Raw genomic sequence first — 230,686 nt, forward strand, 5'->3', positions numbered from 1 at the left:
CCGTTTTGGCTTAAAACCCATTATTTTTGTCCTAAATAATGACGGCTATTTAATTGAGCGGCTTTTGTGTAAAAACCCTGAAGCCTATTACAACGACTTACCCCAATGGAATTATGCACAGCTTCCTGCCGCATTAGGCTGTACAGATTGGTATTGTCAGCGTGTTACCAACTGTATTGAATTAGACAATGCGATTAAACAAGCCGAGCTATCGAACCATGCGGCCTATATCGAAGTGATCATGGATAGATATGCGGCATCTGAGCTTGCTGAAAAGCTTGGTAAATCAGTAGCATCTTTATATTCATTTTAAATTGACAAATTATGGCAGCCATAGCGCTGCCAATGTCTTTATGATTCAAATACCAGCCCTACATCGTCCCGTGATTGATGCAATATTTTTGAAACAATTAATGCTAATTCAAGCAATTCATTACATTTAGCATGGCTTTTAGTGCCAATTTGCTCACGAAAGAATGCAAACTCATAGACCATATGATTGATTGTTGTATCCCGAGATACGCTGGATATTTCCCCGTCAATGCAAACCTCGACTGACTGGCAAAGACTTGGAGCCCCCTTGATACAAATATACCCTTTGGTACCTTGAATAATAAAGTAACCAGGGCTCGCCGAATCTTTCGCTCCCACGCACGATGCAACTGAACGCCCAAAATGGGCGGTTAATATCCCTGATGTATCAATTCCATTAAACCCTTTATTACAAATATAATGGCTACTATCGGGTGCTCCCATCAAGGCCGATAACAAATAAATGTTATATAGATTAATATCATAGAGTGCACCGCCTGCTTGCTGTGGGTCAAAAGCGGCATGAATACGGCCTTGTAAATAGTCATTGTATCGACTTGAATATTGGGAGTAATTACCGTGAATTACTTTAATTTCACCAATTTTATCAATATGTTGTTTGATAAAATGAAATTCAGGAGTATGAATAGACGTAATGGCTTCAAACAAAAAAAGCCCTCTAGTCTGTGAAATGGAAATTAACACCTGCAATTGTTGCCAATTTGGTGTAAACGGTTTTTCGCATACCACATGTTTGTCGGCCATCAATGCATCAAAGGTATACTGAAAGTGCAAATGATTTGGCAAACCTATGTATATCACCTCAACATCAGGGTCTTGCAGGAGTTCTTGATAATCAGTATACAACTTTGCTATACCAAATTGTTGGCAAATAACCTGCCCCTTTTCAATACTTTCCGCCCGAATACACAGTGCAACTAGCTCTATCCCCTGCACCTGTATTAAGGCATCAAGAGCCGACATGATTATTTTTCCAGAACCAACTAGCGCGAGTTTCATCTCTGTTATCCATTAAAGAAAGTGAATTTCATTCTGCCATAAGGCTCATTATTTAAGAAATGCCTTCGATGCTTTTTTGATAACCTCTGCCATTTCCGAATTTTTCCCTTAAAAATTCAATAAAAATGACGCATTTTTCCGCTGAAGGTTCTTTTATTTATTGCTGGTGTACGAATCAATTTCACTAGGTGAACCAAATAACCGCCATAAATGACGATTAGCTTCCCATTTACAATCATTTCTATTCGCGTTGTCATCAAAATTTTCTTATTTTAGATTTCCTATAACCAATTGTTTTATATTAAAAATACTTCACTTTCATTTTTATCACTGAAAAATACCTTTTTAAAACCCTAACTCACCTCACAATTTATTAACAACTCTCTTGAATCATTTTTTATTATTCTCCATGCTAATTTTATTAAATAAACCAATGGTTTACTGTATAAACCAATCGAGGTTAAGATGAAAGAGAATATTGTCACTGCCGTTGATGATGCTTTATTGTTATTGATGCTATTAGGTGAAAAAAACAATCTTGGGTTAAGTGAACTTGCACGCTTATCTGGCATGAATAAATCCAAGGTATACCGCTTATTATGCACACTGGAAAATCGCCATTTCGTACAAAAAAACGAAAATCCGGTTACTTATCATTTAGGCCATCAATTATTAAGCTTGGGGAATTGCGCTCGCCAACAAATTAACTATATCCAAGTCGCAGAAGTTGAAGCAGAGCAACTACGTCAACGTTTTGATGAAAATATTCAAATGCGTATACGTGACAACGATGAAATTTTACAAGTTCTTCATAAGCCATCAGGACAATCACTTCAAGTGCGCAGTGAAGCTGGTAATCGCCGACCGTTAGGATCTGGGGCTTCAGGCAGAGTGCTATTGGCTTACTCACCTAAAGATGTTCAAGCACATTTTATTGAAAAGAACCCCTCTATTGAAAAATCTATTGTAACCATACGCTCACAAGGTTTTGCAATTACCCGGGGTGAATTAACCGCAGGTATTGGTGCGATCGCCGCACCTATCTTTTCACAACATGGGGAATGCATTGCTTCGCTGAGTATTAGCTTACCTCTAAGCCGTTTTTCTGATGAAAAAGAACAAGATATGACTGAGCAACTGCTTCTGTCTGCTTTACGTATATCGAGGCAGCTCGGTTACGACTCATAATTAATACAATAAAAGAGACAACACCATGCAACCAACAAACAGCACAATACAAAGCCCATCTTCACCACCAGACTGGCAAATGAACCCGGTTTTAGTAATGTTAACTATAGTTATCATTGCCTTTTTAATGACTTATTTTGTTAATTCAGGCCAATATGAGCGTGATGGCAAAAAAGTCATTCCTGACTCTTACCAAACTATCACTAAAGACATTACGTTAGAGCAATTATTAGGCACTGAGAAATCGGAGGAAGGTACTGCCGCTCCTGTCAGTTTGCCTCAACTATTTAAAGCGATCCCCGAAGGAATTGTTAAGCAATCGCCACTTATATATATGGTGCTATTCATCGGAGGAATGTTTGGTATTCTCAATAAAACAGGGGCAATAGAATCAGGACTAGAGCGATTGCTCCATGTTACCCGAGGCAATATCTACTTGTTAATCCCTTTCTTAATGATTGTATTTTCCATGGGAAGTACCTTTATGGGGTTGGCCAAAGAGTATCTTTTGGTTATTCCCATGGTTATAGCCTTAGTGAAACGCGTTGGGTTGAATGAACTTATTGGGCTTGCCATTGTAGCTATTGCGGTTAAGGTAGGATACCTCGCCTCCATCACCAACCCATATGCACTTTCTATCGCACAACCGCTTGTTGGTTTACCCGTGTTTAGTGGTTTAAGTATGCGAATTGCGGCGTACTTTATTTTTATTACACTCGGTATTTTATTCGTTTTCTATAGCATTCGTAAAACGACACTCACAAACTATGTGGTTGAAGAACATAATCAAACCACACAATTAACCCATCGCCATAAACTTATGTTAATTGTCTTAGCTATCGGTGTTGCATTTTTAGTCTATGCCTCTAATCGCTGGCATTGGAAAAATAATGATTTATCTGCTTACTATTTATTCTTAAGTGTCATTTTAACTTGTTGTAGTGGTTTGACCGCAAGTGCCGCCGCTAATGCATTTGTCAGTGGAATGAAAAAAGTCCTCATCGCAGGGGTGTTAATTGGGTTAGCGACTGCTGTCGAAATTATTCTTTCTCAAGGTAAAATTCTTGATACCATTATTCATCAATTAGTTGGGCTTGTCGGTAATCACGGTCCTTATGTTTCATCATATAGCATGTTTATTTCCCAACTATTATTAGACATTGCTATTCCATCTACTTCTGGGCAAGCCGCTGTCACAATGCCAATTTTAGGCCCCGTTGGTGAGATTTCTGGTGTTTCCCCTCAAACAACGGTTTTTGCATTTTTAATGGGTAATGGGCTAACCAATATGATCACACCAACATCTAGTGGGTTATTGATCTTTTTAGCTACAGCCGGTGTCAGTTGGACCACCTGGGCAAAATACATTTTACCGCTTTTTATCATTTTTATGGCAATCAGCATTGGTTTACTGAGCATCGCCGTTACCATAGGGTATTAGTAAGATGGATATGAAGAATTACCGAATAGAAATGCGTGATGGAATAATGCTATCAACCGATATTTACTTTCCACAAACTCAATCAACTGCATCTTTTCCCGTTATTATAGAGCGAACCCCCTATGATAAAACCGCACCTTCTCGTTCGGAAAAAACGGTATCAGGCCAGCAAATAACACGCCAAGAAATGGCGAAATACTTCAATAAACATGGTTTTATTGTCGTGTATCAGGATTGCCGTGGACGTTATGAGTCCGAAGGAAAGTTCACAAAATATATTAATGAAGCTGAAGATGGTTTTGATACATTACAATGGATTATGGAACAACCCTGGTGTAATGGCAAAATAGGCTCAATGGGTCTCTCTTATGCCGCTCATACACAATTAGCAATGGCGTGTTTAAATCCACCAGGTTTACAGACGATGGTGCTGGATTCTGGCGGTTTTGCCAACGCCTACCAATGCGGGATCCGTCAAGGGGGGGCTTTTGAACTCAAACAAGCCACTTGGGCGTTTAAGCAAGCTAAACTAAGCCCACTCGCCCAGCAATCTCCCGAAATTTTAGCCGCACTCGAACAAGAAAATATCCATGAGTGGTTTACGACAATGCCATGGCATCAAGGACAAACATTACTTAAACATGTTCCTGAATATGAATCGTATTTATTTGAACAATGGGAAGAAGAGTGTTTTTCCGATTATTGGCAGAAAATAGGCATTTATGCCGAAGGCTATTATGACCAAATACCGGATATCCCAGTGTTATTTATGTCTAGTTGGTACGATGCCTATGTCAGTTCAACATTAGATAACTACTATGCATTTGTTACCAAAAAACAATCACCGCAAAAATTAATCATGGGGCCTTGGCTACATGGTGACCGTAATATCACGCATAGTGGTGATGCAGAGTTTGGTGATATCGCAGCATTTGACCACAATGTTAGTGAAAGTTGGTTATCTTGCCGTTTAAATTGGTTTGAAACTCACTTAAAGGATAAGAGCGCCAAAAACCATCGTGACGAAGTAACAATATTCATGATGGGTGGTGGAAGTGGTAAACGCAACCAACAAGGACGTATAGAGCATGGGGGAAAATGGCTTAGCCACCATCAGTGGCCTTTGCCAAATACTGAGAAAACTGCGTATTATCTGTGGCCAGATAACAAATTACATCATCAGCCCTACACTAAAACAACCACAATATCCTATTGTTATGACCCTAAGAATCCAGTGCCTACCATTGGCGGTGCCTTAACCTCAGGTCAGCCTATATTTTGGGGTGGGGCTTTCAATCAATGTGAATTACCCCAGTTTTTTGGTAGTAAACAAAATAACTTACCCCTTTCTGCCCGTTGTGATGTATTAGTTTTCGAAACCGAGGAATTACAAGCAGATGTCTGTTTAGCAGGTGAAATTGAAGTGTCGCTTTGGATAAGCAGTGATGCATTAGATACAGATTTCACCGCAAAACTTATTGATGTTTACCCTCCCAGTGCCGATTACCCTCAAGGCTATGCCATGAATATTACTGATGGCATCATACGTTGCCGTTTTCGGCATGGTTATGAACGGAAGGAATTATTAACCCCAAATGAAATTGTCGAAGTAAAAATTAAGCCGTTTGCCTGTGCAAACCGTTTCGCAAAAGGACATCGTATACGATTAGATATTTCTAGTAGCAATTTCCCTAAATATGACTTCAATACAAATACAGGTAAAACTATCGCGGGTGATAGAACCTGGAAAATAGCTTGTAATAGCCTACATATTTCTAGCGAATACCCGTCAAAAATCATTTTGCCCGTGCTCAACGAAACTTAAAAATAATATAATTAACCAATAAATTTGCCCGCTTTAACTGCCAACACCACTAAAGCGGGCTATATGAGAAGATAATTATTCCGCTTGAACCCAAAACACACCATCCCCCTCTAGGGCAGTGAAAGTTTTGTGTAAGTAATCGCTATCTGCTTGCGGATCAAGGTCTGCAAACAACTCTGGGTGGATAAATTTTGCAATCGCTTCCACCGCAATAATGTTAAATGGCGTATCGTAGTATTGCTGGTATAACGCTAATACTTGCTTGTTTTTGTAAGCAGATAATGAACGAAACTTAGGGCGATCCATTAGCTTACTCAAGCGGGCTAAAGACTTTTGTTTATCCCCCGTATAACCTAACGGCACAGAAGCACTACCTTTACGGGTACTATCCCAATCAGCTGCGGTCATTAAATAATAATCAGGGTTGCTGTGAATCAATTGTTCTTCACTGATTTCCCCACCCATTCCAATACTAAACCATTGTGAACCAAGGTTATTCCCGCCTGCCGTTTCAACAAATTCGCCAAAATTACCATTACCGAACGTTTTACAGCAATAATCTTCCCCTTGGATACCAGCTGCTCGTTCAATGAATACGCTTGGACGCTGCTCTTTGCTAAGTTTAGCCACTCTTGAACGGATTAAGTCTAACTTTTGTTGATAAAACTGATTAAATGCTTGCGCTTGTTGTTCTTCACCGAATACTTGGCCAAGTAATGCCATACTCGGCATGGTATTTTTTAATGGATATTGCCTAAAGTCGATAAAAATAACGGGTAAACCACTTTTTTCCAATAACGATAAGGTGCCACTTTCAGCAAGCTTACTTTTTAAGCCAATATCAAAAATTAACAAATCAGGTTGAGCTACTAAAGCCTTTTCAACACTAAAATCTGTCGTATAAGGGTTGGGAAAAACAGGTATTTGACTGAGTTGTGGAAATTTTTTGCTGTACGCAATACTCAAATCAGGCGCTTTTTTAATTAACGCATCATCCCAAGCAATAATCCCTTTTAATGGGTCTTGCGGATGTAATATATTTAACGCAACTAAAACACGGCTGTCCGCCAGCATCACTCGAGATACAGGGGCATTAACCGTCACATCCCTACCCGCAATATCCGTCACAGTGATAGGTGCCGCCAAACTATTAGTTGGAAATAGTAGGCTAACAGCACTAAGAATCAGCACGAATGCATTGATAAGTTTTCTCATCATCATTGTTCTGCCTTATTTTTATTAAAATTTTACGGATGCTTGAACATAGTAAGTTCTTGGCTGCCCCACATAGATACCATAATTGTTATCCGTAGAACGTGTAAAATAAGTTTGATCAAAAAGATTTTTAATACCAGCAGATAGCGTTAAATCAGACAAACTTTTTCCAAAATGGTACTCGCCTCGTGCGTCCCACACCATATAACCGGGGATTGTTCCGTATCGGCCATCAGCACTTGGTTTTGTTACATAATGGCTTGATGTTCCTGGCGATTCTTGGGTAGATTGTGCATAAGTATTTAAGTTCCATACCCAATTACCAGTTTCATAACGGCTACCTGCGGTAAAGACTTGCCGTGAATAAAACGGTAAATCCTTATGAGCGAAATCCCCTTTTTTACTTACCGCTTTAGTGTAGGTATAAGTACTATACACACTTATACCATCCAATTTATCACTCAGCTCAGACAGGTTATATCTTGCTGCCAATTCCACACCTTGATGAGTTGTGGCTCCCAAATTTGTCCAACCCGTTGTATTTTCAACGTAAAGTAATTGGTCATCGAAATCGATATAAAATAATGTCGCTTCAAGAGATAGCGCAGTATTATCGTATTTAGTCCCCACTTCATAGTTATGTGCTTTTTCTGCACTTAACCCATTTGCGGGTGAATTCCCTACCCCTTTCGTATTCAACTGAAAATACTGCAAACTGCCAAATGACGTACTGGCATTGGCAAATAGTTTCCATTCATCATCAATGTGATAGATCACCGCCAGCGCAGGAAGCGGTTCGCTATATCGCTTACTTCTGTTTTGGTTTTTAAAACTGTCATTTAAATGAATATTAATGTTCTCATAGCGGATCCCTGGGATCACCGTCCAATTACCAACATCAATGGTGTCATCAAGGTAAATAGCATGGGCTTCTGTTCCACCCGATGTGTGTTGGTAATAATCATTAGTACTCGGCCGCGAACTTTGAGTGCCGGCTTGGTACCAATTTGAACGGTAAGCTTTTTCGTCTGCGGTTTCATTTAAATAACGGTATCCCACCGTCACTTCATGTGAAATATCATTAAAACGGAATAATTGTGAATAACTCGGTTCAATTGCATACGCGGTATAGTGACGAGGGTAAGAAACTAACCGTCTTTCATTCGCTTTATCTTTATGGTCACTTTCTATATAACTCCCCCGATAACTTTTACTAAACCATGTCATTAACTCAAATTGTTTATCATCTTCTTCATGTTTATATTTCAATGACATGTCTTGTCGATTTCCTTCAAAACGGTCATAAGGCCGTGTTGATTGGAATGGGTCAGCGTTATATTGCGCTTGAGTTAGCCCACCTGGCATACCTGACATTGCATGATAATAATGAAAATTAGCCAGTAACTCGTCGTTATCGGTTATGGCATAACGTGTTTTTAAAATCAGGTCATCAATATCTGTATTATCATTGCTTTTACGGTAGCCCTGCCCATGTAACCCTGAATACAGCAGTATCGCTCCTGCTGAGTCATCGGCTTTTGAGCCCCCCACGGACGCATCGACTAGGGTTTTGAGCCCTCCTGTTTTAGCCCCTTGGGTTTGTAACGAAACACCACCAGAAAAGTCTTTCGGGATAGGTTTTGTCACAAAGTTAATGACGCCACCCACATTTTGTGGCCCATAACGTACGGAAGCTCCTCCGCGGATCACATCAATAAATTCAATACTCCCTAGTGATAATGGCGACATCGACAGCTGAGGTTGGCCATAAGGCGCTGCCGCTAGTGGCATACCATCGAGTAAAATCGTTGAGCGAGGTGAAAGGCGTGAGGTTAACCCACGAACCCCAACATTCAAGGAAACATCGCTCCCACCTGTCCCGTTACTTTCTCGTACCTGCACACCGGGTATCCCTTTCAATGCATCAGCAATCGTTTCACTGCCTGATTCTTTGATTTGTTGTTGGTTTTTTACTGTTCGCGCACCTGGGTGATTAAATACCACCTCACCATCTTCAGTATTTTCAAGCCAATTGCCTGTAACTGTAATCTGATCATTTTTTGGATTATCAACAGCAAATACATGATAAGGCGCTAATGCCGCTGAAATAGCTAATGATATGAGTAGCTTGCTAGTTTTTAAATTCATAAGGAATAAGCAATAAAGGAGATTAAGAGAGATAATGATAATTATAATCATTACAAACAATCAACTTAATTTACTATTTATTTTGAAATTATTCTGTTTTAATTCCTTATTATATAAAGGGTTATTGAGAGTGAATAAAGCTAAAAAACCGAGGGAGCTTCCCCTCGGTTAACATTATTGGTAAACATGATATAATTAGAGGTAAATATCATTTTGCCTCTAAAGGCATTAACCACCCAGTGAGAAAAATACCACTCGGCCAACCCCTTCTCCGACAAAAATACAGAGTGTTGCCAGTGACATAACGAATGTTGCATTCACATTGCGCCCATTTTTTTGGCACAGTAAACGGCCAACAAACAAGACTCCTAATGCAATAAGTATGACTCTAACAATGCTTAAGTTCACTAAACCCTCAGGTAGTTCACGCGGCGTCATTCCCATATAAATAGGCTCCCCGATATTTCCGAGTAGAGATAATGCGCCCAGCAGCATAAGTAAGATCCCAATAACACCAATACCAAGTGTAATTTTAACCACTCGCTTTAATTGCTCTTCTTTATCATTGCGACGTAAAGAACCTACCAGTAATAATGCCGCTATCACGCCACCAACCAGTAATACCGCCCCAAAGAAACTGGCGTAGGTAAATAAGCCATTCCAGAGATTAAACAAGGTGTTAGCATACAATGCTGACATTGCGTACATATAGATAATACCTGCTAACGCACTAAGCAACAGTAGCAGCGCGTTCGCTTTTTGTTTCAGCAATAGCAGCGCGACACTGAAAAATAATAGCGCCATATAAATTGCAGTCGCCCACACTTCGCGACTCATCCATGAGGTCGATACATGCAACATGGTATAAAACATGTGTAGCGGGTTACCCATATGAAATAATGAACCCAATAACCCAACACAGCCCAGAACAAAACTAGCTAGAACAGGCAGTTTAATAAACTGGACGCTTTGTAGGTTATTTCCGCCTTCAAGCACACGAAAATAGCATACTAATGAAACTAACAAGCACCCCACAGAAGCTTGCATAAATAAGGTGAAAATCACCAACGGAAATTCATGCATGATAATTCTCCTTATCCTTTTGTACCGACAACTAGGTTCGGTTTGGTAATACTTGAGCTAGGTAGCCCGGCAATATCTGCATTCGAGCCATATTTTTTACGTAATTCGCTAATTAGACCGAACTCAATCGCACGCATAGGGCAAGAATCAACACACATTGGATTTCCTCCTTTTTCACGGAGATCAAGACAAGTGTCGCACTTAGTCATCATTCCAATACTGGCATCAAACTGAGGTGCTTCATATGGACAAGCCCACGTACAATAGCGGCAACCCACACATTTATCATGGTCGACTAAGACAACGCCATCTTCCTCTCGTTTGTGCATTGCGGTGGTAGGACAATGACTTACACATTGCGGATCATCACAATGGTTACAGGCAATAGACAAGTGCCAAGTCCGAGGACGTGGATACTCCCCCACTTCAATATCATACACACGGCGAAAGTTGCGCCCGACTTCAAGGTCATTTTTGTCTTTACATGCAACAACACAGGTCTTACAACCAATGCAAGTGGCAACATTAATATAAAATCCGACTTGTTTATCCATTTCTTATTGCCCCCTAAAATATAATACGCTGTGGAATTGCTGCATCTGGAACTAACTGGTCACCATGCCATTTTTCGATATTACATAGCATCGTGTTCCACCCTGATGTACCAAGCCCTGTAGGGACTTGAATGGTTAGCGTATTGTCGGCCCCCGCCATATCTATCCCTGTTTTTTCGTCAACATTGGTCCAACTGCCATGGGGTAATGCGACCACGCCCGGCTTCATCGTTTGTGTCACCAATGCAGGACGAACAATCTTCCCTTGTGGGCTCGTGACCAACACAGTTTCACCGTGTTTAATACCTAAACGTTTCGCATCAGACGCATTGATATAAATTGGGCTTGGCCACTGCTCACGTAACCAAGGCACATTATCAAGCGTGCTGTGAGAGCGGCGTAAATAGTGTGGATTATAGATTTGGAATGGGTAATCCCCTTTCTCCTTCTTCGAGAAATCGCTAAAGCTAGCCTCGTAACCACTTGCAGACGGAATATACTCAGGAATTGGTGGTAATTTAGTCCAGCCACACTCATCGGCTTTTTCGACTAATGTTTGGCAGTAAATTTCAAATTTGCCACTTGGTGTTGGTCGTGGATTAGCCTGTGGGTCGCGAATGAAATCTTCATAGGCAATATAGCCATAGTTATCACCAGCAGTCCGTTTTACTTGGTATTTCCCAACAGTAAGAAATTCATTGAGGGTAATTCGCCCCTGTTGTGGCTTGCCTGTTACTTGCCATTCATCAATGTCCGCTTGAGTGATTGTGATTAATGGTTCTGTTGTCTTACCATCTTCACCAATGATTGTTGCGCCATTGAGTTTATTGAAAAATTGTTGTTTTTCCGAAACAGGAAAAACTTCATCGACATTAATACCTAGACGCTTACCTATTTCTTTGGCGATCCATTGGTCACTTCTCGCTTCATAAAGTGGTGGCGTTACATTCACTGCAGATATCATAACTTCACGGTTACTTGGATTTAATATGGTTCCTTCACGCTCCCACTCAGTCGTCACCGGTAAGACAATATCCGAATATTTGGCGCAAGTATGCGGAACATACGCTGCGGTCACAACCAATTCCACATCTTTACGGTAGGCCTCAACGCTTTGCGAAATATTGGCTCGTGTTTGTAACGTGGCATTGAATGGATGAATGATCATTTGGATATTTGCATCGACATCTCCCACACCACGTTGGCGGAATTTTTTCTCTAATAATGCACGGTTAAGCTCATTGTGATTGATTTTTAAACTGACTGGATTTGGTACTGAAGGTAGCCCACTTGCTCCCGCCATAACGAGCCGCGTGCCATTATTTCCAGCAGCGAAATGGCAACTAACCCCTGTCATCCGGCCAGGCCTTCCCATATGGCCAGTCATAAAGCCTAAGGTTGAGAATGCTTGCACCCACCCTTCACCATTATGAATTCGAGCAGGTGCCCAACCTGTAAGCAATGCGACTCGGTTAGTGCCACCGATTTCACGTGCCAAAGTGCGAATATCACTCACTGACAGCCCACAAATATTAGAGGCCCACTCAGGTGTTTTTGGCTCTCCCGTATAGGTGCCTAATAGATAATCTTTGAAGTTCCCTTTCGGGTCTGCACCTGCGGGCATATTACTTTCATCAAAACCAACTGTGCAACGGCGTAAAAAATCCCAGTCAATCAACGGACTGTCAGGGCTATCCATTTCTAATAGTGCGTACATAATACCCAGTGCTAATGCATGGTCAGTACCCGGATTGATGGGGTACCAATCTGCATCCATTAACTCTGCCGTCGTCGTATAACTTGGGTCAATGCTAATGAAGCGAGCCCCAGCTTTTTTTGCCTGATAATAATTATAGGTTGGGCTACCCGGGCTACTCCACGCTGGGTTTGCCCCCCACATCACGATCAACTGGGAGTTACGCATATCAAAACGGTCATTGGTACCAAAGGTATAAAATCCTTCAAGTAATCCTAAATGGGCTGGTGTTTCAAACCATGCTCCCCACGAGGTTGTTCCCCAATCCCCAACAAAACCCCCCGCTTTGGCGTAAACGTTTTGGATATCAACACCGTTACCACCCGTGATCCAAATAGACTCGTTACCATATTTTTCTTTAATACGTTTCGACTCTGATGCCACAATATCTAATGCTTCATCCCAACTGATGCGCACCCATTGGTCCCGTCCTCGTAAGCTTTTGTCCCCACCACCCGGGGCCCAGCCTTTACGCTTCATGGGGTATTTCAGACGATCCGCCCCAAAAACTTGTTTACGTTGTGAACGACCACGTAAACAACCTCGCTGTTGTGGGAAATCAGGAGAATCTGCAACCACATCATCTGTTTTTTGTCTAACAACGACACCATCGACCACCAATGCTTTATTAACACAGCGGCCACCACAGTTATGCCAACAGGCTACGGGTTTCCATTTCCCTTGAGTCACTGCATCAGTAGCTTGTGCAACCGCTTTTTCTTCCTCTGGTGTTGCCGCATATAATTGCTTACTCAGCGGTAACGTAGCCATTACTGATGCCGCTGATGTCCAAGCTATAAATGAACGGCGACTTAAGGCTATTTTCTGTCTTTCTGACATTGCTCTTACCTCTTCATTTTGTTTTATTATTATAAATTGACTAATTCATTGATTTTTTTAATATCATTGCGTAAAAAAAGTTCAAGTAATGAACTTAATTGACGATAAAATACGGTTTCTGCATGGTTATGCATTGAGTGGCAAAATGGCGTAATAAAAGCCAATAAATGGGTATTCAGGAATGTCACAGACCCGAGCAATAATGCGTTTACTTTAGTCCAATCAACATTTTCAGTTTCGCTATCAATAACTTCAGTAATACGCAGACTTAAATGCCACATAAAATCTAACTCATAACCAATATGGTCAGCGGCTTCCATATCACCTTCTGGCAAGTGAACGCCATACTGTTCATAAAAAGACTTCACTGCTAAGGTACTTTCTTGAAATAACAATTTGTCACGAGAAACATACGTTGATTCCCATGGCGCTGCCGGCGGGGCTTCTGGGCCAATAAATAAGCGAGTAAAATCCCAATGCAAATTTTCGAAATCTTCGTTATTGGCTTGTATCCGCCTATTGTTTAAGTCTTTATGCATCTCATTTATCGCATTTTTCATTGCAGGTAATGCTTCATCACAGGGGAATAACAACAACCCTGAATCACTTAAATAACTTAATAATTCTGGCGTCGGTTCTTCCATAAACAAGCGCCGTAATACGTCATAAGCAAATTGACGCGCATAAAGAAAATCTAAAATTTGGTCATCATTGGTCATAAATGTTTCCCTACAGGTCAGTCAATAAAAATTCAGTGGGTGTGGTGAGTTCAACTCGCACTTCTTTAATTAAAGGATTGCCCTGTTCATCGGGCTCAATAATGTGGGAAGTCAATGCAATAGGTAGTTTGGCTAGCGGGGTTAATAAGCAAATTGCTTCAGGATTAAACTGCAAAAATCCATGCAACAATTCTTGATGATAAGAAACGCCTGCGTTTTTCAATAAAACCGCCACTTTTTCACAATCGTCACCAAAAACTTTGGCGCTTTTAAAAAAATAATCCCGAGAGGAAAAAATATAATGCTTTCCTATTATTTGTTCGTTGTGTTCAAAAAAAGCATTGCTTTGGTACACTTGCCCAGTATGCTTATTTTCTAAAGAGCAGTAGTGCACTCCAATAGATAACTGATTTTCTAGTGCAAATTTAAGAACACGGAGGCAGGCTAGTTCACTCTGTGCGACAGCTAATCCACCTGCATACCAATAGTTGTAATACACCTCATAAGGTGGGTTTTTAAGCATGAACCCGCGAGTTTGATAAGCCTCGCTATTTGTTAGTGGAAAGCAAAACTCTAATAAATTGATACCATCAATACCAATATCATCAAGCTGAGTAAGTAATTGATACATCTGCGGTTCTGTACCGGGGATCACGGGCATTTCCACCATTACAGTTGGAAAAATTTCGCGAGCTAAAGTAATGCGATGTAAAACTTTAGTAATTCGTTCTTTAGGATCATCAATTTTGATACTAAAGCGGATTTCTTGTAGACCAGCTTTAGCTAGAGCTAATGCCGTATTACGGTCTAATGGATCACCTGCTGTATATAAACGGCTATGAGCTAAAGGTAATTTCTGTTGGACTGCTTGGAAAAACGCAATGCTTTCTTGGCGAAAAAGTAAAGGTTCCCCTCCTGTTAATGCGATATGGGTAAGTGGATAGCCTTGTTCTGCTATCGCATCAACTTCACCAATAGCATCACGCATTTCCTCTTGAAATTCCTGATAATTTTCTTGATTTGGGTTAAAGCAAAAGTAACAATCGCGGTGGCATTTTAAGGACAAAAATGTCGTGTGGCTCCCTTCCCCTGTACGGCATTGTACACAAGCACTTGATAACCAATTACAATGTATACTCTTTCCATTATTCGCAAAAATTGCGCCTTTACTTTTTATATCTAGTTTGAGTTGTTCAATCTCATGTTGCTGTGCAAAAGGGTCTTCAAAATTAAGTCCATATTCGATAATTGCCTGCTGTGTTTGCTGTTCAATATCCAAATAGCGAATAGCATAACGCTTAAACTTTTGGTTATTTACTGTAGAGATTGTTCTATCTGTAATAGGATAGATCATAAATTTACCTTCAATTTATGAGCAAATAGTTCCTATTATTCGTTGAATTTTCAATTGGACTCAGATCGCAAATAATCAATTAATAGACGGGTATGACAATACCTGTGACAATTAGAAAAATGCTTATAAAGACTCACATCATTACCGATTAAATTGAAAATATTTTTTAAATAAGAAATATTCGCATTATTTTATTTTGATTTAGTATTAATGGCAGTATAAGTTAGCGGTATTATATGATGTTGCGCAAGATCAAAAAAACTTTCCTTTCATTATTTATATATCAACCAATTAGCTGATACTGCCAGCATAGCCAAATTATTACTCAGCAACGTTCTCATTATATGAGAATAATCTCATCAAATAAGTCGCTATATAAAAACTAAATAGCCAATTAGACAACACTTAAAAATAAAATAAAACTAACCTGTTAACATTAAAATAATCATAATAATATTTCAATTTGTAAAATTAAAATTCAAAAAATGTTCATCTATTCATTTTTGTATTATTATTTATTTTTATCTTATAAAAATAAATCTCCCCAACAAATAAAGCATAGTGACTATTTATCCTTTTTATCATATTTAATTTATATAATTAAAATTAATCGTTAAGCATTTTCAATTTGTCACTATCGTTCTATTAGCTATTATCATCAAAGTGGTAAAGCATAAGTAACTTTAACCGTTTCCATTGGTACCTCCGTCTTAATACTTTGAATACTACTAATTTGTGTTAAATGATCCGCATGGAAACGACGATATGAAGCTAAGTCTTCCGTCACAATACGGATCAGTGCATCACATTCCCCAGCCATTAGATGGCATTCGACGACTTCAGGCATCTGTTTAATGTCTTCAACGAATTGGTTGATGGTTTTAGCATCCTGTGTTTTAAACCAAATACGAGCAAATAAAGAAAGGCCCGCTCCAATTTTACTGCCATCCAACACCGCTACATAACGTTTGATAACCCCAGCCTCTTCAAGTAATTTCACGCGACGTAGGCAAGGTGACGGGGAAAGCCCCACTTCTTTAGCTAATTCAATATTCTGAATTTTTCCATCTCTTTGTAATACTTGTAAGATATGCCTATCAATGGCATCCAGTTTTAGTCTACTTTCCTTCATTGGCATTCCACCTCAATTTTATATTAATTAATGATATTAAATACCAATTTTTGTTTGTTTTAAAGCAATAAAAAAATCCAATATCATTGGATTATCGCTATAATTTTATCGCTACTGGCCAGTTGCGTGAAAATAACAATGAACAATAATGAGGAATTGAAATGGAGTTACAGAACTTACTCTTATTTAGCGCAACCGTGATCCCTTTAGTCTGCACACCAGGCCCAGACATTCTATTTATTTCCGCACAAGGATTATCAGGAGGAACCTCAGCGGCCTTGAAAGCGAATTTGGGTATTATATTGGGTTATGTGGCACATGCGATTCTGGCTGCACTTGGTTTAGCGGCGATTGTTGCAGCTTCACCCATGATTTTCCACACCATTAAATGGGTTGGGGTCGCTTATGTCACTTACCTTGCTATTCGCATGGTGTTATCTGCAATGAAAGCCGGAGACTTAAGAATTCAAACTGTGTCAACAAAGGCGGTCGTGGGTAAAGCATTTTTAACTAGCTTTCTTAACCCCAAAGGGTTACTGGTGTATTTTGCTATTTTACCGAATTTCATTAAGCTAACAGAAAGTGTCGCTGTCCAATCCTTGATACTTTCAGCCACTTTTATACTTTCGTGTGTCTTGATCTACGGCGTAATAGGTGCATTATTTGCATCCATGCATAATAAACAAGCTTATAATGATAAAAAACGTCGTATAACCGAAGGTGTTGCAGGTGGAATGCTAACGCTAGCCGCTATCGGTTTAGCAACCAGTTAGCGGGGTAATAACTCAATCCAGATTAACTTGCTATCGGTGCTAAGTGGTTTTATATCTCCTTCACCGATATCAGGTAACCACCACGCTCCTTGTCCTTGCGCCATATGATGGCAATTTGCCCCTGAAATTTCCCATTCGCCATTGAGCACGTAGACTAACCCCGCTTGGTTGGCGGGTAATCTACAATCTTCAGTGATGAAATAGTTTATAGCCACCCACCTATCATCTCGAAAAATAAAATTCATTAACTTAACTGATGGCTCTGAGACTTTTACCGCGCAAAATTGCTGAGCTGAAAATTGGGCGTGATCACCTGCGCGCTCTAGGCGATGCTCAAACGCTTTGGTATCGGTTAAAAGAAGCGGCTGGTCATTCAACAATACCACCAGCCTTTCCCCTTCTGCATAGCGCTTTAAATAGCTATCTTGGTTAATGGTTGCAATGCTTGCGCGTAATGAATAGTCCGATGCAACCGGCCAGCAAAACACTTCTTGGCTGGCCCCCGCACCATCATTCCAATCAAGGATAGGTAATTCCATTATGTCAAAACATTTTATTTTCACATTACCTCCCGTCTGTTGCTGCTAACACATTTAGATTTATACCTAGATTGGCAAAGTTAATCTTTCAGGGCAATGAATTAACGACGATAATGTGACTAATCACGCCTCTCATTGATTAAAAAGTGACATAAACGACCTAAAGTTTTCATTGCTTCCTCCACCCTCTCATTCCATGTAAACGATGCATTAAGACGAAATGCATGGTTAAACTGGTCACTTGTGGAAAACATGCTCCCCGGCGCGATACTGATCCCTTCTTTTAGTGCGAGTTGATACAACCGAATTGCATTAAACGGCGGTTCAAACTCTAGCCATAAAAAATACCCACCTTTTGGTGTATTAACTTTTACTGACTGAGGCATGTATTTTGCTATTGCACTCAACATTTGGTGCTGACGCTGTTCCATCGTTAAACGCAGTTTACGAAGGTGGCTGTCATATCCCCCTAATGATAAGTACTCCGCAATAGCTAATTGCGTGGGAACGCTGGCAGAAACGGTACTCATCATTTGTAAATGTTGAATTTTTGTCGCGTGTTGGCCTGCAGCCACCCAACCCACACGATACCCCGGTGCTAAACATTTCGAAAATGAAGAACAATGAAAGAAATTACCTTTAGTATCAAGTGCCTTTGCGGGTATTGGCTGTTTGCTACCAAAATAAAGTTCCCCATAAACATCGTCCTCAATTAAAGTAATTTGATGCTTATTAAGGATATCGACCAGACGTCTTTTGTTTGTTTGCGGCATCGTTCCGCCTAATGGATTTTGATAATGCGTCATTAGCCAACAGGCTTTAATTGGATATTTGCTCGCAATATCCTCTAATGCGTCAAGATCAATACCAAATAACGGGTCTGTTTTAATGGCAATGGCCTTAAGTTTTAACCGCTCAATTGCCTGAAGTGAACCATAGAATGCAGGAGATTCGATAACGACCCAATCCCCGGGCTGAGTCACCGATTGTAAACTCAAGACTAAAGATTCCATTGCCCCTGCTGTAATCACGATTTCATCCGGAGCGACATGGATCCCTTGGGTTGCATAACGCTGAGCAATGTTACGACGCAGTTGTTCATTACCAGGAGGCAAATTAGCCGGGGTATTAAATTTCGATAAGCGCCTAGCAACAGACGCAAGAGACTTCGCGAGTTTTGGATCATCCAATAAGGCGGGTTCTGGAAATGCAGAGCCAAATGGGATAATATTCGGGTCCTTACAAGCTTGTAGGACACCAAAAATAGAGGCATTAATCTCTACATTTTCATTCAAATGTAGCCCTTTTCCTCCTTTTGCGGCAGCAAATGCGTTATTGCGGTTTGCCACGTAATACCCTGATTGCGGCCGAGCAACGACCCATCCTTGGCTTTCAAGTAACTGATATGCTTGCACAACAGTCATTAAACTTAAACCAGACTGTTTAACACTTTCCCTCAATGAAGGTAATCTGTCGCCCACTTGCCAGATATTGTCTTCAATTTGCTGACGAATTTGCGCTGCTAATTGTTCGTATCTCGTCATAGCCGCCTCAACTGTTATAGTTAATATCCAAATAATTGTTACTATTATAGTTTATCGTCTCATGTTCTACTTATCCACACATTCACCTGACTTTTTTTTAACTATAAGCACAAAAAATTTTTCGTTGAATTACGGTTATTTTGCATTCAGGTGTGAGCAATTCCTTTTGCTAGGGATTAGCGCCTCAATTGCTCTCATCAAAACGTTAAATATTGCGTGCCATTAACATATCCACTCAGGGGTCAATATGTTTGGACTAACTGCGCTGGAACTTGCCCGTATACAATTTGCTTTTACGGTCTCGTTTCATATTATTTTTCCAGCCATTACTATTGGGCTAGCAAGTTACCTTGCGGTGCTACAAGGCCTATGGCTTAAAACTCGTGACGAGGACTATATAAAACTGTTCCACTTTTGGTCGAAAGTTTTTGCGGTTAATTTCGGAATGGGCGTTGTTTCTGGATTGGTGATGGCATACCAATTTGGTACCAACTGGAGTTTCTTTTCAGATTTTGCGGGTGGAATTACCGGCCCATTGCTCACGTATGAGGTATTAACCGCGTTCTTTCTTGAAGCCGGTTTCCTTGGTGTCATGCTGTTTGGCATGAACCGAGTGGGTGAAAAACTGCACTTTTTTGCCACCTGCATGGTTGCATTAGGTACCATCATTTCCACTTTCTGGATTTTGGCATCTAACAGTTTTATGCAAACACCGCAAGGTTTCGAAATCATCGATGGGCGTATTGTTCCTGTTGATTGGCTTGCGGTTATTTTCAACCCATCGTTTCCATACCGTTTATTGCACATGACCACGGCTGCTTTCCTTGCTGCGGCATTCTTTATTGGTGCTTCTGCGGCATGGCATTTACTCAAAGGCAATAAATCCAGTGCCATGAAAAAAATGTTTTCCATGTCCCTGTGGTTGATTTTAGTGTTAGCCCCTGTTCAAGCTTTAATCGGTGATGCTCACGGCCTAAACACACTTAAACATCAACCGGTTAAAGTGGCCGCAATGGAAGGTCACTGGGAAAACAAACCCGGTGAAGCCACCCCTCTAATTTTATTTGGTATTCCAAACCAAGAGAAGGAAAAAACCGAATATGCCATTGAGATCCCTTATCTGGCGAGTCTGATTTTAACGCACAGCATTGATAAACAAGTGCCTGCATTAAAAGAATACGCGCCAGAAGACAGGCCGAACGTGTTTATGGTGTTCTGGTCGTTCCGTTTAATGGTCGGGTTGGGCTTATTAATGATAGCGGCTGGAGTCTGGGGTTTATGGCTGCGTTATCGTAAAAATCTGTATGAATCCAAAACCTTCCTGCGCTTTATGTTCGTCATGGCACCCTCTGGTTTGATTGCCATTTTAGCAGGTTGGTTTACAACAGAAATAGGCCGCCAGCCATGGGTTGTTTATGGGCTACAACGAACCTCTGATGCGGTCAGTGCACATGGTGAAATACACATGAGCATCAGTTTAGTCGCCTTCTTTGTGGTTTACGGTGGGGTTTTCGGTATCGGCTACATGTACATGATGAAATTAATTCGTAAAGGTATCGCGGAGGACGCAGCTCATGGGCATTGATTTACCTCTCATTTGGTTTGTCATCATCGTATTTAGTATGTTGATGTACATTGTCATGGATGGGTTCGACCTTGGGATCGGCATTCTCTATCCTGCACTAAAAGATAGCCAAGACCGTGACCTCATGATGAACAGTGTCGCCCCAGTCTGGGACGGTAATGAAACTTGGCTCGTTTTAGGTGGAGCCGCCTTGTTTGGCGCATTCCCTCTTGCCTATGCGATTGTTCTCGACGCCTTGTCAATTCCATTAACCTTCATGTTACTGGCCTTGATTTTCCGCGGTGTCGCTTTTGAATTCCGCTTTAGAGCAGATGAATCGCACCGCCGCCATTGGGATCATGCCTTTATTTGGGGTTCAATTTTTGCCACCTTTGTTCAAGGTGTGGTAGTTGGTGCCTTTATCCAAGGCTTCCATGTGGAAAACCGTGTTTACATGGGGGGTTACTTCGATTGGTTCGCGCCTTTCCCACTATTTTGCGGATTTGGCCTCGTGGTCGCTTATGCACTACTAGCTTGTGGCTGGTTAATCATGAAAACTGAAGGCCACTTACGTAGCACAATGTATCGCGTTCTAAAACCATTAACATTACTGATGTTAGCGGTCATTGCAGTAATCAGCTTCTGGACCCCAATGTTAAATGAGGCAATCTTTGAGCGTTGGTTCTCACTGCCGAACCTGTTCTTCTTTTTACCTGTTCCGTTACTGGTATTAGCCTGTACTTGGTTGATCCTAAAAAACGCTAAGCGCCAACAACATGACAGCGTGCCATTCTTAGCGGCTTTAATGTTAATTTTCCTTGGGTTTACTGGTCTAGGTATCAGCATTTGGCCAACGCTCATTCCACCTGCAATAAGTTTCCGTGATGCCGCAGGCCCATCCGAAAGTTTAGGCTTTATGTTAGTGGGTGCGTTATTCATTATTCCTGTTATTTTGGTTTATACCTATTGGAGTTACTATGTCTTCAGAGGAAAAATTACCCCAGAGCAAGGCTACCACTGATAGCGTGAGTGCCTCTCCTTGGTGGAAAAAACTCGGTTGGATGGCCATTATCTGGTTCGGAAGTGTACTTGCTTTATTTGCATTTTCGTCAGTGTTTAAATTGATGATGACCGCCGCTGGAATGAAAGTGAAGTAATTTACCGTTCGATATGCCGTATGCTAAAAATCATACGGCATTTTTATTAAAATTAACGATTCATCACCGTGAATTGCCCTCTCTACTGCTGAAAATCTCTCTATATAAATATCCGCCCCCAATCATCCGCTAGCGGTTGCAACTTGCAAGTTTATTCATGATAATGATAATAATTACCATATAATAAAATTATCATTAATAAAGGAGATCGTCCGTGGCCACTGAACAACCTGTTGAAAAAAACATTTACCGCCCGGCTCCACCACAGCTCATTCAAGTCAAATCCATAACCGATATCAGCCCATCTATTCGTAGTATTACTTTCACCGGTGAAAGACTCAATACATACCCAACAGATTGTGAAGGTGGGCACCTGAAAATATTTTTAGCCCCTGATTTAATCAGCCAGCCCGCACTCCCTATCCTAAGTAAAGAAGGCCGTAGCTGGCCAGAAGACAAACCTCGCCCATTTGTTCGTACCTATACCGTCAGAGCCATCCGTCCAGAAGTTAGCGAGATAGATATTGAATTTGCTATGCATGATGGCGCAACTGGCCCTGCATATCTATTTGCTCGGGATGCAAAACCAGGAAATTGGATGGGAATTACCAACCCAGGTGGCCCAGACCCATTATTACCTGCCAGACAACATTACTTCATGGCTGGTGATTCAAGTTCCCTACCCGCTATCGCCGCATTATTAGAAAAAATGCCAGCGAATGCCCAAGGCAAAGTTGTACTACGGTTAGATAACCCAAAAGACGTAAGAGAACTAAAAAAGCCTGAACAAGTTGAGGTGATTTGGGTTTGTGGTGATATCACCAAAACCGCTGAATTAATTAGCACATTTAAGTCTTGGGACATCCCAAGCAGCGACTGCGCTTTCTGGATTGCAGGTGAAGACCAAATTATTCGTGATTTGCGTCGTTATATTCGTCGTGAAAAAGGTTTTGGTCGTGATGATATCTATGCGATCCCTTACTGGCGATATGGCTATGATGAGGAAGGTTACCATCATGAGCGCCATGCTGTAATGGATAATCCTGACGATTAACTTCACTTCAAATATTTAGTTCGCTTATTGGTTTATAAATTCTAATAAGTGAACTTATTTCCTGATCTTGCCTGTCTTCACCAAGTTGTTAGCCATTATATTCCTCAACAATAAACTCCCTAAAATACTTTTCATACCCATTAATGTTATGTTATAACATAATTGTTTTTATGGTCGTTATATTCACTACAAAAATAGGAAAACCACTGTGTACAAAATGGCAATTTTAAAAACTAGTCTTTATATTGCATTAGCTCTCACTAGCTATACTGCTGTTGCTCATGGCTCACATAGTCACTCCCATCCACAATCAGAGAAAGCGCTACAAGCTTCAAAAGGGATTTTTGAAGATACTGACGTCAAAGATAGATCTCTTAGTGACTGGCAAGGCATCTGGGAATCTGTTAATCCATTACTATTAAATGGAAAACTTGATGAGGTTCTAGAAAGTAAAGCGAAGAAAAATAAAGACAAAACTGTTGAAGAGTATCGTGAATATTATAAAAAAGGTTATGCCACTGATGTTGACAGTATTGGTATTGAAAACGATGTTATTGAGTTTACTCAAAATGGTACTGTAAGTAGCTGTAAATATGACTACGCCGGTTACAAAATTCTTCATTATACTTCAGGAAAAAAAGGCGTTCGTTACTTATTTGAATGCAAAGATGCAAACTCAAAAGCGCCTAAATTTATCCAGTTTAGTGACCATATTATTGAACCACAAGCCTCGGGGCATTTCCACCTATACATGGGAAATGAATCTCAGGAAAAATTATTAAGTCAGCTAGAAAATTGGCCAACTTATTACCCATATACCCTCACAGATGAGCAAATCGTACATGAGATGCTCTATCACTAATCGGCTTCCTATATAGGAGTCTAACCTATGCCCCGTGGGTAAATCGCGGGGCATATAGTTAATAGCAATGCTAATTAGTGGTTATAAGCCAATAATGCCTTATGGCATAATTGTGATCTCACACAATCCTCTATAGTAAAATTCACCATTGAAACCATTTCATCACTACTAAAACGTTGTAATGCATCAGCTAACCCTGAAGACACACCTTCTGGTAAATCACACTGGGTCACATCACCATTGACTATCACCGTCACATTTTCACCAAGCCGAGTTAAAAACATTTTCATTTGAGTGACTGTGACATTCTGAGCCTCATCTAATATAACGACGGCATTTTCAAATGTTCGGCCTCGCATATAAGCAAATGGGGCTATTTCCACTTTAGCAATTTCGGGACGCAAACAATATTGCAAAAAAGATGCGCCGAGCCTTTTCACCAAGACGTCATAGACTGGGCGAAAGTAAGGCGCAAACTTTTCTGACATATCCCCCGGTAAAAAACCGAGATCTTCCTCCGCTTGAAGAACGGGCCTTGTCACAATGATCTTATTGATATCTTTATGAATTAACGCATCAGCCGCAAGTGCAGTACTGATGTAAGTTTTACCACATCCCGCTTCACCATTCGCAAAAATTAATTGCTTATGTTTAATGGAATTAATATAGAGTTTTTGAGCTTCATTTCTGGGCAATATAGGGGATTCATCACGCCGTTCTTTTGCCATACCGATAGCTTCAATGCCAGTAAATTCAGCAAATGATGCGACGTTATTGATATCAAAACGACCTGAGCGATCTTTGCGTGATGAACGTTTCATTTCACGGCGTGCCTTTGTTGCAGCTTTCTGTCTACTCATAGTATTAACCCTTCCAGGTATCAGTGATGTCAATTCAAATGACGGACTATTCAAAACAGAGGCGAGCTCCCTTCAAGCTCAAAGTTAATATCAAATATCTATTATGTGGCTGTAACTCCATGCCATAACTCGGCTAATAAAAAAACCGGTTACCAATCTCACCATGGAAATCTCATGATGGAGTGGTAACCGGCTTTGTATTCTCGTGTACAAACACTTATTTCCCATTAGTTTCTCCTGTAACAGCGATACTCTTAAACTAATGAATCTATGTGACAGTAATATGACGAACTGCAATATTTTTTGTGTCCCAATGAGTCCATGTTTTTATTGCAGTTTTCACTGCTTTAAATATAGCGTCATTTTTTTTGATAAAGCAACATTTTTCTAACAAAATTTTGGGCGTTTATTAAAATTTTTCGTTATCACACATAAAAACAAAAAAAGTAAAACCACAATAATCAGTTAGTTAACTATTGTGGTTTGAAAGGATAATTAGCGTATTTTACAATTTCCCGCTAACTCAAAACCTGCGGCTTTAGCCGATTGTTCGTCAGTGAAGATGACGGCATTTTTATCAGCGATGGTATTGAAGCTAGCGCAATGTGAAAAATGATATTTTTTAGAATTACGATTACCTTTAATTTCAACCGCATCTGATACAATAGATTTATCTTCTATTACTTGAGGCTGATTTAAGGGTGAGACTGGTGAAATATTAACTCCCTCTGCGCTATTTTTATGATTTAAATTCCATTTTTTCTCCCCTGTCACAAATGGGTTATGATGCCCCATTACCTTAGCGATTCGATTATCTCGCTTGATTTCCCAAGAGGTTGGAGGATATTTATTATCCCAAGCCATCAATAACTGTTGTTGTTGACGTGACATAGACAAGTTATAGCGGTCATGCATATAAAAATATACTCGGGCTACCTGCCCTTTGGCTTCATCTCTTGGCTCAAAGACTTTTTGTTCAAAATCAACTCGGCTACGGCACATTCCGTATGGATACGGTGTATTAGTGGATAATTGCCCAAAACTAAAATTGCTTCTATCACCATTCACTTCACCAATAGAAGGCGCTAAATTATGCATATCTGCTTCCATTCGGCCAAAAATAGGGTCACTAGACACACAGTTTTTCCGCCCCCCTTTTTGCCAGCATTGCCTTTGATGACCAAACACCCATGCTGGAACAATATGCTCCCATTCAATACGCTCAGCTCGGTTCTGTTGTTTACGCACTTGGTAGCCACAAGAGGCTAAGTCAACCTTTCCCCCGCTTTTTCCTACCCATTCCCACTGGCAACCACAATATATTGTTCCCTCTCCTTGATGATTTTGATCTGCATAAACCTGCGTTTTACTTAGCACTTTAGCTTCTGTAAACGAATTTGGTGCGGAAAATGAAAAAGCAGAGAAAAGAAATAATAGAATCGAAAAAATGAATTGATAATATTTGGACAAGCTAAATTGTTTCAAAATAACACCACTAATAAGAATATATGCGAAGAATTAATATAAATGCATTAGTTTTTCCTCTAACACATTAATGCATAAGAAGAAATATCACATATTCTAATCAAATAGTAGCATAAATGATATCAGAGATGACCCAATTTTATGGCTCACCATCCATATCGGAATTTATGCAGCTTTAATAGGATATCTAAATCTTATTAGTAAAAAGTAAAGTATGACTTACTCACATAACGAGAATGCCAGTAAGCCACACCATTAAAAATTACACGCTTGGTCTTTTGCGATATAACCATAAACCAGGTAAAGAAATACCAATAGACAAGGCTCCAACAATGAAAGAGGCTTTTAAAAAATTAGTCACTAAAACCTCAACTAATTCAGGGTTATAGCCAAATTGAGATATTTTCACGACTGAAATCATTGCAATATAGGCACTAATACCTGGGAACATCGGGATCACGGCAGCAACAGTAAACACTTTAGGATGAGCTAACCACCAACGCGACCACTGAATACCGATAATACCGATTAAAATTGCAGCAAGAAAACTTGCCCACTCAATTTGCAATCCTAATGTCATCAGTATCATTCTAAAGCCATAGCCAATAGCACCCAATAAGGCACAATATTTCAATGCCCTTACAGGCACATTAAATACCATAGCAAACCCTGCTGCCGGTATAGCGGCTAATAGCATTTTCTCACATAAAGAGAATAGAAATTCTATGCCCATTCTTTTAAACCCCAGATTGTCATTGCTAACACAACCCCAATACAGGTAGCCAAAGTGAGAAGGCTCGCCATTGTCCAACGCGCTAATCCTGTATTAACATGCCCTTTAAACATATCAGCGACTGCATTAATTAATGGAAAGCCGGGAACTAAAAGCAATACACTGGCAGCCATCGAAATTGTTTCAGTCACAGCCAAATACGGTATTTTCAATAATAAACCTGAGACCGTGGTAGCAACAAAGGCAGTAATACAAAAATTAATTAACGGATTCATTTGATGGGAAGTTAACACTTGCCGCACATACATTGCACAACCGCTGGCTAAAAATGTAATTAACGCACTCTCCCATCCACCGCCATTCAACCTACTAAAACAAGCACAAGATAGTGCCACCATCAGCACCATTAACCATCGAGGATAACGCAACGGTTTAATTGATAATAATTTCTTTTTTAATTGTTTTCGGTCTAACAAATGATGTTCGACTAGGATGACTGCATGCTGAACTTCAGTAACAACATGCATATTTATACCGCGGTCAATAATGCGTCGTGTTGACGTTAAGCAGCGACCATCAATTATAGTGGTTAAAACTAATGAATTAGATGAAATAGCACTATCGACTTGGCTTGCTCCAAGTGCAATACCCAAACGGGTCGTCAATTGTTCAACGAGCATACTTTCAGCGCCATGTTGCAATAACAATAAACCACACTCAATACATAGCCGAGTTACCTCACGTTGCTGATTAACAGGATCATCTTGGTCTGTTTTTTGCTCATTTAATACATGCTCTGTCATCTTGCCCCCAACATTGTGACAACCATTCAGATATCTACCTAAACATGTTAATCTTTATAAATATCATAAAGACAAATATCAGCTTAAATGATGATCTCTTTCAGGTAAATCTGTGATTGAGGTAACGTGATTTAAACTATTTCGTAAAATTTGTTATGTTATTTTCTTATTGAAGACAAATTGTAGGATTAACCATTCATGAATAGCCCTCTAACAGCTAAAACCCCAAAAGGCCAACGTCGGCATCAGGCGTTGATCACTGCAGCAACTGAAATTTTTCTGCAATATGGGTTTGAAGGCGCAACTCTGGATATGATTATTGAACGTGCTGGGGGCTCTCGCTCAACCTTATATAAAAATTTTGGTGATAAAGAAGGGTTATTTGCTGCGGTTATTGCATCAATGATTGATGATATTTTTCAAGAGCCCGACGAAAAAACACCACCACTGGATACGATTGAGTCCATACTTTCTTTTTATGGTTCTCGATTTTTATTGAATGTGCTTAAGCCTGAATCCATTGGGTTATACCGGTTAATTTTAGGTGAATACAACCGTTTCCCAGAAATAACTCACGCATTTTTTGAGCAAGGTCCAGTAAAAAGCTATCGTCTGTTGACACAAAAATTGGCTTTGCTTCCTGACGTTAAAGTGGATGAAAAAACATTGTTAAGCATTTCTTCACGCTACCTAGAAATGCTAAAAGCGGATGTGTTTATCACCACTTTCTGTATTGCTGATTTCAAGCCCAGCGATGAATTTATTCAACAGCAAATTGCTATGTCTGTCGATATCATCGCCAGTTATATCCGTAAAATCAGTAAAACCACAGCCGACTAAGCTAGAACTGATTGGGCTTGTTCTTTGGCTGCCATGGAATTATTTGCGATTAAAACTTGAGGGCCGTACAACGCAGACAACATGGGTGCCATTCGTTCCATTTCTTCTTGATCTCGCCCGTCAGGTTGTAGGGTAACAATCAGAGCACGACAATGTTGCTCCATCGCTTCTTTTGCATCTTTCAACCAACGACGTATATATTTCATGCTTTCCATATCTTCTAAGGATGGTTTTTCTTTTTTAACCACCGGAGGATATATCAATACAAACTCATTTCTTCTTGCCAATAGCATATCCATTTCCTCTAACCATAAACGGGTTTCATCCATCGTTGAAGGAAATACATTCATCTCACAGATTGGCCAGCTTTCTGTTTCTATCATCTTTTTGTTCATCATAATCATCTCTTTTGTCATCATTATTCAAAGTGTACTCAAATGTACACTTTTACATTACACTCAGTCAAGAATGATTATCATTTGTGTTTTGCAAATTATGCTATTACCGCGAGTTACTAACAGGAATACTCTCAATATGCAGTAAAAATTTATCAATTAAAAACATTCACGTGTTCGAGTGATGCGTTTTTGAATATGGGATGTTATTCTGACGATATTATGAATTTTAAAAGCGAAAATATGATGAAAAAAACTCTTCCAATTGCATTTAGCCTTTTAATGGCTTTCACTGCATTTAATGCAAATGCAGGTGCTACCTGTGATACTTATTTCAAAGAAATGAACGACCTGGTTAAGCAAGCTGAAGAACAATATAAAGATGAAGCCAATGCAGGTGAACAAATTGCATTAATGAAGTCACAATTAGAGGAAGCGAAAAAAGCCCTTGCTAGCTACCCTGATGATGCACAAGAGCAAGCTTGTAGCCAAGCACTTAAAGCAATTGAGCAAGCCAAAGAAGCAGTTAAAACCCCCTAGATTTGTTCGCTTTTAATAGACAAAAAATAGCCTGCTGAGCAGGCTATTTTATTTTATCTAACCACAAGAACCGAAATCTTAGCATAGGAAACAATCCCAGAAGCATTTGAACCTAATAAATGCGTTGAAATACTTGGATTGCGTGAGCCGATAACAATAAGATCAGCATCAATAGCTTCAGCTTCTGATAAAACTTTGTCTCTTGGTGAACCAAACTCAACCTTATAAGAGATTTTGTCTGATGGATAATCAATTTTTTCAATGATTTCTTTTAACTGTTCTTCTGAACGTTCAAGTGCTTTTTTAGCAAATGAGGACAATAAATCATAATGATAACTGTAGCTCATTGAAAATCTTGAAACATCCGGAACTGAGTGAAATAAGTGAATTTTCGCATCTGAAATTTTTGCTAAATAAATAGCATGTTTTAATGCATTATCTGTTAGTACATCTTCAGATATATCCACAGGAACCAAAATTGTTTTATACATATGATGCCCCTTATTAGTTATGTTTACATTTTTATTCAAGCTGTATTGTTGTGTATTTTTACAACTTGGTTATTAGGCGTAGCGGGTGAATATTGTCCTTTTAGTCTTCTAAGTATAGTCTTACTACACTAAAAAAAGCTGTGAAGCCCCTTACTATTACAACAAAAATTATTCTTCTAAATGCCATTTATGCAAAACGCGATGAATAAAAGGAGTTACGATTAATCCAATACTGATAATAAAAACGCTTTGTAAAAATAGACCATAAATAGCAATAAAGAAACGACCTCCTCGTGTAATAGGAGCCGGCTCAATAGCTTGTCCACTCAACATAGACAACGCATTAAGCATTGACTCAACAACTGAGTGACCTTCAATAAAATAAAAACCAACTATACCGGGTAATAAGCCAAGAAAAAAAATCAAAAGTGCGAGTAAATAAAAACGCAAAACTCTCAGAACAAAGTGTTCAACACGCAGTAATTCTTGCGAAAACTTTTCCATATTGACTCAAACTCACCTTGTTATAAGTAAGATCAATTAACTTGAGTACTAAAATTAATTAAATTGGCAATATAAATAATCAAATAACAAAGAACCCACCCGATGAGCAGGTTCTTCTCTAATTATTAACGTACAACCAGTACTGATGTTTCCGCGTAGCGCACTATTCCCGCGGCTGTTGACCCTAAAAGATGAGTTGTAATATTTGGACGACGAGAACCAATAACAATAATATCTGCATTAATGTCTTTTGCTGTATTAATCACTTCATCTCGCGGGGAACCAAACGTTATAGTATAACTAACATCATCATGAGGTAAATCAATTGAATCCATTAACATTTTCATGTCTTCTTCCGCTTTCACCGTCGCACGGTCTTTGATTTCCATGTAACCTAAGGCGTACGCATTAATAATTGCTGAAGAAATGGGTAAAACATGAATAAGATGAATTTTAGCACCGGATTGCTTTGCAAGATTAACCGCGTGACGGACTGCTTTACTGGTTAATTCATCTTCTGTTAAGTCGATAGGGACCAGAATCGTTTTATACATAACCCCTCCTAAAATAGTTAAAATGAAGTTCTACAACAAAATTATAAACAATTACTAATAAATGTCTCTTATCCACAAAGATAAATGAGATCTCTAACTACAAATAAAAACAAGCTATTCCCTTAGCCATGGCGTTACAGTTAAACCAACTAACATACCTTCAGGACTTAATAACCTTGTGACTGTTTGCCCCCAAGGTTCCATTCGGTTATTAACTAATAAGACATAACCTTCTTTAAGGCAAATTTTTGTAATTTTTTCAATGTCTGAAACCTCAAACTCCATCCAGCTTTGCGGGGTAGGTATGTTTTTAGGCCATTCACCTTGACCAAAACACGATTGAGCGGCTTGCTCTATAGGCCAAAGTGCAAAATGTTTGACACCTTCTAGCCCTTCTTGCTCACAAGTTAAATATTGGCTCCCTTCTTCAATTGGTTTTAAAGGTAGCTTTAACAACTCAAGATAAAAAGAGTGACTTTTTTTATAATCTGTAACTATTGGTCCAAATCCTGCAACAAACAATACATCAGAGCTATCTTGTAAATGTATCATCTCGCGTTCCTATAAAGTAATGAGATACTAAAATTTACTGCTTAATAAAATAGATAATGACTTTTAACATAGAAGATAATTAATCACTGATTGTATTCGCTGTAGATATCATCTTTTCAACCATTCTTTGAGCCTTCAAGCCCTCTTCGCCACTGACCAACGGTTGAGTTTGATTTGAAACAGAATCAATAAAATGGCGAATTGCACCATCAAAGCCGCGTTGAACTAAAATCGAATCCCAATTAGCCGGTTTTCTCTCGCTAATCCCAATGGCATTTTCGTTCCACCAATGGTTCATATTGGTTATTTGGTGAATACTGTCTTCAGCCACCACAATAAGTTGCTCTTGTTGGCTTCCTGCTTTGCGATGCATCGATGTTGTTAGGCAACTTTGGCCAGCTTGCATATGGTGCTCTGCATAAAATAGCTCACCAGCATTTGTGTTATGAATACTACCACTGATTAATTCTACATTTTTTTGCGCTATCCACATTACAGTATCAACAACATGCAAATAATCATCTAATAACGTAAATCTAGCGTCATTCGGCCCTACGCTGTTCATACGGTGCTTATCCATACGAATAGACGTGATATTTTTAATATCCTGTTTAACTGCCAAATAAAATGGCGAGAAGCGGCGGTTAAACCCAACCATTAACATTTTCTGGCGTCGCGCTGCAAACTCAATTAATTGCTCCGATGGTTCAATTAATTCAGTCAATGGCTTATCAACATAGATATGGACGTTTGCCTCTAATAGCCGCTTGATTACTTCAAAATGGCTTTTCGTCGCACTATGAACAAAAATAGCATCACATTGCTGTGCTAGTGCGTCAATATTGCTAAACAGGGGGATTCGATAACTATCACAAACTAATTTTGCCTTTGATTGATTAGGAGAAAAAGCGCCAACTAACTCCCAATTTTCTTCTTTCGTTAAAACCGGTAAATACGCTTTTTGTGCAATAGAACCTAAGCCAACTACACCTAACTTTAATTTTCGCATCGTAAACACGCCTATTAATGATTAATCTGAGCAAGAATAATCTCATTAATATCAATTAAAAAATTTTTTTTGGGGTAATAACGTAATTTTAATTAGAAATAAATATACAACATTTTGTTTTTTATAAATAAAAAACAAAATCAAGTGAAGAATGAGAATGAGTAACTACATAAAAAAAAGGGTTGATTTCTTAAATGAGAATGGTTATCTTTTACCACGTGAATACTTGAGTAAATCACTCAGGTTTATCACAAACGACATTGCTCACATTGCTTCCAGTTTAGCAGGCCAACTTTATATGTTGGCCTTTTTTTTGTTTAAAATTACACACTATTTTCTGCGTATTGCACTACTAAAGCTCCATGATTTCAAATGCCCAACATACGCTAGACGCTGGGTTGGCATGAAAGTTGGCACATCACCTGTACGCATATGTAATATATCCGCAGGTGTTATCCACGATGAGTTACCTTCAAATAAGGGAATACCTGCATATTTATAAGCATCGAGGACAAACTGTGAACAAAAGAAACCATTAGCTTGGTCTATATCATCGCCTAATTGAACTTTAGCTAAAGTTTTTAAGCAAAAATTACGTATCGTTTCACCAATTAATGGAAGCTCACATACCCTTTTTGTGATCATCCAAGGCGCTATCATCACAATACCTTTATAATTATATTTATTTCCATTATTTTGAACTGAAAACTCGCGTAATTTTTCTGCATGCAATGATGTTAAGCCTGTTTGCCTCAGCACTACCATGTTGTTAGAGTCTCTCACTGCTTGGTCTAATGTAATGATCCTAACGCCACTTCCAACAGACTCAGCTACTTCCCCCAAACCCAAGTAAATAGATGCGTGGCTTACCCCACTAATACTAAATAACCGAATTCCCCATGAATTTAACCCTGTAGCAGAAGATAAAAGAATATCGCCTGGCAACATGTCAGAAACCGCCAACGGCTCAACAGAATCCTTGATAGGAATCGTGTTTGCGTGTTGAATATTAAAATTTAAGCGATTAGTTTCTTCATCTGATTTGAATTGAGTTGAACACCCTGAAAGAGAAAAACAAAATAAAAATAGCAGGAAACAATAAAATTTCATTCAATAACACCCGATAGTCATCTTTCTTTTTAGTTTTTAATTAATGAGATAATATCGCTTAATCTATTTTATGACTACTGTTTATTTCTATAATAGAAGAGTTAGAATATTACTCATATGAGTGGTGCATATTGAAATGAGCTAACGTAATCTAATGAAAATTAGTTTTAACAACTTAAATTTAACCCTCTAGTAAACACTAGAGGGTTACATACATTCAATTAACTAATAACATATTCTGGGTAAAAAACGGTTACTGAATGATATGTCTTCTTTTCTGTCGCTTTATTCTTTTGTACTGCAACTGTAGTATTATCTTTAGAACCAAGCGAAACACGTATGTTTTTTTTAGAGCGACTTAATTTATAAGGCATACCTAATAAACGACGTGCATTATTATTACTAACCATTATCGACTCCTTAAACTACTAAATTAAAATTCATTAAAAAATGAACATCAAAAAATATAGTCATCGTTGACCACAAAGGCTTTTTGTTTCATAAAATGACAAAACAAAATGTAACTCTTTTAGTATAGCACTAAATCACCAATATATAATCCAGTTTTATTTATTAATTTCCATCAGTTATCATTTTGCTGGTTACAGCTCTTCATAAAATAATCAAATCATAGTGCGTTAAAAATATTAGCATACGTCGTTCCCTACTCTAGTGGTGAAGCAGGACTCGAGCATTTATCTTTCCAAATTTGGTTAACCTGTTCAGGCAATAATATTTCATGTCCTCCATCAATAAATGGAATTGAAATATCCATGCGACCTTCATCATTAGTATAAGCTTTAACAATAAAACGCTTAAATCCGTCAGGCTTATCATTTTTATATCGATAAACCTCCCCACAAACATAACCTACCTTACCATTATCTGCAGTGTAACGAGAAAAATGATATTCAATATTTCTAAACTTTGCTGCTTGTGGGTACGCTAGAACGTCATAAACATTCTTTTTCACTTGCTCAACTAAACTTAATTGAGTTGGTTTCATATATAGTGCTCCTAACAAAAATGCAGCACCAAAAATGAGTATCGCAATGATTACTTTGAAAAAATTCATTTTTATTCTCGCCATATATGACCAACTTTATAGAAATAATATTTTTTACGATGATAACCAGATATCAATTAAAATCCATCTTTAAAACGTAAATGTTCTTATATTTATCCTTTTTTAATTTAAAATATGTTAAATATAAAAACCCTTCAAAAAGTAATGTTAAGTTGTGTTTAATATTACAACTGTTTTTTACTTTTAATCATCTAGAAAATTTTTCTCATACTATTGTGTTCTTTTAGAAACTATCAGTATAGTAAGGAAAACATTACAATAATAGGAACTAAAAAATGAAAACAATAGGCCTTATTGGCGGCATGAGTTGGGAATCAACGTTACTTTACTATCAACAGCTTAACGAAGGTATCAAACAACAACTAGGTGGCCTGCATTCGGCTAAAATTGTTTTATATAGCGTTGATTTTTCTGAAATAGAACAATATCAATCTAGCGGGCGATGGGATTTAGCCGGCCAGTGTTTAGCTGATGCAGGAGAGAGTTTAAAGCTTGCAGGTGCTGATTTCCTTGTTCTTTGCACAAATACCATGCATAAAGTTGCACCACAAATTGAATCTCAAACAGGTCTTCCTTTATTACATATTGCTGATGCGACGGGTGAACGCATTATACAATCAGGTATAAAAAAAATTGGACTCCTAGGTACCGCTTTTACTATGGAGCAACCCTTCTATAAGCAAAGATTAATTGAAAAATTTAACGTGGATGTACTAATACCTAACCAGCAAGATAGGAAAATAGTTCATGATATTATCTATAATGAACTATGTTTAGGGATAATAAATGACAAATCTAAAAAAGAATATCAGCGTATAATGGCATCCCTTGTGGAAAACGGGGCTGAAGGTATTATTTTAGGCTGTACCGAGATAACATTACTAGTTAATCAGAATGATACGACCGTAGGAATATTTGATACTACTGCCATTCATACTCAAAAAACAGTAGAAGTCGCACTATCTGTTTAACCAACATTAAATCCTTTCTTTAGTAACTATTGTTAAATATAGCCATTGTTAAAGAATAGTATCAAAATTAACATATTATCTAGTGCAAAATTTCATTTAATACTATTAAAAAGAATTTTGCACCCATTAAACTTCATATTTAGATCATAATGTATAATAATATCTTTCCCTGTTGTTAATTATACTTGAGCTAATCTTATAAATATCATTTATACTTATTCACCTTACTTCATCCATCTTAAATTTACAGATTATTACCCATTGAATATTAATTTTCATCTAAGATAATAAAAAAATTTATTATCGAATTGACAATGGATCACTATGAATAAAAATAATGTTGGTAATGCCGTGTTGGGCAAATTTATTAAACAAAAACGTATAGAGCATCAAATTACGACAAAAAAAATGGCAGAATTAATATCTATCTCTGAAAAGTCATACATAAAATATGAAGATGGGAGTCTTTCCATATTCATTGAACATCTTATGGTAATATCTAACACATTGAATGTAGATGTTAAAACATTATTTGATACCTACGTCAACGCACAACCATGTACATAAGTATATTTCACTATCGTGCAAATTATGTTTTACATTGAAAGAGTAAGGTATAGGCCTCGACAAGCAAAAATAAGCTAGATAACATACAAACATAACTTCAACACGAGATAAGAAATCACTATGAGCCAATCAAAAGCGGAGAAACCTCCCTTCTAATAACAGTAACATTAACTTATTAGAAGGGAAAATTATGAATTATACTAAATTTAATATAGAGACATGGTTACGTAGAGAACATTACAATATTTACGAAAAAACCATAAATTGTGGGTTTAGTTTAACAACTAAGATAGATATCACAAACCTAAAAAAATATATAGATTCAAATGGTTATGAATTTCATCCATCAGTGATTTATTTATTATCACGGGTAGTTAATACCTATAAAGAATTTAGGTTTGCAAAAAAAAATGATGAACTAATTTTATGGGATGAAGTGCACCCTAGTTTTACTATCTTCCACAAAGATACCGAAACTTTTTCTTCATTATGGTGCAAGTATTCTTCAGAAATAACAACATTTATGGAGAACTACCACCAGCAATTAACGTTGCATAAAGATAATCTCGATTTGCACCCTCAGCCACAGCAAGTTGAAAATGTCTTCTATGTGTCATCTTTGCCTTGGGTTTCATTCGACAGTTTTAATCTAAATATTGCAGATATTACTAATGTTTTTACCCCGATTTTCACTATGGGAAAATACTATAGTGAGAATAATAAAATGTGGCTTCCTCTAGCTGTACAAGTGCATCATGCAGTTTGTGATGGCTTCCATGTAGGTCAGTTTTTAACTACTTTACAAAAGCTATGTGACGAATTAACCCATTAGCCTAAATTACTCTCAGTCATGAAGGAAGCTAGCCTTCCTTCATTTATAGGAAATTAACCTCGTTAAATGGATACTTTCATCATCTTTAATTCAAAAATAATAAGCTTATGTAAATGGCATCCCCAATAGCGTCACTTTGAATAAGATATTCCGTTGGAGTAATCACCATTTTAATGGTGTTGGCGAGTAAAGAAAAAATCAATTCAATAGGATCAGTTGCAGGCATGTTTCCTCCATATTTTTCTATACATTAAGTTCTCATTGGCGCTTATACAATAAGATAAAGGCTATAGCGAAGACACTATCCCCTAACAGATTTTCATCTTTTGATAAATCTCACTGATTAAAATTTAAGCATAGAATAATCATAACTTAAAAAACTGGGCCATTACCTATGGTAAGCTCCATTATATTAAATAATTATCAACCGAGGCTCTAGTTGGTACTCTTTACCTCAAAGATTTATAATACGTTCTGTAATTAAAGATATTAATTTCGATGTATCAACGTCAGTAATAATTTTGCATTTAGCTTCATTATACTTAGCTTTTGGGTCATGATTAATGGAGGTAGATGTGTAAGCAAAACTATGACCGAATAATTTATTAGACTCATATTCGATAGTAATTGAACCGTCAATACCTGAAAAAATTTCAGGTTTAATGAGGTATGCAATAACGCAGGGATCATGGAGAAATGGGTCAAACTCTGCATATCTTCGACACATTTCTGCAACAGTCTGAGCGATAAGGCCACCTTTTTCCAAAGGATTGCACAAACCAGCCCTTATATCAGCCTTACTTGTTACATCCAAACCAAGCATAGTAATATGGCGTGCACTATCAAAAACAATATGAGCAGCATGAGGATCCACATAAAAATTAAACTCAGCAGCTGGCGTTATATTCCCCTGTGTAAATGCAGCTCCGCCCATGACTACAATGTCTTTTACATTATCAACTAATTTTGGTTCTTTGATGATAGCGACTGCTATATTAGTAAGAGATGCTATTGTGCATAATGTTATTTCACCTGGATTTGACATTACCGTATCAATAATAAAATCTACGGCGTGACCAGAATAATTTGGATAATCTGATGCGGGAAGCAATACTCCAGCTAGACCATCAGTACCATGAACATGAGTTTTACTCCCACTTTTGGACATTAGTGGACGCTCACAACCTTTCACTAGAGGAATATCCTGCCTATTTGCTAACGCAAGTAATTGTCGTGCATTATTATGAACCTTTTCTAATTCTACATTACCTGCAACTGTGGTTATGCCTATTAATTCTATTTCTGGAGAAGCTAAAGCTAAAAAAATAGCCACAGCATCATCTACACCAGGATCACAATCAATTATTATTTTGTTCATTCTATTACTCCTTGATTTATATGTTATACAAAAATACCAACAATAGTCGCTGATAAACAACTGACTAAAGTTGAGCCAACAATCAATCTAAAACTATTTGATGCAATCATTTTTCCATGTTCTCGGCTTATACTTGTAACGCAACCGATAATCATTCCGATAGAGCCAAAATTTGCAAATGATATTAAAAATACGGACATAATTGCATCCGTTCGTGGTGTAATGCTTGTTAATTTCATATAGTCAATCATAGCAACAAACTCATTCGATAAAATTTTAGTCGCAATAATTGTTCCAAAAGTAACACTTTCATCCCATGAACTACCCAAAATGAAAGCTAAAGGTGAAAAAATATAACCAAGAATTCCTTGAAAACTAATTCCTAAAATATTTAAAAAAACATCATTCAGCATACTAATTAAGGCGACAAAACCGATAATTATGGGAACAATTGCAAGAATAAGCTTAAAGGCATCCTGCATGTGATCTGTCAACACCTCAAAAAATGAGCCCCTTTCACCTTTATTTGCCCCCAAAGGACAAGTTGTGATATTTGTGGGTTCACTTGGATTAATAATAGAAACAATAATAAAAGTACTAAAAAAATTGAGACTAACACCAATAAAAACATAGCGTGGCTCAACCATTTGTGTATATGCGCCTAGCAATGCAATATCTACTGTTGAGACAGTACATGCAGCAATAGTATACATCTGTGCTTTAGATAACCTTGGAATGTAATCTTTAATTGATACATAAGCAGGCATCATTCCGACTATCACAGCGCTAATAGCGGCAAAAGACTCTAATTTTCCAACTTTAGATATTTTGTTAATTAGAAAGCCTATAGTATTAATAATTAAATCTAGCGCACCGATATATTTAAACATTCCAATTATAGAGCAAATAAAAATCAAAGGTAAAAGAGCTACAACAACAAAAACCATAGAAGTTTTACTGCTTATATCTCCAAAAACAAAATCAATCCCCTTATTAGCATAATTAATTATATAATGAATACCTGATGCTATACCGTCAAGAGTAGCAAGCCCAATGGTAGTATTTAGCATGGTAGACGCGACAATAATCTCCAATGTTAACAATGTTAGTATCGATGGAAGTTTATGTTTTATGTTTTTTTTACTAAAACTAAGCAAATATGCTATAAGAAAAACAAAAATTAGACTAAAAAAGAATATAAGGTATTTCATAAATATCACCATGTTAATAGATTTTAATTATGATTAGTTGATTTAATGTCTCCTTAACCCACTAATTAAAAGCAAAAAAATAATTTTTAATTTCAATATATATGACCTTGCTTAAAAGGTACGATTTTAAGCATTTACATTCAATTTATAATTATATTTATAGTTCAAGCGCCAAACACCCAGGAACATAATAATTCAAATAAACTCTCATAGTTTGTATTTTTAAACATATAATTCTTAAAATGTGAATCATGTCGCACTTGCAAGCCATACTTAAAATAAAGCTTTTTCTTTTCACAAATAACTCAGAGCGTTAGTTATCTTATAATTTTTTCAATATCTTATTGTTATTAAGCGTTAATTTCTAATGGTCCTACAATTATACATTCACTCTATCTCGCTCTCTTTACCACTGCACTGGAAAACTTGCTAAGTTTAAATAGAAGAATATGTTCTATCTAAATATTATAAACATAGGCTTTATAATGCCCATATAATTCTTACCGTGATTAACAATTTATTAAGTTACTAAAATTTCTAGTGACTACTAAAAATATAAAATAGCCAGTGGGATAAATATTTATTACTTATCTACCCTGCTTATACTAAATAAGAATAAGAAAGACTCAATACAGCTATATTATTTTAGCTCAAAAATATATACTTTAGCCCCTAAAAAATGGAAAGTAATAATTGAAAAATTTATTGGTTCTGTATCTAGGCATAAAAACAATAGTATTGTTAACTCACATCTGAATAAGGCAGCTATAATTAGATTTTCTGACCTAAAACTTGCAGATGTCATGATGAAAAAGCTCAAATACTCAAGGGACATTGGGTTTCATGCACGAAAATTTATATTGCAGTAAATACGTTAAAACACTCAATATTATTAATGAAGAAACACACGAATGCTTAGTGATTTTGGTTGATACATCATTGCAGGCTAAAATATCATCAGAGCACTTGAAAGTTTAAATCAGCTTCCACCGGAGGCATATCGTCAACAGTTAGAAAACTCTATGTTTGTGTGTCTCTATTAAAGTGGGGTGGACACCAATTTTCACCTATTTTACCGAACTGGTATCACTCTTCCCTCATGTTCTGCTATCATGAGCCTCTTTTTATAACTCTCGCTGATTAGGCTTTAAGCATAAAACAATAATAATTTAAAAACCAAATGTACAATTATCCATCAGCAACATAAACCCCAGTAGCAGAACCTATAGAATGACGACCAATAAAGAACAGTACAACTTAAATAAGTTGCAAAAAAGAATTCGCCGCGATGTTGGCCAAGCAATCGCTGACTTTAATATGATAGAAGACGGTGACCGGATAATGGTTTGCTTATCTGGAGGTAAAGATAGTTACACACTACTTTCCATCCTGCAAAGCTTACAAAAAAGTGCCCCAATCCAGTTCTCATTAATTGCGGTTAATTTAGATCAAAAGCAACCCGGGTTCCCTGAGCATATTTTACCTGCATACCTTAATAAACTTGGTGTAGAGTACAAAATTGTTGAAGAAAACACCTATGGGATCGTAAAAGAAAAAATTCCTGAAGGGAAAACAACCTGCTCACTGTGCTCGCGTTTACGTCGTGGGATTTTATATCGTACAGCTACTGAACTAGGTGCAACTAAAATTGCTCTTGGTCACCACCGTGATGATATTTTACAGACTATGTTCTTGAATATGTTTTACGGTGGTAAGTTAAAAGGTATGCCTCCTAAATTGATGAGTGATGACGGAAAACACATTGTCATTCGCCCGCTCGCTTACTGTCGAGAAAAAGATATAGAGCGCTTTGCGCAGGCTAAAGAGTTTCCAATTATTCCATGTAACCTATGTGGTTCTCAGCCAAACCTGCAACGTCAAGTTATTAAAGAGATGCTACGTGATTGGGATAAGCGCTATCCCGGCCGTATCGAAACAATGTTCCGTGCTACTCAAAATATTGTACCGTCTCATTTATGTGATACCGAATTATTTGACTTCAAAAATATTTCTCATGGAGATGAAGTTATCAATGGCGGAGATCTTGCGTTTGACAAAGAGGAGCTACCGCTTCAAACTTTTATAGATGAAGATGATAAGCCCGACTTTACAGCAGAACGCCTTGATATTATTGAAGTTAAATAAACATTTATTGATAACCTCCTCGTATGGAGGTTATTTTTGCTCGGATTAGATGCAAAAAAAAAGCCGATGTAAAATACATCGGCATTACAGTGGTCAATTATTCTGTATAAGAACTCAATATGAGAAAAACTACAATTATGGAGCACAACGTTCATCGCTCAACGTTGCATTCACCTGCAGGACTAATACTGCACTAAAACCTCAGTAGTTTTATTGATTTATCTCAAACTAGGTCCGGTTATCGCAAATAAGTCATCAATATTAGAGCCATCGGCTTTTTCTTAACCACCACAAAACGGTTCCAATTAAAACGGCTAATAAAACACAAAATACACTAAAGGCAAAACGGAACTCATTACCAGGGATCCCGCCTAAATTCACACCAAACAGCCCCGTTAAAAAAGTTGTTGGTAGGAATATCATGGCCATTAATGACATTGTATAAATGCGCCGATTCATCATCTCAGTCATCATATTCGTTATCTCGTCAGAAATAATCGCTGTACGTGCAATAAAACCATCGAGATCTTCAATACAACGTCCTAATCGGTCAGAAATCTCTTGAATTCGACGACGATTGGTTTCATCTAACCAAAGCAATTTTTCTGTTGTTAAACGGGAAAACATATCTCGCTGTGGAGCCATATAACGGCGTATCACAATAATTTGTTTACGAAGTAATGCTAATTCCCCTCTCTCAGGAATTTGGCTATTTAATATGAAATCTTCCATATCAATTAAACGCTCATGCAAAGAATCCGTAAAATCACTTATTTCATCTGTAATAGAATCAGCAACCTCAACTAACCAGTCACCTGTACTTTGGGCCCCGACTCCCTGCTTTAAATCATCAATAATAGAATCTAAGGAATTTACTTTTCGATGACGACTAGAAATAATTATCCGATTATTAATAAATACCCTAAACGCAACTAATTGCTCAGGCCGCTGGCCAGCATTGGTATTTAATGTTTGCAATGTTAATAAAATACCATCGCCAACACGAATCAATCGCCAACGTCCTGAATGCCCAGATAAAGCAGACTTAACTTGGTCATTAAAGAGATCTGATTGCTGAATCCAATTAAAACTTTGTGGGTCCTTATAATCATAATGAAGCCAAAACGGTGATTGCTGGTTTGCGCTAGCATTCACGTCAATAGGAAGTAACCCACCGTCTCCATTTAACTGAAATGCATGTACAGGATTTGAATTTTGGAATAAAGAACCATAAATCAGTCCCATGCAATATCTCCCTTTTATAATCAATACGGTATTTTTAGTCGAATAGTGACATATTTGTCATTATTTCAAGAATCGTTCTCACGATACATAAAATAACAAAAAAAAGATTGAGATTAATATCTCATAAAAACAGACAATTTCCCATAAATCACAAAATATCGCCATTTTTGCTAAATAACACTACATAATTGACACAAACGAGCAATAAAGTTCATGATGATTTTTTTATTATGAAAAGGTAGTGTTTATTCCTTTTTTGGTCCTCCTTCCCATTCTCCAGAGGAAGGAGCTTTTTTTCTTTCCTTTAGAAAAAGCAGCCCGTACCTTGCACAGGCTGTATCCTATTTTAATGTTTAATGATATAAAAACTGTGGCTATAAGCGACATCTTCGGGGTTGTTTATCGGGTACCCCTTCAGCCAAGGCTTAATTAAGCGTGCATTGGTATATTGGTAAATAGGCGCGATTGGAGCTTCTTTTGCAATGATTGCTTCCGCATTATTATAATAACGGTTGCGTAATTGTGCATTCGTTTCAATACTCGCCGACTCAATAACGCTATCATATGCAGGGTTATTAAATTTTGGTATATTGCCAGTATGTTGAGATGTAAGCAGAGACAAGAATGTTGAAGGCTCATTAAAATCACCTATCCATGATGCACGTATAACATCAAAATTTCCTGTATTGCGGCTATCTATATAAGTTTTCCATTCTTGATTAACTAATTTGACTTCAGCGCCTAATTTTTTCTTCCACATAGAAGCAATTGCAATCGCAATTTTCTGATGATTTTCTGAACTGTTGTACAACAATGTTAATTCTAATGGGTGATTTGGACCAAAACCTGCTTGCTGTAATAACACTTTTGCTTGCTGGTCTAATTCTTTTTGTGTGTAGCTATTGTAAAGCCCTTTTTCAGGTTTAAAGCCATCGGTGACATCGGGAGTAAAATAATTTGCAGGTTTTTCCCCTGTACCTAATACCTTGTTAGCAATTAATTGGCGGTCAATCGCCATGGATAAGGCTTTTCTAACACGAACGTCATCCGTCGGTGCGCGTTGGGTATTAAATGCATAGTAATAGGTCCCTAATTGGTCTGGTGTAAAGACTTCATTAGGAATATCTTTCAATAATTTTTGATAGCGTTGTTTTGGAAATGATTCGGTAATATCCAAGTCTCCTGCTAAATAACGATTAGTTGCATGAGACTCTTGGTTAATTGGGACAAAAGTAACTTTAGTTATCACCGTATTTTGATGATCCCAATAATTTTTATTTGGAACTAAAACAATTTTTTCATTAACCACTCTGTCAGATAAAACAAAAGCGCCATTTCCGACTAAATTACCTACTTTTATCCAGTCATTACCAAACTTTTCAACGGTTCCTTGGTGAACAGGAAATAAACTAAAATTAGCTGCTAATGAAGGGAAATAAGGTACTGGTTTATTTAAAGTAATCTTTAATGTATGCGTATCAACCGCTTCAACACCTAGCTGTTCAACAGGCAGTTTTCCATCAATAATACCTTGCGCATTGTTAATACCTGCTAATGCTGCAAACCAAGCAAATGGTGATGATGTTACCGGTGAAACCAGTCGTTGCCAGCTATAAACAAAATCTTGAGCCGTGACAGGGTCACCATTCGACCAGCGAGCATCGGCCCTCAGTGTAAATGTCCAAATCCGGTTATCTGTTGTATTCCAATTTTGGGCTACACCTGGGATAGGCTTTCCATGGTCATCCTGGTTAACAAGCCCTTCAAATAAATCACGCATGACTTGCGCTTCCGTTAACCCCACTGATTTTACCGGGTCCAAAGAAGCGGGCTCGTCTTTTAAATGACGCGTAACTTCTTGGTTTTCAGCTAAAACAGTGCCAGTGGGTATCACCGCACTAATAGCTTGTGTAGTAAAAAAAACTGAAGAAATCAAAACAGCTAAAGATGTGAATGAATGTTTATGCATTTTATTTTCTATCTTGTTAGTATAAATAAAGTTAACTAAAAGCCTAGTTAAATGATTTCAAGTGAAGGTGCTATTGTTAGCAATATTACTGCATTTACGTCTTAAGTTTCATTTAGGTAAATTAATTATTGAAACATATTTCCGTATATCCATAAAAAACAATAGATTATAGAGCAAAAACTCACTCAGTTTAGATAATATCAAACAGCGATACACTTGAGTTATTCTGTAGTTTATCTTAATTTATCATATGCTTTCATATTTCAGAAATCTACATTTCTCTTGTAATCAATTGATTTACCTATCTAAATATACACAAACCAATACTCGCATTATACAATAATAGCTATGCCCATATCCTTATCATTTTTCTGATCAGTAAATAATGACCAAAGAAATCAATACAGACAGATTTCCTTTTGTTACACTCCATAAGGCAATTTAAAAAGGTGCATAACAGAAAACGCAAGCATTGAAAAAGCTTAGTTGTTATATAATGATAATGCACCATACTCTAATAAAAAGTATGTAATATTACCTTACTTTGCCCCATGTAGAACTCAAAGTAAGTGATAAGGTTTCTGTATAAAATTTGGTCATTAGTAGAATGTAAAACTCAGCACTGTATAACTACTCATTAAAAAACCTTTAATCGCAAAGATTTTTTATTAGAAGTTAGATTAAGTTAACAGTGAATCACTTTATGAACGGGAGAAAAATTCATGTCGCAAACAGTTAAATTAAAAGGTAATGACATCACAGTTAATGGTGTTTTTTTACAAGCGGGTTCAAAAGCTAAGCCCCTTACCCTTGTCACCAAAGATCTCAGCGAAGCAACGCTGGAAACTTATGAAGGTAAAAGAAAAGTTTTAAATATTTTTCCAAGTGTAGACACTGGCGTATGCGCGGCATCAGTTCGCAAATTTAATAAGCTCGCAAACGAGTTGGACAACACGGTTGTGTTATGCATTTCTGCTGACCTGCCTTTCGCACAAGCACGTTTTTGTGGTGCAGAAGGTTTAGATAATGTCGTTATGCTATCTTCTTTCCGTAGTGATTCATTTGCTAATGACTATGGTGTTGCTATCGCTAGTGGTCCATTAAAAGGCTTAAATGCACGTTCCGTTGTTGTCTTAGATGAAAATAATAACGTTATTTATAGCCAATTAGTTTCTGAAACTACTGAAGAACCTGATTACGACAGTGCATTAAACAGCCTTAAATAAGCTTTTTATATCATTTAACTCACTGTAATTAGTAATGAAGCGGGAATTTCCCGCTTCATTACTCAATATAAAAACCACACTAATCTACGTGAGCCCAGTACAATGGCTGGTGGTTCTTCGCATTAACAACATTCGCAAATAACTTATTGTCACTCATTATAGAGATCAAAGTATGAGAAAGCGTACTCAATACTTTTAAGGCTTGATCCTGAGTGACAGGGCAACAAGATGTCAAAATATCAATAATAAGGTCTCGAGGCTTATGGCCATTTTTCACCAATGCCTCCCACGTGAAACGATTTTTCTTCGTTAAATATTTTACTGCGGCTTTATTCATCAGATAAAGTTCAGCAGCTGATGCAGCAGACTCAAACATATCATTTTTATAATGACTCTGGCTCATGTATTCGCGTAGCTTACGATTTACAATGAAATTAATAGTGAATTGGTCCATGGCAACTCCTTGTAGGCTGAAACCCATCAGATGAGATTACGATACCCTAAAACAGTAGCTGTCTTTGTTATATAGCAGGAAAATTCACCAATTAGCAATAGTATTAGTAAGGTTTTGCCATACTAAACACGAGCTAAAAAAGGTACGTCTTCAAAATAACATTGAATTAGTGCCCTATTCTCATAGATTTTACCGACTGTTCGTACTACAACATCTCGGCAATACTTATTCAAACCGTGGGTCGGTATTGCCGTTGCAATGCCAGAACCACTAAAAAACAAACCTATTGCTGTTAACACATAGGTTATTCTTTTGTTCATTTAAATTAGTTTTGCTCTTTTTTCGTATTGAGACCATATTCTCTCAATTTATTGGCAATTGCCGTATGAGAAATATCCAAGCGTTTAGCTAATTTACGGGTGCTCGGGTAATCACGATACAAGCGCGCTAATACTGACGCTTCATAGCGTTTAGTAATTTCATCTAGCGAACCATTGAGCGAATCTAAAGCCAGTGCGGGAGGATTTACTACATCAGGTAATTGGATATTCTCTGCTTCCAATATATTGTCATTAAGTTGAGTTAACCCTTGATAAAGGGCATTTCTCAGTTGCCTTACATTACCCGGCCAATAATAACTGCTTAAAAATTCGATTAGCGAAGGCGCCAATTTAGGCTCTGCAATATGAAGCTCTTTGGAAAAACTGGCTACAAATGTCTTGGTTAGCGGTAGAATATCTTCTTTACGTTCACGTAATGGAGGGATGGTTAATGTGAGTACATTTAAACGATAATAAAGGTCCTCTCTGAATTTTTTTTCTGCCACCAATTCAGGTAGATTTTTCTGTGTTGCACAAATTACACGGACATTAACCTTAACTTCTCGTTCCTCGCCAACACGCCTAAATGTTCCATCATTTAAAAAACGTAATAACTTAATTTGCATTTGAGGTGACATTTCAGCAATTTCATCAAGCAATACTGTTCCGCCATTTGCTTGTTCAAAAAAACCTTTTTTACCTTCAACTGCATTTGGATACGCCCCTGCTGCATAACCAAATAATTCACTTTCTACGACATCATCCGGCATCGAAGCACAATTTAAACCTAAAAACGGTTCTTTTCCTCGCGCACTATGCAAATGACAAGCTTTCGCTAAGATATCCTTCCCAGTCCCTGTTTCACCAACGAGTAATAATGGCTCATCCAGCATCGCAACACGTTTAGCCCGTTCAACCACATTTGCCATGACAGGGCTAACAGCAATAATTTGTTCAAAACCACTGCCATCTACCTCAATAACTTGTTTACGTTGCTTATCTAAAATTTCAGCCGATTTCAACAGCAACACAGCTCCTGTACAATGGAGTTTACCATTTTCATCTGCCAAAATAATAGGAGTCACTTGCATCAAATAGTCTTGGCCTTTAATGACGACTTTCTCTGTATAAGCTTCTGGTGACTCTCGTTCAAACCAACGTACCAGCCCTTGGCTACCGACTAACTGAGAAAAGGTTTTTTCTCGAATTTTTGCCTCATCATAACCAAATAATTGCAATGTCATTGGGTTAACCAACTCAATATTTAGCTTATTATCAATGGACAAAACAGGTTCTGGAAATGAGTTTAATAGCGCCCAAACAGCTTTATGCTCTCTTTCTGAAGGCATAAAATAAATTCGGCGAACATCAATAACACCATTGATACGCCGTATTTCTGCCATCAATGTGCTGAACACCTGAAAATCCACAGGTGTAAAATTTAGGTAAATCCTGCGTTGAGGAGATATTTCAATACCTTTTAAATCAATATTTTGTAGGACTAAAAGATCAAGTAATTCACGCGTTAAACCGATACGGTCTTGGCAGGTCACTTCGAGGCGCATGGATAGGAACCTTCATCAAAAAAGCCGAGAGAATAAAGGTATTTTAGCCTTAAACATTAAGGGAATACAGTGTTTGTGTCACAAATTGTTGACAGTTTGTAAGCTTCATAGGTATCAACAAATAAAATCACTGCTTTCCTTAATTTTTTAAGGCTTGAAATAACAATAAGCATATTAATCAACAAATGATGCTGCTGAGTGAGTGAAAACTGTCAACTCACCCTGCCAGCGATATTTCTTTACGCTTTATCTTTTTTACTGGGAATAACATTCTTTAATTGGCCAATTAGCTGATGACGAAAATCGGCTAAACGAGGCTTGTTTTCAATCCAAGGCAGTGGTCGGCATAATTCCATCGCCTTAATACCTAAACGTGCAGTTAACAAACCCGCACCAATACCTTGTGCTGCACGTGTTGATAACCGTGCGGTAATGTCTTGAGATAACCAATCCATCCCCACTTCACGAATTAATTCAGATGCACCTGCAAAGGCAATATTAATGAGCACCATACGAAATAGCCGAATTCGGCTGTAATAACCGAGTTCAATACCATAGATTGCCGCGATCCGATTAATTAGACGAATATTTCGCCAAGCAATAAATGCCATATCCACCAGTGCTAACGGGCTCACTGCAATCATAATGGCCGATTCAGCGGAACAACGACTAATTTCTTTACGAGCTTGTTCATCAAGAATGGGCTGAACCATTCGACTATATAATTCAACAACTTCTCTATCATTATGAGAATCATGGAGAGTGGCTTGCCAATTAACAATCGCAGGATGTTGCATTGATAACGCAGATTGTTTTGCCAATTTTTCACAAAAAACCTTTCCTTGCCCCATTCCATGACTGTGCAATAATTCGCGAGCAAAGTCTCGTTCCTCTGCTCGTTCTCTTAAGCGATACAACCGCCGCCATTCACCAACGACTGACCCTACACCCGCCACAACAATTAAACCACCCGCAGCAGCAACACCTAACGCAGTCCAATCTTGTGTTACCCATGATTGGTGGATCCAAACGCCCAGTTGAGCAACGACACTGATCCCAAAAATTCCCGCAGCCGTGCCAACTAATTTTCTCCAAAAACTCCGTTTTGGTTTTAACGCTTCGTTAATCAGGCTTTCAACCTCACCCTCTTGGCTATCTTGTTCTGCTTCCAAAGAAACTGGAGTGAATTTTTCGAGTTCTCGTTCATCAAAAACTTGGGCTTTTTTCAGCGATTCTTTCGTATCATTTTCACTACTTTCAGCGAAATCTAAACGCTGTTTTAAAGGTTCATTCATTTCAGTTTATCTCCCAACAAAAATTCAAGCGCACTGTCCATACGAATATGTGGCAATGGTTGATCCATTGGCGTTGGCCTTGGTCTGAAATCTTCAAATTGAAAACCTTGAGTTTGCCAGAATTGCTCATTTGGCAACCGTTTTGGGACTTCACCAGGATAAAACATTAGCGGTTGTCCATCACTTAACCGATTCCCTTTTAACGCAGGTAATTTTTCACCTTTATAATCCACAAGGCCACTTTCGGTTGCTTGTATTGATGCTAAACCAACACAATCCATGCTGATCCCTTCAAATGCAGCATGCTGCCATGCCTCTTGCACTAATTGTTGCAATAAAGCCACTAAATTTGCATGCTGGTCTGGTGTTACATGGTCTGACTTGCTCGCCGCAAAGAGTAATTTATCAATACAAGGTGAAAATAAACGCCTCAATAATGTGCGTTTACCATAATGAAAACTACGCATTAATTGAGTTAACGCCATTCTCATATCATTAAATGCATCAACACCACTATTTAACGGTTGCAAACAATCAACTAAAACAATTTGTCGGTCAAAACGTTGGAAATAATCACGATAAAAACCCTTTACAACATGCTCACAATAATATTGATAGCGTTGCTGTAATGCGCCAATATTGGTGTTTTTTCCTGCCTGTGCGAGCTTTTTATCACCATATTTGGCTACATTCGGCCATGGGAAAAATTGGAGTGCGGGTGCTCCTGCTAATTCAGCCGGTAAAACGAAACGACCTGGTTGAATAAAATGTTGCCCTTGGGCCTTGCATTCAACTAAATACTGGGTGTAGGCAGCAGCAATTTCAGCCAGCAAATTTTCGTCAACAGGCGCTAAAGGGTCACATTTTTCACACAATGTCAGCCATGGTTGGGCTAAATGTGCACGCTCTCCCTTTATTAAGGTGTTCATTTGTTCAGACCATGCTAGATAATTTAAATCTAGCATGGGTAAATCCAACAACCATTCGCCGGGATAATCCACAATCTCTAAATATAATGATGAGTTATCGACAAAATGGCGCAAAAAAGAGTCTTCTGAACGGTAATGCAATTTAAGGCGTATTTCACTGACCCCCCGTGTTGGTGTTGGCCATTGCGGTGGTTCCCCATAAAGGGATGCAATACCTTCATCATACGCAAAGCGTGGTACTGACAAATCACGGTGAGGTATCCGTTTCACCCCTAACAACCGCTTATCACGCGCGGCAGAAAATAAAGGGAGCCGTGCGCCCGCATTCACATTCAATAATTGGTTCACCAGTGAAGTAATAAATGCGGTTTTTCCACTACGGCTAAGCCCTGTTACTGCGAGCCTAACATGACGATCAACACTTCTATTCATCAAATCAGTTAATTCACTGTGCAGTCGTTTCATGCTCCTCCCAAGACTTATCCTTTCAATTTAAACTCATTTTACGTCATATTGCGTTCTATAATTTAGCATAAAACAAATTGTATTAGGTTAACCGTTTAATTAGTACATTAAGCAACCATTTACTTGTCAATAACTTAATAAGTTTACCTATGAACCCTGCTGGGCCATACGTCATGAGCAACACTGCGGCTAATCGAATACCTTTTCGTAGCAAAAGTTTCTTTGCAAATTTTTTAATTCGATAACGAACGTTGTTTGCCATATTTCACTCACTTTTTTATCAAAAACAAAAGGGATTTGGTTTTGAAACCTAATCCCTTATCATGTGATGGCGATACGATTTATTATAGATTTCGAAATTTACTGTTCACTGTATAAGTATCTGACGTAACGTATCTTTCAATCTGGCGTAGCTTCATTTCACCTGATTTTAATTGTGTATCGATTTGGTTAATAAGACTACTGACTTCTGGGCCAATATCTTGCTGTGAACGGTAGCCACTTGGTGCCGTTTCTACGACAAAGCACATCACGATATACAAAATCAAAGTAATACCAAAACTGACAAATAGAGCCAATACGGCTAATGCTCTAACCAAAGCAACTGGAAGTTCTAAATACTCAGCAATACCCGAACACACACCACCGAACACACGTCTATCCGTTAAACGGTAAAGTTTGCGGTTGCGAAATTGAGTCATTATTTTTGCCTCCAATTTGGGTGTTCTGCATCCAAAATATCTTCAAGCGTTTTAATGCGTTGCTGCATCTGTGATGCTTGTTCTGCTAATTGCATCAAACGTTGTACTTCATTTTCAGTTAGCTGACTCCCCTGCCCACTGTTTTTTTTGCTGTAATGTAGCCACAGCCAAATAGGCAGAATAAAAATGAGAAAAATGATTAATACGAGAGACAGAAAAACGTAGCCCATCACATATCCTTATACATATGGTTAACCTATCTATGGCACTGATACGATATTACTAACGTACCAGTGCATCAAAATAACTGTTACTGATCTTTATTGATTTTAGCTTTAAGTGCCGCTAATTGCGCACTTATTTCGTCGTCTGCTTTTAACTCTGCAAACTGTTGATCCAGTGATTTTTGTTTCCCAATACCATAACTTTGGGCTTCACCTTCCATATGGTCTATACGGCGCTCAAACTGTTCAAAACGCGCCATTGCTTCATCCAGTTTGCCGCTATCCAGCTGACGACGTACATTACGACTAGATTGTGCGGCTTCCATACGAACAACCATTGATTGCTGTTTCGCACGAGTTTCTTGCAGTTTGTTTTCTAATTCAGTGATTTCACCTTTCAAGCGAGTCAAGGTTTCATCAACAATAATCAGCTCGTGTTTTAAGGTATCGACCATTGCACTCACTTTTTGCTTTTCAATCAGTGCCGCACGCGCTAAATCTTCTTTATCTTTCACCAGCGCTAATTCTGCTTTTTCTTGCCAATCAGCAACTTGTTTTTCGCCCATCTCAATGCGACGTTCTAAACCTTTCTTTTCTGCTAAAGTACGTGCTGATGTTGACCGGATTTCAACTAACATATCTTCCATTTCTTGAATCATCAGACGGATCATTTTTTGCGGATCTTCTGCTTTGTCTAACAAAGAAGCGATGTTTGCATTAATGATATCGGCAAAACGTGAAAAAATACCCATTGTTTATATCCCCTTGATGGATTTAATCATTCTGTAGCGCCTCGACCTGATTTGGCTTCCAACCCATACCTGACGCTCCGTAAGTCTAACAACAATTCGCATGTTGCTGTATTTAGCTACTGCTGTTACATATTTTAAATAGCAATTGGCGTGCCAACTTTTAAATTAATTCATATTGATATGATTTTAAAGAGAATAATTATAAGCTTCCCCTGAAAATCATTTTAGTCTATAGTTCAAATACAGGCATTTTAAACCAACTATTGGCGAAAAAAACCATGAAAGAAACCAATGAACCTATTCTTGGCGTTTCAAGTAATTTTCTCGATGTACTCGAACAAGCCTCTGAACTCGCACAACTCAATAAACCTGTTTTAGTTATCGGTGAACGCGGCACGGGTAAAGAGCTTATCGCAGATAGACTCCATTACCTTTCCCCTCGCTGGCAAGAAGCTTTTATCTCTCTCAATTGCAGCGGACTCAATGAGAATTTGCTGGATTCTGAATTATTTGGACATGAAGCGGGGTCTTTTACGGGAGCCCAAAAACGCCATCAAGGGCGCTTTGAACGAGCTGACAAAGGTTCTCTTTTTCTTGACGAACTCGCGACTGCACCTATGTCAGTTCAAGAGAAACTCCTGCGTGTCATTGAATATGGCGAGCTTGAACGTGTCGGTGGAAGCCAAGCTTTACACGTAGATGTGCGTTTAATCTGTGCCACAAATGCCAATTTACCCGAACTCGCCAAACAAGGTCGTTTTCGAGCCGACCTCTTAGATAGACTGGCTTTTGATGTCATTCGCCTTCCCCCATTACGTGAACGGCAACCTGATATATTATTATTAGCAGAGCATTTTGCTATTTTAATGTGTGGTGAATTAAAACGTTCGCACTTTACAGGTTTTACACGACATGCCCAACAAGCCCTGCAAAACTACCCATGGCCAGGTAATGTACGCGAATTAAAAAATGTCATTGAGCGTTCAATATACCGCCATGGAAATCATGCTGAACCCGTTGATAATATTATTTTCAATCCATTTGGTGAAAAACTTGCTGAGCTGCATGAATCACCAAGCCCCCAACCCATACAGCCTTCCCAACAAGCAAATACCATTTTACCTTCACTACCTTGTGACTTACGTCAGTGGCAGCAGCAATCTGAAAAAGCACTATTAGAACAAGCGCTAGCAGATTGTCATTTTAATCAGCGTAAAGCAGCACAACGGTTATCTCTAAGTTATGACCAACTGCGTGGTTTAATTAAAAAACATCAAATAAATATTGAAATTTAATAGTCATTAGTTCAAACAATCCAAATTTATTGTTTGAACTAATGCAATATACTTAGAGATAAAAAGTTTAAATTTGAAAATCGTGGGCTTTATTATTACTAAATGTTTCCAATTTCACATTGCACTTTTAAATATTACTTATCACTTAATTACTAACAGCATCAGTAAAAAACCAAATAAAATAAAAACAATAAATAACAATTAGTTAAAAGATAACTTCATCATAAAAAATTAAGCCAAATTACACTAAAAACCATTTTGCCCCCCCAAAAAAAGTGATAATTAGTAATTTCCACTAGCTATTATATAAAAAATATAATTTTCTTTAGCACGTTTAGTTAATTATATATAGATAGATAATTCTATTTTAATATGATTAATGCTGTTTTATTATTTGTATTTACACCTTGTCATATTTAACTACTGTGCGAAATATATTTATATGATATCTCTATTAATATAATTCTTATTATATGAGGAGCCTATTATGAAAAATATAAATGTACTAGCGATCACCTTTTTTCTTCTAGGGTTATCTCCTACGGTTAATGCGCAATCATTGATGAAAACATTTTCTTACTGTGATGCCGCTTTCTTCAAGAAAATAAAAGATGACCCTGTTTTAAACGATATTTCTAATGCATTGAAACATAACCAATTAGGCACCAATGAACACGTTTCTGTTAATCTCAATTTTTCACCAACCGGTATTGTGACTTTTAACCGTTTTTTTGTTAGTCATAGTAATTTTGATAAACATGATGGCTTCGCCTATTTAGGCTTGCGTGACCAATACTATTTTTGGGGATTTGAAACAACACAAAGCCTTGAAGAGGTTGTCCGCTATACGTCATCAAGAATTGCGATTATAAAGGTAGGAAATACTTATATCTACTCACCGATGATCCGCCATAATTTGCAAAGTAAATGGGTATTTAACGAACACGCAACGCAAGATTACAACTTGGAACCAAATGCTGCTGAAAAAATGCTGATTATTGAAAAAGATGAGCAAAGAGGTGTTGTTCGTTTCTTATGTACCCTTCAAGGCAACGTAACCGATGAAGACTTACACTATGTGGGTTTAAAATAATAGCTAGAAATTAAGCTAAACAAGCTCATCTATTTCTCCATAAAAAAAAGCCAGCACCCAAGCTGGCTATCAAATAAAACACTGGAAGCAATGTGAGCAATGTCATGCCTTGTCTACATAAGCACTCGGCTTAAGTGATAAAACGAATGATAATCGTTATCAGTGTCATTTGTAAAGCTTTTTAATGAGATTTTTTCTCATTAAGACATACTTCAATGATTAATATAATAATTTAAGTTAATTATTATATTAACATCATCCCTTTTAGCTTAATTTTCATACTTTATAAGGCTAAATTTTGCTTATACCCTGTATCCCCATTTTTACGCTACAATAGGTCAATTCTCGTTAACGATGTCAGTGGTATGCGCCTATTAACTGTTTGGTTTTTATTTATCATTTCTGTGTCTGCACAAGCGCTTAATAACCAAGAGCGCTTTACCGATATTGTGGCTAACGAGGTCCCTGCAGATATACGCCAAAAAGGCTTTATTTACTGTGTAAATGGGGTCGTTACCACGTTTAACCCACAATTAGTTAGTAGTGGGCTAATTGTCGACCCTCTCGGTGCTCAAATTTATGATCGGCTATTAGATGTTGATCCGTTCACTTATCGCTTGGTTCCTGAACTGGCTGCTAGATGGGAAGTTTTAGATAACGGTGCAACTTACCGTTTATACTTGCGTAAAGATGTAAAATTCCAAAATACAACTTGGTTTACACCTACACGCAATATGAATGCTGATGATGTTGTGTTCAGCTTTTCCCGCATGTTTGAGGTGAATCACCCCTATCACTACATCAATGGGGGGCATTACCCTTATTTCGATAGCTTACAGTTCGCCAACAGCGTGCAAAGCATACGTAAAATTAATAACCATACAGTGGAGTTTCGTTTGAACTCTCCTGATGCGTCTTTTTTATGGCATTTGGCGACACATTATGCTCCTATTCTTTCATCCGAATATGCCGATTTCCTTTCAAGCATAAATCGCCAAGAGCTGATCGATTGGCGACCAATTGGTACGGGGCCATTTCATTTAGATGACTACCAAGCAGGGCAATTCGTTAGACTTCTTAGAAATGACAATTATTGGAAGGGCTTGCCTCGTATGGAAGAAGTGGTTGTTGACATGGGAGCAGGTGGAACTGGCCGTATTTCAAAATTACTCACTGGGGAATGTGACGTTTTAGCTTACCCTGCCGCAAGCCAGTTAAAGGTATTACGCGATGACCCGCGTTTACGAATTTCTATGCGTTCTGGGATGAATATTGCCTACCTCGCATTTAACACCAGCAAGCCACCATTAGATAAGCTAAAAGTACGCCAAGCAATTGCGTATGCAATTAATAATGAACGTCTAATGCAATCAATTTATTACGGCACGGCAGAAACAGCCGCATCTATTTTACCAAGAGCATCATGGGCTTATGACAATCAAGCAAAGATCACCGATTATAATCCCGAACTTTCTAAGCAAATGCTCAAAGAGATGGGATTAGAAAATCTAAAACTAGATTTATGGGTACCAATCGCCTCCCAATCATATAACCCAAGCCCACTTAAGATGGCAGAGCTTATCCAAGCTGATTTAGCGCAGGTCGGTATTGTGATGAATATCCGTTCTGTCGAAGGCCGTTTCCAAGAAAACCAATTAATGGATAGAAGCCATGATATGACATTAGCGGGTTGGACAACTGACAGTAATGACCCAGACAGTTTTTTCCGTCCGCTACTGAGTTGTGCAGCAATTGGTTCCCAAACCAATTTAAGCCATTGGTGTAACCCTGCCTTCGATGAAATCTTACATAAGGCACTATTGACACAGCAATTAGCCGCACGTATAGATTATTACCACCAAGCACAGCAAATTTTAGGGGAAGATTTACCCGTCTTACCCCTCGCCTATTCTTTACGTTTACAGGCCTACCGCTATGATATAAAAGGCCTAATGATCAGTGCGTTTGGTAATACCTCATTTGCTGGCGTGTATCGTGAAATGGAGCAGCCTGAAAAAGTTTCTCCGAAAAAACAGAGGCAGAAACCATGATTATTTATTCACTGCGTCGTTTTTTACTTTTATTAGTCACGGTGTTCTTCTTATCGCTAGTCAGCTTTAGTTTAAGCTATTTTACGCCTAATGCACCTCTGAGCGGCGCATCACTTATCGATGCCTATATTTTTTATTTTGAAGGCTTACTCCATTTTGATTTTGGTGTTTCAAGTATCAACGGGGAACCCATAACAGAACAATTAAGGGACACATTCCCTGCAACCATGGAGTTATGCATTTTAGCGTTTATTTTTGCTTTAACGACAGGTATACCACTCGGCATCATTGCTGCATTTTGGCGTAACAAGCCTGCAGATATTGCTATCAGTGTCTTTGCTTTATTAGGATTTTCTGTCCCTGTATTTGTACTTGCACTGGTTTTAACTCTCTTTTTCTCATTACATCTAGGATGGCTTCCTGTATCTGGCCGAATTGACCTATTATATAATTTAAAAACGGTGACTGGCTTTGCCTTGGTTGATGCATGGCTTTCTGACTCCCCCTATCGTAAAGATATGATTATCAATGTACTTGAGCACATGGTATTACCTGTCCTCACTTTAGCACTCGCACCAACAACCGAGGTTATTCGGTTAGTACGTAATAGCACCGAAGAAATCGCCAGTGAAAATTATATCAAAGCAGCCGCTATTCGAGGGCTTTCACGGATTAAAATCATTCGCCGCCATATTTTTCATAATGCTATTCCACCGATTATTCCTAAGCTTGGCTTACAGTTTTCTACGATGTTAACACTGACCATGGTCACTGAACTCGTTTTTAACTGGCCGGGGCTTGGTCGTTGGTTGGTTACAGCAATCCGCCAAGAAGACTACTCTGCGATTTCTGCTGGGGTGATGCTAATTGGTGCGCTCGTGATTACTGTAAATGTGCTGTCTGATATTTTAGGTGCCATGATGGACCCATTAAAACATAAGGATTGGTATGTCCTCAGATAATTTTTATCGTGAACAAAAAATGCCATCCCCAACTCGAGTGGTATGGAATATCTTCTCATCAGATGTGACCTCTATGGTGGGGTTTGTTGGTGTGTTGGTTTTATTAATTTTATGTTTTGTTGGCTCTTATCTGGCACCTTATGCACTAGATCAACAGTTTCTAGGTTACCAACTAACGCCGCCGTCTTGGTCTCATTATGGCGAAGTGGCATTCTTCTTTGGTACAGACGATCTGGGCCGTGATATTCTAAGTCGGCTATTGATTGGTACTAAATCGACATTTGGTGCCGCTATTTTAGTCACACTGATTGCGACACTTATTGGATTAGTTCTCGGCTGCTTAGCTGGGATGACTCGCGGGTTAAAATCTGCAATTTTTAACCATATACTCGATACGTTACTGTCAATTCCTTCCTTATTACTGGCAATTATTGTTGTCGCCTTTATGGGCGCTAGCCTACAAAATGCAATGCTAGCTATTTGCCTTGCATTAATTCCACGAATGGTAAGAACTATCTATGTCGCTGTACATGATGAGTTAGATAAAGAATACATCGTTGCCGCACGCCTTGATGGCGCTTCAAACATTTTTATTTTATGGTATACCGTACTTCCTAACATTACCCCTATTCTCGTCACTGAACTGACTCGAGCACTTTCTATCGCTATTTTAGATATTGCTGCTTTAGGTTTTCTTGATTTAGGTGCACAACTTCCCTCTTCTGAATGGGGTGCTATGCTAGGTGATACTTTAGAGCTTATCTATGTTGCTCCTTGGACGGTTATCTTGCCAGGTGCTGCCATCATGATAAGTGTGCTTTTTGTTAACCTTTTAGGTGACGGGCTACATCGTGCCATCAACGCGGGGGTTGAATAATGCCACTTCTAGACATCCGCAATTTAACTATCGAATTTATGACTGCAAATGGCCCCGTCAAAGCGGTTGACCGCGTTTCAATGACGCTATCTGAGGGGGAAATAAGAGGTTTAGTTGGCGAATCAGGTTCCGGAAAAAGCCTTATTGCAAAAGCTATCTGTGGCGTGACTAAAGATAATATTCGAGTAAAAGCTGACCGCTTTCGCTTTCAAGACATTGACTTACTAAAACTCAGCCCACGTAAACGCCGCAAACTAATTGGCCATAATATCTCGATGATATTTCAAGAGCCACAATCTTGTCTCGACCCAGCTGCTGATATTGGTAAACAGCTTATCCAAGCTATCCCAGGGTGGACTTATAAAGGCCGCTGGTGGCAACGTTTTAATTGGCGTAAACGTCGTGCGATAGAGCTATTGCACCGTGTGGGGATAAAAGATCATAAAGATATCATGCGCAGTTATCCTTATGAATTAACCGATGGTGAATGTCAAAAAGTCATGATAGCGATTGCCATCGCTAACCAACCCCGGTTATTAATCGCTGATGAACCCACCAATGCGATGGAGTCAACTACTCAGGCTCAAATTTTCCGTTTATTGGATAAATTAAACCAAAACAATAATATGGGAATTTTACTCATTAGTCATGATATGGAAATGATGTCGAAACTTGTTGATCGCATCAATGTACTCTATTGCGGGCAAACAGTGGAAAGCGCAACTCCTGAAGATATTCTACAACGGCCACGCCACCCTTATACTCAAGCACTAATCCGCTCAATCCCTGATTTTGAAAGCCCTCTTCCCCATAAAGGGCGGTTAAATACGTTACCTGGTGCAATTCCTTCACTTGAACATTTGCCCATTGGTTGTCGCCTTGGACCTCGTTGCCCCTATGCACAACGAACTTGCATCAACGCGCCACAATTACGCAATATTAAAGGCCATCTCGTTGCTTGCCATTACCCGCTAAACACCGAGGAACAACCCTAAATGGAAACCTTACTTGAAGTCCGTAATCTCACAAAAACTTTCCGTTTTCGTGAAGGGTTATTTCATCGACACGAATTACAAGCCGTCAAACCCGTTAGCTTTAACTTACAGGCAGGCCAGACATTAGCTATCATTGGCGCCAATGGCTCAGGAAAATCAACCCTTGCGCGAATGTTATCAGGCGTTGTAGAACCCACCAGCGGCGATATTTTCATTCGTGGACAACGCCTGAATTTTGGCGATTATAGCTACCGTTGCCAGCGTATTCGCATGATTTTCCAAGATCCAAGTACATCCCTAAACCCAAGGCAGCGTATTGGTCAAACCCTTGAGCTCCCTTTAAAATTAAACACTGACTTAACTGGAATAGAACGTGAAAGGCGTATTATTCAAACGCTTCGCCAAGTCGGGTTACTCGCCGACCACGCTGAATATTATCCACACATGTTAGCATCTGGGCAAAAACAACGTATTGCATTGGCAAGAGCACTTATTCTACAACCCGAAATTATTATTGCTGATGAAGCGTTAGCTTCGTTAGACATGTCCATGCGCTCGCAAATCATCAACTTAATGTTAGATTTACAAGCAAAACAAGATATTGCATTTATCTATGTTACCCAGCACTTGGGGATGATGAAACACGTCAGCGATAAAATGCTTGTCATGGATAAAGGCGAAGTTGTTGAGCGTGGTAATACCGCAGAAGTTTTAGCTGCCCCTCTTCACGACGTTACTCGCCGGTTAATTGAAAGTCACTTTGGTGAACCCCTGTCGATTGATGCTTGGCGACAAGACTTGTAACTGTTATTCAGTTGTCTGTGGGTAAACACCTTCACAGGCAACAAATTAAACATCTTATTTAACGTGCTATCGTCACATTGGCTTTAATATGTTTAAGGTGAACGACTATCGTAAATGTGACAATCACCAACAGTGACCATGCTCCCCACTTACCTGCATGTACCATTGACCAAGCACCAATTTGGTTTGGATACTGCCAAACACCAAAAAATGTCCCAAAATTCTCAGCTAGCCAAATAAAAAAACCAATTAGCATAAATGCAAGTAATAATGGCATTTTTCGCTCTTTATCTAGCGGAGTGTAAAAAACCATACTGCGCGCATACAACCCCATAATAAACGCCGCTAAATACCAACGATAATCATCAATATAATGGTGGCTAAAAAAATTAATATAAATAGCCAGTGCGACTAGTGTCGCCATCCAATAAGGTGGATAGTGTTCAATTCTTACTTTAAAAAATCGCCAAGATTGAATGATATAGCTCCCTACGGCGGCATACATAAAACCAGTAAATAGAGGAACTCCCCAAAGCTTCGTATAGGCCTCATCGGGATATTGCCAAGAACCTATCGTTGCTGAAGTTTTAAATAGCTCCATCATAAAACCGACTAAATGGAAAACACAAATAGCCTTTAATTCATCCCAAGTTTCTAACTTTGACCACACTAACAAAGCTTGAAAAGCAACGGCAAAAATTAGTAACAGGTCATAGCGAGGGATACCTATTAATCCTTTAGCTGGGACTAAGAATAGTGCCAAAAAGAAAAAACCAGCGAATAAACAAGAACGAGCATTAATTAAACCGAAAAACCAAAACTCTAATAGAAAGCGTTTAATTCCATGGCTATTATTCGGCTGGTGAGCCATTAAAATTTGGTCTAACTTTCCTAAAAAATTCAATTTCTGACACAAACTGGTCATCTATTCACTCACCTATTCTTTTATTATTCGGTTTGTTTTCTTCCCGAAGATTAGGCGAGGAGTTTAGCAAAATCGAATTACTCTACATAAGGTAACTATCTTAAATTTATGCATTTTTATTATTTATAGCTTCAATCACTAGATTTACACTACCTATTAATATTGACGACACTTTCCATCCAATTATGGGTTTTATTGTTTAACTCGCACCTGATGGCAATTCGTTAATAGAAAGTAATGATATACTTAAGCAATATGTGTTTATTTGCTATATGAATGCCAACTCAACAATTTAGGAGTTTTATGATGAAATTATATTACGCTCCCGGTGCTTGCTCACTTTCTCCTCACATCATTCTGCGTGAAACAGGTTTAGATTTCAGTATTGAACGAGTAAATATAAAAGAGAAAAAAACCGAGAAAGGTGAAGACTTTTTAGCAATAAACCCAAAAGGACAAGTACCCACTTTAGTGTTAGATAATGGCGAACAACTCACAGAAGGTGCTGTAATTGTCCAATATATTGCGGACCAAAAACCGGATCGTAACCTAATCGCACTTCCTGGTTCTATGAAACGTTATCACCAATTAGAAGCTTTAAACTTTATTTCGACAGAACTACATAAAAATTTCTCACCTTTATTCACTCCAGGAACACCAGAAGAGTATAAAGATACTGTCCGTAATGTATTGTTTAATAAGTTTGCGTATGTTGATAACGTGCTCGCTAAACAGGCTTTCTTTGCTGGAGATACTTTTAGTGTCGCAGATGCCTATTTATTCACTGTGAGTAATTGGGCAAAACACGTTGGGCTCGATTTGACTAGCCTGACCCACCTGCAAGATTACAGTGCTAAAATAGCTAAACGCCCTAATGTTCAAGATGCATTAAAAGCGGAAGGACTAATCTAATCTGTAAAATAGCACGCTTTCAGTAGTGCGCTGTAAGGTTGTTGATAAAGCGGGAAAAAACATAGTTTTCCCGCTTTATGTTATCAACTAAGATTTTATCAGCTGAAAAGCAGTTTAATCTAATTGTGTTGCACAGAAGTTATGTTCTGGGTTAACCATTTTGTCTTGAGCAGCGACGAGTTGTAATTCGTACTCCCCCATCTCTTTGGTTTTTATCATCACTTCATATACTGCAGCGGCAACGTGCTCTAATCCCTTATCTAAGCGCTCACCTTTCAATAAATTAACCAACATTAAACCACTGGTCAAGTCACCGACACCTACAGGTTGTTTTTCACCAAAGTCAACAAGAGGACGGCTAACATGCCAACTGTGCTCTGCTGTTACAAGGATCATTTCAAAACGATCTGCGCGATACCCTGCTCGGCTTAAATGTTTAACAAGAACGATTTTAGGGCCTTTGTGACACAATTCACGTGCAGCTTGGGTAGCTTCTTCAACATTTTTAATTGTTCTACCCGTTAATGTTTCTAATTCTAATAAATTTGGTGCGATAACATCACTCGCGGCCAATGCACGCTCACAAAGGAATTCAGCAACTCCCGGAGCAACAATACAGCCTTTCTCCGGATGCCCCATTACTGGATCACAAAAATAGAGGGCTTGCGGATTAGCTACTTTGACCCTTTCCACGATATCAAGAATATCATTTCCTTGCTCAGCTGAACCGATATAACCGCTTAATACAGCATCACAAATTTCTAATTTATGAATTTTAGCTAAACCATCGACGATGTCGGTTAAGTGTTGTGCGGGAAAAACACTTCCGGTCCATTGTGAATACTGTGTATGATTCGAAAACTGTACGGTATTGAGTGGCCACACATCTACGCCCATTCGGCACATAGGAAATGCGGCAGCACTGTTTCCTGCATGGCCGAAAACAACATGGGATTGAATTGATAATACGCTTTTCATTGAAAACCCAAAGAATTGTTATGTCGAATGAAGAGAAATCAGTGATTATCCGTTGCTAATATGGATATACTCCAAATAATTCTAATTACATGTAAGCGGCTTGAGAAAATAGTTCGAATTATATACATCGATATATAATTCGAAGAGCATAGCACAATCAACACCCATGCAACTTGAAGTATGACGAGTATAGCCCGGAAAATTCCGGGCTGATATTACAAAGGTTAGTCAGAGCTATTTCCAATTAATTAAACAGTCGTTTTTCTTACCACGACGGATCAAGGTATAACGACCAAACAGGCGATCTGCGTCAGAGAACACATACATTGGCTCTGTCTGTTTTTGGCCATTAATTGATACCGCGTTAGAACTAATTGCCGTTCTTGCTTGCCCACGAGAAGGCACTAACTCTGAATCAACTAAAGCTTGCTGTAAATCCGCACCTGCTTCCAATGTAATACAAGGCATGCCATCTTGAGCCAATTGTTCAAAATCAGCTTCAGTTAAATCAGATACTGCACCAGAGAATAAGCTTTCTGTAATACGTTTCGCTGCTGCTAACCCTTCTTCGCCATGTACCAGTTTAGTGACTAATTCCGCTAATACATATTGAGCTCGAGGTGCCTTTCCACTGTTTTTATCTTCTTCTTCTAGCGCATTGATTTCATCTAGTTCCATGAATGTGAAGAATTTTAAGAAGCGATAAACATCCGCATCTGCAGTGTTGATCCAGAACTGATAGAATTTATACTGGCTGGTTTTCTTGGAATCTAACCAAACTGCACCACCTTCAGTTTTACCGAATTTAGTGCCATCTGCTTTAGTAATCAGAGGAACCGTCATACCAAATACTTGGTTTTGGTGTAAGCGACGTGTTAAATCGATACCGGAAGTAATGTTACCCCATTGGTCAGAGCCACCAATTTGCAGCTCTACACCCATCTCTTTGTTCATATTTGCGAAGTCATAACCTTGTAAAAGGTTATAAGCAAACTCAGTAAAAGAGATACCAACGTCATCACGATTTAAACGTTGCTTAACAGACTCACGGTTAATCATTTGGTTAACCGAAAAATGTTTACCAATATCGCGCAAGAAAGTCAGCACATCCATTTTGCCAAACCAATCATAGTTATTAGCAAGGCGTGCACTGTTATCACCACAATCAAAGCTTAAAAACGGTGAAACTTGGTTACGGATTTTTTCTACCCACTCTTGAACGGTTTCTGTGGTGTTTAATTTACGCTCAGTAGCTTTAAAGCTCGGGTCGCCAATAAGGCCCGTTGCACCACCGACCAACGCCACAGGCTTGTGCCCGGCTAGTTGGAATCGTTTTAAACACAGCAAAGGAACCAGATGTCCCAAATGCAAGCTATCAGCGGTAGGATCGAAGCCACAATAGAGAGAGATAGGGCCCTGCGCCAGTCTCTCTGCTAACGCATCCTCATCCGTTACCTGGGCAACGAGGCCCCGCTCTTGCAATTGTTTAATCAGGTTATTGCTAGACATCAATGACTCCATCAGTTGTATTTTGTCTATCTATTTTGGTTTGAATGACCAGTAAGTTTGAGAGGCTTATCAAAAACTCACCAGTGTAATTTGTCAATTTACTTAAATGAGGCTATAGCATAAAGCGCATATCAATTAAGTGCCAGCTAAAAAACATGATCCTAAGGGGCTAATCTATCAATTTTCCAGCCATCACCTTCTCGCTGGTATAAAAAACGGTCGTGCAAACGGTGTGCACCGCCTTGCCAAAATTCAACACTATTAAATACCACTCGATATCCCCCCCAAAAACTAGGCAATGGGACGTCACCGTTCTTAAATTTTTGTTTTAGTTCTAAAAATTTCCCTTCTAAAATACCACGCGCTGAAATTTTAGAAGACTGTGCTGATGCCCATGCTGCAATTTGGCTATCTTTCGGCCTACTATGAAAATATTTTACAACTTCAATAGGGTTCAAACGCTCAGCAACCCCAGTGAAATTGACTTGGCGCTCTAATGGGTACCATGGGAAATGTAGACTAATTTTATTATTTTTTTCTAAATGCTGTGCTTTTCGGCTACCTAAATTGGTATAAAATACAAGGCCTTTATCATCAAAATGTTTTAAAAGTACAATACGCTGGTAGGGTTGCCCGGTTTCATCCACAGTAGCAACACACATTGCTGTTGGGTCACTCAAGCGAGCTTCACACGCCTGCTTCATCCAGAGTTCGAAAAGCGTCAGTGGGTTTGGCGTTAAGTCATTACGTCTTAACCCACCTTTTGTATATTCACGACGTACCGATGCAAGATCTATTTCACCTAGCTCGTTCATTTTTATGTCCTTTACCACAGTTATTTTTTATCGGTATTTTTAGGGTATATTGCCCCAAGCACAGTCTCTTTACTTGCCCCAGTAACAGAGGCTAAATTTCCAGGAAGACCAGATACCGTTCTAGCAGCTAGCCATGCAAAAGCCAAGGCTTCCATGTCATCACCACTTAAACCAAATTTATCACTTGGTGCCACTTCAATTCCCGGAAGCAAGGCTGCCATCCGTTGCATTAGAAAAGTATTCTTTGCCCCTCCACCACATACTATTAAGCGCTCACAACCGCCACACAGTAATACTTGTTCTGCGATAGAAGCTGCGGTTAATTCGCACAGAGTGGCTTGAACATCGTCAGCTGAAATTGATGGAAAATGAACTAAATGCTGCTCTAACCATTGTGTGTTGAAATACTCACGCCCCGTACTTTTCGGTGATGAACGTCTAAAGTATGGGTCACTTAGCATCGCTTTTAGTAATGCATGATCAACTTGACCTCGACTTGCCCATTCACCATCTTTATCATATGCCTGTTGCTTTATACGCCAGCTCCACGTATCCATTAACATATTTCCCGGCCCTGTGTCATAACCCTTAACATAGGCACCAGGTAATAAAGCTGTGACATTAGCTATTCCACCAATATTTAGTACAATTCGTTTTTCTGTAGGGTGCCCTAAAACAGCTAAGTGAAATGCAGGAACTAAAGGTGCTCCCTGTCCCCCATAAGCCATATCTCTTCGGCGAAAATCACCTACCGTCGTGATCCCTGTTAAAGCGGCAATACGGTTGTTGTCGCCTAACTGCATAGTAAAAGGCTGTTCGCCATCGGGCTCATGCCAAACAGTTTGCCCATGGCAACCGATAGCAATGATATCTTCAGATGTTAAACCAGTTTGAATAAGAAGTTGGTTTACCGCATCTGCATATAAAGAGCCTAACTCTCGATCAATTTTACCAACCTCTGATAGCGTTGTTGTTTGCCCTTGGCATATATCTAAAATTCTTTTTTTTAATCCAATGGGAAATGCAACACTCAAACTGGATTGCTCTGCGACAAATTTGTCACTAATTGCGGCAAGAACGACATCAACACCATCTAGGCTAGTTCCTGACATAACCCCTATGTAACGACCTGATTTCATCATTATTCTTGTTCCTTTAGAGTGCACATTAACTTTACAACGCTCAGCTACAAAAGATTGTGCTTTGATGATAAATTTTGTCAACAATTCGATGCAATTTCTCGGAGCGCTTCGCAGGAATAATAAATAAATGCACTAAAACTAAAAATTGCTAGACAACCTAACTAAAAAAGACGTTTTGTAATATCTGAAACTTTCATTTTCAATATAATGATACATAATACATTTATCAGCTCAGCATTACTGTTTAGTATTTCAGCTAAAGTTTTAACGACTATTCTTTTAGCAACTGGTGCGAAATGATGCTCATAAGCTGACTACCCTATATGAATATTTAACAAAGAGTGCCTTATTGAATGAAATCATCTCGAATTTGAGATATTTTACCTAGTGTTTACACTCTATTTAAATCAAAATCGGTAATCTAACCATCGCTTTTTAATATCATTATTTTGATACTTGTTGTGTTTATGGTGAAAACAAATATACGATGCTATGTTAGTGCCACAGACAGCAAATCTCATAGGAGTTCTTATGCTTAAGAAAGTTTTTGTAGGTGTTGTAGCAGTTGCAGCTTTATCAGGCTGTGTCAATACCAGTACGCTTTCTGGTGATACTATTTCAGCCAAGGATGCGAAACAGGTACAGACTGTGACTTATGGTACTGTTCTGAATGCTCGCCCTGTGACTATTCAAGCTGGTGAAGACGGTAACGTGATTGGTGCAATTGGTGGTGCTGTTCTTGGTGGGTTATTAGGTAACACCATCGGTGGTGGTACAGGTAACACATTAGCAACTGCCGCAGGTGCTATTGCAGGTGGTTTAGCTGGTCAGGAAGCTCAAGGCGCATTAAATAGAAGCCAAGGTGTTCAATTAGAAATCCGCCTCGATAGCGGTAAAAACATTGTTGTTGTTCAAAAACAAGACCCAAGCACCTTCCGTAATGGCCAACGTGTTATGATTGCGAATAGCGGAAATACTGTTACTGTGTCTCCTCGGTAATCATACAGTACTAAATTAGGCATGCTCACCGGCCATGGCCGGTGAGCATTACTTACAAATAGTATTGCTGAATGATATCGTTGCTTTATGGTAGATAATCGTATTTTTTATTTATTGTGCATGGCTTTTGAATGACACAATTTCTTGTTTACATATAAATGCCTTGCATTCAAATCAATAAATTTATTTTAGCCTATCTCCTTTAATAAAGTATTTATTAGTATCTACCGATAAATTAGCTAGCTAACAATTAAAAATGAAGGTATCACAGCGAAAAAATAATTAATAGCCTTAACTATATTTCATAATAATAATGATTTAATGAAAATTATAACCAAGTGTAATTACTATTTCATTAAAAAATCATATACTAAATTATTTTAAACACAAATTTAATAATTAATATGTCATTCATTAGCTAGGCATATTTTTTACATCAAGAGTCATTTTGTAGCCTCAAGATATTTTTTTCAAGTTTCATAAGTAACTGTGATAGTTGGTAAAGCTCATCTTTACTAATGTTGTTCAGTATTTCTATACGCGTATTATTTATGACTTGGTCTACCGTTTTAATAAAGGGTTCAGACTCTTCCGTTAATTTTATTCTTTTAGCTCTCCTATCATTTGTACAAGTATGTCTAGAAATCAATTTTTTTTCCTCTAATTGATCTAGAGTCCTTACTAATGAAGGCTGTTCAATACCAATCGCTTTCGCTAACTGTATTTGAGATTGCTCAGGTGGTAGTTGACTTATATTATGCAATGTAACCCAATGTGTCTGTGTAAGCTTAAGAGGCTTCAAACGATAGTCGATTAATGCTCTCCACATGCGAACAACACGTGATAACTCTGTCCCAATTTGTGATTCCAATTTACCCTCCTTTATATAATTATAATGTCTAAAAAATATACCGTCCTCATATTATTTTTTGAATTATATATTAATTTCCTTTTATATTTACAGCTTTTTATTTATACATTAGCTATTAAATACCTATTCCTAGTTATAGTAGCTGTTTTATTATGCGATATATCTCTAATTAATACATCACTGATTCATCCATTATCTCAATCTAGGATTAATCAGATAACCTATCAATTATCTTATTAATAAGAATAGCCGCACTCTCCTTTTTGATCTATCTATTTTAGCTCTTATAGTAGCCATGAATAACAATAAAAAAAGTAACGTCAAATAACTCTTTAAAAAACAAATAAATATAGTTAATCTTAAAATCATGTTAATTACAGTCATTTTGATTCAACCTATACCTATTTTGAATAAATAAAATTTTATTGAAATATAAACCAAGAAATAAATATTTTGCTAATAATTCAACCTGAATTAGTTTACATTAGAAATAAAACATTTGATTTATTTTTATGATTATATTTAAAACTGTGAACTAAAATAGTTGTTGTTGTGTATCTATGATTTTTTCTTGTTCTGTTTTTTTATTTAATATTCTTAAATAACGTTGACGACATAAACGAAGTACATTTCGTTTTTCAGTATCAGAGAATTTTAGCCAATTAAAACGCTCATCACGAGTGCGATAGCAACCTCGACAATAGCCTTGTTCATTACTTTGGCAAATACCACGGCAAGGGCTGGGGATCTCAAAAAATTCAAGTTGTTCCGCCATAAGTTTCCCCTTCAAAAGAAAAAATCACTGATAAATGTATGATATACTCCTGAAAATGAGTATTACCATTATTTGTTCAAAAAACAAACTGTAATCATTGTATTTATTAATTTAAGCACGTTATATTAATAAGTAAATCGATTCAGGCTGATTCTAAGAGGTTTAAAAATGCGCTTACTCCATACTATGTTACGTGTTACTGATATGCAGCGTTCTATTGATTTTTACACGAAAGTGTTAGGCATGCGTTTATTAAGAACTAGTGAAAATACAGAGTATAAATATTCTCTCGCATTTGTTGGCTACAGCGATGAAAGTGAAGGCGCTGTAATCGAGTTGACCTATAACTGGGGGGTTGACCAATACGATATGGGTAACGCATATGGTCATATCGCCTTGGGCGTCGATGATGTTGCAAAAACATGCGATGATATACGTAGTGCAGGAGGTAACGTAACACGTGAAGCCGGCCCTGTTAAAGGTGGAACAACAGTGATTGCTTTTGTTGAAGACCCTGATGGCTATAAGATTGAGTTGATCGAAAACAAAAGCGCAAGTAAAGGGTTAGGCCATTAATTAACTATATAATTTAAAAGTACTATATAGTTTAAAGTTTAGGTGCCAAATCTAGCGCCTAAACTTTTATCACTGTTTACCTGCAAATTTTTACTGGTTTTGGCATAATGTTACCTAACCAGAAAACTAAAATTGAAAGTCCTAATGTCTGAAAAAAACAATCCAAATACCCTAGTGAACCGTTTCAGGGGATACTATCCTGTCGTTATTGATGTTGAAACAGGCGGGTTCAATGCTAAAACTGACGGCCTGTTAGAGATTGCTGCCATCACCTTAAAAATGGATAAAGACGGCTGGCTCTCCATGGATGAAACATTACATTTTCATGTAGAACCTTTTGAAGGTGCTAATCTTGAGCCATCTGCTCTTGCCTTCACAGGGATTGATCCAACAAACCCTCTACGCGGTGCTGTTAGTGAATATGAGGCTCTTCATGCGATATTCAAAGTCATTCGCAAAGGAATGAAAAATACAGATTGCAATCGTGCAATTATTGTCGCTCATAATGCAAATTTTGATCACAGTTTTGTGATGAATGCAGCCGAACGAGCAGGTTTAAAACGTAATCCTTTCCATCCATTTGCAACCTTCGATACTGCGGCACTGAGCGGCTTAGTATTCGGTCAAACAATTCTAGCAAAAGCTTGTGTTTCCGCAGGTATTCCATTTGATGGTAAACAAGCTCATGGCGCACTGTATGACACCAATCGAACGGCTCTGCTATTTTGTGAGATCGTTAATAAATGGAAAAAGCTGGGTGGTTGGCCAATTATTGAAGAACCCCAATAATTTTTTAATTAATCGCTATTACATAAAAAAACCGTGTTTGATAAAAAGTAATAAGTGCTTTCATCAAATACGGTTTTTACGTTTTTATTTATTTATGGCTTAATTTAGTCTGTGCTAGCTTCATCTGCTGGACGATACTTATCAGCAGTTTCTTTAATTAGAGATTGGAGCTCACCACGCTGGAACATTTCCATGATGATATCACAGCCACCGACCAGCTCACCGTCAACCCATAGTTGAGGAAACGTTGGCCAATTTGCGTATTTTGGCAATTCAGCACGGATATCTGGGTTTTGTAAGATATCGACATATGCAAAACGCTCACCACAAGAAGACAGAGCTTGTACTGCTTGAGCAGAAAAACCACAGCTCGGAAGTTTAGGAGAGCCTTTCATATATAATAAAATTGGGTTTTCTTTAATTTGGCGCTCAATTCTTTCAATAGTTGTCATTTTTAACTTCCTTAAAACAAAGATGCAGGTTTTGCAGTCAGCCGGTAACTGAGAGTCTACCGCAACTTAACAGAATACATTGACTGATATAATAGGAAACTGAATTGTTTCATACAATATGCCAGTTTTATAGGGGCATTACTATAGCATTCCAAAAAACAAAAAGGCACCTTTTCTATCTTCTCTCTACTTAAGTCAAACAAGTAGCTATTTCTAGATAAAAACCGAAACTTAATATCTTAGATTTTTCGATTACAATATCTATATGATTTTTATGTGTAATATCTCTATTTATTTGTTAACATCTTAGTAACGCCATTACCTTTATCTTTGTATGGTTTATCGTGTTATCATTAATGTATTAAGTATCATATCGCCAATAGGCGAAACTGTAATGATAAGCTGTCACATATTATTTCGCTCATTTTAAGAGCAAACACCCTAAGTATATTGATATAAAAGCAATCAAGGAGTACGCAATGTCATTTGAACTACCCGCTTTACCGTATGCAAAAGATGCTTTAGAACCTTATATCTCTGCTGAAACCTTAGAATATCACTATGGTAAGCACCACAACACTTACGTTGTTAACTTGAACAACCTCATCAAAGGCACTAACTTTGAAGGAAAATCTTTAGAAGAAATCATTAAAACTTCTGAAGCAGGCGTTTTTAACAACGCGGCACAAGTTTGGAATCACACTTTCTATTGGAATTGCTTAGCACCAAACGCTGGTGGCGAGCCAACAGGTAAAGTCGCTGAAGCTATCAATAAGGCATTCGGTTCTTTTGCTGAATTTAAAGCTCAATTTACTGATGCAGCAACCAAAAACTTCGGTGCGGGCTGGACTTGGTTAGTGAAAAAAGCAGATGGTAACCTTGCTATTGTAAATACATCCAATGCTGCAACACCTATTTCTGGTGATGATAAGCCTGTGTTAACTGTCGATATTTGGGAACATGCTTATTATATCGATTACCGTAACGCTCGCCCTAAATATTTAGAAAATTTCTGGGCGCTAGTTAACTGGAAATTTGTGGAAGAAAATTTAGCATAACAATTTCTGCTTATTGCTAGGTATAGATACAATAAGGGCGAGATATTCTCGCCCTTATTAAATTCACCCTATTCGAGGCTGAAATAAAATCAGAAAATATGTGCAGCAAGAAATATAATCAATGCTAATGAGCCCAACGCAGCAAGCAAACCATATTTAACATCTGTATCCATGAGTTCCTCTCATCCAAACGTAGTTAAACAACCAAATAACCGTACAAAAATCAATGTTATTCAGTATACATATCTAAAAAAGTAAAACTAGTGTCTATATCACATGTTATAACATCAATTATTTCTTTCGTTTTTGCGCTAGATCAGACAAAATCGACAACAAATCGCTAAATTATTGCCAGCAAAGGATCAATGCATCAATATGCAGGTAATTTTTTAACAAGAATTCTTATAGAGACCGGTTATTGGTCAGGAGTTTTTTTCCCCCATGGCAACGATTAAAGATGTGGCGAAACGCGCTGGCGTATCTACCACAACCGTATCCCATGTTATTAATAAAACGCGCTTTGTAGCTGATGACACTAAAGCTGCGGTTTGGGCTGCAATTAAAGAGCTCAATTATTCGCCAAGTGCGGTTGCCCGTAGTCTAAAAGTTAACAACACAAAGTCGATTGGGTTGTTGGCAACCTCATGTGAAGCTCCTTACTTCGCAGAGGTAATTGAATCAGTTGAAAATAGCTGTTATGAAAAAGGTTATACGCTAATCCTTTGTAATTCTCATAATAATTTGGGAAAACAAAAAGCGTATTTGCAGATGCTGGCACAAAAGCGTGTTGATGGTTTACTTGTAATGTGCTCCGAATATCCTGCCCCCTTAATCAGTATGCTGGAAGATTACCGCAATATCCCAATGGTAGTGATGGACTGGGGAACTTCCCGTGGCGATTTTACCGATAGTATTATTGATAACTCATTCCACGGTGGCTATCTTGCAGGACGTTATTTGATTGATAGAGGGCATCGTGACATCGGAGCCATCCCTGGCTCTCTTGAAAGAAATACGGGTATTGGTCGATTAACTGGCTTTAAAAAGGCGATGGAAGAGGCCAAAATCACCATAAAAGATGAATGGATTGTTCAAGGGGACTTCGAGCCAGAATCTGGCTATAAGGCAATGATGCAAATTTTAAGCCATAAGCAACGCCCTACTGCCGTTTTCTGTGGCGGTGATATTATGGCAATGGGGGCAATTTGCGCCGCTGATGAGATGGGATTGCGTGTCCCACAAGACATTTCAATCATTGGCTATGATAACGTGCGAAATGCGCGCTATTTTACCCCGGCATTGACCACAATTCACCAACCAAAAGAGCGTTTAGGCCAAATGGCTTTCACAATGCTGCTCGATCGTATTGTAAATAAGCGCGAAGATGCTCAAACAATTGAAGTCCACCCTCGCCTTGTAGAACGCCGTTCCGTTGCTGACGGCCCATTTATCGATTATCGTCGATAATACGCATAATTAGTTTGAAAGCCACTCGGCATTGAGCGTTTCGTTATCGCCAAGGTAATCCAATAACCAATTCAACGCTGGTGATGTATTATTTTCCACCCAAGTTAGACAACAAGGACTGGGTGGAAATGGCTGAGCTAATGCTAGTTCAACTAATAAGCCTTTTTCGCAAAACGAAGCCGCACGATGCTCTGGCACCATTCCGACACACAACCCGTTAACCAAACAAGCTAGACCATTTTCCCAAGAAGGTACGACAAGACGACGTTGATTATCAAGAGCCCATGTATCACGTTTTGGTAGATTACGAGAAGTGTCTTCGAGACATAAACTTGGAAACTCGCGCATTTGGTCGTCTGTTAGCTTGCCGCTTATATTCGCTAATGGGTGTTTAGGGCTCGCCACACACATCCATGACATAAAACCCATATCACGGAAACTATATCTTTCACCAATCGGTGAGGCTCGAGTAGCTCCAATAGCAACATCTACACGCCCATCAGCAAGTGCATCCCAAACACCATTAAATACCTCAGGATGAATGAAAAGTTCAATATCTGGAAAGTGACGATAGAAATCCAGTATCAATTGCTCTGCTCTCTGTGGTTTTACAATGCAATCAACAGCAATACTAAATTGCCCCCGCCAACCATTAGCAACCTGCTGGCATTGATGCCTTGTATCTGTCATTTTTTTGATAACAGAACGACTTTCCTTAATAAATATCGTTCCAGCTTCTGTTAGAACAACATCGCGATGTCGACGCTCAAATAGCGGAACCGCAAGCCATTCTTCAACTTGCTTGACGGTATAACTGATTGCAGAAGGTACACGGTGTAACTCTTCAGCAGCACCACTAAAGCTCCCAGTTCGGGCAACAGCATCAATCACTTCGAGTGCATGCGCAGACCACATAACCTCTCCTTTCAAAAATTTTGATAGCAAGATCCAAATATTACCGTTTCACAACCTAAAAAAATAGCCTATACAATGGCATCATCATTAACATTTTTTTAAATATCAGATAAGTAATAATTATGTCGAATACTGTGAAAAAAAATTCCCCTGGATTTATGGTTTACCTTGCAGGACTTAGCATGCTGGGGTTTTTAGCTATTGATATGTATTTACCTGCATTCGGTGCTATGCAAGACACCCTGCATACATCAGAAGGCGCTATCAGTGCTTCTCTCAGTATATTTTTAGCCGGTTTTGCCTTCGCTCAATTGTTATGGGGGCCATTGTCAGACAAACTTGGCCGTAAGCCTGTGCTCATTGTGGGCTTAACTATTTTCATTATCAGTAGCTTAGCTATTTATTGGGTGGAAACCGCAACACAGTTATTAACACTACGATTTTTACAGGCTGTTGGTGTCTGCTCCGCTGCAGTTTTATGGCAAGCTCTTGTTATCGACCGCTATGATGAAGCAAATACCCAAAAAGTTTTTGCTTCTATTATGCCGTTAGTTGCGCTATCCCCTGCTTTAGCACCATTATTAGGAGCATGGGTACTAGAACACCAAACATGGGAAGCAATTTTCCTGATCCTAATGGCTGTGGGTATATTACTTTTATTGCCAACACTCTTTTTGAAAAATGTTTCAGTTAAAACAATAATTGATGACAGCCAACCACAAGCTAAGATTTCTTTCTCAAACTTACTCAGTTCGCCAGTTTTCAGCGGTAATGTGCTCGTTTACGCTTCATGCAGTGCGGGTTTTTTCGCTTGGCTAACCGGCTCGCCTTTTATCTTACGTAATATGGGTTTCAACCCTGCGGATATCGGTTTGAGTTATATTCCACAAACTTTAGCCTTTATTATTGGTGGGTATGGCTGCCGTATTTTATTAGCAAAAGTCCGAGCAGAAACAATATTTCCATTGTTACTTGTTGGTTATGCGGTAAGCATGTCTATTTTATTCATCATGGCTATTTATACCACACCATCATTAACTATGATCTTGATCCCATTCTGCTTTATGGCAGCTATGAACGGAGCCTCTTACCCAATTGCAGTATCCAAAGCACTAAATGCATTTCCTAGCGCCAGTGGTAAAGCTGCCGCATTACAAAATGCCTTACAACTAGGTTTATGTTTTTTAGCCAGTCTACTTGTTTCTGCTCTTACTTTCGACCCATTGTTAGCAACAACTGGGGTGATGGCAGTAACGATCATTCCAATGGCCATTGGCTATTTTATGCAACGCTGTGCAAGCAAAAATAACCAAACTATTAAGCAGGTTGATTGCCAAACGAATTCATAAAGTATAGCTTACCGACTCAATCATGCCGAATCTTATCGGCATGATTTTTATTTTAGCAAATTCATAAAAATTTCCTTCAGTGTATAGCACTAGTGACCATACGGTAATATATGTTCAGTATTTTGCTATATAACCAATAGCCGATTATTCTTGGCTGGTAAAACCTTACCTTTCTCATCAATTTTCTTAATTCAAAGCGGATTTCACTAAAAATTAAAGTTTTAATTTTGTCATCTACTAAGATATAGATATTTCATGGTTAATTTTCTTGTTAAAAAACGTTATCATTGCGACATTAAATAATGAGTGCTCAAGAATGATGTTAAAACAGTACTATCCACCAGATGAATTAAAATCCTTTGTTAGTTCTATTTTGATAATCAAAGAGTTTACAGAAGCAATTAAAATTTTCCCTGGAACAGGTGCTGAAATCTGGGTTTCATCAGATGCATTTCGCATGACAACTGATAACGATTCAATAACAGACCCTTACCAGCTGATTATTCCTAGGGTTAATACATTTACTGCTAGCCCTAATCATTCAAAAGTAATGGTATTACGTATTCGTCATGATGCCTTACGTTTTCTACTGCCTCAAAAAACATTAAACTATACTGACACCCCAATCGCACTAAATGAGATATGGAAAGACCGCTGGTTTGAAGCTTTAGCTAATTCTTCATTTAAAGAGTTGTTAGATTGCTTTAATAGGACTAAAGCTAAGAAAAAGCCTCACTTCATTGATGAAGTTTTAGAATTACTGTATCGAAATCCAACAAAAAAAATCACAGAAATTGCTGAAGAGACAGGATTACACGTCCGAGTCATTCAAAAAGAGTTTTTGAAAGAATACGGCATTACACCAAAAAGGTACCAGATCAATTGCCGCTTAGAACATGTTTTAAAAAGTATGGTAGTAGAACAAGACACCTACCGTTGGTTTGAAACAGGGTATTATGATCAATCCCACTTTTACCGTGATTTTAAAAGATACTTTACTATGACGCCGTCGGCATTTTTAAAATCGAGTTATTCGCTTTTTTACAATACAAAAACTAAGTACCCATTAAGATAGTTCTTAATACATAAGGAGAACGGAATGAGTATTGTTGTGTATGCCCAAATTACAACAGAAAGGACAGATGGGTATTTAACGAAAGAAATCGTTCGCGACTTAGCAAAACTGAGCCGCCGAGAGAAAGGATGCATTCAATATGATCTTATGGCTAAAGAAAATGGTTATATTGTTTTTGAGGAATGGGAAGACACTCAAGCATTAGAGATGCATAAAAATAGTCCGCATTTCAGGCGATTAGTTGAAGCAATTGAACGTGATAACGCCAGCTTCTCTGTCAACTTCAGTGAAAAATGATCTATTAATATTGAAAACCGGAACTAGTCATATTTTTTGATAATGTTAATTTTCATTATTTAATAGAACTTCATGACAGACATTCAATAAACAAAGACTAACCATATTTTATTTAGGCTATAGCATAAATCATTATAGCTATAGCCTACTTGGCTGTTTCTTCTGCTATTTTTCTTTAAAGTAAATAACGCGGTTATCACCTTTTACGTCTGTTTACTCTGTTTTCGCTATGTCCGCCATCTCTTCTGCTTGCTGTAGTAATTTTTCTTGTTCTTTTTGATTTAAAACACGCTCAACGGTATCAACAATAGCCTGAGTTTGAGGGTCTATCTCAATATTTATTTTATCACCCAACCGTTTTTTACCTAATGTTGTTCTCTCTAATGTTTCAGGGATGAGATGTACGCAGAACCGATTGTTGATTACATCTCCGACCGTTAAACTGATACCGTCAATCGCGACAAAGCCTTTATGCAAAATATATTTCATCAAAGATTTATCACGAATTGATAACCAAATCTGGTGGTTATCTTCAGATGTGAAGATCTTACTAATTTCAGCTGTTGTCATAATATGACCTGAAACAACATGGCCACCGATTTCGTCACCATATTTTGCAGCCCGTTCGATATTAACAACATCACCTTCTTGTAATTCCCCCAAGTTAGTTAATCTCAGGGTTTCTTTAATTAGATCAAAACTAACTCTTTCACCATCAATCTTTGTTACCGTCAAACAACAACCATTATGTGCAACGGAAGCCCCTGTTTCTAAACCTATAAGTAATTCTGGGGTAAATTTCATTACATGAGTTCGAAAGTTGGCCCTTTCTGTAATTTCAACAATAGGAGCAGTCGCTTGAACAATGCCTGTAAACATAATGATTCTCAGTGTAGTGGATTAATAGGCTCAGTTTACATCAGAATTGTTAGAGATCTATCCTATTTGAGTGATAAACAAAACGATAATAAACCTAGTATGTAACAATATATTAGGTTCTAAAATGCTCTTTCATAGTTTGTTACCATATCATTATTGGAATCCATTTAGAAACGGGATAGAATAAGCGGTTTTTAGCAATCGATGTGTTTTTAGTAACTCATTTATTTTTCTAGTTTTTTTCTCTTACTTGCTTTTATTACAAAGGTGTATGCGTGCAGAAATATTTTACAGAAGCGCGTAGCTTGTTGGCACTTGGTATTCCTATCGTTTTAGCTCAATTTTCACAAACTGCAATGGGGTTTGTGGATACGGTTATGGCTGGAAGTGTTAGTGAAATTGAGATGTCCGCAGTTGCAGTTGGGTTTTCCATCTGGCTGCCAGCTATTCTTTTTGGCCAAGGAATTTTGATGGCATTAACCCCAATCGTTGCACAAATGAATGGGTCAGGCCGTCGCAACCTAATAGGCGACCAAATTCAACAAGGTCTATGGTTAGCGCTACTTTTAGCCTTAGGCATTATGTGCCTTCTTTATAACAGTCAGCTTATTATTAGCAATATGCCCCATATTGATAAAGAATTGGCAGATAAATCTGTCCGTTTTTTACATGCCATTATGTGGGGAGCTCCAGGCTACTTATTTTACCAAGTATATCGTAGCCAATGTGAAGGGCTTTCAAAAACCAAGCCGGGGATGGTGATTGGTTTTCTTGGCCTAATGATTAATATTCCTATTAACTATATCTTTATTTATGGTCACTTTGGTGCACCTGCTTTAGGTGGTGTGGGTTGTGGTGTCGCCACTGCATCAGTGTATTGGGCTATGTGTCTGATGATGAGATGGTATGTGAAACGTGCTACTGCGCAGCGTGATATTCGCCCTACACTCTCTTTCACATCGCCAAATCCATTAATCTTAAAGCGAATTATCGTGTTAGGTACGCCTATTGGTCTGGCACTTTTCTTTGAAGTCACTTTATTTGCTGTCGTTGCACTGCTAGTCGCCCCATTAGGGGTTGTTGCAGTAGCTGGTCACCAAGTTGCGTTGAATTTCAGTTCTGTGATGTTTATGTTCCCATTATCATTAGGAATAGCAGCAACCATTCGCGTAGGTTATAACTTAGGGCAGAAATCGACTGAAGCTGCTAAAGTTTCATCTTATACTGGTATTACTGTTGGCTTAATGGTCGCTTGTTTTACTGCAGTTCTCACCGCCGTTTTCCGTGAGCCGATTGCAATGATGTATAACAAAAACCCAGAGGTCGTTGTTTTAGCAAGCAGCTTAATGTTATACGCCGCTATTTATCAGCTGTCAGATTCTGTGCAAGTTATTGGTGCCGGAATTTTACGTGGTTATAAAGATACGCGTTCCATTTTCTTTATTACCTTCACTGCATATTGGTTACTTGGCTTGCCTTCTGGTTATATTTTAGCGTTAACTGATTTTATCGTACCAGCTATGGGGCCTAAAGGCTTCTGGATTGGCTTTATTATTGGTTTAAGTGCCGCTGCAATAGGAATGGCAACACGAATTATATGGATCCATAAGCAAACAGAGGATGTTGTCTTACTTCGCTCAGCTCGCTAATTGACGGTTTTTTAAGCTTTTTATTATGGGAGAAGATGTATTTCGCACCAGATAGTTTTAAATACGAACAAACTATCGCGAAAATACATTTTCCCCTTGCCAGATGAACTTCATAACGTTAATATTCATCCCCGTTGTCACCTAGATATCTTTTAGATGCGTCCGTAGCTCAGTTGGTTAGAGCACCACCTTGACATGGTGGGGGTCGGTAGTTCGAGTCTACTCGGACGCACCATTTCTAGTGAACACAATGTTAATTTTCAGCGCGTCCGTAGCTCAGTTGGTTAGAGCACCACCTTGACATGGTGGGGGTCGGTAGTTCGAGTCTACTCGGACGCACCATTTCAAATTAACACAATCAAATTTTCCAGTGCGTCCGTAGCTCAGTTGGTTAGAGCACCACCTTGACATGGTGGGGGTCGGTAGTTCGAGTCTACTCGGACGCACCATTTTATTTATCTCCCTGCTACCTAAAATTTCTCTTGATTGTCTATTATTATTCCCTTAATTTGTTGCGCAACAAATTAACTTCCTTAATTTTAAATGAATTTTTGATCTGAATGGTCTCTTCTCTCAATTTAGTAAAATTTGATTTGTCTCACAGTTTTTTGTTGTCTATAATACTCACGCTGGCTGAAAGGTTTCACCAGTAGTAAATCAATACGTTAGCTTTAATTGAATTTGTCATCTACACTATAATAAGAAACAAAATGTGACAAATTTAAGTGTAATAATGCATTAAACACCAGACTGTCGCCTATTCTTATAAATGAGTTGCGCAACAAAATTTATCATGCGTACGATTTATAAAATGTACTAAGCATCGGCGACAATACCGATTTCCTTTATAACATTAGATAGACTGCCATGAAAAAAACCAAAATTGTTTGTACTATCGGTCCAAAAACCGAATCAGAAGAAAAACTGACTCAACTTCTTGATGCTGGCATGAATGTCATGCGCCTCAACTTTTCTCACGGTGACTATGAAGAACATGGTCAACGAATCAAAAACCTTCGTTCTGTTTGTGCCAAAACCGGCAAACAAGCAGCTATTCTGTTAGATACCAAAGGCCCTGAAATTCGCACCATGAAATTGGAAGGTGGTAACGATGTTTCACTCGTTGCGGGTCAAACTTTTACATTTACTACCGATACCTCTGTTGTAGGCAATAAAGATAAAGTTGCCGTGACCTACGCAGGCTTAACTTCAGATTTAAAAGTTGGCAATACCGTATTAGTTGATGATGGCTTAATTGGCATGAAAGTGACTAATGTCACTGCAACTGAAGTCGTTTGTGAAGTTTTAAATAACGGTGACCTCGGAGAGAAAAAAGGGGTTAACCTGCCAGGCGTTTCTATTGGCTTACCGGCATTAGCAGAGAAAGATAAAGAAGATTTAGTTTTTGGTTGCCAACAAGGTGTTGATTTTGTTGCTGCTTCATTTATTCGTAAACGCTCAGATGTCGAAGAAATTCGAGCTCACCTGAAAAAACATGGTGGTGAGAACATCCAAATCATTTCTAAAATTGAAAACCAAGAAGGTTTGAATAATTTTGATGAGATTTTAGAAGCCTCTGACGGCATCATGGTTGCTCGCGGTGACTTAGGGGTCGAAATCCCGGTTGAAGAAGTTATTTTCGCCCAAAAAATGATGATTGAAAAGTTTGATTGGCATTGTTTGTGGGTCATCATTATTTGTCCGAGATAATGGCTGATGCACCTCAATGTAATAACTGCCATCAGTTTCTTTGGAGTATTTTACAGGCTGATCAATAACTTGGACACGAGTTCCTTTTGGTACTGTCTTGAATAACGCTTCAATATCATCAGGACGTAAACGAATACAACCGGAGCTCACCCGCATACCAATACCAAAATCTGCATTAGTACCGTGGATCAGATATTCACCACGCCCATATGCTAGTCGTAATGCATACAAGCCCATTGGGTTTTCAGGACCTGCTGGAACAACAGCAGGAAGCGTTATACCTTCTTTAGCATAATTTTTACGGATGTTCGCCGTTGGCGTCCATGTTGGGTCTTTAATTGATTGGCTTACTGAAGTTACCATTTCAGGTGTATCACGACCTAATTGGCCAATACCTATAGGGTAAACAATCACTTCTTCGCTGTTCGCCGGATAATAATATAAACGCAGCTCTGCTAAGTTAATCACAATTCCGGTTCTTGGCGTTGACGGTAACAACATTTGTGCTGGAATGATAAGCTCTTTTCCAGCTTCAGGAAGATACGGGTCCGTTCCAGGGTTTGCTTCAAGCATGCCTAGTAGCCCAATTTGGTGCTCACTGGCAATGGCTTCCAGTGGACGCCCGTCATTGGGTACGATATACGTGTAATTTTCCCCGATAAGTCGAGTGTTACTGTCAGGTAATGGATATTCTTTTGCTTGAGCTGGAGCCAATAAGGCGCTCATGACAAACAAACTTGCCACCGTCAAAACTCTTTTCATACCTACTCCAAGGAAAATAATGTTCTTACAATAATTCAATGATTATTGTTCATAATAGCAACTATCTCTCATATCTTTAATACTAAATAAATATTTTTATTAAGTATTAATATGGAAGTAGTCTTTTTATGATAACTAAATACGATGACTTTAATGAATTGCTCGGATAAAGAATAATACCCAAGAAGTAAAATATAAGAGAGGGAGCATAACGCTCCCTCGGTAAGATTATACTAATTGTGCCGCTCGCGATAAAATTGTGCGGATCATCGCATTCAAACCTTGAGTACGTGAAGGTGTTAAATGCTGCTCTAATGCTAATTGTTCAAAAAATGACTTCACATCGAGTGCTAATATTTGTTGCGCTGTTTTACCTTGAAAAAGAATAATAACAATTGCAACTAGCCCTTTAACGATGGCTGCATCGCTATCACCTGCAAACGTAATTGTACCGTCCGCTTGTTTTTGCATATCAATCCACACTTGGCTTTGGCATCCAGCGATTAAATTATTATCGCTTCTTTGTACCTCAGAGAGTTCAGGTAAACGCCCCCCTAGCTCTATCATATAGAGGTAACGCTCCTCCCAGTCCTGACAGCGAGAGAAATTACGTAATAACTTACTTTCATCGGGTAATGCGGGCATGCTCAGTTCCTTTACCATCTGTTTCTTATGTGCTTAGCCTAACAATTTTTTGATGCGCTGTAACGCATTGCATAAAGAATCGATTTCTTCTTTAGTGGTGTATATCCCTACAGAAGCGCGGCACATAGCGGGAACTTGGTAATGTTCCATTAATGGTAAAGCACAATGATGCCCAGTACGGATTGCAATGCCATACCTGTCAAGGAAAGACCCAACATCATAAGCATGGTGCTTGCCTAAATTGAAAGCCAGAACACCTTCCCGTTGGTCATTGCCATATAATATAACTGAAGGTATTTCTTGCAATTTCTTAGAAGCATAAGCCATCACTTCAGCTTCATGAGCAAATACATCAGATAAATTTAGTGCATTTAAATAATCAAATGCCGCCCCTAAACCAATAATTGCGCTTACATTCGGTGTTCCCGCTTCAAAGCGCCAAGGTGCGTCAGCAAAAGTGATCCCTTTGGTCAGGCTGACTTGGCGGATCATCGCCCCACCACCTTCCCATGGTGGCATCATATCCAAAATAGCTTTTTTACCATAAAGGATACCAATACCCGTCGGGCCATATAGCTTGTGACCTGAAAACACATAGAAATCACAGTCTAAGGCTTGTACATCAACCTGCTGATGCATTGCACCTTGCGCACCATCAACCAATACCGTGATTTCACCGCCTTTTGAGGCAGCAATTGCTCGTGCTTGCTTGATTATCTCCTGTACGGGATTAACTGTTCCCAATACATTAGAGATATGTGTAAAGCTCAATAATCGCGTACGTGAATCAATGACATCATTTAATACCTCTAACTGTAGCCTACCATCATCAGAAATTGGGATAACTCGGATTTCAAAACCAATTTCTTCAGCTAACATATACCAAGGTACAATATTCGCATGATGTTCCATTTCAGTGATGACAATATTGTCCCCTTCATGGAAATACTTTCGACCAAAACTATTTGCTACTAGGTTAATACCTTCCGTTGTGCCTTTAACAAACACAATTTCTTCATTTGAAGCTGCGTGAATGAAAGCGGCCGCTTTTTGACGAACCTCTTCCATCATTGTCGTAGCATTTGCACTGAGAGTATGTATACCGCGATGAACCGCGGCATATTGATTCAACGTAAATTCACTTTCTTTTTCAATGACTTGTAAAGGCTTTTGTGCACTTGCTGCACTATCCAAATAGACTAACGGATGATTATTGACAGACTGAGATAAGGCAGGGAAATCCTGCCTGACTGAAGCGACATTGAATAGCATGGGGATTAAACCTCCGCTAAGCGCTGGCGGATGTTTGCCATCACAGCGTGTTTTAACTCTTCCGATTCAATAGATTCTGTAAGTTCTGCAGCAAATGCGATGATAATCATATGTTTTGCTGCTTTACCCTCAATGCCTCTTGAACGCAGATAAAACAGTTGTTCGTCATCAATACGACCGACCGTTGCACCGTGACCACACTTTACGTCGTCCGCATAAATCTCAAGCTGAGGTTTAGTATCAATTTCAGCTTTTTCACCTAACAACAACGTATTGTTAGTCATCTGACCATCTGTTTTTAATGCATTCGGCGCTACTTTAATCATGCCATTAAAGACAGCTTTACTGCTATCCATCGCAATGACTTTATGTAGTTGGCGGCTATTACAGTAACCCTTATTGTGCTCCAAATACGTACGAGTATCTGCAATTTCATTGCCTTTAGGCAGCAATAAACTGTTAAGTTCAAATTCTGTATTTTCACCATCAAGGCGAGCACTGGTATGGTTTCGCGTTAATAATGCGCCAAGTAAAAAGCTCGTACTTTTCACCCGACTATCACGCCCAATAACAATATCATTGTGAGCAAAATGCTGAGCCTGACCATTTTCAATATTTAACTTAAAGTGACTAAAATCTGCATTATCACCGACTTCAACCGTTAAACGGCTGCCCGTCATGTGCATTTGGTCATTCAAACTGACATAATGCTCAATCACTTGAGCTTTGCTGTTCGCATCTAACGTTAAATGGTAGCGATACTGGCTAATATTCGTAGCCTGTTTATCGCTGCTACCCGTTGAAATATTCAGCAGATACAATGGTTTCTCTGCTATTTTATTTGCAGCAAGATGAACAACTAACGGTTGTACCGCCAAGCTTTCTGTTAAATGCAAGAAAATCTCGCTATTTACAGGCGAAGGAAGCAAGTCTTGGTTATCAAGCAAAGACACTTGGAATGGCCCCATATCAATGGAGCTTAGTGCTGAACTATAGCGCCCATCAATTAAAACAAGGCGATAGGCGTCAATCGGCAGAGCCAATGCTTCACAGTCTTTTGCTTCAACATCGCTATCACTAAAACGATACTGAGCCTCAAGTACCGTATTTAGTGGTGTATAGTGCCAATCTTCATGGCGAAACGCAGGTAAGCCAACTTGTTTTGCCATTTCCCAATGCGTTTTAGCATGTTGAGAATTCACACCGTGTCGTTGCTCAAACAATTCAGAAAAACGTGACATTGCTTGCTCATTGAGCTTTGCAACTTCAGCACGTTTTTGTGCTCTTTCACTGTTGGTCAATAAGCCAGCCATAACCCTGCTCCTCCAGTTTTTTCGCTAAACTGAAATCACCTGATTTGATGATTTTCCCTTGATATAACACGTGGACAAAGTCAGGCTTTACATAATCCAAAATACGTTGATAGTGGGTTACGATAATAAATGAACGTTCAGGCGAACGTAATGAATTCACACCGTTAGCCACAATTTTCAGCGCATCAATATCTAAACCGGAGTCAGTTTCATCAAGAATACACAATTGAGGCTCTAGAGCTGCCATCTGCAGGATATCGTTACGTTTTTTCTCACCGCCGGAAAAACCCACATTAACAGAACGAGCAAGTAAATCTTCTGGCATTTCTAATAATTTGATTTTATCTTCAATAAAATCTTGGAAATCAAAACGATCTAATGCTTCTTGCTGGCGATATTCTCTGACCGCATTAACGGCGGTTTGTAAGAAAAATTGGTTACTGACCCCTGGAATTTCAACAGGGTATTGGAATGCGAGGAAAACGCCTTCCCCTGCACGCTCTTCTGGATCTAACTCAAACAGGTCTTTACCTTTAAACGTCACTTCACCGCTATCAATTTCATACTCTTCGCGGCCAGCAAGTGTGGCTGATAATGTACTTTTACCAGAGCCATTTGGGCCCATGATGGCGTGAACTTCCCCTGGTTTTACTTCCAGAGATAACCCTTTTAAAATCTCATTACCTTCTACACTCACGTGTAAATCTTTAACACTTAACATATTTACATGCCTTTAGCGCCTTAGCGCAAATAAACTCGATTAGGATCAACCAACACTGTGCTCTAAGCTGATTGCCAGTAATTTTTGTGCTTCTACGGCAAATTCTAATGGAAGCTCCGAGAACACATCTTTACAGAAACCATTTACAATCATTGATATCGCATCGTCTTCGCTGATACCACGTTGTAAACAGTAAAATAACTGGTCTTCTCCAATACGTGAGGTTGTCGCTTCATGTTCGAGCTGTGCCGTATTATTTTTAACTTCCACATACGGGAAAGTATGTGCACCGCACTGTGTACCAATTAACATAGAGTCACATTGGGTAAAGTTACGAGCATTATGTGCACTTGGTAAAATTTTCACTAAACCGCGATAACTGTTTTGGCTCTTACCTGCTGAAATACCCTTAGAAATAATCGTTGAACGGGTGTTTTTCCCGATATGGATCATTTTCGTTCCGGTATCTGCTTGCTGATTACCATTTGTTAATGCAACAGAGAAAAACTCACCGACAGAGTTATCCCCCTTAAGGATAACGCTTGGGTATTTCCATGTGATGGCAGAGCCAGTTTCTGACTGCGTCCATGACATTTTTGAATTTTCACCTTCACACAATGCACGCTTAGTCACAAAGTTCAGGATCCCACCGGCTTCGCTATCTCCACCGGAGAACCAGTTTTGGACAGTCGAATATTTAACTTCGGCATCTTTATGAATAATCACTTCAACAACCGCCGCATGGAGCTGATAGCTATCACGAACAGGCGCAGAACACCCTTCGATATAACTGACATAGCTACCTTCATCGGCAATTAAAATCGTACGCTCAAACTGGCCTGTTTTGGCTGCGTTGATCCTAAAATAAGTTGATAGCTCCATTGGGCAATGTACGCCTTTTGGTACATACACAAACGTACCATCTGAAGCTACCGCCGCATTTAATGCCGCAAAAAAGTTATCATGGCTCGAAACGACTGACCCGAGATATTTCTGCACCAGTTCAGGGTACTCTTGAATAGCCTCACTGAACGAACAAAAAATAACCCCATGTTTGGCTAAGTCATCACGGTAAGTTGTAGATACCGAGACCGAGTCAAAAATGGCGTCAACCGCAACAGCCTTCCCTTCACGTACAGGAACACCCAATTGGTTAAAAGCTTCTTCAACTTCAGCCGTTAAATAATTATTGGCTTCCGCTACACCTGTGCCTTGGGTTGCACCAGATTGCGAACCACAGGTATCATCACATGAGCCACAAGATGGCGCAGAATAATAGCTATAGTCTTGATAATCGAGATTTGGGTAATTCGCTTTAAGCCAATGAGGCTCTTTCATGCCTTTCCAGTGATTAAAGGCATCAAGACGGAATTGGAGCATCCACTCAGGCTCATTACGTTTTGCTGAAATTGCGCGGATCACATCTTCGTTGATGCCTTTCGCCATTTCATCAGTCGCGACTTCGGTAAAGAAGCCTTCTTTATAACGCTGGTCATCAAGCCAGCTTTGAACATCATCGCCAACTTCTACATTGCTCTGTGACATAATCTGACTTCACATGTTAAACGCCGAAGCTTTCACCACACCCACAGGCATGTTGGGCTTTCGGGTTATTGAATTTGAAAATTTGATTCAGCCCTTCTTGGACAAAATCAACGACTGTGCCATCAATAAATGGCATTGCTTCTTTTGGCACATAAAGATGTGCGCCATCGAGTTCAAATAACAGGTGTTGCTCTGTTGGGTTTTCGATCATTTCAAATACATAACCAAAACCCGCGCAGCCGGACTGTTTTACGCCAAGTGAAAGCCCTTTAGTGTTTGGGTTTTGCACCATCAATTTTTTGATTTGTTTTGCAGCGCTTTGTGTCAGGCTAACTCCCTGCCAATTGTTTTCATCAAATGAAAATGTCTCTACACCGTCAGTCATATTGACCCCACATTTCTTATGGCTTTTCAGCCTGTTATCAGGAGATTAACTCTGCCTACCCTATGGTAATGATTAGCTAATTGACTTCAACCATTTGTTTTAAGAGGTTATAGCTATTTTAGCTCTTTTCTTGCTCATTATCAGGTTAAAAAACAAACAAGCACCTAGCAAAATAAGATTAACACATTGATAAATAATGGATAAGTAGAGTTGTGTTTTTTACTCAAATTTGTACTAAATAATACACTTAAATGACACAAATTAATAAAGATGTATTTATTATACAACTTAATTAACTTGATAAAAAATGAATTTATAGAAAGAATGGCCATATAACCATACAGAAATAAGGGTTTTATAGGGTGTTCTGGCATTTAATTAGCCAAAAAACCCTATATGTAGAATGGTTATTATTCAAATAATACCGCAGTTGTCAGGCGAGAAGTACAACACAATTTGCCTTGTTCATTGAAAATTTCAATATTCCACACTTGCTGGCGACGTCCTAAATGAATAGGCTTACAAATACCTTTCACAACCCCTGAGCGAGCAGCACGAACATGATTTGCATTGATTTCCAACCCGACCACCTTTTGTTCCCCTTCCGAGCACATATAACCCGCAATTGAACCCAAGGATTCGGCTAACACAACAGAAGCACCGCCATGCAATAACCCAAAAGGCTGTTTGGTACGATGATCGACAGGCATTATTCCCTCTAAATAATCATCTCCAATTGCCGTGATTTCAATGCCAAGATGCCCTAACATGCAGGTTTTTGACATTTCAGCGAGTTGTTGCAAATTAAATTGACGTTTCCAAATCATTAAACTATCTCCAGCAAGGCTTGAATCGGATGTTTTATCGATACATTTTCCATTCGCTTAACTTGGCTACGGCAAGAATAACCTGAACTTAAACAGCGATCTTTTGGCAAAGAAGACATCGCGCCTTTCCACGATAAGTCATAAATTCCTTTTGAATTTTGAAGATTGGCCACTTCGTGCCCATAAGTCCCTGCCATGCCACAACAGCCAACACTAACATTATTTAATGTTTGCCCAAAGCGAGCAAATAACGCTGCCCATTGATTCGCACTATTAGGTAAAGCCGTTGATTCCGTACAATGACCGAAAAAATACCATGGTTGTGTCGAAACCACTTGCACATTGTGTGGTTCAGGCAATGTCATTAACCACTCATGTGCCAACATCACCGTAAATTGGCACTGTTCTTTGCCTAAAATTTCATGATATTCATCGCGATAACAAAGTACCAGTGCAGGGTCAACACCGACCATTGGCAACTGTAATTTTGCCACTCGATTTAAAAAGTCTGCTGTCTTGCGAGCTGTTTTAGCAAATTTCGCTAAAAAGCCTTTGATGTGTTGCGCTTTTCCATTCGGTGAAAACGGTAACAATACAGGTTTAAGGCCTAACTTTTCAATTAAGCGAACAAAATCTGCCACCACTTTGGCATCGTAATAGCTAGTGAAAGGGTCTTGAACCACCAGCACATATTTTTCACGCTGTGAATCCGCCATACTTTCAAGTTGTTCAAGCGTAACAGAAACCGCGGCATGGCCTGAAAGTTCTTGTTTTAATGTGGGTTGAGAAAATAACGGTAAATCCACCATACCAATGGTGTGTTGGCTCAGTTTTTGCACCACCGGTTGACGTAAAAAGAAATTAAATACGCTAGGTACCTTGGAAAGTATTGGTGCACTCGCTTCGACGTTTGCAACAATATGGTCCCGAATAGGTCGCAAATAACGCCCATGATACAATGCTAAAAATTTAGCTCTAAATGATGGCACATCAATTTTAATCGGGCATTGTGTTGAGCAGGCTTTACAGGCTAGGCACCCAGCCATTGAAGCTTTCACTTCATGAGAAAAATCATAATCCCCTTGCTTCGCACGCCAAGTATTACGGGTTTTCTCGATTAAGCCTCTTAATGAAGGCTGGTTGTGCGTAATTCCTTTTTCAAGGTGTTCGGGTGTAACGCCTTGTTCCGCTAGCAACCTTAACCATTCACGAACAAGTGTCGCACGGCCTTTCGGAGAATGGACTCGTTGACCACTCACCTTCATCGATGGGCACATTGGGCTCTTTACATCAAAATTGAAACACAGCCCATTGCCATTACACTCCATAGCACCACGGAACTCTTGGCGCATTTGGACTGGAATTTGCCGGTCATACGTTCCTCGCTTGATGTCATCAACCTGCTTCATCGGTGCATCCAACCCCGCAGGTGGGCAAATTTTACCTGGATTCAAACGGTTATCGGGGTCAAATGCCGCTTTAATATTCCGAAGCTCACCGTATAATACATCGCCAAAAAATTCAGGACTATATTGCGCACGGAAACCTTTCCCATGCTCCCCCCACAAAAGCCCACCATATTTAGCGGTTAATGCCACAATTTCATCAGAAATTTGTTTCATCAATACTTCTTGCTGCGGATCACACATATCAAGCGCAGGACGGACATGTAATACCCCTGCGTCCACGTGACCAAACATGCCATAATTCAAGTTGTGACTATCTAATAATGCACGGAATTCCACTATATAATCAGCAAGATGCTCAGGAGGAACACAAGTATCCTCAACAAACGGAATTGGCTTTGCAGCCCCCTTGCTGTTCCCTAACAGCCCAACTGCTTTTTTACGCATGTTATAAATGCGCGTAATATCTTCAAGGTCATGACAGGTTTGATAACCAATCACGCCGGCTTGGTTATTCGCCATTAACTCATCAAGCCGCTGACAAAGGCTTTCAGTTAATTGGTTAATTTCCGCTTCATCATCACCACTAAACTCAACAATATTCAGCCCCAACATTTCCTTATTTGGAATGTCAGTAATCAATGCTTTAACTGAGTGCCAAACAATATCTTCACGCGCTAAATTCAATACTTTCGAGTCAACTGTTTCAACAGACAAGGCTTTTGCATCAACCATAAAAGGTGCATTACGTAATGCGGACTCAAAAGAGTCATATTTGACGTTTACTAAGCGGCGTACTTTTGGCAAAGGTGTGATATCAAGCGTCGCCTCGGTAATAAAGGCTAAAGACCCTTCAGACCCAGTCAAGATACGGGTAAGGTCAAATTCTGTTAGTTCATCATTAAATACATGACGTAAATCATACCCTGTCAGGAAACGATTTAACTTGGGAAATTTTTCTTCAATTAATGGACGTTGCTCTAAACAGCGTTCTAATACTGTTTTATATATACGCCCCACTGTTGAATCTTCTGACGCAATCGTTTGGGCGAGTTCGATAGGCATAGCACGTGTATCTAGGCATTCTCCACCTAACACCATGGCTTTAACGCCTAACACGTGATCAGAGGTTTTACCATATACTAATGAGCCTTGACCTGATGCGTCAGTGTTGATCATTCCACCTAATGTTGCTCGGTTGCTGGTAGATAGCTCCGGCGAAAAGAAATAACCGTAAGGTTTGAGGTATTGATTTAATTGGTCTTTGATGACCCCAGCCTCAACTTTAACCCAACCTTGCTCTGGATTTATTTCTAAAATCCTATTCATATAACGGGACATATCCACAACAATCCCTTCAGTTAAGGATTGCCCATTAGTTCCCGTCCCACCACCCCGAGGTGTAAAGCTAAGCTCACGAAATTTCGCTTGCCCCGCAAGCCGAGTGATAATTTGTACATCTGCACTCGAACGCGGAAATACAACCGCTTGGGGTAATAGTTGGTAAATACTATTATCTGTTGCCATGGATAAACGCTCAGCATAGCTGGTGCCGTTATCTCCAGTAAAACCCTGTTCTTGTAGCTCATGCAAGAACTCAATAACTAGATGACTAAGATGAGGAGCTTCTGATATACGCGGGATCATTATTAACGATGACTCTTGTTGTTTAGTGTTCGCATTACTCGTTATGTACTATCTTTATTTTAAGTTGCACAATAGTGTCTTAGGTCTATGATGGGTTACCTTCACAGCCTGTAAAGACAGCACAGCCGCTGATGACATTGTCATTATGAACCATATCACAATATTGTTTTTTTTAACCGTGAAAAAAAATTACGTTATTTTCACCTAAAAATTTGCCACAGACACAGAATTTTCATTTGTAAAGGACCAGTCATTAATGGAAAAATCGCAAAAACGCTTGGATCTTCCCAAACTTATTTTCGGCCTATTATCCATCGTTTTAATGATAGCAGCCTGCTTTTGGGTACTTAATCCATTTATTCTTGGCTTTGTATGGGCTGGAATGATGGTAATTGCTACTTGGCCACTATTATTAAGACTGGAAGCTCGCTTATGGCATAAGCGCTGGTTAGCTACATTGGTGATGGTTCTTCTTATATTACTGCTGTTCGTTATTCCATTGGGTATTCTAATTGGCAGTATCATTGAAAATAGCACACCACTTATTGATTTAGCGAAATCGCCGTCAAGCTTAACATTGCCTGATTTAGAATGGCTCAATACCATTCCAATGGTGGGTGAGAAAATTTACTATGCATGGCATAGCTTAGTCGCCAGTGGGGGGAATGCTTTACTTGCTAAAATTCAACCCTATTTTGGCCAAGCTGCTGGCTGGTTTGCCACGCAGGCTATTAGCGCAGGAAGATTTGTTTTTCACTTGATGCTAATGCTGCTATTTAGTGGATTGCTCTACCTTAAAGGCGAATCTGTCATGGTTGGCATCCGTCACTTTGCGGTCCGTCTCGCAGGGATCCGTGGGGATGCTGCCGTCGTGTTAGCGGCACAATCTATTCGAGCTGTTGCCCTTGGTGTCGTCGTCACCGCGCTAATTCAAGCCATCGTCGGAGGAATTGGACTTGCCTTGTCGGGTATTGGTTATGCGGCCATCTTAACTGTCTTGTTGTTTATATGCTGTGTGGCGCAATTGGGGCCTCTACTCATTATGGTGCCATCCGTCATTTGGCTATTTTGGACAGGTGATACGACATGGGGAATTATCCTTGCTATATGGGCCGCCGTTGTTGCCACTATGGATGGCGTTCTTCGCCCATGGCTCATTAAAATGGGGGCTGACTTACCAATGGTTCTGATCCTTGTTGGTGTTATTGGTGGAATTTTATCATTTGGCATGATTGGTTTGTTTATTGGCCCTGTTGTATTAGCCGTTTCATATAGCTTATTAAAAGCTTGGATGAATGAGGTTGCAGTTCCAAGTGAAGACTTAACAGAAACTGAAAAATTTCTAGAAGAAGAGTTTTCGATTAAAAAGTAGTACGTAGTTGATTAGTAGCAGGCATGTTCAAGCAAGACATGCCTGCTAACTTAATAAGTATTGCTCCATTAATATTTAGAAACAATATTTAACATTCTAACGTTAGTATTTAGTCTAATTTATGTTAACATAAATCTATTGAATTAATTCTCTTTAAGTAACAATGAGTAATATTAATATTGAGAGTGTTCTTAATGATTGTATAATATGAATAGTTTAATATTCTATTATTGAATCATATGGATATAAAAAGCTATGCCCCTCCCTTTTTAGGCGTCGCTTTATTTAACTGAATTGCTGTGTGTAGTCTTTGCCTGTCAGCCCATGATAGGCTTTTTTTTTATCTTCATTTAATATGAATATTATTCATATCGTAATCAGAACATCACTTTATAATTATTGATTAATATCAATTTTTGACATAACTAGCAGTTTTCATACTCCTTTAGCGTTATATAATTAAATAAATTTTGTTATTTCTATTTAAGGTATATTTTCTGCCCAAACTAAATACACAAAATAAGAGTAATTATATTCTTTTTTTATTTATACCTAAAAAGTATTATATGAATATTTATTTAGAACTGTTTGCTATCAACCTATTAATAATAGTATTAATCAATTTCTGTAATAGGTAATTTTAATCAAATAAATGCGAAGGCTGAATGTTATTCACATTCAGCCTTGATAATTAAAAAACGAGATAACTATTGATTCTCAGCTATCGTCAGCCATGTTTGTACCACGGTATCTGGATTCAAAGATAAACTATCAATACCTTCATCTACCAGCCATTGAGCAAAATCTTGATGGTCGGATGGCCCTTGACCACAAATACCTACATATTTGTTTTGTCGTTTTGCAGCCTGTATAGCCATAGATAACATGGCTTTTACCGCATCGTTTCGTTCATCAAATAACTCAGAAACAACACCAGAATCCCTATCAAGACCTAATGTTAACTGAGTCATATCATTCGAACCGATAGAGAAACCGTCGAAATGTTCGAGGAATTGATCTGCCAGTAAAGCATTTGATGGAATTTCGCACATCATAATGACTTTTAGACCGTTTTCACCACGTTTCAAATCATGTTTAGCCAGCTCAGCAACTACAGACTCAGCTTGTGCAACTGTCCGCACAAATGGGATCATAACTTCAACATTCGTTAACCCCATAGTGTTGCGAACACGTTTAACCGCTTCGCATTCCAATGCAAAACAGGCACGGAAGCTGTCAGATACATAGCGCCCTGCACCACGGAAACCTAACATTGGATTTTCTTCTTCAGGTTCATAAATATCCCCACCGACTAAGTTGGCATATTCATTAGACTTGAAGTCAGATAAACGGACAATAACGCGTTTTGGCCAGAAAGCAGCGGCTAGAGTAGAAATCCCTTCGGTTAATTTACCGACATAAAATTCAATCGGGTCATCATAACCCGCCATCATTTGGCGAATTTCTGCTTGTAACTCAGGAGATTGCTGATCAAATTCCAGTAATGCCCTTGGGTGAACACCAATCATACGATTGATGATAAACTCAAGTCTAGCTAGACCCACACCTTCATTAGGTAAGCAAGCAAAATCAAATGCACGGTCAGGGTTACCGACATTCATCATGATTTTGACATCTAGATTTGGCATATCACTCACTTCAGAACTGTGAATTTCAAACGCCAGTTTACCTTCGTACACAAAGCCCGTATCACCTTCTGAACAAGAAACTGTCACTTCTTGGCCTTCTTGCAAACGGTCAGTCGCATCACCACAACCCACAACCGCAGGAATGCCTAATTCACGCGCGATAATCGCAGCATGGCATGTACGTCCACCACGATTCGTAACAATCGCAGCGGCTTTTTTCATGATAGGCTCCCAATCAGGGTCTGTCATATCGGTAACAAGTACATCACCCACCTGAATTCTATCCATTTCACTCAAGTTATGTATGACTTTAACAGCCCCAGAGCCAATACGATGACCGATTGCACGTCCTTCAACTAAAACTTGTCCTTGTTGTTTTAATTGATAACGCTCCATCACTTGTTGATTAGAGCGAACGGTTTCTGGCCTTGCTTGGACAATATACAAACGCCCATTATGACCATCTTTTGCCCACTCAATATCCATTGGGCGACCGTAGTGCTTTTCAATCTGTATAGCTTGGCGTGCAAGCTCTTCCACTTCGAGATCAGTTAAAGAGAAACGATTGCGTAGTGCTTCTGGCACATCTTCAATTTGTACTTGTTTACCGTGCTCTTTACTGTTGGCGTACACCATTTGTAATTTTTTAGAGCCCAGGGTACGGCGCACAATTGCAGGACGGTTATTGGCTAACGTTGGTTTATGGACATAAAACTCGTCTGGATTCACGGCGCCTTGCACCACCATCTCACCTAAACCATACGCAGAGGTAATAAATACGACTTGGTCGAAGCCCGATTCAGTATCAATCGTAAACATAACACCCGATGAGGCTAAATCTGAACGTACCATGCGTTGAACGCCCGCGGACAGTGCTACACCGCGGTGATCATAACCTTGGTGAACACGATATGAAATCGCACGGTCATTAAACAATGAAGCAAAAACGTGTTTAATCGCAACTAATACAGCGTCAATTCCTTGAACGTTAAGGAATGTTTCCTGTTGCCCTGCAAACGAAGCGTCAGGCATGTCCTCAGCAGTTGCCGATGAGCGGACAGCAAATGAAGCTTCCGCTTCACCTTCTGACAGTTGTGCGAAAGCATCACGAATATCTTGTTCCAACTCCTTCGTCAATGGTGTATCAATCACCCATTGACGGATCTGAGCACCTGCTACAGCCAGTTGGTTCACATCATCAATATCCGTTTCATCTAGCAGGTTATAAATGCGTTGATTTACACCGCTCTGCTCCAGAAAATCATTAAACGCCTGTGCGGTTGTCGCGAAACCGTTAGGTACGGATACTCCCAGATCAGATAAGTTAGTGATCATTTCACCGAGAGAAGCATTTTTGCCCCCGACACGGTCAACATCATTCATCCCTAATTGGTTATACCAAAGTACATTACACGGAGTGAGGCCATTTGTGGACATTGAAAGCGATCCTTTTATAGCAATTTAGTGACAGAGTACAAATCGTAAAAAATCTCGTTGGCGAAATTTCGCCTCGTGAAATAGACTAGCACAGACGCTAAGAGAAGATGGACTGGTGAATCGTTCCATCACTGAAGAAAACTTTTTTGTTCTAAAAATCGTTCAAAAAATGGCTATAGTTTCCCCTATAAACTAATTTTTAAACTTTAAACAAAGATAATATTTCCCAATATCCAGTGATAAATACAATAGAGACGAATAATGATGAGCGAATTAGGAGCAATGAATAATATGGTAAGCCAAGTTCAACGTACTGTTTTTTTTATTTCTGATGGAACAGCGATAACCGCTGAAACTTTGGGGCACGCCGTACTTTCTCAATTTCCTCTGTCATTTATTTCTTATACTCTGCCGTTTGTAACAAGCGAAGCTCGTGCACATGAAATTAAGCAAAAAATAGATATTATCTTCGAAGAAACCCAGTTGCGTCCTTTAGTGTTCTATTCGATTATCTCCCCTGAAGTTAAGCAAATCATTACCCAGAGTGCAGGTTTTTGCCAAGATATCGTCCAAAGTCTAGTCGCCCCAATTCAGAAGGAAGTCGGCCTAGAACCTGAGCCAAAACTCAACCGAACCCATGGCCTATCCATGCAAAATATGAATCAATATGATGCACGTATAGCTGCTATTGAATACACACTGGCTCACGACGATGGGATTTCTTTACGAAATTTAGACCAAGCTCAAGTGATACTAATTGGTGTTTCACGTTGTGGCAAAACGCCAACAAGCCTCTACTTAGCGATGCAATTTGGTATCCAAGCGGCAAATTACCCATTTACGGCTGATGATATGGATAATTTACAATTACCTGCAGCATTACGCCCATATACACATAAATTGTTTGGTTTAACTATTAGCCCTGAACGGCTAGCAGCTATCCGCGAAGAGCGCCGTGAAAATAGCCGTTATGCATCCATAAGGCAATGCCGTATTGAGATAGCTGAAGTGGAAGCTTTATTTAGACAAAATAAAATCAACTACTTAAATACAACTAACTATTCTGTTGAAGAAATTTCAGCAAAAGTGATTGATACCATGGGCTTACAAAGACGAATCTTTTAATGAATACAAATAAAAAAAATATTCATTCCTGCTAAGTTGGAGGTTGAAATTAAGCCATATTCGTTTATTGTGATCTTAATCACTTATAGGGCATATGCCTATTAAAGTTCTTTGAGAAAGAAAATGCACAAAACTGATGAATTACGTACTGCGAGAGTGGACAGTTTAATTACCCCACAAACTCTTGCTGATGAGTTTCCTATTTCCCAAAAAGTCGCTGAAAACGTGACAGCGTCACGAAAACGCATAGAACAAATATTATCCGGCCAAGACCCACGTTTACTGGTCATTGTCGGCCCTTGTTCCATTCATGACATTGATGCCGCTATTGAATACGCTAAAAAACTAAATGTGTTAAGAGAGCGTCATCAAGACCGTTTAGAAATTGTCATGCGAACTTACTTTGAAAAACCACGTACTGTCGTTGGTTGGAAAGGGTTAATTTCTGACCCTAACCTCGATAATTCTTGCCAAGTCAACACTGGTATCCGGTTAGCTCGTAAATTATTGATTGAAGTTAACCAATTAGGGTTAGCCACGGCAACCGAATTCCTTGATATGGTCACGGGCCAATATATTGCCGATCTTATTAGTTGGGGAGCAATTGGCGCTCGCACAACAGAAAGCCAAATTCACCGTGAAATGGCATCCGCATTGTCCTGTCCGGTAGGTTTCAAAAATGGCACCGACGGCAATATTAATATTGCTATTGATGCGATAAGAGCTGCAAAGGCGCAGCATATGTTTTTATCGCCGGATAAGAACGGCCAAATGACCATTTACCAAACCAGTGGTAACCCGCATGGCCATATCATTATGCGTGGCGGTAAACAGCCTAATTACACGGCTGGTGACTTAGCAGCAGCCTGTGACAAACTGCGTAAATTCGAATTACCAGAGCATTTAGTGGTCGATTTCAGCCATGGTAATTGCCAAAAAATTCATCGTCGCCAACTCGAAGTTGCACGAGATATTGCGGAGCAAATAAAAGATGGCTCGACCGCTATCAGTGGAGTGATGGCAGAAAGCTTCTTAGTTGAAGGCACACAAAAAGTGGTTTCTGACCAACCGTTAGTTTATGGCCAATCTATTACCGACCCATGTCTTGGCTGGGAAGATACCGAACAACTTATTGAAATTCTTGCTCAAGCTGTTGAGTCACGCTTTAAATAAGCCAAATCATTCCAATTTTTTTATTATGAGCCCTTTAGTGAACATAGAAACTAAAGGGCTTTTATATTTACAAAAAAAATAATTATCATTTAATGCATAATTAAATAATATAATAATCCAATTAATGAAATAAAAACAGAATTTTAATCCAAAAAATCCTTGACCCACCTCGCACCAACGATAATAATTCTCACTACAAACTAATTTATCCGTTAGAACTTCTGTAGCCTAGCCCATTATTCGCTACGACATTGCAGGGCTAAATAGTTCTAATAAATAAATGAGTTACATAAATATTTATTGCATGCCACCCAGATTATTTATCCAGGCAGCCAGCAAATTCTGAAACCAAAGGAAAGGATTTCCTATGCTGTTTAAATCGATGCCTGCATCAATCCATCAAGATCATAAAATATCACTCTCAGCTATTGCTGCCACCGTTGTAATGACCGGGTTTAGCAACACCGTCTTGGCTGAAAATTTATCGACTCCCAAAGCGAATACCCGCGACATTATTCACGTTTCTACCTCACCTCTTAGTTTAGAAAATATCGCTGTAGCAGAACAAGTCGATGTAATTGATGCAAAAGCGCCTGAATATCAATCTGCGACATCCGCCTTAGATTTACTAAAAGGCCAAGCTGGAGTATTTGTTTCTGGTTCTAATAGCACTTATGGCCAGGGCATTCAAATGCGGGGTTATGATTCACGAGGTGTTAAAGTCACCGTTGATAATATCACCCAAGACTTTTATTCCGGCTTATATGAAGCTACATTTATTGACCCCACCTTAGTAAAAAAAGTCTACGTCCATAAAGGCGCATCATCTGTACATCATGGCGGCGGCGCGTTAGCCGGAGTCGTATCATTCAAAACAATAAATGCAGCTGACATATTAAAACCAGGGCAAAAAATCGGTGGTCAGGTCTTTAGCGGTATTAACCGTAATGATCACGGTTACTATGCAGGTGCAACGCTATTAGGCAGAACTGAATCAACAGATACTCTGTTTACCTATAGTCAACGTAAAAAGCACCTACTCGGCTCACCCGAGTTTGAAGAGGTTGATAATACTGAACAGCTAAGCAACTGGATGCTCAAAAGCAGCTGGCTTGCCCACCCTTCATATAACTTGACGTTACAATTAAAAGAATACCGCAACAACAGTTTAGGGGTAAAACAACCCGCTAAACCTTCAGAAAAAAATAGATATCCAAATACACCGCATGAAAGACAAAGCCATCAGCGAGATGTTGCCATTAGCCAATTTTTTACACCCAAAAATGAGGTAAATTGGCAAGCCCAGTGGGATATTTATTATACAGATTTATATTTAGATCAAACTGATACAGTTAAGGTCAAGAGCAAACCAAAAGAGTATGGCTCTGAAACGCGAAATCAATATACCTATGGGACTAAATTTACTAATAGCTTCACTTTACCTATGTATAACTGGGTAAATCATCATATTCAAAGTGGTTTCGAATATTATCAGCAAAAGCAAACGTCAAATCAGTATGCAATAAGTTATCCACCAGCAGAACTTGATAACCTGTCTGGCTGGTTAGTCAATGACATGACATTGCATCAATTACCGTTAACTTTATCAATTGGAACGCGCTTTACACAATACCGTGCATCGAGGAATAATTTCCCTGAAAATAAACATATCAACTTGTCATCCCGTATGGCTGTTAGTATTACTCCAACCCATTGGCTCAATCTTTACTCATCATACGCTGAAGCATACCGTACTCCACGTATGTCCGAGCTTTATAACAATTCAAACCATTTCACTATACCCTTTTTTGGCACTCCCTCGAACTTTCGTCCATCGCCTGATTTACGTCCAGAAACGAATAGAACCCTCGAAACAGGTATAAAAATCAGTTTTGATGGGGTATTTATTGATAATAGCGACCTTCAATTCGGTTCAACCTACTTTAAGACCAAAGCTAAAAACCATATTGCCCTTGAAGGTCTTTATACGCCAAGGTATGGCCAATGGTTCCCAGATGAACTTTATTATATCAATATCCCCAGCGCATCCATTTATGGCATCGATAGCTTTATAAGCTACAGAACACGGTGGTTTGAGTTAAATATCAATCACAATAAAACCACAGGTAGAGAAGACGGCTCACATTATTCTCTTTCGTCTATACGTCCTGAAACACTAACGGCTCGATTCAATGTACCGGTTGCTAGTACTGGCTTTACTCTAGGTTGGATAGGGGAATTCTCTGCAAGAACGCAACTTCAAGGTAACGATAAATATAAAAAGTGGCATCACAGATCTGATAAAGGCTTAGACCGCTATCATAAAGAAGTCATTCAATATGCGGGCTATAGCATTCATGATTTCTATGTGAATTACCAAGCAGATCAATTCATAAAAGGGTTAAGTTCGACTCTCACAATGAAAAATGCATTTGATAAGCCATATCTATCTTCCACTGGCGTACCCCAAGAAGGTCGGAACTTTTATCTCAACATGAATTACAACTGGTAGTTAAGTAGTAAAAAACCATGTTATCAACTGATTTTATTAAATTTATCAGCAGTATAAAAAATAAATCAGTTGATAACTTTTCACTATGTCTTTTAATTTTATTAAGGAAAAATTTGTGAATTCAAACCTCTATAATGATTACCTGCAAGCTAAGAAAACGCACTCTGATAAGCACTCCCAAGAAATAGCGGCCTTACTTGGCGTATCGGAGGCCCAACTAATTCATTGTCGTGTCGGTAAAGATAATGTTCAACGATTGGTCAGTAAACCTATTGATATCTTGCAAGATTTAACCACAATAGGCAAAGCTATAGGGATCACTCGTAATCAGTACGCTGTTAGTATTCAAACGGGTGCATACAATAACCCAAAATTTAGTAACCACGGTGGGCTATTTCTAAACCCTAAAGCATTAGACTTACGCATGTTCTTTGCGCAGTGGAGCTCAGTTTTTGCACTCACTGAAAAAATGCCAGAGGGAACTCGCCACAGTATTCAATTTTTCGATAAATATGGTGATTCGTTACACAAGGTCTTTTCCACCGACAACTCTGATATAGCTGCTTGGCAAGCCATGATAGAGCGCTACAGCACATCAGAGAATCCGCCTATCGAACCTAAAACAATTTCGCCATTTTCAGAACAAAAAATTAGCGAAGAACTCGCCTCTCAATTAGAGCAACAATGGCGTGAGATGACCAATGTTCATCAGTTTTTTGGTATATTAAAGAAACACAATTTAAGTCGTCAGCAAGTTTTTCGTGTCGTTAGCCAAGAATTAGCATGGCAAGTCCCTACTACGGCTTTATCTGAATTACTCTCTCTTGCATACCATGCAAAAAATGAAGTTATGCTCTTTGTAGGAAACCGTGGGTGTGTGCAAATATTTACAGGAAAAATAAATGAACTATCATCACTCTCTGTTGAAAGTTCTCAAACTGATTGGTTAAATGTTTCAAGTACAAACTTTAAACTTCATATCATTGAAAATGGCATTTCTGAGTGCTGGGTCACACGTAAGCCAACTAAAGATGGCTTTGTGACAAGTCTTGAGGTCTTTGATACCCAAGGTAACCAAATTATTCAAATGTATGGCCAGCGTATTGAAGGCACTCCCGAACAAATAGAATGGAGCAAGCAAATTCTTTCGATATCTCGCATATAATAAAAGAATAATAAGAAAGTAGATAATCTGTCATGGTAATTTTCTAAATACTTTTCAATCAGAAATTGTGGTTTGAATTAGACATGAAAATTGCCATAGACCCTTTACCTCATTAATTCACAACAACGATACAAGCCACTTTTTGATATAGAAATAGAATAATCATCCATCTCTCGCATAAAGTATTTAACTTACCGCATATATTAGTTATTCATACTACGAAAACTGTAGTTACAAGCACTTTCAATCATAACAATTACCTCGGAATTTCCTGTTTATTGTTATAGAAATACGATTATAAATGAAGCAATAATATTTCAATTATTTACTTGGTTAATAATTTCGAATAGCTTGAACAATTTTTTTGAACATAATGAAAACTTTCTCTTTTTCTCATCTATAAAAATGACATAAAAACATAGTTACTTGAATTAAAAGAATTTTAAACATACAATATTGAATGTTTAAAATGTTAATTTTTTCAACATCTATTGTACTGATAGTTATTCTCATTAAAAAACCGCACGTTTAGCCTATCGATATATCGGAAAAACAGGAAGAATAGACCCTAATTTCGTGAGTTATTATTAGTTATTAATGAACAATAGCCTACTTGAGTAGGAGGTAAATATGTCAGAAAGTGTAGTCAACGATATTGTTAAATGGCTTGAAAGTCAGTTGCAGCGCAATGAAGGCATCAAAATCGACACAATTGCCGATAAAAGCGGCTATTCAAAATGGCATTTACAGCGTGTTTTCAAAGAAATGAAAGGCTGCACGCTTGGTGAATACGTCCGTAAACGTCGTTTATTAGAAGCAGCTAAATCATTACGTGAAGGCAACTTACCTATTCTTGATATCGCATTGCAATATGGCTTTAGTTCACAGGCGACATTTACCCGCATCTTTAAAAAGCACTTTGATACAACGCCTGCAAAATTTCGCCAATCAGGTGAATTACCTGAATGCAAAAACTTTATGACTTGTAGCTGTCATAACTGATTATTTTAGAACATCCCTTCCTATTAGTTATTTGCAATTTTGAAGTCTATGTCTGAGCCGACTATGTCGGCTCTTTTTTTAACTTAATTCATGGACTAGCCAGTTTTCCAAATCAGCTAACTGTTCCTGCAATTGAGGCCATTTTACGGCCATTTGTTTACCTAAGGAGCGTATTGTTTCTGTCTGATATGTTTTACCCGTCAATTGCTCACTTAACCACTCCAAAGGGGATGGGTCTAAGCTATCTGTAAAAAACTGACAGCGATTTATCACGCCTTTTTCGATATCAAAATGAAACTCGATTCCTCCCCAAGAAAAACGTGTATCTGAATAGTGAGTGAACGCTGGTGCTTGCCCAAAATTCCATTCCCAACTACTTTGCTTAGCAAAGGTTTCTGGAAAATTTGGCAAATCAGGTAATCTTTCAGGGGAAATATACTCTGCTTCGACCGTTTCACCGAAGTAATTAAAAAAGCTTTTAATTATTCCCTCACAAACAATTTCATGAGAAATATTAGGAACAAGTTCAGATAAATTAGCTACACGAGAACGCACTGACGTGATCCCTTTTGCCTGTAATTTTTTAGGATCTGGGTTCAGGTAATTAGCTAAACGACTTAAATCTGCATTAATCAGCAAGGTTCCATGGTGAAAACCTCTATCTTTCGTTTCTCGGTATGCAGAACCGGATATTTTTCGCGGACCACTTTCTGTATCTAAAACCAAATCATTGCGACCTGAAATTTGTGCGTTGATACCGACCTGTGCTAATCCATCAACAATGATTTGTGTAGAAACTGTTTTATCATATTCTGGCTTTCCCGCCATAAATGTGAAACAAGTGTTACCTAGATCATGAAAGACAGCACCACCACCACTACTGCGCCGAGCTAAACGAACATTATCTTCTTCCATCCGCCGTGTATTACATTCTTTCCACGGATTTTGAGCACGCCCTATAACCACGGTATCCGCATTTCTCCAAAGAAACATAACACGTTGGTCGGTTGGCATTTGTCGGAAAATAGTTTCTTCAACCGCAAGGTTAAACCAAGGGTCGTAGGATTCTGAGATGAGTAAACGTACTGTTGACATTAAGCTATCCTTAAAACAAAACTTGCCCTTAAGATAGCATAATCACTGAATAAAATAGTAAATTTAGATACGTCTTGCTTGCCAAAACACTTTTCGCCAATAAACATTATCCATTGATGAACGAATGACTCCTTTACTCGTTGATGCGTGAATGAATGTATTATCGGTATCGTAAATCCCCACATGCAATCCATTCTCCCCTGAGCCTGTTTTAAAGAACACCAAATCCCCTGGCATCAAATCAGATTTATCAATCCGTGTGCCTAATTGAGTTTGATCTACTGTTGTTCGAGGTAACTGAATGGCAAAACGGTCGTTAAATGTGCGATAGACAAAACCGGAACAATCCACACCATTTTGATTCATTCCACCATAATGATAAGGCGTACCATACCACTGCTCTAGCTGGTCTTTTAATTGTGCTATCGTCATGATTGGGTCTGATAATTGTGTTTTTAATGGCGGCGGTGTTCTTTTAACGGATGTCGATGAACAACCAATTAAAACTAAACACAATAATAGTGGTAGGTGTTGTATTTTGATAACCATAAAGCACCTTATTTATCTATCTTATTGCGATAACTTGCCTATATTATAGTGCGTGAAGACTATAATATAAGCAACTAAGAAATTATTCCGTTCTATCACTTGGTGATTTATTGGGCCGGCTAATTAGCCATACCCCTAATAAAATAAAGCCAATTCCAATAGCCTTTAGCCCTGTCGCAGGTTCATTAAACCAAGGCAAGAAAACCGCTAATAAATAAACGAAAACATAGCTTAAGCTAATAAGCGGATAAGCTTTATTCAATGCTATGTGTTTTAAAGCTAATAGCCAACATAACATCGATAACGCATAACAAACTAACCCTAAAAAAATAATTCCTAAGCTAGTAATATTTGCGAGTAACCACTCTAATTGTAGCCAATGCCAGCCAAGTGTGAATGAGGGTAGTTCAACTACCCCGGCTTTTAAGCTCAGTTGAGCGACTGTGACTAATAAAGCACTGCTAATCACCCACAAATAACCCTTGTTCATACGCCGATACTCATTAGCAAAATACCAAACATAATGGCAGCAACCCCTAACCAGTGGTTAAGCCCAGTTTGCTCTTTATAAACAAACTGGCCAATTAAAGTAATTAATACAAAATTAATACTTAACATTGGATAAGCGATACTCAGCGGCATGGTTTCCAATAATTTCAACCAAAACAACATGCCAAGGCCTAGCATAAAAACCGCCAGCACCAGCCACCGAAAGGCTGATGCTGTTTTATTGGTTTTATTACTCTGCCAATTGACGACGGCTTGCTTTTGAGCCACTTGCCCAACGCAGGTCAAAACGCTAACCAGCAATAACAGCAGTAGTTGTGCAATCATTGTTGATGGTAAACCACAATCGCCATACGTGAATTTTTAATGACTTCATCTGGCTTAGGAATATCCGGTAACCCTTCTTTACGGCCTAATAAAAAGACAACAGTTACCTGCCCTTCTTTACGTGCTTTTTCTAGCCACTGTGCAAATTGATCCGGTTTAACTAAGCGATGTTGGCTATCTGGGTATTCCAAACCGTAACTTAGCTCTCCACTACTATTGTATAAATAGATATTGGAATTTTGTGTTTCCCACGCAAGGCCTGCTGCGACCCCAACATTACTTGCCATCAAATATTTGCTATTCATCAGTAAATCATGATTTTGATGAATAAAGTCTTGAGGTAATTTAGAATCGATGGTGTTGTTCGGCAGAGCACTACCAATACACAAACTCACGGCCAAAGAGCACGAGGCTGCCCATAACCAATATTTAGCATTTAATACCGTACATAGGTAACCGATAATCGCCCAAATAGAAAATGCAACGACACCTAACACCATTTTTGACCATTCATCAGGTTCGTATAACGGTTTTTTGATCACCGTGCTCACGACAATTACCGCTATAACCGCAGCGATCCCTAATACAACATTAATGATCCCATTGGCTTTCAATGCTTTCATTTTACCATTACGAACGCAATCAACCCCATACTTCGCCATAAGCAATGCCAATGGCGCCATAAACGGTAACATATACGTTGGTAACTTACCGCGAGAAATACTGAAAAAGATAACAGGAACAACAAACCAGCACAGTAAGAAAAACATATCGGGGCTAGATTTACGTTCTTTCCAGCCTTTCATTATCGCACCTGGCAACAGCCCTGCCCATGGAATAGCGCCAAGAATGATAATTGGAATATAATACCAAAACGGTGCAATATGCTGCGCATCATCTGCTGTGAAACGCTTAATGTGCTCAATCCAAAAGAAATAGTGCCAATAGTCTGGTTCTTGTTTTGCAACCGCCAAAGCCCATGGCAAACTGATAATAACCGCCGAAATTATTGCAAGCGGCCCGTACTTTAGTAACTCAAGGAACCGCTTTTGATAGATTGTGACAGGAAGCATGACTATCACGGGGATCGCAAGGGCTAAAAAGCCTTTAGTCATAAATGCCATGCCACAAGCCAGCCCAAGACAAAGCCATGCCGCTAGTTTGGATTTTACGTCTCTCGATTTCATTGCCCATAAACAACAGAACATGCTTGCCGCTATCCATAAAGACAACATTGGGTCGAGCACACTGTAAGTTCCAATGGAGAACACCAAGAACATTGAGATATAAATGAGGCTAGCAACATAAGCAACGTGGTTATTACGCCACATCATTTTTGCCATACGGTAGACAAGTAATGCACTGAGGAAAATACAAAAAACCGAACCAAAGCGAACAGCAAAATTAGTTTCACCAAAAATCATCTGGCTAATATTGTTTATCCAGTAACCTGCTACTGGTTTTTCGAAATAACGTACATCCAGCATGTAAGGAACAATCCAATCCCCACGCTGTAACATTTCACGGCTAATTTCCGCATATCGTGTTTCATCTGGTTGCCAAAGTAAACGGCTATCCAACGGCAATAAATAGGTTAAGATAAAAAAAAGAGCCAGCAGAGAGGCTCCTACTTTGCTCGCTCGGTTATTCAACATAGGTTGCTTATTCCTCTTCTTGGCAGCCTAGCCAGCCTTCACGCCCAGGGAATGGTGCCCTCACCACACGCCCTTTTGGCAATGAATTCAAATCGTCTGGCAGTAATTCACTCAATGTACAGAATTGGATATCTTCTTGTGTAATTCGTTCCAATAATTGTGAAAATTGTTCCGATTTAGACATCCCTTCCACTTCAGTGTGAATAGTATAAACTGGAATGCCTTGATCTTCTTTAATTGCTTGAAGAATAAAATCATTAAATGCCTCATCACTCACGACTGTTCCCACAACTTCATCGTAAGTCGGCAGTGTTACAGGAATTTGAACTGTCCCTAATGAGCCATCCGCTAAAATTGGCCTAAATGGATATTTACCACGGCAATCACTGTTGTAGTCAAAGTTAAACGTTTGTTTAACTTCCAATACGCGCTCATCGCCTCGCCAACCAGCGACGGCTGAACAAGTCACACGATGCCCAATAGCTTGCTCCAATGCATCAACACCTAGCTTAACCTGCTCTGTCAGTTGCGGTTTGCTCCATTTCGCAACCTTAGCCTGCCAGCCTTGATGATCCCATGCATGTAAGCCAACTTCATGACCAGCATCCAAGGTTTGTTTCATCAAGTAACCTAAATCCTTAGCAATTTTTTTACCCGGCCATGCTGTGCCCGCTAATAAGATATCTAACCCATAAAGGGATGCTGCATTAGACCTAAGCATTTTCCACAGAAATTTAGGACGCAAAAGGCGCCATAAATGGCGCCCCATGTTATCGGGTCCTACGCTGAAGAAAAAGCTGGCCTGAATATTATGCTCTTTGAGCACTTTGAGTAACTGTGGAACCCCTTTTAATGTACCTTGGTAGGTATCCACATCAATTCTCAAGCCAACTTTTTTCATTAGTCTTTATTACCTAACTCTTCAACAGCACCTTGTAAGAAGAAATCTAATGTTTCTTCAATGGTATCTTTCATATCGATAGTTGGAACCCAGTCCAGTAAACGACGTGCGTTTTCAACACTTGGTTTACGGTGTTCAACGTCTTGATACCCTTGGCCATAATAGCTGCTGCTTTCGATTTCACGGAAACCTGCAAATGGAGGGAATTTTCCACGTTGTGGGTGTTTTTCGAAGCTTTCCAGCAACATTTCCGCTAATTCACGAATACTGGCTTCATTCGTTGGGTTACCGATATTGATGATTTGGCCGTCACACTTACCATCTTTATTTTCGATAATACGGAACAGTGCTTCAATACCGTCTTTAATATCTGTAAAACAGCGTTTTTGTGCACCACCATCAACCAGTTTAATCGGAGAACCTTCAACCAAGTTCAAGATCAACTGTGTAATTGCACGAGAACTACCAATACGCGCAGAGTTCAAGCTATCTAAACGTGGTCCCATCCAGTTAAATGGACGGAATAAGGTGAACTTCAGACCTTCTTTTGCACCGTATGCCCAAATCACTCGGTCAAGTAATTGTTTAGATACTGAGTAAATCCAACGTTGTTTATTGATTGGTCCTACGATCAGGCGTGATTCATCTTCATCAAACTCTTTATCATCACACATACCATAAACTTCAGAAGTTGATGGGAAAATGATGCGTTTGTTGTATTTCACACAGTAACGTACAACTTTTAAGTTTTCTTCGAAGTCTAACTCGAAAACACGCAGTGGGTTACGGGTATATTCGATTGGCGTCGCGATCGCAACCAAAGGCAGAATAACGTCACATTTTTTGATGTGATATTCAATCCATTCTGTATGGATGCTAACGTCACCTTCAATAAAGTGGAAACGTGGGTTACCAATAAAACGTTCAATTGCGGAAGAACCGATATCCATACCATAGATATCGTAATTACCGTCTTTTAACAGGCGCTCAGTCAAGTGGTTACCGATAAAGCCGTTAACACCAAGGATCAGAACACGTGTACGACGTTTTACTTGTGCCGTTGGTTTTGCACCAACACGAACATCTGTCACGATACCCATTTCGTTAGCAAGGCGGCTACCTTGCATATATAAACCCGTCTCACTTTGGCCGCTAATCACTTCGATAGCACCTTGACCACAAGCGATACGCAGTGGGTCACTCGAAAGTACCGTACCTGCTGGTTTACCTTGGTTATCATCTAAAACGCGTGCGCGCCAAATAACCATTTTGCGCGCACCTAAATAGGTAAACGCACCTGGGTAAGGTTCAGTCACTGCACGAATCAAGCAATTAACGTCTTTTGCACTGTCGTTCCAATTAATCAAACCATCTTCAGCGGTACGACGACCAAAGTACGTTGCTTGACTTTCGTCTTGTGCAACGGCTTTGTAGCTACCAGTTTCGATTAATGGCAGTGTTTTATCCAGCAAAACTTCCGCCGCTTCACGGACTTTTGCATGTAAAGTTAGGCTAGTGTCTGTATCGGTAATAACCACTTTTTCTTGAGCAATGATATCGCCAGCGTCGGCTTTAGCTACCATTTTATGTAAGGTTACACCTGTTTCGCTTTCGCCTTTTAATAATGCCCAATTGATAGGCGCACGACCGCGATATTTAGGGAGTAATGAACCATGTAGATTAAACGCACCTTTAGGCGCGATAGCTAACAGCTCTTCACTCAACATATCACGATAGTAGAAGGAGAAAATCACATCAGGTTTCATTTCGCGAATACGTTCAATCCACAATGGGTGATTAACGTTTTCAGGCGCAAAAACAGGAAGCTCCATGTCAGCACTTAAACGCGCAACAGAGGAGTAAAAGTGGTTTTCATTTGGGTCATCAGTGTGGGTAAACACTGCTTGGATATCAAAACCTGCTTTTTCAAGCGCTTTTAGCCCTACGCAGCCAATATCATGATAGGCAAAAACAATAGCTTTCATTAGTCTTCTTCCTGATTTTTGTCGGATTTCGCATCTGCTCCAACGACTTTTTGAATAAAATAACGGGGTCTCGCGCGCACATCATTGTAGATCCTACCAATGTATTCGCCCAATAAACCCATGGCAACAAACTGTGCACCAATAAACATAAAGAGTACTGCAAACAGCGTGAATACGCCATCTGCGGCCCACTCTGCGCCAAAAATTAAACGCAATGCAATTAACAATACCGCTAATAAAAAACCGCCAGCGGCGATAATACTACCGACAACACTCAATAAACGCAGTGGTGCCGTAGTCAGGCATGTTAATAAGTCATACATTAAATTAATCAGCTTCATAAAGCTGTATTTAGAATCACCAAACTCGCGTTCTGCATGCGCTACATCAATTTCAATGGTTCTACGTGCAAATGTATTTGCTAAAATAGGAATAAATGTACTTCTTTCATGACATTGCAACATAGCTTGAATAATATGACGGCGATACGCACGTAACATACAGCCATAGTCACCCATTGAACGCCCAGTCGCTTTCGTGATCATCGCATTAATCATTTTAGAAGCTGTTTTGCGAAACCAAGAATCTTGGCGATTCGCACGGCGTGTACCAACTACATCATAACCTTGCATCGCAGTTTGCACTAAACGAGGGATTTCCTCTGGCGGGTTTTGCAAATCCGCATCCAAAGTAATTACTAAATCGCCATCCGCTTGGTTAAAACCGGCCATAATAGCAGAATGCTGACCATAATTACGGTTTAAAATAATTGCAATAACATGGTTTTCTGGATTTTCCGCTGCTTCTGTAAGCATTTGCGCTGAACGATCGCTACTACCATCATCAACTAAAATTAATTCATAAGATTGAGTTAATTGTTTACATGACTTGATAGTACGTTCTAGTAATTGCGGTAAGCTCTGCTCTTCATTATAGACAGGGATTACCACTGAGACTTTTTTTATCTCATCAAATTCATCTGCGTGTGACACTATTTTGACTCCAAAAGAACTGCTTCTACAGCTTTGACAACCCGTTCAACATCTGCATCCGTCATATCGGGAAATAAAGGTAATGAACACAATGTGGCGCTATTCCAGGTTGATTCAGGTAAAACTAATTCAGGGTATTTTTCGCGATAATATTTTTGAGTATGTGCGGCGCGAAAGTGCAGCCCTGTACCAATATCGTGCTCTTTCAATTTTTCCATGAATGTATCGCGATCAATACCACATTCGGCTTTATCGACACGCACCATAAATAAATGATTCGCATGTAAATGTGAGTAGCTAGGTACACTCAACATTTGCAAAGGAGAGTTTTTCAGCAATTCACGATAACGAGCAGTTAGCTCAGCACGACGCTGATTTAATTGCTCTACTCGTGATAACTGCACCACTGCAATCGCGGCATGAATATCCGATAAATTATATTTAAAACCGGGTTCAACAACCTCTGCTTGCGGCTTACGGCCTTGCATTTGTCTATCAAACGCATCAACGCCTAGACCGTGAAACTTAAGCGTGCGTACACGCTGAGCGAGCTTGTCATCATCTGTTGCGACTAATCCCCCTTCCGCACAGGTGACATTTTTGATGGCATGAAAAGAGAAAATAGACGTTCCCTTTTCGCCAATCCACTCATCTTTATAACGAGTACCCACGGCATGTGCTGCATCTTCGATTAAAGCTACACCGGCTTTTTGAGCAATCAAACGCAATGCGTTAAGATCACAAGGAGCCCCCGCATAATGAACTGGGATAATGGCCTTTGTTTTTTCTGTTAACGCTTTTTCTACGGCATCAGGTTGGATCATTAATGTGTCACGATCAACATCAATCATCACAGGGGTTGCACCAAGCAATTCAATCATGTTAATCGTAGAAACCCATGTTTGTGATGGTGTAATAATTTCATCACCAGGGCCAATACCTAATGCCATTAAGACAACATGCATCCCCGCTGTTGCAGAAGAAAGTGCAATCGCATGCTTACAGCCATAACGCTTACAAAAATCTTCTTCTAATTGATGATTCTGTGGGCCTGTAGTTATCCAGCCTGAACGCAGAACTTTTTCAACTGCCTTGACCTCTTCATCACCGATTGCCGGTTTTGAAAATGGTAAGAAATTGCTCATATTGTTTATAGCCTAGTTTTCATTGTGAATAGAATATTCTAGTTAATTATACTTTAACCGAACCTCAACACCTGCAAACATTGCGGGGTTATCATGCAAAAATAAGTGATAAAAACACCTTATTGCTTATCCGTTAAATTTATAACCTGCCACACCCGGTGAGATGCACTGTGGCTTAACTTAATTTCAGACATAAATATGTCAGATAAATTTTTTTCTGTCATTATACATTCTGGTTTCCCTACTGCGACTAACTGTCCTTGTTTTATCATCCAAATACAAGATGCATTTTTATACGAATGGCTAAGATCATGACCACTCATTATAACGGTTCCTAAGCAATCACAAAAATATTTAATCCATTTATCAAGCATTGCTTGCTGAATAATATCTAAATTATTGGTCGGCTCATCCAATAATATAAATTTCCCCTCGCATTGCTGTTTATCCCAGACCTGCAAAAATGCTGCTACAATTCGGACTCTTTGCCATTCACCACCCGAGAGTTGGTTAATAGGTTTACTCAATAATGATGTTAGTTGAAAATCGCTACATAAACGCTCAAAAACACCAGCAGAAAACACTGTGTTAGGTGAAAACAGGCCAACATATTGAAAAACTTTGAGTATTGGGATGTAACTAACTAATTGTGAAAGATAAGCACGTTGTTGGCTCAATTGAGCAATATGATATTGCCGTATACTTCGCCCACCAATTAAAATATCGCCACCTACAGGCAAATAACCGCTTATCGCAGCTAATAATGTACTTTTCCCGGCCCCATTGGCACCCAATATATGAATTTGTTCACCAGCTAGCACTTGAGCTGAAACATTGACCAAGCGTGTATCGATGGTAATATTTTTAATATCAATAATTAATTTATTTTCCATCATTTTTACCGCCATTGTTGGTGACGGATTAACAAGAAAATAAATATCGGTGCCCCTAAGGTTGCCGTAATAACACCAATGGGAACTTCCGCATTGGCGATTAATAACCGAGACAGAATATCTGCTGTTAATAACCCTAATGCCCCTGCCACTGCAGAACCAACCAATAATACGCGATTATCTGTTAAACCACTTAATCTCAATATATGAGGAATAACTAAGCCAATAAAGCTAATCGCCCCCGCAATAGCAACGCTGAGGCCAATTAATACACCACTAATAATAATCAATATAACGCGCCATTTATGGATTGATATACCTAATTGATAAGCTTGTACTGTACCTAATGAAAGGTAATTCAGTATATTTCCTTGGAAAAGCACCCAAATTAAAAATGGCAAGCAACCAATAACAAGACCAAATTGTCGCCAATCAACCCCACTAAAACTCCCCATCATCCAATAGAGTAACTGTCGCAAATCAAGGTTGCTGCTCATGTACACCATCCATGTCATACAGGCACCACTAATCACGCCCAGAGCAACACCAACAAGCAATAAGCTAGAGTTATTCAAGTTTTTACGGCGAGCAAAATAGAGCAATATGGAGGTAAACAATAGTGCTCCCATAATTGCGCTAATACTTAATAGCCAATAGTGCGTCACGCCTGAAGACAATAATACAGCCAGCACCACAGCAACACCTGCACCGTTACTTACCCCCAATAAGCCAGGCTCGGCCAAGGGGTTTTCAAATAAGGCTTGCATGATAGCCCCTGTGACTGCAAGAGCTGCGCCAATAACAATCACCGCAAGTGTGCGAGGAAAACGAATTTGCCAAACAAAAAGCTGTGCGGAATCTTTCATCCATTGGCTAGGCCAATACCAAACCTCGCCAGCACTGAGTGACAGCACCGTAACAATGCAAAGCGTGAACAGCAAAAATCCAATCAAACGTATATCTGATTGGTTTTGTTGTTTTTGTAGCTGCTTCAATGAAAAAAACATTCTATTTGTAATATTTATCAGTCAGTTAAAAACAAACGCGTTTTATATAAGAGAGATCATAAGGGAAAAATTAAACTACGGCCAATTTTAATGCTAATCAATATGAAGGTTTTAACATGAAGCGAGCCCCCATTAGTCATCAAACCAAGTCCCAACTCTCCACCAACAGTACAAGCGAAACTAATCGAGTGAAAATCAAGACTAACAGCAATTTTGGAGGACGTCTAAAAAATGTAACCCAATTATTTATAAGCATTTTTACTTCATTATTACATTACCAAAACAAACATGCTGTAAACAAGAAGATACCCACATGCACAGCTTCCTCTGTAGATAACGGTTTTACCAAAATATCAGCAGATCAAAATAAAGTCATTCCTAAAGAGGATTTAACAGCGAACTTACAAGTTGATACAGATTATCAGGCAGCATTACATGCAGAAACTCAACATGCAGAAACTCAACATGCAGAAAAAACTCGAAAAAATGCAACGGACAACTTACAAAAAAGTAATGAATTACTTATCAATAATTATGATTATATTTCTGATATTGATAGACAAAAAAACCATGCGCTCAACCTGTTAGGCAGCATGCTTTTAAAGCATAAAGAGTATTCTAATAGTCAAGGTATACTTCGCATTGAAGGAATCAAAAGTGTCGCCAATAATATAGTCAAAGAAATAAATTCCTCTAATACAGACCGCTATGTTTCACAATTACTGCACAACTGCTCGCTACCAACTCTATCCAGCGTGTTTAAAAAAATAGCCGGTGAATTACTAAAAAAAACCAACAATATTGACTTTAAATCACCCGTTTCATTTAATGACTTACAGATATGCGATGTTCTAGTCAAAAACAAAGAAAATATTATTCGGAAAATTAAAAACGATGAGCGATTAAAAAACAAAGACCCTGTAATTTTAAAAAATAGCGACAATAAGATTTGTGATGCACTCGCTAGATTGGCCCCACCACCATTAACCTTACAACTCGTTGTCCGCTACTGTGCTCTTATTGCCAATGATGAAGATGCTCATCAAATGTCGATCAATAATTTAGCTAAGATATTCGCAGCACATTTAATAGATTCTCCCTCACTTGATATTTCAGCAATAAAAGACGCTGAAACAACTAAGTTAGGAATCAAGAAAGAAAAAGAAGTAAACCAGCTAGCTGAAAGTTATATCGCCGCATTAATCCATCGAGAAAGAAGACCATTTTATCAGGCTTAAGAAATTTCTTTCCTAAAAAAAACAAAAGACCGCCTAGGCGGTCTTTTTTCATATCAAACGATATAATTACTCTTTCGGAGTTGCTTTTTCTACACGGCTTTTTAATTTTTGGCCTGGGCGGAAGGTAACAACACGGCGAGCAGTAATTGGAATATCTTCCCCAGTTTTTGGGTTACGTCCGGGACGTTGATTTTTATCACGTAAATCAAAGTTACCGAATCCAGATAATTTTACTTGCTCACCATTTTCTAAGGAAAGGCGAACCTCTTCAAAGAAAGTTTCGACAAGGTCTTTAGCATCACGTTTGCTAACACCCAGTTTTTCAAACAAATTTTCTGACATTTCAGCTTTAGTAAGCGCCATAGGTTTAGTCCCTCAAGGAGGCTTGGAATCGCTGTTTTAACGCAGCAATACACAGATCAACGGTAGCAGTGATCTCTTCTTCTTCCATAGTACGCTGGGTATCTTGGAAGACAAGACTGATAGCAAGGCTCTTATAGCCATCCGCTATTCCTTCACCACAGTACACATCAAATAAGTTTATGCCAACTATATGATTTATGCCAACTTTTTTACACTCTGCTAAAACTTCAGCAGCAGCCACATCTTCTGGCACGACAACAGCGATGTCACGGCGGTTCGATGGATAGCGCGAAATCGCCTTAGCTTCAGGGATGACACGTTGTGCTATCGCATCACTACGAACCTCAAACACCACCGTACGACCATTTAAATCGAGTTTGCGTTCTAATTCTGGGTGAACTACACCAATAAAGCCAATGTGTTCATTTTCCAGATAAATCCCAGCACTTTGACCTGGATGCAATGCAGGATGTGCCTCAGATTTAAATGTAATTTGATTTAGTTTCCCAGTCAATTCAAAAACAGCTTCAAGATCACCTTTTAAGTCAAAGAAGTCAACAACTTGTTTATCTAATGACCAATGTTCTTCAAATCTGTTACCTGTAATGACCCCTGCCAACATAGGTTCTTGGCGAATTCCATATTCTGCTTGATTATCAGGAATAAAGCGCAGACCTGTCTCAAATAAACGAATTCTATTTTGTTGACGATTTTGATTATAGACAACCGTTCCTAATAAACCAGTCAGTAACGATAAACGCATCGCTGACATATCAACAGAAATAGGGTTAGGTAAAAGCAACGCGTCTTGTTGTGGATGCAGTAAAGCTTGAACTTTAGGGTCAACAAAACTATAAGTGATTGCTTCTTGGTAACCACGGTCAACTAACATTGCTTTAATACGTTTTAAAGGTAAGTTAGCTTCTTTGTGGTTAGTCATGGTCAAATCAGCACGTAATGGCACATCAGGGATGCTGTTATATCCATATACACGAGCAACTTCTTCCACTAAGTCTTCTTCGATTTGCATATCGAAGCGCCAACTTGGGGCGACAACATCCCATGTATTAGCAGAAACCGTGACTTTGCACCCTAAACGCGTCAAAATATCAGTAACTAACTCATCTTCAATAAAGTGACCAATCAAACGGTCTAATTTATTGCGTGTCAGTTTAATATTTGCGGCTTTTGGTAAATGCTGTTCACTGGTTACATCAATAATTTCACCGACTTCACCACCACAAATCTCAACAATTAGCGTAGTAGCACGTTCAATCGCTTTAAACTGTAATTGAGGGTCAACACCACGCTCAAAACGGTGAGATGCATCAGTGTGCAAACCGTAATTACGTGCACGACCTGTGATCGATAATGGGTCGAAGAATGCACACTCTAATAAAATATTTTTGGTTTCCGTATTAACACCTGAGTATTCACCGCCAAAAATACCTGCAATCCCCAGTGCTCTTGATTCATCAGCAATCACTAATGTGTCTGATTTTAACGTTGCTTCACTGCCATCAAGGAGAACTAGTTTCTCCCCTTCTTTTGCCATACGAGCAACAATAGCCCCATCTAAACGGTCTAGATCATAAGCGTGTTGAGGCTGACCCAATTCTAATAAGACGTAGTTGGTAATATCCACAACCGCGTCAATAGAACGGACGCCACCACGACGCAACTTTTCTTTCATCCACATTGGCGTTGGCGCTGACACATCAATATTTTTGATCACACGACCTAAGAAACGTGGGCAGGCATTAGGTGCTTCTACTCGAATTGGGAAAGTATCTTTTGTGGTCACAGATACTGTATTAATAGCAGGCTCATTTAGCGCTAATTTATTAATAACAGCGACATCACGTGCAACCCCAAGAATACTTAAGCAATCTGCACGGTTAGGTGTAATGCTGATTTCAATCGCATTATCATCAAGTTTTAGATATTCACGAATATCGGTACCGATAGTGGCATCTAGTGGCAATTCAATAATGCCACTGTGGTCATCAGAAATAACCAGTTCAGAATAAGAACACAGCATACCTTCAGAAGGCTCGCCACGCAGTTTTGCCGCTTTAATTTTAAAATCACCCGGTAATACCGCGCCAACCGTTGCAACAGCAACTTTTAGGCCTTGACGGCAGTTTGGTGCACCACAGACGATATCTAATAAACGCTCACCGCCTACGTTAACTTTTGTAACGCGCAGTTTGTCTGCATTTGGGTGTTGACCACACTCAACCACTTCACCAACAACAACGCCGTGAAATTGGCCAGCAACTGCATCTACACCATCAACTTCCAAACCCGCCATCGTGATTTGGTCAGATAATGCTTCACTACTGATCGCCGGGTTTACCCATTCGCGTAACCATAGTTCACTGAATTTCATGAGATAACCCCGCCTTATTTAAACTGTTTGAGGAAACGAAGATCATTTTCGAAGAATGCACGTAGGTCAGAAACACCGTAGCGTAGCATTGTTAAGCGCTCCATCCCCATACCAAAGGCAAATCCAGAGTAGACTTCAGGGTCAATACCTACATTGCGCAATACATTTGGATGCACCATTCCGCAGCCTAATACTTCTAACCATTTACCATTTTTACCCATAACATCAACTTCCGCTGAAGGTTCGGTGAATGGGAAATATGATGGTCTGAAACGTACTTGAACTTCCTCTTCAAAGAAGTTATTCAAGAAATCATGCAATGTGCCTTTTAGATTGGTAAAGCTGATATCTTTATCAACAATCAGGCCTTCTGTTTGATGGAACATTGGTGTATGCGTTTGGTCGTAATCATTACGATATACACGACCAGGAGCAATGATACGAATCGGTGGTTGTTGGCCATTCATTGTACGGATTTGTACACCCGATGTTTGCGTACGCAGTAAGCGTTTTGCATCAAACCAAAAAGTATCATGGTCAGCACGCGCGGGATGGTGAGCAGGTATATTTAACGCATCAAAGTTATGATAGTCATCTTCGATTTCTGGACCAGTTTCAACAGAGAAACCTAATTCGCCAAAAAACTCTTCAATTCGCTGAATTGTACGGGTCACTGGGTGTAACCCACCATTTTCCATACGACGCCCAGGTAATGACACATCAATTTTTTCTGATACTAGACGTGCATTAAGAATTTCAGCTTGCATTGCGTCCTTACGGGCGTTCAGTGCATCTTGAACCTGTACTTTAGCTTCATTTATCACAGCCCCTGCTGCTGGACGTTCCTCAGCAGGCAGATCACGCAACGTTTTCATCTGTAGTGTGAAATGGCCGCTCTTGCCTAAATATTCAACACGCACTGATTCCAACGTAGCAACATCTTGGGCCTGTTCAATGGCTGCTTTTGCCTGTGCAACCAACTCAGCGAGATGTGGCATTGTTTCCCCTTTATGACCACTTGGTCTTTTTGCTAGTTATTCACTATATATATTAAGCTTCACATTCTATTTGGTAATGAATGAATACTTAACTGATTTTACTGTACTTAATCTAAAACTAGAAATGAAAAAGCCTCCCTAAGGAGGCTTTAGCGTAACTTTTCATTTCTTTTTTCTATTTACGCGAAAAAGCCCCCGAAATTCAGGTGCTAAAGTAAAAAAAGAAACGAAAAATCACAGAATGCATGTAGTAAACTCTCAATAACTAACTGTATCTTAAGTATTAACACAAATAGCTATAAATGAAAAGAGGAAGTTTCCCTCCTCTTTCCAAGCAAACAATTAAGCTAAAGCGCCTTTCGCTTTTTCAACTAAAGCAGTGAATGCTGCTTTATCGAAAACTGCGATGTCTGCTAAGATCTTACGGTCGATTTCAATTGAAGCTTTTTTCAAGCCATTGATGAAGCGGCTGTAAGACAGACCGTTCTGACGAGCCGCAGCGTTGATACGTGCGATCCACAGTTGACGGAACTGACGTTTACGTTGACGGCGGTCACGGTAAGCGTATTGACCAGCTTTGATTACCGCTTGAAATGCTACGCGGTAAACACGTGAACGTGCACCATAGTAACCTTTCGCTTGCTTCAGAATTTTTTTGTGACGTGCACGGGCGATTACACCACGTTTTGCGCGAGCCATAAGCTATCTCCTATCGTCTTTATCTTATATTAACTAAATTGTTTACTTATGCGTAAGGCAGGCAAGCAACTACCAGACCCAGATCGCCCTTAGATACCATTCCTTTCGGACGTAAATGGCGTTTACGCTTAGTTGACTTTTTAGTCAGGATGTGACGAAGGTTTGCATGCTTACGCTTAAAGCCACCGCCTGCAGTTTTTTTAAAGCGCTTTGCTGCGCCACGTACAGTTTTAATCTTTGGCATTTCTTTTATTTCCAACTTCGCATTGTGATTAACTACGAATTAATTAGGCGAATAACATCTATATTGCTATAAACGAGTATTACTTGCAGGCCTAATTATTTCTTCTTCGGTGCCAGCACCATGATCATCTGACGTCCTTCAATTCTTGAAGGGAAAGACTCCACGGATGCCAGTTCTTCCAGATCAGCTTTGATGCGGTTAAGCATTTCCAGACCGATCTGCTGGTGAGCCATTTCACGACCGCGAAAACGCAGTGTAACTTTAGCTTTATCACCATCTTCCAGAAAGCGAGTCAGGTTGCGTAGTTTGACCTGATAATCACCTTCATCTGTACCAGGGCGGAATTTAATTTCCTTCACCTGAACAACTTTTTGTTTCTTTTTTTGCTCTTTTTGAGATTTGCTCTTCTCATAAAGGAATTTGCCGTAATCCATGATACGACAAACTGGCGGTTCAGCATTTGGGCTGATTTCTACTAGGTCTACACCTGCTTCTTCAGCTTTTTCAAGCGCTTCGCGTGCGCTCATGATGCCTAACTGTTCACCGTCTAAACCCGTTAAACGGACCTCTGGAACACGAATTTCATCATTGATACGATTTGGACGTGTTGTTGGGATTCTTTTTCCGCCTTTAATACTTCATTCCTCCAATTGGATAAAGAGATTTGCTTCTCTCAAGCAAATACACTCGTCACTCAATAGTTACTACTTGACGCGTGTACGATATTCTTTGTTTGTCTTTATGCGCTATGCGCTGACAAAGTGATTCGACCGCGGATTTTAATGCTTCTTGCCGGATTACTCAAGTAAATCTTGCAATAAATCACACTGAACTGTTTGAAAACTTGGATTTTGAGGGAAATTTGTAGCATTGAAGCAATTATTTTTATTCATTAGATAAGACAAACAAAATAGAGAAGCAGCGCCCAAATGAGCGCTGCTAGACTCTAGCAATTACTTCGCTATAACCATACTGGCTTAATTATTTTTTCTTTGGTGCCAATACCATGATCATCTGGCGTCCTTCAATCCTTGATGGGAATGATTCTACTGATGCCAGTTCATCCAGATCGGTTTTGATGCGGTTAAGCACTTCTAAGCCAATCTGTTGGTGAGCCATTTCGCGACCACGAAAACGCAGTGTCACTTTAGCTTTGTCACCATCTTCCAAAAAGCGAATTAAACTACGTAGCTTAACTTGGTAGTCGCCTTCGTCTGTTCCCGGGCGGAATTTAATTTCCTTCACTTGAACAACTTTTTGTTTTTTCTTTTGTTCTTTTTGAGATTTGCTTTTCTCATAAAGATATTTACCGTAGTCCATGATACGACAAACTGGTGGCTCAGCATTTGGGCTGATTTCGACTAAGTCGACACCTGCTTCTTCTGCTTTAAAGAGGGCTTCACGCACACTCATTACACCAAGTTGCTCACCGTCTAGACCAGTGACACGGATTTCTGTTGCGCGAATTTCATCGTTAATACGATTTGGGCGCGCCGTTGGGAGTTTTTTTCCGCCTTTAATACCTTATTCCTCCATCTGATTGAGTTGACGACTGCGGATCTCTTCAAGCAGTTTTGTCATGAATTCGTTGACATCAAGGCTGCCTAAATCTTTACCACGACGGGTACGTACAGCAACTTTACCTGATTCAACTTCTTTATCACCACATACTAACATGTAAGGGACGCGACGCAGCGTGTGTTCACGGATCTTAAAGCCGATTTTCTCGTTACGTAAGTCCGCTTTCGCACGAATGCCAACACTTTGCAGCTTGCTTACTAATTCTTGAACATAATCTGCTTGGCTATCAGTAATGTTCATTACAACCACTTGCTGTGGTGCTAACCATGTTGGGAAAAAGCCTGCATACTCTTCTGTTAAGATACCAATGAAGCGTTCTAGTGAACCTAACACTGCACGGTGGATCATAACAGGAACGATACGTTCGTTATTTTCACCTACATAGGAAGCTGTTAAACGGCCCGGTAAGAAGAAGTCTAACTGGACAGTACCACATTGCCATGCACGGTCAAGGCAGTCGTACAGTGTAAACTCGATTTTCGGACCATAAAATGCGCCTTCACCTGGTTGGTATTCAAACTCAATACCTTTTGATTTCAGTGCATTCGCTAAGTCTTCTTCCGCCCTATCCCACATCTCGTCAGTACCGATACGTTTTTCAGGACGGGTTGATAGTTTTACGACAATCTTTTCGAAACCGAAAGTTGCGTAAACATCATAAATCATTTCAATACAGCTAGTTACTTCGCTTAAGATTTGCTCTTCAGTACAGAAAATATGTGCATCATCTTGAGTAAAGCCACGCACACGCATTAAGCCGTGCAGTGCACCTGATGGCTCATTACGGTGACAGCTACCAAACTCTGCCATACGCAATGGTAAGTCACGGTATGATTTCAAACCTTGGTTGAAAATCTGTACGTGACCTGGGCAGTTCATTGGTTTCACACAATACTCACGGTTTTCAGAAGAAGTCGTAAACATCGCGTCTTTATAGTTATCCCAGTGACCTGTTTTTTCCCACAGCACGCGATCCATCATGAACGGGCCTTTAACTTCTTGATAGTTATAAGCTTTCAGTTTAGTGCGTACAAAAGTTTCCAGCTCACGGAAAATTGTCCAACCGTCATTATGCCAGAATGCCATACCCGGCGCTTCTTCTTGCATATGGTATAAATCTAATTGTTTACCAATTTTACGGTGATCACGCTTAGCTGCTTCCTCTAAACGTAATAAATAGGCCGCTAATTGTTTTTTATCGGCCCATGCGGTGCCGTAAATACGTTGCAGCATTTTGTTATCGCTGTTACCACGCCAGTATGCGCCAGCCACTTTCTGTAATTTAAAATGGTGGCAAAAACGCATATTCGGTACGTGTGGACCACGACACATATCAACATATTCTTCGTGATGATATAAACCAGGGCGGTCATCTTGGCTAATATTTTGATCTAAAATTTCAACTTTATAGTCTTCGCCACGGGCAACGAAAGTTTCACGAGCTTCGCTCCAAGAAACGCGTTTTTTCACCACATCATAATCTGTTTTGGCAAGCTCAAGCATACGCTTTTCAAGCTTTTCCAAGTCTTCCTGCGTCAGCATATGGTCTAAATCGACATCATAGTAAAAACCATTATCGATAGTAGGGCCAATCGCCATTTTCGTGTTTGGCCATAGTTGTTTAATTGCATGACCTAACAGGTGAGCACAAGAGTGACGAATAATTTCGAGTCCGTCTTCATCTTTACTCGTAATAATGGATACGTTTGCATCATGTTCAATTATTTCACATGCATCGACACGTTCGCCATTAATTCGTCCTGCAATACAGGCTTTAGCTAAACCTGCGCCGATGTCACGAGCAACATCCATCACAGAAACGGGGTGGTCAAACTGACGCTGACTTCCATCAGGAAGAGTAATAACAGGCATTAAAAAATCCTTATCAGCAGTGGTGACCCACACGAAAGATCACTTGCTTGATTATTCCAAAGTTTATAAATCAATACGTTACTAACGATTTCTCACTTCACAATGCAAGACATGTACACAAATATGGGCAATTTAAGTGCCCTATTTCGTTACATCGTGAGTAACTCAACTACTAATGATAACATAGACCTATTTTATGGTGATAGCGTAATGCCGCTAATTGTTCTTCTTCATATGAAAAATCAATACCTTCCCGATTAAATGGCAAATAAGTTATCTAATGCAGGAAATAGTTTCTCTTTTTGCTCAAAAAAAACGCGATACCAATGGGATCCACTAGGTGCGATTAACTCTTCACTGATTATCTTATTTTGTTGAAGAATAATAACCGATTGAATTGATTTCCATAAAGAGTAAATGATGTAGAAAGTGGCTATTAACGAGAGTAATAGTACATAAGTATTATCTAATTTCTCTATTTGCCAAAGTAAATAAATACAAAAGATAATTTGAATTAACGCCCGAATAATAAAGGCAATACTAAAGAATGACTTCGCATGCTGTATCGTTGCAAAACAGGGATTGGAGAGAGTTTGTCTTCTTTCTTGGACTGGAATACCATTCACATATACCATCCAATCAGATGTATCGCTATTTTTTAAGACTATTCCTTTTTCCTTCATTCCATGAATTTTAAATGAGACTACGACAGCCCAAACAACCCCGATGGTAAATAAATAAAGTATAAAACCACTTACCGAAAAAAAAGCAAAAAATACGCTGAACATTATAAAACATGCGAGTTTACTGGAATATATCCAAAATGGCGCCACCTGATAGTTCATGATTATCCTAAATATGTTTTGCGTAAATTCTAAATTTGAAGTGTACAAAACAGATTAAATGATAAAGCGTCTCATTTCCATCAATCTATAACCAACGTCTCGTTTGCTTGCTATATTTTTCCCACTCATTCTTAAATGATGCAGATAAAAAACGTTCTTCCTGTGGGATCGTATATAAATCAGTAATCAGCCAAAATACTAACCCTGCGACCAAAAAATAAGGAGAATGTGAAAAGAAAGCTAAAGCCAAGCTCATTGATGTAAAAGCTAAATACATTGGATTACGTGAAAATCGGTAAGGCCCGTTAGTCACTAAATGCGTTGCCTTAACCGTAGGATTTGGTGATGTTTTATGTTTATAAAAGTAGTAAAGGCTTGTCACGACCCAACTCACACTCTCCAGTGCAATTAATATACCTAAAATTCCCATCCAACCAGAAAACGTCCAGTCTAAAAGACCTTGCTTGGAAAGAAAATATACAGCGACCCCATTAGCGACTAACCAATTCAATAATGGCAATTTAAATATATTCATTGCGTTACCTGTAAGCCAAAATGATGCTATTAGCATACCATAAATGAATATATAAATTTGAGTGGAAGAACATATAGAGGAGTGATATTAACTACAAAAATAATTAGTTATTGGGAGTTAAGGAAAACACACTCTTTAAACCTTCTAATTTACTATACTCTTGCTGGCAAACTAAATTTCGTACATCACTGGGCATAGAATCAATTCTGGTTTGAATATTGGCAAGTTGTTCATCTAAACTATTCATTCCCTTTACATCAACAATGTCCTGATTCACTTTAAGATAATCAGTAAAACTTTGCAGGTTATCCTCTAGACTATTACAAATATCATTACTGGCTAAACTCTGCGGTAAAATAGCACTGAGCGATGTTGGTAAGACTTGGGATATATTCGGATAAATGCTTTGCTTCCACTGCTGAGGAAAAACGATTAGTAACATGGCGGCAGCCAAAACTAATAGCATCGACGTCCCGGCTAATGTCGCTATAAGTTTTTTCATTCTTTTTCCTATTACTCAAAATTAACTGAAAATAGGATAACCAACTCTGCGTAAAGCTATTTTTAAAACTAAAAATCCTTTGTAAAGAAATCCATAACTCTTTTTAATAAAATTTCATTTCTTCATACGGTTTTTCTTGGCAGCTCTTTAAGCGCTGTAATAAGCCGCCTACATGTAATTCTAATTTGTGGCCATCTGGATCAAGAAAGTAAAAAGAATCTCCTTCACTTTTATTTTCTTTCCAGACAATGACATTTGCTTGCATTAGCCTATCAACAACGATAAGAAAGTCTTTCGCATCAACGTTAAAGGCATAGTGTGTGTAATCCGTTTTTTCTGGGGACGAAAATTGGCGAGTTATATCTAATGATAAACATAACCATAAATCGCCACAGGAAATATAGGCGCCCTTTTTCCAACTCGCATGTAACTTCATACCAAGTAGTGATTGATAAAAACCAATACTTTTTTCTAAATCAGTTACAGCTAAAGTTAAATGGTTGATTCCGTTTAACATATTTTTTTACCCTTTACTTGTCTGTCACAGTGAATTCTTTTAATGAATTTACATAAATTATCAGTAAATAACATTGCAGCAGATATACTGTATCCCATATCAACTTAAAGACAACCTGTTACGAAATGCCCTTAACCTTTTTATCCCCCATAAAAAGGTTTTTTTTTGCCTTTAAAAATTGAATACTTTTACCACAATCACTCATCTTGCTGTTATTTAACAAATAAAATAAGTTATTCACAGATGAAAGCCATTGTTATCCACAATTAATGTGAACAACTCTTATTATCTACAAACTAATAAATGATAGTTAATATTAACTCTTACTCATCAGTATGCTAACCACCTCCTACCATAAAATATCTCACTAGATATAAATGCTAACCTACAGATCTATAAGAAATTTTGCTATCATTTGAGATAAGGTGTTTTATTCACATTAATCAGGAGCTTGAATCTAACTTCCATGACAAATTTTCTTGAGCTATTTCAAGCCGTTGGTATTGGTCTGGTACTGTTACTTCCTCTCGCCAACCCTTTAACTGCAATTGCAGTCATGTTAAGCATCTCTGCTAATATGACAAAAGAGCAGCGTGACCATCAATCGTTATTGGCCTCTATTTATGTATTCGCAATCATGACAATCGCTTTTTATGCAGGCCAATTAGTCATGAACACATTTGGAATATCAATACCAGGACTGCGAATTGCAGGCGGGCTAATTGTGGCATTTATTGGATTTGGCATGCTGTTTCCTAGCAGTGATGTTGGGGAAGACCCAACCGCCAATGCCCTTGATGATCCAAATGTCCCTAAAAAACGCCAAGAATCACCTAGCATTGCCTTTGTTCCTCTTGCTATGCCAAGTACCGCAGGCCCTGGTACTATTGCTATGATCATCAGCTCCACTGCATCATTACAAGGTAATGTTAGTTTTGCCCCATGGGTTTTAAAAGTCGCCCCCGTAATTACCTTTTTTATTGCAAGTCTCATCGTTTGGATTGGTTTAAGAGGCGCAACTTCTATTATGAGGTGGCTAGGAAATAGCGGTATTGATGCAATCGCACGAGTGATGGGATTTTTATTAATCTGTATGGGAGTGCAATTTGTAATCAACGGAATTGTTGAAATTGTCGCGCAACTCCCACACTTAATGCGTGAATATCAATAAGACATAGCTAATGCATTGTAAGCATTTTTAACTTTCCACAAATAGCGTGGGGCTTGCGGTGCAGGATGTTTTGTTTGTACATGTTGATAAAATTCTTCCGGCGATAAGCTGTTAATCATTGCAATCGCCCTACCCTTATCATTATCAAATGTTCTTAATAACGCTCCAGCCCCGTTCACATAAGCAACAACAGTTGCATAATATAACGTCTGAGGGTGGCTTATTCCAGCAAGGTGCTGTTCCCTTAAAATACGAATATAGGCTGTGCCAATATCAATATTTTTTTGTGGATCTTTTAGGTCACGAGTACTCGGCTCCCCTGGCTTCCCTTGGTAACGGTATGCGTCACGCCCCGCTGTCGAAGCTTTAATCTGCATCAAACCTATTGCGTTGGATTTACTGACAACTTCAGGCCTAAAATTGGATTCGACCTCAATAATAGCCCTAATTAAAGCTTCATCAACACTATAACGAACCGCAGAATCACGAATAAATTCATCAAAAGGCGTTCTTGGAAATGTCGTATTTTGTGTGGCTATTGGCCCTGTAGGCTCTAACATTCGCTGTTTTGTTACAGGCCTATCTGGCTCGCTTGAACAACCTGCTAGTAGCAGTAGCATAAAAGTACCGCCAATTATTTTTCTCACTGTCGAATCCTCTACGATGGAAGCCGATGGCAGAATAACTAATCCTAAGAAAAATAAAATAATTTTTACTTAACTTTTACTTCAGGACGTGTTTTAGTCATACAAATAGCCATGGGACTTAGAAGCCTATAATGACGAATAATGCTATTCCACACTTTTTGTATTTATTTTTCACAATTGATATTGATAATCATTATCAATTAGGATATAAAATATAATTGTTATAAACCTTAACAACTGTATGTTAAAAAACGCTAAACCAATAATGTCAGGGTCAACTTTTATGAAGAAGAACGTATCTCGATTATCTGCACCTTTACTAACCAGTATGTTTGCTTTGGTAGCAGTCATCTTTTTTAGCCAACCTGCTTTTGCTAAAAAGTTTAAAGTCGTAACCACTTTTACCATTATTCAAGATATCGCTCAAAATGTAGCTGGAGATGCAGCAATTGTCGAGTCTATAACGAAGCCTGGTGCGGAAATTCACGGTTATCAACCGACTCCTAAAGATATTATGAAAGCCTATGATGCAGATTTAATCTTATGGAATGGGATGAATTTGGAAGTTTGGTTCCAACGTTTCTTTGAAAATTTTAAAAATGTTCCTGCTGTCGTAGTCACTGAGGGCATTGAGCCAATGCCAATCCGTGAAGGTGAATATAAAGATAACCCAAATCCACATGCATGGATGTCTCCTGCCAATGCTAAAATTTATATTGAAAATATTCGTCAAGCTCTGGTCAAATATGATCCTGAAAATGCAGAAACATATAATGCCAATGCTAAAAAATATGCGCAACAAATTGCTGAACTTGATGCCCCTTTACGTGAACGTTTAAATCGCATTCCAGAAAATGAACGTTGGTTAGTCTCAAGTGAAGGCGCATTTAGCTATTTAACGAAAGATTACGGCTTTAAAGAGGTGTATTTGTGGCCAATCAATGCAGAAGAGCAAGGCTCTCCTCAGCAAGTGAAAAAAGTGATTGATACTGTCCGTAAATACAACATCCCTGTGGTATTCAGTGAAAGTACCATTTCTGATAAACCTGCTCGCCAAGTCAGTAAAGAAACCGGGGCAAAATACGGTGGCGTGTTATATGTTGACTCATTATCAACTGCCGATGGCCCAGTACCAACATATATAGACCTTTTAAATACGACTGTAGACACGATAGCGAAAGGATTTTCACAGTAATATGAATCACTCAAGTCAATTCGAACACCCGAATCTTATCGTCGATGATGCGACTGTGACATATAATAACGGTCACACCGCTATCTATGACGCAAGCTTTACTATCTCAGGTGGCTCTATTTGTGCCTTAGTTGGCGTAAATGGTAGTGGCAAGTCAACGTTATTTAAAACCATTATGGGGCTTGTCACCCCATCTTCTGGCAGTGTGACATTAAATGATCAGCCGATAAAAACCGCGCTTAAAGAAAATGTGATTGCATACGTCCCACAAACAGAAGAAGTTGACTGGAATTTCCCCGTTCTCGTTTCTGATGTCGTGATGATGGGCCGTTACGGCAAAATGGGTTTTTTCCGCATCCCTAAACAAGCCGATAAAGATGCGGTCAAAATGGCATTAGAACGGGTTGACCTTGCAGGGCTTGAACATCGCCAAATAGGCGAGCTTTCAGGTGGTCAGAAAAAACGGGTTTTTTTAGCGCGAGCGCTCGCACAAGAAGGTAAAGTTTTACTCCTTGATGAACCCTTTACTGGGGTTGATGTTAAAACTGAAAATGCCATTATTGACCTGCTGCGTAGTTTGCGTGACGAAGGCCATCTAATCCTCGTTTCAACTCATAACTTGGGTAGTGTGCCTGAGTTTTGCGACCACGTTATCTTAATCAATCGCACTGTTTTAGCGAGTGGACCTACAGAAACAACATTTACGCAACGAAACCTGCAGCAAGCTTTCGGCGGCGTATTGCGTCATATTAACCTGTCAGGTCAAGAGCTTCATGACGATGATGACCCTCGCTCTGTCACCGTCATTACCGATGATGAAAGAGCGGCTGTATTCTATGGTCATGACCATGATGCGCCCGTTCGAAAAAACCAAGCTAAGGGTTCCGAATGATTGAGATGTTATTACAGCCCTTTGAATATGATTTTATGATAAAAGCTATTTGGGTCAGCGCCATTGTTGGTGCTGTCTGTGCGTTTTTATCGGCGTATTTGATGTTGAAAGGCTGGTCATTAATGGGAGATGCGCTCTCCCACTCTGTTGTTCCTGGGGTGGCTGGTGCTTATGCTTTAGGTTTGCCCTATGCGGCTGGAGCCTTTTTTACTGGGATCCTCGCGGCACTGGCCATGACATTAATAAAGCATCTAACTCGTTTACGTGAAGATGCTGTCATTGGCTTTATTTTCTCTACTTTTTTCGCAGCAGGTTTGTTGATTGTTTCATTGAACCCAACATCTGTGAATGTACAAAGTATTATTTTTGGTAATATTTTAGGTATTGCGGATTCTGACGTATTACAAGTAGAAATTATTATTGGCATTTCATTCATTGTACTGCTGTGCTTATGGAAAGATTTATTAGCCGTTTTTTTCGATGAAAGCCACGCTCGTTCAATTGGCTTGAACCCATTACGCCTAAAAATTATTTTCTTTACATTATTAAGTGCTTGTACTGTTGCAGCCCTACAAACAGTTGGTGCAATCCTTGTTATCGCAATGGTCGTCACTCCGGGGGCAACCGCCTATTTATTGACAGACCAGTTTAAACGTTTACTCATTATTTCAGTCACAATTGGTACCGTAACCAGTGCTGTTGGTGCTTATATCAGTTATTTCCTCAACGGTGCTACAGGTGGGTTAATTGTTACACTACAAACTATTATTTTCCTGTTGGCATTTTTCTTTGCACCTAAGCACGGTATTTTTGCCTCAAAACGTAATGCAAAAAAGGAAGTAGCTCGGCTGCATCAGTCACACCGACAAGGAGCATCTCATGAGTGATTTCATTGACTTACTGATGGCTCCGTTTGCTTTTCCTTTTATGCAAAAAGCATTGATTACCGCCATTGTTAGTGGGACCGTATGCGCTATCCTTTCTTGCTTTTTAGTATTGAAAGGTTGGTCATTGATGGGTGATGCAATTTCCCATGCCGTTCTGCCGGGGATCATTATTGCTTCTTTACTCGGTATCCCATTAGCGATAGGGGCTTTCGCATCTGGCTTATTCTGCGCTGTCGCAACAGGGTATTTAAAAGAAAATAGTCGGATAAAAGAAGATACCGTCATGGGAATTGTATTTTCTGGGATGTTTGCTATCGGTTTAGTGATGTTCGCTAAAATCGATACAGAGCAACACCTAACACATATTCTTTTCGGTGATATATTAGGGATAACCGATAGCGAATTTAAACAGATTTTACTGTTTGCTGGCATCACTATCGCAATTATTTTACTGAAACGTAAAGATTTTATGCTCTATTGTTTTGACCCAAACCAAGCCCGTGTGATTGGCCTCCCCGTCAAGCTGATACATTATGGTTTACTGTCTTTACTTGCATTAACCATTGTCGCTTCACTGCAAGCGGTTGGGATCATTTTAGTTATTGCCATGCTGATCTCCCCGGGAATTATTGCATTTGTCCTATGCCGGAGCTTCGGCAAAATGCTCGTCGTCGCTATCATCGCTTCTGTAACATCAAGTGTTATTGGAACCATCTTGAGTTTTCACATTAATGCGACGACTGGGCCAACCATTGTTGTTACGCAAGCGGTTTACTTTGTAATAGCCCTGCTCTATAGCAAGCTAGTACTGGCACGTAAAAGAAATCAGACTAACCCACAAAGTATGCATACCGCATAATAAATGGCAGATATAACAAAAAAGCTGAATTCACGCATAACGAATTCAGCTTTTTTATTTTCAATAACACCCTAGCTATGCAACAAGATCTTTTTTAGTAACTTAAGCATCTGCATTAATTAGCTATCTGCTGCGTGTTTTTAACTGGTTCACCGCAATATTACGACGTTGCTCTTCAGATTGAGTTTCATACACCTTCATTTCCCCTCTTCCCGCTGGTAACGCCTGCTCAACAACAAGCTCCGCATCTGTCTGAGCAATAATATCTTGTAATTGTTGATGTTGATTACACCAAATTGCATCAACATCCTGGTCTCGTGAATTATCCCGCCTTGCAGAAAAAGCCACTGTACGCGCTTGAAAACGAGCTTGTTTTCCACCTAATTCTAGTCCATACCCCGGCGTTGCAGGGTGTGTGACGACTACTTTGCCATCATCCAGCCATGCTTTAACATCAGTATCTTGAACTTGATAACCGAGTTTTCCTAACCCTTCTAATACCGTTTTCCTTTGTGCAGTGGCAACAACCTGTTGTTCTGCAGTACTTACGGCATTATTCAGCTTATCTATCCATGCAGTTAACACTTCTATCGAGCTTGATTGTATACTCGCTAGCGCATTCGAAATCATGGCTTCATTTTCATTACTCGCAAAAATAGCCAATTCATCACAAAGTTGTTCAATTTTATCGATAAGTTCAATTCGTTGCTGACTTAATTTCAATTGCCCAGCTAATGTCATGATCAATGAATCGGCACGTAAATGGCGCTGTGTGCCTTCTTTAAACTCTTCAAGCTCAAGCAGTTGTTGTTCCGCACGCTGAGCTTCATCAAGCGAAGTCATCAGTTTTAGCTTTTCAATCATCAATAGAATCTGCTCACATTGCTTGGCAAACGGCGTTTGAGGTAAGCCTGATTGCCAAAATTGCTTCACGCCTTCAGATTGTGCTTTTAGCTGGCTCAATAATGCCGCTGCCGATGGTGTTAGTGAAGTTGATTGTGAACTCAATAAAGCTAATACTTTAAAAATTAATTTATTAGATTGGTTTTCATCCAGTTCACTAGCCGAAATTAATTGCGTAAGAAGTTCGGTCTCATTTGGCAGTTTTTCATGTACCAGTGCGATTAATTCAGCCAAATTATGTTCTCTGTACTTTTTTGTTCGGGCTAATAACGCTTGTTTTTCAAGTTGTTGCTCACGAACTTCCTGTACTTCGTTATTCAGTGTCCCAGTAAACTCAACCAATTGGTTATTTAATAAACTTAAATTGCGTGCTGACAATGTGGCAACCTGTGCCTCATTTTCCATTAACTGCTGGTATGCTTGTTTGATTTGTGCAATACGCGGCTGATGATATTGGCTGCGGTTTGCCAATGCATTCCACTGTTTAAATCGACGTTTAACTACCGCAAGCTGACGCCGACACTGAATTTCATTCATTTCCCTAACAGTTATACGATGAACCGATGAACTCATAACGCACCTTCTTGCGGATTTTGACTCTCTATTTGAGAGAGGGATGAGGTTAATAAAGCCTGAGAAATGGCATCATGTAGTTGTTGCTGTGCCAAATCGCGATTTTGATACCATTCGATAATAGAAACCCGGTAACGCGCTGGTATCACTCGTGCCAGAACAGCACTGCGCCATAGCTCCCTAGAACGCGCTGTTTTTAATAGTGGGTGTGATGGTATGTCGCATTCAATACCGATGAGCAAACGGCCACTGGTTCGGTCCTCAACAATGCCATCAAAATGGAATACCCCATTTTGGCTTGCGGTGGTCACCTGCCAGCCACTTTGTCGAATAAAACTCATTACCGAATCGACAAACGCATTTTGCGGGAGCGTTTCGTTATCAACCGCTGACTGTGTATGACACATGCGACTAAGTAATTTTTTATTTTCTTTTTGCATTAATGGGTTACACGCATTTAACGCATAAGCCAGATAACCTTGTAAATAATCTCTTGGAATTTCCGGTTTGCGGTAAGTGGCTAGTAAATCAGAAATTTCATCTATTGGCATTGATGACATTATTACGACTTGCTGACGAGCACGAGTGATGGCGACATTTAAACGCCGTTCACCACCAGTTTGCCCTAATACCCCGAAGTTACGCCTGAATGTCCCCTGCGCATTGCGACCAAATGTGGTAGAAAATAAAATCACATCGCGTTCATCGCCTTGCACATTTTCCACATTTTTCACAAAAAATGACATATCTTCGTCATCGTGAGTGCGTTGGTTTTCCTGCGTATACGCCTGAAGAAAATCTTCATCCTGTGCTGCACGTAATTGAATTATTTGATTAATTAATGTTGCTTGTTTTTGGTTAAACGTGACTACCCCCACAGAGGGTCGTTGTTCGAAAGGCCGTTGCCACATTGAAGCTAAATGATCCACGATAGCGACTGCTTCAGCTTCATTGCTTTGGTTAACATACATGCCATTAACTTGAATAAGCTGTAATGGCTTAATTTTACTGACCATTTTAGAAGAAAACTGCGCTGGAATATTAAGCCTATTTTCATAGAAAGCAAAATTGGAGAAATTAATCAGCTCTCGATAAGCAGAACGGTAATGAATATCCAATGTATGAATAGGCAATACTGTACGTGCTAAATGTAATAAATCAGGGCAATCACTAATTTGCCGGTAATCCCATTGCTCTCCTGCCAATTCTTGTTGGTCATCGTCTTCTTCATCAATATCGTCTTCAATTTGCTTGCCTGTGAAAAATTTTGAAGGTGGCATTTGCTTTTCATCGCCACTAACAATGGCCTGTTTGGCTCTAAATAAAGTCGATAAGGCAAATTCAATCGGCATCTGTGAAGCTTCATCATAAATCACACTGTCAAACATGGCACCTTCAAGAGGGAGCACCTGGCTCGCTACATCGGGTGTCATCAACCAAACCGGCCGTAGTTGCATTAACCCAATATCTCGACCTTCTTGTATAAATTCCCTTAAACGTCGCGCTCTTGGCCCTGCTAAACGAGTAATTTCTTCCCATTCTCGGCGGTTCCCTAACGTTTTGATATCTATATTGGCCGTCAATGCCAATTTATTGAATTGTTGTAATTGTTTTTGAGCATTTTCTAGTTCAGCTAGGCCTGACATCAGCTGGCCGTGATTAGTACTTAATGCAGGCAATGTTGCCAGCAATTGAGCTTTAGTAAACAGACAGAAATAATAGTTAATTGTTTGAATTAATTGATCTCTCCATTGCGTTGTGCCCCCTTCAGTTGCGATAAGTTGTCCAATAGCCGGTTTTAATAGCGTTAAGATCCCCCAATGCTGCTCGGTAAAATGTTGTGTTTCTTCCCGAAACGATTGGTAACGCTGTAAATTTTCTTTCTGTTGCGCTATCAGCACCAGTTCAGTCGTATTTGACTCACCGTTTACGATGGCCATCTTAAACCGTTCAACGGTTTCTGATGAAAATACGCTATCTAGCCGACTTAATTGGTTTAAGCTTTCCGTTTTTGCACGTAACTTAGCTATTGCCGCCCTGACTTCATGACATTGATGGATAAACCCGGCTTTTTGTTGCTGAGTAATCGCGTCTATAAAATGCAAAGGTTCAGGGTACTGAGCGAGAAGCTCAGCCATATCTGCCACTCGTTTTAATTGCATGACCAACGGTTGCAATGTGCTACGCCACAGGTGGTTTGGCTGAAGCTCAAGACCAAGCTGTTGATATAATGGTTGTAATTCCCTTTCAAGTAAACGCCATTGTTGTTCAACGGCGATGGTATTAAGCACTGACGTCTGTTTTTCAGTCGTAGGCGCTAAGCCACTAGCCGCCATAAATGACTGCAATTGGTTTTGCCGACGGTAGTAATACGGGTTCAAGAAACGTAACCATGACCCTTGCATTGTTTCCATCAATGCTCGCGATAATTGGGAAAGATGGTCATTATCAATCCCCCTAAACACAGGGAATAATAACGGGTCGATATTTTCTTCATTAATCGATAATAAACGCTGATACAACAGCTCAAGTTGGTTAATAACTAAATTTCCCGTTTCACTGCTAAATAGCGTTAACCAACGGGAGAAATCCTGCCATTGTTCAGCCGTTAATTGGCTAAATTGTGCTTCATGCTGTGATAACCATTGCTCATGAGTCGATAATTGAGTCAACGTAATTTGCTGATATGGCGTTTTATAAGCTTCATCACGTTGCTTTTCAGTATCGATCAATCCCATAATAGATTGATTAAACAATAAATATTGAGGGTCATTCACCGTAAACTGCGATAAGGCTTTTAGTGCATTATTTTCATAATCCAATTGCCACCAAGTATACGCATGTGACTTCAAATCATCCGTTAGTTGCTCAATCGTATGGCTATCAAATTGCGCTAATAAAGACTTAATGTGCTGTTCATCAATATCAAAATGAGGAAGCTTTTCAAGTTCAATCAATTGGCTTAATACTTGTTTATAAGAAACTTGAAACTTTTCGTCGATATTATTGAGTGAGTGAAAATACCTATCTATTTTTTGTTCAAATAGCTGAACGCGATTTACAAGATGAATTCTCTCTCCCTGCCAATCAAGCTCAACGGGCTGGCTTTTTTCTTGTCCCCAAAGTTGCTCAATTTGTTCTCTCACCGCCAAAATAATCTCACGGCCTTTTTGGCTTTGGCTGATATATAGTGCTCTATCCCCTAATCCATTAGCAATCAAACGCTTATAGACTACTTCTAGTGCAGCAGGTTTTTGACACACCACTAAAACGGTTTGCTGACGCCCTATCGCATCTGCAATCAAACTCACGATGGTTTGGCTTTTCCCTGTCCCTGGCGGCCCCTCAATCAGCAGCCCCGTGTTAGCTTGTGCAGCTTGAACAACTTGTTCTTGTGATGGGTCTGCCAATGACAATGCATACTGATTAAGTAAATTATCTGGCTGTGTTTCACTCGTGCTATTGAGCGGTGAGACTTTTAGCATTGTCGCTAAGGCTGTTTGGGAAATAGGTAGCCCAGCAATTTGCTGTAAATCGCTACTCATCGCCTGTCCAATAAACGAGGTATGGAAGAGTACCGCTGAACAACAGATTTGTGCACTATTCTCTGCAATTGGAGTAGTGATCGACGGAAGTGGCGCGAGTTCTGTACCTTGTATCGGTAATAAAGACGTAAGTGTCTCCATCATATCTTCAATGGTTAAACCTGCTTTAGATAATAAATTATCTAATATTGTTTGCCACTCACTCACCGGAGGTATACCCGCAAAGCTTGCCAGTGCTGGATTTAAGCGTATTGCCGCCCTCTCATGATCAAAACTAAGCTGTATAGGGCTGTTTTGAGCTAAAGAAGTCCGTAATGAAACGGGCCATAAAAATAAAGGTGCTATTCGCGGTTTAATTTGATTCGGCTGTGTGTGCAATAATAAGAATGGGAAACCAAGGTACATGCCATCAATACCTGTATCCCGTTGATATAACTGCGTATCTGATTGTAGGATCCGTAATCGGCCATTGACGCCTTTATGCTGTAATAGCAAATCACTATCAATGGTAACCGTGCTTTTTTTGCGGTTCAATAAATGTTCAAGTAATGCACTTGCAGGGCGAACGGGGCTATCGCATTCCATTAAATCGACTCGCCCAGTATTTTGCGTTAAACGCATACGCACTAAGTTTCCACGCTGTGTTACTGACGTGAGCTTTTGTGTAAAAAACCTTAGAACTTCAAGAACATATTTTTGTGATTCGGGTACTTGCCAGTGTTCGAATGGAATAGCCAGCAATACGAGAATTTTGACTAACGGCAAGCGACGCATTAATAAAAAGTCATCAACCCAACCATCTAATTCAGGGATCCCTATACGTTTGAAATCACTGACTCGGTGGTTAATGAGCTGGTATAGTTCCCCTCTTGGTAACAAAAGTTGGTTTTTGGCTATTTCGCTATCAAAATTGTGGATATCATTGTGTTTTGCTAATTCAAAAGATTGCTCGACTAATGCAGTCAGTGAAACAAATTGCCCAATATCGGCACTTAGCAATAAAATATAATCAATTTCTTGCAGATTTTGTCTATCTAATAAGGCTTGTAGGCTTTCATTATGTGAGTCAGGAAATTGGCTATGCAGTAATTCCCAACGCGCAGCGAGCTGGCTTATTGACGTGATTAACAAATACAGTTTCAAGCTTTCTTCATTGAGTAATATATTCAACTGTTCAGCGCGTTGGCGTACTAAACATTGGCGGTGGTAGAGCTGCACTAACCAATGTTGTGGGTCGATATTCTGAATATGTTGAGTTAATGGCTCACTAATTAGTGCGTAAGCAAGAATAGGCTGTTCTAATAACCAAGCTGGTGTGATGATTTCACCACGGTAAATAAATGGCATATTCGGGTTTAGGATTTTTAAAGCTAAAGTGAGTTTAATATCTTGATTAATTTCACTTTGTAAGGCTCCATCTAGCGTTTTTGGGCTATCTAAAAAAGCCTGAAGTTGTTTGAGTTGTTCCTGACTATTATCAAACTTTGCTAACCACGACGTTAATTCCCCGCGTAGCAAAAATTGGACTGCACCATCCCAATGAGCTTGTTCACCAGCAACCATGGCAAAAGTATCAGGCTGAGAAAATTGCTGACCGGCAAACTGGACTTGATGGTATTGAGTTGGCGAGCCTGCTATCGCACTTTTCGGTGCTTGGACCGCTTTCCCCTCTAGCCATGCTGACACCTGCGGCCATTGCCAACGTAAAAAACGATCCCGGCACAATAACCCGCGCAATAATAGTTGTAAGTTGGGGTCTAAATCATCAGGAAAATCAACACCATTAGTCATGACTTGGATTAAGAACGCATTATCATGAACTTGAGCAAAACACTGCCCTTGGGTCAGTTGTTCTAATAAAATAACCCCAAGACTCCACCAGTCTGATGCGGCGCTCACACCGCCTGCTAAGGTTTCTGGTGCGCTATAACGGGAAATATCTAAGGGTGTTACAATATCAAGGTCAAATTCAGACAAACTCGCAGAGCCATATTCAATTACCACAATATCTAAAGGCTCACGGCTGCGGATCAATAAATTAGCGGGACATAGATTACGATGACGTAAGCCATGCTCAGTAAATGCCGCTATCGCTTGCCCCATTTCTTCAACCAATTTGGGAATTTCATGTAACTGCCAAAATTCCCCTTGCTGAATAAATTGGCTCAGTGAGCCACCTTCTAGTAATTCAGTCACATGCCAAGCACGGTTTTCCCAGCGTCCCGTTTCATAAAACTCAGGCACATGGTCTGTTGGGATCAATTGAAGTACTTGATAAATCGTAGGGTCAGGTTCTTCACCTTTTTGATATAAGGTAAGCACACCATTTTTGTCGTTTTCAATATGTGTGACTAAGTAACGTTCACGTGGGCTATCGTTTTGGTTAATACGTCGTTCAAGCCGCCAATTGCCAATCAGTCGTTGAGATTGCTCCTCAATATTGCTTGTTTCAAGAGCTGCATCCGCCCCACACTCAAGGCAGATAAAATCCCCCTCATCCATGGAATGCCCATTCACACAAACTCTTTGTTCAATAATTTGGTTATTTTGATTATTCTCATCAATACTGAGTTTTGGGCTCTCAATCGAGGTATTGTGCTCATCAATGGGGCGCCAACCCGTTTCATGAATAGCTTCAAGGGTTAAATCCCAACCACAAAACTGATTATCTCCTTGTGGTGTTTTAATTTGCCCAGCACAAAAAATTTCAGTTAACGGCCGCTCTGTTTGGCAATGTGGGCAAAAACGTATCATGGTCATCCATTCATCCAATTAATTATTTTTTTAGTTGTCGCAAGGATTGATCTTGCTGTTCAATCAAGGTCCGCAAACGCAACATATCGTTACGTTCAGGAACCCCCGCCAAAAATAGCCGCCCTGTTTCATCAAACGCTAAATCCAGTACTTTATCTTCTGGTGTTATCGAGCGCTGATATGCCATAAATCGCGCTTTTCCTAATGGCGTTAACATATGCAATTGCTGATTATCACTGCCTTTGAGCATCTGGGTCTGCGGAAGATCCACAATAAATGGCTCACTAATTAAGGCATCAATATTGGGAGCCATTTGTAAAACACGCTCTTCAATGTGTTCCCATTGATAACCGCTATAGACTAAAATATCCGCATCTGTTAGCTGTTTAATCCCTTTCACTAATGCGGATAAGGCTTCAGGCTGTTCAAACGGTTCTCCCCCTGAAATCGTGATGCCATCTGCGAATGGTAACCACTCCGTTATCTGGTCCAGTAATTGTTTCACCGTGATGCTATTGTCTTTCACTTGCCATGTATCAGGAGAAAGACAGCCTTTACAACGTAATGAGCATCCCTGAAACCAGATACCAATACGTTTTCCAGGGCCTAGAGCCGTAATTGGAAAATGAATTCGTGAAATATTAATATTCACCACGTCAATTACTCATCGCTGCTAACGTGATTTGCGTTGTTTCACCTGTGGCAATTTCGACAATTTGATAAGCCGAATTAGGCTGTAAATCTTGGTCGAAAACAGCGCGAGATAATGGGTTAATTAAATAGCTTTCTAATTGGTTACGTATACCTCGACCGCCATTAGATAAATCAGCTAAGCAATGTTGTTTTAACGTTTCTTTGGCTTGTGGTGAAATTGAAATAGTCAGTGATTGCTTTTCCAAACCAGAAAGAATATTTCCCACCATTTGTTCGAATATTTGTTGTGCCACATCAGGGCGAATAAAATCAAAAACAATAATGTTTTCCCCAATTCGGTTGAGCAGCTCTGGTCTATTTAACACTAATTTAAAGTGACGTTCGATTTCACTTTTCACATTACGCGTCACCGTTTCGAAAGGCTCACTCGGCTGGACATTCGCTACCCGCTCACCATTTGCATCCAAACGATAAATGCCAAGATTTGACGTAAAAATAATCAACGACTCTGAAAAATAAACGCGATCACCACGTCCTGAGGTCAATACACCATCATCAATAATTTGTAGAAATTTATCCATTAAATGAGGGTGTGCTTTTTCTATCTCATCAAACAACACCACACTAAACGGCTTTTCACGAATGGCATTCGTCAATTCACCACCAGAATCATAACCGACATAGCCAGGAGGAGCGCCAATTAAACGTTGGTCTGCATGTTCTGCACTAAATTCAGACATATCAAAGCGGATATACGCACTTTCATCACCAAATAGCAATTGAGTGACCGTTTTCGCCAGTTCCGTTTTCCCGACACCCGTTGGCCCCGCTAGAAACAAAACGCCTCGAGGTCGCCCACCTTTATGCCCCCCCACTCCGGTCATTGCACGTTTAATAATGTCCAATAAATGAGTGACGGCATGTTGTTGTCCTTTAACTCGGCGAGAAATAATCTCTGGGGCGTTATGTATTTTCTGCTTATCAATTTTTTTCCAAGGGTCTTCCGTTATGCCTACTTTATAACGTCGTACCGCATCACTAATACGTGTCACAGGGACATTTTCAATCCGTGCGAGCTGCACTATCGCCGTTAAGTCCAGTAACAAGAGTCCTTCTGTTTCATCAATAAAGTCATTAAATAAGCTGTCTTTATCCGCTTGTTCTATGCTATTAACATCAGATAATGAAGCTAACAACATTGGCGTAAGAACCCGACGAACTTGGCTGTCAGGCTTCGCAACAGGAATGGCTCTCACTCGTGGGTTATTAACTAAAAACCAATCAGGTAAATCGGTTTCTTTCTCCACAATCCAAAAAATAGAATTGTAGAACGGCTGGTTATTTTCCCCTGCTGGTCGCGTTTTTGCTTGGTGAGAAACCACCAGAGCCCGAGTAAATAAGCTGTGCTCAGCGGGAGTCAGGTTATCGCGATGGGAAATCAAGCAAGAGGCGAAATCAATACATAATGCAATTGGCTGCTGCTTATAGTTAATAAATTTTTCCAGCAAATGATTCAACATATCAATACCACCAGCGGCTTTATCATCAGCCATATGCAAACCTAAGTTTTGCATCAATGTGGCACTCGCTTGCGAGTTTTCTGTGGGGCTCGCCACGCATTGAAAACCAATCAGTGGTGTATAGGTAATAACATAGGCATACCCTGCCTGAAACAAGTTATTAAAGAGTGCTTGGTTAAACGGCAGTGGTGTCACTACCCTAGGCGCAATTTCGCTGGCTTGTAGGTCTCGAACATTGCCAAATAGAACAAACTGACTTTTCAGTGGAATAAATCGCAGTAAGTCTCTTAACCAGCGCGGTTTTTGAAAATCCATGTTCATAGCACCCCTTGAGTATGAAAGTATTCTTTGCAGTTTACCTGAAATCACTAGCAAATGGCGTCAAGATCTTGAACTCATACCGTATTATCTGAACATTCTCATTTAGATAGAAATAGGCTAAATTTAAAGCAGAACAGGTTTGTGTTTATTGCCTGATAATTGTTCAATAATTTCGTGATAGCTTCTTCTTTTTAAACAATTATCACTGTTAATTCCTAAACTGTCGCTATAGTATTGTATTAATGAAGACCAAAGCAGAGCGAGGTGAGTCATGTGGCAAGCAATGTGTCGTTTATTAAGTGAACACTTAGGTGAGGCGGAGCTACGTAACAAAGTCATTCTGTCTGGTGGTGATATTCACCATACGTTAAGAATTGACTATGGCGAACACACCGTGTTCATTAAACAAAATCGGCGTGAGTTTTTGCCTTTATTTAAACAAGAGGCAGAGCAACTTGAAATGCTCGCTAAAAGCCAAACGATAACCGTTCCTAAGGTTTACGGTGTTGGCAGTAATAAGCACCACAGTTTCCTTCTGCTCGAGTACTTCCCTCTTAAGCCTTTCGACAACACCAATGCATGGCATTTTGGCCAACAATTAGCACATTTACATCAATGGGAAGAGCAGCCTAGCTACGGGTTTGATTTTGATACTATGCTAAGCACAATTGTGCAACCTAATGGCTGGGAAAAGCGTTGGAATTCATTTTTTGCAGAAAAGCGTATTGGCTTGCAATTACAACTCGCTTCCGAAAAAGGAATGGTATTTGCTGATATTCAGCAAATTGTCGATATTGTTAAAGAGAAACTTGCTGGGCATCAGCCACAACCCTCTTTATTACATGGTGACTTATGGCCAGCTAACTGTGCTATCACTCAAAATCTTGAAGGTGTGCTATATGACCCCGCATGTTATTGGGGTGATAGGGAGTGTGATATTGCGATGTTGCCATTATATCAAGATCTTCCGATCCAAATTATTGATGGCTACCAAAGTGTTTGGCCGCTCCCCAATGGCTTTTTAGATAGACAACCAATATACCAACTTTACTATTTACTTAACCAAGCCCATATCTTTGGTAACGAACAAAGCTACCAGCAAGCACGCACGATTATTGATAATCTACTCAACGAAAAATAAGCTCCTGTTTTTTAGCATTTAGCACGACAAATAATTAATTTTCTAAATAATTCGAACTGTGGCAAGGCGGCGATTGAGGATAGTTTGGGGAGCATACACAAGTATGTGACCCGAGTAGCTAAACGCAGCCAACACCCTCATAGTATGGAGTACGACGAATAATTAATTTTCTAAATAATTCGAGCTGTAGCAAGGCGGCAATTGAGGATAGTTTGGGGAGAATACACAAGTATGTGACCCAAATAGCCGAAAGAAGCCAACACTCTCATAGCATGGAGTACGACGAATAATTAATTTTCTATATAATTCGCATTATGAGTAGGCGGCAAGTGCAGATATCTCGGGGAGCATACACAAGTATGTGACCCGAGTAGCTAAACGCAGCCAACACCCTCATAACGCGAAGTATGACGAAAATTCGAAAATTACCAATTAAGGAAACATAGAAGAAAATACAACGCTAGCCCCAATACAATTGGCCAAAAATAAAGAAGAAAAAATTGAGTGAATATCGTATGACGAGGAATAGTCACCTTAGCTTCAAGCTCTTCTTTTGAGATGTCTATCCCTTTTGCTTTTTCTATGATTACGTGATCTTCTAGACTTTCACGAATAAACTTAATTTGCCGGTACATGCGCAAACCTGATGCACTTAACGCGAGCCCAACAAAAATAAAAATAAAGATGATGATAAAGCTGATATTACTGCCGGAAAACCCATTAGCGACTTGAGGTACTGGTGAGTTATTCCAAAAGAAATTTAGGAATGGTGTACTTTGACGGGTCATTTCCGCCATTAATTTAATAAAATCATTAGCGACTGCATTAATCCCTTCTCCTGCGAGCCCCTTCATGCCTGCCAGTTTAATTAAAGACGCCAATGTCGAAATTAATGCTAACAGAAAAACAACCCAACCCAGAATACGTTTGCCGATTGCGACATAATTGGCATTATGGTAATTCATTACTGCTTTTCCTCAGCGTTATGATTTTTGATAAATTTTTACAATGATTATTCAACGCTAATCATAGCTGAAAATATTCATTGCCTCCAAATTTCAATTCACGATTAATAATAATATATAGACTTTCAGACTAATCAAAATAGTGAGGCTATTCATTACCATTATACTTTTACTTCATACTGTCCGAATATTCCTCAATATTAGACTAATACTGATTTCAAGTAATACGCTTAAAGTCAGTTTACTGATATCATGACTTCTTCGTTAATAAATACGACATGAATGGAGTTTTGACATGTACCATAATCTTCCCATCCAATCGGTCATTTTTGATATGGATGGTTTACTGATCGACTCGGAACCTTTTTGGGCACAGGCTGAACTTGAGATTTTTTCACAATTGGGTGTTGACGTTTCAATTGCGGATACCCTGCCTGATACCTTAGGTTTACGTATTGACCATGTGGTGGAGCTTTGGTACCACGCTTCCCCTTGGCAAGGATGCAGCCAAGAAGAAGCCACACAACGCATCATTGACCGTGTTGTTGGCTTAGTTGAAGAAACTCGCCCTATTCTACCGGGTGTGCAACATGCGATGGAACTTTGCCGTTCAATGGATTTAAAAATTGCGCTGGCTTCAGCCTCTCCTTTGTACATGTTGGAAAAAGTATTAAACCTTCTGGATATTCGTGATTATTTCTCCGCGGTTATTTCCGCATCTGATTTACCCTTGAGTAAACCTCATCCTGAAGTTTATCTTAAAGCAGCAGCTGAGTTATCGACTAAACCCGTCAATTGCGTTTCATTAGAAGATTCATTTAACGGTATGATTTCTGCAAAAGCCGCCAGAATGCGTTCAATTGTGGTGCCTGACAGCAAGCATTTTAATGACCCGCGCTTTGGTTTAGCGGATATCAAATTAGCCTCACTGAATGACTTAAAGGCTGAACATTTACGTTAAGAATACCTTGAGTGTCTAATAAGTGTTCTCCCCTATCTAATTTAGGTAGGGGTATTGTGTTAAATTATAAAATACTTCCCTTATTTGCTAATAAATAAGAGTTTTTTTATCTTTCTACCACTATCATATTCTTTTCAAACACTTTATACTGCCAATCAACTGTATAGATAAACAGATGGTATTTTATCCACCATGACAGCTGAAGGGCATCTGCTTTTTTCCGTCGCCTCTTTAATAATGGCTCATAAACTTCAAATCACCCCAGAGATTGCTCATGGTGATTGGCTGCACATGGTTCCAGGGGCCTTATTAGGCGCATTATTGCCCGATATTGACCACCCCTCTTCAATTCCTGGTCGACTACTACGGATTTTTTCATTACCCATTTCCAAATTGTGTGGGCACCGGGGGTTTACTCATAGCTTAGTTGCATGGTTACTTTTGATGATTTCTTGTTATCAATGGATACCAACCGAATGGGCAATTCCAAATGATATTATCCAAGCTTTTTTATTAGGTTATATCAGTCATCTAGTCGCTGACATGCTCACCCCTTCAGGAGTACCATTCCTATGGCCACTCCCTCAACGCTTTTGTTTTCCCATGATCCGCGGTAAAAATAGCCAACGAGGGGAACGCTTTATTGCCATTATTTTGACTGTTTGTGCCTGTTTTTTACCTGCAGGTTACCAATTCGATTTTTATAACCACATTGATATGATTATAAAATATATTCATAATCAAATAGATGCACACATTCCCACATAAATTATAGTTTTGTAATATAATGTAAGTATGAATAATACTATATTATTACTTTTTGATATAAGAAATGTGTTTTATCAACTGATAACATATAACCAGTTGTTTGAAGCAACTAAATCCTTATAACCAATAAGGACTAAAGGGCAAGTAACATACCTTATAAAAATATGATTTGGAGTTCGGAATGAATATTCCTCTAATTATTAATGTGCTCGGCTTTGTAGCACTACTAATACTGTTGGCAAAACTAGGGGCTAAAGGCTGGAGCCTATCTAAAAAAGTGTTAGTCGGTCTGGTTTTCGGTGTTGCCTACGGGGTAATACTGCACCTCGTGTATGGTAGTGGCCACCAAACGGTAAAAGACTCCATTCTGTGGTTTAATATTGTCGGAAATGGTTATGTGCAGCTATTACAAATGGTGATTATGCCATTAGTATTTGCTTCAATACTAAGTGCAGTGGCAAGGCTACATAAAGCTTCTTCGCTAGGTAAAATTAGCTTTTTAACAATTGGCACTTTGTTATTTACCACAGCTATTGCGGCGTTAGTGGGTATTTTAATTGCCAATTTATTCGGCCTGACTGCCGAAGGTTTAGTTCAAGGTCAATCCGAAACAGCACGTTTATCAGCAATAGAAAGCAACTATATTGGGAAAGTTTCTGACTTAACCGTGCCTCAGCTAATCTTATCGTTTATTCCAAAAAATCCATTTGCAGATTTAACTGGTGCAAACCCAACGTCAATTATTAGTGTCGTTATTTTTGCTGCTTTCTTAGGTGTTGCCGCACTGCAACTGTTTAAAGATGATAAAGAGCGTGGTGAAAAAGCCTTAGCAGCGATTGATGTTATGCAAGCTTGGGCAATGAAATTAGTTCGCTTGGTCATGCGTTTAACGCCATATGGTGTGATGGCGCTGATGATTAAAGTCGTAGCAAGTTCAAACTTGCATGACATCATCAACCTAGGCACTTTTGTTATTGCGTCCTATGTTGCGTTAGGCATTATGTTTGTTGTACATGGTATTTTAGTGGCGACGACTGGCTTAAACCCTATTAAATTCTTTAAGAAAGCGGGCCCAGTTCTGACATTTGCATTCACTAGCCGTTCAAGTGCTGCAAGTATTCCACTAAATATTGAAACACAAACACGTCGTTTCGGTATTCCTGAATCGATTGCTAGCTTCTCTGCATCGTTCGGAGCAACAATTGGGCAAAATGGTTGTGCGGGTATTTACCCTGCAATGTTAGCCGTGATGGTCGCACCGACAATGGGTATTAATCCATTCGACCCGCTGTGGATTGCGACATTAGTCGGTATCGTGACAATCAGTTCCGCAGGTGTCGCGGGTGTTGGTGGCGGTGCAACTTTCGCCGCGTTAATTGTACTACCAGCGATGGGCTTACCAGTTACATTAGTTGCTCTGTTAATTTCAGTTGAGCCATTAATTGATATGGGTCGTACTGCATTGAATGTCAGTGGTTCAATGACAGCAGGCACAGTGACTAGCCAGTTGATGGGTGAAACAGATAAAGCGATATTCAATCAAAATGATGACGCAGATTTAAAACACGTTTAACTTATCATTATGATTCAAACGAAACCTGCCTTCTGGCAGGTTTTTTTATGATTATGATAAGTATGTGAAATTTATTTACCTTGGAGAATATCAAAAAAATCAGTTTTTTGTGCTGAATAATATTGCAATAAACTGGAATAACGTAAGATAATAAAGCCTGAGCAACGTTTTCTTGAGCTTCCTGCTTGTGTTGCGTCAACCCATTTTCTATGGGTATTTTATCAACATCATTTATGGTTTTTTAATATGACTAATAATGTCCATATCCTAAAAACTGATCCTTCAGATAACCCTTGTGTAAGCTGCGGTGCATGTTGTGCCTATTTTCGTGTCTCTTTTTATTGGGCTGAGGCTGAAAGTGGGGGTGGTGTTGTACCACAACATTTAACTGAGCAAATAACCCCATTTATGAGTTGTATGCAGGGAACAAACCAAAAACATAATACGCGTTGTAGCGCTTTAGAGGGCACCATTGGAGAATGCGTGTCATGTTCGATATACACACAAAGGCCAACACCTTGCCGCGAGTTTGAACAATCTTGGCAAGATGGTATTTACAATGAGGCGTGCGATAGAGCACGTGCTGCTCATGGTTTACCCCCTTTAGAGCCTCATCAACCACAAATAGCGTGCTAGCCGTCAATGACCCAGATTTTTCTGGGTTATCTCTTTTTTGAGCCAAATCTGAAAAATGCGTCCTTGCACACGTGTTAATCATCCAGCTATTTAAATTACATGATTTCGTTCATTACCTGCATCGCCAACTCAAAAGAGTATAAACGAGCTTGATGATCAAAAATTTGGCCATTTACCATAATTTCATCCGCTTGAGTTTGCCGTAATATCGTATCCAACCCATGACGTACCTTGGTTTTATCCCCTACCAATGACATGCCTAATGCTTGTTGAACACCAAATTTTTCAGCGGGTGACCAAATATTTTCCATACTCTCAACAGGTGCAGGCAATTGAGAAGGTTGACCACGACGTAACATAACAAAGGCTTGCTGCATCGACGTAAATAAAAACTCTGCTTCACGTTGAGTATCCGCGGCAATGATATTGATACAAACCATCGCATACGGCTTAGAAAGCCTCTGCGATGGCTGGAAATTAGCACGATAAACTTCCAACGCCTGTAATAATAAATCAGGGGCAAAATGAGAAGCAAAAGCAAAAGGAAGCCCCATTTGCGCGGCTAACCTTGCACTGTATAAACTCGATCCTAACAACCAAACCGGAATTTTTTCACCAAAGCCTGGCACTGGACGCACTGCTGGGTCTGGGTTTATAGCATCAAACCAATTAATAATTTGCGCAACATCTTGCGGGAAATTATCGATATCCGTATTCATATGGCGGCGTAAAGCTTGCATCGTTCGCTGATCACTTCCAGGAGCACGCCCTATGCCTAAATCAATACGTTCAGGGTAAAGTGTGTTTAGTGTGCCAAATTGCTCTGCGATCACCAACGGTGAATGATTCGGCAACATGACGCCACCAGAACCTAAACGTAAATTGTGAGTATTTGCGGCAAGATAGCCTATTAACACCGAGGTCGCCGCGCTGGCAATCCCAGTCATATTATGGTGTTCCGCAAGCCAATAGCGGTGGTAACCGAGTTTTTCTGCTAACTGAGCAATATCAAGGGAATGAGCAAAGGCCTCTTTCGCCGTCGAACCCTGAATGATTGGCGCAAGGTCGAGTAAAGAAAGGGGTATTTTTTTATCTGACATACACACTCACTTTGTTAGAATTTTGTTTAACCTAGCTTACCATCCTAGACTATCCCCTTTGATGTCTCCAGCACTGAAATTTGCATTAGCACAAGTGGTCTAAAAATGTAAATTACCGTCTAATAAGCCACTGTTTTATATAAATTATGGTTCAAGCTTGAATAAAAAGTGCAGTAATTATGGAGCTTCCGTCAGGGGAGGTAAAAGCGATTGCGAGACAATATGAATTGGTGAATGATTTGCCCATCACCAATACAGAGGATACTGAAATGAAAAAATTAAATACCGGTTTATTAGCTTTAGCATTATTAACCGTCGGCTTTACCGCAGCAGCAAATGGCGTTAACCACAAAATGCCTCGTCAGCACATGGGTAACCATCACAATATGGTGTATAGCGTTGCGGAACAAACGATGACACCAAATGAAACTGCAAAAAAGCTGGCCAATAATGCGCCCAAAATTGAAGATGGCAAACGCTATATTGTCAAAGTTACAGTGATGGAAGTCCCTGAATTTAAACCAATGAATGCCATGCCAACACCAGAGCCAATTCGTGTCCCAGCTACACAGTAATAATGGTATCAATAAAAATTAATTAAGTTATCGGTAAAACCTTTTATATTGATAAGTACAACCAGATAGCACCTATCAATAAAAGCCGATATCTTATCCAGACAATAAAGAGTTCTACACTCTAAATAATTCATGGTGCAGTTAGGCGACGAATGAATTCAGTCAACAACGCTGTAACTTGAAGTATGACGAGTATATATATCCTACGATTGCCTCTGTATACCAGAGGCTTTTTTTTAAAAAAGTTTCTCTGAATTGGACCTTCCTCTCTAGTAATAATACCTAATAGCGACTACTCTTAATTCAAGCAGATTGTTAATAACTGTAATTTATTAACACTTTGTTTGACATCCCTTAAATAGAAAATCAGGAGCTTATCATGGGGTATTTTGAATTAAAAAAATCCACTAAAGACGTTGCTCAGCCTTACTATTTCGTTTTAAAAGCAGCAAATCACGAAGTGATTGCAAAAAGTGAAATGTATGCATCTAAGCAATCTGCGCTTAAAGGGATTGCCTCTGTCCAAAAAAATGGCTCTTCTGAAACAATAAAAGATCTAACTGAGTAAGTTTCTGTGGCCCCAGCCTTCTGCGAATCGGGGCCACTTTTTTATCTGTTGGCTTATATAACTTACATAAATACACGCTATTGCAAGTAACACAATTTAAATTAATTGCTATTCAATTTAAGCACTAAGTAAATTAGCCACTAATCAAATGAACCTAAGTAACGCAGTAACAACCGCTGCTGACAACACAATGATAATAAATGGTTTTTTAAACCAAGTCAGTACACCTGCCACTAATACCCCTACAATTTTAGGCCAATCCGAAACTTCATCACCTGAAAATAACGTAGACGTTGCCGCAACTGAAAATAAAATAACAATGGCTGCTGCTGAAAATAATACTTTGCTATTCTCCGAAAGGACTACTCGACCGCGTAGCAAAGCCCCTGATGCTCGCATTAAATAAGTACCAACCGCCAACAACAGTATTCCGCTAATAATTAACCACGGGTTATTTGTCACTATTATTTCCTTATATAAACAACCAAGCTCAATAATGCCAGTAATACAGGGATCCCCGCTGGTAGTATCGGTGTCGTTGCAACAGCGATAACTGCACCGATAACGGCGGTTAACCGCAGGCGTTTATCCGATAACGCGGGCAATGAAAGCGCTAAAATAATCGCAGGAAACATCGCATCCATGCCATATATATGAGTATCATTAATAAAGCTGCCCAATACCTCACCTATCACAACACCAATTGGCCAACACAATAGAATACCTATCCCACACAACCAAAAAGCCGCACGTTTTTCTGATTCAGTTTCTTGAGCTAAGCCAAATACAACACTCTCATCATTCATAATATGATAGCCCAATAGCGACTTTGCTCCCTTCCCCGTTAAATCACTCGTTGCAAAACTAAAGGGGATATGTCGTGAATTGACTAATAGCCCCGCGAGTGCAGCAGAAAGCGGACTTCCACCAGCAAAAATCACGCCGATAAACAAAAACTCGGACGCCCCTGCGAGCACTAAAATAGATAAAGTCACTGGTATCCACCAGTCAAATCCCTGTGAAAGCGCCAATGCACCATAAGAAATGCCAACAATTAAGTCAGCAAAACAGACAAGAGCTATATTTTTCACTGTGCTATAATTTAGCTTTGAGCTTATTGAAGTTAGCATCCCTAGACCGTTCGATATATAATACGTTTGTTCATTATGTCGATAGATAGTATAAAGTGCAATCTAAATAGGAAAATTAAAATTGAATCTACCTTCACCTCCCATTGAGTTGATTTCAAAAGCCCTTTTTCGTGAAAGACAAAAAAGCGGGCTATCCCTATCAGAGTTATCTCGAAAAGCGGGTATCGCTAAATCTACACTTTCTCTATTGGAATCGGGTAGTGGTAACCCAAGTATTGAAACCTTATGGGCACTTTGTGTAGCGTTAGATATTCCTTTCGCACGATTAATTGAAGAAAAGCAAGAAGCTGTCACTGTGATCCGCCATGGGGAGGCGATACCGATCAGTGCCGAACACGCGAATTATTTGGCCTTTTTACTCTCATCAGCCCCCGCAGATTCGCGACGTGATATTTATACTGTGGTTGCCCAGCCCGGTCGTGATCGTATTTCAGAACCTCATATGCATGGCGTCAGCGAGCACATCATTATTATGTCTGGCAGAGCGTTAGTCGGCCCATTGGATAACCCTGTTGAGCTACAAGTTGGGGACTATATTCACTACCCCGGAGATGAGCCACATATAATGCGAGCCTTAGAACCGAATACAATGGCAGTTATGGTGATCGATAAACAAAATTAATCGCCTATCCAGCCCAATAGATTTTGCGTTATTATAGTTTTAGTGAATATTAATTGGAGCCTGTATTATGCCCTACTATGATGAAATTGTTGAAAAAGTAAACCAATTGATTGATGAAAATTCAGTTCATAAGATGAATGAAATGCTGATGCAGCTATCCCATGACCCGCAAATCAACCAAGAACAACGTTTTGAACAACAACAGCGCTTAAGAGAAGCTATTTTTATTCATCACAACGAATAGCAGCCAAATATGTGGCCGCTACTCGCACTCTTAACTTATCTTAATAACCAAAATAAATAGGCAGTAGGGTTAGTGGTAATCCCTGTATTGGTAAAATAACTAGCCCTAGTAGCATTAACATGCTCAATTAAAACTCCTGTTGCTGTAAATAACTCCACGCATATTGGGCATGAAGTTCAGCACCTGTTGCCATCGTGTCTTCATCAATATTAAAGCAACCATGATGATGCGCCCATTGAGTGTCCTTTTCGGCATTTCCTGTGCCTAACAGAGCAAAACACCCCGGGATGTTTTCAATGTAGAAGCTGAAATCTTCACCACCCGGTGTTGGTCTTTCGTTAATCAGAGCTTGCTCACCAAAAGCTTGTGAAATGACTGATTGAGCCAGCAGCGCACTGCGCTCCTCATTGATAACCGGTAATGTCCCATAGATATAATCAACCTGTGCAGTCGCCCCATAAATAGCCGCAGTGTGCTCGGCATAACGGCGGATCGCAGCTTCGATGCGGTTACGAGTTTCGATATCAAAACAACGTACCGTACCATCCAATACTGCATTTTCTGCAATAACATTGAAGCGTGTCCCGACATCCATTTTACCTATCGTGACCACGGCTGAGTCTAAAGATGAGGTTTCTCGGGACACAATCGCTTGTAAATTCATGACAAATGCTGAAGCAACAACTGCTGCATCAATAGTTGCTTCTGGCATAGAACCATGACCACCACGGCCTTTAAAAGTGACTTTCAGTAAATCAGCAGAAGCAAAAGACCCACCCACATTACAAGATACTTTTCCTGATGGTGTGGTTGTCCAAATATGCATACCAAAAACGTTATCCACATTTTCGATTGCGCCTTGTTTGATCATGGCTAATGCGCCTTGAGCAATCTCTTCTGCAGGTTGGAAAATTAAACGCACATTGCCGGCTAATTCTTCTCGCACTTCATACAATGCTTTGGCTGCCGTTAATAGCATTGCCGTATGCGCATCATGACCACAAGCGTGCATTTTACCTTCAATGGTCGATTTATATTCTAATGAATCATTCAATTCCAAAACGGGTAATGCGTCTATATCTGCACGCAGAGCAACTGTTTTACCTGGCTTACCGCCGTTAATTTCCGCAATAACACCGGTAGGCTCGGTTAGCCGATACTCGATTCCGATTTTGTCTAATTCTTCAGCAATACGTTGCGTGGTGCGTACTTCTTCAAACGGTAGTTCAGGGTGAGCGTGTAGATCACGACGAAAAGCAATCATTTCAGGTGTATATTTTTTGATTGCGGCTGTAATTGTTTTATTAATCATTTTTCTACCTTTTACCCTATTGCTCAACCAGATACTGAATCTGGCTCACTTATTAATTAACATTCTATTAATGACTTAACGGTAGCAAACATCACATCTGCTCCTCGCGCGATTTGTGCATAATCCGTCCATTCATCTGGGTGATGGCTTAACCCATTACGACTTGGCACAAATATCAGTCCCGTTTGAGTTATGCCTGCAAAAATCATAGTGTCATGCCCCGCGCCACTGACCATTGAACGAAAACGTAAGTTTTGGTCGCTGGCATGTTGTTGCATTAGTTGATGAATATCACTATTGAGCTCCGTTGGCTGAACATATAACGGCTGAACAATATCGCTTGAAATCGCTAACGAATTGCTAACCTGTTCTGTTAATTCGATTATTTGTTCAATCACTTTACGTAACGAAATGTCATTTTTAGAGCGAATATCGACGCTAAAAGTGACTTCGCTTGGGATGACATTCGCCCCATTAGGTAATACTGATAACCGGCCTACGGTCGCAACCGTATTATCCCCTGCCGCCTTTGCTAGTTCAGGAATATGACTAATAATTTGGCTTGCACACACTAATGCATCGGCTCGCATATTCATCGGCGTAGTACCTGCATGGCCTGCTTTACCTGTCAGTTTAATCTCTAACTGGCTGATACCTACGATAGTTTCTACGATCCCTATATCTTCATTTGCCTGTTCTAACACCGGACCTTGTTCGATGTGTAATTCTAAAAATGCTTTGACCTTTTTAGGGTCGAGCACAGCTTGTGATGCATGATCAGCATTGAACCCTGCCTCTGCCATACGCTGCGCCGCACTTACTCCTTGCCTATCTTTGAGTTGGTATAATTCTTTTGTACCAATCAAACCCGTTATCACACTTGAAGCCATCAAGCCCCGGCCAAAACTGGTCCCTTCCTCTTCAACCAAGGCAATGACTTCTAAGGGATATTTCGGAGTTAAGTTTTGTTCACTAATACGCGCTACGACATCCAAACCTGTAACAATCCCTGCCGGGCCATCAAATGCCCCGCCATGAGGAACAGAGTCAAAATGAGAACCCACAATCACCACAGGCAAATCAGGTTGCTGGCCTTCTAAGCGCCCATAAATATTACCAATAGCATCTTCTCGAACTTGTAATCCTAAAGCGCGCATTTCTTGTTTTAGGTAATCACGCGCTTGTTTATCTTGTTCGCTATAGCTCATCCGAGTAGTGCCCTGCCCCGGCGTTGCGGTGTATTCTGCTAACTGTTCTAAATGACGCTGAATTCTTGAAGTACTTGTTTCCATTATTTTTTACCCTGCAATTGGAACAATATAAGCCACCATAATACCTGCTAATACAACAGAAACCATGGTCACAGAAATAAAGCCACCAACTAGCATCGGCCCTAACATATGGCTAGTTAATACTTGGCGTTCTTTTTCATCTTTCGTTAATGCGTTGATCGCTTCGTTAGTAATGATGTAGTCAGCAGGGAAACCATATAAAGCCGTTAGAGCAACAGCAAATGCCATTTCTTTGGTAACGCCTAATATTTTACCAACCACCCATGATGCAAGGTACATTCCAATAACCGCTGCACTAATTAACACCACCATCGGATAAACTAGACGCAATAACATATCAGGAGTCGCATGGTTTAATGTATCGAAGATAAATAACATTAAGGCCATAATGGCGAACCCAAAACCATTGGCTTTTTGTAATGGTTGTCTTTCTAAGAAACCTAACGAAGAGGCAATAACACCAAATAATAAACACAATACAAATGGGCTAATACTCACATAAGGGGCTGCAAAAGATGAGGCTAAATAAGCCAAATACCCTACCGCAGCTAAGCGTAAGAATTTAAAATAGCTGGTGTTATAGTGGTTAGGGATTTTCTTGAACATACGTGGCATTTCATCTTCAGATACCACTGCTTTAACTTCAACATCTTTTGCGCCATCAACAGATAATGTTTCTTGCCATTGGCCATTGCGATATTTTTCTAGAACTCGACGCCCTTCTTTTTTTAACATCACGGCAGTGAGTGGATAACCTGCAAACCCCTGCATAACGTAAATTAAAATAGCGAAAACCGAAAGGTCAACTAAACCTGCCTCAGCAGCACCTTTTGACATAATTAGCGAAGAAACGATTCCACCAACTAACGGAGGAACTGCAACTAATACAGTATTTAAATCAAATAAGGCAATACCGACAATAAAGGTCAAGAAAATAATGCCTAAAATCCCAGCTAAGGAGATAAGAATAGTTTTCCATTGGCGCAACAATTCTTTTAACGATAATAAGGTTCCCATATTTGTAATTAACAAATACATCAAGGTAACCGCAACGACTTGAGGAATACCGGCAATACTCACAATATCTTTCGGGAAAATAGTCCAATAACCTAAAAGAAAGAGCACTGCGCATACAAATACGGAGGGGATCCAAGCCTTAGTTCTAACGGCTATAGCATCCCCAATATATAATATCCCCACTATCAGAAACAGAGCTAACATCTGTGACATAACTTTTTCCCCGCACTTATCTTTTTTTATTAGATTATTTTTTGGTATTGAAAACTATTAATTTCAATTAAGATTATATTATAAATTTTATTTGGTGCAACAAAACACCAATATAGAGAGTATTTCGCTACAAATACACGAAATTGCAACAAAATTCATCATAACACCGAAAATTCAGATGTATAGAGAGTCAAACAGGATTTAAACAGCTTGGAATAAAGGTATGCAGTGAACTAAATAGTCAGATATAACATTGAAAGGGGGAAAGCACATTAACATTCTCTAAATGCAGGTTTATAAGCCAATATTTTATGTCATTTAAGTTATTATTTATAAACAAATCAACTATAGTTTATTTTTTAATCTATGAAATTATATTCTATTGTCCATGGCTGTATTTTCAATAAATATCGTAATAAGATGAAAAATCACCTTATAAATATGACCAATATTTCTATTTATAGGAAATATTCTACTTTATTTTATTTTTAAACCGTTTCTCTTTATATTGCTGTTGAAAAGGATGATATCCCTTCATCTCCAATTTAGTTTGTTTTGGCAATAAAGTTTATTTAAACAAAGAAAAACCCCATAGATAATTCACTACCTACAGGGTTTAATGAGTAATAGATAAAGTAATTTAATGACTAGTTTGTTGTTCAGCCGCTACCTTAGCTGGTTTTATTTTGCGATTATTTTCAAAGCCGGGTTGTGGAACTTTAATAAAGAATGTCAGTATTCCTGCAAAGATATACAAACCTGTATATGCCCAAACAACACCCACAATATCAAAGAAAGGCAATACTAAACTAGCTATTGCCGGTGCAGCAAAATTACTCAGCCCCGCTGAAAGGTTATAAATTGAGACCGCAGCACCTTTATGGTGTGGCTCAATACTTGGGAATACCGCCGTCATTGGAACAAATGCAGCCACAAAAATACCTAATAAAATGGCGGGTATTAATGCGATGACAAAATTATGACCAAAATAAACCGGTAAGTAATAAAACATTAAGCTGGATATTGCCATACCTAGGCACCCAAACCACCTAACTTGGCGGATCCAACCAATATGTTCACCAACAATTCCCCAAAAAATATTCGTAAAAATAGTGACAAAGAAGAAAACCGCCCAAATCTGTAACCATTCAGAGATGGTGAACCCTAAGCGGTCAACAAAGAGTAATGGCATGATGATTGCAAAACCAAACAACGAAATAGTGTTGATAATGCGGATTAAACTTGCCATAAAGATGTCTTTGTTGGTAAATAAAATGGTGGCAGCCCGCGACAATTCAGCCATTTTATCTTTCATGGGTAAATTAACTTTGGAGCGATCAACTGGAATGTTACGTAGGCTAAAATAAGCAATTGCGCCACCAATAGCGACCCAACCGATGGCCATCCATAATGTTCCTGTTTCACCCATCATTGGGATTGAAAAACTAGGCAGATAACTGCCGATAACACCAATGCCTACCGAGTACATCGCCCAGAACCAACCCGTAGCCGCAGCAAGATGCGCTCGAGGGATGACTTGCACCAGCATCATCATAAATGAATAAATAAACAATGGATAAGCCAGCCCACGAATACCATAGAATAACAGCATCAAGGTATAGCTTTTCATACCGAGACCAAATGCCATAAATAAGGCATGCATGACAATCCAGAGAATAAACCCGATCATCATGGCTTTTAGGGGGGTGATAATTTCAGCCACAACACCAGATGCCCACGCCGCAACGGCTGCCATTAAACCATAGACAGTAAATACCATCGCGGATTGCGCCGGTGTAAACCCTAAATCAGTAATATGTTTTGATAAAAAAGCCATTTCAAAGCCATCACCACTCATAAAGATAGCGATGGCAATAAAACCCCAGAACAAATGCTTAGGTAGACCAAGCCAATACTGCTTCTGTTCCATTGCAGTTTCCTCATTTTAATTTTGTTATTTTAATCAATCGCGAAGAGATAACCGTGGCGGTGATATGTAGGGAAACACCGCCACACTCGCCTACTGCGGCAATAATTCCCTTGCTTGTTTTTGCTGTTGGTATAATAAACGGAAAACATCAAGCCGTTGATTTAACCAAGTTTGGCACTGTTTTTGTGGTAAATAGGTACTCAGCACTTCTGGTTTTTGGCACACGGTTTCTGTATTACCGCCGTCCGCCAGCCATGCCAAACGAGCCGCACCTAAAGCCCCCGACGAACTCGCCGGGTGAGTCACAATCGGTATATCGATAACATCAGCAATAAGCTGCGCCCAAACAGGACTACGTGCTCCTCCCCCTGTTAAGCTACACCGGCTAATTTGCGTTCCCGTTTGCGTTAAAACCTGCATGCCATCCGCCAGAGCGAAGGTCACGCCTTCAATCACCGCATAACCAAGCTGAGCACGCGTTGTTTCATTTTTTAACGCAAAGAATGAGCCCATTGCGTAAGGGTCATTATGGGGTGTTCTTTCCCCTGATAGGTAAGGCAAAAATACTGGCGCTTGCTTCTTCTCGTCATCGGTCAATAGCCCCACTTCATCCATTAGCTGGTTTTCCGTTGTGGAAAGAAGCTGGCAAAGCCAACGCAAACAGTTGGCAGCACTTAACATCACACTCATTTGGTGCCAACGATTTGGCAATGCATGAGCAAATGCATGGACGCCTTGGTGTGGTGCTGCTTGTAGCTGATTATTAACCACAAAAATGACGCCAGAGGTGCCCAAAGAAATTAGAGCATCACCGTCATTAACCGCACCAACACCAACAGCAGAAGCCGCATTATCACCGCCTCCACCAGCGATAATTACATCGGCGCTAAGCCCCCATTGGGAAGCTAAATCCGCCCGTAACACACCGCTTTTTTCAGCGCCTTCAACTAAAGAAGGCATTTGTTCACGAGTTAGATTAGTTGCAGCCAATAGTTCATCAGACCAATCACGCTTAGCCACATCTAGCCATAATGTGCCCGACGCATCAGACATATCACTGGTAAATTGACCAGTCATTTTCCAACGTAAATAATCTTTAGGAAGCAATACCTTAGCAACTTGTTTGAATATTTCTGGTTCATGGCGTGCGACCCACAATAACTTGGGCGCCGTGAAACCTGGCATCACTAAATTAGCACCAATCGTTAGAAACTCAGGGTGATTTGCCATTAACCATTCACATTCCTTCGCACTGCGGGTGTCATTCCATAAGATACAGTCACGAAGTACTTGGTGTTCGCTGTTTAATAATACTGCGCCGTGCATTTGGCCCGATAAACCAATCGCTTTCACCGCTGCCCATGCTTCTGGGGCTTTTTGGCGCAAGGTAGCCGCAACCGCGTTAGTGGCTTCCCACCAACTATCTGGTGATTGTTCTGCCCACTGAGAATGTGGCCTTTGTACTGTTAATGCCATGTGACTTGAGGCAACAATTTCGCCCTGAGCATTAATTAATACGGCCTTAAGTTCTGAAGTGCCTAGGTCAATTCCGAGGTACATCGCCTTTCTCCTTACAGAGGTTGTTGAGGTGACTTGAGCCAATTTTCAACTTTTTCAACCGTGTTGCTCATCAATTCGTGGAATTCAGTAGAATGAGCGAGTGAGCCGAACAACATTTCACTTGAGACAAATTGCGACAATGCGTCACTGCTATTCATCATTTTTTGATATAGTGCCACATCCAACACACCATCCTGATATTCATAAGGTAATTCACCACGAGCCCAGCGCTGTAAAAATACGAAAAATAAAGCGGGCAGCACAGCCGTCGCAGCCGGAATCTGCTGACGCTGATAGCATTCTTGGAGTGTTGGCGTAATAAAACCAGGTATTTTTGATAAGCCATCTGCGGCTACACGTTGGTTAGTATCCTGAATATAAGGATTACTAAAGCGTGCGAGTACCACATCACGGTATTGTTCTAAATCGAGAGGACTCGGCGATAATGACGGGATCACATCTTGTGTCACATAATTCCATGCCATTTGTTTGATAGCAGATTGGCGGGTGCTTTCATCAATAAAGCTCAAACCGATTAAGGTGCCTGCCCAAGCAATGCAACTGTGGCTTGCATTCAGAATACGAATCTTCGCTTCTTCCCAAGGTAAAACGGACTCAACCATTTCTACATCGACATTTTCTAATGCAGGACGTCCATTAATAAAGTCATCTTCAATCACCCACTGAATGAATGCCTCTCCCATAACAGGTGCTTTATCATCCCAACCAGTATGCTGTTTTACACGTTCAGCCACATCTGGGGTTGGGCGAGGCGTGATCCTATCAACCATGGTATTCGGCGAACGCGTATTTTCTTTCACCCATTGGTACAGCTCAGTTTCACCTTTTAATTGTAAAAACGATAAAAAGCCGTGTCTAAAGCGTTCGCCATTGTGGCGCAAATTATCACAATTTAACAAGGTCACAGGTTCACCATGAGCCGCTAAACGTGCACGTAAAATTTGTGTTAATGCACCATATATCGTGCTCATTTTGCCCGTTAAATCCGCTTTAATGTCTGGCTGTTCTGCATCTAACTCATGCTGTGGGGTTAAATAATAGCCCGCTTCTGTGACTGTAAAAGCAATAACACGTGTTGCTTTATCACAACCTTGTTCCACTAACTGGCTTAAATTCTCATCCCAATGCAATACTTTGCGCACTGAAGTAATTTTTTCATAATGACGCTCACCTTCAGGTGAAACTGTTTCAAGGGTATATTCCCCATTTTGCTTGGTTAAGTTATCAAGCAATGCATTCGCATCATTGCGAATATTCCCTAAGGCAATTGACCAACTATCATCCCCTTGTTGACACAAGCGGTGCAAATACCACGCTTGGTGAGCACGATGAAATGACCCAGCACCGATGTGCATCCACACTGATTTCTGCTTTAGCATTGTGACTCCTTACCCTAAAATTAAATAATTGCTATTTTTTTGGGCATATGCCCGTTTGTTATATTTTAGTTTCAATCTGATCACAATTACTGCGATAATGCTCACAGTATTGACTTTTGCCCTTTTAATAAACAATTGCCCAGAATTACAATAAGCGAAACCAGCAGGAGAATGTTCATGCAGAAAGAATTAAAAAAAATGGAACAAGCTGCACGTGCGGCATGGCTATATTTTGTGGCAGGCAAAACACAACAGGAAATTGCGCATGAACTTGGGCTATCAAGACAAGTCGCCCAACGCCTTATTTCATTAGCAAAAGAACAAGGTATGGTTCAGGTGCAAATCACGCACCCGATTACGGAGTGTTTAAGACTCGCTAATGAAATCCAGCAAAAGTATCACCTAACACATTGCTTTGTCGTCCCGTCAGGGCAACTAGATACAGAAGCGACACTCGACATGATTTCAGTGGCAGGTGCTGAGCTCATGGAGCAATTAATCGAACCCGATAAACCTCAAGTTATTGGTATCGGTTCAGGCAGAACATTACGCAGTATTATTGACGCTCTTCCTTACCTAGAAACCTCTCAGCACCAATGTGTTTCATTAATAGGCGCTATTGCCCGTGATAGCTCAGCAACACGCTATGATATTCCATTACGCTTTGCAGAAAAATTACAATGCCGACACTATATTCTACCTGCACCTCTTTATGCTGATAGCCCAGAAGATAAAGCAATGTGGTGCCAACATCGCGTGTATAAGGAAGTCACGGAAAAAGCCCTGAATGCAGATATTACCTTTATTGGTATTGGCGAAGTCGGTAAAGGATGCCCGCTCAATTCTGAAGGTTTCGTCACGGATGAACAATTGGAAATGTTGTTAGAAAAAGGTGTCGCCGCAGAACTATTGGGGCATTTTATTCAAGCTAACGGTGAACGACTTTCTACGGCTTTGGATGACACACACACCAGTGTCCCACTGTTCCCTTCCCCAAATAAGCCTGTGATCGCATTTGCGGGTGGTGTGCACAAAACAAAAGCCATTCAAGCCGTTATGAATGGCGGTTGGGTAACAGGTTTAGTGACCGATGAAGCTACTGCACATCATTTATTAGCTAATAAATAAATTATCCCTGTGTTAGCCAGTGATGGCACAACATTCCAAGCAAGGTAAATATTAAGGCACCAATTACGTGGATAGCAATGGTGCTAATAGCGAAACCCAATTTACCTTCTTGGATTAGCACCAACACTTCGAGTGAAAAGGTCGAAAAGGTGGTAAATGCGCCGCAGAAGCCAGTCACAATGAATAATTTATAGGCAGGGCTAATATTTGCATTGGCAAAGTACGAAATGGCAAAACCAATGACAAAGCCGCCAACCAAATTGACCGCAACGGTACCTAGAGGAATATTTGGGTAAAGGTGATTGAGTCTTAGGCTAACAAACCATCTTAGCCATCCGCCAAGCACTGAACCCATCGCAATTGCAAATAATGAGGCATACATAGAAACTTCCTTTAATGTCTGGCGGGATAAATGAAAGGAAAGTCTCCCAGTTATACTCTAAATAATTCGAGTTACATGAAGGCGACAAACGAAGATAGTCCGATGAGCATACACAAGTATGTAATTCGGCTAGCGCAATGCAGTCAACACCCATGTAACTTGAAGTATGACGAGTATAGATCATTTATGCCCTAAATTAGGGCACATAATACCTACGTACCCCATCAAATGAAAAGGTTAACGTAGGCATCATCAGCCCTCTACGGGCGGTTTTATATAAGGAGGAATGCCATCTCCCAAAGGTTTACATAAAAATAATAAGGCAACTAATTAGGTGATGCAAACCTATTTTATAATAGATACCCTAAATAGTTAGGGGTCATAACTAAGCAGAAAACGAATAAGTGAGTGTCGTCAACAACGCTACAGCTTGAAGTATGACAAATAATAGCTCTAAATAATTCAAGTTGTAGCTAGGCGACAAGTAAATGAGTCGTTAGGAGCATACACAAGTATGTGACTAATGCGAATGAACGTCGTCAACAACGCTACAGCTTGAAGTATGACAAATAATAGCTCTAAATAATTCAAGTTGTAGCTAGGCGACAAGTGAATGAGTCATTAGGAGCATACACAAGTATGTGACTAATGCGAATGAACGTCGTCAACAACGCTACAGCTTGAAGTATGACAAATAATAGCTCTAAATAATTCAAGTTGTAGCTAGTCGACAAGTGAATGAGTCATTAGGAGCATACACAAGTATGTGACTAATGCGAATGAACGTCGTCAACAACGCTACAGCTTGAAGTATGACAAATAATAGCTCTAAATAATTCAAGTTGTAGCTAGGCGACAAGTGAATGAGTCATTAGGAGCATACACAAGTATGTGACTAATGCGAATAAACGTCGTCAACAACGCTACAGCTTGAAGTATGACAAATAATAGCTCTAAATAATTCAAGTTGTAGCTAGGCGACAAGTGAATGAGTCATTAGGAGCATACACAAGTATGTGACTAATGCGAATGAACGTAGTCAACAACGCTACAGCTTGGAGTATGACGAGCTATTGGGACATCTTCAAAATCGTCCGCACATTACTCGCACTCGTTGCAATAATATCAATCGCCCCCGTACGCAGCGCCCCCATGATAGCCATGGCCTTGGAGGATTCGGAAGCAATCGCTATTACGCAAGGAATTTTCTTGAGTTCTTCTATGCTTAGGCCAATTACTCGGTCATTCATCACCGTATCAACATGTTGCCCTTGCGCATTAAAAAAATCATAACCCGCGATATCGCCAATCACCCCTTGATTCAAACTCGCATCAACAATTTCACGCGGTGTAAACCAGCCTAGTTTGACCATATAGCTATCTTCATTCATATCGCCAATACCAATTAAGGCAATATCCGCTTTACGGGCGCGATCTAAGGTTTCCTTAATGGTCCCATTTTTCATAAAAGATTGCTTTAATTCGTTATTTTCAACATAAGCAGGGGCGTATAGGGTTTCACTGGTTCCGCCAAATTTCTTCGCTAAGCGACGGCTGATATGGTCCGCATTGATAGAGTCGCCAGGCCGGTGTGTTCCGCCGATTCCGCAAATAAAACGGCAATCTTTTTCAGGAACGGCCCCGCCGCTATCGGCTACCACCGCGACATTTCGCCCCTGACCGACGGTGACTATCATATTGTCACGTAATGTTGTCGATAAATAATTAGCGACAAGTGTGCCAACTTGATAGCGTTGTTCTTCTTCATCGGGATGATCGAGGGCAATCAACGCACGGGAAATCGGAAAACGAGAAAGTAGCTGTTGCTCTAGCTGAGTGCTAAAAATAGGATGATAGCGAACATTGATCTCAACAATACCTTCTTCTTTTGCTCGCTTAAGTAAGCGCCCCACCTTAATTCGCGATATACCAAACTTATTGGCGATCTCTTCCTGAGTAATTTCATCGCGATAATAAGCTATCGCAATTTCAGTCAGTAGCTCGATTTCGGAAGATGTTTGTGATCTATCCATAAGATAGTGGTTTCCTCTTTATTGGTGTTAATCGCAACAAGGATGATAAGGTTTTAGTATAGCGTTTCTAGTGGCAATTAATAAGTGAGTTATAAAAGAGAGTGGATATATAGCAATGGTTTTGGCTATATATCCACGAAAAGAGTTATATAAAACAATTATGCATTGGTTAATGCGCTCTGTTTTTCAACACTTTGCGCTAATTGGCATAATAATAAACAACAAGAAGTCGCGCCTGCATCTAACACGCCTCTTGAACGCTCACCAAGGCGGCTTGCACGGCCAATTTTAGCCACTAAATCTACCGTGGAATCACGACCTGCAACTGCAGCGGCCTGCATCACATCAAGCGCTTGTTTAAAGTTTTTTCCTGCTTTTGTTGCCTCTTCAAAGGCATTAACCGCAGGGATCAATGTATCCATTAGGCACTTGTCACCCACTGTTGCACTACTGATGTCTTGCAGTTCGGATAGCCCATTTTTCAACATAGCAAGAAAATCTTGTTGCGATAACTCATTTTTCCCTGAAATGCTGTCTGACATTCCCATAAAGAAACTGCCATAAAGTGGCCCCATTGAACCGCCAATACCTTCCATCAAGGCATCAGAAATCTCTTCAAAGCCTTCACTGAGTGATAATTCACGGTCTGCGATTGCTTTAGCGCATAGATTAAAACCTTTTGCCATATTGATGCCATGGTCTCCATCCCCTATTGCTCCATCAATTTCGCTGAGGTATTCACGGTTAGAAACAATAATGTTCACTAAATCAAGGGTAATTTCCTTGCCGTTGCCCGTTGAAATAACTTGCATAGTTGTCTCCTTATTTGACCTGTGTTAGACCCAATGAATATGCAGGGACATCCATCAATGCTTTCAATTCATCATCCACTTTCATTAATGTCAGCGTTACCCCCATCATTTCTAATGACGTAAAATAGTTACCAACATAGTTACGAACAATACGCACGCCTTTTTCGCTGAGTTGTTTTTCAACCTCTGCATAATAGATATACAATTCCATTACGGGTGTGGCACCTAATCCTGAAACCAATACGACGACTTCATCACCTTGTTTTGCCTGCATATCATCTAAGATTGGCGTTAACATAGTTTGTGCCATTTGCGCTGCAGACTGGATTGGCATGATTTCAATGCCTGGCTCACCATGGTGGCCAATACCGAGCTCCATCATCCCATCTTCAATATGAAAATTTGGATGACCCACCGCTGGAATGGTACAAGACGTTAGCCCAACACCAATAGAATGGCAGTTATTAATCGCTTTTTGTGCCGCATTAATCACGCCGTCTAAATCATAGCCTTTACTTGCTGCGGCAGAACCCACTTTCCACATGAGTATTTCACCCGCGACACCTCGGCGCTTTTCTTTCTCGCTCGCAGGGGCTGAAGCGACGTCATCGGTAGCAACCACGGTTTTAACTTTCATACCCGCTTTTTCAGCTTTTTTCATCGCCATTTTGACGTTCATGTTATCGCCTGCATAATTACCATATAAACAAGCAACGCCCGCCCCACTGTCTGCGGCTTTGAACGCATCTAAAAATGCCCCAGCGGTTGGCGAGGAGAAAATTTCACCAATTGCCACCGCATCTAACATGTTTTCGCCCACATAGCCTAAAAATGCAGGTTCATGGCCGGAGCCACCACCAGTAACAATGCCCACTTTCCCTTGTATTGGTGCTTTTGGGTATTTTAATACGCGCGCATTATCAGTCTGCGCAAAATATTCAGGGTGCGCTTTCAAATAGCCTTGAATGGCATCTTCAACAACAAGATCAGGTTCATTAATGATTCTGTTCATAATTCCCTCATTTACTTATTTTCTGGTGTTAGCTGCATCTCTGCCGACTTTTCAAGTAATTCCGCCGGCACAGTAATAAATTTCATCAATATCGCACTAAATAAATAGAGCCCCGAGAAAATCCAAATCACGCCAAAAGCACCTACACTACTAATAAAGAGCCCAACTAATGCAGGACCAACAAAAGTGCTTAACCCTGCCCCTAAATTAAGGACTGACATTGCTGCACCTTTATTTTCAGGCGCTAAACTCGGCATGATGGCTGAAAGTGGTACGTATCCAGCGAGGCATGCACCAAATAAGCCAGCGGCTATCATCATCAGGGTATAATTGTGCCCAAAATAATAAGGCACGTAATAAAACATTAAGGTACAAACCATACAGCCGACACAACCAAACCAAATCACAATATTGCGCCAACCGATACGGTCACTGACAACGCCAAAGATCAGGTTAAAAGCGATGTTTACTGTCCAAAGTGCTGCGTAGATATGTAACCATTCTGTGCGGGAAAAACCAAAGTCGGCAAGAAACATTGGCATGAAGATCACAAAACCATACGCTGCAGAGGTATTAATAGTACGAACAATGCCACCTAAACCAATTTTTGGGTTTTCAAACGCAATCGTGATCCCTTTAAACACATAGCTAAGTGAAACTTTTTCTTTCGGTGAGTCCGGTGTATCTCCCGCTTTGTTGCGGTTAAGCGCGATAGCAATAAATGCCCCGATAGTGACAAAAATTAGTCCACTCCATAACGTTGCCATTTCACCTAAAATTGGCAGCGCATAACTCGAATACATCACCCCTAAAACACCGAGTCCGCCACTATAAACAAACCAGAAGATCCCGACAGCAGAGCCCAATTTTTTAATTGGCGCCTCATAGGCCACCCAAACTAAGAAGCCGTAGGCAAACATTGGATAACCAAAACCACGCAACGCATAGGTTGGGATCATGATAGACAGGCTGTTACTAGGTAAACCAACAGATAAGAAAATAACCGAGCCAATCACAAACATCACAAAACCAAAAATCATCACACGACGAGCAGTATAAATTTCAGCCAACACACCGGATAACCACGCGGCGACAGCAGCAAAAAAACCATACACACTAAACAGTAATGAAGACTCTTCAATACTCATTCCACGGCTAATAATAAAAGGCGACAACCAGCCTTGTTCAAGCCCTTCCCCCATCATAAAGATCAGGACGCCAAAATAGCCAAGTAGTAACTTTGGTGAAAACCCCGTTACTTTAGACAGTTTATTGATTATCATATTGTTGACCTCAGTGCTTGTTCGCTGGGTTAGGACCTGAATAACAAGCCTTGGTAGGGTGACATTTATTCAGGTCCAATTTTTATCGTTATATTTTTAATTTCGTATTTTTTTCAACCCACTACAGCACTACAGGTTTGGGTCGAGAACCACTTTAATGTGCGGGTCACCTTTCGCCATCATCGAAAAACCTTCCGCAAATTTATCTAAAGGTAAGATATCCGTCACCACCCCTTTAGTTGGGAAATCACCATTACCAATGCCTTCAATCACTAACGGGTAGCAATATGGGCCAAGGTGAGAACCTAATAAATCCAGTTCTTTGCGGTCACTGATAATGCTCCAATCCACGGTCACAGGGTCTTTAAATACAGAAAACTCAACAAAGGTACCTAATTTACGGATCATCTTAAGGCCTTGCTCTACCGATTTAGGGGCCCCAGTCGCTTCAATGTAAATGTCACAGCCATAACCTTCAGTCATCTCTTTGACAATTTTGTCTACATCATCACGTTTAGGGTTTAATACGATATCAGCACCAAATTCTTTTGCTAATTCAAGACGTTTATCAAATAAATCTAGAACGACTAACTTACCTGCTCCGGATTTTTTAATTGCTCCAATCATGCCTAGGCCTAATGTTCCCGCCCCCGAAAGCACGACAACATCACCCAATTTGACATTGGCACGCTGCACCGCATGTAAAGAACAGGCGTAAGGTTCAATTAAAATAGCGTCTTCAATTGGCATCTCAACAGGTACATGGTAGTTAATGGCCTCTTTGGTGAACTTCATATATTGCGCCATACCGCCGTTCACGTTGTTTTGGAAACCATACAAGTCATGCTTCTCACACATCCAGTATTCACCGCGTTTACAGAAACGGCATTCCCAGCAAGGTACGATTTGCTCAGAAATAACACGGTCACCTAATGCAAAACCTTCAACTTTTGAACCAAAGCCTACGACATGGCCAATAAATTCATGCCCTGGGATCATCGGTGCCTTGATATAAGCGGGCTGCTCTGCATCCCCCCAAAAGCTTGGCGCACCTTCAAAAGCCTTCACATCTCCCGCGCAGATACCACAAGCTTCTACGCGAACCAAAATTTCTTCTTCACTAATTTTAGGGACATCGACAGTTTCTAAACGGTAGTCTTTTGGTGCATAAGCAACCACGGCTTTCATTTTTTCTGGAATGCTTTCGCTCATCGTTGCTTTTGAATCACAGTGTTCACACATAGTTCTATCCTCGGCGGTTTGTAAAATGAACATAAGTTCAATGAAGATACAAATTAACCATACCTTCTTTTCTTCATCCTTGCCCATAGTCAGATTGTCAAAGTGTGATTCAGTGCAAAAATTCTTATAAAATCGCCTTAAAACGCCTATTTTTTACATTTTTGGAAAAAAAAATTAAATTTGAAGCTGTAGATCACAGAATTCATCATCACAAAAATAAAAACATATGTTCACCTATTGATTATTTGTTCATAAGATCCTATTTTCTAAATAGTACATTTGATTGATTAATGAACTTTTGTTCAACAATAAGGATCTCTATCATGCTATCTATTGCTATTGGTGCAGATGACGCTGCATTTGAAATGAAAGATTTGATTAAGGCTCACTTAGCAGAATTAAACATTGAAGTGACTGATTACTGCTTAAATACTGGGGTTGCAGATGAAATGTATCCTGATGTTGCCCACGCTGTTGCAACTGCAATCGTACAAGGTAAACACCAGCGCGGTATTTTAATTTGTGGTACCGGAATTGGTATGTCCATTGTTGCTAATAAAGTCACAGGCATTCGAGCAGCACTGTGCCATGACACATACTCCGCTGAACGAGCACAAAAAAGTAATGATGCACAAATTATTACCTTTGGTGCCCGTGTGATTGGCCCTGAACTGGCTAAAACCATTGTCGACACATGGCTGGCTTCCCATTATGAAGGGGGACGGTCAGCGCCGAAAGTGGCTCGAATCAGTGAGTATGAAAATGGGGAACGTTAGTTTTACTTTAGGCGCTTTTACTTTGGGAGCTTTGTAATGTCCACTCAACCACAAAATAAATTAGCCAATGCCATTCGATTTCTTTCAATAGATGCCGTACAACAAGCCAACTCAGGCCACCCCGGCGCCCCAATGGGAATGGCTGATATTGCCGAAGTCCTATGGCGAGATTACTTACAGCACAACCCTGCTGACCCGAGTTGGCCTAATCGTGACCGCTTCGTCTTATCAAACGGCCATGCATCGATGCTGCTCTATAGCTTGCTCCATTTAACGGGCTATGATTTATCTATCGATGATTTAAAACAGTTCCGCCAGCTCCATTCCAAAACACCGGGTCATCCTGAATTAGGCTATACTCCTGGCATTGAAACCACGACAGGCCCGCTGGGACAAGGCATCGCCAATGCGGTTGGTATGGCAATAGCAGAAAAAACCCTAGCAGCTACGTTTAATCGCTCTGGTTTCCCCGTTGTCGACCACTATACCTACACATTTTTAGGTGATGGCTGCTTAATGGAGGGGATCTCCCATGAGGTGTGTTCATTAGCAGGAACGCTAAAACTCAATAAACTCATTGCCTTTTATGATGATAACCGTATTTCTATTGATGGTAATACTCAAGGTTGGTTTACTGATAATACCGCAAAGCGTTTTGAAGCTTATGGCTGGCATGTTATTCGCCAAGTCGATGGACATTCTCGGCCTGCAATCAAAGCGGCCATTGAACAAGCTCGCCAACAAACCTCGAAACCAACCCTCATTATTTGCAGAACCACTATTGGTTATGGGTCTCCCAATAAAGCCGGGACAGCCGATTCTCATGGTGCTCCATTAGGGCAAGACGAAATAGCGCTGACTCGTCAACAACTCGGCTGGGAATACCCTCCTTTTGTTATTCCTGATGAAATATACCAGCCTTGGAATGCCCTAGAACATGGTGCTGAACAGCAATTACGTTGGGAGCAAGCATTACGAGAATATGCCAAACAATACCCAGAACTTGCCGAGCAGCTAACGCAGCGATTATCCAATCAACTTCCTGAAAAATTTACAGATATCATTGATAACTTCATTCAACAATTAAATGAAAACCCTGCAACGATAGCTACACGTAAAGCGTCACAAAATACACTCAATATTATTGGCCCTGTTTTATCTGAATTAATCGGTGGTTCCGCAGACTTAGCCCCAAGCAACCTCACCTATTGGTCTGGGTCACTGCCAATTAATGAACAGCCTTCTGGCAACTATATTCACTATGGCGTCAGAGAGTTTGGTATGACCGCCATTGCTAATGGAATTGCATTACACGGCGGTTTTCGCCCTTACACAGCAACTTTTTTGATGTTCTCTGAATATGCGCAAAATGCCGTGAGAATGGCCGCATTAATGAAATTGCCCCAAATACTCATTTATACTCACGATTCCATTGGATTAGGTGAAGATGGCCCAACGCACCAACCTGTTGAGCAACTTGTTTCACTACGTGCAACACCTAATTTGTCAGTCTGGCGCCCTTGTTGCCAAGTAGAAACAGCGGTGGCTTGGCAACAAGCTATCTTAGCGAAACATACGCCAACCGCCTTGATATTATCGCGGCAAAACCTAATACAATATTCGCGAACAACTGAACAACTCGCCAATATTGCATATGGTGGATATATTTTGCGCAGTAATAGTGAAAACCCTGAATTACTATTAATTGCCACAGGCTCTGAAGTCACATTAGCGGTTGAAGCTTGGAAACAACTGACTGAACAAGGGTTTAATGTGAATGTTATTTCGATGCCTTCAACAGATACCTTTGACCAACAACCCTTAGAGTACCAACAGCGCGTTTTACCCAATCACGTTCGGCACCGTATTGCTATCGAAGCCAGTATCAGTGATTACTGGCGTAAATATGTAGGAATTGATGGATTGGTCATGGGAATGAATAGCTTTGGGGAGTCAGCTCCTGCAAACCAATTATTTGAATATTTTGGTTTCACCGTAGAAAAGCTTATTACTATGTCGCTTTCATTATTAAAACCTAATGATTAATTGATATAGCAATAATTAATATCTGTTATCCTACTTTGTAATTTTCTATTACAAGCCAAATAATACCTATATTATTTGGCTTATTTTTTATTTAAATAAAATCATCAATAATAAATAAAGCGAGTCGCTACTAATACTCACTTTATTCATTATTAAATATCACTATTGGATACTGTAGCCACCATCAATAACCAAATTATGTCCGGTGATCATATCGGATGCATCACTGGCCAAAAATAATGCACATGCGGCAATTTCAGACGGTTCCGCAAAACGCCTTGCAGGAATTTTTTCTTTCATTTCATCACCTTTTTCACCTTCCCACGCTTTTTTGCCCAGTTCTGTCATCACAATAGTTGGTGAAATGGCGTTGGTTTGTATCCCTTTAGGGCTCCATTCAAGTGCTAATACTTGGGTTAAACCAATAATCGCTGCTTTACTCGCACAATAGGCTGCATGTTGGTCTAGGGCAATCACGCCTGCTTGTGATGCCATATTAATAATCTTCCCTTTTCCATTATTAATCATGATATTACCTGCAGCTTGGCAAACCAAAAAAGTCCCTTTTAAATTCACGTTCATGGTTAAATCCCAGTCTGACTCACTTAAATTTTCAGCGGGAGCAAGCGCTACAATTCCAGCACTATTGACGACAATATCTAATGTACCATAATGCTCAACAACCTGTTTTACCATCTGAGAAACCGCCTCAGAATTTGTGATATCACATTGAATACCAATTGAATTTTTTAATTTCTCTGCAATTTTCACTACTTTATCTGACTTATCAATTAAGGCAATTTTAGCCCCTTTTTCGACATACAGTTGAGCAATCGCCAACCCAATGCCTGCAGCTCCCCCTGTAATTAAAGCGACCTTGCCATCAAGTGAAAAGTTGGTGTTATAGCCACTAAATTTTTTCATTTTAATTCCTTAATGTCATGATGTGATATTTAATATATAGATGAAATAAATATAGTGTTGCCTTAGAGAGACAACAAAATATTAAGTGCAGATTAGATTACTTGGTATTATTAATATAATATTATCACTAGTTAAACTCTATATTATTTATGTAAAAAAAAGAGATATCTCTCAAATTAAATACCATCCTAAATTCTGAATGCACATATGTTCAAAATAATAATTTGAATGAATATTTGTGCTTTATTTTCAACTGTACAAATCTTTCCTAGAACTCATCTACGTTGTCCTACTTCATTAGAAGTGTATTTTTTCTTCCCCTATAATTTTTCAATTAATTGGCGCATAATATTAGTTATATCTAAATTGATATTGAACAATATCAGCGCTGTATTATTGAGTAAGATATTGAATGAATATCATTTACACTAAATGCTGCGCACTTAATTTATAGGTCATTGATAATATGGAACAAAGCAACTTGCTATTACAACTTAGTAACATTGGCTATAGCATTGAGCAAAAAACAATTCTTGATAATGTGCAGATTAACTTACAGGCAGGCGACTTTAAACTGATTACGGGTCCTTCCGGCTGCGGTAAAAGTACCTTATTAAAAATAGTGGCCTCGTTAATTTCACCCACTCAAGGAACGATTAAGTTTCAAGGGAAAGATATCAATACCATCCTCCCAGAAACTTATCGTCAGCAGGTTTCTTACTGTACTCAAACGCCCACTTTATTTGGGCAAGCTGTGTATGACAACCTCGTTTTTCCCTATCAAATTCGAAAGTTGCCATTTAATAAAGACAAAGTCATCAGTGATTTGCACCAATTTTCTCTACATGAATCTATTTTGGATAAAGGGATCAATGAACTCTCTGGAGGAGAAAAACAGCGTATTTCTCTTATTAGAAACTTACAATTTCTTCCGCAAGTCTTGCTATTAGATGAAATCACCAGTGCCCTTGATGAAGAAAACAAAATTATAGTGAATGAATTTATCCATCATTTAACGAGTGACAAAAAAATAGGCGTGCTATGGGTAACTCATGACCAAGATGAAATCGCTCATACTAATGAAGTTATCACCCTTCCTGTTCATCACAACGAATAATAGGATATCACTGTGCATCAACCAACTATTTCCAATGAATCCTTAACCTTTTCAATCCTGTTAGTCTTAGTGGCTATTTTTATTAGCCATAAAGAAAAACTATCCCTTGAAAAAGATATTATCTGGAGTACTTGCCGAGCGATTATTCAACTATTGATCGCTGGCTACATTCTAAAATATATTTTTAATGTTGATCACGAATTGCTCACGATTGCATTGGTGATGTTTATTTGTGTCAATGCTGCGTGGAACGCTAAGAAAAGAAGCAAATATATTGATAAAATTTATGTTACTGCATTAATTGCCATTACCTCTGGCACATTTCTTACATTGTTAATTCTGATATTAACCAATGCCATCGCATTTACGCCTATGCAGGTAATTCCTATTACTGGAATGATTGCGGGTAACGCCATGATTGCGGTAGGGTTATGCTTTAATAACCTTGGTCAACGGTTTTCAAGCCAGCAACAACAAATTCAAGAAATGCTTAGTTTAGGGGCAACGCCCAAAGTTGCTTCCGCTGCTATTATTCGTGACAGTATCCGAGCATCATTGATCCCAACGGTAGATTCTGCCAAAACAGTGGGAATTGTCAGCTTACCGGGCATGATGTCTGGGTTGATTTTCGCTGGAGTTGACCCATTACAAGCTGTTAAGTACCAGATTATGGTGACTTTTATGTTGTTAGGTACAGCAAGCCTTTCAACCATACTGGCTGGATATATGACTTATACAAAATTCTATAACCAACGCCACCAATTATTGGTTACAACACTGAATAAATAATGACCTTCCGCCGCTTATTGGTCACCAACGATAAGCGGCACTTTCTTAATATCACTCTTTAACCACCCCCACAGGTAACACTTCAATTAATTGTGCTTTGCTATTTTCATTATCTATCAACTTAAAAATATGATTTAACATCGTTGGCACATCCTGTTTGACCATTTCGATGTCATTACCTAAAAGAGCAACAAAAGGATCCCAGTCAAAACAGCCTAAGTGGGGTTGCTGTGAACCGATATAGCCCTTTTTACCTAACCAATCAATAACCCCTTCTAATGAAATAGTTGAATTAATAAACAAACCGCATTTCACTATTTTCTGTGGATCATCATTATTCTGTTCAAAAAACTGTGAGAGTGCTTTTTCAGCTTTTTCGGGGGCATAACCACAAGCCAAAATATTTTCTTGTGGAACCGTGATACCTTTTTCATTATGCGCATCAATAAACCCACGAATACGTTCACGTGTATTGTGGTCATGTTCACGACCACCAATAAAAATTAAGGCTTCATTTATTGATGTTTGAGACTTATTTTTGCTTAAAATACGTTGGGTTAAATTTTTTGCGCCAAGATAGTTATTTGAAATAACCGAAGGCGCCAACGAGCCCGGTAAGTCTAAATTTAAGGTCGAAACCCCCGAAGCTTGGCAAATTTCAGTAATTTTATCTGGGTTCGTTGCCCCTGTTGAAATCAACCAATCAACCTGATAAGAAATCATTGCGCGTGCAGCTTCTATTTCTAACTTTGGGTCACGCCGCGTACAAGTAATAATAGGAAACAGCCCCCTTTCACGCGCCATTTCTTCAAAATGCTCGACAATCGAGCCAAAATAGCGGTTGTCATACTTCGGAACCAACATACCAATTATTTTGGATTTATTACTGCGCAATAAGCTGGCTTGCTTGTTAACTGCATAACTTTGTTCTTCGGCGATGCGGATCACTTTTTCCGCAAGTTGTGCGCTAATTCGCCTTTTTTGCCAATTACCGTTGAGTATTGCACTCACTGCACTCGCTGAAACCCCGGCTAATTCGGCAAGGTCATAGATCGTTGTTTTCTTATTTTGTCTGATCTTTGTCACAGATTCTTATCTCCATTTTTTACTAGCTTGACACCAAAGTCGAAAAGTCGCAATACTGCTACATCGATTGAGCAAAATTGGAATTGATGATGTATGAGTTGATAAACTGCAAAATAAATACTATCAATCCATCGCATGTAGCCACCTATCCATCGTTGTGACTCATTGCTATTCCATTAATTTCAGACGCTTTTCATTCTTACATTTCGCTAAAATATCCGATTGGAGTAAATTATGGCTATTTCTATTGAGAACAAAGTCGCAGCAATTACCGGAGCTGCCTCAGGTATCGGGCTTGAATGCGCGCGTACACTGATCAAGGCGGGTGCAAAAGTCGTTCTAATTGACCGTGCTGAAGAGCGATTAAACCAACTTGTTGAGGAACTAGGTGAAAATGCGATTCCATTAGTAGTCGATTTAATGAAGCCAGAACAAGTTGATGGAATGTTAGATGCCATCTTACAAAAAGCAGGCGGCTTAGATATTTTCCATGCTAATGCCGGTGCTTATATTGGCGGCCCTGTTGCTGAGGGTGACCCAGATGTATGGGATAAAGTTTTAAACTTAAACATTAATGCGGCCTTCCGTTGTGTTCGCGCAGTGCTACCTCATTTTATTGCCCAAAAATCAGGTGATGTATTATTCACCAGCTCAATTGCAGGTGTAGTCCCAGTGATCTGGGAGCCAATTTACACCGCATCAAAATTTGCTGTCCAAGCCTTCGTCCATTCAACTCGCCGCCAAGTTTCTGAACATGGTATCCGTGTTGGTGCGGTATTACCTGGCCCTGTAGTGACAGCCTTACTCGATGATTGGCCGAAAGAAAAAATGGAAGAAGCTCTGGCAAATGGTAGCTTAATGCAACCGATTGAAGTCGCTGAAGCCGTATTATTTATGCTAACTCGCCCACGCAATGTCACTATTCGTGACCTTGTTATTGTGCCAAACAGTGTTGATCTCTAACTTGTCACCTCGCAATTCATTGCAGTTAGCACCTTGGAGGGAAAATGAATAATTCACATGCACGATTAAAAGATAACGATAAAGTCGTTATTGGTATCGATGTTGGCACAGGCAGTGCACGCGCCGGGGTCTTTGATATGTCCGGCAATATGTTAGCATCTGCCAAACGCGATATTACGCTCTTCCGTGATAACGCCAATTTCGCTGAGCAATCAAGTAACGAAATTTGGGAAGCGGTTTGTTATTGTGTCAAGCAAGCGATAGCATCATCAACAGTAAAACCACAACAAGTTGCAGGTATTGGCTTTGATGCAACCTGCTCACTGGTTGTCATTGGTTCAGATAAACATCCTATTACGGTTAGCCCATCGAATGACCCTGAGCGCAATATTATTGTTTGGATGGATCACCGTGCAACAGAACAAGCTGAGCGCATTAATCAATTAAAGCACCCTGTTCTAAACTATGTTGGCGGTAAGATTTCGCCCGAAATGGAAACGCCTAAGATTTTATGGCTAAAAGAAAATTTACGTCAATCCTATGATAACGCATGGCAATTTTTTGATTTAGCCGATTTTTTAACTTGGAAATCAACTAACTCCTTAGCTCGCTCAACTTGCACAGTTACCTGTAAGTGGACATATCTTGCCCATGAAAAACGTTGGGATGCAGGCTACTTTCAACAGATTGGTCTATCTGAACTTGCCGATGAAAACTTCGCACGTATTGGTCAGCTTATTGTAGAACCAGGAACGCCTTGTGGTGAAGGCTTAACGGAAACCGCAGCCCAACAAATGGGATTACTAGCAGGGACACCTGTCGCTGCAGGCATGATAGATGCTCATGCAGGCGGTATTGGTACCGTTGGCGTAAATGGTGATGCAACCGCTAATATGGCATACGTATTTGGCACATCTTCATGCACGATGACAACGACTAAAGAACCCGTATTTATACCGGGTGTATGGGGTCCGTATTTCAGTGCAATGGTACCGGGCATGTGGCTAAATGAAGGAGGCCAAAGTGCGGCTGGTGCTGCAATTGACCAGTTACTTTCCTTACATCCCGCTTCAGTACAAGCAAAACTTACGGCAAAAGAGCAAGGTAAACCCTTGCCTGTGATGTTAGCGGATTTAGTATTAGAAAAATCATCGTCACCATCACAGTCTGTTGAACTAGCTGAAAAAATACATGTGGTTCCTGAATTTTTAGGGAATCGAGCACCTTTTGCTGACCCTCATGCCAGAGCTGTCATTGCTGGATTAACCATGGATAACAGCATGGAAAATTTACTTTCTTTCTATGTTGCTGGTCTGTGTGGAATTGGCTATGGATTACGACAAATCATTGAAGCACAAGCAAAATATGGTGCTGCTATTGAAAATATTGTTGTTAGTGGCGGTGCAGGACAGCACCCGTTGATCCGCCAGCTACTTGCTGATGCTTGTGGCGTTCCTGTGATTTCAACACAAGCCAGTGAACCAGTATTGCTAGGTTCTGCTATCCTTGGTGCCGTTGCAGGGAAAGTCTGTGAAGATGTCTCGCAAGCTATGGACCAATTTAGTGCTATCGACTTAACCTACCAAACCAATGAAGCATATAAAAACCGCCATGATACAAGATTCGCCTCTTTCTTGCATTTGCAACAATGTGCTAGAGAATTAAAAGGTTAATCACGTTGATATGACACTCAAGTAATATTTGGACTAAAGAAAGCCGTAAACCGGCTTTCTTTAATAGAATTCGTTTTGCTTATCGAGCTTAATTTAATAGAAAAACCTGCGCTATAGCTCACTTTTAGAAGCAATATCTTGTCCATAACGAATCGACCATTTCCTTTGGTACCAAATCGTAATCTCCCTCGACCATTGGAATAGACAAGGAGACCTTCCCTTGTTTATCACTGTAAGCTTTCACAATGAATTTTTTATAGCCTTCTAGCCTTGCATTCTTAACTCGAAACACTTCGCCACATACATAACCTAAATCCCCTTTATCCGCAGTTTGGCGAATAAAATTATATTTCACATTTTTAAATGAAGCAGATTCTGGATAAGATAAATAGTCTTCAACGCTACTCTTAGCCATTTTCACAAGATCAGGTGTAGGGGTATAGTTCAATGTCACACCTAAGATAAAAGAGCCCCCAGTTAACAATAAAATTGTGAGCAACTTTATGATATTCATATTACTAAGCTCTCATTTATTCAATAACAAGCCAATTGACCAAAATGACCTAATAATTTCGCCCCAAAATATACTTAAGCAGTTATCTTCAGCCAATTGTAAATAAATAATAATTATTTTAATAACAACCAACCTTATCTATATAAGAATACCTTATTAGATAACTTGTTTTTCTAATTATTACCCCAGATAACTGCTACCAACAAAGCGAATAAGTACAATTAGATTGATATGGGCTATTCGTATTTATACTTTATTTTACACACCTAATGAGTAAGTATACCAGTATTAAACTAAGAATATAAATAGTACTCGAAACATTAACTGTTTCAATTTGTATTTTTTTAACTAAAATAGTTTCAATTACCCAAAAACAGAAACAATAATAAGCCTTAACTGTTTATCATAACTTAACAAAAATAAACAAAAATATGTAATAAAACAATTCAATTCAATAATAGTCATGTCTAAATGTTAATTAACCCACTTAATGAGTATTTTCACTCAATGCAAGCGTAAAATAGAATTAATTAATAATAAATCCGTTATTTTCAATTAAAATTCATCTAGCTTATTTAGATATTATAAAAACAAAAAATACCTAAAATTCAATTCACTACGAAATAACATATTAATTTGCATCATCTCTTAGCTTAATTTTTAGCATATCGTTAACGAGTATCTTTATTTCAGGCTAAATTAGCAATTTTATAGTACCCGTTAAAATGCAACGCAACCTAATCAATTGATTAATAAAACAAAAATAACAAATAAATTGATTAAAACGACGTTAACCATATGATAAAAAATAGTTAAAACCATCAACCCACCTTAAGAAACATAAGAATATTTAACTATATGCATATTGTAATTTACCATTGAATGCCTCTATATCTCTTCTTTTACACAATTTTTGATATATCTGACCAATCAAAATTACAGAATATTCCTAGGATAATTGATGCATTTAACCAATACATAAAATTATCCGGCTAAATTTGACAAAATATTTTTTTTATCTCATGTAGCATTGCTTTCCAAAGAAAAAGGGTTAACCATGACAAATACTCAATTACTATTACTTGCAACTAATAACATCAGAAATAACGTAGATCTAAGCCACTCTCAGGAATCTTATGTATACCAGTTTTACTATGCTAACGTCGTAGGTCACTTCGACAGCATTCAAAATTTTCTTACTGTATTTAAACAGCAGACGAGCGCAATATTAGATGCATCACAACAATTAGCAGAACAGCGGCAGCAGATATACTCAACAGTTGAGTATTATTTAGAAATAGCTGAAAAACGCTATATTGAAAGGAAAAAAATACTAGGCAATTAACTTAGCATTACAGTTGGAAAGGCCTACAAACCAAATGAGGCCTTTTATCGAAAATTTCTCTGTAAGTGTTTATTGCTCTTGTAGCTCTAATTCAGCAATTATAGGTAGGTGGTCGCTAACACTTGACCATTGAAACTCTTTACTATCCGTTGGAATTTCCATTTTTTTCACATCCCAAACTTGCCCTTTAAATGTAAAAATATGGTCGATGTCTATGGCTGGGTTTACCGCTGGCCAACTACGATAATCAACACCTTTAAACTCAACTGGGTTCCACATATAACGAATTTCTTGGATAGGCTGTTCATTAGCTGTTGAATTGAAATCTCCCGCTAATATTTTTATTGAGGCCGCAATATTATCAAACCCCGTATCTGTATCCCCAATACTCGCATCTAAAATATGGCGCACTTGCCCAATGCGAATGGTTGGATCTTTCTGCCAATCCAGATGTGTTCCCATCACAATAATTGGTGCATCAAAACCTGGCTTTGATATTTGAGATATTAATACAACCCGTTGTTCTGCATCACCAGAAGGTAAATTAATTACTTTAGATTTATCAATTTTATATTTTGATAAAATTCCTACACCGTACTCTCCACCATCAAAATCTAATGCCTTACCAAAAGCAAAATCCATCTTATTGGCTTTAGCTATTTCTTCTAGCTGGTGAACTTTTTTACTACGAGCGGTTTTATTATCAATTTCAGTTAAAACAATCACATCAGCATCTATTTTCGCAATCGCCTTATTTAGCTCATCAAGATTACTGACATCAGGTGACAACTCATTTTTACCAATGTTATACGTTGCAACTTTAATGGTCGGCTTGTTCGAAGTGTAAACTTTATTCGGAGTTCCTCCATCCTGTACTTTCAGAATTTCGGAACCCGACATTGTTGCCATCGCACCACAAGAAACTAGAATTGTGGTGGAAATAACTGTTTTTAGTAATTTCATTGTTTTCCCCTGTTAATGACTAATACAACAGAATAGTGCAAGTATTTAATAAAATTCTCGCGGAGCTAACCCCCGTTAACTTACAGTTTTCATACATTAACAGAGAATAAAAAAGATATAGTGACCCAGTCTACAATCTTATTTCGAGAGAAAAAAAAACATCTTTTTGACCGTCAAAATAGAGAGCTATCGCACTCCTATTCACTTAAGGATAAGCAAGAAATTCAAGAAAACGTGATCAACATACGATAAATTATATTTCACGCACTTTGTCTTGCTTCAAATTTATATGGGAAAACAACCCCTTCTTTACGTTCAACAAAGTCACAATCGACATCTGCAAGCCATTTTTGTAGCCTTTTCGCTGTTTCTCGTGCCATTTTACTGTAATCAATTCGCACAGATGTCAGTGACGGATGGATATGATCACAATTTGAAGTACCTTCAACACAAGCAATTGCTAACATTTTTGGTATCTGAATTAAACGTCTTTGGCACTCAAAAATGACACCAAGTGCAATCATTTCATGACTGCAAATCACAGCTTCAAGCTCAGGTTGGCGGGTCAACATCTCACTAATTGCCTGACGACCAAAATCCATCGTTGCGACATACGGAGTTGTAATACTTTGATCTGCACTTTGGTTATACGCCAGCATCGCTCGGTTCCAGCCACTTAATTGCTGACTTTGCATTTTACTGTCCATTTGAGCACCAATATAACCTATCTTCTTATACCCTTTTTGTAACATATAGTTGGTTAAAAAATTAACCGCATCTCCAACGTTACTTTTTATGTTCAACGTGACTGGATGATTAGATTCCCCCGCAACACTGACTACAGGGATATCTAAATTCTTCAAATAATTCGAAACGCTTTCTGAGTTTATCGCCCCAAAAACAATCAAAGCTGCGGGGTTACTCTGCAATAATGTCGATAAAACCTCAGACTCTTTTTTTTGCTGGTAATCATGGCTACCAATAACAACTTGATAACTATTTTTGTTCAGTGCTTCTTGTAAAGATTGCAGAAAAACTGAACTGGCATTATCACGCAAAGACGGAATTAAAACAGCAACGGTACGGCTTTGGCCTGACGCTAAAATACCTGCTGCGGAATTAGGTATATAACCAAGTTCTTCAACAGCAGCATTAATTTTTTCACGTAACTTATCAGACACTAATTCGGGTGTACGCAAAGCCCTAGATACCGTCATGGACCCAACGCCTGCGAATTTTGCGACGTCCTGCAACGTGACTCGCCCTGTATTTTTTCTTTTTCGTATTTTTTGCATGTAATACTTTTACTTAGCCTAAACTGATTATTAACCCTAAGGTTATTGATCTTTGATGGTCAATTTTCATTCGAATCAAGCATGTTTTTTGCTTTTTCTCATGTTCTAGATTAAATGCGCTAAAAATAGCCAATATGGTTCTATTAAATCTAAAGAAACAGTCAATATCACCAGTCCTAGTTAACTTACCACAGGTTGAATTTGTTAATCAGCAGAGAAGTGTGTTCATTTCATATTTGCTCGCTATATTTTTTTAAAATGATAGCGCTATCACGAAAATGAAAGATTCAACTAGATAGCGCTACCATAGAACACTACTATTCATTCAACCATTACAAAGATAATAATTTCACTCTACCAGGAGCAACCCGATGCTAACGACATTACTGACCCCTAACGTCATTCAAGTCGTCGACAGTGCCAATAATTGGCAAGAAGCGATAAAAATCGCCTGTAATCCATTAATTAATAATAAGTTCATCGAACCAAGATATATTGATGCAATAATTCAATCACACGAAAAAATCGGCCCTTACTATGTATTAGGCCCAGGTATTGCCATGCCACATGCACGTCCAGAAGACGGAGTAAACCAACTATCTCTTGGGTTAACCGTTATCAAACAAGGTGTTGAATTTGGCTCCGATGGCAATGACCCAATCAAATTATTAATTGTACTAGCAGCCACTGATAGCAATAGCCATATTGGTGCTATCGCGAAACTCGCAGAACTATTTGATAATCAAGACGATGTAGATAACATCATGCAATCAGAAAACGTAGATGACATTCTAAAAATCATCGCTAAATACGAATAAGATAAATATTAAGGTAAATATTATGAAAATTACTGTTGTTTGTGGAAATGGTTTAGGTACTAGTTTGATGATGGAAATGAGCATCAAAAATATCTTAAAAGATTTGCAAGTTAATGCAGATGTTGACCATGTTGATCTAGGCTCAGCAAAAGGCACTGTGAGTGATATCTTTGTTGGTACAAGCGATATTGCTGAACAATTAGTCGCTCAACAAGTTGGTGGCGAAATCGTTGCTCTCGAAAATATGATTGATAAAGTTGCAATGAAAGAACGTCTCACCATTGCTTTACAAAAACTCGGCGCGATGTAAGCGGAGGCACTATGTCATTTTTTCGTTTTCTGATGCAGGATGTTTTATCTGAACCAGCCATTCTTGTTGGTCTAATCGCACTTATTGGTTTGATCGCGCAGAAAAAACCCGTCACTGAATGCATTAAAGGCACCATTAAAACCATAATGGGTTTTGTGATCTTAGGCGCTGGTGCTGGCTTAGTTGTCAGCTCTTTAGGTGATTTTTCCGCTATTTTCCAACATGCTTTTGGTATTAATGGTGTGGTACCAAATAACGAAGCTATTGTTTCTATTGCACAAAAAAGCTTCGGTCGTGAAATGGCAATGATTATGTTCTTTGCGATGCTAATCAATATCTTGATTGCTCGCTTAACACCATGGAAATTTATATTCCTCACTGGGCACCATACGTTATTCATGTCCATGATGATAGCAGTTATCTTAGCTACCGCTGGAATGGAAGGAACTCTATTAGTCACTGTTGGCTCACTGATTGTTGGCTTTTGTATGGTATTTTTCCCAGCAATTGCCCACCCTTACATGAAAAAAGTGACAGGCTCAGATGATGTTGCGATTGGGCATTTTTCAACGATTTCTTATGTCCTAGCTGGGTTCATTGGAAGCAAATTCGGTAATAAAGAACATTCAACAGAAGACATGAATGTCCCGAAAAGCTTACTATTTTTAAGAGATACACCTGTCGCTATCTCTTTCACCATGTTCATTATTTTTATCATTACATGCTTATTCGCAGGCGGTGATTTCGTTCGCGAAGTCAGTGGTGGTAAGAATTGGTTCATGTTCTCATTAATGCAATCCATTACATTTGCTGCAGGCGTATACATTATTCTGCAAGGTGTACGTATGGTTATTGCAGAAATCGTCCCTGCGTTTAAAGGTATCTCAGACAAATTAGTTCCTAATGCGAAGCCTGCTTTAGACTGCCCAGTGGTATTCCCATATGCACCAAACGCCGTATTAGTCGGATTTTTAAGTAGTTTCGCTGCCGGTGTTTTGGGAATGTTCGTTCTGTATGCATTAAATATGACGGTTATTATTCCAGGCGTTGTACCGCATTTCTTCGTAGGTGCTGCTGCCGGTGTTTTTGGTAATGCAACAGGCGGTCGTCGTGGAGCTATCTTGGGTGCATTTGCTCAAGGGCTGCTTATTACCTTCCTACCAGTATTCCTATTACCTGTTCTTGGGGATATTGGTATTGCTAATACTACATTCAGTGACGCTGACTTTGGCGCAATCGGAATTTTATTAGGCATTATCGTCCGCTAAAACAGAACTCCCCATGGCAAATTTGCTAGTGGGGAGTTTTTTTACAACGCCCCTACTTTCCCAACCAAGCACCATCCCTAAATAAGAATTCCTGTAATAAAATTAAATCATCAGGTGTTACGTGGATCATACCTTCACCAGGAACATCAATTTCTGCAATCATAAATAGAGCCAACGTGGTTAATGACGGCAATATGAGTATCAACCAATTTTTCCCTTTTGTCCCGCGTATATTGTAACCAATAAGAATATTTGAACAGATAGCAAAAAAGATCAGTAAAAACCAAGTTGCATTTGGAATTTGGTGTCGCCAACTTGCCATCGTTTTTTGTTGAGAAAGATAAAGGTCGCTAAATGCACTGAGTACAGAAGCCACAATAGGGTTTGGTGTTTGACTTGCTTCTTTTACCGCGATTTCCCATAATTGACTCTGCTTTTCCAAAGAAGTCATCCGCCATTGGTTATTTTCGTCACTGATACCTGACTTAAAAAACTCAATCCGAGCTTCCAAGTATTGTTGAATAAGCTGAGAGGCTTTTCCTCTATCATCAGTGCTCAATAACTGTGCTCTCTGATATGCCGTACCAATAGCAATAGCTTCATTTTCTTCTGTTTGCTGACGGTTGTTATAGCCATTAATCGAAATTGATAAAACAAACCCTATCAATAAACCCAATAAAGATAAAATCGCCCCTAAAATAATTTTAGCTTCATCATCCGTCGCTTCTTCGTGGGCTGATTTACGCTTAAAAATATATTTACCAACGTAGGCAGAAATAACTAACAAGATAAATGTGATAACAAATAAAAGAATGGAATCGATTGGAGAATCATTGATCAACTCAGAAATATTAAACATCGTATAAACTCATGAAATTTATTTCCTGATGATATAACACAACTGCAATACAATTATCTAGACAGTACTATTTTTTTGCTAAATTTCAGATAATAACAACAATCAGGCATCATAATACGACATCCAATTAGCTAACAATAAAGCACAACTCCCCTAATACAGAATTCACTCACTATATTTACCTTAAGTTGATTATCAAAATATATTTTCATTACATTTTTTCGAAATAACCCCTAATTTTCATGATTAAATCAGGTGAGTTCTCATCCAATATGTCAATATGGTGCCGTTTAAATAGTGCAGCACAGACACCCATACCGACTTTTAAAGTGCCATCAAACTGACCATTATAGATATGCTGACTACCGCACGAGGGGCTATTACTTTTGAGTACAACTAATCTCACATTCATTAATTGAATTTTTTCTAAAGCAATATACGCACCACGAATAAATTCTTGAGTGACATCGATATTATCGCTTCCGACCACACTAGCTCGCCCAGCGAGTACATCATCACCATTTCCCCCCATTATTTCTGCAGATGCTCTCGGTGTTGGTAACCCGCCAAAAACTTCAGGACAAATACTGATGACCAGACCATCCTCATAGAGTTTTTTCAAAGGAGTATATAATTGATGCTTCCCATCATACCTTACACAATACCCTAACAAACAAGCGCTTACTGCAATCATAACTAATCCTATTAATAGACCTGACTTTTTAAGGTATTTTTCATGGTTATATTAGACAATAAGTTTACAAAATACTTCGCGCTAATAGTGCTCGTAGAACAAATAAAAACGCTTACAGCCTCATAGATCTGTAACTTGTGGCTGTTTACACTCATAACGCGGACCAAACTTATCTTAGTTTATTGACAATTAAAACGGAGACCTGTATTGTCCTTGTTTATAAATAGATGCTTAGGAAATTTAAATAAATGGCACACATTACTGTCAGTGTTGAATATGGTATCCATTGTCTACTTTGGTTTGTTGATAATCCCGAACGCTCTCTTAGCAGTAGAGAACTTGCAGAGCTACAAGGCATCTCTCCAAGTTTTCTAGCAAAAATTTTACCTCGGTTAGAAAAAGCAGGGATCGTGAGTTCGAATGAGGGAATTAGAGGTGGATATCGATTAGCATTACCCCCTGAAAAAATCACATTTCTATCTATAATTGATGCTATAGAAGGTTATAAACCGCTTTTCGAGTGCCAGGAAATACGACGCCGCTGTGCTGTTTTCGAAGAAAATGGTCTACCACAATGGGCCATTTCAGGTACCTGCTCCGTACATAAAGTCATTCTTCAAGCCGAAAATGCCATGAGAGATGTATTAGCTAACCAAACCCTCGCTGATGTGGCGCAGCGTCTATGTCAAATCGCCCCTAATAGTTTTTATAGAGATGTAAACTCATGGATGGATCAAAAAATTGAAGCTAGAACAGTGCGTTCGAGCAAAGGAGGTCGTGGTAAAACATAACATATAATCCGATAACCATAAATTATATCGTTTGTACCTAATTTTAATAACATCTTCACTGGTGCGGTTTTTTATTATTTAAAATTTGCAACTGAGCATTTAAAGTTAAACTCCAAAGGAATTCAATAATGACAGCTAAAATTGTTATTGCAGGATCTGGTTTTGCTGGCTTCTGGGCAGCTATTTCAGCAATGCGGGTAATTTCACAAGAAAATAAAGAAAATAGCATCAAAGTTATTTTAATTTCACCAAGACCGAATCTCACTATACGGCCGCGTTTATATGAAGCAAAGCTGGATAATATATCCCCTGATATTTCAAAGCAGCTAGCTGCCGTCGGTGTTGAATATATTGCAGGTGAAATCCAGAATATCGATACAGATGCAAAGTTATTAACCGTTAATTTAGCTAATGGCAACCAAACTACGTTAGTCTATGAGCGCTTTATTCTGGCAACTGGTAGCCAATTAAATGTACCTCCCGTTCCTGGATTTGATAGGTATGGCTTTGATGTTGATTCATTAGAAACTGCACATCGTCTTGAAACACATTTACAAGCACTAAAGAACAAACCGGAAACTTTAGCTAGAAGCACCGTTGTTGTCGTCGGTGGAGGATTAACAGGCTTAGAAAGTGCTGCTGAAATGCCAGCCCGACTAAAAGCAATTCTTGGTGAAACAACAGAGGGCCGAGTATTTATAATTGACTCAGAATCCACTGTGGGAGCAGGAATGGGAGCCGAAATTTCACCTGTAATTCAACAAGCTCTAACTGAATGCGGCGTTGAATTGCGCGCGGGATTACGAGTCGAAGCACTAAGCCATGATGGAGTTACTCTGTCAAACGGTGAGTACATCGAATCAAATACTGTCGTATTAGCGACAGGAGTAAAAGCAAGTTCTCTAACGGAACAGATTCGCGGTGAACGTGACGCTAGTAATAGGATTATCTCGGATAATTATTTACACGCACAAGCTGTCTCAAATGTTTTCGTCGCAGGAGATACTGTCAAAGCTCCCACAGATAATCAAGGAAATCATAATTTAATGACTTGCCAACATGCTCTAAGTTTAGGCCGTGTTGCAGGGTATAATGCAGCAGCTGAGCTATTAGGTCTTCCATTACACCCTTATAGTCAACTTAAATATGTAACTTGCCTTGATTTAGGGGCTTGGGGTGCTCTTTATACCGAAGGTTGGCATAGGAAAATACATCATATTAAACAGGAAGGAAAAAAGATAAAGCAAGAAATTAATACCAAGTGGATATATCCACCTGAGTTAGAAAAAAATGAGTTATTTGCTATCGCTGCTCCGGATTATGTCATCGTTCCTTGAGATAAAGATAAAAATTAATATATTCAAATAAATCAGAGTAACCACATAAAAATACAATGAGTATGATTTGTATTGCTTTGTATCGTTTATTTTTTAATACTAATACATAACTAAATATTAATAAGGTTTCAATATGCATATTAAAAAAGTTATATTTGCCTTTTCATTAATTGCTTTTGGGGCTGTATCTCAGGCCCAAGTTATTAATAATAATAATCCTTTAAAATATAGGCATTTTAAAACAGATTATACTACTATGCTCGAACTAGCGAATAAAGAACGCTTACCTTGGAGAGTCTTCTATGAAAGTCCTAGCGAGGGCGCCAATGCCGAATGGTTTGATGCCGTAAAGCAGGGAAATTTAGATAAAGTAAAACAGATGGTTACTGAGGGGCAAGATATAGAAGCCAAAGACACTGGTAGCTTAGACCAAACGGCTCTTGGATGGGCGGCCTTTATTGGCGATGAAGCTATGGTTGATTATCTTATCTCGCAGAATGCTAATCTTTGGGCAACCGATACAGGTGACGTATATAACGTACTAAAATCAGCGGTGCTTGGTAATAATGTCAATGTTGTAAAAAAAATCCATCATCTAATGAAAAATGAAGTAGATTTGAATAATCAACAAATTGAAAGTGATGGTGAGACATTAGTCATGATAGCCGCGAGTAATAATAGAATGGAAACGGTTAAATATTTATTATCGCAAGGAGCAGATATTAACCGGAGCACAACGACTGATGATGTAACCATGTTTTCTTATGACCAAAGTGCATTAACTTATGCATGTAAGAATAATCTTCCAGAAATGCAAAAATTCCTTATTGATAATGGAGCTCTAAATCATCGTACTGGTAAACCATCTTGTGATTGATTTATAGAAATATAGGGTAATAACAGAAAATTTTGCGTCAATCATGTAAAAATTATTTTCAGTAGCTCAAGAAAAGTATGTATTGTTAACATTCCTATGCATTTAAGTGAATATTCTAAAAAAGATATTGTATCACTTAGCATAATAAAAAGAGAGTATTAAGCGTACCCTTCCATAAATTGAATGGCCTGATTCCGGTTCAATATCGAAATCAGGCCTTATAACCCGTTGACTAAAAGTGCATAACCTTATGTGGTCACCTCAAGCTTAATAGAACGAGTTTTAACTGTGGTAATTCTTTTAAATTAATATTACTGGCTATTACGCATATCCATAATCATTTTACCATCGTAATCTGCACCAACAACAATATTAGGTACCTCACCTTTATATTTATGAGCTTTAATCTGCTCAATCTCTAACTGTTTCCAATTGATCATTTCACGGGTAATAGTACGTTGCAATATCGCATTCGCTTCAGCTTCTTTCTGAGCAGCATACAATTTTGCATCTGCTTCTTGGCGCATCGCAAATGAACTTGCTTGTGCGTTACGTTCTCTGGCGATGGCTTGTTGTTCAGCAGACTCTCTTTCCGCTTCAGCAATAACAACCTTTTTCTGAGCTAATTCACGCTCTTTTTCTGCCTCTGCTTTTGCTTGGTTGATTTGCTCTTGGCGCATTTTGGTATTAACCACTTGCTCTTGTACAACCTCAGGCAAAGTAATATCTTGGATCATGATTTCTTTTATTGTATAGCCATAAGGAGAAGCATACCCTTGAATAGCATCACGAATAGATTCTTGTAATTTTCTTTGTGTATCTGCAGTATAAAGATCTTGTGCATTAGCAACATCTTTACCAAATTCTAAAATCGTTGAGATCAGCTTTTGGCGTACATATTTATCTAAAGCTTCGCTTTCTGTACCACCATTAATACGTAATACAGGAGCTTTCGCACCATCAAACTGAAGCATTACCGTAATATCAACAATAGATTTTAATTTATCTTGCGAAGGTACTCTTAGCTCTTTTAGTGATACTCGAATATCTTTTGTTGAGTACGTATCAAATGTTGTAAACGGATTAATTGGAAAATGTAAACCTGCATCATAAGCAACTGGGTCGACTTTTCCTAAAAATGTCCCCACCTTAACCGAGCCATCTTGTACAATAGTATATGAATTGATCCCTACGAGACCAATAACTAGAAGTAATGCAGCACCGACAACCAATTTAATCATTGATTTAAATTGCATGAGTTAATCCCTATCAAATTAATAATTATAATAAAGCGCCTTATTGTCACCACTTATTTTCTAACTACAAGTCTAATAATCCTAAATTTAAAAGCACTAAATCTGCTGTTTCTATTTTGGTAAAAATGAATCGCTGAGCCATTACAGATAATTTTGTTATAAACCTAGTTTTATCCTTTTAAATTATTAGTGCTTATTTTCAATCATAAAACACAGGTATGATTATTTATAATCACTCTCTCGATCAGTTTAAATAACATCCACTCCATCAAAAAGCCAAATTATCATTATTTTAAGCCAAGTTAGTGATAAAAATTAGAGTATAATTTCAATTAATGGTAAATGGAATTATTGCGATCTTGATCACTGTTGTTTTTAATTGATTAAATATAATCATAATGACTAAAATAAATCATGGCGGAGAAAACCATGCAAATAAAAAAATCGATTGAACGTATACCTGGTGGCATGATGGTTGTGCCATTAGTACTCGGTGCCCTAATCAACACCTTTGCTCCTCAAGCCCTCGAAATCGGTGGCTTTACAACATCACTGTTTAAAAATGGTGCCCCTGCTCTTATTGGTGCATTCTTGCTTTGTATGGGTGCAGGAATTAGTTTTAAAGCGGCGCCACAAGCTTTATTACAAGGAGGTACAATTACCTTAACAAAACTAGTCGTTGCGATTGCTCTTGGTCTAGGCGTCGATTATCTCTTTGGAATGGAAGGGATTTTTGGTTTAACTGGTGTTGCAATTATTGCAGCAATGAGCAATTCAAATGGTGGCTTATATGCCGCTTTAGTTGGGGAGTTTGGTAATAAACGAGACGTTGGTGCTATCTCAATTTTATCTCTTAATGATGGGCCTTTCTTTACCATGATTGCGCTAGGCGCAGCTGGTATGGCAAATATCCCTTTAATGGCATTAGTTGCAGTTCTTGTTCCGTTAATTGTTGGCATGATCTTAGGAAATCTAGACCCACATATGCGCGATTTTCTAACAAAAGGTGGGCCAATATTAATTCCTTTCTTCGCTTTTGCACTAGGCGCAGGGATCAACTTAGAAATGCTATTACAAGGTGGACTCGCAGGTATCTTGCTCGGTGTGCTGACTACGTTTGTTGGCGGCTGGTTTAATATTCGAGCAGACCGTCTAGTAGGAGGCTCAGGTATCGCAGGCGCTGCTGCCTCAAGTACCGCAGGAAATGCTGTAGCAACACCACTCGCTATCGCACAAGCCGACCCATCCTTAGAGGCTATCGCGCTTTCTGCTGCTCCTTTGATTGCTGCATCCGTGATCACCACCGCTATTCTAACCCCTATCCTGACCTCTTGGGTTGCTAAACGCCAACAAGCAAGACAACCCCAACAAACTGAAGAGTAAGGAGTTATTTATGAAGCTATTAGTTATTGCAGATGACTTTACAGGGGCAAATGATACCGGTGTTCAATTTGCTAAAAAGCATGCGCGCACAGAGATACTTCTTGATAATACACAAAAACATTCTTGGTTTGCTGATGTCGTTGTGCTTAATACAGAAAGTCGCGCATTAAATGCACAAGTTGCTTCAGAAAACCTACGAAATAGCCTGAAACCTTTTTTATCTCAGAAGGATAAACCTGTCATTTATAAAAAAATTGACTCAACATTTCGCGGTAATATCGGGGCAGAAATAGAGACAATTATGTCAGAAACAGGCTTAAAACTTGCTATTGTTGCCGCAGCTATTCCTGCGGCAGGACGTGTAACGTTAAATGGTGAATGTCTCGTTCATGGAAAAGCACTTATTGAAACTGAATTTGCTTCTGACCCTAAAACACCAATAGTTTCATCACGTATCCAAACTATTCTCCATCAGCAGACTACCCTGCCCGTTATTGAAGTGAATCTAGACCAAATACGTTCAGGGCGATTCGCAACATGGTTACAAGCACAAGAGCCAACGCAAGGCAGTATCATCGTCACGGACGCTGAAAATGATGAAGATTTAGCACTAATTGCTGAAGCCGTATTTTCAATAGATCAATCTTGCCTACTCGTTGGAGCTGCGGGCTTTGCAAATGCATTACCTGAAAATATTTTCATGGATAAAAAGCAAGGGCTACCATTATTTATTGTCGCTGGCTCAATGAGCAGCGCAACAATTGAACAGGTAAACTATGCACAAACACATTGTGATGCCAGTGTCATTGATGTTGATGTCACGCAAGTACTTGCAGCCACTACACAAGATAACTACATGGCTGCGCTCATCAAAGAAATTAGTCAAACATTAAACCAACAAAAACACACCATCATACGAACCAGCCGAGATGTGCAAGATAGGCATCATATTGATGACCTATGCAATACCTACGGTATGACACGTAATGAATTGGGGAAAAATATCAGCGACTTTATTAGTTTGCTGACCTTAAATACGCTGTCTGTTGCCAGCATCGGGGGACTTTTTTTAACAGGTGGAGATATTGCGATTGCGGTTGCCAATACTTTGGGAGCAAAAGGTTATCGAATTCAATCTGAAGTACTGCCATGTATACCTTGTGGCACTTTTATTGACAGTGAAATCGATGACTTACCCGTGATCACCAAAGCGGGAGGGTTTGGTCAAATAACCACTTTATGCGAAGCCATCAAATATATTGAGGAAATTTATTGTGAAAAATAATGTTGTTGCTATTACCATGGGAGATCCTGCAGGTATTGGCCCAGAAATTATCGTCAAATCCCTTGCAGAAGGTGAACTGGCAGGAGCCTCTGCCGTTGTTATCGGTTGTGCATCAACAATGCAGCGATTAATTAAATCAGGGGTAGTTCCTCAGATAAAAATCAATGTGATACAAAATATCAAAGAAGCTCAATTTTCAGCGGATACCATCAATATTATTGATGAACCCCTAGCCGACCCTAGCGCACTTATTGCGGGGAAGGTCCAAGCTCAAGCTGGTGACTTAGCATTTCGTTGTATTAAACGTGCGACTGAACTAGCTCTCGCAGGTGAAGTGAAAGCGATTGCCACTGCACCTTTAAATAAAGAAGCATTGCACCTTGCCGGGCACAACTACCCAGGTCACACTGAACTACTTGCCCAGCTAACCAATACCAAAGATTATGCCATGGTGCTTTATACCGAAAAATTAAAAGTCATCCATGTCACAACACATATTGCATTGCGTAAATTTTTAGATACATTAAATAGCGAGCGTATCATAACCGTGTCTCGTATCGCATCAGACTTTTTAAAACGCGTTGGCTATGAAAAACCACGTATTGCGATCGCTGGCGTTAATCCTCATGCTGGGGAAAATGGTTTATTTGGTGATGAAGAAATCGTATATTTACAACCAGCTATAGAACAGGTAAGGTCTGAAGGTATTAATGTTTATGGCCCTTGTCCTCCAGATACTGTATTTTTACAAGCCTATCAAGGGCAATATGATATGGTCGTTGCCATGTATCACGATCAGGGTCATATTCCTTTGAAATTATTAGGTTTTTATGATGGTGTTAATATCACTGCGGGCCTTCCGTTCTTGCGCACTTCAGCCGATCACGGAACCGCATTTGATATTGCTTGGACGGGTAAAGCAAATCCTGAAAGTATGGCCATCTCACTTAAACTTGCGATGAATGTAGTATAACTAATGAGCACAATGGATAGATTAGATTTAATACTTGAGTATCTTAAACAGCATAACCTCGTCACTGTTGAAGAACTAGTACAAGCATTATCCGTGTCAGCGGCCACTATCCGGCGTGATCTCATTAAACTTGATGAAACTGGGGTTATCTCTCGCACGCATGGCGGTGTAACCCTAAACCGTTTCATTCCTGTTCAGCCCACTACGTCCGAAAAAAACCAGCGTAATCTAAGAGAGAAACGGGCTATTGCGAAAGCGGCAGCCCGTTTAATTGAACCAGGTAGCACGGTTCTACTTGATGCAGGAACAACCATGCTTGAGCTAGCGCGAGAGCTCACTCATATGCCCCTGCGTGTTATCACCTCTGACCTCCATATTGCCCTTTTTCTTTCTGAATTCAAACAAATTGAAGTCACAATTGTTGGTGGAAGAATTGACGATAGTAGCCAATCTTGTATTGGTGAGCATGGGCGTGTTTTATTACGTAGCATTTATCCTGATATCGCATTCATTAGTTGTAACTCTTGGAGTTTAGAAAAAGGAATTACAACACCAACAGAAGAAAAAGCAGGTCTAAAACGTGACCTAATAACAAATGCTACACGCTCTGTTATGCTTGCTGATAGTAGTAAATACGGTAAATGGTCATTATTTCGTGTCGCTCAAATAGACGAATTGACAGATATTATTACAGATAACCAACTTCCACTCGATATTCAGCAAAAATTTATAGATTCTTGTCGTACTAATCTAATATTGGTTTCCACAAATGCCACTTAATGCTATTGAACTTGATTTCTTTATAAAATAAAGTAGCTCAACCTTCCAACCAAACCGCACCAAACATTACATTTCATCTGACAACAAAATATGTAAGGAACCCCCATGAGCGAACTGAGATTAGCTTATAACAATTTATCACCTGAAGCGTATAAAGGGCTTATTGAATGCAAAAATGCATTGGATAAAAGCGGGTTAGGTAAAGAACTAATAGAGCTTGTTTATTTAAGAGTTTCACAAATCAATGGCTGTGCATTTTGCCTAGATATGCATGCAAGCTCATTACGTTCAAATGGTGTCAGTAACAAAAAAATAGACACACTCGCTGGCTGGCAGGTTAGTCATCATTTTAATTCATTAGAGCGCGCTGCATTAGCTTGGACCGAAGCTGTCGTTAATATAGCTACCAGTGGTACATCAGATGCTCTCTTTAATGAATTAAAACACCATTTTTCTGATGAACAAATTTCTGATTTAACTATCGCTATTGGTTTAATGAGTGCCTTTAACCGTATAGCAATAGCACTGAGACAATAGTAAAAATTTGTATAAAAAAGCTTGCTACCTTTATGGCCGCAAGCTTGTAAATTCTACTTTTAACACTATTTTTCTTCATCACGTAATGTTAAAACTTCATACCCATCTTTAGTGACTAATACCGTATGTTCAGATTGAGCAGATAATTTTTTATCTCTTGTTACGACCGTCCAACCATCTTTCTTTGTTTTAATTTTCATCCCACCCTGGTTAATCATTGGCTCTATCGTAAATGTCATTCCTTCTTTTAATTCAACCCCTTTCCCTCGTACACCGTAATGAAGAACTTGCGGATCTTCATGCATTTCACGGCCAATACCATGCCCACAATATTCTCGTACGACACTGTAACCTTTAGATTCCGCATAATGTTGAATAGCGGAACCAATATCACCCAATGTCGCACCCGGTTTAACTTGTTTTATTCCTTCCCACATAGCAGCATAAGTATCTTTAACTAATTTACGTGCTAGTGGTGAAGCTTCTGGCATTACATACATTTTACTTGAATCAGCGATAAAGCCATTTTTCTCTAGCGTAATATCAACGTTAATGATGTCTTTTGCTTTTAAAATTTCATCTGTTTTTGGAACACCATGACAAACGACTTCATTCAACGATGTATTCAAAACATATTGGTAGCCATATTGCCCTTTACTAGCAGGCCTTGCTTGTAATTCATTAACGATATAGCTTTCAACTTTATCATTAATCTCCATTGTGGAAATACCCGGTACAATAAATGAATCCAACATCTTAAAAACGCTAGCCAAAAGTCGTCCAGACTCACGCATCAGTTCAATTTCTTCTGCTGTTTTAATTGTAATATTATTCATGAACTTTTCCTTTTAATTCAATTGACTCTTTTTCTAACATTTCATTGACTAACATAGTAAATGTCTTATTCGGGTTTAGTTCAGCTTGCATACCAATTTTAATCCAAAACTCTGCCTGTGAATTAATCGAACGGGACATAACCTGGCTCGCATGGCGCAGATAATCATGCAATTCATCTGAAATTTTTACGATACCCAAAGCAACCTCAACAATATGATGTGTATACAAATCATGTATAGATCATATAACAGGAAGATGATGATTCAAAGCATTCACGTTTTGTATAGCACAAAGCGCATGAAAAACAGCCCATAAATACTACTTTAAGTTGATTAAGTTGATTAAGTTGATTAAGTTGATTCCGCCGTCAAAGTATTTGAATCGTTGATCCGCTATCATAAATTCCGAAGAATGTAATGATTATACGTAAATTAGCATTATTTTGATTAACTCGGCCATGTGCTGGTTTAACTGCCGTACTATTAATAAACTAATGATCCGATTACAACATGAACTCAATAAATAAAAGCTGGAGAAAAACATGTATAATAAAATTTTAGTTCCTATTGATATAACAGAAAAAAGCTTAGCACATTTAGTTATGTCTCATATTCAATACCTTGCTGAATATGAAAAAGCACATATTCATTTTTTGGCAATTATTCCTACTGTTCCTTTCTATACCACAATGGGATTTGGTTTTGCTGAAAAAGCGGATAGTGAACAAGAAAACGTCACGAAGCAGCTCGCTGAAATAATTAAAGAATTTAATATTCCAAATGATAAATACAGTGCTCAAGTTTTAATGGGGACACCAAGAGATGAAATCTTACGTGTTGCAGAGGAAATTTCTGCTGATTTAATCGTTATTGGGTCAAGGCGCCCAGGTATGTCCACATACTTTTTAGGTTCAACAGCATCAATGGTTATTCAAAATTCAAAAATTTCTGTTTTGACTGTCCGATAGCCGCTATTAATTATAGTAATCTAGGTAGCCTATTATTGGGTTACCTTGTTTTTTCGTGTTAATCTTACATACATGGATTATTCACTCGACTAAGCTATCTATCTATTGCAGATTTATTTTTCACTCAAGGAATGTAATGAAAAAACACTTACTCTGGATCAGTGTTAGTATCAATATAATTTTAGCTATCGCTTTAATTACAGTTATCTACTCGTTTTTAAATATGAAAAATCAGGTGATGACTATAGTTGAGCAAGCAAAGTCAGGAAAGTATATCGAGCAAGTACAACAGTATACGAAACAACTTATTCCAAATTCTCTTAATGAACTAAAAATCTTAGAAACGGATGGCGACTCGTGTGACCAGTTTTATCAAAAAGTCGATGGAGTTATTGAATACTTACATAATAATCCAGAGATTATTGGAGCACAAACCTACACCGAACAATTATCTTCAGTAAAAATGGCCATTGATAAAACTCCAACTGTTTTAAAAAACAAAGCTTGTAAGAGTGGCGTTTCAAGTATTAATTATATCATTGATGCACTACAACCAGATGAGCCATAATTGGCTCATTTATTAACAACATTAGAATGTTCAACATCCAACCAGCTGATAAACTGGGCTAAATATTTCAAAAATTCCTCATCAGCAAAAGGCTCTATACTTTGACGTAAAAAATAATTTATTTCATTTTGTCGTTCTGGATAATATTGAACGAATTTTTGTATATATTCAAATAATGTTTCTGGCCAGTCACTATCATTTTTCCAACGTAATATATTGGTGGAACGAATAAGCTTTCTCGATGCCGCCCGATATAATAACTTTAGCTCAGAGTCATCATGACAATGATTAATTTGGTCGATATAACCATTCAATACATTAACAAAATCGCCATTAACTGCTTCTGCTATTTCTCGCGAAGGAACAAATTGGCTAAAATGTGTTGCTAAGTCATCTCCATAAATGCAACGGCAATGATGCTTAATCCAATATCCCCAACTATATAGATTAGCCTCACTCATCACATCCGTAAGAATACCAATATCAAAATCAATTTTGCTGACCTCAATGTGATTAACTGTTAATTGAACTTGTATTTCATTCAATCTGGTTGTTTCTAATTGAGTAAGGGCACCACATAATACAATGCATAGATCCAAATCTGATTGCTGTGGCTTCGCACAGCCTTTTGCAACACTACCATACACATAAATGCTATGGAGCTTGTCTTTTAATATGCAACTCAGCCAATAAATAGATTCTGTTATTATTGACTGAAATTCTGGTTGAAACGGCCTCTCTTCAGGAACAGAAATATACTTATAATCTTTTAACTTCATAACCACCTAACTCTCAAAAATAAGTGTTTCTGTTTGTACTAACCATTCATAGTAGCCAATAACCTCGCGACCATTTAACCAACGAGACAACATATCTAATATTAACATTACACTGACTTCTTGTTTTTCTTTCTGTGAATGATTATTTGGTAAATAATGAATTCTCTGCGCATAACACATATCTGGTGTTGATAGAGCAACGTTTAAATATTGCTCATTATATTCGCCAACCACTAAACCAATAGATAGAGGATGATTAATTGCTATATTTTGAGCTCTTTGCGCTAAAATTTTCAATGTTTGTTCCACGTCAGATGGCAAAATTTGACTGGAAGAAATAGCGATCCCCGCTGAATCTAATGTCCAACTTAACAGCCCTGCGCTAAATTGTTCACTGACTATTATTTGTAATTTCCTTTCTCTTAGGGATTTGCCAATTTTTTGCGCTAAACCTTCTGTCCCTTCAAATATCAAGTTGTCCCCTACTCCTTGCTTCACTAATTGCCAATCTCTTTCCATCAATTCTTTTTGTGACGCAGGTCCCGTTAGCTTTAATTCAATAATAGGCATTGAAGAACGATAGCCTAAAACACAGTTTTCAGGTAAAGGTAAGCTATCAAATTGCTTCGCAAGACTACTTTCACTACGGCCAAAACTGGTTAGGCGTAAACAAACTGGTGGCTCTGGCAATGTAAAATGTGCTCGTAACCTTGGCAAAATTTGCTCATTCACCATAACCTTAAATTCAGAAGGAACACCAGGAGTAAAAAAAATCAGACAATCATTCAAGACTAAAGAAAAGCCACAAGCCGTTCCTACAGGGTTATCAATTAATTCAGCATTTTCAGGGAGTAGTGCTTGTTTACGATTCGTTTCAGGCATAACCCGCCCTCTGGCAATAAAATAACGCTCCATGACTTCAACCCACTGAGAATGTTCAACTAATGGAACTCCCGCAGCTTTAGCCGCCGCCAAGGCGCTTAAATCATCACTTGTTGGCCCAAGCCCGCCGTTAACAATGAGAATATCTGCAGATAAACTACGCTCAAGGAAAGTAGCGACTAAACAATCTAAATTATCACCAACCGTTGTTCTGCTACTCAAAGGGAGACCTTGTTGAAAAAAACAGTCTGCCAACCAAGCGGCATTTGTATCAATTATTTGTCCGTGTAAAACCTCATCGCCGGTACTCAACATTTCAACAACTAACATCTATGACTCCCTGATTATATAAATCACATTAACTGACTAAATTACCTTATTATCAAGATGACTAACATCAATTTTTATTCACCTGAGTTCCCCTTTTAAAATATCCAGAACTCATTAAAAATAAATGGTTTAGGATAATTCTCACCCTATGTGGTCATAAAAAGGCTATAGTTTTATATGCAATTGAATCCATTATTTTTTCACAGCAATAATAGAGGCTACATGTTCAAACTAAAACCAATTAAATCTGTTGCATTATTTTCTTTAGTTTTATTAGTTTCTGGGTGCCAACTTGGAGGATCTCCAAATTCTAATTCAAACTCAGATTCAAAATTTGGAGATTTAAGTGAATTAAAAAGAATAGACTTTCCTTCCACAGAGGCACCTAAAGGTATTTCTGAAGGAGCATTTGAAGTTGAGTACGATAATGGTCAGCCAAAATTTAAAACATGGGTATCTAAAGGATGTTTTGATAAATATATCAAAACCTACTATGAAAATGGCAAGCCTGAATCCCATATTGAACTCAAAGACTGCAAGGTACATGGAACTGTCCGCACTTACCATGAGAGTGGCCGTAACGATATCGAAGTCAACACACTGCAAGGTAAATTATCAGGGCCATTTATAATTTATCACGACACACCTAGTAATAAACCCAATATTACGGGCACATTTAAAAATGAAAAACTCGTTGGAATAGTGACCGAATTTGATGAAAATGGAACGGTTATTTCTAAAGCTCTTATCCGCGATGGTGAAATTACCGTATTGCAATAATTCAACTAACAAGATAAAACAGATGCGTATGATTTACAAAGATAGCTAAAAATAGAAACCCGCAAGTAGCGGGTTTCTAATAAATTGAAAATGAAGACGAATATAACTAAATTAGCTCTTTCACTTCAAAATTCACTTCACCGCTGAGATCAGCATCATAATCAACACCATTTAGGCCAAAGCCAAACAGACGGAGAAATTCAGCTTTATAGCCTTGGTAATCCGTTAATTCATTGATGTTGTTATCATTAAGCTGCTGCCAAATTTCACGGCATGTGTTTTGTACGTCATCACGCAATTCCCAATCATCTAAACGTAGACGATGTTTTTCATCGGTCTCTGGCACTGCGTCATTGAATAACTTAGTGGCAAATAAGCGTTGAATTTGTTCAATACAGCCTTCATGGATCCCTTTTTCTTTCATAATCTTAAAGACAATAGAGATATATAACGGCATGACAGGAATTGCAGAGGAGGCCTGTGTTACAACAGATTTTAATACAGCAACATACGCTGCCCCACCCTTGGCTTGCAATTTTTGATTGATTGCATGAGCCGCACGGTCCAAATCTTCTTTTGCTTTACCTAATGTACCATGCCAATAAATTGGCCATGTTAAATCCGTACCAATATAAGAATAAGCTACAGATTGTGCGTTATCGGCTAAAACACCCGCTTCATCTAACGCATTCATCCACAGTTCCCAGTCTTGGCCACCCATGACTTTCACTGTATCTGCGATTTCCTGTTCATTGGCGGGTTCAACAACAGCTTCAATCAACACATCTTTGTTGGTATCCAGCGCAACAGATTTGTACGGTTCACCAATAGGTTTCAAGGCTGAACGTACAATTTCACCTGTTTCAGGCATTTTACGCACTGGTGATGCCAATGAATAAACCACTAAATCAATTTGGCCTAAGTCTTGTTTAATCAAATCAATAACGGTTTGACGGCATTCATCAGAAAAAGCATCACCATTAATGCTTTTTGCATACAGGCCTTCTTCTTTCGCTGCTTTGTCAAAACCTGCGGAATTGTACCAGCCCGCAGAACCAGTTTTACTTTCACTGCCTGGTTTTTCAAAAAATACACCAATGGTAGCGGCTCCGCTGCCAAATGCGGCGTTGATACGAGAGGCCAGACCGTAACCGGTGGATGCACCAATAACTAAAACTTTCTTAGGGCCATTTTTCAGCTCGCCACGTGATTTCACGTAGGCAATTTGCTCACGAACATTGGCTTCACAGCCTGCTGGATGAGCTGTAGTGCAGATAAAACCACGAATTTTAGGTTTGATAATCATAGTAATTTTTTCTTGGTAGCTAACAATCAAGGTCTAATATACCTGATATTATCCATTTACTTAAGACAGAGTGAAAATAAATAGGGTGAACAGACCAGTTTATTGGTTACTTTCCCACTAATTACCTATTTTAAATCATTGAGAGTTTCAATAACACGGCGTAATAAATCTAACTCTCGCTCAAGGTTAGTTGCTTTTCCTCTAGGTTAATGACCATATATTTTTGTGACGCCAAGGCGACTGTCATTATAGCACTCATCACCCCAGCAAATATAAGACATTGAAATATAATTTTTTAAATATCTGCTGTTGAGATTAAGGAACGTATCATCATGTTCCCAGAGCAACCCTATGACGCATTTGGGAAATACTGCAAGATATTAAAGAACTCATCCAGAGGTAAAAAATATGCCTAAAACCATTACCAAGAGAAACAATAAACAACCATAACCTGTACTAAATAATTTGCTAGCCGCTTATTGCGGCTTAGGGGGTATTAAATTATGTATAACCATCACTGAGTAAACAATATCTTTTTTATTGTGAATTTTGCGAAAATGGGCATTACTAACAATACCGACCATAATCTGCATGCCATCTTTCTCATAAACCCGCTTAAATGGTGTTGTTTCGTCATCAGATATTTTGTCTAAGAAATAAACATTTCGTTTATAGCGTTCAATTGTTTGCTTTGGCAAACCATATACTTCAAACATTTTCTGGTTAATCGCATCATACTCAGCCAAAATGACTGATTGGTCACGGCTATCTTTTCCTTGGGAGGAAACGAGCATTAGAGTATTTTTTTCCCGAGAAAACATCAATAAAAACAGTTTATTTGCTATTTGAGGAGAGTTTGCTGATGAACATAACGCACCTCCTTCTTGAAACTCAGTACATTGCAATCCTTTTAACTGTAATTTTTTTATATCTTCAGGGGTTTGCCCCCACTTAAACCCATAAGGGGCATCTAGCTTTTTCGTTGTGCAGCCAGAAGCGAGTACGAGTATTAACGTAAACAAAATTCCTTTTATCATCACTTCTCAAATTCCAATTAAGTCATCTAATTTGATACTATCAAAAATGAATAATTAATCAAAAATTAACTTTTCTATCATCATATTAAATGACTCGATTGATTTCTGTACCGTTAAAGCTGCCTTACTCTTCTTTGTTCTCCTGTTGTTTAGCCTCTGCCATAGCAATTTCTTTCAACCAATCTGCTAATAACGGTTTTGTTTTTACTGTATCTAATAACGCTCGCTCATGTTTAGTTAATCGTACAACTACAACTTCAGTTTTCATGTTAGACATAGCCTGATCCTCTTTAAGAATCAGAATAGTGACACAAAACACTAACAGAACGGTCTGACTTACGGTTTTTTACACGAATTTCGCGTTAGTTGACACAATAAAAAATACTTATGCTATTTCAAAAGAAACACATTGAATATAAAGAATAAATACACCTAATTAAACGACATCAGTTCAGCAGATACTAAATATTTGAAGGGAATTAGATACAAAAAAACCACCTAAAGGTGGTTAATTGCTAATTTTAATCATTTCTGATTAAAATTGAGATGGTGCCCAGGGCGGGACTTGAACCCGCACAGCCTAAAGGCCGAGGGATTTTAAATCCCTTGTGTCTACCGATTTCACCACCTGGGCTAAATTGTTTTTCTCAAAAACTTGGATAAATTATTAATCTACCCGACTAACCCATGCATTTAATAAAACACATTGTGATTAGCTAACTTAAAATAAAACACTTAATAGCGTTTAATTACTTTAAGATGGTGCCCAGGGCGGGACTTGAACCCGCACAGCCTAAAGGCCGAGGGATTTTAAATCCCTTGTGTCTACCGATTTCACCACCTGGGCTAAATTTTGGAGGCGCGTCCCGGAGTCGAACCGAGCTACACGGATTTGCAATCCGGTGCATAACCGCTTTGCTAACGCGCCTTATCCGAATTTCTTTCGAAATTTGGAGCGGGAAACGAGACTCGAACTCGCGACCCCGACCTTGGCAAGGTCGTGCTCTACCAACTGAGCTATTCCCGCGTAAAGCTTCACTTTTCAGCTTATGCTTTTCAAACTGGCTGATTTACTTATTTATTTTCGTAAACCATGTTGCCGTTCGATGCGTTGCATTCTACTGATTTCACCTATCGAGTCAATACAATTATTGAAATAATTGGATCGTTCGCTGTTTTTTCAATCATTTCGATCACGCTTCGCTCAAATCACCCCATGCAGCCTTTAAATATTGGAACATTGACCAGAATGTTAAGATAGCTGCAACATACATTAGTGCGATTGAAAGGTTTTCAATCAATGGCGTTGGACGCCACAATAAACCGACCAGTGACATCATCTGAGCAGTAGTTTTAAATTTACCAATCCAAGAAACAGCCACACTACTACGTTTTCCTATCTCTGCCATCCATTCACGTAAAGAAGAAATAATAATTTCACGTGCAATCATGGTGGCTGCTGGCAAAGTCACATACCAAACATCGTAACTTTCAGTGACTAACACTAACGCTGTAGCAACCATAACTTTATCAGCAACAGGATCTAAAAAAGCACCAAACTTTGTAGTCTGCTTCCACAGTCTTGCTAAAAAGCCATCAAACCAATCAGTTACCGCTGCGATAACAAAAATAAGCGCGCATGCAAACGGCCCCCAAGTAACAGGGAGATAAAAGGCTAATACAAAAAACGGTATTAGGATGACGCGAAATAATGTCAACCACGTTGGTATGTTTAATTTCATCACGCTCACTAACTTTTTGACCAAGTTGGATATTATGAATATGTTGCCCTAAGACACTCACTGTTTCAATGCATTATAAATCTTTTCTGCAAGGGCGTATGAGATCGAGGGCACTTTTGCGATTTCTTCTATACTTGCATTACGTAAAGGTTGTAACCCGCCCATATATTTTAGCAACATCTGCCGACGTTTCGGGCCAACCCCCTCAATTGACTCTAATGCACTAGTACTTTTGACTTTTGCTCGTCGTTGTCGATGCCCCGTAATCGCATGATTATGTGATTCATCTCGGATGTGTTGGATTACATGCAAAGCTGGAGAATCAGGTGGTAATGAAAAACCTTCGCCTTCTGGTTTTAAAAATAAGGTTTCAAGCCCCGCTTTACGGTCGCTACCCTTTGCAACGCCAATCAGCAATGGGTGTTTTTTATCCCAATCAACCTCTAGTGAATTAAACACATCCCTTGCCTGCCCTAATTGGCCTTTACCCCCATCAATAAAGATAATGTCAGGAACTTTGCTTTCATCAATGTGTTTACCATAACGCCGTGTTAAAACTTGATGCATAGCCGCGTAATCGTCTCCAGGGGTGATCCCTGTAATATTATAGCGCCGATACTCTGATTTCACCGGGCCCGATTTATCAAACACAACACAAGAGGCGACTGTTTGCTCCCCCATCGTATGTGAAATATCAAAACACTCCATACGATTAATGTTTTCTAAATTAACCACTTTTGCTAGTGCTTCCATACGTTGTTGCACCGTCGAGTGTTGCGCTAATTTTGTTGAAAGCGCAATTGATGCATTCGTTCTCGCTAATTTTAAGTAACGAGCCCTCACACCACGTGGCTGACTTTGAATATGAATTTTACGTCCCGCGATCTCAGAAAGAGACTCAGCTAATAATTCTTTTTCTGTTAATGCAAAATCTAATAAGATTTCGCCAGGTAGAGTTCTATTTTCACTTCCTTGCAAATAAAACTGACCTAAGAAGGTTTGAACCACTTCCTCAAGCTGTGTATCTGCTGGAATTTTAGGGAAATAACTGCGACTACCAAGGACTTTGCCTTGACGAATAAAAAGTACATGCACGCAAGCAAGACCAGATTCAAAAGAAACACCAATAACATCTAGGTCATCGCTATCACCAGATACATATTGCTCTTCCGTGACAGCTCTTACCGCTTGGATTTGATCTCTAAAACGCGCTGCATCTTCAAAGCGTAGTGCTAAACTTGCCTTTTCCATACGGTCAACTAAACCAGCCAAAACTTGTTTATCTTTACCCGTTAAAAATAAACGTACATATTCCACTTGTTGATTATAGTCTTCATCGGAAACCAACCCTTTAACACAGGGACCTAAGCAACGACCAATTTGATATTGTAAACAAGGCCTTGAGCGATTTCGATACATGCTATCTTCACATTGACGTATCGGAAATAACTTCTGCATTAACGCTAATGTTTCCCTTACCGCATAAGAACTCGGGAAAGGGCCGAAGTACTCGCCTTTGGCATGTTTCGCCCCCCGGTGCATCGAAATTCGAGGATGAGTTTCACTGCTTAAAAATAGGTAAGGATAAGATTTATCGTCACGTAACAATACGTTATAACGTGGCTGGTACAACTTAATATAGTTGTGCTCAAGTAATAGCGCTTCTGTTTCAGTATGAGTCACCGTCACATCAATAGAGGCGATTTGCTTTACCAACTGCTCTGTTTTGCGGCTACCCACATTTTCACGAAAATAACTTGCTAAGCGTTTCTTAAGATCCTTTGCCTTTCCTACATATATAACCGTTTCCCCAGCGTCATACATACGGTATACACCAGGTTGATTAGTAACTGTTTTTAAGAAAGCTTTCGGTTCGAACTGTTCTGACACTCGAGTAAACCCTGTTTTGCTGTGATTAAACCATAACTGATAGCTATATGAGTTAATTCTACATCACTACAGATATTAAGTTTACTAAACATTCGATATCGATAGGTATTTACTGTTTTAGGGCTTAAGGAAAGTGACTCCGCTACCCGTTTTATAGGCATTCCCTGAGTGATCATTAACATGATTTCTAACTCACGCCCCGATAATAAATCATATAAATCTTGTTGATTACTATAAACTAACCGCTGTAGAGCAAGGTCTTGGGCAATATCCGGCGATATAATTTTCCGTTTAACACTTACAATTTGGATAGCTTCAATAATGTCTTCTTCTGTCACATTGATACTCAATAAACCGAAAATGCCAATATCTAATGCTTTTAAAAAAAATGCAGGGTTATTTCTTACATTGTAAATAATGATCCCAACATCCGGTTGAGTTCGACGCAATGTCTGGATTGTTTTTAGTGAGTCATAACGAAAACTATCACTACTGATTAAAATCATATTTGCTTTTTGGCATCTATTCCATGTAATCACGTGTTCTAGTGATGAAAAAGAAGCGACAATTTTATAACGTATTTGACGTGAAAAAATAGCCTCAAAACCACGAATTACAATATTACTGTCGTCAATTATTATAATATTAATCAATTAATACCCCTATTGGATTTTAAACCTAATAGTGAAAAATAATAAATGAATAAATAAAAAAGTCATATACACTTTTTTATTTATTTTTGTTTTATTAAAAATAAATTATAATTTACATGAATGAATTATGGGTATTAATAATTAAAGGCCACTTTATTGAGTGGCCTTTATATTAAGAATAAAATGATATGTTATTTTTTTCCAACTAAACGACAAATGGTTTCTGATACTAAGTAGCTTTTCTCAAAAGAGCTGATTGGTAAAAACTCAAAACATGAGTGGAAATTAAGTGCACCAGTAAAATAATTTGGGGTTAAGATACCTCTTGCTGATAAAGCAGAGCCATCCGTACCACCGCGCATTGGGATCACCTTAGGTTCAACCTCTTGAATTTTCAATGCATCAAAAATTAAATCAATCGCTGTACGGTCATCTCCTAATGAGTCGCTAATATTGCTATACACATCTACAATGTTGCACTCAATTTTTGCACGCGGATGACGCGCTTTTATTAATTCAATCGCTTGTTTTATAAAGTGTTTTCGAGCTGAAAAACTATGACGGTCAAAATCACGGATCGCCATTTTAATTTTAGCATTATCAGGATTTGCTATTAAATCTGTCACATAAAAGTAGCCTTCGCGATGCTCTGTATGTTCTGGGGTATCAAAACGATCAAAGCAACCAATAAAATCATGAGCTACGCGAATAGGATTCAATAATACATTCTTAGCTGACATAGGATGTGCGGTAATACCTTTAATTGAAACTTCAATAGAAGCAGCATTAAACGTTTCGTACACAACCTCACCAAGAGCACAACAGTCAATGGTATAAGCAAAATCAACGTTAAAACGGGATAAATCCATAATTTTAGAACCGCGTAGGCCAATTTCTTCGTCGGGTACAAACGCAACGTAGATATCCCCACAATCAAAATCGGCATATTGCAGCTTATTCATTAATTCCATGACAACCGTTACAGCGGCTTTATTATCTGCGCCAAGTACGCTAGTTCCATCACTAAAAATAATCTCTTCACCGATATAAGGTGCAGCTTCAGGGTGCTCATCTGATTTAAACCAAATATTTTCTTTTTCATTTAAACATAAATCTTTGCCTTCATATCTTAAGGTTTGAGGCTTAACGATGGGAGATAACCCAACATCAACAGTATCTAAATGAGTCACAAAACCTATTTTTGGCGCTGAAGGCTTATTGCCTGGGCGCATTGCATATAAGATGGCATGGTCATCGATATAAACATCTTTCAAACCATAACTTTCAAGCTCTTGCGCTAATAATTTTGCCAGCTCACGTTGCCCTTCTGTGCTTGGAACAACCGTGTTTGCTGCGTCACTTTGGCTTTCAATAGCGAGATAGCGGTAAAAACGCTGCTCTAATTGCTTACCTAATTCGTTCATTTTATATTCCTTGCATTAACTATATTTACCCTACCTATTTAATAGGTAGGGTATTGGCCCTACTTATGGTGCAGGATGCCATGTGTAACCACTGTCGAAACCAATTGGGATATCAAAAGCCCAGAATAAATATAATGTTGAAGTTAAAATAATTAATAGCCCAACGGTGAATGGGATCATCATTGAGCACAATGTTCCTATTCCTGCATTTTTATAGTATTTCTGGCAATACATCAGGATTAACGGATAAAACGGAAACATCGGTGTGCTCACATTCATTGCAGAGTCGCTGACACGAAATGCCGCTTGTGTTAATTCAGGTGAAATTCCGACTGCCATTAGCATAGGCACTAATACTGGCGCCATAATTGCCCATTTTGATGTCGCAGAAGTAATCATAATATTTAAGATAGCCGTTAATAGAATAACGCCAAAAACGGTCATTCCAGATGGCATATCAAGTGTACGTAATAACTCAGCCCCTGAAAGCGCTAATAATGTGCCTAAATTAGAATGTTGGAATGAATATAAAAATTGGGCAGCAAAAAAAGCAAAAACAATAAATGGGATAAGTGACTTAGTAATATTTTCCATTGCCTTGACAACATCTTTTGTTGATGTAAAAGATTTCGTCATATAGCCATAAACAATGCCTGGCAAAGCAAAGAAAATAAATAATAAAGGCACAACAATTTGCATGATAGGTGCTTTAGGGCTAGTTAAGCTACCATCAGGCCCACGTAATGGAGAGTTCTCTGGCCATAATAGTGCAAATAATCCGATACCTAAAGCAATTAGTACTAAACCAGAAATACGAAAAGCACGATTCTCAGCAGCAGTAATTTTACCTAAATTTTTTTCAGAATCAGTATCAACTTCGTTTGAACTGATTGGGCAGTTTTTATTTAGCCATGGTTCAACAATCTTCTCAGTGATAAACCAACAGGTAAAAATAACCCCGAATGTACCACCCAAACTAAAGAAATAGTTACATAAAACATTTACGCTATAACCCGGCGCTAGCATTTGTGCAGCATCTTGCGTAAAACTTTGCATTATTGGGTCAATAATTGATGGCGTATAGCTTGCAGTAAATCCCCCCGCTAAGCCTGCAAATGCAGCAGCAATCCCAGCTAATGGATGACGACCACTCGCATAAAACATCATTGCTGCAACTGGCATTAAAATGACATAGGCAGAATCTGAAGCAATATGAGAAACAATCCCCACAAACACCACTGTAGGCGTTAACATTCTTGGTGAAATAAACGACAACATTTTTTTCAATGCGGTATTAATGAAACCACTGCTTTCAGCAATACCAATACCTAATGTTGCCACTATCGTGATACCAAGAGGAGGGAAATTAATGAAGTTTTTAACTGCCGCAGTGATAAATAATATGATTTCCTCATACTGAAACATATTAACTATAGCAATTTTTTCTTTTGAAATAGGATGGTAATAACTAAAATCTACGAAAGAAAGCAGATAAGATAAAAACCAACATATAATCAGGGCGTACACAAACAGCATAGTCACATCAGGCATAACATTACCGATGCGCTCGACACGGTTTAAGAACCCTTTTTTCTTGGGAAGTGTTTTTGTTGTCATATTTACAAGCTACTTATGTTATTAGAATAGAAACTTTATAACAGTAAATAACCTATATATAAAAGTAAAATATTTTTGTGATTAGTTTTTACAGGATAAACCAGTTACAAAATAAAATATTAGAATTATTTATATTAATTTTAATTACCAAAAATTACATATCTTAAATTTTATTAACTTATAGATTTAAATGCAGGGTATATCACTTAAGTATTTGACTTCGAGTCTGCGCATACAAAAAAAGGAATAATAATTACACTTTTTTTGTATGCAAGTAAATTACACTAATGTATGTTATTCACGCTTTAATTTTTCAGTATTTGCAATATAAAGTGCAACGACTAGTACCAAAATCGCCCCTGCATGCAACAAAGTTGTCATAGGGTCACTATGATCAACGATAATTAAACGAATAATCGCAGTAATACCAATATAGATAAAATACCTTAACGGGAAATGATAGCCCGACATAAAATATTTTATTATCAAGGCAATAAACTCAAAGTATAAAAAATAAATGACAATGCCTTCTAACAACTCATAGGCCGTCGCCCCTTTTGAGCTACCAAACATTAATGAAGCCATTGTCACCGTTTCTTTAGCTAAAAAGAATACAAGTACGGCAGCGAGTGAGATCAAGCCAATATTTAATATCCATTGTAGTACCCACGCGATATTACTCGCATGACGCATTCCTTTCATACTATTCATTTGTTATTCCTCTGAACAACTTCTAAACCTAGTCATTACCTTAATTGTAAAACAAATTTAAGTCGACCGCATGACAAATAAGAGGTCAATTTAACGAATAGAATCAAAAAATATAGTCTGATCGACTGCCACTGCATTCCTTATTACTTACTATTAAATCTATAGCCACAGAGTTTAATCCGATGATGGGGACATCATTTCCATAATATCTTTCTCTGTCAACATGGGTGTTCTTTCAACAAAGTTATAATATTTGGGCTTACTATCTATGTAAATTTGCATACTCATTTGCGCATCTTTACTCTCTTTAAATAAAGCTGCTGATGCATAATATGTTGAAGGTGTGAGTAAATGATAAAAAAGGTGTGAACCACAATTCTTACAAAATGCACGTTCTCCCCATTGAGATGATGCAAAAATTGACACAGACTCTTGCCCCTCTACCATTAAATCGTTACCACAATCAACACTAAAGCCAGGGCCGCCATTCCATTTTTGACACATTCCACAATGGCATACACTGACATGACTAATATCTTTTGCTGTTGTGATTTTTACAGAACCACACAAACATTGGCCTTGATGCATAGAATTTCCTTTATGTAGGTCGTAGATTTATTACTCAATATACGCATGTTTACAGCAAAAAATTCAGATATGACTTACTTTTCATGTATTCTGAATTGTCGGCCAGTAAAACGTTTATCGTTAACAATATTACGCAACTGAGAACTATCAAGTTCTTTCGCTTCCCGTTCAAACTCTATATCTGCTTCATTTTGGTCTGTATTTTGTAACACATACTCATACGCTACTTTATTGTGCGCTATAATTTCTGTTAATACTGTATTATTCGCAGCTTGAGCCGCTATTGAAAAGCCAGTCAAAATAACGATCATAATAAATATACGAGCTAGTAATGTTTTTTTCATCATTATCTCCTATTCCGTTATGACTGTTTTAGCGCAAATCCCTGTCAGAAAAAACAGGCTATAAGTAAGTGTTCTCATGATTAAGTAAAGAGACGTCAGAACTGTCAATGACGTAAATCGAAACCAAATAGGGTACTATTCCCTATTTGGTTAATACCAATATCTAGTTATAATTCTTCATGATTCGCCTTATCTGTAGAATTGACTTCTCTTAACAAATACCAGCAGAAATATATTAGTACTAATATTCCAACAAATAACAATACCCATAAGGTAATCGTCAACCAGTTAAAACTACCGTCAACCACTTCCGTTATAGTTAGCCTATCTACACCACCCAACTCAATGATTGTATTATCAAGAAATAGCTGAGGATAATTTGTCATTAGCTCATCAACGCTATCTGGTTTCCCTACAAGCTGGCTTGTGGTCAATTCATCAAAACTAGCTTGTTTATTCCCCCAAACAAGTAAATACGGAGCGGGACCTTGCAAATTAAAAATAAGGTTATAAGCATCTCGTTTTCCCGTTAGCCTTGGTGGCTGATCTTCCCAACTCCCTTTGAGGGCTGAAATTCTTACTTTCCCCACCATTTCACCATAGAGCGCTGTGCTCGGATTGCTAATTAAATCACCATCTATTGTTTGATTATATGCAACAATGTTAGTGAGTAATTTCCAGCTTTCACCTCTATCAGATGAATACTCTATTTTTAGTGGGATCACACGGTTTGATTGTTGCAATTGTATTTGTAATTCACTCAGTGGCTGTGCTCTTGGTAATTGATATATTATATGATCTTTTGAAACACCATCATTCGTCATCTCAAAATGAAATAGTTCTTGACGATAAGTTGAATTAAGCACGCTAGAGGTCGCATTGACCTTTAATAAGTCAGGTATAACAATATCTGGACCACTTACTATTACAGCCATAAGATAAGGTGCATTCAATGCCTTTGAGTTGCCATTTAATAACTCAATATTATTGCTTGCAATAGTTTCTGAATTTAACTTCAAATTCATAATCGGCTGATTAGTGGCTATATTTAGCCAATTTTCTTTGTCGTCACTGGCAAAAATAAATACCTTTGCCTGCCATTCTTTCTCGCTTTTAGCCCAGTCTAATACTAGGTTTTTAATTGGCGTATCTTTAGTTTGACTTTGATTTTTCGTTAATAAATAAGCCTGATAAGCCACGTTGTCTTTAACTTGCATACTAGGCAACTCAATTCTATTCACTTTGCCAGGGATAGATTCTACTAATAGATGTTGCTTTTCTCTACGCACATCATCATGGGAGTTAACGCTATCAACCTGAGTGACCAAACGCTGTGGTGTAAAAATGTTCTTTTCATTTGAAACGGATTTTTCCGTATCAGAAAATAATACTGAAGGTATTTCATTACCAGTACCATTAAAGACTCGAACATCTTGCAACGTTTTGGGGTACGCTGAGTTCATATACGCATTTACGGGAAGCTCTAACCAGTAAAAAGGAGCCGATGAATCAAGCACATTTATTTCTGAGCCTTGATAAAAACTATAAGGAGTAACCTCTTCTACTGCCTCTGCATTCAAATGACTTGAGAACAATAATGACAATGAGAAGACTGCAATGAGCCTTACTAGTCCTGTATTTTTAATTAAACTCATGGTTGTATCTCCTTTTCAACTTTCCCTTTTGTATCTTTTGGTGGTAATGGCGAAAAATACCCAACAATTAAAATTAATAATGCAACACCAATAAAAGAAATTGCACGAGAAATACCACCTTGCCCGTATATATCAATTAAGAATAACTTGGCAATAACACAAGCAAAAATACCAGCCCCCATAAACCACCAAATTCGATTTTTCTTAATAGAGGCAATAATAATGCAGGCTAAGGCAGCCAGTGCCCAACTGATAGAAAGTACAGTTTGCACTAAGCGTGAATCATAAAGTGTGTCATAGCTCCAATTTAGCTCAGCAAAATCTGCTATTGCACGAATTAAAATACCGTTAAACCAATAAGCAGAAAGTGCAATTGTGACTACTAACAAACTACGTAAAACCCAAAAGTTAACCGCTGTTACTTTACGTATTTTTTGAGAAAGCCCTTTACGTATTAAAACTAACGTAGCGATACTAAATAACCCAGCTTCATCTAATGGATTGATTAACGGTATATAATTCCAAAATGTCAATTTACCATCTTCTAAATTAGCATAGCCGGACAATATAATTAGCCCGATAGCAACAGGAGTCATCGAATACCAATAAATCAGTCCATTACGTTTCATCGGTGGCATTCTATTTTGTTGTAGCCAATAGAGAACAATAACAGTTAGCGTTATGGCCATGACATAAATAAAATATCCCATTTCGTGCATGCCCCAAGGTAAAATGGAGACGAACCAATTTACTTGAGTGGTAATAAATGCAAGAATTAGCCATAAATTGGCGCTATGGAGTATTCTTTGCATCCAACGGTCACGAAGCTTATATGCATGAATAACAAATAAAACAGAACTACCTAAAACAACTGGCCATATGAGAGAACCTTCACCACGCCCCATTGGGTTTTGGTCGTTTAAGAAATCTAAACCAAGATAATAATAACCTGCAATCCATAGAATAGACTGGCAAAGTAGCAAAGGTACCCAATTAATATAGATAGCATATAAACGCCAGAACCAAACTGAAATAACAACCAAGACTAGAATAATAAAGCCTTCAGACTCACGGCTCCATGATAAAATATCAGTAAATAACGGTAACCAGCACAACCAAGTCACCAAACCAATAATTAAGAAACCATAACTAAATAAAGTAAAGTTACTGTCTTCTTTACGACGAATATGGAAAAGCCCACCAGCCATAAAGCAGGCTATTAATAGCACAGGAACCATATAAGTACTACTACGACTCCAATATAAATAAGGATAATCACTTAACAAAGTGATTGCGCTAATAACAATTAATAACGAGCCGATAGCCGCCATTTTTTTCTGGTTTTGCTGTAAACCGAACCAGAGGATTAACAACCCTTCTAATGACCAAATAATCGAGGTCCACTCAAATGTTAGCGCTAATGGAATAGCTAAAGTGATAAACCCAGCACCGATAATAATATTTGCTAACGCCATATTCTTGCCAGCGGATTCATAGCGTTTATGCACTTGTAAACCAGTAATCAGATATAACAAACCTACTATCAGTGAAATAAAGGCTGGCAGTAAACCTTCCCCTTCTGAAATAAAGAATTGAAGTGCAATACTGATAAAAGGAGGGACAAATAGAAGTGTATTATCAACAACCAATTGCTTACTGTGTTCAAAGCGTAGTGAGAATAGCTGTGTTAAGGCATTAAATACCACTAAATTAGCGATAATAAAAAGTTGGCAAGATAAATAATAGTCTGACTGGTAATTATCTAACCCCCATAAAATGGCAACACCATAAGTCATCACCATACCAACTAAATTTAAAGGTCGCCAAGCTTGCCACACACTAATAACTAAGATACCAATTGATAACATCAAATAATAAGAAAATAAAACAACATGGCTTCCACCGCCAGTCGAAAGCAATATAGGTGCTAAATACCCACCTATCGATGCAAGAACAGCTAAACTAATTGTGCGTTGCAATAATGCCAAAGCAATACTTGCCGCGCAAATAAGTAACATAAAAGCAAATGCCATCCCATAAGGCATCATCGTATACAGTTTAAATGCAGCAAAAATAGTAATATACAAGCAACCAATTGCCCCCCCTTGTAAAATCAACCCAAATAATGCCTTTTTATTCCGTAGCCACCAGCCAGTACCTAATAAAGCTAAGCACCCTACTGCGCTGAAGATTAAACGCATTTGAGGTGAAATAATTTCATTTTGCACACTGTAATTCAGCAAATATGCGACACCTAGGAATAACAGTAGGATACCAATTTTAGCAACCGGGTTTCCTTTCATTAACCAACTAAAGAAATGATTGAATATTGATTTATCGTCACTGGCAGTATTTTGCTTTGTCTCAGGTTGATTTTGATTAAACCGATTTGCGTCTACTCGCTGTGCTTGCGTGTTATCAAACCTATTCGGATTGATACTTTCATTACTTAAAGGATGATTAAGGGAATTTTCATGGGTAGTTTGTTCCCTCATGAGAGGCGAGTTTTCTGTATCCGATAAATCATGCTCTTTTTCAACTGGCAGACAAGTCACATGGCTCATTGAGGAAATTTCTTGCTGTTTGTCTTGTTTAGCATCAACACCCGAAAGAGATTCGCTCCCCTCTTGCTCTATGTGCGTATTTTGTATTTCATCTAAACCTGATTGGGAAGACGTCACACTATCGACAGATATACTTGGCGTGTATTTAGCGTTTAAAAGCTGGGCTTCTAATGAAGAAACCTTCTGATTTAACAGCGAAATTTGGTACTGCATCCGACCTGTTCGATTGATGGCAATGATAGCAAGTATCGGAGCTAGCACTAGCAGGAAAACGAATACAAGTCCTATTAGTATCCAAGTGTCCACAAATAGGTTTCCTCATAAAAAAATTCACAATTTAGAATCTGGAAAATAAAGGCTGTGATTACTGCTAGTGTAGATAGCATTGATCCCCTTGCCAACCAAATGTAATAAACTGTTACAAAATAATTCATTACATCCTGCTTTAGGTATACTTCTGGTAAAAGAAACAATACCTTTCTTTGATGATTTATTAATACTCTCATTAGTCATTTTAGTAACTAAGAAAACCCTTAATCATCGTTTAATGATTATTTCGCTCATAAAAAACAAACAATTGATTAAGCGCCTATATTTTTTGATGTTCTGTTTTTGATACTCATAATAGTACTAATAAAATTTTATTAGTACTATTATTTTTATTATGTTATGTATACAACACCTTTAACATCAATATATTAATCTAATAATTACTATCCTTAAATGATTATAGTTATTTAAAATTACATTAATTAGTTTCTTTATTAAACATTGCTAAAAACATATGTTCTTTAATTTAAATAAAAGTAACCACAAGGGAAAATATTAACTGTCATTTTACTGACTTTTATAAAGCAAAACCTACCAAAAAATATCAGGAGAGTTTTTAATGCTAATTCACATTATACTTGCCGCTTTAGGGCCCATAGTTCTTGGATTAGCCGTTGGTTGGCTATCGGGTAAATATGGGTTTATCAAACGAGAGTATTCCCAAGCCTTTGCTGACTTTGTGGTTAAAATAGCATTACCGTTTGCATTATTTCTTGCAGCCGCACAAGCACCGCCTTCAGTATTACTCAATATTGACTATTTATTAGCGCTAGCCGTAGGACTAATTGCAACGTATGTGATTGGTTTTATTTTTGGTAAGTTTATTTTTCGCCACACTAAAAAAGATGCGGCTATGCAAGCACTATCGGTGTCTTTTCCTGATATGGCCTACTGTGGGCCACCTGTATTACTTGCAACTGTCGGGTCATCAGGCTTGATAGCTATGGTATTAGGTAACCTGATTTATACCGTTATTATTATCCCATTTACTCTATTAATGATCAGCGGATCACAGCAAGGTAACAGTATCTTAAAATCAGTTGCTAAAGCCATTGCTCAACCCTTAGTTTTTCTCCCGATTCTAGGCGCAATACTCGCTATTTTAGGTGTTAAATTACCTGAAATATTACAAAACTCGGTAAACGAATTGGGCAAAACCGCGGGCGGAGTCGCTCTATTCTTCCTTGGTCTGCTCCTTTCAGGGATCAAACTTACAATTAGTAAGGAAATTATATTTAACGTCTTTATTAAAAATTTTGTTCAAGCCGCACTCATTTTAGGCACTGGACTCGCCTTAGGTTTACAAGATGATTTACTTAAAGCCGCGTTTATCATTGGTGTACTACCCACGGCGACCGCAGTTCCCGCATTGGCTATTAGCAACCAAGCCTACACTGAAACCTCAGCAGGAACCGTGTTATTAAGTACATTAGCCGCATTAATTTCGATTATCGGTGGTATCACTATCGTCGAAATGCTTTAATTATCAAATAAATAGTCGCCTATATTTAGGCGACTATTTCATTATGGCGCCAAATTCTCTGATGATTTAATCACCCATTATTTGCCAGACAGATCACAAAAAACGTATCATAGTGATAGGTACTTTTCTTTTATACATCTGGGATATGAACAAAAAATGAAAATTAGTGATGAGTTAGCTTCTGCTATCGCTTCCGTTACCGAGGTTGCAGCAGTGGCTGCCTTCGATTGGGTGGGAAAACAAGATAAAAATGCCGCAGATAAAGCCGCTGTAGAAGCGATGAGAAATCGCCTAAATGAAATTGATTTTCACGGTAAAATTGTCATTGGTGAAGGTGAAATCGACGACGCTCCCATGTTATATATTGGCGAACAAGTTGGCAAAAAATCAGGTTCTATTGGCTTAGATATTGCGGTAGATCCTATCGATGGAACACGTATGGTAGCGTGTAATGAAAAAAATGCCATTGCCGTACTTGCCGCGGCTCCAACAGGAACACTACTTCAAGCACCTGATATGTATATGGAAAAACTTGTTGTTGGGGCTGCCGCTAAAGGGGCCGTTCATCTGGCAAATCCCCTAGAAAAAAATTTAGAATTCCTTTCTTCTGCACTTAATAAACCCATTTCAAATCTTTCAATCGCAGTGCTTGATAAACCTCGCCATCAACATATTATTAAAACTATCCGTAGTTTTGGTGCTAATGTGATTACCATCCCTGATGGTGATGTCCTCGCCTCATTACTTACTATCCTTCCTGAACATCCCATTGATATGATGTATGGAACTGGCGGCGCTCCTGAAGGCATTATCAGTGCAGCTATCGCTCGTGCTTTAGGCGGTGATATGCAAGCAAGACTAATTTCGCGAGATAAAGCCAAAGGAAATAGCGAAGAAAACAAACAACTCGCGGCACAAGAAATATTGCGCTGTCAACAAATGGGGTTAGAAATTGGTGAAGTGCTATCTTTAGACCAGATGGTGAGTACTTCTGATGTCATATTTGCCGCCACAGCTATCACACCAACCATCTTGATGGATGGTGTATCAATAGATGCGTACAGCCGTATTTCAAATACCATTTTGGTTAATGGTAGTGACCGCTCGCTAAAACTGATTAATAATCGCTATTTTAATTAATACGTCTATTACCGTATGTCACATATATCAAAAGGGCTTTTTAGCCCTTTTGATTACTGCGATTTAAGATGAAAATTAACGCTCAAGAGTCATACGATTTAACATCGGAGCGGTTAAAACCATCACAATTGCAATCACACCAGTCACTAAACCAATCTTCAAGAATACGTCACTGTACACAGCCAAAGATTCGACTTTGCTGGTAAGTTCACCTTCTGGTGCTGCTGCCATTGAAGCAACGTACCCTGCAATAAATGCGGCCGCTGAGTTTGTTAAGAACCATGCGCCCATAATAAAGCCCATTAAACGCTGTGGAACCAACTGAGCTACCATCGCAAGACCAAGGCCTGAGATCATCAGCTCACCAATACTTTGGAAACCGTAACAAATAACCAGCCATTCAACAGAAACAATCCCCGCTTCATTTGCAAATTTTGCACCTAATGGCAAAACTAAGAATGCAGCAGAACATAACAACATACCAATCGCGAATTTATGTGGCATTGGTAAGTTATCGCCCATTTTATTATAAATCGCGGCTAAAATTGGGCTTCCAATCATGATCCATAATGGATTCAGAGCTTGGTATTGTGCGGGTTCAATAGAAAAGCCAAAAACCTCATGCTCTACGTTATGTAATGCAAAGAAGTTTAATGATGTCGGCATTTGACTATAAAGAACGAAGAATACTATCGCTTCAAGCATTAAAATTAATGCAACAATCATTCGACGGCGAGCCGTACCTTTCAGTGCTAATGTTTCTTTGATAAAGATAACTAGAATACCCAAAGAAATAATCGCTAATGCTGTACGAGCGATACCGAGGTTATGCAATAGCCATGTAGAAATCGCGATTAATGCAATAACCCCTGCTACTGTAGCAACTAATCTTGAAAGAACAACAGGAGCAAAGTCAGGTTTTGAGCCATGTTGAGAAACCCATTTTTTACACATATAGAAGTTAATCAATGTGATAATCAGGCCCACAACACTAAGAGAGAACGCGACATCCCAACCATAATGTTTTGCTAACCACGGCGTTGCAATCATTGAGAAGAATGAACCAATATTAACGGACATATAATACATGGTAAATGCGCCGTCTAACCGTGGGTCATCTTTTTCATAGCAGGTCGATAAGAGTGATGATGGATTCGCTTTAAATAAACCATTACCAACTGCAATGGTTGCTAAACCAACATAGACCATCGATACATCATGCCCTGAGAAAGCAACAAATGCATACCCTGCAATCAGAGTGATTGTTCCAAGGACAATGACACGTTTTGTTCCAAGGACTTTATCCCCTAACCAACCGCCAACTGCAACAAAGCCATAAACTAATGCTGCAAACGCTGAGAAAAGTGTAATTGATTCTGTTTCTGACATACCCAGCACTTGGCTTAGGTATATTGGAAGGATCCCTTGAAGACCGTAGTAACCAAAACGTTCCCAGAGCTCGATAGAAAAAATAAGATAGAATGAGCGAGGTTGCTTAAACGCGTTAAGACTAACTTCCTCTTTGTTATTTGTTGTGGACACAAGTTACCTCTAGTACAACCTGTACATATGCAAAAAAACCACGGAACGCTCTATGCGCTCTCGCATTGTTATGATCTCAAGAATTCAAAGTTGAAAAGATTCACTTTTGGTAGGAGGAGTATCATTCCCTGACCTCAAAACAAACAAAACTGTGTGTAGACTTGTTTATGGATCTCAAACATAAATTCAATGAGTTAAAGCATATTTGATTATTTATTCAACATTAACTGACAGATAACCCGCCAAGAACCCAATAATCAATTAAGCCATATACGTTATTTATGCACCAAAATTAAAGAATTAGCTAGTATTAATTACTACTTGAATTGAATTTAATCGTGATTTACTTCAATTTTTTACAAAATTGCCAAATTATTATCGATTACTAATTAGTCATTTGTTTATTAAATGTTAAGAATATTATTCTATAGTGAAACTATAACGCCCTATTTATAACCCTATGATTTATTGCTGTAAGCATTATGGGAAACTAAAAATATCCATAACAAATGAGCACTTTTTTCTTTTATGATAAGAAAGGATTTAGAGAATAGCAGCTGAATAGACATTCAAACTGGAATTTTGGATAAAAAAAAGCCCAGTAACAAACTGGGCATAATGCATTCTACTCAAGGATCTTTTGCTAAATTCAAACTATCACTACGTAGGCGCATTATTACATTACTTCGTGTAAAGAAATGAATGATGAGGGTAAATATATGAATGTTTACGCAAGCAAACAGTATATAGATACTAATAAGACTGGCTAAGAAGGAAAAAAGTTCATCTTTTTTTAAAATTTTTATCTGTTCTTTGCCCAATGTGCTAATAGCAATAATTAACCATTTGATTTATTAGAGTTAATATAAAATATCTTTCATATCATTGCAGGAACTTATCTAACAAGATAACGTAGCCATTAAGAGCTTAGTCCAAAGGATGTCATGTGAAAAAAATATTTTTATTGTGTTTTGTCTTTATTAACGTATTTTTCCTCCCTGCTTTTGCAGAAGAAACAACGCCACTAATAAATGAAAAAACGCTAATTGCACTTGCGGAACAAGGCCAAGCCGAAGCTCAATTTAACTTAGGAATGTTTTATCAGTCTCATCAACAGTTTGACCAAGCTTTACATTGGTACCTTCTTTCTGCCAATCAAGGCTTTACAAAAGCACAAATTAACCTTGGCCTGATGTACCAGCAAGGAACTGGGGTAGAGCTAGATGAAAAACAAATGCTGCATTGGATGAAAATAGCAGCCGAAAGTGGTGACCCTATTGGCCAGATGAATATGGCCGAATATACCTTATATGGCATCAATGATTTATTAGAGAAAAACCCAGAAGAAGCTGAACGGTGGCTAAAAAAAGCGGCTGAACAACATTTTCAACCTGCGATGCTCACCCTCGCCTATTGGTATGAAGAGGGAAAAGCTATCACAAAAGACCCGCAAAAAGCCCAAAAAATATATCTTGCTCTTGCGGAAGAAAACCATCCACAAGCGCTGTATTTATTAGGCTACCAAGCAGCAGTAGGTATGTATGACAAGGTAAACTACCCTCTCGCGTTTCAATATTTTACCCGTGCCGCAGAATTGGGCTTTTCCCCCGCTCAAAACAGCTTAGGTATGTTGTACTTAACTGGACAAGGTACCAAAAAAGATATCCAATCAGCTATAAAGTGGCTAACCCTAGCTGCTGAACAAGGTGAAGCTTCAGCTCAATTTAATGTCGCGCTTATCTATGCGCGCGGCGATGGTATCAAAGCCGACCAAGCAAAAGCCTGTCACTGGTTTATCAAAGCCGCTCAGCAAAATAGTGCCGATGCGCAATATGCAGCAGGAGCTTGCTACCAATATGGTATGGGTGTTGAGGCCGATGATAAAAAAGCCCTACGCTGGTATCAACTCGCAGCCGCTAAAGGCCATGAGCGGGCTGAAAAGAAAGTGTTAATTTTAAAAAACCAGCAGCAATAAACTCTATTTTTCCAACTTACTGTTGTACCACTTATATAAGTAAGATACAGAAAATCTGCATTGTTTATAACCAATGCAGAGCTTCTATCGATATATACTATTAATTCAAACACTCACAACTTGGCGCGGTAAATCCGTTGCGGTCGGCCAACTTTGCCATACTCAATTTCGGCTTCAATTTTATCTTTCGCTAAACAATACTCCAAATAACGTCTTGCTGTAGTACGACTAAGTTTGATGGTTTCAGCAATACTTTCTGCCGTATATTGCACATCAGGTTCAGTAAACAACGCGAGTATTTTTTCAAGTGTAATGATATCAATACCTGTTGGAAGTTCTTCCTTTGATTCCCCTCTCGCATAAGTATTAAACATATCGTCAATTTTACTTTGATTGGTTTTGCTATTTTCCTGTACAACAGATTTACGTTGAATATACCTATCCAATGTTTGGCCTAAACGTTCATAAGCAATTGGCTTCACTAAATAGTCAAAAACGCCTAAACGAATAGCTTCAGAGACTGTGTCCATATCACTTGCGGCCGTCGTAAATACAATGTCTGCATTATTTCTTTCTTGTATTAACTCATGAACTAGGTCAATGCCTTTTCCATCAGGTAAATAGTTGTCTAACAAGATAAGATCTGGCTTCATGTATTCAATCATTTTTCTCGCTTCCGCAAGATTACCTGCAAGCCAAACTTTGTCACATGCAGGATAGGCTTTTATATATTCGCTGTGCATTTCGGCAAGCAGCAACTCATCTTCCACTATGAGGATTTTTATCTTGATCATTTTATATCTTCACTTTCGGAATAAATGTAGATTATCAACCAATCCCTTTGATTTTATTACACATAATAATCTAAGGTGTAAATTAGGTACAAGCTCAGGTACAAGCAAAACACGGGATACAAATCATTAAATGTCATTCTAAAGCGAACCTATCATGTCGTATATTGCTATATTTGAAATAATTAAATCCAATATTGCAGATAACGAAACACCAACCAGAGATATGATTAAGCGTGTAAAACACTAGCCCCATTTTCTATTTTGTAAAACGACTCTATACCCATCGCAATCACTGAAGGTTACTCCGTCAACATCTCAATATGGGTTAAATGATCTCACTCTATTAAATCCTGCATTATCCATTTTCAAACAAGCACTGAGCCACTCATCTCGATTGGGAATATACAGTACTAATAAATCCTCATTTGTAGGGGATGGTGATACAGGGTGCTCATGGCATTCAGTAAATTCAATATGCCATCCCAGATTTACGTTTCCTAGCATACATCCGCTGAAGCCATCATGATTTGAAAATGAGCCAATTATTTCTAGCCCTAATCCACGACTATACATTTCACTACTTTTTACTAAGTTGCTAACTGGCCTAGCTATTCGAAAGTGCTGAAAGCTCATGATTACCACCTTTTGTTTAAACTCTTACACGAGTTCAATTATTAATTAACTATCAGCCGATACTTGTCAAATCCTGAGCAATCAACCGAAAAATATATTTCATCTGATAGGCTACCCTCTTTAAGAGGTGAGGTTAATTTGTACTCCTCAATATGAAGTGTACAAAATAGAATAGGTAGGCTGGTGGACTTATTCGAACTGCCCCGATATTTTCGGGTTAGTTAAAGGTAGGCAACTAATTGTGGGTTAGCTTAAAGAGGTGAAATGCCCTCTTTAGATTTTTCGATTTCAAATCGACTTATTGATACTAACATTTACTAACAGGTAACTATCTGCGCCCCTGTTAGCTGATAACCATTAAACCATTCATAGCGACCTGTATCCGTGACTTTGTTTCCTTTCTGGCAGGTCATAAGCTCCAGCGCGTTAATATCGAATGCCACTATCTTTAACGGGTACGGGCTACGCTTGTCACTCTCAGCCTGAATAGTCATCGTGGCCATAACTTTACCTGTGGCTGTTTTAACTCGCTCAGGGGCTTTTATTACCGTTCCTGATGTGGTGATCCTGATTGATTTTGCTTTTCTCATTTCTGGTTTATTCATCTTGATACCATCACAATATAAGCTATTGGTTAAAATAAAATGCTGATGGGACTCTGGAAGATTGGGTAATAATTCCAATTTCTAGGGGTGATCTAAACGTCAATTTATCCATGATGATACGGGATAATCCCGTATGTAGATATAACCTATTGATTATACTTAATTCCGTTAAATCGACGGAATCAAAATATAACTGATTGATAACGTTTAATTCTGTCACAAAACCAGATTAACGCCCATTGGTCATCGTTTCAGTGACCAATGGTAAGAGGTGGCAACGCATTGTTTGCATTACGAGAGGTCACAGCGACCACTTGAAACATTAGGGTAACATCAGGGTTAACACCTTACCGTAACCTTACCGTTATCGACTTAATCCTCACCGTAATCTCACCGTTATTTATTGGCTTAATCCTCCCCGTAACATCCCCGTTTAACCTTGCCGTAATCTTGCCGTTTAATCGCGTTATACGGACCGTAATAGGACCGTTATTTTAGCTTTAGTCATTCATGTTCAGAGTAGATAAACTATTGATTTACTAAGTAACGCATATTTGCGTCACGGTAACTTATTAGCATCTACAGATTGCAACAAAATATCATTTAATGAATATGGGCGACTAATCACCCATATTGCCAATGAGGTATCAAGCAAACCTATTTATTTCTACTTTTTTTCCAAATTATAAAATGAATAATCCCTAAACCACCGTGACCATAAATATAAATCTCAATTAAAATTGTGAGTGATTTATGAATACTTCTAGCCTCTAAAGCAAGTGGTGACTGCTGTAACCATAGAATAAACCATGCAATACCAGACAAAATAACAATTGATAAAGCACCTAACCCTAACCCTTGAACTGTCGCGGCAAGCCCTTTAGGTGAGCTGTCTGGTAGCTTTTTAGCTAAAAGAGAGTTTATATCTTCTTTGATTTGCTTAAAGTCCCCCCAGAGATAGGGATAAAAATATCTAAACCCTCGCTGGTTAAAACATAACACGACTAAAAAGAACGTTAAGAAAAAAAGCACAAAACCTGAAACGATATGAATCCAAGTGAATAAATAAGTCTCGTCAAAAAACGGAACAACTACTGACTTAGTTCCCGTCATCCAATTACTCACAATGATTTGTGATATTACCAAAAGTAGAATTAACGCATGTAAAATTCTTATTTTTTTAGTCTGATAAAGCCCAAAAAAATCCCAAATCGATTTTAATATGCTCACAATGCTTCACCTTTTTTATAATATTTCTCACAGACACAATTTAATAGCTTATAACACTCTTGTTTATGGCTTTAAGTCCTAAGCGTAGAATATTTTATATGAAATATAGTTCACATCTACCAATTAATTACGACCATCCTTTTAAGATGATTACATTTATCGTTATGAGATGTTTTTATTATCAGTATGAAATTAATATTCAGAGGACAAAATTGTCCTGTGGGTATCGCAATGCTTATTTGCATTGTGGTTACTTTTGGTGGTTACCAAAGTGGTTACTTTTATCTCATGGCCATGATTAGAATATTGCCAGCCAGTGACGAGCCTCCAATTTCAGAGCCTCATGACTCCTTAATCTCAAGGAGTCCTATTTAACCGCCTTAAGTACCCTTGATATCAAGGCAACCTATTATCGTTTAGGTGCTGGCTTCGTCCTTTGGTAGGTAGGTGCTGTCATTCTCCGCCTGTGACGCTCTTTAGCCTGTATTGTCTGGGCTACACCTGTTCTAATTGCTAACCTATCGCGTCCATTGAGTGATTGTCCTTGCTGGTGGGCTAACTCCATCATAACGGCTTCTATTGCTTCACGTTGTAACATGGCTATACCTCAAAGGTGTTGTGATTATCGCTATACCTTGATTGTGCTGAATTAGAATAATCAAAGCCCATCATTCCACTAGCATAAAACATGCTGTTTTGCTGGCAACCAGAGTGGCAACCGTCAAAATGGCAACCAAGTTATATCCGTCAAGACTAGTCCAAACTTATTACCCTTGTTTTGCTGCGTACCATTCTGCGTACTTTTACACAACATCATGATTTTATTTGATTATAGCGAAATGCGAGAATTAAACACATACCTACTGCGTACCTATTTGATTTTGGACGGGGCTTATAAATTTCTTTGGCGTGATGACAAGTTTTGACAAGTTTTCGACCACAACAATTAGCAACATTTACTTTGTTCTCATGTCTGGTTTTGTCTGGTTCTGATGTCAACAATTGTCAACATTCAGAGGATGAAGTATCCAGTAAAATATAGCCTTTTCGGTGGATACCAAAACGAATACCTTACAATCACTATAGCAACACCATAGTACCACCGTGGTTTATTTAAGTACCATTTCGGTACGTTATTATTGTGATTCTTTTTGTTATCAATATAACTACACCGTGTTTTTCGTATGGGTTAGCTATACTGGCTAATACTTAGCTACTTTGGCTAAAGGCACTAATTTGTGGTTTTGATATGAGGGCTTCATTTCAAGCCGTCCTCAGTATCAAGGGTAGCATTTCAACTGTCGCCCTTTCCGACTATGGCCATAATCACAATCGTTAACCCTCCTCAATTTTGAGGACACTGTTTCTATTGATAAATACAGGCTCAAAAATGAGCCGATTGATTCTATTGGTAAAATTAGACTGTGCTCAAATTTGAGCTTTGCCATGTATTCAGTTAGTTACAAGGCGCAATAATACGCTTTGCTTGTTTTACAGTAAGTTACCCTGACTTTGTTATATTAAGTTATACAATCACTCCTTAAATCCACCAGCAATTTTACATTTTCTAATCTGTATAACACTGTTATACACTGATATAATAAGCACTCATTGAGCTAATAACGGACTATTATCATGAGTAAATCTAATCTTATTGCCTTTCGTTTACCTGCTGAGCTGCAAGCCCTATTTAATGATGCTGTATCGAACTCTGGCAGCGATAAAACAGCATGGATAGTCTCAGCTATCAAAGAGAAGTTAAACCGCCCAGACAGCAATCCTGACGCTCGTATGTTATCGCTAGTGGAACGCCTAGAATCGTCTGTGGCGTCTTTAATTGCTGGTAAGGCAGATATCCCACCGTATACCTATAATGAGTCTGCTGTCGTTTCTGTTGTTAATTTGGTGCTATCAGAGGGTATAGATAATGGGCGCATTATTGCTGAACGAATTAACGAGGCTGGCTATCAAACTAAAGGCGGTAAAGCGTGGGATAAGGATATTTATTCAGCGTGGAAGCGTCACAAGGATATAGCAGGGAAACTGAGTAGCTAATTACCCCTGTAAAACTTGGTATTCAACTGCGCATTAAACCTTAGCATTTCTTAGCATCTAGTGCGCAATTTACCGATACATTCCGATACATATCAAACTGCGAATGATTACTAAGTTTTACTAAGTTCAATGTGTAGTTTTATGTAGTAGTAAACTGCGAACAACCTTAACATTTCTCAACAATGAACCATAACAATTGATAACAGGTCATCATTGAACAAAACCAGACAGAAAGCGGCTTTAATACTACATTCCACCTCATGGCCAACTGCGAAATTCGCACTTTTGTTCGCAATTTTCAAACTGCGAATTCGCAATTCTGTGCGCAGTTTTAGTGCGCAATTTTGGCATCAATGCGCAATTTCATTAGATACAAAATACTATTTATTTATCAATGCGTTAATTACTAACGACTCACATTAACTATTTAGCGTTTTTGCGCAATAACCTCTAGTTTTCCCTAGTAGCAAGGCTAGTTTTGGCTAGTAGTAAAATATTAATGGCGTGAGGTTTCGTGAGGTGGTACTGCGTGAAAATATTAGGTTATCGTTATCTTAGTACCTGACGTTAATTTATCGACAAATGGTATAAACGCCTGCCAGTAATAATCCTCTAATCTTGCCTGTTCTGCCACTTTCTCCCTGAATTTCTCCCATCTCATGCCCTTGGGTTTATCGAAAGAATACACATGCTTGGTTAAGTTACTAACATCTGGACTATAACCCCAAATAGCAAAGCGGCCTACTCGCACCTTGCGCCTTAATCGGTCAAGCTTGTTTTCGCTCTGGCTGGCATAGTGGAAATTCCAACACGACCTACAGGCTAAATCTTTACGACTAAAATAAAGCTCTGCTCTACGTTTGCGGCAATAGGGGCATGAATACCAATAACGAACGCCATAACCTGCTTGAGTGGTAACGAGTGATAAAGAAAATCGCTTATCGCCTATAACGACCAAGTAATTATCACCATTTTTACCAATGATTAATTTACCTGCGCTAGTATCCCACTGTAGCCCTTCACCATCGTTTTTAAACTTTCTGATAGCAGCTATAGTGCCATGCCCGATAGTTGGCAATGCGTCCGTATAGTGCCTTGATTGTGGTCTCATAATGCCTCGCCATTTCCAATCCGAAATAATATGAGTTTTTCATAAGTTGTCATTCTCATTATTCCGCCAATCCCTGTGATACCAATAGATACAAGCCTATTTCAAGGTAAGATTAATATTCTCTTTTTATGGACTGAAAAAAATCTTGCTACGATGTCCGAAAACTAACCGCTAACGTGTCCGATAATTAGCTGCTAACGTGTGTAAAAACTCCCGTTCTACGATGTGTAAAAACTATTTGCTACGGTGTATAAAAATCATCACCCCTAACGTGTCACATAAGTCGCTAAAGTGGGGTGAATT

General features: G+C 39.0%; 211 protein-coding genes, 7 tRNA genes, 3 pseudogenes, 1 riboswitch and 1 other annotated feature (1 of these 223 cut by a window edge). Of the genes and pseudogenes, 84 read left to right on the forward strand and 137 right to left on the reverse strand.

Annotation, left to right across the window (positions count from 1 at the left end):
- Nucleotides 1–313: the end of an alpha-keto acid decarboxylase family protein gene (locus FVA72_RS12005; protein ID WP_110592584.1), read on the forward strand. 1,337 nt of this gene lie to the left of the window's left edge; 313 of the gene's 1,650 nt are visible here — the last part of the coding sequence; the start codon falls outside the window, past its left edge; it ends in the stop codon at nt 311–313.
- 38 nt (nt 314–351) lie between these two features.
- Here the strand turns inward: FVA72_RS12005 and FVA72_RS12010 are convergent, their stop codons facing one another.
- The gene (locus FVA72_RS12010) at nt 352–1,332 is read right to left on the reverse strand and encodes a Gfo/Idh/MocA family protein (RefSeq protein WP_110591640.1); all 981 of its coding nucleotides are present in this window, start codon (nt 1,330–1,332) and stop codon (nt 352–354) included.
- Between the two features lie 465 nt (nt 1,333–1,797).
- Between FVA72_RS12010 and FVA72_RS12015 the strand changes: the two genes are divergently transcribed.
- Genes FVA72_RS12015 through FVA72_RS12025 form a run of 3 tightly spaced genes read left to right on the forward strand, consistent with a single transcriptional unit; the run spans nt 1,798 to nt 5,786 of the window.
- On the forward strand, nt 1,798–2,520 hold the full coding sequence (locus tag FVA72_RS12015; protein ID WP_004264067.1) for an IclR family transcriptional regulator: 723 nt from the start codon (nt 1,798–1,800) through the stop codon (nt 2,518–2,520).
- A 25-nt stretch (nt 2,521–2,545) separates the two neighbouring features.
- A complete protein-coding gene (locus tag FVA72_RS12020; protein ID WP_165119727.1) occupies nt 2,546–3,961 on the forward strand; it encodes a YfcC family protein in 1,416 nt (471 codons plus the stop codon).
- Between the two features lie 4 nt (nt 3,962–3,965).
- Entirely contained in the window at nt 3,966–5,786 is a 1,821-nt protein-coding gene (locus tag FVA72_RS12025) for a CocE/NonD family hydrolase (RefSeq protein WP_175427119.1), read from the forward strand.
- Nucleotides 5,787–5,861: 75 nt separating this feature from the next.
- Here FVA72_RS12025 and FVA72_RS12030 read toward each other — a convergent pair whose 3' ends face one another.
- The 8 genes from FVA72_RS12030 to FVA72_RS12065 all read right to left on the reverse strand — a co-directional run bounded on the left by FVA72_RS12030 (nt 5,862) and on the right by FVA72_RS12065 (nt 16,593).
- Nucleotides 5,862–7,004: an ABC transporter substrate-binding protein gene (locus tag FVA72_RS12030; protein WP_175427143.1), complete on the reverse strand. Its 1,143-nt coding sequence runs from the start codon at nt 7,002–7,004 to the stop codon at nt 5,862–5,864.
- Between the two features lie 21 nt (nt 7,005–7,025).
- The gene (locus FVA72_RS12035) at nt 7,026–9,149 is read right to left on the reverse strand and encodes a TonB-dependent receptor family protein (RefSeq protein WP_110591638.1); all 2,124 of its coding nucleotides are present in this window, start codon (nt 9,147–9,149) and stop codon (nt 7,026–7,028) included.
- A 228-nt stretch (nt 9,150–9,377) separates the two neighbouring features.
- Nucleotides 9,378–10,232, reverse strand: coding sequence for a dimethyl sulfoxide reductase anchor subunit family protein (locus tag FVA72_RS12040; RefSeq protein ID WP_110591637.1), 855 nt, complete (start codon nt 10,230–10,232; stop codon nt 9,378–9,380).
- Nucleotides 10,233–10,243: 11 nt separating this feature from the next.
- Entirely contained in the window at nt 10,244–10,786 is a 543-nt protein-coding gene (locus FVA72_RS12045; protein WP_004264054.1) for a DMSO/selenate family reductase complex B subunit, read from the reverse strand.
- A 13-nt stretch (nt 10,787–10,799) separates the two neighbouring features.
- Entirely contained in the window at nt 10,800–13,382 is a 2,583-nt protein-coding gene (locus FVA72_RS12050; RefSeq protein ID WP_110591636.1) for a molybdopterin-dependent oxidoreductase, read from the reverse strand.
- A 29-nt stretch (nt 13,383–13,411) separates the two neighbouring features.
- Nucleotides 13,412–14,101, reverse strand: a complete 690-nt coding sequence (locus FVA72_RS12055; RefSeq protein WP_137019032.1) for a TorD/DmsD family molecular chaperone — start codon at nt 14,099–14,101, stop codon at nt 13,412–13,414.
- Nucleotides 14,102–14,111: 10 nt separating this feature from the next.
- Nucleotides 14,112–15,455, reverse strand: coding sequence for a radical SAM protein (locus tag FVA72_RS12060; protein ID WP_110591634.1), 1,344 nt, complete (start codon nt 15,453–15,455; stop codon nt 14,112–14,114).
- Nucleotides 15,456–16,113: 658 nt separating this feature from the next.
- Nucleotides 16,114–16,593 (reverse strand): Lrp/AsnC family transcriptional regulator, encoded by a 480-nt coding sequence (locus FVA72_RS12065; protein ID WP_004264035.1) that lies wholly within the window; start codon nt 16,591–16,593, stop codon nt 16,114–16,116.
- 155 nt (nt 16,594–16,748) lie between these two features.
- Here FVA72_RS12065 and FVA72_RS12070 point away from each other — a divergent pair, with 155 nt between their 5' ends.
- Nucleotides 16,749–17,360, forward strand: a complete 612-nt coding sequence (locus tag FVA72_RS12070) for a LysE family translocator (RefSeq protein WP_094962493.1) — start codon at nt 16,749–16,751, stop codon at nt 17,358–17,360.
- Here the strand turns inward: FVA72_RS12070 and FVA72_RS12075 are convergent.
- A complete protein-coding gene (locus FVA72_RS12075) occupies nt 17,357–17,923 on the reverse strand; it encodes a HutD/Ves family protein (RefSeq protein WP_226616984.1) in 567 nt (188 codons plus the stop codon). The genes FVA72_RS12070 and FVA72_RS12075 overlap by 4 nt on opposite strands.
- A gap of 95 nt (nt 17,924–18,018) precedes the next feature.
- Nucleotides 18,019–19,443, reverse strand: a complete 1,425-nt coding sequence (locus tag FVA72_RS12080; protein ID WP_004264022.1) for a PLP-dependent aminotransferase family protein — start codon at nt 19,441–19,443, stop codon at nt 18,019–18,021.
- Between the two features lie 247 nt (nt 19,444–19,690).
- On the opposite strand from FVA72_RS12080, the gene FVA72_RS12085 reads away from it, so the two are divergent.
- The 5 genes from FVA72_RS12085 (at nt 19,691) to zinT (ending at nt 24,080) form a co-directional block, all read left to right on the forward strand.
- Nucleotides 19,691–21,028 (forward strand): cytochrome ubiquinol oxidase subunit I, encoded by a 1,338-nt coding sequence (locus tag FVA72_RS12085; protein WP_110591633.1) that lies wholly within the window; start codon nt 19,691–19,693, stop codon nt 21,026–21,028.
- Nucleotides 21,018–22,028 (forward strand): cytochrome d ubiquinol oxidase subunit II, encoded by a 1,011-nt coding sequence (cydB, locus tag FVA72_RS12090; RefSeq protein ID WP_004264011.1) that lies wholly within the window; start codon nt 21,018–21,020, stop codon nt 22,026–22,028. Before FVA72_RS12085 ends, cydB begins: the two co-directional genes overlap by 11 nt.
- A gap of 4 nt (nt 22,029–22,032) precedes the next feature.
- A complete protein-coding gene (locus FVA72_RS12095; RefSeq protein WP_306821397.1) occupies nt 22,033–22,164 on the forward strand; it encodes a DUF2474 domain-containing protein in 132 nt (43 codons plus the stop codon).
- 214 nt (nt 22,165–22,378) lie between these two features.
- The gene (locus FVA72_RS12100) at nt 22,379–23,218 is read left to right on the forward strand and encodes a siderophore-interacting protein (protein ID WP_094962487.1); all 840 of its coding nucleotides are present in this window, start codon (nt 22,379–22,381) and stop codon (nt 23,216–23,218) included.
- A 217-nt stretch (nt 23,219–23,435) separates the two neighbouring features.
- Nucleotides 23,436–24,080: a metal-binding protein ZinT gene (zinT, locus tag FVA72_RS12105; protein WP_110592581.1), complete on the forward strand. Its 645-nt coding sequence runs from the start codon at nt 23,436–23,438 to the stop codon at nt 24,078–24,080.
- A 74-nt stretch (nt 24,081–24,154) separates the two neighbouring features.
- Here the strand turns inward: zinT and phoH are convergent, their stop codons facing one another.
- The 4 genes from phoH to FVA72_RS12125 all read right to left on the reverse strand — a co-directional run bounded on the left by phoH (nt 24,155) and on the right by FVA72_RS12125 (nt 27,961).
- Nucleotides 24,155–24,940, reverse strand: coding sequence for a phosphate starvation-inducible protein PhoH (gene phoH / locus FVA72_RS12110; protein WP_094962486.1), 786 nt, complete (start codon nt 24,938–24,940; stop codon nt 24,155–24,157).
- Nucleotides 24,941–25,435: 495 nt separating this feature from the next.
- Nucleotides 25,436–26,389 (reverse strand): endonuclease, encoded by a 954-nt coding sequence (locus FVA72_RS12115; RefSeq protein WP_243154764.1) that lies wholly within the window; start codon nt 26,387–26,389, stop codon nt 25,436–25,438.
- Between the two features lie 298 nt (nt 26,390–26,687).
- On the reverse strand, nt 26,688–27,158 hold the full coding sequence (locus tag FVA72_RS12120) for a threonine/serine exporter (RefSeq protein WP_094962485.1): 471 nt from the start codon (nt 27,156–27,158) through the stop codon (nt 26,688–26,690).
- Nucleotides 27,149–27,961, reverse strand: coding sequence for a threonine/serine ThrE exporter family protein (locus FVA72_RS12125; protein ID WP_004263992.1), 813 nt, complete (start codon nt 27,959–27,961; stop codon nt 27,149–27,151). Before FVA72_RS12125 ends, FVA72_RS12120 begins: the two co-directional genes overlap by 10 nt.
- A 198-nt stretch (nt 27,962–28,159) precedes the next feature.
- On the opposite strand from FVA72_RS12125, the gene FVA72_RS12130 reads away from it, so the two are divergent.
- A complete protein-coding gene (locus FVA72_RS12130; protein ID WP_094962483.1) occupies nt 28,160–28,801 on the forward strand; it encodes a TetR/AcrR family transcriptional regulator in 642 nt (213 codons plus the stop codon).
- Here the strand turns inward: FVA72_RS12130 and FVA72_RS12135 are convergent.
- Nucleotides 28,798–29,199, reverse strand: a complete 402-nt coding sequence (locus FVA72_RS12135; RefSeq protein WP_227528772.1) for a hypothetical protein — start codon at nt 29,197–29,199, stop codon at nt 28,798–28,800. The two genes, FVA72_RS12130 and FVA72_RS12135, sit on opposite strands and share 4 nt — an antisense overlap.
- A 243-nt stretch (nt 29,200–29,442) precedes the next feature.
- Here FVA72_RS12135 and FVA72_RS12140 point away from each other — a divergent pair, with 243 nt between their 5' ends.
- Nucleotides 29,443–29,736: a DUF5339 family protein gene (locus FVA72_RS12140; protein WP_036958707.1), complete on the forward strand. Its 294-nt coding sequence runs from the start codon at nt 29,443–29,445 to the stop codon at nt 29,734–29,736.
- Nucleotides 29,737–29,789: 53 nt separating this feature from the next.
- On the opposite strand, the gene FVA72_RS12145 is transcribed toward FVA72_RS12140, so the two are convergent.
- The 8 genes from FVA72_RS12145 to FVA72_RS12180 all read right to left on the reverse strand — a co-directional run bounded on the left by FVA72_RS12145 (nt 29,790) and on the right by FVA72_RS12180 (nt 34,962).
- A complete protein-coding gene (locus FVA72_RS12145) occupies nt 29,790–30,227 on the reverse strand; it encodes a universal stress protein (protein ID WP_004263984.1) in 438 nt (145 codons plus the stop codon).
- 168 nt (nt 30,228–30,395) lie between these two features.
- On the reverse strand, nt 30,396–30,731 hold the full coding sequence (locus tag FVA72_RS12150) for a hypothetical protein (RefSeq protein ID WP_004263981.1): 336 nt from the start codon (nt 30,729–30,731) through the stop codon (nt 30,396–30,398).
- A 125-nt stretch (nt 30,732–30,856) separates the two neighbouring features.
- On the reverse strand, nt 30,857–31,285 hold the full coding sequence (locus FVA72_RS12155) for a universal stress protein (protein ID WP_004263978.1): 429 nt from the start codon (nt 31,283–31,285) through the stop codon (nt 30,857–30,859).
- A gap of 114 nt (nt 31,286–31,399) precedes the next feature.
- Nucleotides 31,400–31,837, reverse strand: a complete 438-nt coding sequence (locus tag FVA72_RS12160; RefSeq protein ID WP_004263976.1) for a hypothetical protein — start codon at nt 31,835–31,837, stop codon at nt 31,400–31,402.
- Nucleotides 31,838–31,916: 79 nt separating this feature from the next.
- The gene (locus tag FVA72_RS12165) at nt 31,917–32,846 is read right to left on the reverse strand and encodes a Gfo/Idh/MocA family protein (RefSeq protein WP_110591631.1); all 930 of its coding nucleotides are present in this window, start codon (nt 32,844–32,846) and stop codon (nt 31,917–31,919) included.
- Between the two features lie 330 nt (nt 32,847–33,176).
- Nucleotides 33,177–33,956: a YaeF family permuted papain-like enzyme gene (locus FVA72_RS12170; protein ID WP_004263971.1), complete on the reverse strand. Its 780-nt coding sequence runs from the start codon at nt 33,954–33,956 to the stop codon at nt 33,177–33,179.
- Nucleotides 33,957–34,177: 221 nt separating this feature from the next.
- Entirely contained in the window at nt 34,178–34,366 is a 189-nt protein-coding gene (sra, locus tag FVA72_RS12175) for a stationary-phase-induced ribosome-associated protein (protein WP_004263968.1), read from the reverse strand.
- A 254-nt stretch (nt 34,367–34,620) separates the two neighbouring features.
- On the reverse strand, nt 34,621–34,962 hold the full coding sequence (locus FVA72_RS12180; RefSeq protein WP_175427121.1) for a hypothetical protein: 342 nt from the start codon (nt 34,960–34,962) through the stop codon (nt 34,621–34,623).
- 356 nt (nt 34,963–35,318) lie between these two features.
- Here FVA72_RS12180 and FVA72_RS12185 point away from each other — a divergent pair, with 356 nt between their 5' ends.
- Both FVA72_RS12185 and catA read left to right on the forward strand, forming a co-directional pair.
- Nucleotides 35,319–36,014 (forward strand): aspartate/glutamate racemase family protein, encoded by a 696-nt coding sequence (locus tag FVA72_RS12185; protein WP_094961781.1) that lies wholly within the window; start codon nt 35,319–35,321, stop codon nt 36,012–36,014.
- 757 nt (nt 36,015–36,771) lie between these two features.
- Nucleotides 36,772–37,413: a type A chloramphenicol O-acetyltransferase gene (gene catA / locus FVA72_RS12195; RefSeq protein WP_094961780.1), complete on the forward strand. Its 642-nt coding sequence runs from the start codon at nt 36,772–36,774 to the stop codon at nt 37,411–37,413.
- Nucleotides 37,414–37,498: 85 nt separating this feature from the next.
- Here the strand turns inward: catA and FVA72_RS12200 are convergent, their stop codons facing one another.
- The 3 genes from FVA72_RS12200 to FVA72_RS12210 all read right to left on the reverse strand — a co-directional run bounded on the left by FVA72_RS12200 (nt 37,499) and on the right by FVA72_RS12210 (nt 40,002).
- Nucleotides 37,499–37,639 carry a hypothetical protein gene (locus tag FVA72_RS12200; RefSeq protein ID WP_004263953.1) on the reverse strand — a complete coding sequence of 47 codons (141 nt, stop codon included), beginning with the start codon at nt 37,637–37,639 and terminating at the stop codon, nt 37,499–37,501.
- A gap of 228 nt (nt 37,640–37,867) precedes the next feature.
- Complete coding sequence (locus FVA72_RS12205; protein WP_110591630.1) at nt 37,868–38,791, reverse strand: nucleoside hydrolase; 924 nt, start codon at nt 38,789–38,791, stop codon at nt 37,868–37,870.
- Between the two features lie 23 nt (nt 38,792–38,814).
- Nucleotides 38,815–40,002: a NupC/NupG family nucleoside CNT transporter gene (locus FVA72_RS12210; RefSeq protein ID WP_243154700.1), complete on the reverse strand. Its 1,188-nt coding sequence runs from the start codon at nt 40,000–40,002 to the stop codon at nt 38,815–38,817.
- A gap of 1,230 nt (nt 40,003–41,232) precedes the next feature.
- Between FVA72_RS12210 and ttcA the strand changes: the two genes are divergently transcribed.
- On the forward strand, nt 41,233–42,147 hold the full coding sequence (gene ttcA, locus FVA72_RS12215) for a tRNA 2-thiocytidine(32) synthetase TtcA (RefSeq protein ID WP_110591628.1): 915 nt from the start codon (nt 41,233–41,235) through the stop codon (nt 42,145–42,147).
- Nucleotides 42,148–42,408: 261 nt separating this feature from the next.
- Here the strand turns inward: ttcA and zntB are convergent, their stop codons facing one another.
- Both zntB and FVA72_RS12225 read right to left on the reverse strand, forming a co-directional pair.
- A complete protein-coding gene (zntB, locus tag FVA72_RS12220; protein ID WP_004263941.1) occupies nt 42,409–43,392 on the reverse strand; it encodes a zinc transporter ZntB in 984 nt (327 codons plus the stop codon).
- A 346-nt stretch (nt 43,393–43,738) separates the two neighbouring features.
- Nucleotides 43,739–45,361 carry a peptide ABC transporter substrate-binding protein gene (locus FVA72_RS12225; protein ID WP_110591627.1) on the reverse strand — a complete coding sequence of 541 codons (1,623 nt, stop codon included), beginning with the start codon at nt 45,359–45,361 and terminating at the stop codon, nt 43,739–43,741.
- Between the two features lie 722 nt (nt 45,362–46,083).
- On the opposite strand from FVA72_RS12225, the gene tpx reads away from it, so the two are divergent.
- On the forward strand, nt 46,084–46,587 hold the full coding sequence (tpx, locus tag FVA72_RS12230; RefSeq protein ID WP_004263934.1) for a thiol peroxidase: 504 nt from the start codon (nt 46,084–46,086) through the stop codon (nt 46,585–46,587).
- 79 nt (nt 46,588–46,666) lie between these two features.
- On the opposite strand, the gene FVA72_RS12235 is transcribed toward tpx, so the two are convergent.
- The 7 genes from FVA72_RS12235 to pspA all read right to left on the reverse strand — a co-directional run bounded on the left by FVA72_RS12235 (nt 46,667) and on the right by pspA (nt 53,292).
- Entirely contained in the window at nt 46,667–47,041 is a 375-nt protein-coding gene (locus FVA72_RS12235; protein ID WP_094961776.1) for an ATP-binding protein, read from the reverse strand.
- A 325-nt stretch (nt 47,042–47,366) separates the two neighbouring features.
- On the reverse strand, nt 47,367–48,926 hold the full coding sequence (gene tyrR, locus FVA72_RS12240; RefSeq protein WP_110591626.1) for a transcriptional regulator TyrR: 1,560 nt from the start codon (nt 48,924–48,926) through the stop codon (nt 47,367–47,369).
- A gap of 239 nt (nt 48,927–49,165) precedes the next feature.
- Nucleotides 49,166–50,221 carry a YcjF family protein gene (locus FVA72_RS12245; RefSeq protein ID WP_110591625.1) on the reverse strand — a complete coding sequence of 352 codons (1,056 nt, stop codon included), beginning with the start codon at nt 50,219–50,221 and terminating at the stop codon, nt 49,166–49,168.
- A complete protein-coding gene (locus FVA72_RS12250) occupies nt 50,218–51,615 on the reverse strand; it encodes a YcjX family protein (RefSeq protein WP_110591624.1) in 1,398 nt (465 codons plus the stop codon). Before FVA72_RS12250 ends, FVA72_RS12245 begins: the two co-directional genes overlap by 4 nt.
- Before the next feature lie 344 nt (nt 51,616–51,959).
- Nucleotides 51,960–52,316: an envelope stress response membrane protein PspC gene (pspC, locus tag FVA72_RS12255; RefSeq protein ID WP_004263899.1), complete on the reverse strand. Its 357-nt coding sequence runs from the start codon at nt 52,314–52,316 to the stop codon at nt 51,960–51,962.
- Nucleotides 52,316–52,546: an envelope stress response membrane protein PspB gene (gene pspB, locus FVA72_RS12260; protein WP_004263897.1), complete on the reverse strand. Its 231-nt coding sequence runs from the start codon at nt 52,544–52,546 to the stop codon at nt 52,316–52,318. Before pspB ends, pspC begins: the two co-directional genes overlap by 1 nt.
- Before the next feature lie 80 nt (nt 52,547–52,626).
- Nucleotides 52,627–53,292, reverse strand: coding sequence for a phage shock protein PspA (gene pspA / locus FVA72_RS12265; protein WP_004263893.1), 666 nt, complete (start codon nt 53,290–53,292; stop codon nt 52,627–52,629).
- 278 nt (nt 53,293–53,570) lie between these two features.
- Here pspA and pspF point away from each other — a divergent pair, with 278 nt between their 5' ends.
- From pspF to sapF, 7 genes are all read left to right on the forward strand, one after another.
- Nucleotides 53,571–54,587, forward strand: a complete 1,017-nt coding sequence (pspF, locus tag FVA72_RS12270) for a phage shock protein operon transcriptional activator (RefSeq protein WP_004263890.1) — start codon at nt 53,571–53,573, stop codon at nt 54,585–54,587.
- Between the two features lie 487 nt (nt 54,588–55,074).
- A complete protein-coding gene (locus FVA72_RS12275; protein ID WP_110591623.1) occupies nt 55,075–55,680 on the forward strand; it encodes a hypothetical protein in 606 nt (201 codons plus the stop codon).
- A 365-nt stretch (nt 55,681–56,045) separates the two neighbouring features.
- Nucleotides 56,046–57,731, forward strand: coding sequence for an ABC transporter substrate-binding protein SapA (sapA, locus tag FVA72_RS12280; protein WP_094961772.1), 1,686 nt, complete (start codon nt 56,046–56,048; stop codon nt 57,729–57,731).
- Nucleotides 57,728–58,693 carry a putrescine export ABC transporter permease SapB gene (sapB, locus tag FVA72_RS12285; RefSeq protein WP_094961771.1) on the forward strand — a complete coding sequence of 322 codons (966 nt, stop codon included), beginning with the start codon at nt 57,728–57,730 and terminating at the stop codon, nt 58,691–58,693. Before sapA ends, sapB begins: the two co-directional genes overlap by 4 nt.
- Nucleotides 58,680–59,570 carry a putrescine export ABC transporter permease SapC gene (sapC, locus tag FVA72_RS12290; protein WP_094961770.1) on the forward strand — a complete coding sequence of 297 codons (891 nt, stop codon included), beginning with the start codon at nt 58,680–58,682 and terminating at the stop codon, nt 59,568–59,570. Before sapB ends, sapC begins: the two co-directional genes overlap by 14 nt.
- Entirely contained in the window at nt 59,570–60,565 is a 996-nt protein-coding gene (sapD, locus tag FVA72_RS12295; protein ID WP_094961769.1) for a putrescine export ABC transporter ATP-binding protein SapD, read from the forward strand. The genes sapC and sapD overlap by 1 nt, the downstream gene beginning before the upstream one ends.
- Complete coding sequence (gene sapF, locus FVA72_RS12300; protein WP_004263864.1) at nt 60,566–61,369, forward strand: putrescine export ABC transporter ATP-binding protein SapF; 804 nt, start codon at nt 60,566–60,568, stop codon at nt 61,367–61,369. It abuts the gene before it with no gap.
- Between the two features lie 58 nt (nt 61,370–61,427).
- Here sapF and FVA72_RS12305 read toward each other — a convergent pair whose 3' ends face one another.
- Complete coding sequence (locus FVA72_RS12305) at nt 61,428–62,294, reverse strand: DUF817 domain-containing protein (RefSeq protein ID WP_004263860.1); 867 nt, start codon at nt 62,292–62,294, stop codon at nt 61,428–61,430.
- A gap of 306 nt (nt 62,295–62,600) precedes the next feature.
- On the opposite strand from FVA72_RS12305, the gene gstA reads away from it, so the two are divergent.
- The gene (gene gstA / locus FVA72_RS12310) at nt 62,601–63,206 is read left to right on the forward strand and encodes a glutathione transferase GstA (RefSeq protein WP_036958678.1); all 606 of its coding nucleotides are present in this window, start codon (nt 62,601–62,603) and stop codon (nt 63,204–63,206) included.
- 114 nt (nt 63,207–63,320) lie between these two features.
- Here gstA and pdxY read toward each other — a convergent pair whose 3' ends face one another.
- The 4 genes from pdxY to anmK form a co-directional block, all read right to left on the reverse strand.
- On the reverse strand, nt 63,321–64,184 hold the full coding sequence (gene pdxY / locus FVA72_RS12315; protein WP_110591622.1) for a pyridoxal kinase PdxY: 864 nt from the start codon (nt 64,182–64,184) through the stop codon (nt 63,321–63,323).
- Between the two features lie 234 nt (nt 64,185–64,418).
- The gene (gene tyrS, locus FVA72_RS12320) at nt 64,419–65,693 is read right to left on the reverse strand and encodes a tyrosine--tRNA ligase (RefSeq protein ID WP_094961766.1); all 1,275 of its coding nucleotides are present in this window, start codon (nt 65,691–65,693) and stop codon (nt 64,419–64,421) included.
- A gap of 161 nt (nt 65,694–65,854) precedes the next feature.
- Complete coding sequence (gene pdxH, locus FVA72_RS12325) at nt 65,855–66,508, reverse strand: pyridoxamine 5'-phosphate oxidase (protein ID WP_036958675.1); 654 nt, start codon at nt 66,506–66,508, stop codon at nt 65,855–65,857.
- Nucleotides 66,509–66,528: 20 nt separating this feature from the next.
- Nucleotides 66,529–67,650, reverse strand: coding sequence for an anhydro-N-acetylmuramic acid kinase (anmK, locus tag FVA72_RS12330; RefSeq protein ID WP_175427122.1), 1,122 nt, complete (start codon nt 67,648–67,650; stop codon nt 66,529–66,531).
- Between the two features lie 531 nt (nt 67,651–68,181).
- Here anmK and FVA72_RS12335 point away from each other — a divergent pair.
- A complete protein-coding gene (locus FVA72_RS12335; protein ID WP_036958672.1) occupies nt 68,182–68,649 on the forward strand; it encodes a glycine zipper 2TM domain-containing protein in 468 nt (155 codons plus the stop codon).
- Nucleotides 68,650–69,085: 436 nt separating this feature from the next.
- On the opposite strand, the gene slyA is transcribed toward FVA72_RS12335, so the two are convergent.
- Together slyA and FVA72_RS12345 are read right to left on the reverse strand one after the other, a co-directional pair.
- Nucleotides 69,086–69,520, reverse strand: a complete 435-nt coding sequence (gene slyA, locus FVA72_RS12340; protein ID WP_094961765.1) for a transcriptional regulator SlyA — start codon at nt 69,518–69,520, stop codon at nt 69,086–69,088.
- Nucleotides 69,521–70,055: 535 nt separating this feature from the next.
- The gene (locus tag FVA72_RS12345; protein WP_004263835.1) at nt 70,056–70,295 is read right to left on the reverse strand and encodes a DUF1289 domain-containing protein; all 240 of its coding nucleotides are present in this window, start codon (nt 70,293–70,295) and stop codon (nt 70,056–70,058) included.
- 168 nt (nt 70,296–70,463) lie between these two features.
- On the opposite strand from FVA72_RS12345, the gene gloA reads away from it, so the two are divergent.
- Both gloA and rnt read left to right on the forward strand, forming a co-directional pair.
- Entirely contained in the window at nt 70,464–70,871 is a 408-nt protein-coding gene (gene gloA / locus FVA72_RS12350) for a lactoylglutathione lyase (RefSeq protein ID WP_036958666.1), read from the forward strand.
- A 144-nt stretch (nt 70,872–71,015) separates the two neighbouring features.
- Nucleotides 71,016–71,660, forward strand: coding sequence for a ribonuclease T (gene rnt / locus FVA72_RS12355; RefSeq protein WP_110591621.1), 645 nt, complete (start codon nt 71,016–71,018; stop codon nt 71,658–71,660).
- Nucleotides 71,661–71,764: 104 nt separating this feature from the next.
- On the opposite strand, the gene FVA72_RS12360 is transcribed toward rnt, so the two are convergent.
- Nucleotides 71,765–72,112, reverse strand: coding sequence for a Grx4 family monothiol glutaredoxin (locus tag FVA72_RS12360; protein ID WP_004263827.1), 348 nt, complete (start codon nt 72,110–72,112; stop codon nt 71,765–71,767).
- 479 nt (nt 72,113–72,591) lie between these two features.
- Here FVA72_RS12360 and sodB point away from each other — a divergent pair, with 479 nt between their 5' ends.
- Together sodB and purR are read left to right on the forward strand one after the other, a co-directional pair.
- A complete protein-coding gene (gene sodB / locus FVA72_RS12365; RefSeq protein WP_004263823.1) occupies nt 72,592–73,170 on the forward strand; it encodes a superoxide dismutase [Fe] in 579 nt (192 codons plus the stop codon).
- 441 nt (nt 73,171–73,611) lie between these two features.
- Nucleotides 73,612–74,637, forward strand: coding sequence for an HTH-type transcriptional repressor PurR (gene purR / locus FVA72_RS12370; RefSeq protein ID WP_110591620.1), 1,026 nt, complete (start codon nt 73,612–73,614; stop codon nt 74,635–74,637).
- Between the two features lie 9 nt (nt 74,638–74,646).
- On the opposite strand, the gene punR is transcribed toward purR, so the two are convergent.
- Nucleotides 74,647–75,552 carry a DNA-binding transcriptional activator PunR gene (gene punR, locus FVA72_RS12375; RefSeq protein WP_004263815.1) on the reverse strand — a complete coding sequence of 302 codons (906 nt, stop codon included), beginning with the start codon at nt 75,550–75,552 and terminating at the stop codon, nt 74,647–74,649.
- Between the two features lie 122 nt (nt 75,553–75,674).
- Between punR and punC the strand changes: the two genes are divergently transcribed.
- From punC to FVA72_RS12390, 3 genes are all read left to right on the forward strand, one after another.
- On the forward strand, nt 75,675–76,901 hold the full coding sequence (gene punC, locus FVA72_RS12380; protein WP_004263814.1) for a purine nucleoside transporter PunC: 1,227 nt from the start codon (nt 75,675–75,677) through the stop codon (nt 76,899–76,901).
- 316 nt (nt 76,902–77,217) lie between these two features.
- Nucleotides 77,218–77,976, forward strand: coding sequence for a helix-turn-helix transcriptional regulator (locus FVA72_RS12385; protein ID WP_232062735.1), 759 nt, complete (start codon nt 77,218–77,220; stop codon nt 77,974–77,976).
- Between the two features lie 24 nt (nt 77,977–78,000).
- Nucleotides 78,001–78,273, forward strand: coding sequence for a putative quinol monooxygenase (locus FVA72_RS12390; protein ID WP_004263806.1), 273 nt, complete (start codon nt 78,001–78,003; stop codon nt 78,271–78,273).
- 213 nt (nt 78,274–78,486) lie between these two features.
- Here FVA72_RS12390 and FVA72_RS12395 read toward each other — a convergent pair whose 3' ends face one another.
- Nucleotides 78,487–79,152 carry a riboflavin synthase gene (locus tag FVA72_RS12395; protein ID WP_004263802.1) on the reverse strand — a complete coding sequence of 222 codons (666 nt, stop codon included), beginning with the start codon at nt 79,150–79,152 and terminating at the stop codon, nt 78,487–78,489.
- Nucleotides 79,153–79,427: 275 nt separating this feature from the next.
- Here FVA72_RS12395 and FVA72_RS12400 point away from each other — a divergent pair, with 275 nt between their 5' ends.
- The 5 genes and pseudogenes from FVA72_RS12400 to pyk form a co-directional block, all read left to right on the forward strand.
- Nucleotides 79,428–80,801: an MATE family efflux transporter gene (locus FVA72_RS12400; protein ID WP_110591619.1), complete on the forward strand. Its 1,374-nt coding sequence runs from the start codon at nt 79,428–79,430 to the stop codon at nt 80,799–80,801.
- A gap of 158 nt (nt 80,802–80,959) precedes the next feature.
- A tRNA-Val gene (locus FVA72_RS12405) sits at nt 80,960–81,036 on the forward strand.
- 30 nt (nt 81,037–81,066) lie between these two features.
- Nucleotides 81,067–81,143, forward strand: a tRNA-Val gene (locus FVA72_RS12410).
- Between the two features lie 30 nt (nt 81,144–81,173).
- Nucleotides 81,174–81,250 (forward strand) — tRNA-Val (locus tag FVA72_RS12415).
- 418 nt (nt 81,251–81,668) lie between these two features.
- A pseudogene (gene pyk, locus FVA72_RS12420) lies at nt 81,669–82,466 on the forward strand (pyruvate kinase); the annotation flags it as partial.
- Here pyk and FVA72_RS12425 read toward each other — a convergent pair.
- The 9 genes and pseudogenes from FVA72_RS12425 to ydiJ form a co-directional block, all read right to left on the reverse strand.
- Nucleotides 82,464–83,273, reverse strand: a pseudogene (locus FVA72_RS12425) (L,D-transpeptidase family protein); the annotation flags it as partial. The pseudogenes pyk and FVA72_RS12425 sit on opposite strands and share 3 nt — an antisense overlap.
- A 228-nt stretch (nt 83,274–83,501) precedes the next feature.
- Nucleotides 83,502–83,918, reverse strand: coding sequence for a cysteine desulfuration protein SufE (gene sufE / locus FVA72_RS12430; protein ID WP_096863970.1), 417 nt, complete (start codon nt 83,916–83,918; stop codon nt 83,502–83,504).
- A gap of 33 nt (nt 83,919–83,951) precedes the next feature.
- Nucleotides 83,952–85,190, reverse strand: a complete 1,239-nt coding sequence (gene sufS / locus FVA72_RS12435) for a cysteine desulfurase SufS (RefSeq protein ID WP_110591617.1) — start codon at nt 85,188–85,190, stop codon at nt 83,952–83,954.
- Between the two features lie 5 nt (nt 85,191–85,195).
- The gene (sufD, locus tag FVA72_RS12440) at nt 85,196–86,503 is read right to left on the reverse strand and encodes a Fe-S cluster assembly protein SufD (RefSeq protein WP_110591616.1); all 1,308 of its coding nucleotides are present in this window, start codon (nt 86,501–86,503) and stop codon (nt 85,196–85,198) included.
- Entirely contained in the window at nt 86,478–87,224 is a 747-nt protein-coding gene (sufC, locus tag FVA72_RS12445; RefSeq protein WP_004263776.1) for a Fe-S cluster assembly ATPase SufC, read from the reverse strand. Before sufC ends, sufD begins: the two co-directional genes overlap by 26 nt.
- 45 nt (nt 87,225–87,269) lie before the next feature.
- The gene (gene sufB / locus FVA72_RS12450; RefSeq protein ID WP_110591615.1) at nt 87,270–88,769 is read right to left on the reverse strand and encodes a Fe-S cluster assembly protein SufB; all 1,500 of its coding nucleotides are present in this window, start codon (nt 88,767–88,769) and stop codon (nt 87,270–87,272) included.
- A gap of 16 nt (nt 88,770–88,785) precedes the next feature.
- Nucleotides 88,786–89,154: a Fe-S cluster assembly scaffold SufA gene (sufA, locus tag FVA72_RS12455; protein ID WP_004263773.1), complete on the reverse strand. Its 369-nt coding sequence runs from the start codon at nt 89,152–89,154 to the stop codon at nt 88,786–88,788.
- Nucleotides 89,155–89,564: 410 nt separating this feature from the next.
- Nucleotides 89,565–89,981, reverse strand: a complete 417-nt coding sequence (gene menI, locus FVA72_RS12460; protein WP_094961759.1) for a 1,4-dihydroxy-2-naphthoyl-CoA hydrolase — start codon at nt 89,979–89,981, stop codon at nt 89,565–89,567.
- Nucleotides 89,981–93,034, reverse strand: coding sequence for a D-2-hydroxyglutarate dehydrogenase YdiJ (gene ydiJ / locus FVA72_RS12465; protein ID WP_137019035.1), 3,054 nt, complete (start codon nt 93,032–93,034; stop codon nt 89,981–89,983). The genes menI and ydiJ overlap by 1 nt, the downstream gene beginning before the upstream one ends.
- A gap of 256 nt (nt 93,035–93,290) precedes the next feature.
- Here ydiJ and ydiK point away from each other — a divergent pair, with 256 nt between their 5' ends.
- A complete protein-coding gene (gene ydiK, locus FVA72_RS12470) occupies nt 93,291–94,406 on the forward strand; it encodes an AI-2E family transporter YdiK (protein ID WP_094961757.1) in 1,116 nt (371 codons plus the stop codon).
- Nucleotides 94,407–95,113: 707 nt separating this feature from the next.
- Here ydiK and ppsA read toward each other — a convergent pair.
- A complete protein-coding gene (gene ppsA / locus FVA72_RS12475) occupies nt 95,114–97,492 on the reverse strand; it encodes a phosphoenolpyruvate synthase (protein WP_004263765.1) in 2,379 nt (792 codons plus the stop codon).
- 261 nt (nt 97,493–97,753) lie between these two features.
- Here ppsA and ppsR point away from each other — a divergent pair, with 261 nt between their 5' ends.
- From ppsR to FVA72_RS12500, 5 genes are all read left to right on the forward strand, one after another.
- The gene (gene ppsR, locus FVA72_RS12480) at nt 97,754–98,617 is read left to right on the forward strand and encodes a posphoenolpyruvate synthetase regulatory kinase/phosphorylase PpsR (RefSeq protein WP_004263762.1); all 864 of its coding nucleotides are present in this window, start codon (nt 97,754–97,756) and stop codon (nt 98,615–98,617) included.
- A 123-nt stretch (nt 98,618–98,740) separates the two neighbouring features.
- Nucleotides 98,741–99,790, forward strand: a complete 1,050-nt coding sequence (locus FVA72_RS12485; RefSeq protein WP_004263759.1) for a 3-deoxy-7-phosphoheptulonate synthase — start codon at nt 98,741–98,743, stop codon at nt 99,788–99,790.
- Nucleotides 99,791–100,157: 367 nt separating this feature from the next.
- The gene (locus tag FVA72_RS12490; protein WP_110591612.1) at nt 100,158–102,302 is read left to right on the forward strand and encodes a TonB-dependent receptor domain-containing protein; all 2,145 of its coding nucleotides are present in this window, start codon (nt 100,158–100,160) and stop codon (nt 102,300–102,302) included.
- A 115-nt stretch (nt 102,303–102,417) separates the two neighbouring features.
- Nucleotides 102,418–103,467, forward strand: a complete 1,050-nt coding sequence (locus FVA72_RS12495; RefSeq protein ID WP_096863962.1) for a hemin-degrading factor — start codon at nt 102,418–102,420, stop codon at nt 103,465–103,467.
- A gap of 630 nt (nt 103,468–104,097) precedes the next feature.
- The gene (locus FVA72_RS12500) at nt 104,098–104,469 is read left to right on the forward strand and encodes a helix-turn-helix domain-containing protein (protein ID WP_004910390.1); all 372 of its coding nucleotides are present in this window, start codon (nt 104,098–104,100) and stop codon (nt 104,467–104,469) included.
- Between the two features lie 78 nt (nt 104,470–104,547).
- Here FVA72_RS12500 and FVA72_RS12505 read toward each other — a convergent pair whose 3' ends face one another.
- The 11 genes from FVA72_RS12505 to btuC all read right to left on the reverse strand — a co-directional run bounded on the left by FVA72_RS12505 (nt 104,548) and on the right by btuC (nt 115,525).
- Nucleotides 104,548–105,564: a lipoate--protein ligase A gene (locus tag FVA72_RS12505; protein WP_110591611.1), complete on the reverse strand. Its 1,017-nt coding sequence runs from the start codon at nt 105,562–105,564 to the stop codon at nt 104,548–104,550.
- A 63-nt stretch (nt 105,565–105,627) separates the two neighbouring features.
- Nucleotides 105,628–106,113 (reverse strand): C40 family peptidase, encoded by a 486-nt coding sequence (locus FVA72_RS12510; RefSeq protein ID WP_036958662.1) that lies wholly within the window; start codon nt 106,111–106,113, stop codon nt 105,628–105,630.
- Nucleotides 106,114–106,195: 82 nt separating this feature from the next.
- The gene (gene arnF, locus FVA72_RS12515) at nt 106,196–106,603 is read right to left on the reverse strand and encodes a 4-amino-4-deoxy-L-arabinose-phosphoundecaprenol flippase subunit ArnF (RefSeq protein WP_004263744.1); all 408 of its coding nucleotides are present in this window, start codon (nt 106,601–106,603) and stop codon (nt 106,196–106,198) included.
- Nucleotides 106,600–106,947, reverse strand: a complete 348-nt coding sequence (arnE, locus tag FVA72_RS12520; protein WP_004263742.1) for a 4-amino-4-deoxy-L-arabinose-phosphoundecaprenol flippase subunit ArnE — start codon at nt 106,945–106,947, stop codon at nt 106,600–106,602. Before arnE ends, arnF begins: the two co-directional genes overlap by 4 nt.
- A complete protein-coding gene (arnT, locus tag FVA72_RS12525; protein ID WP_110591610.1) occupies nt 106,944–108,602 on the reverse strand; it encodes a lipid IV(A) 4-amino-4-deoxy-L-arabinosyltransferase in 1,659 nt (552 codons plus the stop codon). The genes arnE and arnT overlap by 4 nt, the downstream gene beginning before the upstream one ends.
- Nucleotides 108,603–108,609: 7 nt before the next feature.
- Nucleotides 108,610–109,503, reverse strand: a complete 894-nt coding sequence (gene arnD, locus FVA72_RS12530) for a 4-deoxy-4-formamido-L-arabinose-phosphoundecaprenol deformylase (RefSeq protein ID WP_004263737.1) — start codon at nt 109,501–109,503, stop codon at nt 108,610–108,612.
- On the reverse strand, nt 109,503–111,488 hold the full coding sequence (gene arnA, locus FVA72_RS12535) for a bifunctional UDP-4-amino-4-deoxy-L-arabinose formyltransferase/UDP-glucuronic acid oxidase ArnA (RefSeq protein ID WP_096863958.1): 1,986 nt from the start codon (nt 111,486–111,488) through the stop codon (nt 109,503–109,505). Before arnA ends, arnD begins: the two co-directional genes overlap by 1 nt.
- On the reverse strand, nt 111,488–112,480 hold the full coding sequence (gene arnC, locus FVA72_RS12540; protein ID WP_004263733.1) for an undecaprenyl-phosphate 4-deoxy-4-formamido-L-arabinose transferase: 993 nt from the start codon (nt 112,478–112,480) through the stop codon (nt 111,488–111,490). The genes arnA and arnC overlap by 1 nt, the downstream gene beginning before the upstream one ends.
- Nucleotides 112,480–113,625, reverse strand: coding sequence for a UDP-4-amino-4-deoxy-L-arabinose aminotransferase (gene arnB / locus FVA72_RS12545; RefSeq protein ID WP_110591609.1), 1,146 nt, complete (start codon nt 113,623–113,625; stop codon nt 112,480–112,482). The genes arnC and arnB overlap by 1 nt, the downstream gene beginning before the upstream one ends.
- A 119-nt stretch (nt 113,626–113,744) precedes the next feature.
- A complete protein-coding gene (locus tag FVA72_RS12550; protein WP_110591608.1) occupies nt 113,745–114,521 on the reverse strand; it encodes a vitamin B12 ABC transporter ATP-binding protein BtuD in 777 nt (258 codons plus the stop codon).
- 2 nt (nt 114,522–114,523) lie between these two features.
- Complete coding sequence (gene btuC, locus FVA72_RS12555) at nt 114,524–115,525, reverse strand: vitamin B12 ABC transporter permease BtuC (RefSeq protein WP_110591607.1); 1,002 nt, start codon at nt 115,523–115,525, stop codon at nt 114,524–114,526.
- 116 nt (nt 115,526–115,641) lie between these two features.
- Between btuC and FVA72_RS12560 the strand changes: the two genes are divergently transcribed.
- Nucleotides 115,642–116,763: a hypothetical protein gene (locus FVA72_RS12560; RefSeq protein ID WP_110591606.1), complete on the forward strand. Its 1,122-nt coding sequence runs from the start codon at nt 115,642–115,644 to the stop codon at nt 116,761–116,763.
- A gap of 66 nt (nt 116,764–116,829) precedes the next feature.
- Here FVA72_RS12560 and ihfA read toward each other — a convergent pair whose 3' ends face one another.
- The 13 genes from ihfA to fos form a co-directional block, all read right to left on the reverse strand.
- Nucleotides 116,830–117,126, reverse strand: a complete 297-nt coding sequence (ihfA, locus tag FVA72_RS12565; protein WP_004263721.1) for an integration host factor subunit alpha — start codon at nt 117,124–117,126, stop codon at nt 116,830–116,832.
- A 4-nt stretch (nt 117,127–117,130) separates the two neighbouring features.
- Nucleotides 117,131–119,518: a phenylalanine--tRNA ligase subunit beta gene (pheT, locus tag FVA72_RS12570; protein ID WP_137019037.1), complete on the reverse strand. Its 2,388-nt coding sequence runs from the start codon at nt 119,516–119,518 to the stop codon at nt 117,131–117,133.
- A 14-nt stretch (nt 119,519–119,532) separates the two neighbouring features.
- Nucleotides 119,533–120,516, reverse strand: a complete 984-nt coding sequence (gene pheS, locus FVA72_RS12575) for a phenylalanine--tRNA ligase subunit alpha (RefSeq protein WP_004263717.1) — start codon at nt 120,514–120,516, stop codon at nt 119,533–119,535.
- A gap of 123 nt (nt 120,517–120,639) precedes the next feature.
- Nucleotides 120,640–120,769, reverse strand: a sequence feature (Phe leader region).
- On the reverse strand, nt 120,719–120,763 hold the full coding sequence (gene pheM / locus FVA72_RS22250; protein ID WP_136134757.1) for a pheST operon leader peptide PheM: 45 nt from the start codon (nt 120,761–120,763) through the stop codon (nt 120,719–120,721). (Overlaps the previous feature by 45 nt.)
- Nucleotides 120,770–120,858: 89 nt before the next feature.
- On the reverse strand, nt 120,859–121,215 hold the full coding sequence (gene rplT / locus FVA72_RS12585) for a 50S ribosomal protein L20 (protein ID WP_004263714.1): 357 nt from the start codon (nt 121,213–121,215) through the stop codon (nt 120,859–120,861).
- 46 nt (nt 121,216–121,261) lie between these two features.
- Nucleotides 121,262–121,459 (reverse strand): 50S ribosomal protein L35, encoded by a 198-nt coding sequence (rpmI, locus tag FVA72_RS12590; RefSeq protein ID WP_004263702.1) that lies wholly within the window; start codon nt 121,457–121,459, stop codon nt 121,262–121,264.
- A 95-nt stretch (nt 121,460–121,554) separates the two neighbouring features.
- Nucleotides 121,555–122,094: a translation initiation factor IF-3 gene (infC, locus tag FVA72_RS12595; protein WP_071524539.1), complete on the reverse strand. Its 540-nt coding sequence runs from the start codon at nt 122,092–122,094 to the stop codon at nt 121,555–121,557.
- Nucleotides 122,095–122,440: 346 nt separating this feature from the next.
- Nucleotides 122,441–122,980, reverse strand: coding sequence for a translation initiation factor IF-3 (gene infC / locus FVA72_RS12600; RefSeq protein WP_071524538.1), 540 nt, complete (start codon nt 122,978–122,980; stop codon nt 122,441–122,443).
- 3 nt (nt 122,981–122,983) lie between these two features.
- Nucleotides 122,984–124,912: a threonine--tRNA ligase gene (thrS, locus tag FVA72_RS12605; RefSeq protein ID WP_004910357.1), complete on the reverse strand. Its 1,929-nt coding sequence runs from the start codon at nt 124,910–124,912 to the stop codon at nt 122,984–122,986.
- A gap of 257 nt (nt 124,913–125,169) precedes the next feature.
- Complete coding sequence (locus FVA72_RS12610; RefSeq protein ID WP_110591604.1) at nt 125,170–125,757, reverse strand: hypothetical protein; 588 nt, start codon at nt 125,755–125,757, stop codon at nt 125,170–125,172.
- An 85-nt stretch (nt 125,758–125,842) separates the two neighbouring features.
- Entirely contained in the window at nt 125,843–126,292 is a 450-nt protein-coding gene (locus FVA72_RS12615; protein WP_094961746.1) for a methyltransferase family protein, read from the reverse strand.
- A 103-nt stretch (nt 126,293–126,395) separates the two neighbouring features.
- Nucleotides 126,396–126,794 carry a hypothetical protein gene (locus FVA72_RS12620; RefSeq protein ID WP_110591603.1) on the reverse strand — a complete coding sequence of 133 codons (399 nt, stop codon included), beginning with the start codon at nt 126,792–126,794 and terminating at the stop codon, nt 126,396–126,398.
- Nucleotides 126,795–126,897: 103 nt separating this feature from the next.
- Entirely contained in the window at nt 126,898–127,311 is a 414-nt protein-coding gene (gene fos / locus FVA72_RS12625) for a fosfomycin resistance glutathione transferase (RefSeq protein ID WP_004263671.1), read from the reverse strand.
- A 466-nt stretch (nt 127,312–127,777) separates the two neighbouring features.
- On the opposite strand from fos, the gene FVA72_RS12630 reads away from it, so the two are divergent.
- Nucleotides 127,778–128,482 carry a MarC family NAAT transporter gene (locus FVA72_RS12630; protein ID WP_004263665.1) on the forward strand — a complete coding sequence of 235 codons (705 nt, stop codon included), beginning with the start codon at nt 127,778–127,780 and terminating at the stop codon, nt 128,480–128,482.
- Here FVA72_RS12630 and FVA72_RS12635 read toward each other — a convergent pair.
- Entirely contained in the window at nt 128,476–129,102 is a 627-nt protein-coding gene (locus tag FVA72_RS12635; RefSeq protein ID WP_153673696.1) for a transglycosylase SLT domain-containing protein, read from the reverse strand. The genes FVA72_RS12630 and FVA72_RS12635 overlap by 7 nt on opposite strands.
- Nucleotides 129,103–129,412: 310 nt before the next feature.
- On the opposite strand from FVA72_RS12635, the gene FVA72_RS12640 reads away from it, so the two are divergent.
- Genes FVA72_RS12640 through FVA72_RS12655 form a run of 4 tightly spaced genes read left to right on the forward strand, consistent with a single transcriptional unit; the run spans nt 129,413 to nt 132,962 of the window.
- A complete protein-coding gene (locus FVA72_RS12640) occupies nt 129,413–130,324 on the forward strand; it encodes a metal ABC transporter substrate-binding protein (protein ID WP_036958656.1) in 912 nt (303 codons plus the stop codon).
- Between the two features lies 1 nt (nt 130,325).
- Nucleotides 130,326–131,216, forward strand: coding sequence for a manganese/iron ABC transporter ATP-binding protein (locus FVA72_RS12645; protein WP_109911242.1), 891 nt, complete (start codon nt 130,326–130,328; stop codon nt 131,214–131,216).
- The gene (locus FVA72_RS12650; RefSeq protein WP_004263652.1) at nt 131,213–132,103 is read left to right on the forward strand and encodes a metal ABC transporter permease; all 891 of its coding nucleotides are present in this window, start codon (nt 131,213–131,215) and stop codon (nt 132,101–132,103) included. The genes FVA72_RS12645 and FVA72_RS12650 overlap by 4 nt, the downstream gene beginning before the upstream one ends.
- Nucleotides 132,096–132,962, forward strand: a complete 867-nt coding sequence (locus FVA72_RS12655) for a metal ABC transporter permease (RefSeq protein WP_110591602.1) — start codon at nt 132,096–132,098, stop codon at nt 132,960–132,962. The genes FVA72_RS12650 and FVA72_RS12655 overlap by 8 nt, the downstream gene beginning before the upstream one ends.
- A gap of 123 nt (nt 132,963–133,085) precedes the next feature.
- On the opposite strand, the gene FVA72_RS12660 is transcribed toward FVA72_RS12655, so the two are convergent.
- From FVA72_RS12660 to FVA72_RS22050, 4 genes are read right to left on the reverse strand one after another with little or no spacing between them, the layout of a single operon-like run.
- Nucleotides 133,086–134,438 carry a hypothetical protein gene (locus FVA72_RS12660; protein WP_110591601.1) on the reverse strand — a complete coding sequence of 451 codons (1,353 nt, stop codon included), beginning with the start codon at nt 134,436–134,438 and terminating at the stop codon, nt 133,086–133,088.
- Entirely contained in the window at nt 134,435–140,743 is a 6,309-nt protein-coding gene (locus FVA72_RS12665; RefSeq protein WP_110591600.1) for a protein kinase domain-containing protein, read from the reverse strand. The genes FVA72_RS12660 and FVA72_RS12665 overlap by 4 nt, the downstream gene beginning before the upstream one ends.
- 16 nt (nt 140,744–140,759) lie before the next feature.
- Nucleotides 140,760–141,392 carry a 4Fe-4S single cluster domain-containing protein gene (locus FVA72_RS12670; RefSeq protein WP_206535588.1) on the reverse strand — a complete coding sequence of 211 codons (633 nt, stop codon included), beginning with the start codon at nt 141,390–141,392 and terminating at the stop codon, nt 140,760–140,762.
- Between the two features lies 1 nt (nt 141,393).
- Nucleotides 141,394–143,226, reverse strand: coding sequence for an AAA family ATPase (locus FVA72_RS22050; RefSeq protein ID WP_036958655.1), 1,833 nt, complete (start codon nt 143,224–143,226; stop codon nt 141,394–141,396).
- A gap of 277 nt (nt 143,227–143,503) precedes the next feature.
- Between FVA72_RS22050 and FVA72_RS12680 the strand changes: the two genes are divergently transcribed.
- Nucleotides 143,504–144,373, forward strand: coding sequence for a fructosamine kinase family protein (locus FVA72_RS12680; protein ID WP_110591599.1), 870 nt, complete (start codon nt 143,504–143,506; stop codon nt 144,371–144,373).
- A 425-nt stretch (nt 144,374–144,798) separates the two neighbouring features.
- Here the strand turns inward: FVA72_RS12680 and FVA72_RS12685 are convergent, their stop codons facing one another.
- The gene (locus tag FVA72_RS12685; RefSeq protein WP_110591598.1) at nt 144,799–145,338 is read right to left on the reverse strand and encodes a YniB family protein; all 540 of its coding nucleotides are present in this window, start codon (nt 145,336–145,338) and stop codon (nt 144,799–144,801) included.
- A gap of 295 nt (nt 145,339–145,633) precedes the next feature.
- On the opposite strand from FVA72_RS12685, the gene hxpB reads away from it, so the two are divergent.
- The 4 genes from hxpB (at nt 145,634) to FVA72_RS12705 (ending at nt 149,276) form a co-directional block, all read left to right on the forward strand.
- Nucleotides 145,634–146,299, forward strand: coding sequence for a hexitol phosphatase HxpB (gene hxpB, locus FVA72_RS12690; RefSeq protein ID WP_004263628.1), 666 nt, complete (start codon nt 145,634–145,636; stop codon nt 146,297–146,299).
- A gap of 192 nt (nt 146,300–146,491) precedes the next feature.
- Nucleotides 146,492–147,067: a metal-dependent hydrolase gene (locus tag FVA72_RS12695; RefSeq protein WP_110591597.1), complete on the forward strand. Its 576-nt coding sequence runs from the start codon at nt 146,492–146,494 to the stop codon at nt 147,065–147,067.
- A gap of 181 nt (nt 147,068–147,248) precedes the next feature.
- Complete coding sequence (locus tag FVA72_RS12700) at nt 147,249–148,640, forward strand: L-cystine transporter (RefSeq protein WP_094961738.1); 1,392 nt, start codon at nt 147,249–147,251, stop codon at nt 148,638–148,640.
- A gap of 246 nt (nt 148,641–148,886) precedes the next feature.
- The gene (locus FVA72_RS12705) at nt 148,887–149,276 is read left to right on the forward strand and encodes a YkgJ family cysteine cluster protein (RefSeq protein ID WP_094961737.1); all 390 of its coding nucleotides are present in this window, start codon (nt 148,887–148,889) and stop codon (nt 149,274–149,276) included.
- Nucleotides 149,277–149,371: 95 nt separating this feature from the next.
- Here the strand turns inward: FVA72_RS12705 and FVA72_RS12710 are convergent, their stop codons facing one another.
- Nucleotides 149,372–150,376: a luciferase-like monooxygenase gene (locus FVA72_RS12710; protein WP_110591596.1), complete on the reverse strand. Its 1,005-nt coding sequence runs from the start codon at nt 150,374–150,376 to the stop codon at nt 149,372–149,374.
- 179 nt (nt 150,377–150,555) lie between these two features.
- On the opposite strand from FVA72_RS12710, the gene FVA72_RS12715 reads away from it, so the two are divergent.
- The gene (locus FVA72_RS12715) at nt 150,556–150,951 is read left to right on the forward strand and encodes a hypothetical protein (protein WP_110591595.1); all 396 of its coding nucleotides are present in this window, start codon (nt 150,556–150,558) and stop codon (nt 150,949–150,951) included.
- Nucleotides 150,952–151,330: 379 nt separating this feature from the next.
- Nucleotides 151,331–151,519, forward strand: a complete 189-nt coding sequence (locus tag FVA72_RS12720; RefSeq protein WP_004263611.1) for a YegP family protein — start codon at nt 151,331–151,333, stop codon at nt 151,517–151,519.
- Nucleotides 151,520–151,663: 144 nt separating this feature from the next.
- Here FVA72_RS12720 and FVA72_RS12725 read toward each other — a convergent pair whose 3' ends face one another.
- On the reverse strand, nt 151,664–151,981 hold the full coding sequence (locus tag FVA72_RS12725; protein ID WP_172767286.1) for an AzlD domain-containing protein: 318 nt from the start codon (nt 151,979–151,981) through the stop codon (nt 151,664–151,666).
- 2 nt (nt 151,982–151,983) lie between these two features.
- Nucleotides 151,984–152,649: an AzlC family ABC transporter permease gene (locus FVA72_RS12730; protein WP_110591594.1), complete on the reverse strand. Its 666-nt coding sequence runs from the start codon at nt 152,647–152,649 to the stop codon at nt 151,984–151,986.
- 82 nt (nt 152,650–152,731) lie between these two features.
- Here FVA72_RS12730 and FVA72_RS12735 point away from each other — a divergent pair, with 82 nt between their 5' ends.
- Entirely contained in the window at nt 152,732–153,292 is a 561-nt protein-coding gene (locus FVA72_RS12735) for a helix-turn-helix domain-containing protein (RefSeq protein WP_110591593.1), read from the forward strand.
- A 67-nt stretch (nt 153,293–153,359) separates the two neighbouring features.
- Nucleotides 153,360–153,536: a DUF2526 family protein gene (locus FVA72_RS12740; protein ID WP_110591592.1), complete on the forward strand. Its 177-nt coding sequence runs from the start codon at nt 153,360–153,362 to the stop codon at nt 153,534–153,536.
- A gap of 127 nt (nt 153,537–153,663) precedes the next feature.
- On the opposite strand, the gene FVA72_RS12745 is transcribed toward FVA72_RS12740, so the two are convergent.
- The 6 genes from FVA72_RS12745 to dalD form a co-directional block, all read right to left on the reverse strand.
- Nucleotides 153,664–154,848, reverse strand: a complete 1,185-nt coding sequence (locus FVA72_RS12745; RefSeq protein WP_004263593.1) for an amidohydrolase — start codon at nt 154,846–154,848, stop codon at nt 153,664–153,666.
- 56 nt (nt 154,849–154,904) lie between these two features.
- Nucleotides 154,905–156,140 (reverse strand): Zn-dependent hydrolase, encoded by a 1,236-nt coding sequence (locus FVA72_RS12750; RefSeq protein WP_110591591.1) that lies wholly within the window; start codon nt 156,138–156,140, stop codon nt 154,905–154,907.
- Between the two features lie 6 nt (nt 156,141–156,146).
- Nucleotides 156,147–157,370, reverse strand: a complete 1,224-nt coding sequence (locus FVA72_RS12755; RefSeq protein WP_004263585.1) for a hypothetical protein — start codon at nt 157,368–157,370, stop codon at nt 156,147–156,149.
- 640 nt (nt 157,371–158,010) lie between these two features.
- The gene (locus FVA72_RS12760) at nt 158,011–159,300 is read right to left on the reverse strand and encodes an MFS transporter (protein ID WP_110591590.1); all 1,290 of its coding nucleotides are present in this window, start codon (nt 159,298–159,300) and stop codon (nt 158,011–158,013) included.
- 90 nt (nt 159,301–159,390) lie between these two features.
- Nucleotides 159,391–160,860, reverse strand: a complete 1,470-nt coding sequence (gene xylB / locus FVA72_RS12765; protein ID WP_094961247.1) for a xylulokinase — start codon at nt 160,858–160,860, stop codon at nt 159,391–159,393.
- An 11-nt stretch (nt 160,861–160,871) separates the two neighbouring features.
- A complete protein-coding gene (gene dalD, locus FVA72_RS12770; protein WP_110591589.1) occupies nt 160,872–162,260 on the reverse strand; it encodes a D-arabinitol 4-dehydrogenase in 1,389 nt (462 codons plus the stop codon).
- 177 nt (nt 162,261–162,437) lie between these two features.
- Here dalD and FVA72_RS12775 point away from each other — a divergent pair, with 177 nt between their 5' ends.
- Nucleotides 162,438–163,388 carry a sugar-binding transcriptional regulator gene (locus FVA72_RS12775; protein ID WP_094961245.1) on the forward strand — a complete coding sequence of 317 codons (951 nt, stop codon included), beginning with the start codon at nt 162,438–162,440 and terminating at the stop codon, nt 163,386–163,388.
- A 1-nt stretch (nt 163,389) separates the two neighbouring features.
- Here FVA72_RS12775 and crcB read toward each other — a convergent pair whose 3' ends face one another.
- From crcB to FVA72_RS12805, 6 genes are all read right to left on the reverse strand, one after another.
- On the reverse strand, nt 163,390–163,770 hold the full coding sequence (gene crcB / locus FVA72_RS12780; RefSeq protein WP_094961244.1) for a fluoride efflux transporter CrcB: 381 nt from the start codon (nt 163,768–163,770) through the stop codon (nt 163,390–163,392).
- A gap of 236 nt (nt 163,771–164,006) precedes the next feature.
- A riboswitch (Fluoride riboswitch) is annotated at nt 164,007–164,076 on the reverse strand.
- A gap of 764 nt (nt 164,077–164,840) precedes the next feature.
- The gene (locus tag FVA72_RS12785; protein WP_004263559.1) at nt 164,841–165,803 is read right to left on the reverse strand and encodes a sugar-binding transcriptional regulator; all 963 of its coding nucleotides are present in this window, start codon (nt 165,801–165,803) and stop codon (nt 164,841–164,843) included.
- A gap of 158 nt (nt 165,804–165,961) precedes the next feature.
- Nucleotides 165,962–166,615 carry a dihydroxyacetone kinase subunit DhaL gene (gene dhaL, locus FVA72_RS12790; protein ID WP_110591588.1) on the reverse strand — a complete coding sequence of 218 codons (654 nt, stop codon included), beginning with the start codon at nt 166,613–166,615 and terminating at the stop codon, nt 165,962–165,964.
- Nucleotides 166,616–166,625: 10 nt separating this feature from the next.
- A complete protein-coding gene (locus FVA72_RS12795; protein ID WP_094961242.1) occupies nt 166,626–167,627 on the reverse strand; it encodes a dihydroxyacetone kinase subunit DhaK in 1,002 nt (333 codons plus the stop codon).
- Nucleotides 167,628–167,638: 11 nt separating this feature from the next.
- Nucleotides 167,639–168,910: an MFS transporter gene (locus FVA72_RS12800; RefSeq protein WP_004263544.1), complete on the reverse strand. Its 1,272-nt coding sequence runs from the start codon at nt 168,908–168,910 to the stop codon at nt 167,639–167,641.
- Nucleotides 168,911–169,039: 129 nt separating this feature from the next.
- Nucleotides 169,040–170,152, reverse strand: a complete 1,113-nt coding sequence (locus FVA72_RS12805) for an MDR/zinc-dependent alcohol dehydrogenase-like family protein (RefSeq protein ID WP_036958649.1) — start codon at nt 170,150–170,152, stop codon at nt 169,040–169,042.
- A 323-nt stretch (nt 170,153–170,475) separates the two neighbouring features.
- Between FVA72_RS12805 and rpiB the strand changes: the two genes are divergently transcribed.
- Together rpiB and tkt are read left to right on the forward strand one after the other, a co-directional pair.
- On the forward strand, nt 170,476–170,928 hold the full coding sequence (rpiB, locus tag FVA72_RS12810) for a ribose 5-phosphate isomerase B (RefSeq protein WP_004263541.1): 453 nt from the start codon (nt 170,476–170,478) through the stop codon (nt 170,926–170,928).
- A 36-nt stretch (nt 170,929–170,964) separates the two neighbouring features.
- Nucleotides 170,965–172,974 carry a transketolase gene (tkt, locus tag FVA72_RS12815; protein WP_110591587.1) on the forward strand — a complete coding sequence of 670 codons (2,010 nt, stop codon included), beginning with the start codon at nt 170,965–170,967 and terminating at the stop codon, nt 172,972–172,974.
- Nucleotides 172,975–173,136: 162 nt separating this feature from the next.
- Here tkt and FVA72_RS12820 read toward each other — a convergent pair whose 3' ends face one another.
- Nucleotides 173,137–173,898, reverse strand: coding sequence for an SDR family oxidoreductase (locus FVA72_RS12820; protein WP_110591586.1), 762 nt, complete (start codon nt 173,896–173,898; stop codon nt 173,137–173,139).
- 466 nt (nt 173,899–174,364) lie between these two features.
- On the opposite strand from FVA72_RS12820, the gene fetA reads away from it, so the two are divergent.
- Both fetA and fetB read left to right on the forward strand, forming a co-directional pair.
- Nucleotides 174,365–175,015 carry an iron efflux ABC transporter ATP-binding subunit FetA gene (gene fetA, locus FVA72_RS12825; protein ID WP_004263526.1) on the forward strand — a complete coding sequence of 217 codons (651 nt, stop codon included), beginning with the start codon at nt 174,365–174,367 and terminating at the stop codon, nt 175,013–175,015.
- 12 nt (nt 175,016–175,027) lie between these two features.
- Nucleotides 175,028–175,804 carry an iron efflux ABC transporter permease subunit FetB gene (gene fetB, locus FVA72_RS12830; protein WP_036958648.1) on the forward strand — a complete coding sequence of 259 codons (777 nt, stop codon included), beginning with the start codon at nt 175,028–175,030 and terminating at the stop codon, nt 175,802–175,804.
- Between the two features lie 51 nt (nt 175,805–175,855).
- Here fetB and FVA72_RS12835 read toward each other — a convergent pair whose 3' ends face one another.
- A complete protein-coding gene (locus tag FVA72_RS12835; protein WP_110591585.1) occupies nt 175,856–176,890 on the reverse strand; it encodes a LacI family DNA-binding transcriptional regulator in 1,035 nt (344 codons plus the stop codon).
- A gap of 234 nt (nt 176,891–177,124) precedes the next feature.
- Here FVA72_RS12835 and FVA72_RS12840 point away from each other — a divergent pair, with 234 nt between their 5' ends.
- On the forward strand, nt 177,125–177,853 hold the full coding sequence (locus FVA72_RS12840) for an SDR family oxidoreductase (RefSeq protein ID WP_004263513.1): 729 nt from the start codon (nt 177,125–177,127) through the stop codon (nt 177,851–177,853).
- A 44-nt stretch (nt 177,854–177,897) separates the two neighbouring features.
- Nucleotides 177,898–179,526: an FGGY-family carbohydrate kinase gene (locus FVA72_RS12845; protein ID WP_137019039.1), complete on the forward strand. Its 1,629-nt coding sequence runs from the start codon at nt 177,898–177,900 to the stop codon at nt 179,524–179,526.
- A 124-nt stretch (nt 179,527–179,650) separates the two neighbouring features.
- Here the strand turns inward: FVA72_RS12845 and FVA72_RS12850 are convergent, their stop codons facing one another.
- Entirely contained in the window at nt 179,651–180,040 is a 390-nt protein-coding gene (locus tag FVA72_RS12850; RefSeq protein ID WP_004263505.1) for a hypothetical protein, read from the reverse strand.
- 1,057 nt (nt 180,041–181,097) lie between these two features.
- Between FVA72_RS12850 and FVA72_RS12855 the strand changes: the two genes are divergently transcribed.
- A complete protein-coding gene (locus FVA72_RS12855) occupies nt 181,098–181,385 on the forward strand; it encodes a hypothetical protein (RefSeq protein WP_094961235.1) in 288 nt (95 codons plus the stop codon).
- A 69-nt stretch (nt 181,386–181,454) separates the two neighbouring features.
- Here the strand turns inward: FVA72_RS12855 and FVA72_RS12860 are convergent, their stop codons facing one another.
- Together FVA72_RS12860 and FVA72_RS12865 are read right to left on the reverse strand one after the other, a co-directional pair.
- The gene (locus FVA72_RS12860) at nt 181,455–182,348 is read right to left on the reverse strand and encodes an endonuclease/exonuclease/phosphatase family protein (RefSeq protein WP_094961234.1); all 894 of its coding nucleotides are present in this window, start codon (nt 182,346–182,348) and stop codon (nt 181,455–181,457) included.
- 260 nt (nt 182,349–182,608) lie between these two features.
- The gene (locus tag FVA72_RS12865) at nt 182,609–183,643 is read right to left on the reverse strand and encodes a LacI family DNA-binding transcriptional regulator (RefSeq protein WP_004263493.1); all 1,035 of its coding nucleotides are present in this window, start codon (nt 183,641–183,643) and stop codon (nt 182,609–182,611) included.
- 371 nt (nt 183,644–184,014) lie between these two features.
- On the opposite strand from FVA72_RS12865, the gene FVA72_RS12870 reads away from it, so the two are divergent.
- Genes FVA72_RS12870 through FVA72_RS12880 form a run of 3 tightly spaced genes read left to right on the forward strand, consistent with a single transcriptional unit; the run spans nt 184,015 to nt 186,039 of the window.
- Complete coding sequence (locus FVA72_RS12870) at nt 184,015–184,461, forward strand: PTS sugar transporter subunit IIA (RefSeq protein ID WP_004263485.1); 447 nt, start codon at nt 184,015–184,017, stop codon at nt 184,459–184,461.
- Nucleotides 184,462–184,483: 22 nt separating this feature from the next.
- Nucleotides 184,484–184,771, forward strand: coding sequence for a PTS sugar transporter subunit IIB (locus FVA72_RS12875; RefSeq protein ID WP_004263481.1), 288 nt, complete (start codon nt 184,484–184,486; stop codon nt 184,769–184,771).
- Between the two features lie 11 nt (nt 184,772–184,782).
- The gene (locus FVA72_RS12880; RefSeq protein WP_036958647.1) at nt 184,783–186,039 is read left to right on the forward strand and encodes a PTS ascorbate transporter subunit IIC; all 1,257 of its coding nucleotides are present in this window, start codon (nt 184,783–184,785) and stop codon (nt 186,037–186,039) included.
- Between the two features lie 52 nt (nt 186,040–186,091).
- Here the strand turns inward: FVA72_RS12880 and FVA72_RS12885 are convergent, their stop codons facing one another.
- Entirely contained in the window at nt 186,092–186,898 is an 807-nt protein-coding gene (locus tag FVA72_RS12885) for a DUF4239 domain-containing protein (protein ID WP_004263474.1), read from the reverse strand.
- Nucleotides 186,899–187,109: 211 nt separating this feature from the next.
- Nucleotides 187,110–187,592: a DUF523 domain-containing protein gene (locus tag FVA72_RS12890; RefSeq protein WP_004263471.1), complete on the reverse strand. Its 483-nt coding sequence runs from the start codon at nt 187,590–187,592 to the stop codon at nt 187,110–187,112.
- A 248-nt stretch (nt 187,593–187,840) separates the two neighbouring features.
- Here FVA72_RS12890 and FVA72_RS12895 point away from each other — a divergent pair, with 248 nt between their 5' ends.
- From FVA72_RS12895 to FVA72_RS22055, 3 genes are all read left to right on the forward strand, one after another.
- Nucleotides 187,841–188,383, forward strand: coding sequence for an RrF2 family transcriptional regulator (locus FVA72_RS12895; protein ID WP_004263467.1), 543 nt, complete (start codon nt 187,841–187,843; stop codon nt 188,381–188,383).
- A gap of 128 nt (nt 188,384–188,511) precedes the next feature.
- A complete protein-coding gene (locus FVA72_RS12900) occupies nt 188,512–189,720 on the forward strand; it encodes an NAD(P)/FAD-dependent oxidoreductase (RefSeq protein WP_110591584.1) in 1,209 nt (402 codons plus the stop codon).
- Between the two features lie 133 nt (nt 189,721–189,853).
- Complete coding sequence (locus FVA72_RS22055) at nt 189,854–190,597, forward strand: ankyrin repeat domain-containing protein (protein ID WP_110591583.1); 744 nt, start codon at nt 189,854–189,856, stop codon at nt 190,595–190,597.
- 311 nt (nt 190,598–190,908) lie between these two features.
- Here the strand turns inward: FVA72_RS22055 and FVA72_RS12910 are convergent, their stop codons facing one another.
- Entirely contained in the window at nt 190,909–191,853 is a 945-nt protein-coding gene (locus tag FVA72_RS12910; RefSeq protein ID WP_004263460.1) for an SPFH domain-containing protein, read from the reverse strand.
- 429 nt (nt 191,854–192,282) lie between these two features.
- Between FVA72_RS12910 and FVA72_RS12915 the strand changes: the two genes are divergently transcribed.
- The 5 genes from FVA72_RS12915 (at nt 192,283) to FVA72_RS12935 (ending at nt 196,811) form a co-directional block, all read left to right on the forward strand.
- Nucleotides 192,283–193,236 (forward strand): 2-keto-3-deoxygluconate permease 1, encoded by a 954-nt coding sequence (locus tag FVA72_RS12915; RefSeq protein ID WP_094961229.1) that lies wholly within the window; start codon nt 192,283–192,285, stop codon nt 193,234–193,236.
- A gap of 10 nt (nt 193,237–193,246) precedes the next feature.
- On the forward strand, nt 193,247–194,521 hold the full coding sequence (dtnK, locus tag FVA72_RS12920) for a D-threonate kinase (RefSeq protein ID WP_110591582.1): 1,275 nt from the start codon (nt 193,247–193,249) through the stop codon (nt 194,519–194,521).
- 16 nt (nt 194,522–194,537) lie between these two features.
- Nucleotides 194,538–195,494 carry a D-threonate 4-phosphate dehydrogenase gene (locus tag FVA72_RS12925; RefSeq protein ID WP_036958696.1) on the forward strand — a complete coding sequence of 319 codons (957 nt, stop codon included), beginning with the start codon at nt 194,538–194,540 and terminating at the stop codon, nt 195,492–195,494.
- Between the two features lie 3 nt (nt 195,495–195,497).
- Nucleotides 195,498–196,274, forward strand: coding sequence for a DeoR/GlpR family DNA-binding transcription regulator (locus tag FVA72_RS12930; protein WP_036958646.1), 777 nt, complete (start codon nt 195,498–195,500; stop codon nt 196,272–196,274).
- Between the two features lie 105 nt (nt 196,275–196,379).
- Nucleotides 196,380–196,811 (forward strand): carboxymuconolactone decarboxylase family protein, encoded by a 432-nt coding sequence (locus tag FVA72_RS12935; protein ID WP_004263450.1) that lies wholly within the window; start codon nt 196,380–196,382, stop codon nt 196,809–196,811.
- 65 nt (nt 196,812–196,876) lie between these two features.
- Here the strand turns inward: FVA72_RS12935 and map are convergent, their stop codons facing one another.
- Together map and FVA72_RS12945 are read right to left on the reverse strand one after the other, a co-directional pair.
- Nucleotides 196,877–197,647, reverse strand: a complete 771-nt coding sequence (map, locus tag FVA72_RS12940; RefSeq protein WP_004263445.1) for a type I methionyl aminopeptidase — start codon at nt 197,645–197,647, stop codon at nt 196,877–196,879.
- Nucleotides 197,640–197,846: a ParD-like family protein gene (locus FVA72_RS12945; RefSeq protein WP_036958645.1), complete on the reverse strand. Its 207-nt coding sequence runs from the start codon at nt 197,844–197,846 to the stop codon at nt 197,640–197,642. Before FVA72_RS12945 ends, map begins: the two co-directional genes overlap by 8 nt.
- A 343-nt stretch (nt 197,847–198,189) precedes the next feature.
- Here FVA72_RS12945 and FVA72_RS12950 point away from each other — a divergent pair, with 343 nt between their 5' ends.
- Together FVA72_RS12950 and FVA72_RS12955 are read left to right on the forward strand one after the other, a co-directional pair.
- Entirely contained in the window at nt 198,190–198,615 is a 426-nt protein-coding gene (locus FVA72_RS12950) for a universal stress protein (RefSeq protein ID WP_096863927.1), read from the forward strand.
- 136 nt (nt 198,616–198,751) lie between these two features.
- Nucleotides 198,752–199,183 carry a hypothetical protein gene (locus FVA72_RS12955; RefSeq protein WP_110591581.1) on the forward strand — a complete coding sequence of 144 codons (432 nt, stop codon included), beginning with the start codon at nt 198,752–198,754 and terminating at the stop codon, nt 199,181–199,183.
- A 5-nt stretch (nt 199,184–199,188) separates the two neighbouring features.
- Here the strand turns inward: FVA72_RS12955 and FVA72_RS12960 are convergent, their stop codons facing one another.
- Entirely contained in the window at nt 199,189–199,962 is a 774-nt protein-coding gene (locus FVA72_RS12960) for a nucleotidyltransferase domain-containing protein (protein ID WP_096863925.1), read from the reverse strand.
- A gap of 6 nt (nt 199,963–199,968) precedes the next feature.
- Nucleotides 199,969–201,174 (reverse strand): nicotinamide mononucleotide deamidase-related protein YfaY, encoded by a 1,206-nt coding sequence (locus tag FVA72_RS12965; protein ID WP_110591580.1) that lies wholly within the window; start codon nt 201,172–201,174, stop codon nt 199,969–199,971.
- Nucleotides 201,175–201,396: 222 nt separating this feature from the next.
- On the opposite strand from FVA72_RS12965, the gene FVA72_RS12970 reads away from it, so the two are divergent.
- Complete coding sequence (locus FVA72_RS12970; protein ID WP_004263425.1) at nt 201,397–201,954, forward strand: toxin-antitoxin system YwqK family antitoxin; 558 nt, start codon at nt 201,397–201,399, stop codon at nt 201,952–201,954.
- A 106-nt stretch (nt 201,955–202,060) separates the two neighbouring features.
- Here FVA72_RS12970 and fabV read toward each other — a convergent pair whose 3' ends face one another.
- The 17 genes from fabV to FVA72_RS13055 form a co-directional block, all read right to left on the reverse strand.
- On the reverse strand, nt 202,061–203,260 hold the full coding sequence (gene fabV, locus FVA72_RS12975) for an enoyl-ACP reductase FabV (RefSeq protein ID WP_004263421.1): 1,200 nt from the start codon (nt 203,258–203,260) through the stop codon (nt 202,061–202,063).
- Nucleotides 203,261–203,736: 476 nt separating this feature from the next.
- Nucleotides 203,737–204,297 (reverse strand): hypothetical protein, encoded by a 561-nt coding sequence (locus tag FVA72_RS12980; protein WP_004263412.1) that lies wholly within the window; start codon nt 204,295–204,297, stop codon nt 203,737–203,739.
- A gap of 124 nt (nt 204,298–204,421) precedes the next feature.
- Nucleotides 204,422–204,574, reverse strand: coding sequence for a hypothetical protein (locus tag FVA72_RS12985; RefSeq protein WP_036958643.1), 153 nt, complete (start codon nt 204,572–204,574; stop codon nt 204,422–204,424).
- A gap of 270 nt (nt 204,575–204,844) precedes the next feature.
- A tRNA-Leu gene (locus FVA72_RS12990) sits at nt 204,845–204,931 on the reverse strand.
- Between the two features lie 126 nt (nt 204,932–205,057).
- A tRNA-Leu gene (locus FVA72_RS12995) sits at nt 205,058–205,144 on the reverse strand.
- A 7-nt stretch (nt 205,145–205,151) separates the two neighbouring features.
- Nucleotides 205,152–205,225 (reverse strand) — tRNA-Cys (locus tag FVA72_RS13000).
- Between the two features lie 23 nt (nt 205,226–205,248).
- A tRNA-Gly gene (locus tag FVA72_RS13005) sits at nt 205,249–205,324 on the reverse strand.
- 166 nt (nt 205,325–205,490) lie between these two features.
- Nucleotides 205,491–206,039 (reverse strand): CDP-diacylglycerol--glycerol-3-phosphate 3-phosphatidyltransferase, encoded by a 549-nt coding sequence (gene pgsA, locus FVA72_RS13010; RefSeq protein WP_004263394.1) that lies wholly within the window; start codon nt 206,037–206,039, stop codon nt 205,491–205,493.
- Between the two features lie 57 nt (nt 206,040–206,096).
- Entirely contained in the window at nt 206,097–207,929 is a 1,833-nt protein-coding gene (gene uvrC / locus FVA72_RS13015) for an excinuclease ABC subunit UvrC (RefSeq protein ID WP_110591579.1), read from the reverse strand.
- Nucleotides 207,896–208,582, reverse strand: coding sequence for a LuxR C-terminal-related transcriptional regulator (locus FVA72_RS13020; RefSeq protein ID WP_110591578.1), 687 nt, complete (start codon nt 208,580–208,582; stop codon nt 207,896–207,898). The genes uvrC and FVA72_RS13020 overlap by 34 nt, the downstream gene beginning before the upstream one ends.
- 191 nt (nt 208,583–208,773) lie before the next feature.
- The gene (pepT, locus tag FVA72_RS13025) at nt 208,774–210,006 is read right to left on the reverse strand and encodes a peptidase T (RefSeq protein ID WP_110591577.1); all 1,233 of its coding nucleotides are present in this window, start codon (nt 210,004–210,006) and stop codon (nt 208,774–208,776) included.
- 63 nt (nt 210,007–210,069) lie between these two features.
- Nucleotides 210,070–211,623 carry an AbgT family transporter gene (locus tag FVA72_RS13030; RefSeq protein ID WP_004263378.1) on the reverse strand — a complete coding sequence of 518 codons (1,554 nt, stop codon included), beginning with the start codon at nt 211,621–211,623 and terminating at the stop codon, nt 210,070–210,072.
- 294 nt (nt 211,624–211,917) lie between these two features.
- A complete protein-coding gene (psiE, locus tag FVA72_RS13035; RefSeq protein ID WP_172412229.1) occupies nt 211,918–212,325 on the reverse strand; it encodes a phosphate-starvation-inducible protein PsiE in 408 nt (135 codons plus the stop codon).
- A 183-nt stretch (nt 212,326–212,508) separates the two neighbouring features.
- Nucleotides 212,509–212,922 (reverse strand): GFA family protein, encoded by a 414-nt coding sequence (locus FVA72_RS13040; RefSeq protein ID WP_094961219.1) that lies wholly within the window; start codon nt 212,920–212,922, stop codon nt 212,509–212,511.
- A 74-nt stretch (nt 212,923–212,996) separates the two neighbouring features.
- Nucleotides 212,997–213,266, reverse strand: coding sequence for a hypothetical protein (locus FVA72_RS13045; RefSeq protein WP_094961218.1), 270 nt, complete (start codon nt 213,264–213,266; stop codon nt 212,997–212,999).
- Between the two features lie 167 nt (nt 213,267–213,433).
- Nucleotides 213,434–214,921, reverse strand: coding sequence for a DUF3999 family protein (locus tag FVA72_RS13050; protein ID WP_110591576.1), 1,488 nt, complete (start codon nt 214,919–214,921; stop codon nt 213,434–213,436).
- A complete protein-coding gene (locus tag FVA72_RS13055) occupies nt 214,918–217,791 on the reverse strand; it encodes a DUF2339 domain-containing protein (RefSeq protein ID WP_110591575.1) in 2,874 nt (957 codons plus the stop codon). The genes FVA72_RS13050 and FVA72_RS13055 overlap by 4 nt, the downstream gene beginning before the upstream one ends.
- Before the next feature lie 583 nt (nt 217,792–218,374).
- Between FVA72_RS13055 and FVA72_RS13060 the strand changes: the two genes are divergently transcribed.
- Nucleotides 218,375–219,298 (forward strand): AEC family transporter, encoded by a 924-nt coding sequence (locus FVA72_RS13060; RefSeq protein ID WP_110591574.1) that lies wholly within the window; start codon nt 218,375–218,377, stop codon nt 219,296–219,298.
- A 162-nt stretch (nt 219,299–219,460) separates the two neighbouring features.
- Nucleotides 219,461–220,438, forward strand: a complete 978-nt coding sequence (gene glpX / locus FVA72_RS13065; RefSeq protein WP_405030019.1) for a class II fructose-bisphosphatase — start codon at nt 219,461–219,463, stop codon at nt 220,436–220,438.
- Nucleotides 220,439–220,513: 75 nt separating this feature from the next.
- On the opposite strand, the gene dtpA is transcribed toward glpX, so the two are convergent.
- Complete coding sequence (dtpA, locus tag FVA72_RS13070; RefSeq protein WP_004263350.1) at nt 220,514–221,980, reverse strand: dipeptide/tripeptide permease DtpA; 1,467 nt, start codon at nt 221,978–221,980, stop codon at nt 220,514–220,516.
- 946 nt (nt 221,981–222,926) lie between these two features.
- Here dtpA and FVA72_RS13075 point away from each other — a divergent pair.
- Entirely contained in the window at nt 222,927–223,955 is a 1,029-nt protein-coding gene (locus FVA72_RS13075; RefSeq protein ID WP_110591573.1) for a tetratricopeptide repeat protein, read from the forward strand.
- Between the two features lie 113 nt (nt 223,956–224,068).
- On the opposite strand, the gene dpiA is transcribed toward FVA72_RS13075, so the two are convergent.
- The 5 genes and pseudogenes from dpiA to FVA72_RS13100 all read right to left on the reverse strand — a co-directional run bounded on the left by dpiA (nt 224,069) and on the right by FVA72_RS13100 (nt 227,815).
- Nucleotides 224,069–224,749 (reverse strand): two-component response regulator DpiA, encoded by a 681-nt coding sequence (gene dpiA, locus FVA72_RS13080; protein WP_004263346.1) that lies wholly within the window; start codon nt 224,747–224,749, stop codon nt 224,069–224,071.
- 243 nt (nt 224,750–224,992) lie between these two features.
- Nucleotides 224,993–225,382, reverse strand: a pseudogene (locus tag FVA72_RS13085) (VOC family protein).
- Between the two features lie 317 nt (nt 225,383–225,699).
- Nucleotides 225,700–225,987, reverse strand: a complete 288-nt coding sequence (locus FVA72_RS13090; RefSeq protein WP_137019042.1) for a hypothetical protein — start codon at nt 225,985–225,987, stop codon at nt 225,700–225,702.
- Nucleotides 225,988–226,644: 657 nt separating this feature from the next.
- Nucleotides 226,645–227,217 carry a cytochrome b/b6 domain-containing protein gene (locus FVA72_RS13095; protein ID WP_137019044.1) on the reverse strand — a complete coding sequence of 191 codons (573 nt, stop codon included), beginning with the start codon at nt 227,215–227,217 and terminating at the stop codon, nt 226,645–226,647.
- A gap of 409 nt (nt 227,218–227,626) precedes the next feature.
- Nucleotides 227,627–227,815, reverse strand: coding sequence for a hypothetical protein (locus FVA72_RS13100; protein ID WP_137019046.1), 189 nt, complete (start codon nt 227,813–227,815; stop codon nt 227,627–227,629).
- Between the two features lie 1,037 nt (nt 227,816–228,852).
- Between FVA72_RS13100 and FVA72_RS13105 the strand changes: the two genes are divergently transcribed.
- A complete protein-coding gene (locus tag FVA72_RS13105; RefSeq protein WP_137019048.1) occupies nt 228,853–229,272 on the forward strand; it encodes a hypothetical protein in 420 nt (139 codons plus the stop codon).
- Between the two features lie 538 nt (nt 229,273–229,810).
- Here FVA72_RS13105 and FVA72_RS13110 read toward each other — a convergent pair.
- The gene (locus tag FVA72_RS13110; RefSeq protein ID WP_137019050.1) at nt 229,811–230,383 is read right to left on the reverse strand and encodes a hypothetical protein; all 573 of its coding nucleotides are present in this window, start codon (nt 230,381–230,383) and stop codon (nt 229,811–229,813) included.
- Between the last annotated feature and the right edge of the window lie 303 nt (nt 230,384–230,686).

This window comes from Providencia sp. PROV061, assembly GCF_011045655.1.
GTDB lineage: Bacteria > Pseudomonadota > Gammaproteobacteria > Enterobacterales > Enterobacteriaceae > Providencia > Providencia hangzhouensis.

Excerpts from the sequence above, each read along its gene's own strand:
- FVA72_RS12760 (WP_110591590.1), bottom strand. The coding sequence starts at position 159,300 with ATGGAACAGAAGCAGTATTGGCTTGGTCTACCTAAGCATTTGTTCTGG.
- FVA72_RS13045 (WP_094961218.1), bottom strand. The coding sequence starts at position 213,266 with ATGAAAAAAACATTACTAGCTCGTATATTTATTATGATCGTTATTTTG.
- FVA72_RS12705 (WP_094961737.1), top strand. The coding sequence starts at position 148,887 with ATGACTAATAATGTCCATATCCTAAAAACTGATCCTTCAGATAACCCT.
- dhaL (WP_110591588.1), bottom strand. The coding sequence starts at position 166,615 with ATGCAAGTTATTTCAACGGGCAACGGCAAGGAAATTACCCTTGATTTA.
- FVA72_RS12875 (WP_004263481.1), top strand. The coding sequence starts at position 184,484 with ATGAAAATTACTGTTGTTTGTGGAAATGGTTTAGGTACTAGTTTGATG.
- FVA72_RS12030 (WP_175427143.1), bottom strand. The coding sequence starts at position 7,004 with ATGATGAGAAAACTTATCAATGCATTCGTGCTGATTCTTAGTGCTGTT.
- pspF (WP_004263890.1), top strand. The coding sequence starts at position 53,571 with ATGAAAGAAACCAATGAACCTATTCTTGGCGTTTCAAGTAATTTTCTC.
- sapA (WP_094961772.1), top strand. The coding sequence starts at position 56,046 with ATGCGCCTATTAACTGTTTGGTTTTTATTTATCATTTCTGTGTCTGCA.
- pheT (WP_137019037.1), bottom strand. The coding sequence starts at position 119,518 with ATGAAATTCAGTGAACTATGGTTACGCGAATGGGTAAACCCGGCGATC.
- FVA72_RS12085 (WP_110591633.1), top strand. The coding sequence starts at position 19,691 with ATGTTTGGACTAACTGCGCTGGAACTTGCCCGTATACAATTTGCTTTT.
- FVA72_RS12985 (WP_036958643.1), bottom strand. The coding sequence starts at position 204,574 with ATGTCTAACATGAAAACTGAAGTTGTAGTTGTACGATTAACTAAACAT.
- FVA72_RS12335 (WP_036958672.1), top strand. The coding sequence starts at position 68,182 with ATGCTTAAGAAAGTTTTTGTAGGTGTTGTAGCAGTTGCAGCTTTATCA.
- FVA72_RS12560 (WP_110591606.1), top strand. The coding sequence starts at position 115,642 with ATGAAGCGAGCCCCCATTAGTCATCAAACCAAGTCCCAACTCTCCACC.
- FVA72_RS12805 (WP_036958649.1), bottom strand. The coding sequence starts at position 170,152 with ATGTGTGAACACTGTGATTCAAAAGCAACGATGAGCGAAAGCATTCCA.
- sapD (WP_094961769.1), top strand. The coding sequence starts at position 59,570 with ATGCCACTTCTAGACATCCGCAATTTAACTATCGAATTTATGACTGCA.
- fabV (WP_004263421.1), bottom strand. The coding sequence starts at position 203,260 with ATGATTATCAAACCTAAAATTCGTGGTTTTATCTGCACTACAGCTCAT.
- FVA72_RS12615 (WP_094961746.1), bottom strand. The coding sequence starts at position 126,292 with ATGAATATATTTAAATTGCCATTATTGAATTGGTTAGTCGCTAATGGG.
- FVA72_RS12165 (WP_110591631.1), bottom strand. The coding sequence starts at position 32,846 with ATGCGAAAATTAAAGTTAGGTGTAGTTGGCTTAGGTTCTATTGCACAA.
- FVA72_RS12490 (WP_110591612.1), top strand. The coding sequence starts at position 100,158 with ATGCTGTTTAAATCGATGCCTGCATCAATCCATCAAGATCATAAAATA.
- FVA72_RS12080 (WP_004264022.1), bottom strand. The coding sequence starts at position 19,443 with ATGACGAGATACGAACAATTAGCAGCGCAAATTCGTCAGCAAATTGAA.
- FVA72_RS12895 (WP_004263467.1), top strand. The coding sequence starts at position 187,841 with ATGGCACACATTACTGTCAGTGTTGAATATGGTATCCATTGTCTACTT.
- sufD (WP_110591616.1), bottom strand. The coding sequence starts at position 86,503 with ATGGCTGGCTTATTGACCAACAGTGAAAGAGCACAAAAACGTGCTGAA.
- FVA72_RS12900 (WP_110591584.1), top strand. The coding sequence starts at position 188,512 with ATGACAGCTAAAATTGTTATTGCAGGATCTGGTTTTGCTGGCTTCTGG.
- dtnK (WP_110591582.1), top strand. The coding sequence starts at position 193,247 with ATGAAGCTATTAGTTATTGCAGATGACTTTACAGGGGCAAATGATACC.
- sufA (WP_004263773.1), bottom strand. The coding sequence starts at position 89,154 with ATGACTGACGGTGTAGAGACATTTTCATTTGATGAAAACAATTGGCAG.
- btuC (WP_110591607.1), bottom strand. The coding sequence starts at position 115,525 with ATGTTTTTTTCATTGAAGCAGCTACAAAAACAACAAAACCAATCAGAT.
- fos (WP_004263671.1), bottom strand. The coding sequence starts at position 127,311 with ATGTTAAACGGAATCAACCATTTAACTTTAGCTGTAACTGATTTAGAA.
- FVA72_RS12630 (WP_004263665.1), top strand. The coding sequence starts at position 127,778 with ATGACAAATTTTCTTGAGCTATTTCAAGCCGTTGGTATTGGTCTGGTA.
- rpmI (WP_004263702.1), bottom strand. The coding sequence starts at position 121,459 with ATGCCAAAGATTAAAACTGTACGTGGCGCAGCAAAGCGCTTTAAAAAA.
- FVA72_RS12070 (WP_094962493.1), top strand. The coding sequence starts at position 16,749 with ATGGAGTTACAGAACTTACTCTTATTTAGCGCAACCGTGATCCCTTTA.
- FVA72_RS12795 (WP_094961242.1), bottom strand. The coding sequence starts at position 167,627 with ATGAACAGAATCATTAATGAACCTGATCTTGTTGTTGAAGATGCCATT.
- FVA72_RS12550 (WP_110591608.1), bottom strand. The coding sequence starts at position 114,521 with ATGATGGAAAATAAATTAATTATTGATATTAAAAATATTACCATCGAT.
- ppsA (WP_004263765.1), bottom strand. The coding sequence starts at position 97,492 with ATGTCCACAAATGGCCTCACTCCGTGTAATGTACTTTGGTATAACCAA.
- FVA72_RS12650 (WP_004263652.1), top strand. The coding sequence starts at position 131,213 with ATGATTGAGATGTTATTACAGCCCTTTGAATATGATTTTATGATAAAA.
- crcB (WP_094961244.1), bottom strand. The coding sequence starts at position 163,770 with ATGTATGCCTCATTATTTGCAATTGCGATGGGTTCAGTGCTTGGCGGA.
- FVA72_RS22055 (WP_110591583.1), top strand. The coding sequence starts at position 189,854 with ATGCATATTAAAAAAGTTATATTTGCCTTTTCATTAATTGCTTTTGGG.
- FVA72_RS12865 (WP_004263493.1), bottom strand. The coding sequence starts at position 183,643 with ATGCAAAAAATACGAAAAAGAAAAAATACAGGGCGAGTCACGTTGCAG.
- pspB (WP_004263897.1), bottom strand. The coding sequence starts at position 52,546 with ATGGGCTACGTTTTTCTGTCTCTCGTATTAATCATTTTTCTCATTTTT.
- FVA72_RS12745 (WP_004263593.1), bottom strand. The coding sequence starts at position 154,848 with ATGATTAATAAAACAATTACAGCCGCAATCAAAAAATATACACCTGAA.
- FVA72_RS12695 (WP_110591597.1), top strand. The coding sequence starts at position 146,492 with ATGACAGCTGAAGGGCATCTGCTTTTTTCCGTCGCCTCTTTAATAATG.
- FVA72_RS12505 (WP_110591611.1), bottom strand. The coding sequence starts at position 105,564 with ATGTCAACAGTACGTTTACTCATCTCAGAATCCTACGACCCTTGGTTT.
- FVA72_RS12775 (WP_094961245.1), top strand. The coding sequence starts at position 162,438 with ATGCAGAAAGAATTAAAAAAAATGGAACAAGCTGCACGTGCGGCATGG.
- FVA72_RS12055 (WP_137019032.1), bottom strand. The coding sequence starts at position 14,101 with ATGACCAATGATGACCAAATTTTAGATTTTCTTTATGCGCGTCAATTT.
- dpiA (WP_004263346.1), bottom strand. The coding sequence starts at position 224,749 with ATGATCAAGATAAAAATCCTCATAGTGGAAGATGAGTTGCTGCTTGCC.
- FVA72_RS12685 (WP_110591598.1), bottom strand. The coding sequence starts at position 145,338 with ATGAATTACCATAATGCCAATTATGTCGCAATCGGCAAACGTATTCTG.
- sapB (WP_094961771.1), top strand. The coding sequence starts at position 57,728 with ATGATTATTTATTCACTGCGTCGTTTTTTACTTTTATTAGTCACGGTG.
- FVA72_RS12035 (WP_110591638.1), bottom strand. The coding sequence starts at position 9,149 with ATGAATTTAAAAACTAGCAAGCTACTCATATCATTAGCTATTTCAGCG.
- FVA72_RS12870 (WP_004263485.1), top strand. The coding sequence starts at position 184,015 with ATGCTAACGACATTACTGACCCCTAACGTCATTCAAGTCGTCGACAGT.
- FVA72_RS12950 (WP_096863927.1), top strand. The coding sequence starts at position 198,190 with ATGTATAATAAAATTTTAGTTCCTATTGATATAACAGAAAAAAGCTTA.
- FVA72_RS12020 (WP_165119727.1), top strand. The coding sequence starts at position 2,546 with ATGCAACCAACAAACAGCACAATACAAAGCCCATCTTCACCACCAGAC.
- sapC (WP_094961770.1), top strand. The coding sequence starts at position 58,680 with ATGTCCTCAGATAATTTTTATCGTGAACAAAAAATGCCATCCCCAACT.
- rpiB (WP_004263541.1), top strand. The coding sequence starts at position 170,476 with ATGCTATCTATTGCTATTGGTGCAGATGACGCTGCATTTGAAATGAAA.
- FVA72_RS12700 (WP_094961738.1), top strand. The coding sequence starts at position 147,249 with ATGAATATTCCTCTAATTATTAATGTGCTCGGCTTTGTAGCACTACTA.
- FVA72_RS12135 (WP_227528772.1), bottom strand. The coding sequence starts at position 29,199 with ATGATGAACAAAAAGATGATAGAAACAGAAAGCTGGCCAATCTGTGAG.
- menI (WP_094961759.1), bottom strand. The coding sequence starts at position 89,981 with ATGATTTGGAAACGTCAATTTAATTTGCAACAACTCGCTGAAATGTCA.
- FVA72_RS12850 (WP_004263505.1), bottom strand. The coding sequence starts at position 180,040 with ATGAATATCATAAAGTTGCTCACAATTTTATTGTTAACTGGGGGCTCT.
- FVA72_RS12485 (WP_004263759.1), top strand. The coding sequence starts at position 98,741 with ATGCACAAAACTGATGAATTACGTACTGCGAGAGTGGACAGTTTAATT.
- zinT (WP_110592581.1), top strand. The coding sequence starts at position 23,436 with ATGGCAATTTTAAAAACTAGTCTTTATATTGCATTAGCTCTCACTAGC.
- pdxH (WP_036958675.1), bottom strand. The coding sequence starts at position 66,508 with ATGAACGAGCTAGGTGAAATAGATCTTGCATCGGTACGTCGTGAATAT.
- FVA72_RS12840 (WP_004263513.1), top strand. The coding sequence starts at position 177,125 with ATGGCTATTTCTATTGAGAACAAAGTCGCAGCAATTACCGGAGCTGCC.
- FVA72_RS12345 (WP_004263835.1), bottom strand. The coding sequence starts at position 70,295 with ATGGCGGAACAACTTGAATTTTTTGAGATCCCCAGCCCTTGCCGTGGT.
- FVA72_RS12250 (WP_110591624.1), bottom strand. The coding sequence starts at position 51,615 with ATGAAACGACTGCACAGTGAATTAACTGATTTGATGAATAGAAGTGTT.
- sufS (WP_110591617.1), bottom strand. The coding sequence starts at position 85,190 with ATGCTATTCAATGTCGCTTCAGTCAGGCAGGATTTCCCTGCCTTATCT.
- FVA72_RS12305 (WP_004263860.1), bottom strand. The coding sequence starts at position 62,294 with ATGACCAGTTTGTGTCAGAAATTGAATTTTTTAGGAAAGTTAGACCAA.
- FVA72_RS12185 (WP_094961781.1), top strand. The coding sequence starts at position 35,319 with ATGAAAACAATAGGCCTTATTGGCGGCATGAGTTGGGAATCAACGTTA.
- FVA72_RS12610 (WP_110591604.1), bottom strand. The coding sequence starts at position 125,757 with ATGAACTATCAGGTGGCGCCATTTTGGATATATTCCAGTAAACTCGCA.
- xylB (WP_094961247.1), bottom strand. The coding sequence starts at position 160,860 with ATGTACCTCGGAATTGACCTAGGCACTTCAGAACTTAAGGCCGTATTA.
- FVA72_RS12200 (WP_004263953.1), bottom strand. The coding sequence starts at position 37,639 with ATGCCTGCAACTGATCCTATTGAATTGATTTTTTCTTTACTCGCCAAC.
- FVA72_RS12015 (WP_004264067.1), top strand. The coding sequence starts at position 1,798 with ATGAAAGAGAATATTGTCACTGCCGTTGATGATGCTTTATTGTTATTG.
- FVA72_RS12150 (WP_004263981.1), bottom strand. The coding sequence starts at position 30,731 with ATGGAAAAGTTTTCGCAAGAATTACTGCGTGTTGAACACTTTGTTCTG.
- arnE (WP_004263742.1), bottom strand. The coding sequence starts at position 106,947 with ATGATTGCACAACTACTGCTGTTATTGCTGGTTAGCGTTTTGACCTGC.
- FVA72_RS12910 (WP_004263460.1), bottom strand. The coding sequence starts at position 191,853 with ATGCAATTTAAATCAATGATTAAATTGGTTGTCGGTGCTGCATTACTT.
- FVA72_RS12050 (WP_110591636.1), bottom strand. The coding sequence starts at position 13,382 with ATGTCAGAAAGACAGAAAATAGCCTTAAGTCGCCGTTCATTTATAGCT.
- catA (WP_094961780.1), top strand. The coding sequence starts at position 36,772 with ATGAATTATACTAAATTTAATATAGAGACATGGTTACGTAGAGAACAT.
- FVA72_RS12060 (WP_110591634.1), bottom strand. The coding sequence starts at position 15,455 with ATGATCTATCCTATTACAGATAGAACAATCTCTACAGTAAATAACCAA.
- FVA72_RS12170 (WP_004263971.1), bottom strand. The coding sequence starts at position 33,956 with ATGAAATTTTATTGTTTCCTGCTATTTTTATTTTGTTTTTCTCTTTCA.
- FVA72_RS12500 (WP_004910390.1), top strand. The coding sequence starts at position 104,098 with ATGTCAGAAAGTGTAGTCAACGATATTGTTAAATGGCTTGAAAGTCAG.
- FVA72_RS12145 (WP_004263984.1), bottom strand. The coding sequence starts at position 30,227 with ATGTATAAAACAATTTTGGTTCCTGTGGATATATCTGAAGATGTACTA.
- arnF (WP_004263744.1), bottom strand. The coding sequence starts at position 106,603 with ATGAACAAGGGTTATTTGTGGGTGATTAGCAGTGCTTTATTAGTCACA.
- FVA72_RS12970 (WP_004263425.1), top strand. The coding sequence starts at position 201,397 with ATGTTCAAACTAAAACCAATTAAATCTGTTGCATTATTTTCTTTAGTT.
- FVA72_RS12845 (WP_137019039.1), top strand. The coding sequence starts at position 177,898 with ATGAATAATTCACATGCACGATTAAAAGATAACGATAAAGTCGTTATT.
- FVA72_RS12210 (WP_243154700.1), bottom strand. The coding sequence starts at position 40,002 with ATGAAATACCTTATATTCTTTTTTAGTCTAATTTTTGTTTTTCTTATA.
- hxpB (WP_004263628.1), top strand. The coding sequence starts at position 145,634 with ATGTACCATAATCTTCCCATCCAATCGGTCATTTTTGATATGGATGGT.
- gloA (WP_036958666.1), top strand. The coding sequence starts at position 70,464 with ATGCGCTTACTCCATACTATGTTACGTGTTACTGATATGCAGCGTTCT.
- anmK (WP_175427122.1), bottom strand. The coding sequence starts at position 67,650 with ATGATGAAATCAGGTCGTTACATAGGGGTTATGTCAGGAACTAGCCTA.
- zntB (WP_004263941.1), bottom strand. The coding sequence starts at position 43,392 with ATGGGACTGATTTATGGTTCTTTATTCCAAAATTCAAATCCTGTACAT.
- FVA72_RS12385 (WP_232062735.1), top strand. The coding sequence starts at position 77,218 with ATGATGTTAAAACAGTACTATCCACCAGATGAATTAAAATCCTTTGTT.
- sapF (WP_004263864.1), top strand. The coding sequence starts at position 60,566 with ATGGAAACCTTACTTGAAGTCCGTAATCTCACAAAAACTTTCCGTTTT.
- FVA72_RS12980 (WP_004263412.1), bottom strand. The coding sequence starts at position 204,297 with ATGATAAAAGGAATTTTGTTTACGTTAATACTCGTACTCGCTTCTGGC.
- ydiK (WP_094961757.1), top strand. The coding sequence starts at position 93,291 with ATGGAAAAATCGCAAAAACGCTTGGATCTTCCCAAACTTATTTTCGGC.
- pheS (WP_004263717.1), bottom strand. The coding sequence starts at position 120,516 with ATGCCACATCTCGCTGAGTTGGTTGCACAGGCAAAAGCAGCCATTGAA.
- FVA72_RS13050 (WP_110591576.1), bottom strand. The coding sequence starts at position 214,921 with ATGAGTTTAATTAAAAATACAGGACTAGTAAGGCTCATTGCAGTCTTC.
- FVA72_RS13110 (WP_137019050.1), bottom strand. The coding sequence starts at position 230,383 with ATGAGACCACAATCAAGGCACTATACGGACGCATTGCCAACTATCGGG.
- FVA72_RS12395 (WP_004263802.1), bottom strand. The coding sequence starts at position 79,152 with ATGTTTACAGGCATTGTTCAAGCGACTGCTCCTATTGTTGAAATTACA.
- FVA72_RS13040 (WP_094961219.1), bottom strand. The coding sequence starts at position 212,922 with ATGCATCAAGGCCAATGTTTGTGTGGTTCTGTAAAAATCACAACAGCA.
- FVA72_RS12360 (WP_004263827.1), bottom strand. The coding sequence starts at position 72,112 with ATGACAACTATTGAAAGAATTGAGCGCCAAATTAAAGAAAACCCAATT.
- FVA72_RS12640 (WP_036958656.1), top strand. The coding sequence starts at position 129,413 with ATGAAGAAGAACGTATCTCGATTATCTGCACCTTTACTAACCAGTATG.
- sufC (WP_004263776.1), bottom strand. The coding sequence starts at position 87,224 with ATGTTAAGTGTTAAAGATTTACACGTGAGTGTAGAAGGTAATGAGATT.
- ttcA (WP_110591628.1), top strand. The coding sequence starts at position 41,233 with ATGACGACCAATAAAGAACAGTACAACTTAAATAAGTTGCAAAAAAGA.
- ydiJ (WP_137019035.1), bottom strand. The coding sequence starts at position 93,034 with ATGATCCCGCGTATATCAGAAGCTCCTCATCTTAGTCATCTAGTTATT.
- FVA72_RS12620 (WP_110591603.1), bottom strand. The coding sequence starts at position 126,794 with ATGAAAAAACTTATAGCGACATTAGCCGGGACGTCGATGCTATTAGTT.
- tyrS (WP_094961766.1), bottom strand. The coding sequence starts at position 65,693 with ATGTCTAGCAATAACCTGATTAAACAATTGCAAGAGCGGGGCCTCGTT.
- FVA72_RS12065 (WP_004264035.1), bottom strand. The coding sequence starts at position 16,593 with ATGCCAATGAAGGAAAGTAGACTAAAACTGGATGCCATTGATAGGCAT.
- FVA72_RS12140 (WP_036958707.1), top strand. The coding sequence starts at position 29,443 with ATGAAAAAAACTCTTCCAATTGCATTTAGCCTTTTAATGGCTTTCACT.
- FVA72_RS13100 (WP_137019046.1), bottom strand. The coding sequence starts at position 227,815 with ATGTTACAACGTGAAGCAATAGAAGCCGTTATGATGGAGTTAGCCCAC.
- FVA72_RS12120 (WP_094962485.1), bottom strand. The coding sequence starts at position 27,158 with ATGGGCATAGAATTTCTATTCTCTTTATGTGAGAAAATGCTATTAGCC.
- ihfA (WP_004263721.1), bottom strand. The coding sequence starts at position 117,126 with ATGGCGCTTACTAAAGCTGAAATGTCAGAAAATTTGTTTGAAAAACTG.
- sodB (WP_004263823.1), top strand. The coding sequence starts at position 72,592 with ATGTCATTTGAACTACCCGCTTTACCGTATGCAAAAGATGCTTTAGAA.
- FVA72_RS12510 (WP_036958662.1), bottom strand. The coding sequence starts at position 106,113 with ATGGTTATCAAAATACAACACCTACCACTATTATTGTGTTTAGTTTTA.
- sra (WP_004263968.1), bottom strand. The coding sequence starts at position 34,366 with ATGGTTAGTAATAATAATGCACGTCGTTTATTAGGTATGCCTTATAAA.
- cydB (WP_004264011.1), top strand. The coding sequence starts at position 21,018 with ATGGGCATTGATTTACCTCTCATTTGGTTTGTCATCATCGTATTTAGT.
- pepT (WP_110591577.1), bottom strand. The coding sequence starts at position 210,006 with ATGAACGAATTAGGTAAGCAATTAGAGCAGCGTTTTTACCGCTATCTC.
- pgsA (WP_004263394.1), bottom strand. The coding sequence starts at position 206,039 with ATGAAATTAAACATACCAACGTGGTTGACATTATTTCGCGTCATCCTA.
- arnB (WP_110591609.1), bottom strand. The coding sequence starts at position 113,625 with ATGAGCAATTTCTTACCATTTTCAAAACCGGCAATCGGTGATGAAGAG.
- arnD (WP_004263737.1), bottom strand. The coding sequence starts at position 109,503 with ATGAAAAAAGTTGGCTTGAGAATTGATGTGGATACCTACCAAGGTACA.
- FVA72_RS12645 (WP_109911242.1), top strand. The coding sequence starts at position 130,326 with ATGAATCACTCAAGTCAATTCGAACACCCGAATCTTATCGTCGATGAT.
- FVA72_RS12130 (WP_094962483.1), top strand. The coding sequence starts at position 28,160 with ATGAATAGCCCTCTAACAGCTAAAACCCCAAAAGGCCAACGTCGGCAT.
- FVA72_RS13105 (WP_137019048.1), top strand. The coding sequence starts at position 228,853 with ATGAGTAAATCTAATCTTATTGCCTTTCGTTTACCTGCTGAGCTGCAA.
- pspA (WP_004263893.1), bottom strand. The coding sequence starts at position 53,292 with ATGGGTATTTTTTCACGTTTTGCCGATATCATTAATGCAAACATCGCT.
- FVA72_RS12660 (WP_110591601.1), bottom strand. The coding sequence starts at position 134,438 with ATGAGTTCATCGGTTCATCGTATAACTGTTAGGGAAATGAATGAAATT.
- sufB (WP_110591615.1), bottom strand. The coding sequence starts at position 88,769 with ATGTCACAGAGCAATGTAGAAGTTGGCGATGATGTTCAAAGCTGGCTT.
- FVA72_RS12930 (WP_036958646.1), top strand. The coding sequence starts at position 195,498 with ATGAGCACAATGGATAGATTAGATTTAATACTTGAGTATCTTAAACAG.
- FVA72_RS12960 (WP_096863925.1), bottom strand. The coding sequence starts at position 199,962 with ATGAAGTTAAAAGATTATAAGTATATTTCTGTTCCTGAAGAGAGGCCG.
- psiE (WP_172412229.1), bottom strand. The coding sequence starts at position 212,325 with ATGAAAGGAATGCGTCATGCGAGTAATATCGCGTGGGTACTACAATGG.
- FVA72_RS12655 (WP_110591602.1), top strand. The coding sequence starts at position 132,096 with ATGAGTGATTTCATTGACTTACTGATGGCTCCGTTTGCTTTTCCTTTT.
- FVA72_RS12680 (WP_110591599.1), top strand. The coding sequence starts at position 143,504 with ATGTGGCAAGCAATGTGTCGTTTATTAAGTGAACACTTAGGTGAGGCG.
- FVA72_RS12040 (WP_110591637.1), bottom strand. The coding sequence starts at position 10,232 with ATGCATGAATTTCCGTTGGTGATTTTCACCTTATTTATGCAAGCTTCT.
- dalD (WP_110591589.1), bottom strand. The coding sequence starts at position 162,260 with ATGCTAAAGCAGAAATCAGTGTGGATGCACATCGGTGCTGGGTCATTT.
- FVA72_RS12235 (WP_094961776.1), bottom strand. The coding sequence starts at position 47,041 with ATGGACCAATTCACTATTAATTTCATTGTAAATCGTAAGCTACGCGAA.
- FVA72_RS12010 (WP_110591640.1), bottom strand. The coding sequence starts at position 1,332 with ATGAAACTCGCGCTAGTTGGTTCTGGAAAAATAATCATGTCGGCTCTT.
- rplT (WP_004263714.1), bottom strand. The coding sequence starts at position 121,215 with ATGGCTCGCGCAAAACGTGGTGTAATCGCCCGTGCACGTCACAAAAAA.
- FVA72_RS12965 (WP_110591580.1), bottom strand. The coding sequence starts at position 201,174 with ATGTTAGTTGTTGAAATGTTGAGTACCGGCGATGAGGTTTTACACGGA.
- FVA72_RS12885 (WP_004263474.1), bottom strand. The coding sequence starts at position 186,898 with ATGTTTAATATTTCTGAGTTGATCAATGATTCTCCAATCGATTCCATT.
- thrS (WP_004910357.1), bottom strand. The coding sequence starts at position 124,912 with ATGCCTGTTATTACTCTTCCTGATGGAAGTCAGCGTCAGTTTGACCAC.
- ppsR (WP_004263762.1), top strand. The coding sequence starts at position 97,754 with ATGATGAGCGAATTAGGAGCAATGAATAATATGGTAAGCCAAGTTCAA.
- FVA72_RS12860 (WP_094961234.1), bottom strand. The coding sequence starts at position 182,348 with ATGAAATTACTAAAAACAGTTATTTCCACCACAATTCTAGTTTCTTGT.
- FVA72_RS12245 (WP_110591625.1), bottom strand. The coding sequence starts at position 50,221 with ATGAATGAACCTTTAAAACAGCGTTTAGATTTCGCTGAAAGTAGTGAA.
- FVA72_RS12710 (WP_110591596.1), bottom strand. The coding sequence starts at position 150,376 with ATGTCAGATAAAAAAATACCCCTTTCTTTACTCGACCTTGCGCCAATC.
- FVA72_RS12935 (WP_004263450.1), top strand. The coding sequence starts at position 196,380 with ATGAGCGAACTGAGATTAGCTTATAACAATTTATCACCTGAAGCGTAT.
- rnt (WP_110591621.1), top strand. The coding sequence starts at position 71,016 with ATGTCTGAAAAAAACAATCCAAATACCCTAGTGAACCGTTTCAGGGGA.
- FVA72_RS12925 (WP_036958696.1), top strand. The coding sequence starts at position 194,538 with ATGGGAGATCCTGCAGGTATTGGCCCAGAAATTATCGTCAAATCCCTT.
- gstA (WP_036958678.1), top strand. The coding sequence starts at position 62,601 with ATGAAATTATATTACGCTCCCGGTGCTTGCTCACTTTCTCCTCACATC.
- FVA72_RS13060 (WP_110591574.1), top strand. The coding sequence starts at position 218,375 with ATGCTAATTCACATTATACTTGCCGCTTTAGGGCCCATAGTTCTTGGA.
- FVA72_RS12025 (WP_175427119.1), top strand. The coding sequence starts at position 3,966 with ATGGATATGAAGAATTACCGAATAGAAATGCGTGATGGAATAATGCTA.
- FVA72_RS12915 (WP_094961229.1), top strand. The coding sequence starts at position 192,283 with ATGCAAATAAAAAAATCGATTGAACGTATACCTGGTGGCATGATGGTT.
- sufE (WP_096863970.1), bottom strand. The coding sequence starts at position 83,918 with ATGCCCGCATTACCCGATGAAAGTAAGTTATTACGTAATTTCTCTCGC.
- FVA72_RS22050 (WP_036958655.1), bottom strand. The coding sequence starts at position 143,226 with ATGGATTTTCAAAAACCGCGCTGGTTAAGAGACTTACTGCGATTTATT.
- FVA72_RS12800 (WP_004263544.1), bottom strand. The coding sequence starts at position 168,910 with ATGATAATCAATAAACTGTCTAAAGTAACGGGGTTTTCACCAAAGTTA.
- FVA72_RS12155 (WP_004263978.1), bottom strand. The coding sequence starts at position 31,285 with ATGTATAAAACGATTCTGGTCCCTATCGACTTAACAGAAGATGAATTA.
- tpx (WP_004263934.1), top strand. The coding sequence starts at position 46,084 with ATGTCGCAAACAGTTAAATTAAAAGGTAATGACATCACAGTTAATGGT.
- FVA72_RS12180 (WP_175427121.1), bottom strand. The coding sequence starts at position 34,962 with ATGAAACCAACTCAATTAAGTTTAGTTGAGCAAGTGAAAAAGAATGTT.
- FVA72_RS12880 (WP_036958647.1), top strand. The coding sequence starts at position 184,783 with ATGTCATTTTTTCGTTTTCTGATGCAGGATGTTTTATCTGAACCAGCC.
- FVA72_RS12730 (WP_110591594.1), bottom strand. The coding sequence starts at position 152,649 with ATGCTAACTTCAATAAGCTCAAAGCTAAATTATAGCACAGTGAAAAAT.
- punR (WP_004263815.1), bottom strand. The coding sequence starts at position 75,552 with ATGTGGTCTGCGCATGCACTCGAAGTGATTGATGCTGTTGCCCGAACT.
- FVA72_RS12785 (WP_004263559.1), bottom strand. The coding sequence starts at position 165,803 with ATGGATAGATCACAAACATCTTCCGAAATCGAGCTACTGACTGAAATT.
- purR (WP_110591620.1), top strand. The coding sequence starts at position 73,612 with ATGGCAACGATTAAAGATGTGGCGAAACGCGCTGGCGTATCTACCACA.
- FVA72_RS13030 (WP_004263378.1), bottom strand. The coding sequence starts at position 211,623 with ATGACAACAAAAACACTTCCCAAGAAAAAAGGGTTCTTAAACCGTGTC.
- FVA72_RS12855 (WP_094961235.1), top strand. The coding sequence starts at position 181,098 with ATGACAAATACTCAATTACTATTACTTGCAACTAATAACATCAGAAAT.
- FVA72_RS12205 (WP_110591630.1), bottom strand. The coding sequence starts at position 38,791 with ATGAACAAAATAATAATTGATTGTGATCCTGGTGTAGATGATGCTGTG.
- FVA72_RS12955 (WP_110591581.1), top strand. The coding sequence starts at position 198,752 with ATGAAAAAACACTTACTCTGGATCAGTGTTAGTATCAATATAATTTTA.
- FVA72_RS12750 (WP_110591591.1), bottom strand. The coding sequence starts at position 156,140 with ATGGAAACAAGTACTTCAAGAATTCAGCGTCATTTAGAACAGTTAGCA.
- FVA72_RS12125 (WP_004263992.1), bottom strand. The coding sequence starts at position 27,961 with ATGACAGAGCATGTATTAAATGAGCAAAAAACAGACCAAGATGATCCT.
- tyrR (WP_110591626.1), bottom strand. The coding sequence starts at position 48,926 with ATGCGCCTCGAAGTGACCTGCCAAGACCGTATCGGTTTAACGCGTGAA.
- FVA72_RS12275 (WP_110591623.1), top strand. The coding sequence starts at position 55,075 with ATGAAAAATATAAATGTACTAGCGATCACCTTTTTTCTTCTAGGGTTA.
- FVA72_RS12390 (WP_004263806.1), top strand. The coding sequence starts at position 78,001 with ATGAGTATTGTTGTGTATGCCCAAATTACAACAGAAAGGACAGATGGG.
- phoH (WP_094962486.1), bottom strand. The coding sequence starts at position 24,940 with ATGAGTAGACAGAAAGCTGCAACAAAGGCACGCCGTGAAATGAAACGT.
- punC (WP_004263814.1), top strand. The coding sequence starts at position 75,675 with ATGTCGAATACTGTGAAAAAAAATTCCCCTGGATTTATGGTTTACCTT.
- fetA (WP_004263526.1), top strand. The coding sequence starts at position 174,365 with ATGGAACAAAGCAACTTGCTATTACAACTTAGTAACATTGGCTATAGC.
- FVA72_RS12045 (WP_004264054.1), bottom strand. The coding sequence starts at position 10,786 with ATGGATAAACAAGTCGGATTTTATATTAATGTTGCCACTTGCATTGGT.
- FVA72_RS12715 (WP_110591595.1), top strand. The coding sequence starts at position 150,556 with ATGGAGCTTCCGTCAGGGGAGGTAAAAGCGATTGCGAGACAATATGAA.
- FVA72_RS13090 (WP_137019042.1), bottom strand. The coding sequence starts at position 225,987 with ATGAATAAACCAGAAATGAGAAAAGCAAAATCAATCAGGATCACCACA.
- arnT (WP_110591610.1), bottom strand. The coding sequence starts at position 108,602 with ATGTTGAATAACCGAGCGAGCAAAGTAGGAGCCTCTCTGCTGGCTCTT.
- FVA72_RS12635 (WP_153673696.1), bottom strand. The coding sequence starts at position 129,102 with ATGCTACTGCTACTAGCAGGTTGTTCAAGCGAGCCAGATAGGCCTGTA.
- pdxY (WP_110591622.1), bottom strand. The coding sequence starts at position 64,184 with ATGAAAAGCGTATTATCAATTCAATCCCATGTTGTTTTCGGCCATGCA.
- FVA72_RS12720 (WP_004263611.1), top strand. The coding sequence starts at position 151,331 with ATGGGGTATTTTGAATTAAAAAAATCCACTAAAGACGTTGCTCAGCCT.
- FVA72_RS12160 (WP_004263976.1), bottom strand. The coding sequence starts at position 31,837 with ATGATACATTTACAAGATAGCTCTGATGTATTGTTTGTTGCAGGATTT.
- FVA72_RS12740 (WP_110591592.1), top strand. The coding sequence starts at position 153,360 with ATGCCCTACTATGATGAAATTGTTGAAAAAGTAAACCAATTGATTGAT.
- arnA (WP_096863958.1), bottom strand. The coding sequence starts at position 111,488 with ATGAAAGCTATTGTTTTTGCCTATCATGATATTGGCTGCGTAGGGCTA.
- pspC (WP_004263899.1), bottom strand. The coding sequence starts at position 52,316 with ATGACTCAATTTCGCAACCGCAAACTTTACCGTTTAACGGATAGACGT.
- map (WP_004263445.1), bottom strand. The coding sequence starts at position 197,647 with ATGAATAATATTACAATTAAAACAGCAGAAGAAATTGAACTGATGCGT.
- FVA72_RS12890 (WP_004263471.1), bottom strand. The coding sequence starts at position 187,592 with ATGATTGCAGTAAGCGCTTGTTTGTTAGGGTATTGTGTAAGGTATGAT.
- FVA72_RS12820 (WP_110591586.1), bottom strand. The coding sequence starts at position 173,898 with ATGAAAAAATTTAGTGGCTATAACACCAACTTTTCACTTGATGGCAAG.
- FVA72_RS12225 (WP_110591627.1), bottom strand. The coding sequence starts at position 45,361 with ATGCATAAACATTCATTCACATCTTTAGCTGTTTTGATTTCTTCAGTT.
- FVA72_RS12665 (WP_110591600.1), bottom strand. The coding sequence starts at position 140,743 with ATGACCATGATACGTTTTTGCCCACATTGCCAAACAGAGCGGCCGTTA.
- tkt (WP_110591587.1), top strand. The coding sequence starts at position 170,965 with ATGTCCACTCAACCACAAAATAAATTAGCCAATGCCATTCGATTTCTT.
- FVA72_RS12755 (WP_004263585.1), bottom strand. The coding sequence starts at position 157,370 with ATGTCACAGATGTTAGCTCTGTTTCTGATAGTGGGGATATTATATATT.